This is a genomic window from Actinomadura sp. 9N215 (assembly GCF_044326345.1).
Lineage (GTDB): Bacteria > Actinomycetota > Actinomycetes > Streptosporangiales > Streptosporangiaceae > Spirillospora.
In genome coordinates this window covers 57,672-281,725 of sequence record NZ_JBIRBA010000008.1, presented here as the reverse complement: position 1 = coordinate 281,725, position 224,054 = coordinate 57,672, and the positions used below count along the sequence as shown (strand labels likewise).

The following is a 224,054-nucleotide window of genomic DNA, read 5'->3' as shown; positions in this document are numbered from 1 at the left end:
CCCCCGACCTCCTCGTGGACGTCGCGACCCTGACCGGCGCGCAGCTCGTCGCGCTCGGCACCCGCACGACCGGCGTCATGTCCAACGACGACGACGTCCGGCAGAAGGTCGTCGACGCCGCCGGCCGCGCCGGGGAGGCGTCGTGGGGCATGCCGCTCCCGGCGGAGCTGCGCAAGGGCCTCGACTCGGCGGTCGCCGACATCGCCAACATCAGCGGCGACCGGTGGGGCGGCATGCTCGTCGCCGGGACGTTCCTCAAGGAGTTCGTGCCGGACGGCGTCAAATGGGCCCACCTCGACATCGCGGGACCGTCCTTCAACAAGGGCGAGCCGTACGGCTACACCCCGAAGGGCGGCACCGGCGCCGCCGCCCGCACCCTGGTCCAGATAGCCGAGGACCTCGCCGCCGGAGTTCTGTAGGGTCCCGGGGACGCGGGAACCGGGAACGCAGGACCAGGAACCAGGAACCAGGAATTCTCCAGGGGACCCGCCCGCCGGCCCGCGTGGAGAACAGAATAGATTTCTTGTGGCGGCGGGCGCCCGCGACCGGCGCGCCCCGCCCCGGACAACGACCACCACCTACAGTGGCGCCCGGCCCACGCGGCGCCACGACCCCGGGGAAAGGGAGCGTCCAGTGGCTGACAACGGCCCCTTCGACATCGTCGTCCTAGGTGCCGGCAGCGGCGGTTACGCGTGCGCGCTGCGCGCCGCCGAGCTCGGCAAGTCCGTCGCGCTGATCGAGCGCGACGAGTCCCTCGGCGGGACGTGCCTCAACCGCGGCTGCATCCCCACCAAGGCGCTGCTGCACGCGGCCGAGGTGGCGGACCAGTCCCGCGAAGCCGCCAAGTTCGGCGTGAAGGCGACGTTCGAGGGCATCGACGTCGAGGGCGTGAACGCCTACAAGGACAAGGTCGTCTCGACGACCGTGAAGGGCCTCACCGGGCTGATCAAGGCCAAGGGCATCGAGATCGTGCACGGCAGCGGACGGCTCACCGGCCCGACCACGATCGAGGTCGCGGGCGCGGACGGCTCCCGCATCATCGAGGGGCGGCACATCGTCCTCGGCACCGGCTCCGAGCCGAAGTCGCTGCCGGGCCTCGGCATCGACGGCGAGCGCGTCATCTCCAGCGACCACGCGCTGCGGCTCGACCGCGTCCCCGGCTCCGTCGTCATCCTCGGCGGCGGCGTGATCGGCGTCGAGTTCGCCAGCGTCTGGCGCTCGTTCGGCGCGGACGTCACGATCGTCGAGGCCCTCCCGCACCTGCTGCCGCTGGAGGAGGAGTCCAGCTCCAAGCGGCTGGAGCGCGCGTTCCGCAAGCGCGGCATCAAGTTCGAGCTCGGCACCCGCTTCGAGAGCGCCAAGCCGACGCAGGGCGGCATCTCCGTCACCCTCGAAGGCGGCAAGACCATCGACGCGGAGCTGCTGCTGGTCGCGGTCGGGCGCGGCCCGGTCTCCGACGGCATCGGCCTGGCCGAGGCCGGCGTCGAGACCGAGCGCGGCTTCGTCAAGGTCGACGAGTACTGCCGGACGAGCGTCCCCACCATCTCCGCGGTCGGCGACCTGATCCCGACGCCGCAGCTCGCCCATGTCGGCTTCGCCGAGGGGATCCTCGTCGCCGAACGGGTCGCCGGGCTCGACCCGGCCTCGATCGACTACGACGGTGTCCCCCGCATCACCTACTCCGACCCGGAGGTGGCCTCGGTCGGCATCACGTCCGCCGTGGCCCGAGAGCGCGGGTACGAGATCAAGGAGGTCACCTACGACCTGGCCGGCAACCCCAAGAGCAAGATCCTGGGGACGCAGGGCGAGGTCAAGGTGATCGCGGCCGTGGACGGTCCCGTCCTCGGCCTGCACATGGTCGGGGCGCGCGTGGGCGAGCTCATCGCGGAGGGGCAGCTCATCTACAACTGGGAGGCCCTCCCGGGCGAGGTGGCCCAGCTGATCCATCCGCACCCGACCCAGTCCGAGGCGGTCGGCGAGGCGCATCTCGCCCTCGCCGGCAAACCATTGCACGTACACGGCTGAACGCCGCAACGAGTATTCCGAAGGAGCAGCTGAGACATGCCGGTCTCCGTCACCATGCCCCAGCTCGGCGAGAGCGTCACCGAGGGCACCGTCACCCGCTGGCTCAAGAAGGAGGGCGAGCGCGTCGAGACCGACGAGCCGCTCCTGGAGGTGTCGACCGACAAGGTCGACACGGAGATCCCCTCCCCCGCCTCGGGCATCCTGACCAGCATCACCGTCGCCGAGGACGAGACCGTCGAGGTCGGCGCGGAGCTGGCCGTCATCGGCGACGAGGGCGAGGCGCCGTCGAGCGGCGGCGCCCCCGCCGCGGACGCGCAGGAGGCGCCCGCGTCCGAGGCCCCCGCCGCACAGGCACCGGCTCCGCAGGCCGAGGCCCCGCAGCAGGCACAGCAGCAGGCCCCGCAGGCGCAGCAGTCCCCGCCGCCGCCCGCCGCGTGGCCGCCGCCCGCCCAGGAGCAGCCGCCCGCGCCGCCGTCCCCGGCCCCCGCCCCGCAGCAGGCGCCGCGTCCGTCCGCGCCCGAGCCGGCCCCCGCGGCCCAGCAGCCGGCGCCCGCGCAGCCCGAGGCGCCGTCCGGCGAGGGCCCGTACGTCACGCCGCTGGTGCGCAAGCTCGCCGCCGAGCACAACGTGGACCTGTCCACGGTCAAGGGCACCGGCGTCGGCGGGCGCATCCGCAAGCAGGACGTCCTGGAGGCCGCGCGCGCCGCCCAGCAGGCCGCGCAGCAGCAGGCCGCGCCGCCCGCCCCGGCCGCGCCCGCCGCCCCGGCTCCGGCCGCCGCGCCGCAGGCGCCGTCCGGACGGCACGCCGCCCCGGCCCCCGCCGGAGCCCCCGCCGAGCAGCTCGCGCTGCGCGGCCGGACCGAGAAGATGTCCCGGATGCGGCAGACGATCGCCCGCCGCATGGTGGAGTCGCTGCAGGTGTCCGCGCAGCTCACCACCGTGGTCGAGGTGGACATCACCAAGATCGCGCGGCTGCGGGAGCAGGCGAAGGCCGACTTCCAGTCCCGCGAGGGCGTCAAGCTGTCGTTCCTGCCGTTCTTCGCGCTGGCGACGGTCGAGGCGCTCAAGGCGCACCCGAAGCTGAACGCCGTCATCAACGGCGAGACCAACGAGGTCACCTACCACGAGGTGGAGAACCTCTCCATCGCCGTGGACGTCCCCGAACGCGGCCTGATGGTCCCGGTGGTGCACAACGCGGGCCAGCTCAACCTGGGCGGCCTCGCGCAGCGGATCGCCGACATCGCCGAGCGCACCCGCACCAACAAGGTGAGCCCGGACGAGCTGGCCGGCGGCACCTTCACGCTGACCAACACCGGCAGCCGCGGCGCGCTGTTCGACACCCCGATCCTCAACCAGCCGCAGGTCGGCATGCTCGGCACCGGCGCGGTCGTGAAGCGTCCCGCCGTCATCGACGACCCGGACCTCGGCGAGGTCATCGCGGTGCGGTCGATGGTGTACCTGGCGCTGACCTACGACCACCGCCTGATCGACGGCGCGGACGCCGCCCGCTTCCTCGCCACGATCAAGCACCGCCTGGAGGAGGGCAACTTCGAGTCCGAGCTCGGCCTCTGACCCGTCCCCCCGGACGACCCCGGAACCCCGCCGCAGGCCACGCCGCGGCGGGGTTCCCGTTTTCCGGGCCGGGCAGCGACAACTGGCCTGAATACGAGGGGGGCTGACCGGAGAACGCGGGACTGGGGCTGAGAATCTCAGCGATCGGTGGCGGGCTCCGCCTAGGGTGGTGCCATGAGGGTCACCATCACGGGCTCGTCGGGCCTGATCGGCTCGGCGCTGGTGCGGTCGCTTCGGGGGGACGGCCACGAGGTCATCAGGCTGATCAGGAGGGAACCGTCCAGACCCGACGAGGCGCGCTGGTCCCCCGCGGACGGCTGCGTCGAGGCGGCGTCGCTGGACGGCGCGGACGCGGTCGTGCACCTGGCCGGCGCCGGGATCGGCGACCGGCCGTGGACGAAGGCGTACAAGCGGAAGATCAGGGACAGCCGGCTCGCCGGCACCCGGACGATCGCCGAGGCCATCGCCGCCGCCGGCAGCAGGCCGCCCGTGCTGGTCTGCGGGTCCGCGATCGGGTACTACGGCGACACCGGCGGCCGCGAGGTCGACGAGAAGAGCCCCGCCGGGCGCGGGTTCCTGGCCGCGCTCGTCCGTGACTGGGAGGCCGCCGCCGCGCCCGCCAGGGAGGCGGGCGTCCGCGTCGTCCACCCGCGCACGGGCCTGGTCCTGACCCGCGAGGGCGGGCTGCTCGGCAGGACGCTCCCCCTGTTCAGGCTCGGCCTTGGCGGCAAGCTCGGCGACGGCGCCCAGTGGACGAGCTGGATCTCCCTCCGCGACCAGGTCGCCGCGCTGCGCTTCCTCATCGACCACGAGATCGCCGGACCGGTCAACCTGACCGCGCCGAACCCGGTGACCAACGACGCCTACACGCGGGCGCTCGGACGCGCCCTGCACCGCCCGACGCGGCTGACCGTGCCGAAGTTCGCGCTGCGGGCGGCGCTGCTCGGCTTCGCCGACGAGGGGCCGCTGATCAGCCAGCGGGTCCTGCCGCGGCGGCTGCGGGAGGCCGGGTTCCGGTTCGCGCACGAGGACGTCGCCGCGGCCCTCCGCGACGTCCTGTGAGTCCAAGAACCATCTGAGCCCCAAGAACCGTCAAAGTCCCGGCCGCTCCCGTTCGGTGGCCATACGGTGACACCGAGTACGGCGAGAGAAAGACAGCCTGGTCCACGAGGAGGGTGAATTGAGCACCGACGGACAGCCGCACATCCTCGCGATCGGCGGGGGCAGCTTCGTCCCGGACGGACGGGACGGCCGCACCGCGAGCCCGCTGCTGCGCTACGCGTTCGACCTGACGGGCCAGGACCGGCCGAGGGTCTGCTTCCTGACCACGGCGCTCGGCGACGGAGCCGAGTACCTGTCCGCCTTCTACGCCGCGTTCTCCTCGATGGACGCCGAGGTCAGCCATCTGGCGCTGTTCCCGATGCCGAACGTCCCCGACGTCCGGGCGCACCTGCTCAACCAGGACCTGGTGTACGTGTCCGGCGGCAGCGTCGCGAACCTGCTGGCCCTGTGGCGGCTGCACGGCCTGGACGAGATCCTGCGCGAGGCGTGGCAGGAGGGCGTGGTGCTGTCCGGGCAGAGCGCCGGCGCGCTGTGCTGGCATGTCGGCGGCAACACCGACTCGTTCGGGCCGCAGCTGCGGCCGCTGACCGACGGCCTGGGTTTCCTTCCGTACTCGTGCGGCGTGCACTACGACAGCGAGCCGCAGCGGCGTCCGCTGCTGCAGCAGCTCGTCGGCGAGGGCACCCTGCCCGGCGGGTACGCGGCCGACGAGTGCGTGGCGCTGCACTACGTCGGCACCGAGTTCGTCCAGGCCGTCTCCTACCGGAAGGACGCGGGCGCGTACCGCGTCGAGCCGGACGGGCCCGGCACGGCGAAGGAGTTCCGCCTGGAGCCCCGGCTGCTCGCATCCCTGTAGAACCTCAAGGACCTTGAGGCGCTTAAGCTGGCCCGTGTGAGCGATGTGGACGTACGCGAGCTGGTGATGGTGCACGCGGGGTTCGGCGCGGCGGCCGTCCCCTACATCGAGGGCTGGGACCTGCAGAGACGCACCCACGCCCTGCGCGTGGACGACGCGATCCCCGACACCGTCCTGCTGCTGGAGCACGAGCCGGTCTTCACGGCGGGCAAGCGCACCGGGAAGCTGGACCGGCCGGTCGGCGATCCCGGCGCGCCGGTCGTGGACGTCGACCGCGGCGGCAAGATCACCTGGCATGGCCCCGGGCAGCTCACCGGCTATCCGATCGTCAAGCTGCCCGACCCCGTCGACGTCGTCGGCTACGTGCGGCTGCTGGAGCGGATGATGATGGACGTCTGCGCCGAGCTCGGCCTGGAGACCGTCCTCGTCGAGGGACGCAGCGGGGTGTGGGTCCCCGGCACGCCGGACCGCAAGGTCGGCTCGATCGGGGCCCGGGTGTCGCGCGGGGTCACGATGCACGGGTTCATGCTGAACTGCGACAACGACATGGACTGGTTCGACCGGATCGTCGCCTGCGGGATCCGGGACGCGGGCTCCACGAACCTCACCCGGGAGCTGGGCCGGGACGTCACGGTCGCCGAGATCGTCCCGCTGGTGGAGCGCCACCTCGCCGCGGCCCTCGGCGCGGAGGGGACGCTGCACCGCACGACGGCACAGCTAGAAGCCCTGGCGCACCCTCGGAAGGCGTCGGTCGTCCAAGAGCCGGCGGGCGTTCGGGAGTCGGCGGGCGTCCGGGAGCGGGCGGGCGCTCAGGAGTCGGCGGCCATCAGCTTGTAGACGGCCTGGCCCTCGGTGGCGGCGGCCTGGAAGAACTCCGCGAGTCCCTTGTGGGCGGGCTTGAGGAGCTTGTCGCGGACGGCGGCGTCGAGCCGGTCCGCGTCCTGGACGCCGGCCTTGCCCATCGCGGCCGGGTCGTACCGTCCGGCGACCTTGCTGAACGGCGTCGCGGCCAGATGGTCGGCGGCGGGCTTCACCCGTTCGGGCGCGAGGTAGATCACGTCCATGCCCAGCTCGTCGGCGCCGTCCTCGGTGAGCAGCCGCCCGCCGCACACGACGTCGGCCTCGGGCTGCCGCCCGTCCCACGGGTCGCCGGTGCAGAGGTAGTGCATCGCCTGCCAGGCCCAGCCGAGCTCGAACAGGTTGGCCGCGCCGCGCCGGCGCCAGTCGGCGTCGCCGAAGACATGGCGGGCGATCCGTCCGGGATCAGGTTCACCCTCCAGCACCGGCGGCACCCTGAGGTACGACATTGCCAGGCCCACTGGTCCTCCTGCTGACGCTGTTGCGTGACGACAGGGAGTCACCTTAGAGAGATCCACTGTTGGCCATGGCAGAAACACACGAATCGGCGGAGCAGGACCGGGTACTGTCATACGTTCGATATCGCTCCGATATGCCTTTGAGCCCCACCCGGTCGGAAACCACCCAGACGGCGGCTCCGGGACGGCCCCGCGCGTCCGTCGGCGGCAAGGCGGCGGCAGGGCGGCGGCAGGGCGGCGGGCGGTGTGCCGGCGCCGTAGATCGCCACGTACGCTGGGTCCCGTGACGACGGTGACCCCAGAGGGGCGCAAGCTGCTGCGCGTCGAGGCGCGCAACAGCCAGACCCCCATCGAGCGCAAGCCCGACTGGATCAAGACGCGGCTGAAGATGGGCCCGCAGTACCGGGAGCTCAGCGGCCTGGTGAAGGCGGAGGGCCTGCACACGGTGTGCCAGGAGGCCGGCTGTCCCAACATCTACGAATGCTGGGAAGACCGGGAGGCCACGTTCCTCATCGGCGGCGACCAGTGCACCAGGCGCTGCGACTTCTGCCAGATCGACACCGGCAAGCCCGCCGAGCTCGACCGGGACGAGCCGCGCCGCGTCGCCGAGTCCGTCGCGACGATGGGCCTGAAGTACGCCACCGTGACCGGCGTCGCCCGCGACGACCTGGACGACGGCGGAGCCTGGCTGTACGCCGAGACCGTCCGGCAGATCCACGCGACGATCCCGGGCTGCGGCGTCGAGCTGCTGATCCCCGACTTCAACGCCGTCCCCGAGCAGCTCGCCGAGGTGTTCTCGTCCCGTCCCGAGGTGCTGGCGCACAACGTGGAGACCGTCCCGCGGATCTTCAAGCGGATCCGTCCAGGGTTCCGGTACGAGCGCTCCCTAGAGGTCATCACCCGCGCCCGCGAGGACGGCCTCGTCACCAAGTCGAACCTGATCCTCGGCATGGGCGAGACCCGCGAGGAGATCTCCCAGGCCCTGCGCGACCTGCACGCCGCCGGCTGCGAGCTGATCACGATCACGCAGTACCTGCGGCCGAGCGCCCGCCACCACCCGGTGGAGCGGTGGGTGAAGCCGGAGGAGTTCGTGGAGCTGTCCGCCGAGGCCGAGGAGATCGGGTTCGCGGGCGTCATGTCCGGCCCGCTGGTGCGCTCCAGCTACCGCGCCGGACGCCTCTACAAGCAGGCCGTCGAGGCGCGGGCCTAGCTCGGCGGGCCTGGATCGGGGGGTGTCGGGACGGGGGTCCGACCCGACTATCCTTGTATCCATGTCGAAAACGCCCACGGACGGGGCCCAGGAGCGTCCGGGCCGCCTCAAGCAGATCCGCATGGTCGCCCAGGTGCTCCGGCAGGCCGACCCGAAGGCCCTGCCGATCGTGTTCGCGTCGGCGATCGGGACGCTGGTCGTCGTCATCCTGATCGGGTTCCTCTTCGGCCAGCTGTGGTTCTTCATCCCGCTGGGCGTCCTCGCCGCCGTCGCCGTCGGCATGATCGTCTTCGGTCAGATGGCGCAGCGCGCGCAGTACAAGGTGATCGCCGGGCAGCCCGGCGCGGCCGCCGCGATCCTGAAGAACATGCGCGGGAACTGGACGGTCACCGAGGCGGTCAGCGGCAACCGCAACCTCGACATGGTGCACCGCGCGGTCGGACGTCCCGGCGTGGTGCTCGTCTCGGAGGGCCCGCGCAACCGCGTCGGGCAGCTCCTCGGCGCCGAGAAGAAGCGCCTCTCCCGCGCCGCGCAGCAGGTGCCGATCTACGACGTGCAGGTCGGGGACGACGACGGCCAGATCCCGGTGGACAAGTTGCAGCGCCACCTGATGAAGCTGCCCCGCAACCTCACCAAGGGCCAGGTGGCGGAGCTGAACGACCGCCTCCAGGCGCTCCCCCGGTCGATGCAGATGCCGAAGGGCCCGATCCCGAAGGGCGCGAAGATGCCCAAGGGCCCCAAGCCCAAAATGCGCTGACACTTCGTTTTAGAGCTGACGCCTCGCTTCAGAAAGGCGCTCCCCGACGGGGGCGCCTTTGTTGTGCGGTCGCGCTCAGAGGTTGACGACGGCGGTGTCGCTCGCGCGGTCGTGCAATCCGCGATGGTCCCGGTCCCAGATCAGCGCGGGGATGACGAGGGCCAGCAGCAGCGTCCTGGCCAGCGCCCACCCGAGCCCGACGGGCCGTCCGTCCAGCCGCGCGACGCGGATGCCGCACAGCCGTTTCCCGATCGTCACGCCGGTGAACGCGGTCGACAGCCACGCGTAGATCACGAAGATGACCAGCGTCCACATGCTGCGCTCCGCCGGGTCCCAGTCGAGCGACCGCGCCAGCAGGCTCGCCACCAGCATCGACAGCCCCCAGTCGACGAACAGCGCGACCAGCCGCCGGCCGTAGGACGCGACGGCGCCGCTGCCGCTCTCCGGGAAGCCGATCTTCTCCCCCGGCCTGCCCGGGTCGACCCCGGCCGAAGCCGCACCGCCGAGCCACGTCTGCGTCCACCGCGGCCCGCCCTTACCACTGCTCATGGCGCCTACGCTATCCCGTCCTTCCGCGCCTCCCGACCCGGCCCGGACCCAGTCCCCGCGGTGGACTGGGCCCCGGGTCCCGGGGTGACGCGTAACACAGCGGAAACATATGAGACACGGACGGGAAACGGCGTCGCCATAGCCTGCCGGGAAGCCGAGAAGCGCCCAAGGAGGCCGGATGTTCAGCAGCGCCGAAGAGGTTCTGAGCTACATCAGGAACGAAGGTGTGCGATTCGTCGACTGCCGGTTCGTGGACCTGCCGGGCAAGATGCAGCACTTCACGTTCCCCGTCGAGAGTTTCGGCGAGAGCGTCTTCACCGAGGGGCTGATGTTCGACGGCTCGTCCGTCCGCGGGTTCCAGGAGATCCACGAGTCGGACATGCTGCTGCTGCCGGACCCGTCCACCGCCGTCGTCGACCCGTTCCGCCAGCACAAGACCCTGAATTTGAACTTCTTCGTCCACGACCCGCTGACCGGGGAGCCGTACAGCCGCGACCCGCGCAATGTGGCGAAGAAGGCGCAGGACTACCTGCGCGGCACCGGCATCGCCGACACCTGCTACTTCGGTCCCGAGGCCGAGTTCTACATCTTCGACGACGTCCGTTTCGAGACCAGGCAGAACGCCGGCTACTACTACCTCGACTCCGTCGAGGGCGCGTGGAACACCGGCCGCGAGGAGCCCGGCGGCAACCTCGGCGCGAAGCCCCCGTACAAGGGCGGCTACTTCCCCGTCCCGCCGATGGACCACTACACCGACCTGCGCTCGGAGATGGTCGCGCAGCTCCTGGCCTCCGGCATCCACGTCGAGATGCAGCACCACGAGGTCGGCACCGCAGGCCAGGCCGAGATCGACTTCCGCTTCGACACCCTGCTGAAGACGGCCGACCAGCTGCTGCTCTACAAGTACATCGTGAAGAACGTCGCGCGCGCCGCGGGCAAGACCGTCACGTTCATGCCGAAGCCGATCTTCGGCGACAACGGCTCCGGCATGCACTGCCACCAGTCCCTGTGGAAGGACGGCGCGCCCCTGTTCTACGACGAGGTCGGCTACGCGGGCCTGTCCGACAACGCCCGCTACTACATCGGCGGGCTGCTCAAGCACGCCCCGTCCCTGCTGGCCTTCACGAACCCGACGGTGAACAGCTACCACCGGCTCGTCCCCGGCTACGAGGCCCCGGTCAACCTGGTCTACTCCCAGCGCAACCGCTCGGCCTGCATCCGCATCCCGATCACCGGGTCGAACCCGAAGGCCAAGCGCGTCGAGTTCCGCGTGCCGGACCCGTCCTGCAACCCGTACCTGGCCTTCTCCGCCATGCTGATGGCCGGTCTCGACGGCATCAAGAACAAGATCGAGCCCGCCGAGCCCGTGGACAAGGACCTCTACGAGCTCCCGCCGGAGGAGGCCCGCGCGATCCCGCAGGTCCCCGGCTCGCTGGAGGAGGTCCTCGCGGCCCTGGAGTCCGACCACGACTACCTCCTCGAAGGCGGCGTCTTCACGCCCGACCTCATCGAGACCTGGATCACGATGAAGAACGAGTTCGAGATCGACCCCATCCGCCTCCGCCCCCACCCGCACGAATTCGAGCTCTACTACGACATATAGGCCAGAGAGGCGCGCTGACGTGGTACTTCATCAGCGCGCCTCACCCTGGTTCCGGCTCAGTTCCGCGCGCTCGACGAGAACAGCCTCGACGGCCGCACGGGTCGACTCGTCCCGGTCGGGCCAGATGTGCCCATAGGTGTCCAAGGTCGTCTTGGCCGACGCGTGCCGTAGTCGCGCCTGGACCGTCTTGACGTCGGCGCCCGACGCGATCAGCAGCGACGCGAAGTAGTGGCGAAGATCGTGGTATCGGAAGTCCGCAGGGATGTCCGTCACGTCCTTCCCCATCTTCCGTGCCTTCTCGGCATCGGCGCGTACCTTGTCCCGCGCGGCGCGCATGTGGCGTTCCAGCGTCCACGGCGAGAGCTGCTGTGCCCATGCGTTCGTCATAAGCGTCTCGGCAGGGTACGCGGCCACCTGTGCCGACAGCTCCGTGGAGAGGGTCGCGGGGATGGGGATCGGCGTCCGGGACACCTCGGTCTTGAGTTCGTCGTCCGGGTACTGGACGGCCGGAGAGATGACGCCGCGCATGAAGTCGACGTCATCGACCCGCAAGCCGCACGACTCCGCGAGCCGCAGGCCAGCGAACGCGGCGAGCAGGACGGCAGCCCGGTACCGCTCCCCCATCGCGTCGTACAGCGCCCACACCTGCGCCGTGGTGGCGACGTACGGCCGTTGCTTCCCCGCACCGGGTGACGTCCGCCGCGAGACCGGCGACTTGACGAGCTTGTCGTCGTGGACGGCGTCACTCATGATCTGCGACAGCCGGGCGTGCAGGGCGTAAACGTAGGAGTCCGCGGCACCCTCAGACTTCAACCGCGCGCACCAGGCCCGCACCTGCGACGGCCGGACGGCGTTAAGCGGGAGGTCGCCGAACTCGGCGAGGATCTGCGCTATGTGCACCTCGGCCGCTCGGACGGTGCCCGGTCGCCGGGTGCGATAGCCCGCGAGCCACGTCGAGCACCATTCCCGGACCGTCATCCGGGCAGCCTTCGGGTCGATGTACGGACCGCGTCGAGCGTCGACCTCCTGGTCTTCGGCGTACTGCTTGGCCTTCGTCTTGGTCGGAAAGGCTTTCGTGCACTCGCGACCGTCCGGGGCGATCCAGCAGGCGAGCCACCGTGAAGCGTCGCGGTTCCCACCCCGGTCCGGATGCCGCTTGGTCTTCCGCTTCGGCTCGGTGGCCGTGAACCAGAGGTCCTTAACGCGCGCCATCAGTCATCGTCCTTGGCCCGGACGGGCACCTCGTCGGCGCGCTCCAGCCATCCGCGGGTTTTCATGGTCTCGATGACCTCGGCGGGGAGCGCCGGGGGCGTGACGTTGTGGGCAAGCATCCCCCACTCGATCAGCTTCGCGGCCTCTTTGAGCTGGGCCTCGTACCCCTTCGTGTCGCCTCGTCCCTGCGCCTTGTTCGCTGCCGAGATGATGTCGCGCAGGTTCCGGAACGAGTAGAGGTCACCGATTGCCTCGCGCCACCGGGCGCGGCGGTCAGGGTCGGCAGGGTCGTTCTCCCCGCTCACCCAGAACAGCGCCCGCCAGGTCGACATCTCGACCGTGGGTGTGACCTGGAGCCGCGTGCGCCCGTCGAGCGGGACCATCAGCCGGACTGGCGGGACGTCGAGCGCCTCAGCGAATAGGCACAGTTCCTCAAGTGTGAGCGTCCGCCGTCGCCGACCGGTCGCACGGTCGCGCCGGCCGGTCTCGATGTTGGCGATGACCGCGCTCGTGATCTCGGGTGCGCCCAACTCTGCGCAGCGTGCGGCTAGCTGCTCAGCTGTCATCCCGCGTTCGAGGCGCCATTTCTTGATCTGCTCTCCGGCGAGATCGCTAGGTGTTTTGCTTGTCATATGTACAAGTTAGCCGTCGACTTGACATGCGTCCAGCGCAACCCGGAAACTATCCGCATCGCTCGTCGTTTCGACAGAGCGCTTGTCGTATCGACATGGAGGTGCACGCGATGCCGACTGACGTCAGAAAGCCGCTCGGCGACTCGGACGAGGTGGCCGAGTACCTGAACGTCCCAAAGCGGACCCTGGACGACTGGGCGCACCGGGGCATCGGTCCGCGCTACAGCCGCGTGGGCCGTCACCGGCGCTACCGCTGGGCGGACGTCGAGGCGTGGCTCGACGAGCAGGCCAACGGTGGGACGGCGGCCTGAGATGACCACCAACGAAAACCGCCCCGGGGACGGCGATTCCCACGGGGCGGTCGGAGACGAGCGGCAAGGCGGCGGCTGCGTCACGTCCAAGATAGCGCGCTACCCGGCTGCGTACGCGTCTCTGTATGCGCCCGCTGGCCGTCGCACGATGTGGTGGTACGCGCTGGCCTGTCCGCACTGCGGGGCGGGGCACTTCGGCCGCCTGCGCAGTCGTGACGCCCTCGACGGTGTCCGCCGCGCGGGGTGCGGTCGGCTGGTCTGGGTCGTGGTCGCGCGCACCTACCCGGCGGAGGCGAGCCGGTGACTGTGGACGTCCTGCGAGAGGTCGTCCTCCCCAAGCTGGAGGGCGTCCGCCCCACCGCCCGCGGCTACAAGGCGCTGTGTCCTGCCCACGACGACAGTGATCCGTCCCTCGACGTCGACCCTGGCCAGACTCAGCCGGTCGTCCTGACGTGCCGCTCGGCGGGATGCGCGACGGAGGAGATCCTCGCTGCGATCGGCCTCACCAAGGCCGACATCTGCAACCCGCGCGACCAGTCGGGGCGCCCCAAGGTGGTCGCCGAATATCGATACACCGACGAGCAGGGCACCCCGCTGTACCTGGTCAAGCGCTACGAGCCCGGATTCGACGGCAAGTCCAAGTCGTTCGCGCAGTATCGCCCGGACGGCGGCAAGGGCATCAAGGGCGTGCGGCGCGTCATCTACCGTCTCCCCGACGTCCTGGCCGCGATCCACGACGGCCGCCGCATCTGGATCGTCGAAGGGGAGAAGGACGCCGATCGGCTCGCCGGGCTCGGCGAGGTCGCCACCTGCAACTCCGGTGGAACCGGCAACCCCTGGCCGAGCCGCTATGCCGACTGGTTCAACGGCGCTGACGTCGTCATCGTCGCCGACAATGACCCGGCGGGACTCAAGCACGCGCAGCGAATCCGGGACATCCTCACCCCGGTCGTCCAGAGCGTGACGATCGTCCGGGCCGCTCTCGATCAGGCCAAGGCCGACGTGTTCGACCACCTCGCCGCCGGACTGCCCCTTGATGCCCTCGTGCCTCTCGACACCGAGGCCGTCCGGAACAACGAGGAGATCTCACCGCCTTCCGGTCCATCCGACCAGCAGGACGGGAAGGGCAAGGGACCGTCGCAGGCGTCGATTCTGGTGAGGATCGCCCGGGAACGCTTCGAGCTGTTCATGTCCGACGACGGCCGTCCGTACGCGGTTCGGCAGGACGGGGCGAACCTCGCGCTTCCGTTGCGCGGCAGGTCTGGCCTGCGGTCGCTGCTGGCCAAGGTGTACGCCGACGAGCAGGGCGGCGCGGTCCCCTCGCAGTCCGCGCTAGCCGATGCGATGACGGTGCTGGAGGGGGTGGCGCAGGCCGATGAGCCGCGCGTTCCGCAGCTGCGCGTCGCTCGCCATGACGGCCGGATCGTGGTCGACCTCGGCACGCCGGACGGCCGGTGCGTGACCATCGGCCCGGACGGCTGGTCCCGCGAGGCTCGCTCGCCCGTGCTGTTCCGGCGGTCGGGCGCGATGAAGGCGCTACCGGTCCCGGTCCGCGACGGCGACGGCCTGGCCCGCCTCCGCGGACTGCTGAACATGAACGAGCAGGGGTTCCGGCTCCTGGTGGCGTGGCTGGTCGCCGCGTTCATCCCGGACCTGCCGCATCCGATCCTGGCGTTTCGCGGCGAGCAGGGCACGGGCAAGTCCAAGTCGGCGCAGATGGTCATCGGGATCATCGACCCGTCCGGCGCTCCCAAGCGGACCGCGCCACGGGACGTGAAGTCCTGGGCAACGCAGGCGTTCAACTCCTGGGCGCTGTGCCTGGACAACGTCTCCTACATCCCCGACTGGCTCTCGGACGCCCTGTGCCGCGCCGTCACCGGGGACGGCATCGTCGACCGGGCGCTCTACACCGATGACGACGTGGTGGTCCTGGAGTTCCGGCGGGTCCTGGCGCTCACGACCATCGACGCCGGGGCGCTGGCCGGCGACCTCGCCGAGCGGCTGCTGACGATCGAGCTTTCCCTCATCCGGGACGCCGACCGGCGCGAGGAAGCCGAGCTTGACCAGGTGTACGCCGACGCGCACGCCGCCATCCTGGCCTCACTGTTCGACCTGCTGGCCGAGGTGCTCAAGGCGTTGCCGGACGTGACGCTGATCGAGCGTCCCCGCATGGCAGACTTCGCCCGGGTGCTCAAGGCCGTCGACCAGGTCCGCGGCTGGACGACGCTGGAGGACTACAAGGCGGGCGCCCGTGACGCCGTCACCGACGTCCTGGAGGGTGAGCCGTTCGCGCAGGCCGTGGTGAAGCTCGTGGACGACGCGGGCCCGGACGGCGTCAGGGCGACCGCACAGCAGATTCTCGACTCGGTCGACGCCCCGGACCGGCTCCCCAAACGGTGGCCCAAGGACGCGACTCGGGCGGCCGGACAGCTCAAGCGCCTCGCCCCCGCGCTCCGTGCGATCGGCATCGACGTAGACGACAGCCAGCGCGGTCCGGCTCCCAAGCGCCAACGCCTCTACGTCCTCACGGCATCGTCAGATAGAAAGTGCGATTCAGTGTCCACAGTGTCCACCTGGACCGGAAAACCGGCTCCGACCAGCGGAAACGGGATGGACGCTAGCGACCCCCCTCTAGCGTCCATCCCCGGCGTCGAACAGGCCGCGATGGACGCTAGGGACGCTGAGATGGACGCTACGACCTCGCCAGCGTCCACCCCTCGTCCCGCCGCTGACCAGCGGGAATTCGGGCAGATGGACGCTAGGGACGCTAGGGACGCTGAAACGCGCCCTCTCTCTGCTTCCGACACCTCGGAGAGCTTCGTCGCCGCCTGGAACGCCCGTGCCCGTGAGCGTGACCAAGCAAAGGGAGAGCGGCGATGATCGCCGACGAACGACAGGAGAGACGATGACCGTTCACATCATCATCGCCAGTGGCGAGATGGACCCTGAGTGCATGCGGTGCGGGGCGTGCATCGACGCGCGCGGGGTGCTGCTGATCGATGAGGACGACTCGATGTGTCAAGGATGTGTTCCCCCCGCCGTCGCCCGTGTTGCGGAGGCGTTGCAGACGGTCTATGACGCCCTCGCGCTCGACGGCCTGTCGCCGGACGAGCTGACCGCCATCGGTTCCGGGCTGAACGTGCTCGGCCGCGTCGCCGGTCGACTCGCCTCCGGTGAGGCCAGCGTGCAGAAGCGGGTCAACATCGCGTCCGCACCGTGGGAACCGGGCGTGCCCGTGGGCGTTCAAGTGGACTGGCAGATCGTAAACGGACTCGGATGATGTCCGACGACCTGCGGGCCGCGCTCGCCCGCCTGCGTCCGGAGGAGCGGCAGAAGCTCGCCGTCCGGTGGCAAGAGAACTCCGACCAGCTGGAGCCGGCGAACCGCGCTCTCGGCCGGGTCTGGCAGGTGATGACGAGTCTTGTGCTGGACGTAGACCGAATGGAGCGGACCCGTGCCGCCGGTCTCGCGCACGCCGAGTACGAGCGGCCGGTCATGCGCCCTGCGAGCAGGGGACGCCGGTGAGCGAGGACCGGCCGTCTCGGTACGTCGAGGGCGCGCTGATTCATGGCGTGTCGGCGCATGTGCTCGATCGCGTGTTGCGCTGGCCGGTGGTCGCCGGGGCGCTCGACGACCTCCCGGTGTGGATGCGGCCGGAGGTGGAGGCGGCGCGGCGGGCGATCCGGTGGGCGGCGGCCGAGTACGAGGCCCTGCCGCTGGTGGCTGCCGCGGACGGTATCGCGGCAGCGCAGGAGGCGGAAACGGTGCCACCCTCGCGGCATGGGGAGATCACCACGGGAGAGGCGGCCGGGCTGCTCAGGTTGTCCGAGCGGCGCGTGCGTCAGCTCGCGGCGCAGGGGATGGGCCGTCGCGCAGGTGGGCGCTGGCTGCTCGACCGGTCCGCGGTCCTGGCCTACGCCGACCGCCGCCGCTCCGCCTGAGGCGACCGCCCCGCAGTTCGAGCACCGCAACGGCCCGGCAGATGACCCGGGCCGCGGGGACACCGGACCGAACGGCAGAGGACCCGGGACGTTCAGGACCATGCGAGGACGCCGCCACGTCGCAGCCGGTGACGAGGGTCGGTGAAGATGACCGCAGCCGAACAGAGCGTGTCCGAACAGACCGCATGGAGGATTTACGCGGGACTGTCGGCCGACGACCGCCGCGTCGTCGACACGTGGCGAGAACTCGGCGACGTGGACCTGACCACGGCGCTGCTGCGCTCGCGCGTGCTGACGTCGGGGCATCGGCGGCGTCCGGCCGATGATCTCGCGGACTGGTCCCGGCGCAGGCTCGGCCTGGACGACGACCTGACGCTGCGGAACACCTGCGAGCACGAGGCGGCGCACGCCGTTGTGGCGCGGGCCCTGGGCGTGAAGGTCGCCGAGGTGACCGTGTCGGAGGACGGACACAGCGGCTCGACGGTGTTCGAGCAGGCGCCCCCGGTGGCGTCTGCGGTGATCGCCGCGGCCGCCGAGGTGTGGATCACCGAGTTCCGCGCGCTGGTCTTCCCGTTCAACGAGCGGGGATTCAGCGAGGACCGCAAGTCCTTGGTACGGCACACGGGCGGTAGCGATTGGGCCGCTCGCCGGGCGTGCCGCCACGCTCGGGACATTCTTGACGGCTCTCGCGCCGAGGTTCTCGCCCTCGCGGATGAGCTTGCCCGTACCCGCCGTGTCGTCTTCGGCGGGTGACGCCATGGCAACCGAGGTGCGGGGCGCTGAGGCTCGGGAGCTGGGGCCGCTGGCCGGGCTCGTCGCGGATGCCGTCGAGCGGCTCGACGCACCGACCCGCAAGATCGTGACCAAGCGCATCCGCGCGGGCCGCTGGCAGGTCTCCCAGATCGACGGCCGCGCGGAGTGGCTCGTCCTCGTCTCCTACCGCGGCGAGTTGCTGCCCGTGACGCCCGTCTCCGCTGACCTCGTCGAGGCACTCCACGAGGTCGGGTTCCTGGACGGTGACGCCTGATGGCCGCCCGTACCGTGCTGTTGAACCTGATCGGCAACGACCGCGCCTCGCGGATGTTCTCCGGCCTGCGCCGCCGCGTCGATGAGACCTCCGGTTCGCTCGATCGGCTCAACCGGGTCGGCGGCGGCGCGATGTCTGGCGTCACCAAGCGCCTGGGCTCCATGGTCAAGGTCGCCGCGAAGTTCGCGACGATCGGCATCGGGGCCGCGTTCGCCATCTCGCAGGCCGTGCAGCTGGCTACCGCGCTCGCGCCGCTCGCCGGACTGCTCGCAGGGATACCCGCGGGCATCGCCCTCGCAGGCGCCGCCTTAGTGACATTCAAGCTCGCGCTCAGCGGCGTCGGTGACGCGTTCAAGGCCGCGATGGGCGACGACGCGAAAGCGTTCGAGGAGAGCCTCAAGGGGTTGACCCCAGCCGCGCGTGCGGTCGCCCGCGAACTGCGTAGTCTGCGACCTGCGTTGCTCGGCATCCGCAACGCGGCGCAGAGCGCCTTCTTCGGACCCTTGCAAGGTCAGCTGAAGGCGACGGCCGGTGTCCTTGCTGGACCGCTGCGCTCCGGCGTGCGAGGGGTCGCCGCGGAGTACGGCCGTGCCGCCGTGCAGGGCCTCAAGTTCGCCCGCGAGGGCAAGACGGCGTCGGGGCTGACGGTCATCTTCGGCGGCGTCCGCCGCGCGGTCGCGAGCATCCGTCCCGCCATCACACCGGTACTCCGCGGCTTCCGCGACATGGCCGTACAGGGCACCGGGACGCTGTCCAAGCTCGCCGGAGGCGTCGGCAACCTCGGCGTCCGGTTCGGGCAATGGATGCAGAAGTTCGCCGCATCCGGCGGCGTCCAGGCGGCGCTGGGCGGCGCGTTCGCGCTCATCAAGCAGATCGGCGGCGTCCTGGGCGACCTCGGCGGGATCATCGCCTCCTTCGCTCGCGCGGCCTCGTCCGGCGGCGGGCTGTTCGCGTTCCTGGGCACGCTCACGAGCCAGTTGAACGCGTTCCTCAAGACGGCCGCCGCACAGAACGCCCTGCGCGTGTTCTTCACCGGCGTCAACGCCCTGGCCGCCGCGCTCGCGCCGCTGGTGCCGATCCTCGCGAGCGTGGTGGGGAAGTATCTGGCGGCGCTCGGCCCGATCTTCATCGCCATGTCGCCGCTCGTCGGCGCGTTCGTCAGCGCCATCGGGCAGTTCCTGAACGCGCTGACGCCGATCCTCCCGGCGCTGTCGCAGTTCGCCACGACCATGCACGCGCAGCTGCAGCCGATCCTGATCCCGATCATCGGCCTGATCGGCCGGACCGCCGCTCAGATCGGCGGGGCGCTCGTGGAGGCCCTGATCGCCTGCATGCCGTCGATTCTGCAACTCGCCACGTCGGTCGCGACGCTGCTGCCGGTGTGGGCGCAGCTCACACCCCTGTTCGCCTCCCTGGTCATCGCGATCCTGCCGCTCGTCCCGCAGTTGCTGCGGCTCGCGACGATCCTGGTCACGGCGCTCGTGCCGGTCCTGCGCATCGCCATCCTGATCCTGGTCAAGTGGTGGTCGACGATCATCGGGTTCGTCATCCCGGTGATCAAGTTGCTGGTGACGGTCGTGACGTGGCTGGCGAACGTGATCAAGCCCGTGTTCCTGGCCATCTGGACGGGGATCCAGGCGGTCGGCAAGGCCGCCATGTGGCTGTGGACGACCGCCGTCGCCCCGGCGTTCCGGTTCATCGGCACGCTGGCCAAATGGCTGTTCTCGATCGTCGCCGTGCTCGTCCTGGCGCCGCTGCTGATCGCCTTCAAGCTCGTCTCGGCGGTCGTGATGGCCCTGTGGACGCACGCGTTCAGGCCCGCATTCACGTTCATCGGGAACCTGGTCAAGGCCGTCTACAACACGGCCATACGGCCGGTGCTGAACGCCATCGTCACCGTCCTGCGGACCGTGGTCGCCCCGGTCGTCCGCTGGTTCTACAACTCGGTGATCAAGCCGGTCTGGAACGCGGTCGGCTCGGCGATCAGGACCGTCTGGACGCGCTGGATCAAGCCGACGTTCGACCTCATCAAGTCCGCAGTCGGCAAGCTCTCACCGGCGTTCCGCAACGCCGTGGACGCCATTAAGACGGTGTGGGACAAGCTCAAGGACGCCGCCAAGAAGCCAGTGAGTTTCGTCGTGAACAGCGTGTTCAACGGCGGGATCGTCAAGCTCTGGAACGCGGTCGCCAACCTCGTCCCCGGCGTGAGCAAGCTCAGCCCGATCAAGGGGTTCGCCCGCGGCGGCGTCTACCCCGGATACACGCCCGGCCGTGACATCGGCCTCGCGGCGGTCTCCGGCGGAGAGGCCATCATGCGGCCGGAGTTCACGCGCGCCGTGGGTGCCGACTTCATCGAGTCGGCGAACGCCATGGCGCGGCGCGGCGGCGTGACCGGCGTCGCCAAGTTCCTGGGCGGAGTCGGCGACCCGTCCGGCGTCCCCGGCTTCGCGGGGCGCTTCTTCCTGGGCGGCATCGTCGGGAAGTTCGCCAAGGCCGCCAAGGGGTTCTTCGCCGGTGGCCTGGTCAAGACGGCCCGGAAGGCGTTCGGCCCCATGCTGGACGGCTCCGACCGCGCCCTGGGCGGCATGGGCGGCTTCGGCCGGCTCATCGCAGGCATCCCGCGCGCCCTGGTGTCCAAGATCCTCGCGTTCTTCGGGCCGCTTGAGGAGAAGATCGGCGGGCCCGGCAAGCGCGCCGTACGCGCCGCACGCTCACAGATAGGTGTCCCCTACAGCTGGGGCGGCGGCGGCCTCAATGGGCCCTCGCGCGGCATCGGCCGCGGCGCGAACACGGTCGGCTTCGACTGCAGCGCGTTGATGCGTTACGCCTGGTACCAGGCCGCGAAGAAGGCGATGCCACGGACGACCTACGGGCAGATTCCATGGGTCCGCAAGATCTCCAAGCCCGTCCCCGGCGCCCTGGGCTTCCCGCACTCCGGCCACGTGTTCATGGCCTCCGACAAGGCGAACCGCATCATCGAGGCCCCGTTCACCGGTGCTCGCGTCCGCGAGGTGGGGATGCGGTCCGCGAACTGGGGTCTCCCGCCCTGGAAGTTCGATCAGGGAGGCATGCTCGAACCCGGCTTCACCCTCGCCTACAACGCCACGCGGAGCCCTGAGCCGGTCCTGACCGGCGCGCAGTTCGACGCCCTGACCGGTTCGGCCGGAGGCGGTGCCCGCGAGGTTCACCTGCACCTGGACCACGTGACGATCCGGGAGACCGTGGACATCGACCGGCTGATGCAGCAGATCGAGTTCCGGCTGCGGGCGGCGAGCCTCTGAGAGCCACACAGAGACGACAGGAGGCAAGACGATGTTCGTGTACGCCCACAGCGGCGCCATCCCGCCAGGCTCCGCCGGAGACATCGGAGCGGCGCATTACGCGCGCGGGACCTTCCCGCACTCGTGGGGCATGCCGCCGCTCGATGCCGAGTCGCGCGCCGCATGGGTGCACGAGCATGCGACCGAGGAGCAGGCGCGGCGGCGGGCCGAGCTACGCGCCGCCGCCGACCCGGTGGCGGCCAGCAACGCCCGCCGCCGGTACCTGCACTGGCTGCGCCGGTACGACCCGTACGACAGGTGACCGGCGGTGCGATACCTGGTGAGCCCCGGCCGTCCCGGTCCCCTCGCCGACGACGTGACGTGGACCGTCCCGGCCGAATGGCTGTTCCTGCCTCTGGCCTGCGATAACCCGGCGTGTGCGTGCGACCAGGTGTTCCGCGGGATCGCCAGCGGCCACGCCACGACGACGGCCCTCGTCGCCGACGTCCACACCGACGAGGACGCCATGGTGTCCCTCACCCGGCGGGCGGTCGCCCGGGACACCGGGCTCACGCTCGAACAGGTGCCCGTGAGCGAGGCGCTGGAGGCCGTACGGCTCATGTCCGGGGCCGCCTACCTGCGCACCCTGGGCGACCTCGTACGGGTCGCCGACGTGGACATGGAGGACGAGGAGGTCTGATGCCGGGTCTCACCACGGCGCGCGGGTACGGCTGGCGTCATCAGCAGGCGCGGCGCGCGGCACTGGCACGACTCTCCGCCGACCCTGGTCAGCCCTGCTCACGGTGCGGCGCACCGATGTTCCCCGGGCAGCTGCTCGACCTGGACCACAGCGAGGACCGCGCGGGCTACCTCGGCCTCGCGCACCGACGCTGCAACCGGTCGGCCGGTGCGGTCAAGGGCAACGCCAGGCGAGGACGAGGCCGGGCCAAGCCCATCACATCCCGTGACTGGTGAGGCGTGATCATGCTCGCTACTGCATCACGTTGCGTAGCGTCCCCGCAGGGCGGTCCGAGTAGGGCTCTGAGCGTCACACAGAGTGCGCGAATCTCCGTCAACGCTCTGACCTGCGGGTATGGCAGCGCGCACAGGCGAGCCGCCCCGTTTTTTGATCACCGGGTTTCGCTGACCCAGCACACAGTCAGGCTCTTCTGTCTCTGAGCCCCACACCTCGGATGATCATGGTCAGCGTCACCCTCCGTGACCAATCCTGATCTTGGACTTTCGTCACAGTCCGTCACCTTTTGGGGATCTTCGTCCCGCTAATCACCCGTCCGCGACTTTCGCCGGAACAGCGGCGCTCATGATCGCCTCCGGCCGTCACGCTGCGTATCTCTTCTCCCCGACCCTCTGACCTGCGCAAACAGACCACGACCCCGGGGCCCGCGCAGTTTCCCGCTCCCCGGGGCCGTGGCGTCTTCTCAGCGAGTGCCACCCCGCCGCGCTCTGTCCGCCGCCCGGTCGATGACGTCGCTGCACGCCGCAATGAGGTCGTCGTCCTCGGTGCGGGTGAGGTGCTGCGACTCGGTGACGACCGCGTCCATCAACGCCGTGTACGCCGCCAGCGCCTCCGGCAGGCCGGGCTCGTCGAGGTTCAGCTTCCGGCGGCTAGACATTGATGCCGCTGCCCGGTCCGTTGTGCCGCCACGCTCGCCCCGGCTCGGCCATCCGCGTGACGAGTTCCTCGGCTGCCCGCTGCAGGTCGAACCGGACGCGCGCGGCAACGCACGCCATGAACAGCTCAGGCCACTCGGAGTGTTCGAGGGTCAGATCGTGGTCGGCCTTGTGCACGGCCTGCCACCGGCCGCCGTCGAGCTCGTAGACGTCGAACTCCGGAATCTGCCGGTCGGCGTCATGTACGCGTCTTGCCTCGTCCACCGGGGTCCCTCCGATGTAGCTGAACGTAGTCGCCACCATACGCCGGTCTAATATGCCTGTCATGGGTCTACTGCAGAATGATGCACACTAATAGCATTATCGCAGGTCAGATAGCGTCTGCTACGTGGCAGAGATCGACTTCGACGGACCTGACCCGCTGTACGTTCAGCTGGCCGATGTCCTGCGTGCCCGCATCCGGAACGGGACGTATCCGGTCGATCGCGCCATCCCGTCCGTTGCCGGGCTCATCGACGAGTTCGGCCTCTCCACGATGACCGTCCAGAAGGCCGTCCGCGTGCTGAAGGACGAGGGACTCGTTCGGAGCGTTCGCGGCCGCGGGACCTTCGTCCTGCCGACCGACGACGAGGACGACGAGTTGAGCTGAGCCCAACTCGTCAACCGCCGGTTGACAGCCGCTGGCTGGTACCTGCACCCTGACCTGCGCCGAGGCCCCACCACCGGCCAGAGGCTGCCAGTTGCCAGGCCGGAGGGGCCTAAGGAACGTTTAGGGGTACGCACTTCGCGCGCACCCTTTAGTCCTCCCCGCGCGCACGGGCCGCACCCCGACGCTTCCCGGCGCCGGGAAGCGTGGTCGATGACGTCCCCGCGCGCACGGGCCGCACGGCTTATCGGAAACCGCAAGTCTGCGGAATTCGATGACGTCCCCGCGCGCACGGGCCGCACCCGAGCTTGAGGGACGTGGTGAAATTCACCACGATGACGTCCCCGCGCGCACGGGCCGCACCCTGCGCGGCCTGCACCCCCTCAAGTGGGTTGCAGGTCCGAACCATCTGCGCGCCGCCGCGGACATGGTCGGGGTCAGACCGTCAACCTGACGGTCTCACTGAAAGCGAGAACGACCCCCCGCCGGTGGGGTCCTTCGGGGACCTCGGTGACGGGGGCGCGTGTCGCCCATGGGCGACAGTCGGGCTACTCGCCCCGCTCGTCCAGCCGAGCGTCGGCCGCTCCCCACTCGCCACGGCCGACGAGGCGGAGCAGGTCCGCGGCCTCGTCCTCGCTGAGCTTCGGCGGCTCGTCCATGACGGCGTTCAGGACGCGGAATATCACCCGCGAGGCCATCGGCCCGTGGTCCCGCTCGATGCGCTGGACGATCCGGATGAGCCGCCGCTCGAAGTCCTCCGCCTCCCGGACGATGGCGGGCTCTCCGTCCGGCCACGTCCCCGTCACGGTCGCGAGCACGGGCGCGAGGTCGGACTCGGACTCCGCAAACTCCTGCAGATCTGCAGGAGTTTCCTCACGCTCGGTGGCCGTCCGTCGCTCGTCGTCCGGCACCTCCGGGAGCGCTGTCGCGACCGTCATCGGCTCGGCGGTCGGGAACGGGTGGTTCTGCTCGCAGTAGAGCCGGTCGCGGTCGTTGTCGCTGGGGCGGTACTCGTACTCGCTCGTCCCGCATGCAGGACAGCTAGGCTTGCCAATCACGGCGGAGGTCCCTTCCGTCGAGGCCCCGGCCAGCGGCGCAATCGCTAGGTCGGGGCCAACCTCTTTCACGGGTGTTTTCCCCGCTCATCCGGCGTTTGCGGATATCCACAAGCTACGCCTGGGGCAGACAAGTAGCAAGAGGTCAGGCATCATTTGCGGATATCCACCTGTGCGAGGGAGTGCATCCATGGGCGAAGACCGCCACAAGAAGGCGTCACTCGGCGGCGTCCGCGTCCCGGCTGAGCGGAAGCGACAGGCTCAGGAGAAGGCCGCCAAGGAGGGCAAGACGCTCACGGAGATCGTTGACGACTGCCTGGAGAAGTACATCAAGAAGAAGGACTGAACGGCTCCCAGAACACGCGAGAGCCCGCCACCGGACCACGCCGGGGCGGGCTCTCGTCTTGCGTCTCAGACGGTCACAGGGGCGCTCTCAGCCTTCAGCGCGGCACGTACGCGGACGGCGCGCGGGTGCCCGATGTGCAGCTCTCGACGGAGCGCGCGGACGGACGGGAGACCGCCGCTCGCGAGCGTCTCGGCGAACCGGTCCCGGGCGGTCGCGAGCACCGGGGCGAGGTCGGCCGGAGTCTCGTTAGGTGATGGTGAATCACCATGACCTATCCGCCCATCGTCCGGCACCTCCGGGAGCGCTGTCGCGACCGGCTCCGGCTCGATCTCCGCCCACATGGCGTACCCGTCCGGGACGTCGAGCGGCTCGGCGATTTCCGGGAAATCGTCCTGTGCGGCGGTCTCGTCAGGGGTACCCACGATCCGGGGACCCTCGTCCGTCCGGCCGCGCCGCACCATGCCCATGAGCATTTCGACGACGAGGACGAGACAGACCGCAGGCCATGCGCCGATGAGCGCCCCGACGACGCCGTGAGCCACCCCGTGCAGGACGTTGACGGCGACCGTCGCGCCGATGCCCAGGGCGAGCGCCAGGCGGGCGAGGAACGGCGCCGGGACGCGACGGCGCGCGGAGTCGAGCAGGACCATGGATGCGACGTAGACCAGGCCGTCGATCGTCAGCGGGACGAGGCGACCGGTCGCGCCAGCCTCACCGTGCGCCGTGGCCACGTCGAGCGCGTGCTGGTACGAGATGTAGGCCGCGATGCCGCCGATGCCGACGACGACGGCCGCCGTGCTGGCGCGGATGAAACGGTCAGACATGAGGGCTCCAGTTCCGTCCCAGTTCCGCCAGAACTTCGGAAGACGCCGGAACCAGTCGGTAACGTCCGGCGGAGAAAAAGCAGGTCAGAGGGCATGTCGACCGAACGGCCGAGGTCAGAAACCCGCAGGGCAGAGTTCGAGCTCTACTACGACATCTGAGCCGGTAGGGGCCGCGGCCTCCGGCGCTTGGTATGATCTTGCGAGCGGCAAGAGCCTCCTGAGATCCGTCTCGGGAGGCTCTTTCGCGTTCCCGGCCGCCCGTTCTCGCAAGGACCCCGATGCCCGACCTGTGCGTCCGCCTCGCCGACGCCACGGACCGCCCCGCCCTGGAGCGCCTGTGGCTGATGTTCCAGCACGACATGTCGCAGTTCCGCGGCCTGCTCCCCCGTCCGGACGGGACGTTCCGCAGCGAACGCCTCCACGCCGCCTTCCACGACCCCGACTGGGCCGCCTACCTGCTGACGAGCGACGCCCGGCCGGTCGGGTTCGCGACCGTCCGGGGGCTCAGGGGCGAGAAGCGGGTGCTGAGCTCGTTCTTCATCGTCCGCGGCGCCCGCCGGACGGGGCTCGGGCTGCGCGGCGTCCAAGCCCTGATCGCCGAGCATCCGGGCCCGTGGGAGGTCGCCTTCCAGGACGAGAACGCCCCCGCCGCCCGCTTCTGGCGCCGGGTGGCCGCCGAGATCGCCCCCGGCGCCTGGACGGAGGAGCACCGCCCCGTCCCCGCCCGCCCCGAACTCCCACCCGACACCTGGATCTCCTTCAACGCCCCTTCAACCCACTGAATGACCGCGTCTCCTCGTCGAGGTGGGCGCGGAAGGAGCGCGGCGGGCGGCCGGTGATGCGCTGGACGGTGCCGGTGACGCGGTCCTCGGCCCCTTCGGCGATGGCGCGGTTCATTCCGGCCAGCATGGCGGCGTACTCCGGCGGCACCTGCGCTGCGAGACGGTCGTGCAACTGGTCGTAGGTCAGCCTGCGGTGGACGACCGTCCGTCCGGTGACCTCGGTGATGATCGCGGCGATGTCGTCGTGGCTCAGCGTCTCCGGTCCGGTGAGGACGAGGTCGGTGTTGGGCGCGTGTTCGTCGGTCAGGGCGTGGACGGCGACGGCCGCGATGTCGTCGGCGTCGACGAAGCCGACACGTCCGTCGCCGGCAGCGGTCAGGATCGTGGCGTCCTCACGGATGCTCGCGGCGTGGACGTGGGCCCCGGTGAAGTTCTGCATGAACCAGGACGGCCGAAGCACCGCCCACTGCTCGAACAGGCCGGGAAGGGCTTTGTGCACCTCTCCCGACGCCTGTCCGCCCTCGGGTATGGCCGACGAGCTGAGGAGCACCGCCCGGCGCACTCCGACCGCGCGGGCCTGGTCGAGGAAAGGCAGCATGACGGTCGCCGCCGTCAGGTCGCCGGGCGGCGGGATGAGGTAGATGCGGCCTACTCCGTCGAGGACGTCGAGGTGGGTGCCGGGGTCGTACCAGTCGAAGCAGGCCGGTTCCGCGCCGGAGGCCGAGGCACTGTGGCGGGCGGCCGCTCTGACTCGGTGCCCGGCCGCCGTCAGCCGCGCGGCGATGCGGCTGCCGGTGGTGCCCGTCGCGCCGATGACCAGGGTGGTGCCGTTCACCGGGCGCTCCCGGCGAAGTCGGCGCCGCGTTCGAGGACCGCCAGGGGGTTCCAGTAGTCGCGGTAGAAGGCGAAGCGGCCGTCCTTGACGGTCACGACGGCGATGTAGGTCATGTCGAAGGGCGCGCCGGTCTGCACCAGGCGGCCGGTGCCGCGCATCTCGACCACGATGGTCTCCGGAGCGGCGGTCTCGTGGATCCGTACGTCGGGGAAGTCATGCAGGTCGATGTGGTCGGGATACCGGCGCATGTAGGCGGCGATGGCTTCGGCGCCGTCCAGGCGCTGGGACCAGTGCGGCGGGGCGAAGGGGAACTCCATGACGCCGTCGTCGGCCCACAGGGCGAGCCAGCCGGAGATGTCGCCGTCCAGGAGAAGTCGCAGGCTGTGGCGGAACAGGTCCGCCGGTGAGGTGTGCGTGGGCATGTGCGGCCTCCGTCTCGTAGAATCCGGACCCGGGGTCCGGAATTTGAAGATACGGACCCCGGGTCCGGATCGCAACTGGAGAACCGCATGCCCGAGCGCAGACCCCGGAAGGACGCCGTGCGCAACCGGACGGCCGTCCTCGCGGCCGCCGACGCCCTCTTCGACCGCTGCGCGAGCCCGGACGAGGTCACCATGGCCGACGTCGCGGCGGCGGCCGGCGTCGGCAAGGGGACGCTCTTCCGCGCCTTCGGCGACCGCACCGGACTGATCCGCGCGCTCTACCAGGCGCGACTGGAGCCGATCAGGAAGGCCGTCGAGGCCGGTCCACCGCCCCTCGGGCCCGGCGCCCCGCCGCTGGAGCGCATACCCGCCCTGCTCGACGCCGTCCTGTGCTTCAAACTCGACAACCGCGGCCTCGCGCTGGCGCTGGAGGAATCCGGCGGCATGAGCCCCTACCGGGCCGAGCACTACGAGACATGGCACGGCCTGGTGCGAGACCTGCTCGATCAGGTCCCCGGACAGTCCGACAGCGAATTCACCGCCCACGCGCTGCTCGCCGCCGTCAGAGCCGACCTCGTCGAGCACCTGGCCGGTCAGGAGCGCGTACCGCGCGAAACGCTGCGGGCATACCTCGCGGGCTTCACCGCCTCCGTCCTGCGCCCCCGTCCGCCCCAGCGTTGACCGTCACGAGCGGCAAGATCATCTTCGTCCCGTAGGCCATCCCCCGCGCCGCACGAGAAAGGCCACGCGACGGCGCCTCCGGTTGCCGGGATCCGGACGGACGGCCGAGAGCCGGACGGATATCTCCGCGCACGTCCCGATGAGGTCGTGGCACGGCCGCAGCGGGTCGCCGGTCGCGGAGATGAACCACGGCACACCGCCGACCCCCGCCTTGACGGTGATGTTCTCACCGACCTTCGGCGAGGACGCGGAGTAGACGCGCAGCCGGGCCGGGGTCTCGTCATAGCGGGGCAGGCACGACCATCCGGCGAAAGCGAGCGCGTCGGCGAGGTCGTCCAGGTGGCGGATCGCGTTCACTCGCCCCGCCACACCACGGCGCCCGTGGCCGCGTCCCGCCACGCCTCCCCGACCGTGCGCAGGTCGACGTACGCGGCGCTGCCGTCCGGCGCGAGCGCGACCCGCCGCACCTTCCCCGACGCCCCGCCCTCGAACCCCCGCAACGCCCGATGCACCTGCCTGATCGCGTTATCGCGGTCATCGGTCACACCGCACCGCCCCGCATTCTTTGTGAAGACGTCCCATGCGAACAGTTGGTCGTTCCCCGGCGCAGACATTCCGCCCTCCCGTGCGTAGTCGATCCGTCACGGAGAGCTTGGGGTGACCGGCGTGTGGTGAGGGGGACGCTTCGCGCCCGTTGGCGAAGGGGCGCAGTGTGCGCCCATGGTTCGGGGTGCGCGGCGCGCGTTAGACGGGGAGGCCGAGAAGTTGGGCGAAGGTGCGGGCGCGACGGTCGATCATGGGTCCGCCGTGGTCGACGGCGTCGGAGGCCATCTGACGCGCCTGGGGTGAGTAGTGCACCGAGTCGTTGCAGACGGGGTAGGCGCGTTCCAGCCAGTCGAGCGCGGCGGAGTGGTCGCGGCGCTGGTGGTAGGTGCGGGCCGTCTCCACCATGAGGCGGGCGCGTCGCTCCCGGCTCGGGATGCTCGCGGGATCGATGCGCTGCGCCTCGTCTCGGGCGGCCGAGGACTTGGACAGATCGGCGCGGACGGAGACCGCGTGGACGGCGACGTTCGACCTCCCGAACTGCGTCCACGGGTGGTGGTAGCCGGTGGGGAGGCGTTCGGCGGTCGCCTGGGCGTGGTCCAGGTAGCGGAGCGCGTCGCCCTCCCGGCCGTCGCGGGCGCTGGTCGTGGCGGCGTGCAGGTGGAGCGCCCCGTACATCGCCTGTAGTTCGGTCGGGCCGTCCTCCAGGCGGGGTTCGAGGAGGCCGGTCGCTTCGGTGACGAGGTCGAGGGCGCCGTCGAGGTCGCCCATCGAGCGCTGGACGATGGCCAGCGTCCAGGCGGCGCCCGCAAGGGAGATCGGCTGGTCGGCCGCGTGGGCGGCGGCCACACTCCGGTCGGCGACGACCCAGATCAGTTCGGGTTCGGCAGCCCAGACAAGCTCGTGCTGGACGAGGGCGTAGACGTCCGAGAGCAGGGCGTTGGCCGCCCGTCGCCCGTCGTCCTGGCGCGCGGCGACGCGGGCGTCGCGGAGGAGGGCGGGCAGGACGCGCCCGACGTCGGTGCGGTGGGTGGTCGAGCCGTGCCACAGCCGCCACGCCTCCGCGACGCGAGCGGCCAGGGCCGGGACGTCGACGCGCGGCGCGGTGACGGTGAGCAGGGGCTCGCGGACGGCATCGCGGATGGCAGGGATCGCCCCGTGCGGAATGCGGGAGAACGAGGCGAGCGGGATGGACGCCGCGTCACCGAGCTCCATGTCGGTGCCCGCGAGCAGCGCGACGTCCCCGACGCCGAGCGCTTCGGCCAGCCTGACCAGGGTGGGCAGGCGCGGTGGGAGGCGGCGGCCGCTCTCGATGCCCTTGAGCCAAGACGCGGACTTGCCGACCAGCCCGGCGAGCGTCGGGCGTGTGAGGCCCTTGCGCTCACGGAGGACCTGAATGCGCTCGCCCGTGGGCCTTCCCGCCAGATCGTCCATGTGGTCCAGGCTAGGGGCAGGTGTCGGGGGGCGCTGGCATCATGTGGGCGGAGTGTGTGGGTTAGGAGCGGGATGACGGACGAGCCCAAGGGCGTTCTGCGGGACGCGCATGCGTTGCTGGGGGCAGCGCATGATCTGCTGTCCGATCACCGGCGGGCCGTCGCGGACGTGCAGGGGGCGCTGGGGCCGTTGCGGAAGGAGGCCGCGCGGGAGCAGCTCCGGTCGATCCCGCTGGCCCGGTTGAAGGACGTCACGGACGGGCGGCTTCGGCTGGGGCCCTTGGAGGAGGCCGGGTTCGCGAGTGTCGCCGACGTCCTGGAGGCGACGCGGTACCGGCTCCAGCTGCTGCCGGGGATCGGGCCGCAGACCGCGCAGCAGCTCCACGCGGCGGCGGGCGCGCTGGCGGAGGCGGCGGAGCGGTCGGTGGGCGTGCGGGTCGACGTGGAGCGGCGGGACGAGGTGACGACGCCGCTGGTCATCGCGCTGCACCGGCTGGTGGACGCCGGGCCAGAGCTGCCGCGCGCCCGGGCCGCCGCCGGGGACGTGGACGGACGTTTCGGCCCGCTGGTCCGGGACGCGCGGCCGATGGCGTCCTGGTGGCGGAAGATCTTTGCGCGGCCGTCGCGGCGGGAGCGGGCGCGGGAGGCGGTCGGGGAGCTGGCGGAGGCGCTGCGGGTCGAGGAGGAGCGGGAGACGCGCCTGCTGATGTCGCAGGGGTCGGTGGATCTGCTGCGGCCCGGCGTCTCGGGCGACGAGGCGTGGATCGACTTCGAGCTGCGGGCCGCCGACTATCAGACCTTGCTCGCCGACCTTGCCGCGCTGGTGCCCGAGCGGGAGGCCGCCGAGGGGTTCCTGCCGGGTGATCTCGCGGCACGGGTGAAGAGCCAGCCGCTGGACGACCGTTATCGGCGGGTGTCGCTTCGCGGTTATCAGTCGTTCGGGGCGCGGTTCGCGCTCGTGCAGGGGCGGGTGATCCTGGGCGACGAGATGGGGCTGGGTAAGACCATCCAGGCGATCGCGGCGATGGCGCATCTGCGGGCGCGGGGCGCGACGCATTTCCTTGTCGCGTGCCCGGCGAGTGTGCTCATCAACTGGGTACGGGAGATCGAGTCGCGGTGCAGGCTGGCGGCGCATCCGCTGCACGGCGCGGGGCGCGAGACCGCGCTGGAGAAGTGGGTCGGGGACGGTGGGATCGCCGTCACTACCCTGGCCACGCTCCATTCATTGGACGTTCCCGAGCACCTTGGTCTCGGGATGTTCGTGGTGGACGAGGCCCATTACGCCAAGAATCACGAGACGCGGCGGGCCCAGGCCGTCGCCTATTGGTGCGAGCGGACGGAAAATGTTCTCTTTCTGACCGGTACGCCGATGGAGAACCGAGTCGAGGAATTCCGGAGCCTCGTCGCGCATTTGCGGCCCGACGTCGCGAAGGAGATCCGGCCGCATGACGCGGCGGTGGGAGCGCGGGCGTTCCGGTCGGCGGTCGCGCCGGTCTACCTGCGGCGCAACCAGCGGGACGTGCTCGTGGAGCTGCCCGAGGTCGTCCACGTGGACGAGCTGGAAGAGTTCAGCAGGGCGGACGCGAGGGCCTACCGGCGGGCCGTGGCGGACGGCAATTTCATGGCGATGCGCCGGGCCGCCTATGCCGTCCCGAAGAGGTCGGCGAAGCTCGACCGGCTGGTGGAGCTGGTCGTGGAGGCGGAGGCGAACGAGCTGAAGGTCGTGGTGTTCTCCTATTTCCGGGACGTGCTGGGCGTCGTCCAGGCCGCGTTGCCGAGGACGATGGGGCCGATCTCGGGTGACGTTCCGCCGGTGCGGCGCCAGGAGCTGGTGGACGCGTTCACCGTCCATGAGGGGCACGCCGTCCTGCTGGCGCAGATCCAGGCGGGCGGGGTCGGGCTGAACCTCCAGGCCGCGTCGGTGGTGATCATTTGCGAGCCGCAGGTGAAGCCGACCATGGAGACGCAGGCGATCGCCCGCGCCCACCGGATGGGCCAGGTCCGGACGGTGCAGGTCCACCGGCTGCTGACGCCCGGCACCGTGGACGAGAGGATGCTGGAGATCCTGCAGGCCAAGGCCAGGCTGTTCGACGAGTACGCGCGCCGCAGCGATCTCGCGGAGCGGACGCCGGACGCGGTCGACATCTCCGAGCAGGCCCTCGCGCGGCAGATCGTCCAGGAGGAGCAGGAACGCCTCGGCGCATCGTCCTGAGCGGGGAAGAACCTGGAACGGGCCGCTGTTCACGTGGGCGGCAGACCAGGGCGATCAGAGGGGACGGCAATGGCCGAGGTCAGGGTGGAGCGCACCGAGGACGGGTTCCAGGCCGTCAACGACCGGGGCGCGAGGGTCGCCGTCGGCGACTCGGACACCGACGGCGTCTTCACGCCGGTCGAGCTGCTGCTGGCGGCGCTCGGCGGCTGCGAGCTGGTGACCGTGGAGCCGCTGACGGCGCAGCGCGGGCACCGGATGGCGCGGCTCGCCGCGACGGTCCAGGCGGACAAGGTCGCGACGAGCACGCTGGGCACGATCACGATCACCTATGACGTCGAGCTGCCCGAAGGCGACGCCAAGGCCGGGGACGTCCTGAAGGCGGTGGCCGGGCGGGTGCACGAGAAGTACTGCACCGTCGGCAACGCCCTCAGGGAGCCCATGAAGGTCGACCAGATCGTCTGAGCGCGACCCCCTGCGCGGTCCCGGAGCGTGCGGGACCTGAGGGGGTCCGGGTGCGCCGATCGGGGGAGGCGGCGCACCCGGACGTCTCTCAGTAGCGGAGACCGTGGCCGTACGGGTACAGGCCCTTGATCGTGACCGGCAGGCGGCCGCCGGGCTGCTCGCCGAAGACGACGCGCGCGGCGGCCTTGTGCATGGTCAGGTCGATCCGCTGGGTGCGGGCGGTGGTGCCGTAGGTCGCGATGTACGCCTCGACGTCCGGGTAGGACGTGAGGTCGTACGGCAGCCCGATCGCGAGCGCCGCCACCGGCTTGCCGGTCGCCTGCAGCGCCTTGACGAGCTTCGCCTGCCCCGCGGGCAGCGGCCCGGACGAGAACGTGGTGACCAGGACGCGGTCGGCGGACGCGGCGCGCTTCACGGCGTCGGCGATCTCCGCGTCGGTCGGGTTGGTCGTCGCGGACTGCCAGGCCTCCACCGGCCCGCCCGCGACGGCCGCGACCTCGTCGGCGAACACCTGGGTCTGGACGGCGCCGGCGACGAGCGTCCGGTCGTCGGATTCCGGGTCGAACGGGAGGACGCCGCCGTCGTTGCGGACCAGGGTCGTGGCGGCGAGGCCCATGTTGAGCGCGCGCCGCTGGAACAGCTTGTTGCCGGAGACCTCCTCCGCCTTCTTCGGGCTGACGTAGCGGTGGTCGCCGACCTTGTACTTGCACTTCAGGCCGAGGATGCGCCGGACGGACTCGTCCACCCGCGCCTTGCTCAGCGAGCCGTCGCGCAGGGCGTCGCCGAGCGCGTCGACCGCCTCGGCGTGGGTCTCGTACTCGCCGGTGGACATGATGATGTCCGCGCCCGCGTTGACCGCCATGACGGTGGCCTCGCGGGTGCCCCACTTCTTGTCGATGGCGTCCATGTCCATGGCGTCGGTGACGATCAGCCCGTCGAAGCCCATCTCCCCGCGGAGCAGGCCGGTCAGGACCTTGGGCGACAGGGTGGCGGGCAGGTCGGGGTCGACGGCCTTGACCACGACGTGCGCCGTCATGATCGAGTCGGCGCCGGCCTCGATGGCGCGGCGGAACGGCGGCAGGTGCACCTTTTCGAGGGTGGCGCGGTCGTAGTTGACGGCGGGGAGCTCCAGGTGGCTGTCGAACTCGGTGTCGCCGTGCCCGGGGAAGTGCTTGGGCGTCGCGATCATGCCGGCGCCGCGGTAGGTGCGCAGCTGCGCCTCGACGAGGTCGCCGACGAGGTCGGTGCGCTCGCCGAACGAGCGGACGCCGATGATCGGGTTGGCGGGGTTGGTGTTGACGTCGGCGACCGGGGCGTAGTTCCAGTGGAAGCCCATCGCGTGGGCCTCCGCCGCGGTGATCGCCGCGGCCTCGCGGGCGAGGCGGAGGTCGCGGGCGGCGCCGAGGCCCATCGCGTTCGGCAGCGGCGTCGTGCCCAGGCGGACGTTGTGGGTCGTGCCGAACTCGAAGTCTCCGGAGACGAGCAGGGGCAGGCCGAGGCGGGTGTCCCGCGCCCATTTCTGCACCTGGTTGGCGTAGCGGGCGGCGATGCCCGGCGTGGGCGGCTCCCAGGTGAGGATCGAGCCGATCTTCAGGTCCTGAATGGCGCGGCGGGCGTCCTCGGACGCGGTGCCGTCCGCGTTGGCGCCGGTGGACGCCATGACCATCTGGCCGACCTTCTCGGCGTCCGTCATCCGGGACAGCTGCTCGTCGACGTCGCAGCCGCGCTGCCCTCCCGGCGGCGCCTGCGCCCGTGCCTGCGCCGGCGGGGCGAGCGCCAGCCCGAGGGCCGCGACCGCGGCGATGGACACGAGGGTTCGGCCGCCGTGCTTCATAATGATCCTCCTCCGGTCATTGGTCTAGACCAGTCCATACCGGTGGGCGGGATCAATGGTGAAAGTTGCCAAAAAGGCGGCGGTGCGGGCGCCGGACGTCGGCTAGCCGCAGGTCGTCCCGGCGGGCGGGACGGTTCCGTCGAGGAGGTAGCCGTTCACGGTCGTGCGGACGCACCGGTCGCCGGTGTCGTAGGCGCCGTGGCCCTTCCCCTTGAGGGTGAGGAGCGTCGCCCGTCCGCCCAGGGCCCGTGTCAGCGCGGGCGCCCACGCGTACGGGGTGGCCGGGTCGCCGGTGTTTCCGACGACGAGGATCGGCGCGGCGGACGGGGCGGACACCTCACGGGCCGCGTCGTCGCCCTGCACCGGCCAGCCGGTGCACTGGAGCAGGCCCCACGCCATGGACGTCCCGAAGATCGGCGAGGCCTCGCGGAAGGTCGGAACGAGCCGCCGCACGCCGGCCGGGGTGTGGCGTTCGGTGCCGTCCGCGCAGGTGATCGCGGTGTTGGCGGCGGACAGGTTGCTGTACGTCCCGTCGTCCCTGCGCCCGTTCTGGAAGTCGGCGAGCATGAGCAGCAGCGAGCCGTCGCGGCGTTCGGCGGCGTCGACGAGGCCCTGCGCCAGGTACGGCCAGGCGTCGCGGGAGTAGAGCGCGGCGGCGACGCCTGTCGTGCCGAGACTCTGGGTGAGCCTGCGGCGACCGGACGTGTTCAGCGGAGTCCGGTCGAGCCCGGCGAGCAGGCGCCCTACGGATTTCACGACGGACGGGCCGTCCTTCCCCAGCGGGCACGACCGGCGGCCCAGCCGGACGCAGGCGGCCGCGAAGTCGCCGAGGGCGCGCTGGAACGCGGCGGCCTGCTGGAGCGCGAGGTCCTTGCTGCCGATCTTGGTGTCGACGGCGCCGTCGAGGACGGCCCGTCCGACCCGGCCGGGGAACCGGTGCGCGTACGCGCCGCCCAGCCAGCTGCCGTAGGAGATCCCGAAGTAGTGCAGCTTCTCGTCGCCGAGCGCGGCGCGGATCAGGTCCAGGTCACGGACGGCGTTCAGCGTGCCGACATGGGGCAGCAGCCTGCCCGACCGTGCCTGGCATCGCTTGACGTAGTCGGCGCGGCCGTTGACGTAGGCCGTCTCCTCGGCGGGGGTGTCGGGGCTGTCGTCGCGGGCGGCGATCTCGTCCATGCGGCGGGGCCCGACGCACGTGACCGGGGCGCTCCGGCCGACGCCGCGCGGGTCGAACGCGACCAGGTCGTAGCGGGCGCCGAGATCGGCGTACCGGCCCGCGGCCTGCGCGAGCGCGCCGACGCCCTCGCCGCCGGGACCGCCGAAGTTGAACACCAGCGAGCCGATGCGCCGCCGCGGGTCCGCGGCCGGGACCTTGATCAGCGCGATGTCGATCTTCTCGCCGGACGGTCTGGCGTGATCGAGGGGCACCTCCACCGTCGCGCAGCGGAATCCGGTGGGCGGCGTCACCGTTCCGGGGGGCCGCGCGGGCAGGCCGGTGCAGCGCTTCCATTTCGGCGCACGGACGGTCACAGTCGGTATGCTTCTCAGCGCCGCACGGGCGAGGTGTGTACTCCCGGGTGTACTCCCAATCGAGTACGCCAGACCGGATGCGGTCAGCGCACCGGCACAGACGGCCACAATGCCAGGTATCGCCCTAAAGCGGGCCATTCGTCCCCCCGTTCGTGTCGCGGGGGGCGACGCTGATCTACCCAGGGCCTCCTATGCTGACTCCTGATCAACTCCATAGGCTCCACGCGGGGAGGAGCGGAGGGGGTAGACGTCCCCGGTGCCCATCCCCCGAAAGTCCGGATACCGCATCAGGGTCGTACTACTCAAGTCTGAGATGAAGACCATTCGTCGCGGTGATCTCAATTAGGGGGCCGAGCGGCAAAGATAGGTAGCATGGCTCAACCCGCCCCCCCAGCAGCCCGCCGGGGCCAGGCCGACCAGGCCCGGCACGGCGAGCCGCGCAAGCCGGCCGCGACGCTGCGGCAACGGGTGCTCACCGCGCCTCCGGTGTGGCGTGAGCTTCTTCTGGTCGTGCTCTTCTATACCGCTTATACGCTGACGCGCATCGTCCTGGTTCAGGACGGCACCGGCCCGGCGTTCGCCCACGCCGACCAGATCCTCGGCGCGGAACGCTTCCTGGGGCTGGACGTCGAGCTCCACCTCAACCAGACATTGCTCTCGGTGCCGTGGCTGGCACGCAGCGCGAACATCTTCTACGCCACGATGCACTTCATCGTGACGCTCATCGTCGTCCTCTGGTTGTACCGGTACCGTCCGCAGCACTACCGGTGGCTCCGCACGTCGATCATGACCGCCACCGGGGTGGCGCTGATCGGGTTCTGGCTGTACCCGCTGGCCCCGCCGCGCTTCCTGCACAACGAGGGCTTCGTCGACCCCGTGACCGCGCTGCACTCGCTCGGCCTGTACGCCAGCGACGCGTCCGGGACGCTCACCAACCAGTACGCGGCGATGCCGTCCATGCACGCGGGGTGGTCGCTGTGGTGCGGCCTCGTCGTGGTCAAGCTCGCCTCGCAGAAGTGGGCCAAGGCGCTCGGCGCGATCTACCCGGTCACGACCGTGTACGTGATCCTCTCCACCGCCAACCACTACGTCCTGGACGCGGTGGCCGGGTTCGCGCTGATCGGCGGCGCGGCGTGGGTGTCGTGGATCCTCTACATGAGGTGCCCTCCGCCGCTCCTCATGGCGCGGGCCCGCGTCTCGCAGCGCGTCGCGCACCGCGTCCGCCGCGGCACGAGCGAGCGCACCGCCCCCGGCCCCGCGGCCGTGCAGGGCACCCCCGCGACGGGCGGCGGCGCCACCCGTTCCACGTACAACTCTGGTCGTACATCACAACCCGCCTAGCCCGCAGCTGATCTAGCCCGTCGTTGATCTAGCGTCGCTGATCTAGTCCGCGCCGTAGAAGACGCGGTCGACGACGGCGCGGGCGCGGCGGGCGCGGCGGCGGTAGTCCTCCAGGAGATCACCGGGCGCCGGGTAGCCGAGGACGCGGGTGACGGCGCTGCGCTCCCGGTGGTGATCGGTGGGCAGCAGATCGGACGCGCGGCCCCGCACCAGCATGGTCGCGCCGCGGATGCGGGTGGCCAGGCACCACGCCTCGGCCAGGACGGCGGCGTCCGCGGCGTCCAGGAGCCGGGCGCCGACCGCCGCGTCGAGGGCGTCCAGGGTGCGGGTCGTGCGGAGCCCGGGGACCTCGTGCGCGTGCTGGAGCTGCAGGAGCTGCGCGACCCACTCCACGTCCGCGAGGCCGCCGGGGCCGAGCTTGGTGTGCAGCCGCCGGTCGACGCCGCGCGGGAGCCGCTCGGACTCCATCCGCGCCTTCAGCCGCCTGATCTGCCGGACGGCGTCGTCGTCGATGCCCCCGTCCGGCCAGCGGACCGGGTCGATCAGGGCGCGGAACCGGTCGCGCAGCCCGGCGTCGCCGATCAGCGGGTCGGCGCGCAGCAGCGCCTGCGCCTCCCAGGGCTCCGACCAGCGGGCGTAGTAGGCGGTGTAGGACGCCAGCGTCCGCACGAGCGGCCCCTGCCGCCCCTCGGGACGCAGGTTCGGGTCGATCTCCAGCGGCGGGTCGGGCGCGGGCAGGGAGAGCAGGCGGCGCAGTTCCTCGGCGACGGCGTGGGCGGCGCGGCCCGCGGTGCGCTCGTCCGCGCCGGGGTCCGGGTCGTGGACGAACATGACGTCGGCGTCGCTGCCGTAGCCGAGCTCGTGCCCGCCGAACCGGCCCATCGCCACGACCGCCATCCGGGTCGGCAGCGGCTCCCGCGAGGCGCCCTCGATCTTGTGGACGGCGGCCAGGAGCGCGGCCTCGACGGTGACGGCGGCGATGCCGGTGAGGGCCTCCCCGACCGTCCGGACGTCGACGAGGCCGAGCAGGTCGGCGACCGCCACCCGGAACAGCTCCCGGCGGCGCTGCGCCCGCACCACCACGACCGCCTCCTCCGCCGGCGCGGCCCCCTCGGCGTGCCTGCGGACGCCCGCGAGGGCCTCCGCGCGCAGCGTCTCGAACGGGCGTGGGGCCAGCGCGGCGTCGCTGCCGAGCAGCGCGACGGCCTCCGGGGCGCGCAGCAGCAGGTCGGTGGCGTAGCGGCTGGAGCCGAGGATCCACGCCATCCGCTCGGCGACGGTCACGTCGTCCCGCAGCAGCCGCAGGTACCAGGGGGTGGTGCCGAGCGCGTCGCTGACCTGCCGGAACCCGAGCAGGCCCGCGTCCGGGTCGGGCGCGTCGGCGAACCAGCCGAGCATGACCGGCAGCAGCGTCCGCTGGATCGCGGCGCGCCGCGACACGCCCGAGGTGAGCGCCTCGATGTGGCGGAGCGCGCCCGCCGGGTCGGCGTAGCCGAGGGCCTCGAGCCGGGCGCTCGCCGCCGCCGGGGTGAGCCGCGCCTCCTCGCCCGGCAGCCGCGCCACGGCCCGCAGCAGCGGACGGTAGAACAGCTTCTCGTGGATGCGGCGGACCTCGCGGGCGTGCCGCCGCCACAGCGCGGTGAACTCCCTGACCGGGTCGGGGCGCAGGCGGAGGGCGCGGCCGAGGCGGCGCAGGCCGTCCTCGTCGTCCGGGACGAGGTGCGTGCGGCGCAGCCGGTGCAGCTGGACGAGGTGTTCCACGCGCCGCAGGAACCGGTACGCCGCGGACAGCGCCGCCGCGTCGTCGCGTCCGACGTAGCCGCCCCGCGACAGGTCGTCGAGCGCGTCGAGGGTGGCGCGGGCGCGGAGCGTCTCGTCGACGCGGCCGTGGACGAGCTGCAGCAGCTGCACCGGGAACTCCACGTCCCGGAGCCCGCCGGGGCCGAGCTTGACCTGCCGTTCGGAGTCGGCGGTGCGCTGGTTCAGGTCGGCCTCCACGCGGCGGCGCATCGCCTGGACGTCCTCGACGAAGCTCTCCCCCTCGGCAGCCTCCCACACGATCGGGGTGATCATGTCGAGGTAGCGGGCGCCTAGGGCGGCGTCGCCCGCGACGGGACGGGCCTTCAGCAGCGCCTGGAACTCCCAGGTCTTGGCCCAGCGCTCGTAGTAGGCGCGGTGGCTGGCGAGGGTCCGGACCAGCGGGCCCGCCTTGCCCTCGGGCCGCAGCGCCGCGTCCACCTCCCAGAGCGCGCCCTCCTCGGTGCTGGACGAGCAGGCCCGCATCATCGCCGACGCCAGCCGCGATGCCGTGCGCAGGGCCTCGTCCTCGGCCGCGCCCTCGCGGGCTTCCGCCACGAAGATCACGTCGACGTCGCTGACGTAGTTCAGCTCGCGCCCGCCGCACTTGCCCATGCCGATCACGGCGAGGCGGCACGTCCCGTGCCCGGGGACCTCGGCGCGGGCGATCGCGAGGCCCGCCTCCAGCGCGGCGGCGGCGAGATCGGCCAGCTCGGCGGCGACGACGGCGATGTCCGCGACACCGGACAGGTCGCGTCCCGCGAGCGCGAGCAGCCGCCTGCGGTACGCGACGCGCAGCGCCACGAGCGTCTCGCGACCGGACCCGGACGCCACCGGCTCCGCCGCGCCCGGATCGGCGCCGACGGCGTCCAGCAGGTCGGCGCGAGGATGCCCGGCCGTGATCGTCTGGCCGTCGCGCAGCACCCGCCAGTGCTCCGGATGCCGGACGAGATGATCGCCCAGCGCGGCGCTCACCCCGAGGACGGCGGTCAGGCACTCCCGCGTCCCGGGCTCCCCGGCGAGGGCCTCCCGCAGCTCCCCGCCGACACCCTTCTCGTCGGCGGACGGCAGCAGCCGGAGCAGCCCGTCCAGCGCGAGATCAGGATCGGCGGTGCCGCCGAGGGCGTCGAGGAGATCGTCGTCCAAGGGGACGCCGGAGCCTCGCTCGGCGTCCGCGAGGAGCCGCTCGGCGCGGGCCGCGTCGGTGAAGCCGAGCCGCGCCAGCCGCCCCGCGAGGGACGAGCGGCGCTCAGGAGTGCGGGACTCGGTCACGGGTCCACCGTAATCCGGCGGCCACTCTCACAGGACGGCCAGGAGGCGCTTCCGCTCGAACTCGGTCACCTGGCGCCGGTAGTCCTCCCACTCCTGCCGCTTGTTCCGCAGGAAGAAGTCGAACACGTGCTCGCCCAGGATGTCGGCCACCAGCTCGCTGCGCTCCATCGCGTGGATCGCCTCGTCCAGATCCTGCGGGAGCGGCTCGATGCCGAGGGCGCGCCGCTCGGCGACGGTGAGCGCCCACACGTCGTCCTCGGCGCCCTGCGGCAGCTCGTAGCCCTCCTCGATGCCCTTCAGCCCGGCGCCGAGGATCGCCGCGAACGCCAGATACGGGTTCGCGGCCGTGTCCAGCGAGCGGAACTCGATGCGGGTCGAGTGGCCCTTGTGCGGCTTGTACATCGGGACGCGGACGAGCGCCGACCGGTTGTTGTGCCCCCAGCAGATGTACGACGGCGCCTCTCCCCCGGCCCCGGCGGCGGACCCGACGTTCCCCCACAGCCGCTTGTAGGAGTTGACGAACTGGTTGCACACCGCCGTGATCTCCGACGAGTGGCGCAGCAGCCCGGCGATGAACGCCCGCCCGACCTTGGACAGCTTGTACTCCGCGCCCGGCTCGTAGAACGCGTTGCGGTCGCCCTCGAACAGCGACATGTGCGTGTGCATGCCGGACCCGGGATGCTCGGTGAACGGCTTCGGCATGAACGACGCGTGCACGCCCTGCTCCAGCGCTACCTCCTTCATCACCAGCCGGAACGTCATGATGTTGTCGGCGGTGGTGAGCGCGTCGGCGTACCGCAGGTCGATCTCCTGCTGGCCGGGGGCGCCCTCGTGGTGGCTGTACTCCACCGAGATCCCCATCGCCTCCAGCATCGTGATCGCGTTGCGGCGGAAGTCGTGCGCGGCGCTGTGCGGGGTGTGGTCGAAGTAGCCGCCCGAGTCGGCGGGCTCGGGCTCGCGGCCGTCCTCCGGCTTGTCGTTGAACAGGAAGAACTCGATCTCGGGGTGGGTGTAGAAGGTGAACCCGAGGTCGGCGGCACGGGCGAGGGCCCGCTTGAGGACGTAGCGGGGGTCGGCGAAGCTCGGCGTGCCGTCCGGCATGAGGATGTCGCAGAACATCCGGCCCACGCCCGGCGACTCCGACCGCCAGGGCAGCACCTGGAACGTGGACGGGTCCGGCTTGGCGATCATGTCGGCCTCGTACACCCGGGCGAATCCCTCGATCGCCGAGCCGTCGAACCCGATGCCCTCGCCGAAGGCGCCCTCCAGCTCGGCGGGGGCGACGGCCACCGACTTCAGGAACCCGAGCACGTCGGTGAACCACAGCCGGATGAACCGGATGTCGCGCTCCTCCAGCGTGCGGAGCACGAACTCCTGCTGACGGTCCAAATCCCACTCCCTCGGTCCTGCGTGCTCCCTCGTACTGCCTGCCGCTACGTCGCAGTATGCCCCGCCGCTGTTACCGCGACGTTACGCGCGCCCGTTCCGTCAGAACGTTCCCGTTGACCGGAACATATCCGACTTATTCCCCTTCCCCGACCCGCGCCGCCGCCGGATCGAGGACGCGGGACAGGAACGTGCGCGTCCGCTCGTGGGACGGGTCGTCGATCACCCGCGCCGGCGGGCCCTCCTCTACGACCACGCCGCCGTCCAGGAACACCACCCGGTCGGCCACCTCGCGGGCGAAGCTCATCTCGTGGGTGACCACGAGCATGGTCATCCCCTGCTCCGCCAGCTGCCGCATGACGCCGAGGACGTCGCCGACGAGCTCCGGGTCCAGCGCGGACGTCGGCTCGTCGAACAGCATCACCTCGGGCCCCATCGCCAGCGCCCTGGCGATCGCGACGCGCTGCTGCTGCCCGCCGGACAGCTGCGCCGGATAGGAGCCGACCTTGTTTGCGAGCCCGACGCGCTCCAGGTTCTCCCGGGCGATCCGCTCCGCCTCGGCCTTGTCCCGCTTCAGCACCTTCCGCTGCGCGATCACGACGTTGCCGAGGGCCGTCAGATGCGGGAACAGGTTGAACGACTGGAACACCATCCCGATGCGGCGGCGGACGGCGTCGATGTCCACATCGCGGTCGGTGACGGTCGCGCCGACGACCTCGACCACCCCGGACGTCGGCTCCTCCAGCAGGTTGACGCAGCGCAGCAGCGTCGACTTGCCCGACCCGGACGGACCGATGACGCAGACGACCTCGCCCGGCTCGACGCGGAAGTCGATGCCGCGCAGCACCTCGTTCGTCCCGAACGACTTGCGCAGCCCGCGGATCTCGATCGCACCGCGCCCCTCCGGCACCGGATCGCTCCCCTTCTCCAAGCTCGTCATCGCCGCTTCTCCAGCCTCGTCATCGGGCCCTGCCTCTCTGGGGGCAACCCCCAGACCCCCGGGACGGTCGGCCCGAAGATCCTCGCTTCGCTGCGGTCATCGCGCCTCCTGCTGCCGGGCCTCCAGCCGCCGGGCCAGCAGGCTCAGCGGGATCGTGATGAGCAGGTAGCAGATGCCGGCCACGATGATCGGGGTGGTGTTGCCGACCTGCCCCGCCAGGTCGCGCCCGAACTTGGTGAGCTCCCGCTCCTCCAGCGTGATGCCGAGGAACAGCACGAGCGAGGAGTCCTTGCAGAGCAGCACCAGCTGGTTGGTGAGCGGCGGGATGATGATCCGGAACGCCTGCGGGATGATGATCGACCACATCGCCCGGCCGTACGACATGCCGAGCGACCGCGCCGCCTCCATCTGCCCCTTCGGCACGGCGACGATGCCGGCCCGGATCGTCTCGGCCATGTACGCGGCGGCGGCGAGGCCGAGGGACAGGCCCGCCTGCCCGACCGCGCCGCCGGGGATGTTCGTGCCGGGGAACGCCAGCGGCACGCCCACGCCCACGAAGATGAAGATCAGCAGCAGCGGGAGGCCGCGGAAGATCTCGATGTAGGCCGTCGCGAACGCCCGGTACGGCGGCACCGACGACAGCCGCATCAACGCGATGAGGAGCCCGCCCGCGAGGCCGAGCCCGAAGCCGACCGCCGTATAGACGGCCGTGTTGCGGAGCCCGACCGTGATGACCTCGGGGAACAGGTCCTTGGCGACGTCCCAATTGGCGAAGTTGTGTTGCAGCGTGCTCCAGTCGGCCAGCACGGCGACCAGCACCACTATGGCGATGAACAGCCCGTACTGGCCGCCGAGGGAGAGCTGCCGGCGGCGCCGGCGGGACATCCCGCCCGGCGCCGCCTTCCCGATGGGCTCCGCCGTCACGATCCGCCGCCGCCCGCCGCCGGGGGCATGGGGCCGATCCACTTCTCGTAGATCCGCTTGTAGGCGCCGTCCGACTTCGCCTGCGCGATCGCCTGGTTGGTCATCTTGACCAGCTCGGGGTTGTGGCCCTTGCGCATCCACATGCCGTACTGCTCACCGGTGTTCAGGTTGGCGACGAGCTCGTACTTGGCGTTCGCCGGGTCCTTCAGCCAGCCCCGCACGACCGGGTCGTCCTGGACGATCACGTCCACCTGACCGGTGCGCAGGCCGTCCAGCTCGGCGGTGGAATTGTCGAACGAGCGGGGGTCGAAGCCCTTCCCGCGGACGAAGTCCTCGCCGGTCGTGCCGGCCTGGGAGCCGATCTTGAGCTTCTTGGCCTTGACGTCGTCCAGCGAGGTGATCCCGCTGCCCTTCTTCGCCATCAGCGACTGCGTCGCGTCGAAGTAGGGCTGGGACACGTCCATGAACTTCACGCGGTCCGGCTTGATGGTCATTCCGCCCATCTGGATGTCGCATTTGCCGGCGTTCAGCGCGGAGCCCGTCTTCATCGTCTCGAACGGCGTGTCGACGATCTTCTGGGTGACGCCGAGCTTCTTCGCGACGAGGTCGATGATGTCGACGTCGAAGCCGACGACCTTGCCCGTGCTCTTGTCCTCGAACTGGAAGGGCGGATAGGGCAGATGGGTGCAGGACGTCAGCGCGCCCTTCTCGATGAGCTTCACACCCTGCACGGTGGCGCCCTCGTCGCCGCCGCACGCCGACGCGGTCAGCGCCGTGACCGCCAGCCCGGCGCCCAGTGCCCAACGCGTGGTTCGTCTGGACACGTTTCCTCCTGTGGGGAGCGTTTTTGCGTGATCATCGAACTATCCCACGCCGGAAGGCGAACTCGCCCGTGACCGTCCGCGAGTATCCGTTTCCCGAAAATTGACGTGGCGATCATGGTCAACGGCGCGGAGTGATCATTAACGTGGGCCAGGTCGTGGACATCTCTCTTCTTCTCTCGATGACCGACCGGGTGACCGCGCTGGCGGCCCCGTCGGCGATGCATCCTGAGTCGTGGCGGCTGGGCGCGCAGGTGGAGACCTGGGCGCGCGGCCGCGGGCTGGTGCTCGGAGATCCGGACACCTCGCCGCTCGGCCGGGCGCGCTGCGAGCGGCTCGCCGCCCGCGTGTTCCCGGCCGCCGACCTCGCCGCGGTCGACCTGTTCGCCCGCTGGCTGACCTGGACGCTCGCGCTGGACGACACGATGGACCACCCGCCGCTCGCCGACAGCGGCAGCGCGGTCCACGCGATGTACGACGACCTGCTGCGCGCGATGCGGCGCGGCCACGCCCGTCCGGGCGCCAGGCCGCTGGAGGCCGCGCTGGTGGAGCTGTGGCAGGCCACGTCCAAGGGCATGAGCCGCGAGTGGCGCCGCCGGTTCATGCTGCAGCTCGAGGCGCACAGGGACGGCTGCGCGGAGGAGTCGGTCAACCGCCGGATCAGGCACGTCCCGACCGAGGCGCAGTTCGCGCCGCTGCGCCGCCGCGCGTGTGGACCGTTCCTGTACGACCTGGTCGAGCCCGTCCTCGGCGTCGAGCTCCCGGCCCGGCTGCTGCGGACGCCGCGGTGGAAGACGCTCGTGAACAGCGTCGCCGACGTGGTGGCGTGGTCGAACGACGTGGCGTCGCACGATCTGGAGTCGGCGCGCGGCGACGTCCACGACCTGCCGGCCGTCCTCACCGAGGCGCACGGCCTGGACGCGGCGCGGGCCGCCGACCTCGTCGCGCACAAGATCGCCGAGCGGCTCGAGGACGCCTTGACGGCCGCGCGCAGGCTCCCCGAGATGCTCGACCGGCTGGAGCTCACCGTCGCGCAGCGCGCCGCCTGCGCGCAGGTCGTCAAGGTCCTGCTGGACACGCCGCGCGCCCACGTGGACTGGCTCGCCGAGTCCGGCCGCTACGAGCCGCCCGGCGAAAGCCCCGCACCGCTGCGCCTGGACGCCCTAGCGTCACTGCGTTGATTGCATCCCCCTCCTCCTTCGGCCCTGGAGGGCCTCCATCGTCGGGGAATGCGGTGCGATCGCTGCATCGCTCCGGCTCGCCTGGCGGCTCGCTGCGCGATCAGTTCCTCGCAGGCTCGAAACTGCCTTCGGTCGCGATCGCGACGGCCCACGTCGTTGCGTGGTTGCGGTGATGGCCGAGATGGGTGCCGCTCAAGATTGGGCGAGGGCGTCGCCGGCGGGGGTGCGGACGTAGAGGACGCGGCGGCCGAGGCGGTGCCCGGTGACGAGGCCGCACGCGCGCAGGACGCCGAGGTGCTGGCTGACCGCGCCGGGCGTCACGTCCATCCGCCGGGCCAGCTCCGTCGTCGACGCGGGCGTCGCGAGCGCGGCGAGCAGCTCGGCGCGGCGGCGGCCGATGAGCGCGGCGAGCGGGTCCTCGCGGCCCCGGGCCGGGCGTTCCGTCTCCCAGAGGGTCGCGACGCCGTTCGGCGGGTAGCTGAGCATGGCCTGGTAGGGCGGCACCATCACCGACACCTCGGGCCAGACGAACACGCTCGGGACGAGCAGCAGCCCGCGTCCGGCGAGCCCGCCGCGGAATGTCCAGCGGCGGTCGACGCACAGCGACCCTGAGCGCCAGGAGACGGCCTCGTGCAGGTCGCCGAACACGCCGGCGGCGCCCGCGGCGGTGAGCGCGCCCGCGCGCCGCAGCACGTCCCCTTCCAGGAGGTCGCGGATGCGCGGCCAGAACGGTTCCACGGCCGCGGTCCAGTAGCGTCCGAGCAGGTCGGCCAGTGTTTCGAGGGTGCGTTCCGGGTCGGCGGCCAGCGCCTGGCGGGCGGGCGTCGGGCGGCTGCCGCGCTCGGTGAAGCGCAGCTCGGCGGCGACGACCTCGGGCGGCGTGGCCCGGACGATCTCCAGCTCGGCGGCCAGGTCGGGCAGCGGGGTGGCGGGCGGCGGGGTGAGGAAGTCGGGGATGTACCCGCCGGGCGGGACGACGTCGCGCAGCGGCCCCATGCCGAGCCCGCGCAGCCGGGGCCGGACGGCGTGCACCCACGGCAGGTGCAGCGCGTGGCCGGACGGGTCGGCGAGCACCCGCAGGCTGCGCACCATCTCCCACATCGGCGAGAACGCGAACCGCACCCGCGCCACGTCGTCCGGCGCGAACACGAACTCGATCATTTAGCCCAGGCTAAAGGATTATCGGGCGGAGCGCGGAGCCGTCACCATCGTGAAAGTGACGACTCTGGACGACACTCCTGTCGACCCCGTCCCCGGCAGGTTCGCCGCCTTCTTCGCCCCCCGGGTCGGCGGTCTCCCCCGCGCGTTCTGGGCGCTGTGGACGGGAACGCTCCTCAACCGGCTCGGCACGATGGTCCAGCCTTTTCTGGGCCTGTATCTGACGACCGTCCGCGGCCTGTCGCTCGGCGAGGCGGGCCTGGTGATGGCGACCCTCGGGGCGGGATCGCTCTGCGGGACGCTCACCGGCGGCGCGCTCGCCGACCGGATCGGGCGGCGCGCCACGCTGACGCTCGCGACCGTCGGCAGCGGGGTCGGCCTGCTGGCGCTCGGCTACGCGCACGGGATCGTCGCGATCGTCGCGGCGGCGCTGCTGGTCGGCATGCTGCTGGACATGCACCGGCCCGCCGCGCAGGCGATGGTCGCCGACATCATTCCCCCGCACGACCGCCCGCGCGCGTTCGGGCTGCTGTTCTGGGCGATCAACCTGGGCTGGGCGGTCGCGATGGTGCTCGGCGGGGCGCTAGCGCAGCAGGGCTTCCTCTGGCTGTTCTGGATCGACGCGATCACCTGCGCCGGGTTCGGGCTGCTGGTGTGGCGGGCGATCCCGGAGACCCGCGCCCGCGGCCACGGCGGCCCGGGCGCGATCAAGGGGTTCGGCGCGGCGCTGCGCGACCGGGTGATGGTCGGCTACGTGCTGATCAGCGTCATGTACGTCTTCGTCCTCATGCAGGGCATGACGACGATGCCGCTGGCGATGAAGGAGGACGGTCTCGGCCCCGGCGACTACGGGATCGCGATCGGCGCCAACGGGGTGGTGATCATCACCGTCCAGCCGCTGGTCAACGCGTGGCTCGCGCGGCGGGACCACAGCCTGGTGATGGCGGCTGGCTGCGTCATCGTCGGGATCGGGTACGGGCTCACGTCGCTGGCGTCGTCCACCCTCACCTACACCGCGACGATCCTGGTGTGGACGCTCGGGGAGATCATCGCGGCGACCGTGCTGCAGGCCGTCGTCGCCGACCTCGCCCCCGCCGATCTGCGGGGACGGTACGGCGGCCTCTACGCGATGGCGTGGTCCGCCGGCTTCCTCCTCGCGCCGCTCGGCGGGACGCAGCTGCTCGCCCTGGGCGGAGGCCCCGCGCTGTGGCTGACCTGCATGGGCCTCACGTTCGCCGCCGCGGCCGCGCTGGTCGCGCTCGCCCCCGCGATCCGGCGCCGCCACGACGCCGCGCTCAAGGCCGCCTTCTCGTCAGAGTGACGAAACCGGTTCGGACGATTTATCCTTGGTGGGTGGCACAGCTCAGGATCGCGCTCGCGCAGGTGAACTCGACCGTCGGCGACCTCGACGGCAACTCCGGCACAGTCGTGGAATGGGCTGGGCGCGCCGCCGACGCGGGCGCGCACCTGGTCGCCTTCCCCGAGATGATGCTGACCGGATACCCGGTGGAGGACCTCGCGCTCCGCGCGTCCTTCGTCGAGGCGTCCCAGGCGGCCCTCGAACGCCTCGCCCGGCGGCTCGCCGCCGAGGGGCTCGGCGACCTGCCCGTCGTCGTCGGCTACCTCGACCGGCGGACGGTCGGGCTCGTCCGGCCGGGGCAGCCCGCCGGCGCGCCGCTGGACGCCGCCGCGTGGCTGCACGGCGGCGAGGTGCTGGTCCGCTCGGCCAAGCACCACCTCCCCAACTACGGCGTGTTCGACGAGTACCGGATCTTCGTGCGCGGCGACCGGCTGCCCGTCGTCCGCGTGCACGGCGTCGACGTCGCCACCGCCATCTGCGAGGACCTCTGGCAGGACGGCGGCCCGGTCAGCGTCGCGGCCGCCGCGGGCGCCGGTCTGCTCCTCTCCATCAACGCCTCCCCCTACGAGCGCGACAAGGACGACACCCGCCTCGACCTGTGCGCCCGGCGCGCGCGCGAGGCCGGCTGCGCCCTCGCCTACGTCAACCTGGTCGGCGGCCAGGACGAGCTGGTCTTCGACGGCGACTCCGTCATCGTCGGGGCCGACGGGACGCCGCTCGCCCGCGCGCCGCAGTTCGACGAGCACCTCCTCGTCGCCGACCTCGCGCTGCCCGCCGCCGCCCCGTCCGCCGAACCCGCCGACGGCACCCCCGTGGACGCGCTGGACGGCACCACGATCACCATCGACCGGCACGTCCTGTCCGCCGGCCCGCTGCCCGCCTACCCGGTCGAGCCGCAGACCGTCGCCGAGCCGCTGGACGACCTCGCCGAGGTGTACGCGGCGCTCGTCCTCGGCACGCGCGACTACGTCCGCAAGAACGGGTTCCGGTCGGTCGTCCTCGGCCTGTCGGGCGGCATCGACTCGGCGCTCGTCGCGACGATCGCGTCCGACGCCATCGGGCCGGAGAACGTCCACGTCGTGCTGCTGCCGAGCCGCTACTCGTCCGAGGGCTCGGTGGTGGACGCGGAGGAGCTCGTCAAACGGCAGGGCGTCAACGCGCGCACGGTTCCCATCGGCAGCATGGTGGAGGCGTTCGAGGCGCAGCTCGATCTGCACGGCGTCGCCGAGGAGAACCTCCAGGCCCGGATCCGCGCGAACATCTGGATGGCCCTGTCGAACGAGCACGGCCACCTCGTCCTGACCGGCGGCAACAAGAGCGAGCTCGCCACCGGGTACTCCACCCTCTACGGCGACTCCGCCGGCGGTTTCGGCCCCATCAAGGACGTCTTCAAGCTCACCGTCTGGGACCTCGCCCGCTGGCGCAACGCGCAGGCCGGGAAGAGCACGCCGTTCCTGCACCCCTTCGCGGAGGAGCCCGTCCCGGAGGCGATCCTCGTCAAGGAGCCGTCGGCCGAGCTGCGCCCCGGCCAGCGCGACGTCGACAGCCTCCCGGACTACTCCGTCCTCGACCCCGTCCTCACCGACTACGTCGAACGCGACATGGGCCGCGACGCCCTCGTCGCCGCCGGCCACGACGCCGCGCTCGTCGACCGCGTCATCCGCCTGGTCGACCTCGCCGAGTACAAGCGCCGCCAGTACCCGCCCGGCCCCAAGATCACCCCGAAGAACTTCGGCCGCGACCGCCGCCTCCCCATCACCAACCGCTGGCGCGAACGCTGACCCGGGGTCGTCGAAGCTTTCGTTGGCGATCTCAGGAGTGGGCGTGTTCGCGGAGCCGGTCGATCAGGCGCAGGACCAGTTCCCCCATCGCCCGGTCGTCCCACGGCCGCGACTCCCGCACCATCAACGGCTCAAGCACCGGCCCCTGCGCCACCCCTGCGGCCGGCCCGGTGTACGTCCCCCGGGGGACCGCCGCGAACGACTCGCCCTCCAGATCGAAGCCGACCGACACCGCCGCCCGCGCGTACTCGTCGGCATCCATCCGGGACGTCCCCGTCACCCACTCCCATGGATTGGCGTCCACCACGACGTCCGCCTGCGCCGAGCGGTCGAGCACCTCCGCCAACGTCCGCCCCAGCAGGTCAGGACCCGCGTCCCGGCGGGCCGAGGCGACCGGAGCCACCGCCTCCAGGCCGTCCCCGCCCCCCGCCGCATGCGGCACGAACTGCAACAAGCCGTTCTGCTCGAACACCACGACCGAACCGCGTGCGGGCACCGTCCGCTCCTGCGCCTCCTGCGCTGGCGCGGCCTTCGCATCCGCATCGTGCAGGGCCGGTTCGAACCACAGCTCTTTGCCGTCCTCGTCCCATGACGTGCCCGGCGGAAAATCCCGCACTCCACGCCCTGGCAGAAAGTCGGCGAAGATGTCCATCCCATCGCCGAGGGCCAGCGGACGTCCCAGTCCCGTCAACCGGTCGAAGAAATCACGCCCGAGCCGCTCCTGCACCTCTCCACGCGAAAGGTGATGGACGTTGCGCACCTCCGTGGACAGCTGGTACCCGTACGCCTCGAACGCCGTGCTCGTGCCTGAATCGTCCTCGATCCAATCGGTGTCCGACAGCCGCAGAGTGGCGAATCCGGATTCCCCGAGTCCCGGCGTGGAATTGATCGTGTAGGTGTAGCCCTGTGCTGTTCCGAAGTACCCGGACACACCCAGCAGAACGCCAATTCGTTGCGCCAGTGCGGGCATGCCACCCGAATAGGCGAGGTAAACCTCAACCGTGCTGCTCACGTGTCAGCTCCTTGGGCCGTTCAGACCGTTCGGGCCGGTCTCCGGCCGGCAGTTCAGGCTCCGACTGGATCACCGGGGCCGTCGTCGTCCGGCGAGACGAAACGCCCGGCCTCGGGGTCCCAGCGGCCGAGGAGGTGCTCTCCCTGGCCGTCGATGTGGGTGATGCGTCCGTCCTCGTAGATGACCTTCGTGCCATCGCCCAGGTACGTCTCGATACGGCCAAGGTACTGCAGCCGCTCGTCACCGTTGGCGAGCATACGGCCCATGCGAGCCTTGAGCGCGTTGAGGACGTGATCGATCCCGAGGTCGCCGCGGCGGCCGTCAATGACGATGTCGCCGTGAAGATGCGTTCCGTCCGGTTGCTCGTCGAACTTCTCAAAACCCATTTTCAGGGCTTTGTCCACGGCGCTCCGGGTGTTCCTGCCGACGTCCTTGTACTCGGTCGGGGTACCGGGGTCGTCCGGGCCGGACCGTTCGAGCGCGTCCATCGAATTGAACCCGTCATGGTTCCGTGGATGGACCGGCAGACGCGTGACGAGCTTGCCCTCGTCCGCACGCTGGTTCGCGGTCTCCCGCTCCTTGGCGTTGAACTCGTTGTCGGGGTTGGGGTCGGGCGGGTCGTGGACGCCGGGCCTGAACTTGTCGCCGAGCGGGCCCGGCTCTTTCGGGTCGGTGTCGCCGAAATGCTCGGGCGGGATGTCGCGCGGGTCGCCGCCGCCGGTGCCCTGCTCGGTCGTGTCCGGGGGATCGTTCGGCGGGCCGCCGGGATCGCCACCGCTGGGCGGGTCGTTCGGCGGGTCGCCCGGATTCGGATCGTCCGCGTCCGGCCCGCCTGGCGCGTCACCCTCCTGCTTGGTTCCGGCGTCGGCACCCGGGCCATCGTCCCCCTGCGAACCGGTGGGGCGATCCGCTCCGTCGCCGTCCTGGCCGTCCTGGTCGTTGCCGCCTACGTGGGCGGGTTCGCGTTCCGGGGCGTCCTGGAGGTCGTCCATGTCGTCGAGGGAGTTCTGGAGGTCCCCGGTGTCGACGTCCATGTCGTTCAGCTGGTTCTGGAGGTCCTGGGTGGTGGGGTTCTGGTTGAGGCCGACCTCGTCGTTGTCGAGGCGGCCGTCGCCGTCGCGGTCGCCGCTCTGGCCGTCGCCGTCGCCGTCGCCGCCACCATCGCCGTCGCCCTTGCCGCGTTTGAGGAGTTTGGTGACCCCGCGGAGGGTGGCGATGTTGAGGACGGAGTTGGTGATGACGTAGCCGGGACGGTCGCCCCACTCGCGCCACGGGACGAAGGCGTGCGCGACCTCTTTCCAGTTGTTGCCGAGGTTGCTCCAGAAATGGGAGTCCTCCTCCCAGACCCAGCCGTTCTCACCGTGCAGGCCGACGAGTCCGGCGGTGTCCTCCAGGACGCCCTTCCAGTTGTTGCCGAGGTTGCTCCAGAAATGGGAGTCGCCCTCCCAGACCCAGCCGTTCTCGCCGTGCAGCCCGGCCAGGTCGGCGATGTCCTTGACGAGCCCCATGCCGAAGTCCTTGACGCCGTTCCAGGCGTCCTCGTACCAGGGCGCGTCGTACTCCTGCGGCTTGGCCCAGGGGGTCTCGATGCCCTCCGGGACGTCGCCCAGGCCGTAGCCCTTCTCGCCGGCCTTGGGGTCGCCGTCGCCGGGGATGAAGCGCGTGCCGCCGAAGACGCCGGTGATCTTGTTGGCGCAGTCGCGCTCGGCCTCCTGGTACTGCGCGAGCGCGGCGAGGACGTCGTCGTTGAGCTGGTTGTGCTCGTTGACCTTGTCCTCGTCCTTGCGCCAGTCGCCGTCACCGGCGATCTTGGAGCGGAACTGCTGCGCGTGGCCCTTCAGGCCCTGCAACCGGCCGATGAGCGGACGGATCTCCCCCGCGAACGCCACGAGGGCGTCGCCGACCGTGGTGACGTCGCTCTTGAAGGCGTGGCCCGCGGTGGCGATGGGGGCGGTGGCCGCGAACAGTTGTTGTTCATGGGGCGCGGTGTAGAAGGCGTCCAGGCCCTGCCAGGCGGAATGGATGTCGTCGCCGGTCTGGGCGATCGCGGTGCCGTCGTTCTTGAGCGCGCGTCCGGCGTCCTCGACGGCGTCGGGGTCGGCTTTCGGAATCGGGATCGCGTTCGGGTCGATCACACCGCTCATCGTGCGGGACTCACTTCCCGATCTTGGGAGCGGGCGCGGTCACCGCGGCGCGCTGCGCCTCCGCGAGCATTTCCATGTCGCCGTTGATAAAGGCCTTCGTGGCGTTGACCGCGCCGGTGATGCAGGCGCCGCCCTTCGTCACCATGCCTTTCAGCCCGGGGGTGGTGTACTCCACGTACTCCTTCAGCGCGGTGCCGACGGGCATGCTCGCCGCCGCCGTTCCGGCCTGCCCGACATGGGTGCCGAAGTTCTCCAGTTGCTTGACCAGGCCCCCGCCGTCGCCGCCCTCGCCCGCGAGCTGGGCGCCGATCTTGGAGACCACGGAACCCACACCCGATGCCTTGATGTCGTAGTTCGTCAACGGGCATCCCCCTTCGAGAATCGGTCGGACCGGAAGTTGCCCAGCGGCCTGGCCCCCTGGCCCGGCGGCCTGGCTTCCTGGCCCCGCAATGCCGACCCGTGCACGACGGCCGCGAGCTCGGCCAGTGAGGCGCCGATCCGTTCCCCCTCGGAGCGCGCGTCCGCGGTCAGGCGCGCGGCGGCGGCTTCGATGGCCGCGACCGGGTCGCCGTCCGGGTCGCCGTCCGGCCGCGCTCGCTGGACGTCCTCGTCCTCTGCCTGTTCAGCGGCCATTTCGGTGACGTCGGCAGCGGGGAATTGGACAAGCTCAAATTTCATGGCTCCACCACATGCGGCGGCATCGCCGTTCCATCATGATCGGTTCCGCGTCCCCGTGTCCAGTCGCTTTCCCCGATCCGGAGGGTTCCGCAATCGGTCGTCCTTTCCCGGAACCTGCGGGCCGCCGGAGGCGTCCCACTACCTTGGGCGGACTGTATTCCGATTGGCCGCGCGCCACTATGCGGTGGCAGGACGGACGGCGGAGAACTATTGTCGGACCAGGAATCGGCGAAACAGAGAATGTGCGCGACGACCTCTGGCTAGCGAGGTAACGATGGGGCGATGGGACCAAGGACAGAACACGCTGATCCACCTGGCAAAACAGACCGGAACCTCGGGTGAGGAACTGGCGAGCCTGGTGCGTCAGCTGATCGCGGCGGCCGAACCGCTGTCCGGCAAGTTCAACGGCGCGGGCAAGGCGGCCTTCGACAACTTCAAGGCGCGCTCCGACCAGATCTGCGCTGATCTGAAGGGCGGGCTGGACCGCGTCAACACCGGCCAGCTCGGCATGGAGCGCGCGTTCGCCGGCGGCGACCAGGAGATGGCCGACGAGGGAAGCCGCGCGATGGGCGCCGCCAACTTCGACGGCGCGAAGTTCCGTACCGCCTGAGACGCGGCCGAGCCACAGACGAGAGGACAGCACGGTGACGGACGGACGGCGCAGCTACGACACCGGTGCCTCGGGCGAGGCCCAGGCCAACATCCAGGCGATCGTGTCCCGGCTTGAGGCGCTGATCGGCACCCGCGACACCGACGTCAAGGCCGCGATGGCCGACTGGGAGGCCAGCGGGGTGTCGGACGAGTACCACGCCAAAGAGATGAAGTGGCACAGCGCGGCCAACGAGACCCGCGAGATCATCCGGCTGGTGAAGGCCACGCTGGAGAAGAACGACGAGATCGCGCACACGACGCTCGGCAAGGCGAGCGCGGCGGTGCAGTCGATCTGACCGGCAGGCGGGCGATCTGACCGGCGGGCAGGCGATCTGACCGGCCGCCGGCCGTTCCGCGGTCGGCCGCCGGTCCGGCGCGGGAGGGAACGCCCGAGATCAGCGTCCCTCCCGCGTCCCGTGATGGACACCGTCGTGCGGATGGCACGTTTCACAGGACGCATCTGATTTCACAGGACACGCCTAGGGGCGCCGGAGTGGGAGGTGGTGTTGGCGCGCGACTACGACACCCAGCTGCTGGAGTCGGTGATGGTGCGCCGCCGCCGGCTCCGGGACGCGCTGCTGTTCGGGCCGCAGCGCACCCGCCGCACCTTCGACGAGCACGTCGGCAAGATCGTCGCTGGGCTGTGCGTGGCGGCCGTCCTGTGCGCGGGCACCGTCGGCTGGTCGTATCTGCAGTCGATGTTCCAGAAGCAGGAGCGCGAGAAGGCCGCGCAGGAGCAGCAGCCCGCCGGTGGAGGGGCCGCGCCGGTCCCGGCCGAGTGGGTGGGAGCGCAGGTCACTTTCCGCCAGTTGCGCGAGGCGCTGACCAAGGCGGGCGTGGCGGGGAGCCTGTACGTCCTGCCCGGCGAGCCGCGTCCGGCCCCTGGCACGGTGTCCGGCTACTACGTCATCGCCAAGGGCAAGGACGAGTTCACCGGCGGGGTGGTGGAGTTCCGGCAGGCGCGCATCGCGGCCGAGTTCCCCACCGAGGACGAGGCGTGCCGGTGGCTGTACGGGGAGCTGATCCTGCCCGAGTCGCCGCCGCACCGGCTCGACGCGGCGGCCGAGCGGAAGGCGGCGGAGGACGGCGCGGCCCTGAACGCGCGGGCGCAGGCGGAGATCACCTCGGCGGGCGGCGCGTCGACGACGTTCACCCTGCCCCAGGGGACGCTGCTCGACCGGTTCGGGCAGGAGAGCGGATCGGTGCTCGGCCCGTTCGGCCTCGGGTTCGGGGCCCGCGGCCTGCCGGAGTCGGCGCGCGCCGGCACCGGTCCGGGCGTGCCGGAGGGATACCACCGCTACCGGGTCCGCCGGCAGTTCAAGATGGCGGCGTCCATCTCGCCGCCCCTCGGAAGGTGGCCGGGCGGTGGCGTGCGGTTCACCGTCGAGCCGGGCCTGTTCCCGCGGCCGCCGGTGCTGCCGACCGTCCGGCTGCTGCTCCGCGACGGTTACCTTGAGCGGGTCTCGGGCACGGTGATCCCCCGATGATCCCCCGGTGAGGGCCAGGACGGAAGGGCGTTCATGAGCGTGTGGAGCCGCGTCACCCTGGTGAGCGAGGCGCGGACGGTCGACATGGTGCTGCCGGCGCAGGAGCCGCTCGGCGCCCTCATGCCGGACGTGCTGGAACTGCTGGGCGACGAGGTGCAGAGCCCGCCGCGGCTGCGGCATCTGGTCACGTCCACCGGCGAGGTGCTGGACCCGGGCGCGAGCCTGGCCGACCGGCGGGTGCCGGACGGCGCCGTCCTGCGGCTCGTCCGGTCCGACGAGCCGGTGCCCGCGCCGGTCGTGCACGAGGTGCCCGAGGTGGTCGGCGACTCGCTCGACCTGCGGCTGCTGAGCTGGAGCCCCGCCGCGGCGCGGTGGACCGCGACCTGCGCGCTGGTCGCCCTGTCGGTCGGCGCCGGGCTGGTGATCCGGGCCGGGGCGAGCGCCGGGACCGCCGCCGCCGCGACCGCCGGACTGGCGGCGTTCCTCCTGGTGAGCGGCACCGTGCTCGGCATGACGGGGCGCGAGCCCGCCGGGTTCGCGCTGTCCCTGGGCGGCGGCGCCGCGGGCGTGCCCGCGCTGTGGTGGGCCGCGTCCGCCCACGACTGGCCCGGCTGGAGCCGCTGGGGCGGCGGCGCGCTGCTGCTCGCCGGGCTGATCATGCTGCTCGGGCTGAGTTCCCGGCTGGGACGCGGCGCGCTGATCGGCGGCGGTTCGGCGGCCGCGCTCGCCGCGACCGGCACGGCGTGCGCGGCGTCCGGGCTTGGCTCCGCCCGTACGGGGGCGGTGCTCGCGCTCGCCTGCGTGGTGCTGCTCAGCGTGCTGCTGCGGGCGGCGCTGTCCCTGTCGGGCCTGACCTCCCTGGACGACCGGCGCAGCGCCGGGAGCGCGGTGCCGCGGGCCGACCTGATGGCGGCCCTCGACCGGGCGCACCGCACCATGGTGATCGCCACGGTGGCGGTCGCGGTGGCCGCCGCCGTCGCCGGGCTCGGCGCCGCCGCCGACTTCGGCGGCTGGACCGCCGCGCTGGCCGCGCTGCTGGCGCTCGCGGTGGCCGGGCGCGCCCGCGTCTTCCCGCTCGTCCTGGAGAAGGCCGCGCTGCTCGCCGCGGCGGTCGCGATCGTCATCGGGCTGGCGGTGCGGTGGGCCGGGCACGTGTCCTGGGGCGTCGCGCCCGCGCTCGGTATGCTGCTCGCCGGCCTGGCCGCCGCGGTCGTGGTGCTCGCGGCCGAGCCGGCCGAGCACACCCGGGCCCGGCTGCGGCGGATCATGAACCGGATCGAGGCGCTGGCCGTGATCGCGATCATTCCGGTCGCGATCGGGGTCTTCGGCACCTTCGCACGACTGCTCGATACCTTTTGAGAGGACGCTTGGCTGACCTCGACGGGGGCAGGCCGGACGAGGAGCCCGCACCGCAAGGCCGGGCCGAGCCGCCGCCCGCGCGGCCGCCGTCGTTCGGGGCGGCCGCGGAACAGCCGCGCCCCGCCGCTCCCCCGCCGCCGCGGGTGACCCCGCCACGATCGCCGCCCACCCGTCCGGAGCCGCTCCCGCCCTGGTCACCCGCGCAGCCACAGCCCGGCCCCCAGGGAACACCGCCGGCCACGCAGCCGCAGCAGGGATCGGCGGGATCGCCGCCTCCCGCACAGCCGCAGCAGAGGCACATGCCGGTGGCGCCGGAGGATCTGGTGCGGGGCCCGGTGCACGGCGATTCGCTGGCGCGCAGGGTCGGGCGCGGCGCGGTGCGGCCGTTCCGTCCGGCCGACGATGTGCAGGCGCTGGCCGAGCACGGCGCGTGGATCCAGCATCCGGTGACGACCGGACGGCGGATCGCTGTGACTGGGCTCCGCGGCGGGGCGGGCAAGAGCACGGTGGCGGCGCTCGTCGCGTCGGCGTTCGCGCGGTACCGGCAGGACCGGGTGCTGGCGCTGGACGTCGACCCGGAGCTCGGCTCGCTGGCCCTGCGTCTCGGGGCCCGGCCCCGGAACACGCCGTCCGAGCTGGCCGGGCTCGACCTCGGCGCCGCGCCGTTCGAGGACGTCGAGCCGCGGCTGACCCGGCTCGGCGAGAGCCTGTGGGCGCTGCCCGGCCACCGCGGGACGATCGGCGGCGACATGGACGGCGGCGTCTACCGCGCGGTCGGCGTCCCGCTGAGCCGGTTCTTCGGGATCGCCGTGACCGACTGCGGCGCCGGCATCAGCACGGACCTGCACCGCGCGGTGCTGTCGGCGGCGCACGCGCAGGTGCTGGTCACCCCCGCGACCGTGGACGGGGCGGCCAGCGTCGGCCGCGCGCTGGACTGGATGAACGCGTCCGGCTTCCAGGACCTGGTCACCCGAACCCTGGTGGTGTTCGCGGTGCAGAGCCCGCACCTGACCCGGCTCGCGGACGTGCGGAAGGCCGGGGAGATCCTCGCCGAGGCCGGGGTCGGCTCCGTCAAGCTGCGGTTCGACCGGCACCTCGCCACCGGATCGGTGCTCGACACCGGACGGCTGGCGTACGCGACCCGTGTCACCGCCATCGTGATCGCCGCCGAGGCGCTGCGCCGGGCGCTCACCGCATGACGACCATGAAGGCGACCGCACCGGTCATGAACGCAGCCACGCCGATCAGGCGCACGGGCGCGCGGGTCAGGGGCGCAGGCGCTCCATGGGGGCGTCGCGCCGCCACAGGAACGTGGTGGGCGCGCACGGGTCCTCGGACGACGCGTGCATCTCCTCGGTGACGTCGGCGAACGCGGAGAGCGCATCCCGTCCGGACGGAGGCAGCGAGTGGAGCAGCATCGTGCTGTGCGTGGGCACCGAGAACAGCGCCCCCGCGGCACCCGCCTCGGGGACGAACCGTGCGATCTCGGTGAACAGCACCGGCACGTACCGGGACCCGGGCTTGCTGACCACCCGCACGGACTCCCGCAGGGTGAGGGGCTGGTCGCGGACGTCCACGTCCGCCACCTCCTCGTGCGTCCGGGACACGACGTAGCCGAGCCGGCGCAGCCCGAGCAGGTTCGCGCGCACCCTGGTCAGCGGGCCGCCGTACTCGGGGTGGTCGATGACGATCACGCCGTCGAAGAACGGCCCGGCCGGGACCGCCATCAGGGGCCCGCGCTCGGCGTCGGAGAGCTTGGGCACGATGCGCAGCCGCAGCAGCTCCCGCACGTCCCCGAGCAGCTCGATGTCGGCGACGGACAGCACGACGAGGTCGCCAGCCTCGCGGATCCAGTCCTCGACGAGCCGCGGCCACCGTCCGGCCGGCTGCCGGGCGCACCGTTCGAGGGCCACCCAGGTGGAGACGCCGCGCCGGTACCGGCCCACGGGGAAGATCACCCGGGCGGTGGGGGCGTCGAAGGTCGCGCCGGGGAACACGGCGGGCAGCAGATCCTCGATGAGGGCGTGCACGCGGCCCGACACCTCGATGATCGGCATGTCCATCGATTCCTCCCGCGGAGCGGTCCGGCTCCCATGGCGCCGACATTAGGGTTGGTTGACGCCGTCGTGAACGACGAGGGGTAGCGGTCGTGACCATCCGGGTAGTCCATCGTCCGGCTCGTACCATCCTCCCCCGCCCGGAGCCCGAACCGCGCCTCATCGAGGCCCCGCCCACACTCCCGGAGGAGGGCGCGCAGGGCAACCAGGTGCTGATGATCCTGCCCATGGTCGGCATGATGGCGTCACTGGCGATCATGACGGTGCTGCGCAACCCGGCGTTCATGATCTTCGGGGCGGTGCTGCTGGTGGTGGCGGTGCTGGCGGGGGCGGCGATGCTGCTGTCGCGGCGCGGGCAGGTGTCCCGGCAGCGCCGCGCCCAGCGCGAGCGCTACCTGGAGTACCTGGAGGGGTTGCGGGAGGAGCTGGCCGCCCGGGAGGCCGCGGAGCGCGCGCGGGCGCGGGTCCTGGATCCGCCGCCGGAGGCGCTGTACGACGTCGTCCGCGACCCGACCCGGCTGTGGGAGCGGCGCCGCCGCCAGCCCGACTTCCTGCGGGTGCGGGCCGGCACCGGGTTCATGCCGGGCGCGCCGCTGGAGCTCGGCGAGCAGGGCACCGCGCTGACCCCGACCGACCCGTTCATGCTCGCGGAGGCGCGGGGGTTACTAGAAAGGTTCCGCAGCTCGCCGGACATGCCGCTGACGCTGCCGCTCGACATGGCCGGGAACGTCAGCGTGGTCGGCGGGCGCGCGGACGACCTGCGCCTGATGCGGGCGCTCCTCGCCCAGCTCACGGCGTTCCCCTCCCCGCAGGCCGTGGCCGTCGCGGGGGCCTGCGGCGCCGACCGCGCCGCCGACTGGGACTGGGTGAAATGGCTGCCGCACGTGCTGGACCGGCACCGGCACGACGCCGGCGCGCCCGTCCGGCTGATCGCGCCTAGCCCGCTGCGGCTGGCCGCGCTGCTGTCCGACGACCTGCGCGACCGCACCGACTTCGCGGCCGAGGTCCGGCGCGGGCTCGGCCGCAGGGACTCGTTCCAGCTACTGCGCAGGCTGCTGGTGGTGCACGACACCCACGGCGACATCGCGGCCGACCTGGTGCGCCCGGACGAGTCCGTGCCGCCCGCCGATCTCGCCGCGACGATCGTCCATCTGGTGGCCGACCAGCGGCAGGAGCCAGGCGACGTGAGCGTGCGGATCCGGGTCGACGGCGACCGCGTCGAGGTGGACGACCTGCGCGACCCGGTCCCGGTGACCATGACCGGCACGGTCGACGACGTCCCGTCCGGGATGCTGGCCGGGCTCGCGCGGATGCTCGCCCCGCTGCGGCTGTCGCGCGAGTCGGCGGAGGAGAGCGCGGCCGAGGGCGGCGAGATCGACTTCACCGCGCTGATGGGCGTTGACGACCCGGCGGAGATCGACGTGACGCGGCTGTGGGCGCCGCGCAGCGAGCGGGCCTTCCTGCGGATCCCGATCGGGCTGGACGACGCGGGCGAACCGGTCGTCCTCGACCTGAAGGAGGCCGCCAGCCTGGGCATGGGCCCGCACGGGCTGTGCGTCGGCGCGACCGGGTCCGGCAAGAGCGAGATGCTCCGCACGCTGGTGCTGACGCTGGCCGCCTCGCACCCGCCCGAGCAGGTCAGCATGGTCCTGGTGGACTACAAGGGCGGCGCCACGTTCGCGCCGTTCGGCGACCTCCCGCACGTGGCGGGCGTGATCACCAACCTGGAGGACGACGCCGGGCTTATCGAGCGGGCCTACGCGAGCCTGTCCGGAGAGGTGCAGCGCCGCCAGCAGCTGCTGCGCGACGCGGGCAACATCGCCAGCATCGGCGACTACGCGTTCGAGCGGACGCGCCGTCCCGAGCTGGCGCCGTTGCCGTACCTGCTGGTCATCATCGACGAGTTCGGCGAGCTGCTCACCGCGCGGCCCGACTTCATCGAGCTGTTCCTGTCGATCGGCCGGATCGGGCGCAGCATCGGCGTGCACCTGCTGCTGTCGAGCCAGCGGATCGAGAGCGGGAAGCTGCGCGGCCTGGAGACGTACCTGTCGTACCGGCTGGGGCTCCGCACGTTCTCGGAGGAGGAGAGCCGCACCGTCCTGGACAGCCCGGACGCCTTCCACCTCCCCGCCCTGCCCGGGTTCGGGTACCTGAAGGTCGACACCAGCGTGTACCAGCGGTTCAAGAGCGGGTACGTGTCCGGGCCGTACCGCGGACCGGTGCAGACGGTGAAGAAGGGCGACGAGCGGCTGCCCGTGCGGCCGTACACGGCGTACAACCTGTCGGACCCGTCCGACACGGCGCGCAGGACGGGCGGCGAACCGGCCGGAGACGGGGCCGGGCTGCCCGAGCGCTCCGCCGGTCCCCGGCTGCTGGACGTGCTGGTCGGCGGGCTCGTCCAGCACGGCCGCCGGATCCAGCACATCTGGCTGCCGCCGCTCCCCGCGCTGACCACGCTGGACGAGGTCACGGGCCCGGTCCGGATCGACGCCGACGGCATGCGGCTCCCGGTGAGGACGGAGCCGCTGCAGGTGCCCATCGGCCTGCTGGACGACGCGCGCCGCCAGTGGCAGGGCCTGTGGAGCCTCGACCTGGCGTCGGCGGGCGGGCACGTCGCGCTGATCGGCGGCCCGCAGACCGGCAAGACGACGCTGCTGCGCACCCTGGTGCTGTCGCTGGCGCTGACCCACTCCCCCGCCCAGGCGGCGGTGTACGGCCTCGACCTGCTCGGCGGCGGGCTGCAGGCGCTGGCGCGGCTGCCCAACGTCGGCGGCATCGCGGGCCGCAGCGACCGGGAGCGCGTGCGCCGCACGGTCGAGGAGGTCCACGCGATGCTGGACCACCGGCAGGAGGTGTTCCGGCGGCACGGCGTCGACAGCGTGCAGCGGCTCCGGTCGATGCACGCGGCCGGGCAGGTGCCCGAGCTGGCGGCCGCGGACGTGATCCTGGTCGTGGACGGGTTCGGCGCCATCCGCGCCGACTTCGAGGAGATCGACGAGATGATCACCGACATCCTCACGCGGGGCGGCGGCTACGGCGTCCACCTGGTGGCGGGCATGCTCCGCTGGAACGACGTGCGCATGTCGGCGCAGTCGATGTTCGGCCGCCGGATCGAGCTGCGGCTGAACGACCCGTCCGACTCGACCGTCGAGCGCAAGCTGGCGCAGACCATCGGGGCGGGGCAGCCGGGCCGCGCGCTGACCGACGGCAAGCTGTTCGCCCAGGTGGCGGTGCCCGCGCTCGGGGGGAGGCCCGATCCGTCCGAGCTGGGCGCCGCGGTGGAGTCGGCGGTCGGCGCCGTCCGGTCGGCGTGGACGGGCCCGGTCGCCCCGCCGGTCCGGGTCCTGCCGCACCGCCTGGACGCGGCCGACCTTCCCGGCCTGGGCGAGCAGCCGTCGCTCGTGCCCATCGGGCTGGAGGAGCGCTCGTTCGAGCCCGTCCTCCTCGACCTGTTCGGCGCCGACCAGAACCTGCTCGTGCTCGGGGACGGCGGGAGCGGCAAGTCCGGCCTGCTGCGCCTGATCGCGCGGAGCCTCGTCGACCGGTACACCCCCGAGCAGGTCGTGTTCGCGGTCATGGACCCGCGCCGCTCGCTGGGCCGGGAACTGGTGCCGGAGCCTTACATGGGCGGGTACGCGAACACGCCGCGGGTGTGCGCGGGCCTGGCGGCGGGCGTGGCCAAGGAGCTGGAGGGCCGCCTGCCCGAGCCGGACGACGAGGACGCCGCCGGCGCCCTCGGAGGCCCGCGCATCGTGGTCCTGGTCGACGACTACGACCTGCTCACCGCCGCCGGGCAGCAGCCGATGGCGGCGTTCGTCCCGTTCGTCCCCAACGGCCCGGACATCGGGCTGCACTTCGTGGTCACCCGGCGGGTCGCGGGGTCGAGCCGCGGCCTGTACGACCCGCTGGTCCAGTCGATGCGCGAGATCGGCACCGGCTCGCTGCTGATGTCCGGGGACCGCTCGGAGGGGCAGATCTTCCCGCGCGTGCACGCCGACCCGCTCCCGCCGGGCCGCGGAAAGTGGATCAGGCGCGGCGAGTCCCCCCGCCTAGTCCAGACCGCCCTACCCAAGGACGACCCCCCACCGAAGACCGAACCCACGACACCGAAGCCCGAGACCACACCCCCAAGGGCCGAGCCCTCGACACCGAAGGAGACGGCCACGCCGCCCGGGGAGAAGACCGAGGAGGGCCGGTGACCTACGACATGGTCGTGCTGACCAGGCGCGCCCCCAACGTGCGCGCCATCGTGGACTCCATGGTGGACGCCGGCGACACGCTGCGGGTGCGCGGCTCCGGCGACGGCGCGCTCATCCAGCTGTGCGACGACGAGGGTCTCCCGCTGCTGAGCATCGAGTCCGCGCAGCGGGTCGACGTCGCGGGCGAGGTCGAACGGCTGCTCGGCCCGGACGTCGTCGCCGGGCTGACCGTCCCGTTCTGGTGGGTGGAGGCGCGGGCGACCGGCGCCGACCCGCGCGGCCAGGAGGCCGCGGACCGGTTCGCCGCGGCCATGGTGGAACGGCTCGGCGGCGCGGTATGGCGCTCGGCGGAAGGCGGCGGCCGATGACCACGGCGCATCCGGCGGTGGACATCGTGACCGGCGAGAGCGCCGTGGTGATCCAGGACCGTCCGCTCGTGCCGCTGTCGAGCTGGCTCACCGACGTGATGGCGCGGTGCGCCGCCATCGGACAGGCCGTGCAGGTGCTCGCCCCCCACGACGCCCGGCTCACGCTGCCGCTGCGGCTGGCGCTCAACGGCAAGGACACCCGCTGGGTGGTCCAGGAACCGGACGACGGCTACTACGACGGATTCAGCGGCTTCCCGCTGGCCTGGGACGGCACGGCGTTCGTCGTCGACCGGGAGGCGGCCACGCGCGGACCGTCGCCCACGTACCTGCGCGAGCCGCCCGCCGGCCTCGGCCACCATCTGACGGTGAGCCTTCAGATCGTCCACCCGGCCACGCCCGAACTGGAGCTGGGCGGAACCGTCGAACGGCTGACCGAAACACTGGCGGGCGCCCTCCCGGCGTCGTGGGGGACGGCCGAGCCCGCCCTGTCGCGCTGGTCGCCCGGCGAGCTCACCGACCTGTGCCGCCGCCGCACACCGCGGGCCACCTACCTGGTCTTCATGGGCCCGCACGGCACGGACGCGCCGGACACGCCCCGCTTCGGCGGCACGGTCCGCGTCTCCCGGGTGACGTCCGGGGTGAAGGAGGCGATCAGCTTCGCCGTCGCGCTGCCCCCGGACGCCGGCCGCCCGCTGGACGACCTCGGCGACCTGGCCGCCGCCCTCGCGCGCGGCGGGACGCTGAGCACGCTCGTCGCCCGCTGGGCCCCCGGCCGGACCGACCTCACCTTCCCGGCCCGCTGGTGCGGCCGTCCGCTGCCCCTCGGCCTGGCGGTCGGCCCGGCGGGCGTCGCGGAGATCGGGACCGGACGCGCGGCGGCAGCGGAGTCCGGCGGACGCCCGATCGGCGACCCCGACCAGCCCGGCATGTGGTACCCGTTCGCCGACGACGATGACCCGGCGGCCTGGAAGCGATTCGGCGACCTCCTCCGCCACCTCCAGGGCCTTTGACGCGACCCCGCACAGTGGGCACAGCCAATCTGACCCGCCGGTCAGATGATCATTACACCCAATCGGCGATTACGTACTGTCCCTTTTCCGCCATGTCCCACTTTTGTCGGGCCCGGCCCCTAGCGTGGGCGTCATATCGGTCGACGATGGGGGGTTCGCATGACCGCTTGGGACATCGATCCGTACGGGGTTCAGGGCGTCATCAACCGGACGGCGGCGGCGTTCAAACCGATCGAGAAACACGTCAAGACCTTCGTGACCGGTTCCCGCGACGCCGCCGAGGCCAGCGGCAGCCCCCGCGTCGCCCAAGCCCTGCAGGGATTCGTCCAGCACCACCAGACGACGCTGAACGGCATCGCCCGCCGCGCCGAACGCACGCTGCAGGGCGCCGCCGACGCCACCATGGCCTACGTCCACGGCGACGAGGAAATGGCCGCCCAGACCCCGGGCCGCCGATGATCGTCCCCGACGAGGTCCTGGGCATCATGGCCAAGGTCCACCCGGACGCGGTGGAGGCCGAGGCCCACGGCCTGAAAAAGGCCGCCGCGGGAATCCGGGAGGCGGGCGCGGACGTCCACACCACCTGGCAGGGCTTATCCGCCTTCTACAAGGCCCCCGAGGCCGGCCGGCTCTTCTCCGCCACGACACCCGTCCGCGACGACTCGGCCATGTTCGCCGGCCAACTGGAAAAAGTCACCGGCGCCCTGACGACCTACGCCGCCGAAACCCGCGTCATCAAGAACAAACTCACGAGCCTGTACATGCAGGCCGTCACCTTCGTGAACAAGACCTACGCCGAAGACGGCGACTGGCAGGAGAACAAGGACCTCGTCCGGCAGAACAACGACCTGCTCGCCGCCGTCGACGCCCAGGCCATCGCCTTCCAGAACGCCCAGGAGAAGGCCGCCCAGAACATCTACGCCGCCTACGGCGAAACCGCCCCCGCCCTGCCCACCGGCGGCGGCGGCCAGGAACGTCCCTGGGGCTCCCCCGAAAAGGCCGACCTGCCCTGGTACGAAGACCTGGGGAACGGCGCGGTGTCCCTCTTCAAAGGCTTATTCGGCGACGGCCTCCTGGGCGACGCGACCGGCATCTGGGACCTGGTCACCTCCCCCAGCAAATGGTTCGGCGCCTACAAGAGCCTGATGGCCCTCACGATCCCGTTCAACCCGATCACCATGCCGGCGATGCTGATCCCGTCCGTCCGGCGCAAGGTCGGCGAAACGTGGAAGGGATTCGGCAAGGGCTTCGTCGCCTGGGACCGCTGGAAACAGGACCCGGCCCGCGCCTTCGGCAACACCCTCTACAACGTCGTCACCTCGATCATCCCCATCGGCCGGGCCGGCAGCGCCGGCAAACTCGGCAAGCTCTCCCACGGCGCCGCCAAGGCCGGCGCGGTCGTCGACCCGCTCAGCCTCACCGTCCGCGCCGGCGCCAAGATCCCCAAGGTCTCCGACATCGCCGCCCACCTCACCGGCAAGATCGGCGACCTCACCACCACCGTCAAACTCAACCTGGAAAAGATCCACCTCCCCTGGCACCGCCCCGCCCCCGCCTACCACCCCGCCCCCCACACGAACATCCCCGACCGCATCCCCGAATGGGTCCAACGCCAACACCGCCACCCAGCCGAAACCCAGGTCCGCGCCTCCTACACCCCCGAGATGGCCGGCGCCCGCACCGGCCCCACCACCAACACCGCCCACGACCCCTCAGCGCCCCCGAGCGGGAGTCCCGATCCCAACCCCGGCGGTGGCGGCGCCACGTCCATCCACGAACCCTCTGGCGGTCACACCGCCACATCTCACGCCGGAGACGGCCCCAGTGGCCCGTATCACGGCACCATCGCCTCCCCGAGCGACCCTGCCCTGCCGGGTGCGCCACACGGCCCGTCGGGCCCGCCGCACGATCCCTCCGGCAGCGGCCCGAGATCCGGATTCGAGGACAGGGCCATCCTGAGCGACCACGCGGACGCACCGGCGAAGAACGAGCGCTTCGGTGACGGCGGCGTCGAACTCGAAGCCAACAGGCGCTACATCGTCCAGGACCAGGACGGCGAGCTGCGCGGCATCTACTTCACCGACGAGCACGGGAAGATCGTAGAGGTTCACACAAAGTCCGGCCGCACCGGCGGCTGGAACCCTGAGTTGCGCAACCCGCGCCCCAATACGGTCTACCATGTGGACGACAACTGGAAATTCCACACCGATGCCGAAGCACGGACCACCCGGGTCGAAGGCCAATTGCACTACACCGGCTCGGACCCTGCAAACCGCATGGGAACGGATCAAACCAATACCGGTGACCTCGGGCGTGTGGAGTACGAAGAGATAAATGACCAGATAGTCAAATCCTTCGAGGCCGAGCACGGACGACCACCCGAGCCGGGTGAGATCCAACTGTTCGATGAAGTAAGCTGGCAGGGCGGACATTTGATCGCCACGGCGGTCGGCGGGCCGGGCGAGCGCATCAACATCGTTCCCATGCTGGAGTCGCTCAACCGTTTCCAGAAGGGAGGGGATGCCGGAACCAACTTCAGAAGCATGGAGGACGCATTAAACGCGCTGATCGATCGCCCCGATCCTCACATAGTGAAGATTGTTATCGACGTCGACTATCCACCGGGCAGGAGGGCGCCCACGAGGATTAATGTGGATTTCGATATCAATGACCGCTTTGATGCCCAACTCTCCTATGACAATGTTCCACCCTACAAATAAGACGCCATCATCAAGGACCGGTCGATGCCCCTTCCCACACCCATGCCCCCAGAGGAGCAGGGCAAGCTCCTGCAAGAGGTCGGTGCCGAAATCATCTCCGCTGCGCCGGCAGGATGGGTAGAGGTTCGTTACTCACTGGGGATGACCGCAGAACTTTCGGGCGGCTATGTGACCGTCCGACTGGAAGATGACACGACGGTTCGCGTCAAACCACCTGAAACCTCGCGACTGAAACTGCGAGAACTGCGCGCCGGAATGTACGAGCCCGGCAAGGGCACATGGTTCAGCGCAGAATATGTGGTCGTCCGTCCGGGCAGGTACAGCGTCGACTTTGACTACGACAATGAGCCAAGTTTCACCGCGACGCTGAACTTCAAACCGAGTCCGATGACCTATGTCAACGATCTCAAGTGGTTCCCGCGCGACGATGAACACATTCCCGGCTGGCTCCGCCAGAAGATCATTGAGGCCGAAGCCGCCGAAGAAGAGAAGTAGCCGTCAGTCGGGATATGCCAGCGTAACAAATCAAGACACAGAAGGCGACTCTGTCATCCAAGGTCGAGTTCCCTGGCCACCAGATCCCGCGTGCACGCCGGGAAGGTGTGAAATGGCGGGCGCCGGAGACCCCCTCAACGAGGGCTGTGGCGACAAGGAGGCTGTTGATTTTCATGAGTGGACAGCCGAGGCGGGCTGCGTCGTACCAGTTCGATCCTCTGGGGGCCGTTCGGTACGTTCCGGTGACGCTGCGGGGGGAGGTGATCGGGTACCTTTATGCGTCTGACCTCGAGTTCGCGGCCGGTTTCCTTCGGCGGCTAGAGGTGATGGACATGGCGTTTCGTGCACCCCTGGTCTGGTCGAAGCGACTGCGCGAAGCCTGTAAGGACGGGCTGGATCCATTGGAAGCGCTACAGAGATGGCGGGGCGCACCCGAAGATCCTGAAGGCGGAGCGATCGCCACCGACGCCCCCGAAGGAGAGGCGGAGAACAAGGAGGCGTTGAAGGAGCTGGCCAATCCCGGATACGTGGATCCCCTCAAGGATTTCTTCACCAAGGAGCCGACCTGGCCGGACGGAACCCCCATCGATCGCAGAAAGGTCCGAGAGACGCTGGGGCCGCTGAAGATACCGGAGACGGACTATCCGGCGTCAACCGACGGGCCGGTGCGGTACTTCCCGGTCGTTCTCCAGGGCAAGGTGGTCGGCTATCTATGGGCATCGGTGACCGACGACGCGGCCCACTGGCAGGATCGTGGTGATGCCGGAGCACTCGGCAAGAACGCGGGGGTGCCGTGGGTGCAGCGGCTGAGCGAAGCGGGTGAGGAGGGCCTCACCCCGCTGCAGGCGCTGCGCAAATGGAAAGGCGCCCCCGAAGACCCTCGCGGCGGTGCCATCCCAGCCGACGCCGAAGAACGCGAGGCTCCCAGCCTGCGGGCACTCCAGGAACTCACCGGCGACTATCCCGCATCCACCGATCAGGCAGTGCGGTACTTCCCCGTCGTCCTCCAAGGCCGGACGGTCGGCTACCTGTGGGCGTCGGTGACCGAAGACGCGGCGTCCTTCCTAGCCCGCCCCGATGCAGGAGCCGCCGGGGAGGGCGCACGGACCGTGTGGGAGCAGCGGTTGCACGAAGCGGTCAAGGACGCGCTCACCTCATTGCAGGCGCTGCACAAATGGCGAGGCGACCCGGAGGACCCGCGCGGCGGTGCCATCCCGGACAAGGCCAAAGAGCGTGAGGCGCCGAGTCTCCATGCTCTGGAAGACATCGCGAACGAATAGCACGATTCAGGTCTGCCGGGGCGATGCGGCCGTAGGCATGGCGGATCGTGGTCTTCCCGGACGTGCTCAGGCTGGTCTATCGAGGAGGCCGGGAGTGACCAGGGACGTTGTCGCGTTGGTGGGGGCTGAGCCGGATGTGGGGGCCGTTGTGGCGGGGATGGTGGCGGCCGGGAGCGGGTGGCGGGTGCAGGGGGTGGCGGACGGTGCGGCGTTGCGGTTGTGCGATGAGGACGGGCAGGCGGTCGTGACCATTGAGACGCCCGTTCTGGTGGAGGTGGCCGGTGAGCTGACCCGGCTGCTGGGGCCGGAGGTCGGGGAGGTGGAGGCGCCGGTGTGGTGGGTGGAGGCGCGCGGTGACGAGTTCCGGGACGGGTCGGAGGTGGTGGCGTTGCGGTTCGCGGCCCGGCTCGTCGAGCGGCTCGGCGGCGTGGTGTGGACGGGCGACCCGGAGTACGTCAGGCGCGCGACATGACGGACGCGACGATCGACGTGATGTCGGAGCGGGTCGGCGTGGTGATGCAGAACCGGCCCGTCGTCTCGTTGTCGTCGTGGATGGCGGAGGCGATCCGGGCGTGCGCTGAGGACGGCAAGGGGCTTCAGGTCGTCACGCCCGTGCATTCGCGGCTGACGCTGCCGCTGCGGCTGGCCCTCACCGGCCCGGACTGCCGCTGGGTGGTGACGGATCCGGCCGGCGGCTACTACGACGGCTTCTCCGGTACGAGGCTCGCGTGGGACGGCGCGGCCTTCTCTCCGGACGGCGGCATGGCCGACGCCTTCAAGGAGGCGGGCCCGGACGGGACGCAGTTCGTCATCAACGCGACCGTCCGGCACACCGCGTACGACACCCTGGCCGTCGGGGTCGTCGCGCAGGTGATCTGCGAGGAGCTCGGCGGCGGCCCGCCCGCCGGGTGGGGCACGTCCGAGCCCGCCGGGATCACGTGGAACGTGGAGCGGCTGACGACGCTGTGCCGCGACAGGGCTCCGCAGCCGACGTGGCTGGTGTTCGTGGGCGACGGGGTGGTCGGCACGATGACGGTGACGCGCACGACGTCGGGCGTGCAGGAGACCGTCACGGCCGGGGTGGGACGGGAGGCCGACGCGCGGGCCCTCGCCGAGCGGCTGGACGCGGGGTTCTCGCTGGTGTCGATGCTGGCGCAGAAGATTCCGGGGCGGCCCGACCTGACGGTGGAGCCGCGCTGGTCGGGGCCGCCCGTGCCGGTGGGCATGGCCGTCGGACCCGAGGCCCAGGCGGAGATCGGCGCGCGGGTGCTGGGCCGGGCGGAATGGTTCGACCTGGACGAAGGCCCGGAAGGGTGGGCGGAGTTCGCCCGGATCATCTCCACCCGGAAGGGTCCGGCGGCGTGACGCCGTCCAGCGGCGGACACGCCGAGTCTCGGGCATGGCGGGCGGCGTCAGCCTGATCGGCTCGCGCGGGTGACGGACGCTATTCGCGGTGGTGGTTCTCGCCGGGCCAGGTCTCGCCGGGCCAGCCGGAGACCTGCTCGGACGCGTCCGGGTCGACGCCCGGGACGATCTGCTCGCACCACACGACCTTGCCGGCGGCGGTGCGGCGGGTGCCCCAGCGGTGCGCGAGCTGGCTGACGACGAGGAGGCCGCGGCCGTTCTCGTCGTCGTCCTCGGCGCGGCGTAGCCGGGGCAGCGCGGCAGAGCGGTCCAAGACCTCGCAGACGAGCGTGCGTTCGAGGAGGAGGCGCAGTTCGATCGGGCCTGGCGCGTAGCGGAGCGCGTTCGTGATGAGCTCCGACGCGAGCAGTTCGGTGGTGTAGTCGAGCTCCTCCAGGCCCCAGTCCTCCAGGCGGCTGGAGACGAGGCCGCGGGCGCGGCGGACGGCGGCCGGGTCGGCGGGCAGCGTCCAGGAGGCGTAGCGGTCCTCGGGGAGGCGGCGGAGCCGGGCGATGAGGACGGCGATGTCGTCGCGGTGCTGGTCGGCGTACACGCCGGCGAGGGTGGCCTTCGCGAGGTCCTCCATCGAGTGGCCGACGGAGTCGGGGCCGAAGACCTGCTGGAGGCGGGCGAGGCCGTCGTCGATGTCGCGGCCCCGGTTCTCGACGAGGCCGTCGGTGTAGATGACGAAGAGGCTGCCGTCCTCGACGGTGAACTCGCGGCTCTCGATCGCGGCGCCGCCCGCGACGCCGAGCGGCGGCGCGGGCGGGACCTGCAGGTACTCGTTGTCGCCGTTCGGACCGGCGAGCAGCGGCGGCAGATGCCCGGCGGACGCGATCTCGATGGTGCCGGTGGTCGCGTCGTACACCGCGTACACGCAGGTGGCGAAGTGCGGCTCCTGCTCGCCCAGCTCGATCATCAGCTCGTGCATGACGTGCAGGGCGTCGGCGGGCGGCAGTTCGAGGTTCGCGAGCGTGTGCAGGGCGGTGCGGAGCCGTCCCATGGTGACGGCGGCGCGGACGCCGTGCCCGGCGACGTCACCGACGATCAAGGCGACGCGGGCGCCGGGCAGCGCGATCGACTCGTACCAGTCGCCGCCGACCTCGACGAGCTTGCTGCCGGGCAGGTAGCGGTGCCTGACCTCGACCGACGACGGCGCCGACAGCCGGTTCGGCAGCAGGCTGCGCTGCAGCGCCAGCGCGGTGGCGCGCTCGCGGCTGAACCGCCGCGCGTTGTCGATGACGATCGCGGCGCGGGTGGCGAACTCGGCGCCGATCTCGACGTCGTAGGCGTCGAACTTGCGGAACCCGGGGACGCGGGTGCAGGCGAGGAACCCGAGCAGCGTGTCCCGGGCGATCATCGGCAGCAGCACCATCGACACGTTGGTGAGCAGCTCCCCGGCGGGGCCGCGCCGCCACAGCCGGGCGATCTCGGACGCGGAGTCCACGTCGATGTGCGGCAGGTGGACCGGACGGGCCGTGTCCATGACCTCCCGGTACGGGGTGCCCTCGGGGAACACCAGCACCTCGCCGACGGGGAACGCCGACGTCCACGCCGGGTTCCCGTCGTCGGAGGTGACGGCGATGCGGCGCAGCACTGCCGATCCGGACTCGGCGTGCACCTCGTCCGCGGCGACCAGGCTCTCCAGCACCAGCACCGACGCGGCGTTGCAGTAGTGCGGGACGACGACGTCGACGAGACCGCGCGCGGACTGGTCGAGGTCGAGGGACGCGCCGAACCGGGTGAGCTGGTCGTCCATCAGGGCCCGCCGCATGAGCGCGGGGTCCTGGTAGCGCTCGCTCGGCGGCAGCGCGACCCGGACGAACAGCAGCGCGGTGGGCGCCACGGAGGAGTCGCCGCCGACGAGCGGCTGCGCGGTCACCACGGCCTCGGTCGACGTGCCGTCGCCGCGCACCACGGTGATGACGCCGTTGCGCTCCTGCCCGGCCTCGTTGGCCTCCAGCAGCGCCTCCAGCTCGGCCTTGGCGTCGTCCCCCACCAGTTCGGTGGCGGGATGGCCGATCAGCTCCTCGGGGGCACGGCCGAGGACGGCCCTCGCGTTCGGACCGCATTGCGCGATCCGCCGGGAACCGTCGATGCCCAGGACCAGCGTCCGGGACGCCGAATCGGTTGCGGGCGCATCGCCTCGCGGCGCCATGACGGATCTCACGTGACGCGCTCCCAGACAGCCGGTCGTTTCAGCACTACCCAGCGACAGTATGGGGCATGACACCGTTTCAAGGGGAGAAGATCACGCTTACCACGTCGAAATCCCTTAGGTATATGTCCCTCTCGGACACATTCCGGGCGCTCCCCCGTCCGATGGACCGTCCGATCGAGGAACCGCGCGGCCTGCCGATGGGCCGCGGGCGGGGCCCGGGTGGGGCCTCCGGCGGGGTCCGCGGGAATGGCGGGGGCTACCAGAATCGTTTTTCTAGTGGCACGATCGGTTCCGTCTGGGTACGCCACCGTGGCGCCTCAAGACCGGAGGTTCTCGCATGTCTTCTTCTGTCGCACCCCCCGCGCAGCCGACCGCACTGTACGGCGGTACGAGCGGGCGAAGGGTGACCGTACGCGACATCGCCGCCGCCAAGGAGCGGCACGAGAAGTGGCCGATGCTCACGGCCTACGACGCGCTCACCGCGCGGATCTTCGACGAGGCCGGCATCCCCGTGCTGCTCGTCGGCGACTCCGCCGCGATGGTCGTGTACGGCTACGACTCGACGATCCCCGTCACCGTCGACGATCTGATCCCGCTCACCGCGGCCGTCGTCCGCGGCTCCAAGCGCGCCATGGTCGTCGCCGACCTGCCGTTCGGCTCGTACCAGACGGGCGTGCCGGAGGCGCTCGCCGCCGCCACCCGGTTCCTCAAGGAGACCGGCGCGCACGCCGTGAAGCTGGAGGGCGGCCGCCGGGTCCTCCCGCAGGTCGAGACGATGGTCGCCGCGGGCATCCCCGTGATGGGGCATCTCGGCCTCACCCCGCAGTCGGTGAACGCCTTCGGCGGGTACCGGGTGCAGGGCCGCGGGCAGGACGGCGACGAGCTCATGGCGGACGCCAAGGCCCTCGAAGCCGCCGGCGTGTTCTCCGTCGTGCTCGAATGCGTGCCGGAGGAGCTCGCGGCGCGGGTCACCTCGTCGCTGTCCGTCCCGACGATCGGGATCGGCGGCGGCAACCAGACGGACGCGCAGGTCCTCGTCTGGCAGGACATGGCCGGGCTCACCCCGCACACGGCGAAGTTCGTCAAGAAGTTCGCCGACATGAACACGCTGCTCGGCGAGGCGGCGCGCAGCTACGCCGACGAGGTCGTGAGCGGCGTCTACCCGGCGCCGGAGCACACCTACCACTGACCGTCCACTACTCACTGACCGGCCGCCGACCGCCGGCCCCGGCCTTCACTGGTCGGGGTCGGCGCGGGCCAGATCCGCCCGGGCGGCCTCGCCGTCGCCGCCCTCGCGGGCCAGGCCGTCGCGGGTACGGCCGTCGCGGGGCGGGGGGATGCGGCGCGGGTCGGGGTCGTCCGTCATGATCTCGGCGCGGAGCGTCTCGACCGCCGACCTCAGGACGTCAGGACCTGCGACGTTCATCAGCAGCAGGCCGAGGTTGAGGGCCATCTGGCCGTCGGTCATCTCGCTGCCGGCGAGGGCGTCCACAGCGGTCCGCAGGTCGGCCTGGTCTTCGGCGGACACGTTCTGCAGCAGCCCCAGGCAGTACGTCGGCAGCGCGAGCCTCGACTTGGCGAACGACACGCCCCGCATGATCTCGCCCGCCTCGTGGGCGCGGGTCTTGGCCTGCATCCGGTCGACGCCACGGTCGGCGGCGGCGAGCAGCGAGGTCAGCAGCGTGCTCGGCCCGACGGCGACGTCCTCGTCCCCGACCCGGACGGTGAAGATCGCGCTGCGGAACACCATCATCGAGCCGAAGCTCGCGACCAGCACCTGCGTGGCGGCGACGACGTCCGGGGAATGGACGCCGAACCGCCAGTTGAACGTGTGCAGGGCCAGCAGCGAGCCCGCGCCCGCCGTCCCGTTGATCAGCACGTACATCCAGGTGCTCGGCACCCGCACCAGCGTGGTGGGCCGGTCCCGGTACCGGCTGACGAGCTCGGCGACGCCGACGAGGCAGCTCAGCGAGACGGCGACGACGTATCCGATCATCCGACCGTCCTCCAGCCCCCACCCGACCACCATGCAACGGACGAGCTCCGCTCGACGGTCCCGTTCACTCCTCGGTCAGCCTGACGATCTCGTCGATCTCGCGTTCCACGGCGACCAGGCCGCGGTCGCGCAGCGCCTCCACGGCGTCCGCGACCTCCAGCAGCCCGAGCCGGGTCGCGTGGTGGATCTGCTCCAGCGACATCGGCCCCTGCGCGGCCCTCAGCTGGGCGAGCACGCGCCTGCGCGCGTCCTCGGCGTCCGGCCGCTCGCCGGGCGAACCGGGCCCGCCGGGCGAGCCGGGCTGCTCGCCGGAGGCGCGGCCGTACTCTCCGGTGACTGGACGGGGCGCGGCCGCGCCCCGTCCAGACGAGGTCAGGAACGCGCTCCACGGGTCCGCCGACCGGATCTCTCTCATCTCCACCTCGCTGTCGCCAGCCCGATCATAGGTCAGCAATCGGACGCGCCAGGGCCGCAAACCGCTCCCTGAAATGTCAGGAATCCGCCCCCTCGCGGACATCCCCGCTCGCGGGCGGGCGGGGATGGGAGCGTGCCACGATCAAGCGGTCGCCGGGCCGGATCGGCGAGCAGTCCGGGTCGTCGAACGTGAGCGCGCGGCCGTCGCGCACCACCGCCAGCACCGGCTCGCCGACCTCGCCGATCGTGCGGCCGGCCTCGTCCGGGCGCGCGTCGCGCTCCGCGAGGTCGAGGCCGCTGCCGTGCTCGACCAGGTCGGCGAGGACGTCGCCGACGTGCGGGCGGCTGGTGGACACGCCGAGCAGCCGGCCCGCCGCCTCCGACGACGTCACGACCCGGTCGGCGCCGCTCTGCCGCAGCAGCGACGCGTTCTCCGACTCCCGGACCGCCGCCTGGATCCGGGCGGACGGGTTCAGCTCCCGCGCGGTCAGGGTGATCAGGACCGCGGCGTCGTCCCGGTCGGCCGCCACCACGATCTCCTTGGCCAGCGGCACCGCCGCCCGCCGCTGCACCACGTTGCGGGACGCGTCGCCGACAATCCCGGCGATCCCGGCGGCGGCCGCCTCCTCGACGGCCTTCGGGTCGGGGTCCACGACGACGATCGCGTCGCGGGCGACGCCGGTGCGGAGCAGCGTCTCGACGGCGCTGCGGCCCTTCGTGCCGTAGCCGGCCACGACGATGTGGTCGCGCACGCGATTCCTCCAGCGGGACTGGCGCCACTCCTCGCGGGTGCGCTGGGCGAGCACCTCGAGGGTCGTGCCCACGAGGACGATGATGAACAGCACCCGGACGGGTGTGACGAAGACGATGTTGACCAGCCGGGCGGTGGCGCTGACCGGCGTGATGTCGCCGTACCCGGTGGTCGTGATGGTCACCGTGGCGTAGTAGAAGGCGTCCAGCAGGGAGAGGGGGCCGCCCGCGCTGTCGCGGTAGCCGCCGCGGTCCGCATAGACGACCGCGACCACGGCGAGCAGCAGCACGACCGCGAAGACGACCCGCTGCGTGACCGCGCGCAGCGGGCTGCGGCTGACCGAGGGCAGTAGCAGGCGCGGCGGCCTTATCGCCGCCACCGCCCGCGGGTCGTTCCTCATCGGCCGGCGGTCAGACGTCGGTGACGCGCAGGCCGGCGTGGGCCTTGTAGCGGCGGTTGATCGAGATGAGGTTCGCGGTGAGCGCCTCGACCTGGTGGGCGTTGTGGAGCCTGCCGCCGTAGACGCCGCGCATGCCGGGGATGCGTCCGGCGAGGGCCTGGACGAGGTCGGTCGCCTCCCGGTCGTCGCCGAGGACGAGGACGTCCAGCTCCATCGCGTCCACGCCCGGGTCGAGCAGCAGCTTGGCGGACACGTGGTGGAACGCGGCGACGACGCGGCTGCCGGTCAGGACGGCGGCGGCCTGCTGGGCGGCGCTGCCCTCCTCGACGGGCAGCGCGAACGCGCCCTTGCCCTTCTCGAAGCCGAGCGGGTTCACGCAGTCCACGACGATCTTCCCGGCGAGCTCGGCGCGCAGCGACTCCAGCGTGGCCTTGTGGCCCTCCCACGGCACCGCGACGATCACGACGTCGGAGCCGCCCGCCACGGCAGGGTTCTCCGCGCCGGAGACGTCCAGGCCCGCCTCCGCACCGGCGAGGTCGTCGGCGGCCGCCTGGGCGCGCTCGGCCTTGCGCGACCCGATCGTCACCCGGTGCCCGGCGAGCGCGAACCGCCGCGCGAGCCCTTTGCCCTGGTCTCCGGTGCCGCCGAGGATGCCGATCGACAGGCCGCTGACGTCCGGGAGATCGTAGGGCGTCCTGCGCTGCTGCTCAGTCATGCCGCCGAGTCTGCCAGGCGGGACCCGGGGCGGCGCCGGGCGGGCTCCCCCGCATCGCGGGAAAGCGCCTGCCCAGGACGTCTCGTGCGGCACCATGGTGCCCGTGGACGCCGAGCAGATCGTCATGTTGCGCGAGGTCCTGTCGACGACGGGCTGGCTGGAGCGGACCGAGGAGTTCGGACGGGCGCTGCGGGTCACGTCCAGGACGCCGGGCGGGCTGCTGCTCGTCGGCACCCCCGGCGGCGATCCGTGGCATCTGGCCGCGCACCTGGACGACGAGAGCCGCCTCGGCGACGTCCCCGGCCTCGCGCCGACGCTGGTGCGCTGGACGCCGCCCGCGGACGCGCCCGCGCACCTGCGGGTCGGGCTGGAGCGGCTGGAGGCGGCGCGGCGCGGGGAGACGCTGTTCGTCGTCGCGGAGGAGGACGCGCCCGTCCCGCTGCTGGAGCGGGTGGACGACGCGCGCCGCGTCGGGGCGACGATCCTCGCGCTGGACGGCGGCGACAAGGACCTGCGGGGCCTCGCCCACGAGGCGCTGACCGTCCCGCCGGACGAGGCGCTGATCTCGTTCGACGGCGCGCAGCACCTGGTCAGCGCGGCCGCCGGGCACGAGCCGGCGCGGAGCCCGCGCGGGCTCCGCCGCCGCCTCGCCAAGCTCCTCGAAACGGTGTCGGGCCCGGTCGTCGAGTAACCGGCCGTCGAGTAGCCCTGTCAATCGTCGTTCTTCTTGCGCCAGGCCTCGTTGCGCTCGCGTGCCAGGGTGAGCGCGCCCGCCGCGGCGCTCTCCGACTCGTAGGGGCCCATGCGGTCCTTGCCGGGGCAGCCGGGCCCGTGCTCGACCTTCATGTGCTTCAGACAGAACCACCAGTCACCGTCGTCACCGGCCATCGGGCGCTCCTCTCGATCACGCGCTCGCACGGGATTCGTTGCCCCGATCCCGCTGACTACACTCCATCACTATGACGACCCAGCTACTCCGGCCCGGACACGTTTCCCCCATGCGCAAGGTCCCGTCGAGCATTCCGCGGCCGGAGTACGTGGGGAAGAAGCACCCGAGGACCGGCGAGCCCGACGTCAAGACGCCCGAGATCATCGAGCTGATGCGGGTGGCGGGAAAGATCGCCGCGCAGGCGCTGGAGGAGGTCGGGAAGCACGTCAGGCCCGGCGTCACGACCGACGAGCTGGACGGCGTCGGGCACGAGTTCCTGCTCGACCACGGCGCGTACCCGTCCACGCTCGGGTACCGCGGCTTCCCGAAGTCGCTGTGCACCTCGATCAACGAGGTGATCTGCCACGGCATCCCGGACGACACGGTCCTGCGCGACGGCGACATCGTCAACGTCGACATCACCGCGTTCATCGGCGGCGTGCACGGCGACACCGACGCGACGTTCCTATGCGGCGACGTCGACGAGGAGTCGCGGCTGCTGGTGGAGCGGACGCACGAGGCGGCGATGCGGGGCATCCGCGCCGTGAAGCCGGGCCGGGCGCTGAACGTGATCGGACGGGTCATCGAGTCGTACGCGAAGCGGTTCGGGTACGGGGTCGTCCGCGACTTCACCGGCCACGGGATCGGCACCACGTTCCACTCGGGGCTGGTCGTCCCGCACTACGACGACCCGGGCGCCACGACGATCATCGAGCCGGGGATGACGTTCACGGTCGAGCCGATGCTGACGCTCGGCACGCACGAGTACGACATGTGGCAGGACGGCTGGACGGTCGTCACCAAGGACCGCAGGCGCACGGCGCAGTTCGAGCACACGCTGCTGGTGACCGAGGACGGCCACGAAATCCTCACCCTGCCGTGACAGACCTCTTGATCTAGAGTCCGATTCGCCCCACATCCGGCCGGGAGACTCTCTAGAGATGAACGCCCCAGCGCCGTACGAGCCGCGGGTTCCGTCCGACAGCATGCCGCCGGGGCGCGCGGCGCTGAGCGTGACGTGGGCGGCGCTGCCGTTCCTGACGCTCGGCTACGCCACGCCGTTCACGTTCGCGGCGGCGCTGCTGTGGCGGCGGAGCCTGCACCTGCTGGTGTCCACGGCCGCCTACGTCGGCGTGTTCGCGACGATGCTGTACCTGCTGCCCGGCATGGGCGAGGAGGACGGCACCGAACGCGCGGTCGGGGTGCTGCTGTTCGTCCTCGCCGTGATCGGCTGCGCGCACGCGTTCATCATCCGCCGCCGCGTGTTCGACCCGCACGGGCTGTCGGCGGTCGACAACGAGGCCGTGGTGGAGCGCGTGAAGCGGCGGCGGCTGCTGCGCGACAAGGCGCGGGAGCTGGCTGCGTCCGACCCGGGCCTCGCCAGGGAGCTGCGGATCGGACGTCCCGACCTGCCGCGGCAGTACAACGACGGCGGGCTTGTCGACGTCAACCACGCGCCGCCGGAGGCGCTCACGCTGCTGCCCGGGATCACGCCCGAGCTGGCGGGCAGGATCGACCGGGTGCGGGCCGAGACGGGCGGGTTCGTGTCCGCCGAGGAGCTGTCCGCGGTGGCGGGCCTGCCGCCCGACCTCACCGGCGACCTCTCCGACTACGCCGTCTTCATCCGCTGATCCCGGGTACGAACCGGGCGTGACCCCGAAGAAGCGGAAGAAGGACGCGGACGGCGGCGACCGGCTCGCGGAGTACCGGGGAAAGCGCGACCGGGCGAAGACGCCGGAACCCGTCCCGGCGGAGAGGTCGGTTCCGCGCGGCGACGACGACACGTTCGTCGTCCAGGAGCACCACGCGAGCAGCCTGCACTGGGACCTGCGGCTCGAACGCGACGGGGTGCTGGTCTCGTGGGCCGTCCCGAAGGGCCTGCCGTGGAGCCCGGACACGAACCATCTCGCCGTCCACACCGAGGACCATCCGCTGGAGTACGCGACGTTCGAGGGCGAGATCCCGCGCGGCGAGTACGGCGCCGGAAAGATGATCATCTGGGATCGCGGGACGTACGAGACGGAGAAGTGGTCCGAGCGCGAGGTGAAGATCGTGATCCACGGGTCGCGGGTCTCCGGCCGGTACGTGCTGTTCCGGACGCGCGGCAAGAACTGGATGATCCACCGGATGGACCCGCCCGCCGACCCCGACGCCGAGCCGCTGCCCGAGTCGCTGCGCCCGATGTGCCCGGTCGAGAAGGCCAGGCTGCCGCGCGACCAGAAGGCGTGGGGCTTCGAGTTCGCGTGGGGCGGCAAGCGGATGCCCGCCTACGTCGAGGGCGGCCGGACGCGGTTCACCGACGACCGGGGCCGCTCCGTCGACGGGCCTGGCGGGCTGGGCGCCCGGCTCGGCGCCGAGCTGGGCGCCAGGCCCGCGCTGCTGGACGGGGAGCTCGCCGTCCTCGACGGCCGCGAGCTCTACATGATCTACGACGTGCTGCATCTCGACGGGCGCCCGCTGCTGGACGTCCCGTACCGGGAGCGCCGGGAGCGGCTCGACGAGCTGGGCCTGTCGGGCGCCCGGTGGCAGACGGCGCCGTGGTTCCCTGGCGACGGCGACGCCGTCCGCGACGCCGCCGCCGGCCAGGGGCTGCCGGGGGTCGTCGCCAAGCGCCTGGACTCGTCCTACGAGCCGGGCGAGGAGTCGGACGCCTGGCGCTTCGTCCCCGGCGGCAGGTCCCGGTAGGGGCCTAGTAGGCGACGGTGATGCGGCGGCGGACGGCCTGGTTCTTCTCCAGCTCGTCCACCAGCGCGATGGCGTAGTCCTCCGCGCTGATGAGGCTGTTGCCGTCGGCGTCGGCGAGGAGCTCGTCGCCGCCCAGGCGGAACTCGCCGCTGCGCTGACCGGGCTCGATGATCGCGGCGGGCGAGAGGTAGGTCCAGTCGAGGTCGGCGGCCTCGGCCCGGACGACCTCCAGCAGCTCGGCCTGCGCGAGCGCCTCGCCCTTGTGCGCGGCGGGGAAGTCGGGGCCGTCGACGACCCGGACGCCGGGCGCGACCTCCAGGCTGCCCGCGCCGCCGACCACGGCCAGGCGGCGGACGCCGGCCCGCCGCAGCGCCTCGAACACGCCGCGTGCGGCCGCGACCAGCGGCCCGGTCGGGTCCGACCCGTCGCGCGGGGGCGCGACCGCCAGGACGGCGGCGTCGTGGCCCTCGGCGAGCGCGGCGACGGCCTCGGTGTCCAGCGCGTCGGCCTTCGCCGTGCCGTCGTCGCCGCTGCGGGTGACGCCGGTGACCTCGTGGCCGCGGCGGCGCGCCTCGTCGGCGACCCGGCGGCCGATCATCCCGGTCGCGCCGATCAGCAGAATCCTCATGGTGACCTCCTTGAGCGCTCGTTGAACGTCGTCCGGGCGTGAAGGTATCCATTGGATACTGGTTACTTCAACGATCCACTGGTATCCTCCGGAAACCATGAAGGGCAACGCGTTCGACCCGAACTGCCCGACGCGGCTCGTCCTGGACCGCATCGGCGACAAATGGTCCGTGCTGGTCGTGCTCAGCCTGAGCGGCGGGCCGCGCCGCTTCACCGGCCTCCGCGACATGATCGGCGGCGTGACCCCGAAGGTCCTGACCCAGACCCTCCGCGCGATGGAACGCGACGGCCTCCTCACCCGGACGGTCTTCGCCGAGGTCCCGCCGCGGGTCGAGTACGCGCTGACGCCGCTCGGCCACTCCCTCCAGACCCCGATCGAGGCCATCGCGACCTGGGCGGAGGAGAACGTCGGGGCCGTCGTCGCCGCCCGCGAGCAGACCCCGGCCTGACCCGCGTCCCCGGGCTGACCAGGAACCGGGGCGGTACGTCCTGCATCAAACGGGCGTAGTGCCAGGTTCGGCGCGTCGCCGCTGAAACCAATCGGTAGCGGGCTAGAGTCCCGCTCTGGAACGGGCGGCGGGACGCGCTGAGAAGGCGGGGGAACGGGCACATGATGGGCAAGACGCACGCCCTCAGCGGCGCGCTGGCATGGCTGGGGGCCGTGCCGGTGATCGCGCAGGAGCGCCTGCTCGGCGACTACGCGGTGTCGCTGACGGCGGAGCAGGTCGCGGCGGGCGCCGTGGTGTGCGCGGGCGCGGCGATCCTGCCCGACATCGACCACCACAACGGGCGCATCGCCAACACGTTCGGGCCCATCACCGAGCACATGTGCAAGTGGATCGGGAAGCTCTCCGGCGGGCACCGGAACGCCACCCACTCGCTCCTGTTCGCGGTCGGCATGGGCCTGGCCATGGACTACCTCGCGACCCACTACGTCTACGCCTGGTGGGCGTGCCTGTTCATGATCGTCGGTCTGGGCCTGCGCGGGGTCGGGCTGGACTTCGAGGGCAAGGAGCCGCAGTCGGCGCTGGCCGACTGCGCGCTCGCGCTCGCCGCGGTCTGGCTGATGCACAACATCGACATGAGCTTCGTCGGGTTCGCGGTGGGGCTCGGCTGCTTCGCGCACGTCGTCGGCGACTGCCTGACCCCGCGGGGCTGCCCGGTGTTCTGGCCGCTGCCGTACCGGATCGACGTCCCGGTGATCCCGAAGACGGACGGCAAGGTGGAGCGCTGGGTCGTGATGCCCGTCCTCACGCTCGGGATCGCGGTCCTCGCCGTCCGGTCCGTGCTCGGCGACGCCACGACCCAGTGGCTGACCAGGGGCTGACCCCGGGACGCGCCGCCGCGGACAGCCTGTGACGCCCGGCGCTGATCCCATGCGCTGACGACCTGTGCTGACGCCTTGGCGGTCAGCTGCGGAGGTCGTCGAACTGGTCGCAGCGCACCAGGCCCCAGCCGGTCTTGTCGGCGTTCGGCGCGCCCCAGAGGTTGATGCGCTCGATTCCCGGGATGGCCTGACCGGTGCACGCGATCTGCGCGACCGCGATCCGCGACCATCCCGGTGGCCGGGACAGCGGATCGGTCGGACGGACGACCAGGGTGGAGCGTTCGTCGTCCCGGTCGCTCGCGGTCGAGACCAGATAGGCGTCGAGCGCGCGGCCGATCTCGGTGCGCAGTCCCGCGGCGCGTTCCCGCTCCGTCGGAGGCACGCCCAACTGCTCGACGGCCAGGTACGGCTGGCCGGGCACGCCGGGCCGCGTGACCCGCCGCAGCTTCCCGTCGCGTACGAGGTAGACGCTGATCTCGGCGGCGGCCCCGTTGGCGGCCGGCGCCTCTCCCGCGTCGATGATCCCGGTCGGGCGGATGCCGCAGCCGGCCACGGCGAGGAGGGCCGCCAGCGCCAGGAGCGGACGGAGCGCGCGCCGGGATCGGCTCATGAGTCCTCCTCCGCGTCCCTGGCGGGCAGCCACAGCGTGAACACCGCGCCGCCGTCCGGACCGTTGGCCGCCTCCAGCGTCCCGCCGTGCAGGAGGGCGTTCTCCTTGGCGATCGACAGGCCGAGGCCGCTGCCCTCGCTGCGCGAGCGCGCCGCCTCCGCCTTGACGAACCGGTCGAAGACCACGGGGATCAGGTCGTCGGGCAGGCCGGGGCCGCCGTCCGCGACCACGACCCGCAGGCCGCCCGCGCCCGCCCGCCCCGCCGGGCCGAAGCGCAGCGAGACGGGCGGACCCCCGTGCTTGAGCGCGTTCCCGGCGAGGTTGGCGACGATGACGTCGAACCGGCGCGGATCCAGCCGGGCGAACAGGTCCGCGGGGCCCTCGACCGCCACCTCCGCCCGCCAGCCGCGCGCGTCCAGGGTCGCGGCGACCGCGTCGGCGACGCTCACGTCGTCCAGGACGAGACCCGCGGCGCCCGCGTCGAACCGGCTGATCTCGATCAGGTGCTCGACGAGGAGCCCGAGCCGCCGGGTCTCGCTCGCGACCAGCTCCACCGCGGCGCCGTCCGCGTCCGCGGCGGGGTTCTCCGCCAGCACATCGGTCACGGCGATCATCGAGGTCAGCGGGGTGCGCAGCTCGTGGGACACGTCGGCGACGAACCGGCGGGACGCGGCCTCCATCGCGCGCAGCTCCGTCACCGTCCGCTCCAGGGCCTCGGCCGTGCGGTTGAAGGTGCGGGCGAGGTCGGCCAGCTCGTCACGGCCCCGGACGTCCACGCGCGTCTCCAGCTCGCCCTCGCCCAGAGCGCGCGCGGCCGCGCCGAGGTGGCGCACCGGGCGCAGCACGCCGCGGGTCGCGAGCAGCGCGAACCCGACGGCCGAGGCCAGCGCCAGGGCGTCCGCGATCGCCAGCGCCCGGGTGAACAGGCGCAGGTCGGCGGCCTCCCGGCTCAGGTTCGCGGAGACGAACACCATGGGCGGCGTCTCGCGCTCCGGCTCGTGCGTGCTCACCCCGTAGCCGGTCGCGTGCGCGCCGACGAGGAGATAGGGCGTGCCGCCGCGCACGACGCGCTGGAAGACCACGCCCCGGACCGCGCGCCGGGCGAACTCGCGGGTGACGGGGACGTCCAGCCTGTCGCGGGGCGGGAGGTTGACGCCGCCGCGGAGCGCCACGGGCACCGCCACCGCCTTGCGTTTCGGGACCGACTCCAGGACGTCCTCCAGCCGGGCGCCGATCAGCGGCGTCACGTCGGGCGGCAGGTCGGGCGGAACCTGCTGGGAGAGGGCGGCGCGGACGTCCGTCAGGACCGCGTCCTGGGCGCGCTGCAGCATCACGCGCCTGAGCAGGACGTAGGAGATCCCGGACGCCAGCAGCGCCGCCAGGAGCGCGACCGCGGTGAACGCCGCCGCGAGCCGGACCCGCAGGCCGGCGAACCAGCGGCTCCCCGGCCTGCGCATGGCCCGCGCACGGCGCACCGGCGGCTCGCTCACGGTGCGGTGAACCGGTAGCCGAATCCCCGGACGGTCTCGATCAGCCGCGGCTCGGCGGGCTCGTCCTCGATCTTGGCGCGGACGCGCTGGACGCAGGCGTCCACCAGCCGCGAGTCGCCCGGATAGGTGTGCTCCCAGACCTCCGCCAGCAGGTGCTGGCGGGTGAGGGCCCGGCCGGGGCGGCGGGTCAGCTCCAGCAGGAGCCGCAGCTCGGTCGGGGTGAGGCGCAGGTCGGTCCCGGCCTTGGTGACCTTCAGCGAGGCCCGGTCGACGACGAGGTCGCCGTAGACGGAGCGGTCGACGCGCGTGTGGTCGGCGCGGCGCAGGACGGCGCGGATGCGGGCGTCCAGCACGCGCGGCTCGACCGGCTTGACCACGTAGTCGTCGGCGCCCGCCTCCAGGCCGAGGACGATGTCGAGGTCGTCGCCGCGGGCGGTCAGCAGGATGACGGGCAGCGCGTCGTCGCGGCGGATCCGGCGGCAGACCTCGATGCCGTCGATGCCGGGCAGCATGACGTCCAGGATCGCGATCTCGGGGCGCCGGGCGCGCAGCGCGTCCAGCCCGTCCTCGCCGGTGGCCCGGGACGTCACCCCGTGCCCCTGGCGGGTGAGCGCCAGCTCGAGGGCGGCCCGGGCGGCGGGGTCGTCCTCGACGAAGAGAATGCTGGCCACCCCGTCAGTATCGGACAGGAACCGACCGCCCTTCCCCATATGTCACAAGATCCGGACATCGACCGAACGAGATCTTGACGGCTCGCCGGAATCGTGGGCGGCATGACGCTCGCGACCGCGCCGCCCCGCCGTGACGACCCGCCGGCCCCACCGCGGACCGCGCGCCGCCGCGCCGCCGTCCTGCCGTGGCTGCTGGTCGCGGGCACGGCGACGCAGGTGCTCCTGCGCCTGTGGTTCGCGCGGGCGCGGACGGAGCCGGCGGCGAACCCGGACGAGACCGGCTACCTGGTCGCGGCCCGCTGGCTGGCCGGCTCCGCCGGCGGCGACCTGACCGGCAACACCTTCTACCAGGGCGGATATCCCCTCCTGCTCACCCCGGCGTACTGGGCGTCGCACGATCCGGCGACGGTCTACACGATCGTGATGGTGATCAACGCGGTGCTCGGCGCGGCGCTGTTCCCGCTCGGGTACGCGGCGGCGCGGCGGCTCGGGCTCGCCCGCCCGTCGGCGCTGCCCGTGGCGTTCGCGGCGGCGCTGCTGCCCGCGACGACGTTCTTCGGCGGGTTCGCGCTGGCGGACGCCGTCCTGCCGACGCTGGCGCTGGGCTGGCTGCTGGCCCTCGACCGGTTCGTCCGGGAGGGGCGGGCCTTCGACGCGGCCGCCGCGAGCCTGGTGGCGTCCTATGCGGCGATGGTCCACACGCGCGGGACGGTGCTCCTGGTGGTCCATGTGCTCGCTCTCGCCGTCGTCGCGGCGACCCGCCGCCGGACGGCCCGCGCGGTGCTCGCCGGGGGCGCGGCCGCGGCCGCCGGATACGCCGCGGGGGCGGCGCTCAACGCCCGCGTCCAGGACGCGCTGTATCCGGGCGGCACGCGGGATCTCGCCGCCGCCCTTGAGCTGCGGATCACCACCGTGCCGGGGCAGGCGTGGGCGCTGTCGGGCGCGGCGGGGCAGATCTGGTACCTGATCGTGTCCACCTGGGGGCTCGCCGGGGTCGGGCTGGCCGTCGCCACGGCGGTCCTCGTCCGCCGCCGGTCCCCGGCCCCGGACCGGATCATGGCGGCCGCGCTGCTCGCCGCGACCGTCGCGATCGCGTATGCGTCGTCGGCCGCGCTGCCGGACGAGCACCGGGTCGGGAACTTCGCGTACGGCCGCTACCTGTCCTGCCTGGCCCTCGTCTACACGCTGATCGGTGCGGCGGCGCTGGTGCGGTGCGGGACGCGGGCGGCGGTCCGGCTGGCGGCCGCGTCCGCGCTCGTGCTGGGGACCGCCGCGCTCTGGGTGACCGCCTACGCGGGCGAACGGCTACGCACCCACACGTTCATCGCGTTCGACTTCCCCGAGACCACGTTCCTGACCGGCGACCGGACCGCACTGCAACTGCCCGCGGTGACGCTCACCGCCGCCGCGTTGCTGTGCGGGTTCCTGGCGCTGTCACGGCTGGGCGGACGCCGTGCCGCGACCGTGACGGCCGTCGCGCTCGTCGGGATCAACCTCGCGGCGCTGACGTTCGCGATGGGGCCGTCCCCCCGGCGGGTCCGCCCGCAGGCGCCGTTTCCGGGACCGGCGGCGGGCGGCGTCGCCGCGGACGCGTCGCTCCACTGGGCCGTGCGGACCCGGCTCCTCTACCCCGTGTGGTGGACGCGCGTAGGCCGCATCGACATCCGGGACGGACGCCGTCCCGCGCCCGGCGTGTGCACGGTCGTGGTGCCCCTGCCGGACGGGACGGCGCCCCAGGCGTCCTGGCCCGCCCACCCCGCGGGATGGCGGCCGCACGCGGGACGGACCTGGTCGATCGGCTGGGTGAGCTGGCACGCCCCGTCCTGCCGCGAAACGCCTCGGTAGCGCGGCGAATCAGCCGGGCCGCCGCTCAGTAGCGTGTGACGAGGGCGATGCGGTCGTGGTCGACGAGGAAGCCGTCGGAGACGAAGGTGACCTCGCCGCCGTACTCCAGCGTCGTCTCGATCACGTCGTCCACGGCGTCGTCGACGACGTCCGCGCCCCTGAGGACGCCGGGCATGCCCTCCATCGGGACGAGTTCGCCGCGGGTCTTCACCGCGGGCGCGTAGTAGCCGCGCTCGACGACGAGGTGCTCGCCGCGCCCCTCCTCGACCAGCCGCGCGACCTCGCACAGGCCGCCCGCGTACCGCCGGATGCTGCGCGCCGCCTCCAGCTCGGACAGGACGCCGACCTCGCGGAGGTCCTCGTAGGCGGCGAGCGCGGGCCGGGCCGCCTCGGCGAGCGCGCTGGGCGGGGCGCCGTCGAAGCTGCCGTCGACGCGTCCCGCGACGGTGATGTGCGGGCCCGCCACCTCGTCGAAGAACGCCTGGTGGCGGGTGACGCCCGCGACGATCAGCGGGCGGCGGTCGCGGGCCAGGACCCGGTCGAGGGCGGCGACGACGTCCCGCATGGTCTGCCGGTGGCGTTCCCCGTCGCCGCCCTGCACGCCGCGGCGGGAGTGCCGCCCCGAGCCCGCCTCGTCGATCGGCTCGGGCTCGACGGGGAAGCCGCCGCCGGTGCGTTCGGTGAGGTCCTCGCCGTGGCCGTCCCACAGGCGGGTCCGGTGGTCGGAGAGCGACAGCAGCCAGTAGCGCGGGGTGCGGGTGAAGTCGGCGACGAGGTCGCGGGTGGCGAAGCCGCTGTCGACGACGACGCGCTCGTCCACGTGCTGGGCGATCGTGAACGCGTGGTGCTCGCCGCCGGGCGCGGCGAACAGCACCAGCCCGTCGGAGGCGTGCCGCAGGTCGACCTCGCCTGCGGCGCGTTCGAGGCCGCGGAGCACGTGGTCGGCGGCGTCGGACGCCACCCGCGCGTCGTCGTGCAGCCGCCGCCGCACCTCCGCCAGCAGGTTGCGGAGCCGGATGGGGTCCTGCCGGTTCGCCGGGACGGACCGGTGCGTCGGCATCAGCACCGACACCGCCGGATAGGCCCTCGGCTTGCGGAGTTCGGCCAGAGTGGCGGCGTCCATGATCCCCCGATCTATCGGACTTATCCCTTTTGCTCATTTCTAGCTACCGGCAGGTAAATCGGGCGTAAGGGACGGACCGAAACTCGGCCCGGGCATGCCGCGAAACTCAGCCCGGCGTGATGAAGGACGTCTCGTAGGCGAGGATCACCGCCTGCGTGCGGTCGCGGGCCTGCAGCTTCGCGAGGATGTTCCCGACGTGCGTCTTCACCGTCTGCGGGCTCACGAACAGGTCCTCGGCGATCTCAGCGTTGGAGCGGCCCTTGGCCATCAGCCGCAGCACGTCGCCCTCCCGCTCGGTGAGCTGCCCGTGCCAGCGCGCCCCGTCCGCCGCGCGCGACGGCCCGTGCCTGGCGGCCAGGTCCCGGATCGCGGCCGGGAACAGCAGGCTGTCGCCGTGCGCCACCATCCGGATCGCCTGGAGGATCTCCTCCGGACGCGTCCGCTTGAGCAGGAAGCCGTTCGCTCCGGCCTTCAGCGCGTCGTACACGTACTCGTCGTTCTCGAACGTCGTGACGACGATGATCCGGGGCGGCTCCGGCACGGTCTCCAGGATGCGGCGGGTCGCCTGGATGCCGTCGAGGCGCGGCATCCGCACGTCCATGAGGATCACGTCGGGGCGCAGCCGCTTCACCGCGTCCGGCACCTCGGCGCCGTCCGCGGCCTCCCCCACCACGGTCAGGTCGTCCTCGGCCTCGATGATGGCCGCGAGCCCCGCCCTGATCAGCCGCTCGTCGTCGACCAGCAGAACCTTGATCGTCATGTCCCGGCCCCCGTCGGTCCCCGGCCCCTCATGTCGCGTCCCCCCGTCATGTTCCGGACTTTAGCGGCAGCGAGACGTGGAACCGCCAGTGGTCCCCGTCCGGACCGGCGGTCATCTCGCCGCGCAGCACCGTGACGCGCTCGCGGACGCCGCCGAGCCCGCGCCCGCCGCCGTGGTCGGCGCCCGCTCCGCCCAGCGCGCCGAGCGGGTTGCTCATCTCCATCTCCAGCCGTTCCCGCTCCACCCCGAGCCGCAGCCGCACCGGGACCTTCCCGGCGTGCCGCAGCGCGTTCGTCAGCCCCTCCTGGACGATCCGGTACGCCTCCCGCGACACCGCCGCCGGGACGTGCTCCACCTCGTCGCCGATCTCCGCGTCGAGCTTCACCCCGGCGATCCGCGTCTGCTCCAGCAGCCGTCCGAGGTCCTTCAGCGTGGCCTGCGGGGCGGCCGTGCGGGACGCGTCCTCGCGCAGCAGCCCGAGCACGTGGTCGAGGTCCTCCAGCGCGGCGCGGGCCGAGTCCTCGATCGCGCCTAGGGCCTCGCGGGCGAACGCCGGGTCGGCGTCCAGCACCCGTCCGGCCGCGGCCGCCTGCAGGGTCACGACGCTGAGCGCGTGGCCGACCGAGTCGTGCAGCTCCCTGGCCAGCCGGTTCCGCTCGGCGAGCTTGACCGCCTTCGCCTCCATGTCGGCGAGCTTCTCGGCGGCGGACGGCCCGAGGAACCACGGCGCCAGCCGCGACAGCAGCTCCCCCGCCCCGACGATCAGCGCGAGCAGCGCGGCCAGCGACGCGAGCCCGGCCAGCGGCGCGGGCCACTGGTGCCAGGCGTCCTGCCATCCCCAGGAGTCGAGGAAGCGGGCGTCCCAGCTCACCAGCGGCGCGAGGAGCATCACGATCGCGAACGGCGGCACCGCCAGGCTCAGCCCGCTGACGACCACCCCGGCGCCCAGGTGGATCCCGAACCACGCCCCGGCCCGGGCGCGGCTCTCCCACGACCGCGCCGACCCCGGCGCGATCGCCACGGCCGGGCCCTTCAGCAGCTCCTTGGCGAGCGAGCCCTCCAGCAGCCGCACCGTCGGCACGAGCCCGGTGACGAACGTCGCCGCCGCGGGCATGACGAGCAGCAACAGCACGGCCTCGACGACCTTGTTGTCGACCGGCACCAGCGGGATGAGGGTGATCGCCAGGAACCAGTACGGCATGAGCAGCGCGCCGCCCACGACGAGGTGGGACCAGCGCAGCCAGGTCGTCCGCTCGATCAGCGGCCGGAGGACGCGCAACACACCATCGATCCTGGCAGATCAGCGCCCTGACCCACTCCCCCGCGAGAGGGAGCGCGGGTCATTCGGGCTTGTCGCGTTCGGCGAGCTTGGCGAGGCGGGCGTTGTAGGCGGCGAGGTCGTCGTCCTCGGGCCGTCCGCCGGGGGCGGCCGCGCGGTCGGCCTTGCGGTCCAGGCGCCTGGCCTGGCGCTGGTCGTGCAGGTACCACTGGAACGCCAGGACGATCAGGACGAGGAACGTCGGGACCTCGCCGAAGCCCCACGCGATCGCGCCGCCGGTGTGCTGGTCCTTCAGGATCGTCGTCCCCCACTGCGGGTCGACGGTCGCGTACCAGCCGCGCGCCAGCGCCTGGCTCAGGTTCATCAGCGCGATGCCGAAGAACGCGTGGAACGGCATCGTGACGAACAGCAGCAGGAGCCGTCCCGGATAGGGCAGTTTCTTCGGCGCCGGGTCGACGCCGAGCAGCACCCAGAAGAACAGGCCCCCTGCGAGCAGGAAGTGCGCCGACATCGCCATGTGCCCGAGGTGGTTGCGCATCGCGGACTCGAACAGCGACGTGAAGTACAGCGCGAACGTGCTCACGACGAAGATGACCGTCGCCACCGCCGGGTGCGCGATGACGGCGACGTACCGGCTGTGCAGCATCGCGGTCAGCCACTCGCGCGGGCCCCGGTCGCCGCGGACCCGGGCGGGCTTGAGCGCGCGCAGCGCCAGCGTCACCGGCGCCCCGAGGACCAGGAAGATCGGCGTCAGCATGTTCAGCACCATGTGCTGCGCCATGTGCACGCTGAACAGGATCGGCGCGTACTTGGCGACGCCGGTCTGGGTGACGGCCACCATGGTCGCGAGGCCGATGAACCAGGAGACGGTGCGTCCCAGCGGCCAGGCGTCGCCGCGCCGCCGCAGCCGGACCACCGCGGCCAAGTACAGCCCGCCGAGGACGACGACCAGCACGACGAAGAACAGGTCGAGCTGCCACAGCGTCGCGAGCCGCGCAGGAGTGATCTCCGGCGGCATGTCGTAGCCGAGCTGCGCCTTGACCGCGGACTCCGGCTCGGTCGGCGCGGGCGGCGCGGTGCGGGCCAGGGCGGCGGCGAGCCCCATGGTCGCGGCCATCACGACCGCCTCGACGGACGCCAGCCGCGCGAACGACCACGGCTTGCCCGCCGCCACCGCGGGCAGGGTGCGGTTCCGGTGCCACCAGCCGAACCAGCCCAGCGCGCAGAACAGGGCGATCTTGCCGAGGGCGAGCCGTCCGTAGTTCGTCTCGACCAGCTCGACCGGGTCGGGCAGCCGGGCGATCACGTTCACCAGGCCGCTGGCGCCGACGGTGACGTAGCACCACAGGGCCATGCGGCTGAACCGGTCCGCCATGACGGGCAGCCGGTCGCGGCGGAGCAGCGCGTGGACGCCGACGACCGCGAGCCCCCCGACCCACGGCGCGACGGCGGCGACGTGCAGCGCGACGCCGGTCGTCGCGACGGTGTGGTTGGCGGCGGACGCCGAATGCCCGGTCAGCGGCGCGGGCAGCAGCGCGATCCCGGCCAGCGCGAGCAGCCCGAACGCGGCGGCGGGCGTCGTGGTGGTGCGGGCGAGCAGCGCCACCACGACGGCCAGCAGCACCACGATCATCAGCGCGGTGCCCTGCGGCAGGGACCCGACGTAGCTGCTCAGCTCGCTGCCGGTGACCACCTGCTCGACGGGCTGGCCGAGGACGTCCGCGACGGTGAACACCAGGGTGGCCGCGGCGGCGGCGGCCCAGCCCGCGGCGAGCCAGGACGCGGCGTGCACGTAGCCGACCGCGTCCTTGGACAGCCGCCCGGGGCCGCGAACCCCCTCGGCGGAGCGTCCGCCCTCGATGGGCAGCAGCGCGGCGGCGGCGATCAGGGCGCCGACGGTCAGCGCGGACAGCAGGTCCATCGCCGCCCGGGACGCGGGCAGCCCCCACCGGGTGAGGGCGCCGGCGTCGCCGAGGCCGGGGATGACCTTCTCGGTGACGGAGCCGCCGAGGACGAGCCCGCCCACCAGGACGGCGCCGCACGCGACCGCCGCGATCGCGGCGGCCCGCCAGACGCCCAGGGCGGCCCTCATCGCGTCCGGCTTGACGTCCGATGTTCCTTGGGTGCTCATGGGAGGCCGGGTTCTGTGCGGGGTTCGACGGGGCGTCCTCTACCCTACTGACGCCCCGGCGCGCGCACGCCCCGGGTGGCCGGGCGTCCCGGCCGCGCCGGAGGCTACACGCCGACGCAGGTCAGCGCGCGGCGGTAGGCGGCCATGCGGGGCTCATCGGCGGTCCCCGCCGCGGCGAGGACCTCGGCGAGGTCGAACCACGCCTGCGCGGCCTCCCGGGACGACTCCATCTCCTCCAGGCAGGTGGCGGCGCGGGTCAGCACCTCCACGGCGCGGTCGCGGCGGCCGAGCCGCACGGACGCCTCGCCGAGCACCGTCAGGGCCCCGGCGGTGGCGCGGCGCGGCGCGTCCCCGAGCAGGTCGAGGGCCTCCTCGGCGAGCCGCACCGCCTCGGCGGGACGGCCGAGCGCCGTCTCCGCGCGGGCCAGCTCGGTCAGGCACCAGGCGACGTCGATCTCCCCGGACGAGCTGGCGTTGATCTCGGCGCGGACGCGGGCGAGCAGCTCGCGGGCGTGCGCGGCCTGGTCGGGCCGGGCGCGCAGCAGCAGCCCGGCGTAGATGACGCGGAGCCGGTTGAGGTTGCGCGGGTCCTCGCCGTCGCCGGCGAGCATCAGCGCCCGCTCGGCGAGGGTGACGCCGTCCTCGTACTCGCCGCGGATCTCGGCGACGTACGCGGCCTCCCAGTAGGCGACCATCCGGGCGCGGGGGCTGCCGATCCGCTCGGCCCGCTCGACGAGCTGCGTGGCGAGCTGCCGGGCGCGGACGAGGTCGCCCCGCTCGATGAACGCGGCGAGCAGCGCCGCCCCGAGGTGGACGGCCGCGTCGGTGGAGTCGGCGCCGGTCGCGATGAGGTGCCGCAGCGCGTTCTCGGCGGCCTGCACGCCCGCGCTGGTGTCGCCGCGCTCGCGCAGGCAGCGGCTCAGCGCGACGTGCACCTTCGCCCAGTGGTCGAGGTCGGCCTCGGCGGACGCCTCCTCGGTCAGCTCCGTCAGCTGGGCGATGGCCTCCTCCAGCTCGCCGGCGGCCTCCAGCGCGAGCGCGTGGCCCCACCGCGCCTGGTGCAGCATGTCGGGCAGCGCGACGGCGTCCGCGCTGGCGAGGACCTCGGCGAACCTGGCCCGGGCCTCGGCCGCGGCGCCGTTGCTCAGCGCGATCTCGGCGTAGTCGAGCGTGACGCGCAGCTCGTCGACGACGTCCTCGCTGACACCGCTGACGAGGTAGGTCGCCGAGCAGTTCAGCTTGGCCGCGAGCAGCTCCACCACGCTCGGGGCCGGCACCCGCTTGTCGCTCTCGATCAGCGAGATGTAGCTGTCGGACAGCTCGGGGAAGGCGAGCTGCGCCTGGCTCACGCCCTGCCGGATCCGCAGGGCGCGGATGCGCTGCCCCAGTGTCTCCCGATCCATCGTGTGACCACCGCCTACCGAAAGCTCGCCGGCTGCGCCGCGCGCAGGACGAGGATGAAGTCGACTCGCTCCTCAAGTGTGCCCAGATCACAGCCGGTCGGGGCCGCGATTCCGTGGATTCGGTACCGGAGCGTGTTCCGCACCAGCGCAGGCTATACCGGCTACCCTGTGCACGCCATTTCGAGATCACGCTGTGGAAAGCCGAGCGCCCGCATGCCCGAGAGCAACGCCGCCAGGAATGACAAATCGCCACCGGCGGGCGGGGGCGGGCCGCTGGATCGGATCTTCGATCTCACCGGGCGCCGGACGACCGTGCCGCGCGAGCTGCGCGGCGGCGTGACCACGTTCTTCGCGATGGCGTACATCATCCTGCTGAACCCGATCATCCTCGGCGGGGCGAAGGACGTGACCGGGGCGACGCTGTCGATCCCGCAGCTGACGACGATGACGGCGCTGTCCGCCGCGGTCGCCACGGTGATCATGGGGCTGGCCGGGAACGCGCCGCTCGCGCTCGCGGCGGGCCTCGGCATCAACGCGGTCGTGGCGTTCCAGGCGGCGCCGGTGATGACGTGGCCGCAGGCGATGGGCCTGGTGGTGATCGAGGGCGCGGTGATCGTGGTGCTGGCGCTCACCGGGATCCGCGAGCGGATCATGAACTCGATCCCGCTGGCGCTCAAGCACGCGATCGCGGTCGGGATCGGCGCGTTCATCGCGCTGGTCGGGTTCCACGACGCGGGGTTCGTCACGTCGAGCGACGTGAGCCCGCCGCTGGCGCTCGGCACCGGCGGCCATCTGGCGACGTGGCCAGTGCTGGTGTTCGCGCTGACCCTGCTGCTGATGATCGTCCTGTACGTGCGGCGGGTGCCGGGCGCCATCCTGGTCAGCATCGTCGCCGGGACGGTCGCGGCCGTGGCCATTCAGGAGAACGCGTCGGTCAAGGAGGGCGGCTGGGGCGTGGTGACCCCGGACATGCCCGACAAGCTGTTCGCCACGCCCGACTTCGGGCTGTTCGGGGAGATCGACCTGTTCGGCGGGTTCGCCGAGGCCGGGGTGATCACGGCGCTGGTCGTGCTGTTCACGCTGGTGCTGTCGGGGTTCTTCGACGCGATGGGCACGATCCTCGGCATCAGCGACGAGGCCGGTCTCGTGGGCCCGAAGGGCGAGGTGCCGCGGCTCGGCCGGATCCTGTCGGTGGACGGCCTGTCCGCCGCGTTCGGGGGCGTGACGAGCTCGTCCGCCAACACCGTGTTCGTGGAGTCGGCGGCCGGCGTCGGGGAGGGCGCCAGGACGGGCCTCGCCAACCTGGCCACCGGCGCGCTGTTCGCGGTGACGCTGTTCCTCACGCCGCTCGCGGCGACCGTCCCTGCGCAGGCCGCGGCGCCCGCGCTGGTCGTCGTCGGCGCGCTGATGATGACGCAGGTCGCCAAGGTGGCCTGGGACGACCTGGAGATCGCGATCCCGGCGTTCCTCACCATCGTGCTGATGCCGTTCACCTACTCGATCACGATCGGGATCGGCGGCGGGATGGTGAGCTTCGCGCTGATCAAGCTGGCCAGGGGCCGGTGGCGGGACGTCTCGGTCTGGCTGTGGCCGGTGGTGCTGCTGTTCCTGGTCTTCTTCGCGATCGACCCGATCGAGCAGTGGCTGGACGTGCGGTAGCCGCCGTCCGCCACGCCGCTTCGGGGACCTTTCCCGGCAAGTCTCCGTTCATTTGAACGTCTCGGAGCCGCTTGCGGGTGTCAAATAGTGCCGTCATGGCGTAAGCAGAAGGTAGGGCCTTACCTCCCGGCGTGAAAGGCGTGGCTGTGGTGTCCGCGGAACCTCCCCCCCACCTGTCTCCGCCAGGTCACGTCCTCCTGGCGCCCGACAGGTTCCCGGGAGCGCTGACCGCGGCGCAGGCGGCCCGCCATCTCGCGGCCGGGCTGCGCCGCGCCAGGCCCGGCGTTCCGCTGGTCGAGCTGCCCGTCGCCGACGGCGGGGAGGGCACCGTCGAGGCGGCGGTGGCGGCCGGGTGGCGGCGGGTCGACGTCGAGGTGTGCGGGCCGACGTGCCGTCCCGTCACCGCGCGGCTGGCGCTGAACGGCCGCAGCGCGGTGGTGGAGCTGGCCGAGGCGTCCGGGCTGCGGCGGCTGCCGGGCGGGAAGCCGCGGCCGCTCGTCGCGTCCAGCCTCGGGACGGGGCAGCTGCTCGCGCACGCGGTGCGGCTCGGCGCGCGGCGGATCGTCCTCGGGCTCGGCGGCGGCGCCTGCACCGACGGCGGCGCGGGCCTCGTCCAGGGGCTCGGCGGGCGGCTGCTCGACGCGCTCGGCAAGGACCTGCCGCCCGGCGGCGCCGCGCTGCGCTCCCTGCACGCCCTCGACCTGCGCGGCCTGCCCGACATGTCGGGCATCGAGGTGGTGGTGGCGGGCGATTCGGCGGGGCCGCTGCTCGGCCGCACCGGCGCCGCCGCCGTGGACGGTCCGCGCCGCGGCGCGAGCCGCGAGGAGGTCCGGCTGCTGGACGCCGGGCTGCGCCGCTGGGCCGACCTGGCCGAGGCGGCGTCCCGCAAGGCGGCCCGCGACCTGCCGGGCGCCGGGACGGCCGGCGGCGTCGCGTTCGCCGCGCTCACGTTCCTCGGCGCCACGATCGAGCCGGGCGCGTCCCTGATGCTCGACCTGCTCGGCTTCGCCGAGAAGGCCCGCGGCGCGCACCTGGTCGTCACCGGCGAGGGCTCGCTCGACGCCCGGTCGCTGCGCGGCACCGCGCCGATCGGCGTGGCCCGCGCCGCCGCCCGCGCGGGCGCGCCCGTCGTCGCCGTGGCCGGCAAGCGCGGCCTCACCGGCGAGCAGCTCCGCAAGGCGCGGATCCAGGCGGCGTACGCGCTGGCCGACATCGAGCCCGACCAGGAGCGCCGCGTCCGCCGGGCCGGGCCGCTGCTGGAGCAGCTGACGGTCGCGATCGCCGATGAATGGCTGCCGTCGGCGGGCCCGTAGTTCGGATCGCTCCAACGGCGCGCTGAAATTCTCATTTCCGGCGCCGCACACGAGAACGCCACGCCCGGGTTAGCCCTTGCTACAAGATCGGTCGCAGTGCGCTGACCCGCGCGAAGTCACACTCCGCGATCACGCCCTCCCGCCGGAGGTGGTCTTCCGGCACCCCCTCCCCCTACACTTGGCAACCGGGGAGTGAGTAACGGAGAGTTTTGACATGGGTCTTATTCGCGATGAGGATTTTCTGAGCCTCTGGCGCGAGCACGGAAAGGAACTGCCTTGGCGGGGCTACGCTCACCGGCTGAGCGTGCTGGCAGATGACGAGGTGACCGAAAGCTACGTCCGAGTGTGGGTGCAGCGAAATCGCGAGCGCCTTCAGGAGCAGTACGGGGTCGTGGTCGGGGCCCGGCGCGTCCGCGCCGACCGCGAGTTCGAGGCATGGCCTGACCTGCCGCGCCACGAACGCAACCAGAGCCTGTACCGGCTTCTCGAATACCACGCCCGAGTGCGCGCCCTGGGCCTCGACAATCTCGCCGCATCGGTGCGGGAAATGTATGTCACCGCGGTGCGCAACATCCGGGACGACAATCAAATCATCAGGTACGACCCCCATCGCGGGCTCTATCGCGACCTTCGCACACGGGACGAGGCGGCGGCCGATCCGGGCTACGAGCGGATCTCCGAGCCGAAATCCTCCTATGCGGCGCGGCAGCAGGAGAAGGTCATCAGCGACTAGGCGGCGAAAGACTTCTCCGGACGCCTGACAGCTCTTGTAACCTTTGTTCTGACTAACTCCTGGGTGGGGGAGGAACCGCAGGGCCGCAACGGGGTTTGAGAGGGTCGGCTACGTGAGTGATATCAGGTCATTGGTCAGTACTGAGGTAATTGCCGACACAAACCTGGTGGCGCCCAATGGAGGCGCGCTCGTCTTCGTGGCGGACCGGACCCTCATCGCCTACGACCTGCCGGGCGAGACGAGCGAGCGCGACGACGCCTGGCTGGACGAGACGCTCGACTCCTTTGGCGTGACACATCTTCCCCCGCCCTCATACATCCTGGACGGTGAGCTCGCCGGCTGGCGGTGCTGGACGATTCCGCTCGGCTGACGAACCGCGAGGTGCGTTCCGCCGGCCGGGCCGGGACGCCCCGTAGACGTCCCGGCTCGGTCACGACCTTCGTGCGGCGGCCTCAGGCACCGGTACCGGCGGTGGCGAGGGGTGCACTCTCGGTGTCCGGACGGCCGGCTGGTGCAGCAGCCGGATCCGCACCACCCGGTACGGGCTCGGCGCCCCTTCCGGCCACACCCCGTGGACCGTCAGGATGCAGGCGCCACACTGTGAGCACACCCGCAGGGGCGCCTGCGGCGACCGGTCCGACAGGCGGCCGAGGATCACCTCCAGGGTCGGGATCTGCGAGCACCGCGGCTGCGGCCCCTGGCATCGGTCGGTCTGCTCCACGACGGCCTCCTCCCTGCCGGCCTCCCCTATGCCGCCCGCGCCTCCCGCGGACGATGACGCCGCGGCCGCCGTCTCCGCGGGCGTCGACGCCGCGGCCGACGATGCGGCGGGTGACGACGCCGCGGCCGGTGAGGCGGCGCACCACCGCCCGGTGGGCGGTGACCGTGGTCTCGCAGCGGCGGAGCGGGCTGCCGCAGCCGCATCCGCACGTCCGGCGGCGGACGAGCCGCCATTGTTCGCGCATCAGCACGATCAGGCACATCAGCAGCCCGGCGACCAGCATGGGCAGCACCGAACCGAGCGTGTCGTGCCATCGCTCAAAGGCGGAAAACATGAAATGATCTTCCATGGCTCCTCTCCTCGACAGAGGATCGACAGGGACCCCGCCGTTGCGGCGGCGGGGTCTCAGTGTTGCATGGGCTAAAAGCCTCGTCCATCACGACTTGATTACGAATTAGCCCATGTAACAATCGCTCACTTTCTGGAGCGATCCATTTCCAAATGGACCGACCTCGGGCGCACAAAACGCGACCGAGTGACCCCGGAAGCAGAGCGGGGGAGCCTGTTTACTCAGACTCCCCCGCCACTCGTGGCCCCCGTCCCCGCCCACAACCCCCCAGTTACGTGAGCGGGGACGGGTAGCACCCTTTCCCCCGAGTGGTGCTTAGCCCATGAAACACCATCGGTGGCCGCACTGTCCAGCCAGCAGCGCAACGCGTCCAATTTGAGCAATAAATCCCGAGCGCACGGTGCCTGGACGCGGACAAACTCCGAGATGGACGCCCCGAGAGCGGGCAGCGCCGCAGCATTGGCTTGCGAGAATGCCTTAGCCCTTGTAACTTGTTTCTCGTCCGGCCCGGCCGGGATCAACCACAGATGATCTCGACGTAGCGCCAAGGCACGGGCCGGGCACCTTCACCGGCACTCACTCCCCAGTGGCCGCCGGTGGACGGCCAAGAGGCCCTCACCGTCCAGGTGGGGGCCTCTTACTTCGCACCCGAGGGCCTTCCGGGCCGCACCGGCCACCGCCGTCACCAGGAGCGATTTACACCCTGTCATGGAATAGGTCGATGCCTTTCCACCGTGTGCATGGCCGGAGGGTGGCTCCGCACAGCACTCTGGAGGCGTACACCCTGGTCAGCGTTGACGGAGGAGCTCCCGTGAAGATCGGCGTCCCGCGCGAGGTCAAGAACCACGAGTACCGCGTGGCCATCACCCCCGCGGGGGTCCACGAGCTGTCCCGGCACGGCCACGAGGTGTCCGTCGAGCGGGGCGCCGGGCTCGGCTCGGCCATCCCCGACGACGACTACGTCGCCGCGGGCGCCAAGGTCCTGGAGGGCCCGGACGAGGTGTGGGCCGAGGGCGACCTGATCCTCAAGGTCAAGGAGCCGATCGAGCCCGAGTACCACCGGATGCGCGACGGCCAGGTCCTGTTCACGTACCTGCACCTGGCTGCGTCGCGCGCGTGCACGGACGCGCTGCTGTCCGCGGGCGTCACGGCGATCGCGTACGAGACCGTCCAGCTGCCCGACCGCTCGCTGCCGCTGCTGGCGCCCATGTCGGAGGTCGCCGGGCGCCTCGCCCCGCAGGTCGGCGCGTACCACCTGATGGCGTCCAACGGCGGCCGCGGCGTCCTGCCGGGCGGCGTGCCCGGCGTGGCCCCGGCCAGGGTCGTGGTGATCGGCGGCGGCGTGTCCGGCCTCAACGCGGCGCAGATCGCCGTCGGCATGGGCGCGGACGTGACCGTCCTGGACGTCAACGTCGACCGTCTCCGCCACATCGACGCCATCTACCAGGGCCGCCTCCGCACCCTCGTGTCCAGCGTGTACACCGTCGAGCAGGAGGCCCGCGCGGCCGACCTCGTGATCGGCGCGGTGCTGATCCCCGGCGCCAAGGCCCCGAAGCTGATCTCCAACGAGCTGGTGGCGAGCATGAAGTCCGGCTCCGTCCTCGTCGACATCGCCATCGACCAGGGCGGCTGCTTCGAGGACTCGCGTCCCACCACCCACGCCGACCCGACTTACCGGGTGCACGACTCGACGTTCTACTGCGTCGCCAACATGCCGGGGGCCGTCCCGAACACGTCCACGTACGCGCTGACCGGCGTCACGCTCCCGTACGCCCTCCAGCTCGCCGAGAAGGGCTGGCGGCGGGCCCTGCAGTCCAACGCCGCCCTCGCCCGCGGCCTCAACACCCACGCCGGCGCCCTCGTCTACGACCACGTCGCCGAGGCCCACAACCTCCCCTACACCCCGCCGGCCTCGATCCTGGACTGAACCGTGGGCATCGTCCCCGCCGCCGGGTAGACACTCCCCCATGGGTGAACTGATCTTGGTGCGGCACGGGGAGACGGAGTGGAGCCGGGCGCACAGGCACACCGGGCGGACGGATCTGCCGCTGACCGCGCGAGGCGAGGAGCAGGCCCGGGTGCTGCGCGGGGCGCTCGCCGACCGGCGGATCGTCCGGACGTTGGCCAGCCCGGCCGCGCGGGCGCGCCGAACCGCGGAGCTGGCCGGCCTGGACCCGGACGACCTGGACCCCGACCTGTGGGAGTGGGACTACGGCGGCTACGAGGGGATCACCTCGGCCGCGATCCGGAAGGACCGGCCCGGCTGGTTCCTGTGGGACGACGGCGTGATCCCCGGCGACGCCGCGCATCCGGGCGAGACCGTCGAGCAGGTCGGGAAGCGGGCGGACGCGGTGCTGGCGCGCCTGCGACCGCTTCTGGCCGACGCCGACACCGCGGGCGCCGCCGATGGCGGTGATGTCGCGCTGGTCGCGCACGGGCACGTCCTGCGGGTGCTGACGGCACGCTGGCTCGATCTGGTGCCGGCGCGCGGACGGTCGTTCGCGCTGGAGACCGGGACGGTGTCGGCGCTGGGCACCGAGCACGGCCGTCCGGTGATCAGCGCGTGGAACGTGCCGCCGCCGTAACCCGCGCCAGCGCATAAAGTACCCATAGGGGGACGTCCCCCGAGGGGTATCCGGGCGTGCGCCCCCGGAGGATTGCGAGGACGGAGATGGCGACCAGCGAGACCCCCACCCGCGGGTACACGGCCACCAAGGACCAGCTGCAGACCCGGCTGGCCAGGATCGAGGGCCAGGTGCGCGGCATCGACCGGATGGTCGAGGAGGACCGCTACTGCATCGACGTCCTCACGCAGATCAGCGCCGTCCAGGCCGCGCTGGACAAGGTGGCGCTCGGCCTGCTGGACGGGCACGTCCGGCACTGCGTGGCCGAGGGCGCCGAGGAGGGCAAGGGCGACGCGATGTCGACCGAGCTGATGGCCGCCGTGGGCCGCCTCATGCGCCGCGGCTGACCGGCCACCCGCCACGGCGGACGGGTGCGGCGCGACGGCTGACAAGCCACCCGCCACGGCGGCACATCGTGAGCCAAGGCGGACGGGTCACGAGCCACAGCGGCGGGTCACGAGCCACGCCGGGCGGGGCGTGAGGCGCGGGTGAGGGTGGGTCATCCGCCGGGTTCTGGATCGGCCGGGAAGGGCTGGCCGTCGGGGGGCGGGTCTGCCGCGCTGGCCGGTCCGCCGGAGGCGGCGTCGTGCGTTCCGGCGCGCTCCACGTTCTCGACGAGGATGCGCCAGCCGTGCAGGAAATGCTCGCGCACGACCGGATCGAGCGCCTCCAGGGTCGTCCGCAGGGGGCGGAGCCGGCGCCAGGTGAACCGCTCGATGACGGCGCGGTGCGCGTCCCCGAGGCTGACGATCATGCGCCGGCGGTCCCGCTCGTCCGGGCGGCGCTCGACGAACCCGCCGCGTTGGAGCTCTCCGACGAGCTGGCTGACCGTCGCGGGGTTGAGCGCCATGTGCCGGGCGAGGACGCCCACGGGCGACGGGCCGTGCAGGACGAGGCTCATCAGCACGGGAACGTGCCGGGGGCCGAGCCCGGCGCCCTGAACGCGGACGAGGAGCTCGTGCGCGTCCTTGTGCCCGCCCGGCCCCTTCATGCCGCGGATCATCCGCACCATGAGCTGGACGATCGTCTCCAGATCGGCGTCGACCGACGCGTCGGCGGTGCCTGAATCCCCGGACATACCTTGAATCTCAACATATTTCGTGGTGCACTGCCAACACATTGAAGTTCAAGACGTTTCACGCTCCAAGGGGGCCGACTCATGGCCGAAAGCCCACCGGCGAAGGCGGCGCCGCCCGGCGACGCCACGCGTAACGAGCGGCTCGACCGGCAGACCCTCCTGCTCGGCCTGGTGATCGTGTCGGGCGCCGTGATGGCGATCCTGGACACCACGATCGTCAACGTCGCGCTGGAGACGCTCGGGCGGGACTTCGACACCGGACTGTCGACCATCCAGTGGGTCGTCACCGGATACCTGCTGGCCATGGGCACCGTCATCCCGCTCACCGGCTGGGCCGTCGACCGGTTCGGCGGGCGGCGCGTGTGGATGACGTCGATCACGCTGTTCGTCATCGGGTCGGCTCTGTCCGGCGCGGCCTGGAACATCGAGTCCCTGATCTTCTTCCGGGTGCTGCAGGGGCTCGGCGGCGGCATGCTCATGCCGACCGGCATGGCGATCATGACGATGGCGGCCGGTGCGCACCGGATGGGCCGGGTCATGAGCATCATCGGCGTGCCGATGCTGCTCGGGCCCGTCCTCGGCCCGGTGCTCGGCGGCTGGCTGGTCGAGGACGTCGACTGGCGCTGGATCTTCTTCGTGAACCTGCCGGTCGGCGCGCTCGCCCTGGCGCTGGCCTGGTGGAAGGTGCCGGGCGGCCGGGAGGAGCACGGCCCGTCGGCGCTGGACTGGCGCGGGCTGGTCCTGCTGCCGCCCGGGTTCGTGCTGCTGATCTACGGCCTGTCGACGGCGTCCAGCAACGGCGGCTTCGGCGACCCGGCGACGATCGCGTGGCTGGCGGGCGGCGTCGTCCTGGTGGGCCTGTTCGTGCTGCACAGCCTGCGGCGCAGGGAGCGCTCCCTGATCGACGTGCGGCTGTTCGCCGACCGGACGTTCGCGGTCGCGGCCGTCGCCGTGCTCTTCATCGGCGTGGCGCTGATGGCCTCGATGCTGCTGATCCCGCTGTACTACCAGACGGTGCGCGGCGAGGGCGCGTTCGCGGCGGGCCTGCTGCTGGCCCCGCAGGGCCTCGGCGCCGCGACCGCGATGCCGATCGGCGGCGTGATCAGCGACAGGTTCGGGGCGGGACGGATCGTCCCGTTCGGGATCGTGCTGCTGGTGATCGGCACGGTCCCGTTCGCGCTCGTGGGTTCCGACACGTCCTACTGGCTGCTCGGCGCCACGCTCTACCTGCGGGGTCTCGGGCTCGGCTGCACCATGATGCCGACGATGTCGTCGGCGCTGACGACGCTGCGCCGGGCGGCGGTCTCGCGGGCCAGCAGCACGCTGAACATCCTGATGCAGTTCGGCGGCGCGTTCGGCACGGCGCTGCTGGCCGTCATCCTGTCCCACCAGATCGAGGACCGGATCCCGCGGGCGCCCGGCGGCGGCGGCGTGGGCGGCATGGGCCAGGTCCCCGACCAGGTCCGCGAGCGGATCGCGCCGCAGCTCGCGGACGCGTTCGGGTACACGTTCTGGGTCGCGCTCGCCCTCACCGCCGTGATGATCGTCCCGGCGCTGCTGCTGCCCCGGCACGGCGCGCGCGAGAACGCCGACCCGGACGCGCCGCCGATGATGTGACGCGGTCGCGTCCCCCGGCGGCGGCTCAGGACGCGATGGACCAGTCGGCCAGGGCGGCCTCGTGCTCGCGCGTGAGGCGCCTGGCCCGCCGGGCGTCCGGGGTGTAGCGGTACCGCTCGGGGACGACGCGCGTCGTGCGGTACAGGCCCTTGAGCGTCAGCGTGGCGGCCAGGTCGGACGTCGGCAGGCCCGGCAGCCCGTACATGCGGCGGGCCCAGCGCGGCAGCGTCGCGACGACCAGGGCCCCGATGCCGGGCGCGGCGAGCTTCAGCGGCAGCAGCTGCCGCGGGACGGCCGGGCTGAACATGCGGCGCAGCCCGTCGCGGGCCTCCCTGCACGCCCAGATCCGGCGCCGCATGTCCGCGTAGTAGTCCTTCATCTCCGCGACCGTGGCGGGGACGTCCGCCGGGTCGAGGCCGACGACGGCGGCGGCGCGGCGCTGCTCGTCGACGAACGCGTCGGCGTCCGCGGCGGTCAGCGGCACCCCGGCGCGGCGGGCCACGTCCAGGTACGAGTCGATCTCGCCCAGATGGACCCAGAGGAGGTTCTCGGGGTCGTCCACCCGGAACGTCTCGCCGGTGCGCAGGTCGAGCCCGGTCAGCTTGGAGTGCAGTTTGCGGACCCGGCGGCCCACCCGCTCGACCTCGTCCTCCGCCCCGTAGGTGCGGACGCGGACGAACTCGACCGTCCGGCCGAGCCGCGCCCAGGCGGCGGACGGGTTCATGAGCTCGGAGTTCTGCGCGGTGCCCCACATCGTCCTCGGGTGCAGGGCCTGCAGGAGCAGCGCCCTGATCCCGCCGACCATCAGGACGGGCTCGCCCATGACGCGCCAGGTCACCGAGCCGGGCCCGAACAACCCGTGGTCCTCGCCTTCTGCGCCCGCCTCGCGCGGGCCCGGCACGTCGTGCACGTCGACCGCCTTCCGTCGCCGCGGCCGGTCGGCGACGTCGCACGCCGACCGAAGTAACCGAAGACTTACCCCATCACGGCGCGCGCCACACGATCAATCGTTCTCATCGCCGGGCCGCAGGCGGGCGCGTCAGTCGGTCTCGTCCTCCACGGCCTCGTCCCGCTCGCCCGCCTCCGTCTGCTCGGTGATCCAGGCGAGGTAGTCCATGCTGCCGGCGACGACCGGGGTCGCGATGATCTCCGGGGAGTCGTAGGAGTGCACCTCGGTGATCAGCGAGGCCAGCTCCTCGAACCGGTCGGCGGACGTCTTGAACAGCACCATCCACTCCTCCGCCGACTCGATCTCGTCCTCCCACCAGTAGGTGCTGGCGATCGGGCCGAGGAGCTGCGCGCACGCCGCGAGCCGCTCGGCGACCGCGGACTTGGCCAGCTCGGCCGCCTCGGCGCGGGAGTCGGTCGTGGTCGTCACCTGCACGTAAGCGTGGGCCATGGCACGACTCCTTCCCCCTTCGCCGTCCGGACACGCACGGCCGGGCACGCGCGGGCGGGGCGCCGCTACCGCTGCGGCTGGACGACCATCGCGCTGCCGCCGCCGCGCCGCACCGGCTCCGCGACCGCCTGCACGAGCCCAGGCCGCAGGATCTCCAGCCCCGTGGCGGCCCCGATCACGCCGAACGGCGGGCCGGGGAACACCTCGAGCCGGTGCCCGCGCGCGGCCAGGTCGCGCCCGTACCAGTCGATGAAGGGCTGCTCGGCGAAGACCTGCGGGGTGTTGCGCTGCGTCGCGCGCGGGGCGCTGAGCGCGGTGGGCAGGTCCATGCCGAGGTCGACGCGGTTCATCAGGATCTGCAGGACGGTCGTGATGATGGTCGATCCGCCGGGCGTGCCGAGGGCCAGCTGCGGCTGCCCGTCCTTGAGGACGAGCGTCGGCGCCATGCTGCTGCGCGGCCGCTTGTGCGGGCCCGGCACGTTCGGGTCGGACGCGCCGCCGGGCGGGGGCGGCTGGAGTGAGAAGTCGGTCAGCTGGTTGTTGAGCAGGAACCCGCGCCCGGGGACGGTGATGCCGCTGCCGCCGAACTGCTCGATCGAGAGCGTGTAGGCGACGACGTTGCCCCACTTGTCGGCCGTGACGAGGTGGGTGGTCTGCGGGCCCTCGAACGCCAGCGCCCGGGTCTGCGTCCCCGGCGGGACGCACGGCTCGTAGGCGCCGTCGGGCGAGCCGGGCGCGACGGGCGCGGCGGCGGCCTCGTCCGGCTTGATCAGGCAGGCGCGCTCGCGGGCGAACCCGGACGACAGCAGTTCGTCCAGCGGGACGTCCACCTTGCCGGGGTCGCCCAGGTAGCGGCCGCGGTCGGCGTAGGCGAGCTTGGACGCCTCCAGGTAGTAGTGCAGGGCCGTCGCCGGGTCGCGCCGGTCGAGCCGGAAGTTGCTGAGGATGCTGAGCGCCTCGCCGACCGTCGATCCGCCGGACGACGACGGGGGCATGCCGTACACGTCCGTCCCCCGGTAGGCGACGTGGGTGGGCTTGCGCGCCAGCGCCCGGTAGGCGGCCAGGTCGCGCGGCTCCATCAGGCCGGGACGGACGACGCGCGTGGCGGCGTGGTCCACGGGCGGTTTGGCGACCGTCCGCGCGACCTCCTTGCCGAGCCGTCCGCGGTAGAACCGGTCGGCGCCGTGTTTCGCCAGCTCACGGTAGGTGTCGGCGAGGTCGGGGTTGCGGAACGTCGAGCCGATCTCGGGGAGCTTTCCGTCCGGCAGGAACAGCTCGCGGGTCGGCACGATGTCGCGGAAGCGGGCCTCGTTCACCGCGGTCTGGTCGCGGAACTCCTGGTCGACGACGAACCCGCGGTCGGCGAGTTTGATGGCGGGGCGCAGCAGGTCGCCCAGGTCGCGGCTGCCGAAGCGGCGCAGCGCGAGGTCCCACTGGGCGGGGGTGCCGGGCACGCCGACGCCGAGCCCGCTGGTGACGGCCTGGTCGAACGGGATCGCCTTGCCGGTGGCGGGGTCGACGAACGAGTCCGCCTTCATCCGCCTCGGCGCGAACTCGCGGCCGTCGATCGCGTGGACGCGGCGGGTCTTCGCGTCGTAGTAGGTCATGTAGCCGCCGCCGCCGATCGCCGCCACGTACGGCTCGGTGACGCCGAGCGCCGCCCCGGCCGCGACGGCCGCGTCCATGGCGTTGCCGCCGTGCCTGAGGACCTCCAGGGCGGCCTGGCTGGCGTCCGGGTCGACCGTCGAGACCGCGCCGCCGGAGCCGATCGCGACGGGCTGTTTCGGCGGCGGTTTCGGCTGCGCGGGGCCGGGGAGGGGCGCGGCGATCCGGGCGACGGTGCGCGCGGCCGCGGGGAGGGCGCCGGGGACGATCAGGGACGTGGCGGCGGCGACCGCGATCACGGCGAGGGCCGTGCGGCGCGGCGCCCGCGAGCCGGCCGGGGCCGTCATGATGGCCGGTGCCGTCGGCGCCTTCGAGGACGATGGGGAGCGGAACATCGGGCCTCCAGATGAACGCGGCGCCCCTACGGTGCCACCGATCTTCGCCCGATGCCACCGTCCGCACCGGCCGGCCCCGGACGCGGTCCCGGCGGCCGGGCCCCGAGCCGGCGGACAAAGATCGTAAAGCGCTTTCCCCCGGGCGAAATCGGCGATATTCCGCCGATCCGATCCACCGAAACTCATTCGGGTGTTAGCCCAGGGTGAGGGGGGCACTGCGCCACGTTGCCGACCTGCCGGTTTGGCAGGATCCGACAACACCGGCATGACGTGAATCACCCGGAAAACGTTGCGATTATGCTCATACCTGGTGAATTCTTAGGGACTTCGACAAGCCGTCATCTCGCGAACAGCGGCGCGGGTTCAGGCCTGGGGGGACACCTATGACCTGGGACATGCGCATGCGCAACAACATGTTCCGGCGCCTGCCGGTCGAGCAGGCGACCGGACGGCTCTATGGAGGCCGGCACCGGCTCCGCGTGGTCTACCGGACCCGCGACCTCGTCGTGCTCGGCCTCGGCGTGATGATCGGCTCCGGCATCTTCAAGATCGCCGGAGAGCAGGCCACCTCGACCGCGGGTCCCGGCGTGCTCGTGTCGTTCCTCATCGCCGGCGGCGTCTGCCTGCTGGTCGCGCTCGCCCTCGCCGAGCTGTCCTCGATCATTCCGGTGGCGGGCAGCGCCTACTCGTTCGCCTATGTCGCGTTCGGCGAGGTCTGGGCGTGGATCGTCGGCTGGGCGCTGGTGATGGAGCTGCTGCTGGCGTGCGCGGTGCTGGCCCGGGTCTGGTCGCTGTACGCGACCCAGGCGCTGGCCGACTTCGACGTGCCGGTCCCCGCGTGGCTCGCCGACCTGATCGGCCAGGAGAAGGGCCCGGACCTGTTCGCGCTCGGCATCCTGGTGCTGGTCATCTTCATGCTGGCCACCGGCAGCCGGTTGAGCCTGAAGACCCTCTGGTTCATGGTCATGGCCAAGGTCATCGTGATCGGGCTGGTCATCGCCACCGGCCTGAAGTTCTTCAGCCCCGGCAACCTCACCCCGTTCGTGCCGCCGTCCCAGCCCGCGCCCGAGGGCGACCAGTCGATGCTGGACGCCATGCTCGGCGCCCTCGGCGGCGGGACGCCCGAGGTCTTCGGCGTCTGGGGCCTGTTCGCCGCCGCGCCCGCCATCGCGTTCGCCTACATCGGCTTCGACCTGATCGCGACGTCCGCCGAGGAGACCGACGACGCGCCCCGCAAGGTCCCGCGCGGCATCATCACCGCCCTGATCACCGCCGTCGTGCTGTACGCGGCCGTGGCGGTCGCGCTCGTCGGCATGGTCGGCATGGACGGCTTCGCCAAGCTCAACCCCGACAAGCTGCTCATCGCCGCGGCGTTCGACTCGGTCGGCGCGGGCGCGATGGGCAAGCTCGTCGACGTCGGCGTGGTGCTCGCGCTGACCACCGTCATCCTGGTGCTGCTGATCAGCCTCACCCGCGTGGTGTTCTCGATGTCGCGGGACGGGCTCCTCCCGCGCCCGCTCGCGCACATGAGCCGCCGCTACAAGGTGCCGTCCCGCGCGACGCTGCTGTCGGGCGCCGCCGCGGTGGTGATCTCCCAGGTGCTCGACGTGCTCACGCTCGAACCGCTCGTCGTGATCGGGACGCTGTTCGCGTTCCTGTTCGTCTCGGCGGCGGTGCTCGCGCTGCGCCACACCCGGCCCGACCTGCACCGCCCGTTCCGCGTGCCGCTCGCCCCGGTCACCACCGTGGTGACGATCGTCGCGGTCGGCTGGCTGATGCTGAACCTGAAGGTCGAGACGTGGGCCTACTTCGGGATCTGGATGGTCGTCGGAGTGCTGCTGTACCTGGTGTACGGGCGCCGCAAGAGCCAGATGAAGCTCCTGCTGGACGAGCCGCCGCCCGCGCGCCCGCTCGCCGCCCAGTTGGCCGCGCCGGCGCCCGGCGTCCCCGTCCTGCCCGCCCCGCCCCCTCCGGGCGCCGGGCAGACCGCCGCGTACCCGCCCGGTGGCCGGGAGGCCGCGCCGAGCGGCGAGTACCCGGGGCAGTACGGTCCCGGCGGGTGGCCGGGCGAGCCGCGTCCGGGCTCGGCGGAGAGCCCGTACCCGACCGGGCGGTACTCGACGGGACGGCACGCGTCCGGCCAGTTCTCCGGCGACTCCGATCCCCGGGAGACGCCGCCTCCGTACCAGCCGGGGTCCGGGGCGTCCGGCGGCTACGACATCCGCGACACGTCGACGGACCTGTTCGGCGGCGAACCGTACGCCGTCGACCCGGGCGGTCCGAACCAGGGCGGTCCGAACCCGTACGCCTCCGGCGCCTACCCGTCCGGGCCGTACGACTCCGGGCCCCACTCGTCGAGGCAGCCGGGGCCGTCAGGGTCGCCGGGGGCGTCGGGTCAGTACGACTCCGGTTCCCCGTACGACTCCGGACGCTACGGCTCCGGACGGCCCGAGCCAGGCCCGTACGACTCGGGGCCCTACGACTCCGGGCCCTACGACCAGGGGCCGTATGACCCGGGGCGGTCCGACTCGGGGCCCTATCCGTCCGGGCCGTACAGCTCCGGCCCCTACCGGTCGGACCCCCGCGAGGGCGGGCGGCCGCGCGACGGGGAGCACGAGGAGCCGCCGTCCCAGGGCGGCCGGCACCGCCGCTGAGGCGGTATTCCTGAGGCGGGTTCCCGAGAAATCTGTTTTGTGAAGTTCCGCCGAACCTAGCGGGCGTCGCCCCCACGGGGAGCGGCGCCCGCGTCTCGTCTCCCTGAGGCGCGCACTGGACACGGAGGGCCCGTCTGGTCTACGTTGTACTCATCTTGAGATGAACTCAGTATGAGACTTACTCAGTTCGAGATCGACAGGGAGGGCGCAGGATGGCCGCGGACCCGGGGCGCGACGAGAGCGAGTTCCTCGCGAACTACGACCCGCGCGACTACGACCCGGTCTCGGTGACGGTGGACGTCGTCGCCGTCACCATTCGCGACGGGGCCCTGCACGTGCTGCTGGTGCGGCGCGGGGGCGCCCCGTACGAGGGGATGTGGGCGCTGCCCGGCGGGTTCGTCCAGGCGGGCGGCCCGCTCCAGGGCACCGAGGCCGAGGACCTGCCGGACGCCGCCGTCCGCGAGCTCGCCGAGGAGACCGGGCTCAGCGCCAAGGGCGGCGCGCTCGGACGCGTGCACCTGGAGCAGCTCGGCACGTACGGCTCGCCCGGCCGCGACCCGCGCATGCGCGTCATCTCCGTCGCCTACCTGGCGTTCGCGCCGGAGCTGCCCGACCCGGAGGCGGGCGGCGACGCGGCCGACGCGGCGTGGGTGCCGGTGGACGCGCTCGGCCTCACCGAGTCCGGGGACCAGCGTCCCGGGACGACCCGGCGGCTGGCGTTCGACCACGCGCGGATCCTGTCGGACGGCCTGGAGCGGGCGCGCGGAAAGCTGGAGTACACCCCGCTCGCGACGGCGTTCTGCGGCGGCGAGTTCACGATCCCGGAGCTGCGCTCGGTCTACGAGGCGGTGTGGGGCGAGGAACTGCACGCCGGCAACTTCCACCGGAAGGTCCTGTCGGTGCCCGGGTTCGTGGAGAGCACCGGCGAGACGTCCGACCGGGGCGGCCGGCGCGGCGGCCCGAAGCCGCGCCTCTACCGGGCCGGGGACGCCCGGCTGCTGCATCCGGCCCTGCTGCGGCCGTCGCGAGAGGAGGAGATCAGATGAAGCACCGAGAACTGGACGACGCGCTGGCGCGGCTCGACCGGGTGCGCGTGCCCGCCGATCTGTTCGGGGACGACGAGGCCGAGGCGGCGCGGCGGTACCGGCGGCTGGTGCGGCTCGTCCACCCGGACGCGACCGGCGGCCGCACCCGCGACGCCTTCATCAGGCTTAACGCGCTGTGGCGCAGCTACACCCGCGACGACGCGACCCTGATCACGACGCGCCGCCACGCGTACCGGCTCGCCGGTGCCGGGGGCGACGGCGACCCGATCGGCGGCGACCTGGCCGAGCTGTACGCGGCGCGCCCGGAGTCCGGCGGGCGCGACGTGCTGCTGAAGATGCCGCGCGATCCCCGCGACAGCGACCTGCTCGAACGCGAGGCCGTCGCGCTCCGGCAGCTCCCGAAGGACGGCGACGGCAAGTTCCTGCCGTACGTGCCGCGCCTGATCGAGACGTTCCGCCACAAGGACGCGTCGACGGGCACGCAGCGCCAGGTCAACGCGATCGCCGCGCTGGACGGCTTCCACCCCCTGACCGAGGTCCGGAAGGCGTACCCGGACGGCGTCGACCCGCGCGACGCGGCCTGGATGTGGCGGCGGCTGCTGGTCGGCCTCGGGTTCGCGCACCGCGCGGGCGTGCTGCACGGCGCCGTCCTGCCCGACCACGTGATGATCCATCCGGAGAAGCACGGCCTGGTCCTGGTCGACTGGTGCTACTCCGTGCCGGGCTGCTTCGCGCACGCCGACCCGTCGGGGCGCGTGCCAGCGTTGGTCGACCGGTACGCCGGCTGGTACCCGCCCGAGGTGCCGGGACGGCAGCGGGCGAGCGCCGCCACCGACCTCTACATGGCCACCCGGTGCATGACCGACCTGATGGGCGACAAGGCCCCGAGGGCGATGCGCTCGTTCGCCCGCGGCTGCCTGCTGCCGGCGCAGAACCGGCGCCCCTCCGACGCCTGGCGCCTGCTTGCCGAACTCGACGAGCTGCTGGAGCGGCTCTACGGCAGGCGGCGCTTCCGCCCCTTCCACCTGCCCTCCGTCCACTGAAGGAGATCCGTCATGGGAAGCGGAAACTGGTCCACCGACGTCTACGCCGCACGCGCGAGCTACCGCGCGTCCACCGGCGCCAGCGCGTTCGCCTACTCCGACGGCGGCGCCACCACCGTCCACCCCGATCTCGACCCGCGCGGCGTGACCGTCCGGGAGAGCCGGGACTCCGACGACCACCCCGAGTCGCTCGCGATCGGCGTCCTGTTCGACGTGACCGGCTCGATGGGCACCGTGCCGCGGACCCTGCAGGCCAAGCTCCCCGACCTGCTCGGGCTGCTGCTGCGCAAGGGGTACGTCGCGGACCCGCACATCCTGTTCGGCGCGGTCGGCGACGCGACCTGCGACCGGGCGCCGCTCCAGATCGGCCAGTTCGAGGCCGACAACCGGATGGACGACGACCTCGGCAAGATCCTCCTCGAAGGCGGGGGCGGCGGCCAGATGCGCGAGTCGTACGAGCTGGCCATGTACTTCATGGCCCGGCACACCGCGATCGACTGCTTCGAGAAGCGCGGCAGGCGCGGCTACCTGTTCATGATCGGCGACGAGCTGGCCTACCCGAAGGTCAAGAAGCGCGAGGTCGCGGGCGTGATCGGCGACGAGCTCGGCGAGGACGTCCCGGTCGCCGAGATCGTCCGGGAGCTGCGGCGGATGTACGACGTGTACTTCATCATCCCCGAGGGCGCCTACCACGCCGGAAGCCGCGAGCTGAAGGACTTCTGGCGGGACCTGCTCGGCCAGAACGTCCTCTACCTGGACGATCTCGACGCGGTCTGCGAAACGATCGCGCTGACCGTCGGGCTCGGCGAGGACGCCATCGACCTCGACGAGGGCCTGGAGCACCTGGAGGAGGCCGGTTCGGACGCGGCCGCTTCGGTGTCGCGCGCCCTCGCGCGGCTGGACGCGTCCCGCGCGCCGGTGGCCGTGTCGTCCGCGCCGCCCGGGCTGGGCGGCTCCGGCACGTCCGGGACGACCCGCCTCTAGCCCATGGGACACGTGATCGTCGTCGACCTCGGCTTCGGGGACGCGGGCAAGGGCACGGTCGTCGACCACCTCTGCTCCGTTCCGGCCGGCACGGGTCGCCCCGTGGCCGCGGTCGTCCGCTTCAACGGCGGCGCGCAGGCGGCGCACAACGTCGTCACGGCGGACGGACGCCACCACACGTTCGCCCAGTTCGGGTCGGGGACGTTCACGCCGGGCGTCCGGACGCACCTGTCGCGTTTCATGCTGGTCGACCCGCTGGCCCTCGCCGCCGAGGCCGACCATCTCCGGGCGCTCGGCGTCGCCGACGCGCTCGACCGGCTGACCGTCGACCGGGACGCGCTGCTGACGACTCCGTACCACCGAGCCGCGAACCGCGCGCGGGAGTCGGCGCGCGGCGCGGCCCGGCACGGGTCGTGCGGCATGGGCATCGGTGAGACGGTCTCGTACTCCCTCGCGAACCCGTCCGCGCCGCGCGTCGGCGACTGCTTGGCACCGGCCCGGCTGCGGCGGCGGCTGTCGGAACTGCGCGACTGGTACCGCGACACGTTCCCGTCCGGCGAGGACGTCCCGGACGCCGACGCCTGCGCCGGCGCCTTCACCGCGTTCGCCGACCGGGTCGAGATCGTCGGCGCGGGCCATCTGCGCGCCCTGCTCAGCTCCGGGGACGTGGTCTTCGAGGGGGCCCAGGGCGTCCTGCTGGACGAGTGGCACGGCTTCCACCCGTACACGACCTGGTCGACGACCACGTTCGCCAACGCGGAGACGCTGCTGGCGGAGGCGGGCGAGCCGGGCGGGTCCGCGACGAGGCTCGGGGTGCTGCGCGCGTACATGACCCGCCACGGCCCGGGCCCGTTCGTCACCGAGGACCCGGCGCTCACCGCGGACCTGCCCGACCCGCACAACGCCGCTGGTCGCTGGCAGGGCGCGTTCCGCGTCGGCCATCTCGACGCCGTCGCGCTCCGCTACGCGCTGGACGTGACGGGCGGCGTGGACGGCCTGGCGGTCACGCACCTGGACGTCGCAGGGGCACGTCCAGACCTGCGCGTCTGCCTTTCCTACGAGCTGGACAGGGCCTACGAGATCGACAGCCCTGTAACGACCGACAGGGCCGACGGCCACGACGGCGGACGGGTCGGGCGCCTGGAGACCGGCCCGCCCGACCTGGACCGCCAGGCCGCCCTCACCCGCCGCCTCCTCACCGCGCGGCCCGTCTACGCGCCGCTCGGCCGCGCGGAGGAGACGATCGAGGACGTCCTCGGAGCGCCGGTCGTCCTCCGCTCGTACGGCCCCGCCGCCGGGGACAAGCGGCCTGGCCACCTTCGGACGCCCATTGACGCCGCCCGCCGCGAAACACCAAGATCACGCTGAACGGCGTAGCTCGTCACGGAGGTGGACGTGCGTCTCTCCCAGCGCATCCTGTCGGCCCTCACCGCCGTCGTCGCGTCCGTCGCCCTCCTGACCGCCGTCCCGCAGGCCGCGCCGTCCGCGGCGGCGGAGACCGGCGACGGCTGCGACCCGATCGACCCCGCCGCGTGCCTGCTGCCGTTCCCGAACGACTGGTTCACGGTCCGCGACGCCCGCACCCCGACGGGCCGCCGCGTCCACCTGCGCACGACGCTCAAGAACGCGCTCGGCGTACCGGTGTCGCCGGACGAGTGGAACCGCGCGGACGGCTTCTCCCCCGGCTCGATGCTGCTCAGCCGCGTCCCGGGCGTCGACCTGACGCGCACCGGCGCGGCGCCGATCACCGACATCGGGGCGTCGCTGCGCCGCGACGCCCCGATCGTCATCGTCGACACCGCGACCGGGGAACGCTGGCCGTACTGGGCGGAACTCGACGCGAACGCGCCCGATGACCGGAAGGCGCTGATCGTCCGTCCGGCGCGGAACCTCCGCGAGGGGCACCGGTACGCGGTCGCGCTCCGGAACCTGCGCGACGCGTCCGGGACCGTGATCGAGCCGAACGGCGCGTTCGCGAAGATCCTCGGGCCGCGGCTGCCGGACGACGACCCGCTCGCCGTGCGTCAGCGGCAGGAGCGCAAAGTCCTCGCGGCGCTCGACCGGCACGGCGTGGGACGCGACGGCCTGTACCTGGCCTGGGACTTCACCGTCGCGAGCCGCCAGAGCCTGGCCGGGCAGGCGCTGCACATGCGCGACGAGGCGCTCCGCGAGCTCGGCGGCCGCTCGCCGTCGTTCGCCGTCACGCAGGTGACCGACGACGTCGACGACAAGATCGCCCGCGAGGTCAAGGGGGTCGTGTGGGCGCCGAGCTACCTCGACCAGCCCGGCGGTCCGCCCGGGTCGTCCCTCCACCGCGGCCGGGACGGCGCGCCGTCGCGCCTGCCGGGGAACGCGCAGGCCGTCCCGTTCCAGTGCGAGATCCCGAGGTCGGCGTTCACCGAACCCGCCCGTCCCGCCCTCTACGGGCACGGCCTGCTCGGCAGTGAGGGCGAGGTCGACGCCGGGAACGTGAAGGCGATGGCCGCCGAGCACGGCTTCATGTTCTGCGCCACCAAGTGGATCGGCATGGCGGACGAGGACGTCCCCAACGTCGTCGGCGCCCTCGCCGACCTCACCCGGTTCCGGACGGTCGCCGACCGCCTCCAGCAGAGCCTCCTGAACTTCACCTTCCTCGGACGCGCCATGACCCGCGGCTTCGCCCGCCACCAGGCGTTCCAGGACGGCGCGGGCGGATCGCTGATCGATCGCCGCGCCGAGCTGACCTACGACGGCAACAGCCAGGGCGGCATCATGGGCGGCGCGCTCACCGCCGTGTCCCCCGACGTCCGCCGCGCCGTCCTCGGCGTCCCGGCGATGAACTACAGCACGCTCCTCAACCGCAGCGCCGACTTCCCCCAGTTCGGGCGGATCCTCGACATGTCCTACCCCGACAAGCTCGACCAGCAGATCGGGTTCGCCCTGCTCCAGCTGCTGTGGGACCGCGGCGAGGCCAACGGCTACGCCTCGCACATGACGGACGACCCGCTGCCGGGCACGCCGCGGCACCGCGTCCTGATGCACGTCGCGTTCGGCGACCACCAGGTCGCGCCCGTGGCCGCCGAGGTCGAGGCCCGCACGATCGGCGCCCGCGTCCACGCCCCGGTCGTCACGCCCGGACGCAGCCCCGACAAGGTCCCGTACTGGGGCATCCCGGCGTTCGGTTCGTCCCACTCCGGCTCCGCCATGGTCGTCTGGGACAGCGGCTCCCCCGTCCCGCCGCTGACGAACACGCCCCCGGCGGAGGGCCGCGACCCGCACGCCGACCCGCGCGGGAACGCCGAGGCGCGCCGCCAGAAGGCGGTGTTCCTGACCACCGGCCGGGTCGTGGACGTCTGCGGAGGAGGACCCTGCGTCATCACGCCCTGAGCCCCACCTGAGATGATCGGAACCATGCTCCAGGTCTGCCCGAACGGAAGCCGGACCGAAGGCGTCCCCGTCTCGCCGGAGGAGATCGCCGCCGCGGTCCGCGCCGCCGCCGACGTCGGCGCGCAGGACGCGCACCTGCACCCGAGGGACGGCGCCGGCGCCGACACCGTCGACCCGCCGCACGTCGCGGCGGCCGTCGCCGCGGTCCGCGCGTCGACTCCGTCGATCCAGGTCGGCGTGACCACCGGCGAGTGGACGACCCCCGACCCGGTGGAGCGCGCCGCGAAGATCCGCTCCTGGACGGTGCTGCCCGACCACGCCTCGGTGAACTTCCACGAGGACGGCGCCGACCTGGTCGCCGAAGCGCTCTTCGAGCGCGGCGTCGCCATCGAGGCCGGGATCTTCTCCGGCACCGACGGCGCCGAGCGGTTCCTGAGCTGGCCGCACGCGCACCACGTGCTGCGGATCCTCGCCGAGGTCACCGACCCCGACCCGGAGACCGCGACCGGCACGGCGAAGGCGCTCCTGCACGATCTCGGCACCCGGCACGGCCGTCCGGTCCTGCTGCACGGGGAGGACGGCGGCGCGTGGCCCGTGCTGCGGCTCGCCGTCCGGCTGAACCTGGACGTCCGCATCGGCCTGGAGGACACGCTCGTCCTCCCCGACGGGGCTCCGGCCGCCGACAACGCCGCGTTGATCCAGACGGCCCGCGCGATGCTCACCGCGTAGCCCGCCCTGCCTCGGGACGGGTCAGGAGCGGGGATTGTGGCCGGCGTCGGCGTCCATCCGCGCCCAGTCGGCCTCCCACAGCTCGTCGCGGTGGCGGTCGCAGCGGCGGCGGACGACGACGTAGGCGAGCACCACCGGCATCGCGCAGCCGAGGACGGTGGCGGCGCCCGCGTAGGCGGCGTCGGTCACCGTGCGGCTGTGCGGCCTGGGACGGACGGTCGGGTCGCCCTCGCGGTCGATCCAGATCGTCCGCTGCGCGCCGACCTTGGCGTTCTTCCAGCTCGGCAGCGTCCCGGCGCGCTGCTTGCCGTCCGCGCCCGGCCAGGCGGCCTGGACGGTCTCGTGGATGTAGCGGTCGCCGGACGTGCCGATCCCGCCGGTGGAGGTGACCGTGGCGACGACCTGGCGGCGGTTCGCCCGCTCGGCGTCCTCGGCGCGGGTGCCGGCGTCGTAGGACCAGGACACGGCCCAGGCGGCCAGCGGCGGCGCGGCGCCGAGCAGCAGCACGAGCAGTCCGAAGGCGATCGCCCGCTGCACGCGGTCGACCCGGCGGCGCAGTTCGCTGCGCTCCAGGCCGAGCCGCCGGCGCAGCCTGGTGAGCGGCGCGGCGCCGCAGCCGATGCCGGACCTGCGCATCTGCGTCACCTCCCCGGGGAGTGCCCTCCCGGCAAGAGGCCCTTGGCCATCATCTTTAGCCTTCTTTTCCCAGGATATTCCCCAGCCCGTCGCTCGGCACATGGCCGGTAGCCGAATCCTTTCCCGGATCGCGCCCGGTATGCCGGATTGATGACCAAATCCGGCCAACGTCCCGATCCCGGCCCCGATGATCCCGGCCCGGCCCGCCGGCGGCCAGCGCGAGGAGCGCGCCGAGGACGCACAGCCCGGCGGTGATCCAGAAGATCTCCTGGTACTCGGTGCGCAGCGCGTCGTCGACGGCCGCGTTGTAGACCTTGAGCCGGCGTCCGAACTCGTCCTTCGGCATCAGGAACGGCAGCGGCGGCTTCAGGTCGGCCGTCAGCGCGTGGAAACGGTGGAAGCCCCACGCCGACAGGGCGGAGATCCCGAGGAGCATCCCCATCATCCGCGCCACCACCACGGCCGCCGACGCGACGCCGTGCCGCGCCGCCGGGACGAACGCCAGCACCGCCGACGACACCGGCGCGATCACCAGGCCCAGCCCGAGCCCGGTCAGGACGAGATCGACGTCCATCCTCGGCAGCGGACCGTACGAGGCGTCCGCCAGGTCCGCGGGCCACGCCGCGATCAGCAGGTAGCCCACCGCCGCCACCGCCATCCCCGCGGCCATCGGCCACCGCTCCCCCACCCGCCTGGCGATCATCCCGCCGGCCACCGCCGCGACCGGCAGCGCCACCAGGAACCGGGTCAGCAGCAGCGCGCCCTCCGTGGCGTCCTTGTCCAGGACGGTCTGCGCCACCAGGACGACGTCCACCAGCGTCACCATCAGCGCGGCCCCCGACAGCAGGCTCACGCCCAGCGTCGCCAGCAGCGGCCCGCGCCGCACTCCCGCCAGATCGAGCAGCCTCGTCCGCGCCCTGACCTCCCACAGCACGAAGATCACGAGCACCGCCGCGCCCGCGACGAGCACCGGCGGACCCCAGGACGACAGCGCCGACTCCTGCGGCTCGGGGTTGTAGACGCCCACGACGAGGAGCCCCAGACCCAGCGCCAGCAGCAGCCCGCCCACCACGTCGACGCCCGGCCGCGGCCCCTCCCCGCGTCCCCCGGGCACCGCGTACCGGACGGCCGCCATCGCCCCCGCCACCAGCGGCACGTTGATCCAGAAGATCGCCCGCCAGTCGGCGACCGCCGCGACGCCCGCCCCGTACAGCGGGCCGAGCACGCTCCCCAGCTCCTGCGCCGCGCCCACCGCGCCGAGCACCACGGGACGCTGCCGCTCGTCCCACAGGTCACCGGCCAGCGCCATCGTCACCGGCAGCAGCGCGCCGCCCGCCACGCCCTGCACCACGCGGCCCGCCGTCAGCACCGGCACGCCGTCCGCGAGCGCCGTCACCACCGAGCCGACCGCGAAGAACACCAGGCACGCCTGCAGCAGCGGCCGCCGGCCGAACCGGTCCGACAGCTGCCCGAGCAGCGGCATCGCCGCCACGTACCCCAGCAGGAACCCGGTCAGGACGGGCGTCACCCGCTCCAGCCGGTTGATCGGGACGCCGAGATCCTTCACCACCGGCACCAGGATCGTCGTGATCACGTACGCGTCGAGCGCCGCCAGCAGCACCACCGCGCCGCCCGCCCCGATCGCGACCCGGCGCCGCTCCCTCACTTCGGTGCGCTGATCTTGTACGGGGCGTCGAACTCGGTGAACGTGATCACCACGGCGCCCTTACCCCCCGGGAACGCGCCCCGCACCTTCACCAGCCGGTGATCGGTGCGGCTCACCCACAGCTGACCGTCCAGATCCGCGTCGATCCCCGGGATCAGGCCCGCGATCTGCGCCTTCGGCAGCTTCGCGCCCACCCGGTTCGTCTCCTTGCCGTCCACGGTCTCCACCGCCTGCGCCTGCGGCGACGCCGCCGACGCCAGCAGCTTGGAGATGCCGCGCTCCGGGTCCAGCACCGCCGACGGGTCGTACATGGTCGCCGCCAGCGCCTTCGGCAGCTTCCGCCACCCGCCCGTCCCCGCGTCCAGGTAGATGCTGTCGCCCACCGCGACGACCTTCATCTCGACGTTCTGGCCCTGCTGCTCGACCGTCAGCGTCCCGTCCGCGTCACCGCCGCGGAGCAGCTTCAGGTCGCCGCCCTTCACCATGACGGGGGTCTTGCCCTCCGACGTCACGGTGAACGCCACGCTCTTCACCGCCCCCATCGCCTGCGCGGCCTGCCGCAGCGTCTGCGCGGCGTCGAAATCCGCCTTCTTCGCGGGCTTCTCGGACCCGCCCCCGTCGCAGGCCCCCGCGAACAGCAGCCCCGGCAGCAACAGAACGAGAACGAGAATGCGTCTGGACATACGCGGACCCTACCGACGGGTACCCGCACCCGTCACTCGGTACCAGGTATGACATCGTCCAGCCAGAAGTAGGACGTCGCCTTTGTCAGTGGTCCCTCCGAACGAGCCGCCGCTAAGATGACAGACGGCCACGCCCCCACCGTCACCCGGGGGACGCCCAGGGGCGGTAGCTCAGCTGGTCAGAGCAGGAGACTCATAATCTCCCGGTCGCGGGTTCGAGTCCCGCCCGCCCTACAGAGTTGGGCCACCCATGTCCGCGGAAAGCGCGGACCGTTACTCTTTCGCCGTGCCCATCTGGGGGGGCGACCCCCAGACCCCCGATGTGGGGGCTCCGCCCCCACACCCCCTCCCGGCCCAGGTCCGCGATCACCCACACCAATACGCGGGGCCACTCGCGGGGCTCCGCCCCCACGCCCCCTCCCGGCTCAGGTCCGCGTTCACCCACACGAATGCGCGGGGCCGCTCGTGGGGCTCCGCCCCTGCACTGCCTCCGGGCTTGGTCAGGCGGGCCAGGTCGGGGGGCGTTTTTCCAGGAAGGCGGTCATGCCCTCCTGGGCCTCCGGGGTCAGGGCGGACGCGGCCATCACCTCGATCGCGTAGGCGTAGGCGTCCTGTTCGGGACGGTCGAGCTGCGCGTACATCGCCTGCTTGCCGAGGGCCTTGCTGCGCGGGCTGCCCTGGGTGGCGCGCTGGAGCAGTTCGCGGGTCGCCTTGTCGAGCTCGCCGTCCGGCACCGCGTAGTTGATCAGGCCCCAGTCGGCGGCGGTGGCGGCGTCGAACACCTCGCCGGTGAGGGCCATCTCGGCGGCGCGCTTGCGGCCGACGTTGTGGGAGATCGCGACGAGCGGGGTGTGGCAGAACCAGCCGCCCTTGCCGCCCGGCGCGGCGAACCCGGCGCTCTCGGCGGCGACGGCCAGGTCGCAGCTCGCGACGAGCTGGCAGCCGGCCGCGGTCGCGAGGCCGTGCACGCGGGCGACCACCGGCTGCGGGACGGACTGGATCGTCCGCATCAGGTCGGTGCACACCCGGAGGAGGTCGCGGACGTCGGAGTGCGACGCCCCCGCCATGTCCGCGAAGTCGTGCCCGGCGGAGAAGACCGGGCCGTTCGCCGCGAGGATCACACCGCGCGCTTCGGTGCCGCCCACCTCCTCGAACGCGCTGGTCAGCGCGAGGAGGAAGGCGCGGGAGAGCGCGTTGCGGCGGCGCGGCCGGTTCATCGTGATCGTCGTGAACGGCCCGTCGCGCTGCACCAGGACGTCGTTGTCTTCGCTCATGTTCTCGACGTTACGTCAGACCCTCGTCGTACCGTGGGCGGGTCACCGGACGCACCGAGGGGGTATGGCCTTGAAGCTGCTCACCGCCACCAACTCCACCCAGGGATTCCGCGGCAACGACTTCGCCTGGTGTGTCGAAGGGGAGCTCGTCCATATCGGGATGGTCTGCGCACGCGACCGCGACGACCCCGACGGCGGCTGCGGCTGCGGCCGGTCGTTCGCCGGGCTCAACTCGCACCGCGCCACGACGACCGCGATGGTCAGGGAGGTCCCCGGGTTCACGGGCGACGACTACGTCCTGGCGCTCAGATCCAGCCTTGAGCAGCAGGGCTGCGACCCGTCGTTCGCCGAGCACGAGGCGGCGCTGCTGCGGTGCCTGGTGCGCGACTGGCCGGTCGGGGTGATCGTCGAGCGGCGGCTGGACGAGATCATCGTACGGCAGGTCCTCCAGCCGTAGCGGGACTCGGTGGAGCGGTGGCTCAGCCGGAGAGCCAGTCCCTGATCTCGTCGTCGGTGCGGGGCAGCAGGCACCACAGCGCCTCCTCGGTCGACGCGCACATCGGGATGTGCTTGTCGAGGCCGAGGATGCGGCAGAGCTTCGCCGGGAAGGGGCGCACGCCCACCAGCGCCAGGGCCGTGCCCTGGGCCTTGCAGTTGCACGCGCACTGGTGGAGGGTGCGCAGCCCGTCGGCGTCGAAGAAGCCGACTCCGGAGACGTCCAGGACGAGCGGCCGGTGGACCAGCTCCCGCAGCCGCGACCGGACCTCGGGGGTCGACGCCCTGTCCAGGTCCCCGGTCAGCAGGACGGTCGTGTGGCGGTCGCCCTCGATGACGACCATGTCAACGCCGGTCATGCCGTCCCCCAACGTCCGGGCTGGATCGGGTGCACCGGACGCCATGATGCTCGCCCGCGCCCGGCCGTGTCAGGGAAACGGCCGTCAGGTGAAAGGTGACGGGCGGACGGCGTCAGGCGAAACAGGCCTTCACGCCGTTCGTGCCGCCGCGGGAGAAGCTCCGCAGCCGCTCGACGGCGGTGCCGTGGTCGCCGGGTTTCGTCCAGGGCGCCTTGTCGCCGATGAGCTGGAACGCGTCCACGAGCTCCTGCTCGTCGCCGTCCTCGAACCGCAGGGCGCCCTCGTCGGACGAGCCGTACAGGACGGCCCCGGCCAGGCAGTCGGCCTGGAGTTCGGCGGCGGGCGACACCAGGCCGCGGCGCAGCCGGTTCTGGACCGCGTGCCCCCACTCGTGCGCGATCACGAGGTAGACCCAGGCGTCGCCGCGCGCGTACCCGGACCGCATGAGGTGCGCGTCCCAGGCCACGAAGTCGCCGGGCGGGCAGTAGGCCGCGTTGTCCCGCTGGAGGCGTTCGTCGCCGCAGGCAGGCGCCGTCTGGGGGTCGCGTCCGTTGTAGAGCCCGACGACGCGCGGTGACCGGTACCGGCCGGTGAACAGCCGCTCCCAGTGGCGCCGCCAGTAGTCGTCGGTGACCGTCTCGGCGGTGCGCAGGTCCTCCTGGAAGCCGTCCTCGTCGAACGCGCCGGGCGGCCGCGCGGTCCGCCGCGGGTCGGGCGAGCGGGTCGCGACCCTCGTGCCCTGCGCGGCGGGACTGGACGCCCCCGCCGGGTCCGTGAACTCGCAGGCGCCGGTCAGGGCGAGCACGCCGGCCAGGACGGCGGCGGCGAGCGGGCGTCTCGGGAAATGCCGTACCTGCTCCCTCATGACAGGACATACGCACCCGCGCCCCCGGATGGACGAAAGCGCCCGCGATCCCGCCTGAAACCCGTGTCTCCGGTGTTCAGTCCTCGGCGACGAGGTGGGCGGCGACGCGGTCGAGGACGGCCAGGTCCTCGGCCGGAAGGTCGTATAAGGACGGCGGCGGGGTGTCGAGGATGGCCTCCGCCTTCGCGGCGGCGGCGCGTCCGGCCGCGGTCACCGTGACGATCTTGGAGCGGCGGTCGGCCGGGTTCGGGGACCGCTCCACCAGGCCGCGGCCGACGAGGTCGTCCACGACGAGGGTGGTGTAGGGGCGGTCGGTGAGCAGGACGTCGGCGAGGTCGCGCAGCGTCATCGGGTCGGCCGCGGCGGCGATGCGGCGCAGCGCCTTGATCCGGAAGAAGCTCATGCCGAGCGCCTCGGTGGCCTCGCGCCGCCGGTCTCCGCGCTCCTGCAGCAGGACGCGCAGGTTGTGCCACGTCCGCTGGGCCATCTCGGCGCGGGCGTGGTCGTTTCGCGGGGTCCGCACGGCCGGCTCGGTCATCAGGCGCTCGCCTCCGTTGCGTGGCGCAGGTCTGCGTGGTCCTCCGGCTCGACGAGGCCGGACGTCCGGGCGGCCCGGCGGCCGGTGGTGACGGTCCCGAGGACGAGGACGGCGGCGGCGCAGCCGACCATCACCCAGTATGCCGGGCGGGCCGCCGGGACGAAGCCGGGCGCGGCGAGCGGACCGGAGAGTCCGGCGGCGAGCACGGCGCCGATCACGGCGACGCCGAGCGCGCTGCCGATCTGCCGGCTGGTGGACGCGACGGCGGCGGCCACCCCGGCCTGGGCGCGCGGCATCCCCGACACGGCCGTGTTGGTGATCGGGGAGTTCAGCATGCCGAACCCAATGCCGAACAGCACGTACCCGGCGAACAGGGTGACGTCGCGCGTCTCGGCGTCGAACGCGGCGAACAGCAGCGTGCCGGTGAGCATCGCCAGCCCGGCGAGCTGGAGCGGCAGGCGCGGGCCGCGGCCGCCGACGAGCCGTCCCGACAGCGGGGCGCACACGGCGGTCGCCGCGGCCATCGGCACCAGGTACATCCCGGCGTGCAGCGCGGACAGCCCGCGGACGTTCTGCAGGTAGAGGGTGTTGAGGAAGAGGAACCCGCCGAACGCCGCGAACCCGCTGACGGCGATGACGACGGCGCCCGAGAACGGGACGCTGCGGAAGAACCGCAGGTCGATCAGCGGTTCGGGGGTGCGGAGCGCGTGCCGGGCGAACGCGGCGAGGGACAGGGCGGAGACGAGGGCGGCGCCGTAGACGACGGGGTCGGCGAGGCCGCGTCCCGGCGCCTCGATGATCGCGTACGTGAGCGTGCCGAGGAAGGCGATCAGGAACAGCTGGCCGAGCGGGTCGGGGCGGCGGGGCCGGGCCGCGCGGGACTCGGGGACGAACAGCGCGGTCAGCGTGATCGCGGCTAGCCCGATCGGCACGTTCAGCCAGAAGATCGCGCGCCAGCCGACGGACTCGACCAGCAGCCCGCCGACGAGCGGCCCGAGGGCCATGCTCAGCCCGACGGTGCCGGCCCAGACGCCGATGGCGCGGGCCCGCTCGCGCGGCTCGGTGAACACGTTCGTGATGATCGACATCGCGACGGGGTTGAGCATCGACCCGCCGACCGCCTGCACGACGCGGGCGGCGACGAGCCACCCGAGGGACGGCGCGAGGCTGCACAGCACGGACCCGGTGACGAACAGCGCGAGCCCGGTCTGGAACACGCGGCGGCGGCCGAGCCGGTCGGCGGTCGCCCCGGACAGGATCAGCAGCGAGGCGAGGACGATCAGGTAGGCGTCGATCGTCCACTGGAGGCCGGACAGCGAGCTGCCGAAGTCCTCCCGCAGGGTCGGGAGGGCGACGTTCAGGATCGTGTTGTCGAGGTTGATGATGAACAGGCTCATGCAGCAGATGGCGAGCACCGCGAGCCGCCGCCGGGGGCTGAGCTCGGGCATGCGGCGCCTCCAATCGTTGTAGAGCTACAACGATTAGGATCCTACAACCGTTGCCCCGCCGCTCAGCCCAGGGCCGCCGGAACCGGGCCGCGGGCGGCCGGCGCCTTGCCGCGGGCGGCCGGGACGACGAGCGGCGTCCCGGTCTCCGGGCAGTCGATCACCCGGCACGGGAGCTTGAAGACGTCCTCGACCAGCTCGGACGTCACCACCGCGCACGGATCGCCCTCGGCGACGATCCGTCCGTCGCGCATCGCGATCAGGTGCGTGGCGTAGCGGGCGGCGTGGTTGAGGTCGTGCAGGACGGCCACGACCGTGCGCCCCTCCTCGTGCAGCCGCGCGCACAGGTCGAGGACCTCGATCTGGTGCGCGATGTCGAGGTAGGTGGTCGGCTCGTCCAGCAGGAGCAGCGGCGTCTGCTGGGCCAGCGCCATCGCGATCCAGACGCGCTGCCGCTGGCCGCCGGACAGCTCGTCCACCGGGCGGGCGGCGAGGTCCTGGACGCCGGTCGCGGCCATCGACTCGGCGACGACCCGCTCGTCCTCCCTCGACCACTGGCGCAGCAGGCTCTGGTGCGGGTACCGGCCACGCGACACCAGGTCGGCGACCGCGATGCCCTCGGGCGCGATCGACGACTGCGGCAGCAGCCCGAGCGTCCGGGCGAGCTTCTTCGCGGGCCAGTCGGCGATGGGGCGGCCGTCGAGCACGACCGTCCCGGCGGACGGCTTCAGGATCCGCGCCAGCGCCCGCAGCAGCGTCGACTTCCCGCACGCGTTCGGGCCCACGATCACGGTGAACGAGCCGTCCGGGACGGCCACGTCGAGGTCCTCGGTGATGGTGCGCCTGTCGTAGCCGAGGGTGAGCCCCGTGCCGGTGAGCCGCGCGCTTGCGTCCTGCATCAGATCCGTCCTGTCTTGCGTTCGGTCACGAGGAGCCAGACCAGGTATCCGCCGCCGAGGAGCCCGGTCACCACGCCGACCGGGAGCTGGTGCCCGGGGAAGGCGCGCTGCGCGACCCAGTCGGCGGCGACCAGCAGCGCCGCGCCCATGCACATCGCGGGCAGGAGGTTGGGGCCCGTCGTGCGGGTGAGGCGCCGGGCGAGCTGCGGCGCGGTCAGCGCGACGAACGCGACCGGCCCGGCCGCCGCCGCGGCGAGCGAGGTGAGCAGCACCGCCGCGCCCAGCATGATCAGCCGGACCCGCTCGATGGGGACGCCGAGCCCGTGCGCCGCGTCGTCGCCCATCTCCAGCATCCGCAGCGCCCGCCCGCAGCCGGCGAGGACGAGCGGCCCGAGGACGGCGAGCCCGACGAGCACGGGCGCGGTGTCGGACCAGTCGCGTCCGTCCAGGCTGCCGGTCAGCCACAGGACGGCGCGGGCCGCGTCGGTGATCTGCGCCTGCGTGAGCAGGTAGCCGTTCACGCCGGTGAGGACCGCGGCGACGCCGATGCCGACGAGGATGAGCCGCTGCCCGTGCGCGCCGTGCCGTCCCGCCACGGCGTACACGAGGAGGCCGGTCGCGAGGCCGCCGCCCGCCGCACCGGCCGCGACGGCGGCGCTGCCCGCGCCGGTCAGCACGACCACGGCGAGGACGCCGGACGCGGCACCCTGCGTGAACCCGAGGATGTCGGGGCTGCCGAGCGGGTTCCGGACCAGCGACTGGAAGATCGCCCCCGCCAGCCCGAGCGCCGCGCCGACCGCGAGGGCCGCCGCCACACGCGGCAGCCGGATCTGGTTGACGATGAGGGAGTCGGCGGGCGTGCCCTGCCCGAGCAGGGTCCGGACGACGTCGGCGGGACTCATCGGGAAGTCGCCGCTGCCGATGAGCAGCACGCCCGTCCCGAGCGCCACGGCCAGGCAGGCGGCCGCGACGACGAGCGCCCGCGCGCGGAACCGGAACGACAGCCCGCCCGGCGTCCGGATGACGGTCATGAGGACACCGCCCCGCTGCGCGGACGCCGCACGAAGTACAGGAACACCGGCCCGCCCGCCACGAGCATCACGATCCCGACCTGGAGCTCGGACGGGCGCACGACGACGCGTCCGAGAACGTCGGCGGCCAGCATCAGCGCCGGGGCGAGGACCGCGCAGTACGGGAACAGCCAGCGCAGGTCGGGCCCGGTCAGCGCGCGGACGAGGTGCGGCACCATCAGCCCGACGAAGATGATCGGCCCGCACGCCGCCGTCGCCGCCCCGCACAGCAGCGTCACCGTGACGATCGCGACGACCCGGGCGCGCCGGGGGTCGGCGCCGAGCGAGCGCGCGGCGTCGTCGCCCATCGCCATCGCGTTCAGCGGACGCGCCAGCAGCAGCGCCGCCACCAGCCCGACGGCGACGAACGGGGCGACGCGCACGATGGTGTAGTTCTGCGCGGCGGCGAGGGAGCCGACCGTCCAGAAGCGCATGCGGTCGAGGGACGCGGTGTCGAGGAGCTGCACCGCGTTCACGTACGAGAACAGCGCCGCGTTGAGCGCGGACCCCGCCAGCGCGAGCCGCGCCGGGGTCGCGCCGCGCCCGCCGCCGACCGCGTAGAGCAGCACCGCGACCGCGCCCGCCCCCGCGAACGCGAACCACACGAAGCCCGTGAACGACGTCACACCGAGGAACGAGATGGCCGACACGACGGCCGCGGCGGCGCCCGCGTTGATGCCGAGGAGGCCCGGGTCGGCGAGCGGGTTGCGGGTCAGCGCCTGCATCACCGCGCCCGCGAGGCCGAGCGCCACGCCCGCGAGCAGCCCGAGCACGGTCCGCGGGAGCCGCATCTCGTGGACGATCGTGTACGCGCCCGAGCCGCGGTGGAACAGCCCGTCCCACGCCTCGCCGGGCGACAGCGGCTTCGCGCCGACCGCGAGGCTGAGCGCGACGACGACCAGCAGGAACAGCACCGCCCCGAGGAGCCCGATCGCCCGCCTGCCGCCCGGCGGCCGCTCGACGGCGGCTGGGGACGGCGGCTGGGGTTTGGTCAGCAACACCTGACGGGCTCCGGGGGGACGCGCCGGGGGCCGCGATCGCGTCACCCTTCGGCGACTGGACGGCCCCCACCTCTGAGACGAAGACTTAGGTTAGGTTAACCTAAGGTCCGCATTGGCCGGAATATAACCACCGTAGTTGATTCATGGAGAACGTCCTAAATGTCGAATACCGGTGTCCGTCACCTCTCCCGCAGCGCCCCGGCCTCCCGCGGCGCCCGGACGAGCGGAGGCCTCACCCGGCGGGGCCTGCTGAGCGCGGGCGGCGCCGTCGCCGTCGGCGCACTCCTCGCCGCGTGCGGCGGCGATGACGGCGGGAACGGCTCAGGCTCTGGCTCGGGCTCCGGCGGCGCGTGGACGTTCACCGACGACCGGGGCACGAAGGTCGACGTCAAGGCCCGTCCCGAGCGCGTCGTCGGCTACGTCGGCACCGCCGCCGCCCTCTACGACTTCGGCGTCGACAAGCAGCTCGTCGGCGTGTTCGGCCCCACGAAGCTGAAGGACGGCAGGCCCGACCCGCAGGCCGGGGACCTCCCCGTCGACCGGCTGGAGATCATCGGCAACGCGTTCGGCGAGTTCAACATCGAGAAGTACGCCGCGCTCCGCCCCGACCTGCTCGTCGACAACATGTTCGTGCAAAACGACCTCTTCTACGTCCCCGCCGAGAGCAAAGAGAAGATCTTCGCGCTGGCGCCCAGCGTCGCCATCTCGGCCGGGGCCGTCCCGCTCCCCAAGCCCATCGAGCGGACCGCCGCGCTCGCCGCCGCACTCGGCGCCGACCCGAAGTCCGCGAAGGTCACCGCCGCGAAGGCCCGGTTCGACAAGGCCGCCGCGGCGGTGCGCGCCGCGGCGAAGGCCAACGCGGGCCTGAAGGTGCTGGCCGCGTCCGCGAGCCCCGACCTGTTCTACGCCTCCAGCCCGAACAAGAACACCGACCTCATCTACTTCAAGGAGCTGGGCGTCGACCTGATCGTCCCGGAGAACCCGGACCAGAACGGCTACTTCGAGGACCTGAGCTGGGAGAACGCGGGCAAGTACAAGGCCGACGTCATCATGCTCGACTCCCGCACGCAGGCGCTCCAGCCGAAGGACCTCGGCTCCAAGCCGTCCTGGAAGGACCTGCCCGCGGTGAAGGCCGGCCAGGTCGTCCCCTGGCAGCCCGAGCCCCGATTCTCCTACGCGGGTTGCGCGCCGATCCTTGAGGCGCTCGCCGCGTCCATCACGTCCGCCAAGAAGACCGGCTGAAAGGCTGCGCGATGACGAGTCCGGCCCACCCCTACGCCTTCTTCGACATGCACGTCCTGCGGTCTGAGCGGCTCAGCCCGTCCATGGTCCGGATCACCTACGGCGGTCCCTGCCTGGCGGCGGCCGACAGCGCGGCCGGGAACGGCTCAGCAGCCAACGGCTCGGCCGGGAACGGCTCGGCCGGGAACGGCTCGGCCGGGAACGGCTCGGTCGGGGACCGGTTCGTGACCGCAGGCCGCGACCAGCGCATCAAGATCTTCTTCCCGCACCCGCACCAGGACGCGCCCGTGATGCCGGACAGCCGCGGCGGCGACACCTGGTTCGCCGACTGGCGGGCCCTGGACCCGGCAGAGCGCGGCATCATGCGCTCGTACACCGTCCGCGACCAGCGTCCAGGCGAGCTGGACGTCGACTTCGCCCTGCATTCCGACGGCGGCTCGGGACCGGCCGCGACCTGGGCGGAGAAGGCGCGTCCCGGCGACCGCGTCGCCGTCCTCGGCCCGACCGGCGCCGACAACGGCGGCTACGACTTCCGTCCGCCGCCCGCCGCCCCGGTGCTGATCGCCGGGGACCTGACCGCGCTGCCCGCCATCGCCGGGAACCTCGCCTGGCTGCCCGCGGGCACCCCCGCCCGCGTCTGGATCGACGTCCCGCACCCGGACGACCGCCAGGACCTCCTGACCGCCGCCGACGCCGAGATCACCTGGGTCGCCCCGGGCGGGCTGCCGGACGCCGTCCGCGCCGCCGCGCTCCCGGACGGCGCGTACGCCTGGATCGCGGGCGAGTCCGCCGTCGTCAAGGCGCTGCGCCGCCACCTCGTCAGGGACCGCGGTCTCGACCGCCGCGCCGTCACGTTCACCGGCTACTGGCGCCGCGGCGCCACCGAGGAGGACCTGCTCGCCGAGGTCGTCGCCGGCGGCAGCCCCGCCACCGAGGAGTGAGGCGCCTCGGGCGTCACCAGCCATGACGATCTCCTGACAGAGAGTCGCATTGTCGGTGATGATGGTGATTTCGCCGACGATGAGGAGACCGCCTTGACGGAGCAGAAGGCGCTCCCTCACCCGGTTCCCGACCTGCGTCAAAGCGGACGGCAACCGCTACGACGTGAGGTGGCACAGCGAATGGAAACTCTGGAGCGTGCGGGAGGGCATTCCGCGAGATCTCGTGGCCCGCTGGTTGCCGTGAGACGCCGCCGACCCGGGCGGCCGCCTCAGGTCGCGTCGTCGGACTCGTCGAGGGTGAGGGCGCCTGGGTCGACGGCGCCGGCGCGGTAGGCGGCGGCGCCGATGGTCTGGGCGGCGACGGGCGCGGTGATCAGCTGGAAGACGGCGACGAGGAGCAGCGGGGTCGCGGCGGCGACGGACCCGGTCTGCGGCGCCACGCCCGCGAGGATGAGCAGCAGCCCGATCGTCTGCGGTTTCGTCGCCGCGTGCAGCCGGGTCAGCAGGTCGGGGAACCGCAGGACCCCGAGCGCGCCCACCGCGGAGAACGCCGCGCCCGCGGGCAGCAGCACGGCGGTGACGACGTCGCCCGCGATCATGTGCGATCCGTCGCGTGCTCCGCGGCGAGCCGGGCCGCCGTCACCGAGCCCACGAAGCCCAGCAGCGCGATCACCACGAGGATGGTGGCGTTGGCGGGCTCGTCGCTGGCGGCGGCGTGGACGGCGATCCCGCTGACCAGCAGCACGGACAGGACGTCCATGGCCATGATGCGGTCGAACGGCGTCCGCCCGCGGATCAGCCGCGCGGCGGTCATCAGGACGGCGGCGCCCAGCAGCGCCATGGTCACGGTGTAGACGGCGTTCATCGGGACTCCTCCTCCGTTGGCGGTGTGTCGTCGTCCGGGGTCGGGAACGCGCGCATCAGGCGCCGCTCGGTGCGGAGCACGCCGTCCCGTGTGGCGTCCGCCTCCCCGGGCCCGCGGACGGGCATGCCGTGGATGCGCAGCACCGCGCGCTCCCAGTCGAGATCGACGAGCAGCGTGCCGGGCCGCAGGGAGATGCTGGTGGTGACCGCAAGCAGCACGAGCTCGGACCGCGACCGGGCGCTGACCTCGATGATCGCGCCGCGGATCCGCCCCGGCGCGCGCAGCGCGTGCCAGCCGATGACGACGCTCGACACGACCAGTTCCCAGGCGAACTCCAGCGCGGCCTTGGCGAACGGCACCGGCCGGACCCGCGTGACCAGCGGCACCGTGGGCAGCCTGCTCACCGCGTAGGCGAGGAGGACGACGGCGAGCCCGCCGATCACGGTCAGGGCGTCGACCCGTCCCCAGAGCAGCAGCCAGACCGCGAGCAGCCACACGGCCATGCCCAGCCGGGAGCCGACACTCCGGAGCAGTTCGTTCACCGCGCCTCCCCGCCCAGCACCGCCTGCCGGTAGGCGGACGGGTCGAGCAGGTCGATCGCGGCGCGGCGGCTCCAGGACGACAGCGGCCCCGCGAACACCGCGATCAGGAGCCCGGCCACCACCATCACGGCGGTCACGGACTGCATCACCCGCACGCCGCCCCGCGTGTAGGACTCCTCGGCGGGCGGCTCGGCGGCCCCCTCCGGACGGGGACGCCAGAACCCGAGCGTCCAGATCCGCGCCATCGCCATCAGCGTGAGGAGGCTCGCCATTACGGCCACACCCGTCACGGCGTAGGCCAGCGGACGCCCCGCGCCGAGCCCCGCCTGGAACAGCGCCAGCTTCGCGACGAACCCGGACGACGGCGGCACCCCGCTCACGCTCATCGCGGGCAAGAAGAAGAGCACGGCGATGAAGGACGACAGCCGCGCCAGCCCGCCGAGCCGATGCAGCGACGTCTCCCCGGTACGCCCCTGCATAAGGTCGCTGACCAGGAACAACGTCGCCTGCACCACGATGTGGTGGACGAGATACAAGATCGCCCCGGTGAGCCCGGCGACGCTGAACAGCCCCAGCCCGAACAGCATGTACCCGATATGTCCGACGAGGGTGAACGAGAACACCCGGTGGATGTCGTCGTGCGTCAGCGCGCCGAGCGTGCCGACGAGCATCGTCCCGGCGGCCAGCGCCAGCATGACCCACGACCCGTGCTCGCGGGGGAACAGCAGCGTCTGCACGCGGATCAGCGCGTAGATCGCGGCCTTCGTCAGCAGCGCCGCGAAAACCGCCGTGACCTTGGTCAGCGCGGCCGGGTAACTGTCGGGCAGCCACAGGTGCATCGGCACGATCGCGCCCTTGATCCCGAACACGACGAGGAACAGCATCCCGAGCGCCGAACGGGTGCCGCCGGGCAGATCGTCCACGCGGAGCGACAGGTCGGCGAGGTTCACCGTCCCGGCCGCCGCGTAGGTCAGCCCGAGCGCGGTCAGGAACAGGATCGAGGACGTGAGGCTGACCACCGTGTACGTCATCCCGGCCCGCATCCGCTCCGCCGTCGGGGTCAGCGTCATCAGGACGTAGCTCGACGCCAGCATGACCTCGAACGCGACGAACAGGTTGAACAGGTCCCCGGCGAGGAACAGCAGGCAGACCCCGCCGGTCAGCGCCAGGTACGCGGGGTAGAACACGCCGGGTTCGTGCCGTCCGAGCCCTCCGGCGCCCTCCCCCACCGCGTGCAGCATGATCGCCAGCAGCACGGCGGCGGACACCACCAGCAGCAGCGCCGACAGCCGGTCCGCGACCAGCGTGATGCCGAGCGGCGCCGCCCACCCGCCCATCTGGACGGCGATCACCCCGTCGCGCGCCACGGCCGCCACCAGCCCGCCCGCGGCCGCGACCACGCCCGCGACGACCAGCGGCCCGAGGACGCGCAGCCACGTCTCCCGCCGCCGGCTGATCATCGCCAGCGCGGCGCCCAGCAGCGGCAGCACGAACGGCAGCGGCACGAGCACGTTCATACGCCGTCCCCGCCCGCGTGCCCGTCCGCGAGCCCGTTCGCGGCCCCATCCCCGGCCGCGTCCTCTTCCAGGGGGTCCGTCCGCTCCGCCTGCCGGTCGTCCTCGCGCTGACGGCGGCGTTCGGCGCAGATCCGGCGGTCCTCGACGTCGTCCATGACCTCGTCCTCGCCGAGCAGCAGGCGGCTCCGGTAGGCGAGCGCCAGCAGGAACGCCGTGACCCCGAACGTGATCACGATCGCGGTCAGCGCCATCGCCTGCGGCAGCGGGTCCGCCGAAGGCCCGACGCCCTCGCCGAGGATCGGCGGCGTGCCCGCGGCCCCGCCCGCCAGCAGCAGGACGAGGTTGGCGCCGTGCCCGAGCAGCATGAACCCGACCACGACCCGGATCAGCGACCGCTGCATCAGCAGGTCGAACCCGGCCGCGAACAGCACCGCGACGAGCACGACGAGGACGAGCGCCGGGCCGTTCACGCCCGTTCCCCCGCTTCCTCCGAGCCGTCCGCCGGATCGTGCTCCAGGCTCGCGCCGAGCGTCGTGAGGATGGTCAGCACCAGCCCGAGCACGAGGAGATAAACGCCCAGGTCGAAGAACAGGCTGGTCGGCACATCGACGTCCCCGATCAAAGGAGCGGACGCGTGCAGAACCTCGCCCCGCAGGAACTCCCCACCGGACGTCCACCCCGCCGCGCCGGTGGCGACCGCCAGCCCGAGCCCGCCGCCGAGCAGCACGCTGGGACGGACGGGCAGCGCGGTCGCCAGCTCCCGCCGTCCACCCGGCAGGTACCGCAGCACGAACGCCATGCCCGCGACGAGCCCGCCCACGAACCCGCCGCCGGGACGCCCATGCCCCGCGATCAGCAGGTAGACGGAGAACACCAGGATCGTCGGGCCGAGCAGCCGCGCCGCCGCCTCCAGCACGACCGACGAGCCGCCCAGTGGCGGACGCCCCGGCGTGGCGAGCCACCGCGCCCGCGCCACTTCCCCGTCCTCCGCGCCGGGCTCGGCGGGCGGACGGAACCGCCGCCATCCCCCAGGACGCCCCATCACCAGCCCCGCCACGCCCATCGCCGTGACGGCCAGCACCACGATCTCGCCGAGCGTGTCGAGCGCCCGCAACTCGACGAGGATCAGGTTCACGACGTTCTTGGCCCCCTCCTCCTCCGCGGGCCCGGCATACCGGGGACCGACCGGCTCGCTGTTCCGGCTGAGCGCCGCCACCACGAGGAACACGGCGACGAACCCACCCAGGCAAAGGCTGATCACCCCGGTGGCGACCCGGCCGGGCGTCGTCCGCCGCCGCGGCGGGAACCGTTCCGGCAGCCGCCGCAGCACCAGCACCAGCATGATCAGCGACAGGGTCTCCACGACCAGCAGCGTGAGGGCGAGGTCCGGGGCGCCCTGCATGACGAAGAGCCCGCCCGTCCCGTAGCCGACACCGGCGAGCAGCAGCGCCGCCGACAGCCTCCTGCTCGCCCGCAGCGCCGCCAGCGCGCACCCGGCCACCACTACGGCCAGGACGGGCTGCACCGGATCGTCCCAGGCCCGCAGCCCTTCCACGCCCGAGGGGCCGCGCCCGCCGATCAGCCCAGCGGCCAGCGCCGTCCCCGGCAGGACGAGCACCATCACCGCGATCACCCCGAGGTACACGGGCAGCGACCCGATCTGCACCCGCCGCGTCACCGCGTGCGCCCCCGCCAGCGCCGCCTCGATCACCCCGTCGTAAGCCCGCTGCGCATCAAGCACCCGCCACCGAACACTCCGCGCCGGGAACGACCGTCTGAACGCGTAGTACAGCCCGGCCCCCGCCCCGATCGCGAGCGCGGACAACCCCAGCGCCAGCCCAAGCCCATGCCACAACGCCAGCTCGTAATCGGGTTCCAGCCCCAACGTGCCCGCATAGGGCTCGACCAGCGTCTGCACCGGCCCCGGGATCACCCCCAAGACGAACCCCGCCAGCGCAAGCACCACAACAGGCCCGACCAGCCCCCACGACTCTCTCTGCCGTCCGCCCTTCGACCTCTGTTGTCCGTCCTCCGACCTCTGCCGTCCGCCCTCCGACGCGCCGCCGAACGCACCGTGCAGGAAACGCAACCCGTAGGCCACGGTCAGCGCCGACCCCGCCACCACACCCGCCAGGACGGCGGCGTCCAGCCCGCCATGGGCGAACGCCTTGATCGCCGCCTCCTTCGCCACGAACCCCAGGAACGGCGGCAGCCCGATCATGGACGCGATGGCCGCGGCCCCGGCGACCGCGAGCACCGGCAGCCGCCGTCCGGCGCCCGAGAGGCAGTCGGCGCGCCGCGTCCCCGTCTCGTGCTCGACCACGCCGACCGCCATGAACAGCGGCGCCTTGAACACGCCGTGGGCGAGCAACAAGGCGGTGCCCGCCAGCGCCGCCATGGCCGTCCCGTCCCCAAGAAGGACCATCAGGAGGCCGAGCTGGCTCACCGTCCCGTACGCCAGGAGCCGTTTCAGGTCGTCCTGCCGCAACGCGACCAGCCCACCCACCGCCATGCTCACCAGCCCGACCACGACGACCATCGGCCGCCACACGCCGGTCTCCGCGAACCCGGGCGCCAGCCGCGCGACCAGGTAGACGCCCGCCTTCACCATCGCGGCGGCGTGCAGGTACGCGCTCACCGGCGTCGGCGCGACCATCGCCGCCGGAAGCCACGCGTGCAGCGGCACCTGCGCCGATTTCGCGAAGGCCCCCAGCAGCACCAGCACCACGCCCGCCTCCGCCGCCGCCCCTCCCGGCGGATCGGCGAGCAGCGCCGAGATCCGGTACGTCCCTCCGGCCTGCCCGAGCAGGACGAACCCGGCGAGCATCACCAGCCCGAACGCCGTCGTCATGAGCAGCGCCTCGGTGGCCGCCCGCCTGTCCTCCGCCCGCTCAGGACGAGCGGAGCCGATCAAGATGAACGAGCTGACGGTCGTCAGCTCCCAGAACACGTACAGGACCAGCAGGTTGTCGGCGAGCACCAGCCCCGTCATCGCCCCCGCGAACGCCACCAGCGTCCCGGTCATCAACCGCTCGCCGCGCCCGAAATACCAGCCCGAGTAACAAAGCACCACCGCCCCGACCCCGCCGACCAGCACCAGCATCACCACGGACAGCGCGTCCAGCCGAAGATCGATCGCCAGCCCCAGATCGGACGCCCACCCGATCCGCTCCGTGACGTCGCCGTCCCCCGCCCGCGACACCGCCCACCCGGCCGTCACCGCCGGGAGCACCGCCGCCGCGCACGCCATCGCCCGCCCGTGGCGTCCGAGCGCCCACGGCACCGCCACCGCCGCGACGGCATACGCCACAACCAGCACCACCACGCCGCCGCAGCCCCCCTCCGCAAGGCACGTCGGTGGACGATCTACCCGGCCAGCACCGCCGAAACGGCGCCACGCCGCGCGCGGACGAGAACGTCCGGCACCGGAACCCCGTAGCGTCACCGGCGTCCGTGCACGTCACACCCGACGACGTGGACATGAACAACGGGGAGAACATGAGCACGATCCGAATCGGGCTGCTGGCCGGTGCCGTGGCGGCGGGGGCCGCCATCACCATCGCGCCACCGGCCGCCTTGGCCTCGGCACCCGCCGCGAGCACCTGCCCCAAGGGCGACGTGTGCGTGTGGAGCGGCAAGAACGCCACCGGAACCCGCTGCACCTGGGACGGCGACGACCCCGACTGGCAGGACGGCGCCGTCCGCTGCAGGCCGTACGGGTTCAGGGTCAACAGCGTCTGGAACAACGGCGACACCGCCAACCCGTACAACAAGGTCAGCTTCTATCGGTACGCGAACTACAGAGGCCAGATCTCCGACCCGCTGCCGGTGACGTCCGCTCCGGTCAACGCGGCGAACCTGTCCATCCGCTCACACCACTGGTCGAGATAAGGGACCGGAAGGCCGCCGAGCCCTGAACACTCGGCGGCCTTCAGGACGACACCTGCCACAAACGCACCTTGTTGTCGATATGGCCGGTCGCCAGCGTCTTACCGTCCGGACTGAACGCGACCGACTCGACCCCCATGACGCGGACCTTGAACTCGGTGGCCTCGTTGGTGGCCAGATCCCACACCCACGTCGTCCCGTCGGCGTCGCCTGCCGCCAGGTGCTTGCCGTCGGCGCTGTAGGCGACCGCCTTGACCCAGTTGGCGGACTTGCTGTACTCGCTGGTCATCCGCTTCGCGGCCACACTCCACAACCGCACCTTATGGTCGCCCCCTCCGGAGGCCAGGGTCTTGCCGTCCGGGCTGAACGCCACCCCGAAGGTGCCGTCGCCGTGACCGTCCAGCTCGGTGATGCGCCGCCGGGACGCGACGTCGAAGAGGATCAGCGGCGCCCGGCTACCGGCGGTCGCGAGGATCCTGCCGTCCGGACTGAACGCGAGCGATTCAGCCGCGTAAGCCGTGTTCCCCACCCCACCGATAACGCGCCGATTGGTCATGTTCCACAGCTCAGCAGTGGCATCGACGTCACCCCCGGCGGCGAGGATCTTGCCGTTCGGGCTGAACGCCAGCGACAGGACCTGGAAGGCGTCGCGCTTGAGCGCCCCCGCCCCACGCCTGGTCGCCGTGTCCCACAACTGCACCGCGCCGCCCATGCCCCCGGCGGCCAGGAGCCTGCCGTCCGGGCTGTACGCCACCGCCTCGACCTGGTCGCGATAATCGTCGAGGACCGCGACAGGACGTTCCGCGGCCACATCCCACAACCGCACCGTCCCGTCCTTGCCACCGGACGCCAGCGTCTTGCCATCGGGGCTGAACACGACCGAGTTCACATGGTCGGTGTGACCGGAAAGCGTCCTGTCAGGCGAGCGCCGAAAGATATCGGTCGTCAAATAGACCCCGCCCGCCGCAGCGGCGCCACCAACCAGGACAAGGCCCCCGATCAAGAACGCCCTCCGCCCAGCCGCACGCGGTGCCGCGCCGGGCGGCGGAGACATCGGCGGACGCGGCTGCCCAACACCCATCCCCGGCCCATAACCAGGAGCTGGAGGACCGCCCATGGGCGGCGGCGGCGCCCCATGCGCGACCGGAACAGGCTGCGCATACTGCGGCGGAACCGGAGCGTATTGCGCCTCCATCCGAGGTGCCGCCCCGACCAATGCGCGAAGCCTCCGCGCCACATCCTCGGCGGACGAGAGTCGCTCAGCGGGATTCTTGGCCAGCAGCCCAAGGACGATCCAGTCCAGCTCCGCCGGAACCCCGCCCCTCCGCTGGGACGGCGGCACCGGATTAATGGTCAGATGCTGATGCATCAGCGCAGGCAACGTGTCCCCACCGAACGGCGGCACCCCGACGAGCAACGCATACAAGGTGCACCCGAAGGCATACAGATCCGTCCGCGCATCCGCAGGCCGCCCCTCATACTGCTCAGGCGCGGTATAGGCGGGAGTGGCCATCATCCCGGCCGCCGCGGTGAGATGCCCGGTCGCGTCCATGGAGCGCGAGATCCCGAAGTCGCAGATCTTCACCCCGTCCTCGGCCAGCTCCATCAGATTGGCGGGCTTGATATCCCGGTGCACCACTCCCCTGCGATGGGCGTACCCCAGCGCGTCCGCCACCGCGGCCCCCGTCTCCAGGACGCGCTCAATGGGCAGCCCCTGCCGATTCTGGGCGAGGATCGCGGCGAAGTCGGTCCCGTTCAGCAGCTCCATCACAAAGAACGGCTGCCCCTCGTGGACACCGATGTCGTGCACCACCGTGATCCCAGGATGCTGCAATTGCGCCGCGTTCTCCGCCTCCCGCCGCAACCGATCGGTCAGCACGGTGGACGTCCCCTGCCCCGCCACCACGATCTTCACCGCAACGCGTCGTCGCAGCTCCATATCGTCAGCGGCCCACACCTCCCCCATGCCACCCTGCCCGACCCGCCGGGTGAGCCGGTACCTCCCACCGAGCACCGCTCCCGCTTCCATGCCCACCCTCCGTTCCAGCCCACCGAACCGGAAGAAATCACACCACCCCCCACCCCCTTCCGCAAACCAACCCACCCACCATTCCCGAACCCACTCCACCCCAATTACGGCCACCCGAAAACCCGCACAATTTCCCCGAACAACGCACCGAGCCCCGGCCCCACAAGGGCCGAGGCTCGACTCCAGAAGCTTTTCGGAGGGCGCTATCCCTTCAACACCGCCACCAGCGCCGCAAACTCACTACTCCGAACGACCAACTTCGGCCCGTCCGGATCCGTGCTATCGCGGACACCGACACCGTCAGAAAGCTCAGCCACCTCGATGCAGTTGTCTCCATACTCACCGCTGCGCGACGACTTACGCCAGTGAAGATCGTTCAGACCCACGTTCCTTCACCGCTCTCCATGTGCTCTGCCAGTTCGGGTCAGCGCTTCAGTGCCGCCACCAAGACTGCGAACTGGCCGCGCGTTACGACCAGCTTCGGACCTTCTGGGTCCTTGCTGTCGCGCACACCAACACCTTCGGAGAGTTCAGCCAGCTCGACACAGTTGTCTCCGTACTCGCTGCTGCGCGATGACTTGCGCCAAGTCACGTCCATCGCTCACTCACTACCTTTCGGATCAGCTCGACCGATGCGCTCGGCGAAAGCGCGTTGGCTTGCAGCCTACTGAACGTCTCGGTGACGGTCGCCAGGTCGTCTGGCACTCCGCTCGTCTCACCCGTGACGCAGTTGTCGAGGTACACCAGCTCACTTCGGTCTGGTTGCGTGGCGATCACGAACGGGGCCCGAGCTCCACGGATGTAGCCCATCGGTGCGATCTGGAGTGTGATGTTGTTGCGTTCCGACAGGGCGATCAAGTGCTCTAACTGCTCGCGCATGATCCCTGGTGACCCAACCTCTCGGTAGAGAACAGACTCGTCCAGCACCACGAAAACGCTGGGGGCGTTGGGCTTGGTGAGAATCTTCTGCCGCTGCATCCGCTCCTTGACGTGTTCCTCGCTCTCCAAGATCGCGCCTGCGTACGCCTCCGTCTGGAAGAGTCCGTACACGAGCCTGATCTCGAAGGCGCGCAGCATTACAGCGGAAGCCTCAGCAAGCGGGAAGTCCGCGAAATACTTCGGGTAACCGCTGGAGCGAACGAGTTCGTCCCACTTGTCGGCCAGCGTGGTACCGGTCTCCAGGGCCTTGTCCAGCCGCTCGGTGAAGTCCCTGCGGCATTTCGTGCGGCCTAACTCGACCTGCGAGATGTAGCTGCGCGTGACCGCCACCCGAGCGCCGAGCTCGGTCCGGGTGATGCCTGCCTCTTCCCTCGTCCGCCTGACCTCCGCGCCGAAGGCGAGGAGTTTCGCAGTCGGTTTGCGTGCGGCCATGTCCGAGCCTCCAGCGCGTGAGTGGGGGGATCGCCCGCCAACAGCGGTTAGCGGTACGTGTGTGTTGCGGCGCTTCGCTGGTCACACTACGCCTCGAAGTCGAAAATGTGCAGCGAGTTACGAGAATTCAGACACATTCCGAAGGTCGTACCGATGCCAGCAACAGCGCTCGCGCCAGAGGTTCCACCCACGCTCGTCCTCGAATCCAACGACCAGGCACCACGGCTCGCGCGGAGGTTCCTCGCCGAGCGGTTCGCGGAGTGGGGGATCGAGGACAACTACGACGGTCGGCTCGTGGTGTGCGAGCTGGTCACCAACAGCTTCAAGTACGGGGCCGGGCCGATCGTCCTGCGGGTGTTCCGCGACGAGCACGACGACCGCCCGGTCGTCGAGGTGTGGGACTCCGGCGAGGGACGCCCCACCGCCCAGCCCGAGGACGACGACGCGACGTCCGGCCGGGGCCTGCTGCTCATGGCCCAGCTCGTGCACGACTGGGGCGTCCGCCCCCTCAACGAAGGAGGAAAGATCACGTGGGCCAAGCTTCGCTGACGGGTTACCGGCTGCGCCGGACGATCCGCCACCGGTACCTGAAGTGGCACACCGAGCGAAACCGCGACACCGCCATCCGGTACCTGGACGCCCTCGCCCTCACCTTGGAGCGGAACGGATGGCGCTGCGTGAAGACGTACACCCCGGACGTCGTCCCCGTACACACACCACTCCTGCGGGTCTACGGCACAGGCAGCGCCGTCCTCACCATCAACGTCATGGCCGTGCCCGGACGCCGCTGGGCCTACCACGAGGCCTCGCGCGGACGCACCGGATACCTCTGCGACTGCGGCGCCGACCTCAAGGACATCACCCACGTCATCGAGCAATTCCAGCGCAACCACCCGTAACAAGCCCCCAGCGCGCCCCCGCCGCTCTCCGACCTCGGACGGAGAGCGGCGGGGGCCTTCACGCAAGGAAACGATGAACGAGCCCGTCACGCTGCTCCTTCTCCAGCACCTCTTCCCCAAGTGGACGATCACGCGAGACGACCACGGCCACTGGACCGCCACCACCCGTGTCTCCTCCCCCGACATCAACGGCCTACTGACCAGGCTCCGCACCGCAGACCCGACCGCCGCCGCCCGCGCCCACCACCTCCTCACCGAACGCCGAACGCCCACCTCCACTCCAAGCTGAGTCACGATATGATTCACGAACCGATTCATCAATCTGTTCCATCCAGCGATGCATCAGGTAGACTCATTCATTGATGCATAGGGCGTACCAGGTAGCAGGAGGGCTGACATGAGCACCAAGGCTCGCCTCCCCGTGGCACTGACGGACGAGGACCAGATGCTCTTGGAGGCGATCCGGACCCCCGGCACCCCAGAGAACCAGGCGCTGGGGCAGCTCATCGGCCGCCCACTCGGTACCGGGTCATCGGCCGCGTCCGCAGTCCGGGCTCTGGTCGAGGTCGCCCGCAAGGCAGTAGAGGAAGAGGTCATGCTCACCGGTTACGCTGCCCTGGCCGCAGCCCAGGACGACGAGGACCGGGCGTTCCGCCGCGCCGCGCGGCGGAGGTCCGCTGAAGCGGTCGAGCAGCAGTGACCCAACAGCGGCGCGTGCTGCGAGGCAGGGTCTACATGGCCGACCTCGGTTACGGCGAGAAGCCCTTCGCCGTCGTCAGCAACAACGCCCGCAACGGCAAGCTCGACAGCTACCTGGCGGTGCGCATCACCACCTCGTCCAAGCCGAAACTGCCGAGCATCATCGAGCTGGACTCGGGTGACCCGCTCGTCGGACGGGCCCTGTGCGACGACATCGTCATCCTCTTCGAGGAAGACCTGAAACGCGACGTCGGGGCCCTCAGCCCTCAGACACTGATGCGTCTCGGCGCCGGCCTCCGCCACGCCCTCGCCCTCTAGCCCGCCTCACCGACCCGGACATCGGCAATCACACAACCCTCCGTGTCCACGCCGCACATTTCTGACCGCTGCAACGGAGACGGCCCGCAATGGGCCGTGGACACGCGTGCGTGAGCCATCCCGCGTCATTTGTGCGACGACGAATGCCCCGGCAACGCGGTCAAGACCGGGAGTCCCGGGCCTTGAACGTCACCTCCGGGTAGCGGGCGGACGGCCCGTCCAGCAGAGGTTGAGGCCGGTGGCGAAGGTGCAGGTCCATGAAGGCCCTGACGTACGCCCTGGTGATCACCACCGAGCGGTCGCCGGGGAGCTTGCTCCCGAAGTCGAGACCGATCTGCTGGGTCAGCATGTCGTAGTCGGCGAAGGACGGGTGGATCGCCCCCTGCACCTGGAGCCACCGCTTCCAGCCTTTCAGCTGCGGCCAGTCGCGGGACCACGTGTCGTCCAGCGCCGCCTGTCCGAGGAACATGAACGGGCGCTTCAGGCCGCGCCGCGGAATGGCGACCTGCTGCGATCCGTCCATGTTGATCCCGGCGCGCACGCGGGAGTCCCGGAGCATGGTCTCCGACGCGCTCGCGCCGCCCAGGGACATCCCGGCCATCGCGACGCGCGACCGGTCGATCAGCGCGTCGCCCTTCCATTTCGTACGCCCGGAGAGGATCTGGTCGAGCACGAAGGAGACGTCGATCGCCCGTCCCTTCGTCGCCCGTGCGGCAACGTCGTCGCCGGGGGCCTGGCAGGCGACGCATGTGGTCACGCGTCCGTCCGGGAAGGTCGTGGCGTGGTTCTCGTAGGTGTGGTCGATCCCGGCGACGACGTAACCCTGGCTGGCCAGGTCTTCGGCGAGCGACGTGAGCGAGCTGCGCGGCCAGCTGAAACCCGGAGAGAGAACGACGAGAGGGAGGCGGTGTGCCCGCCCGGCAGGGGGCGCGTCCCGGTAGGCGTGCGTGCGCGTCTTGCTCAGGACGTCGCCGGGTACGCCGGTCACGCCCGCGCCCTTGAGCAGCAGCTCGGACTCCTTCGGGGTCATGTACTGCGCCCGACGTCCGTCCTGGGCTTTCGCCGGGTACCAGACGGACACCATTAACTCGCGCGCCTTGACGGAGGGCACCCACGGGTCGGGCCGGGAGGTGTCCTTGAGATACAGAGAGGTGGTCCCGACCGGCCGAGCACCGGTCGGCGAAGGCAGCCGTGGATCCGCATCGATCGAGGCGGACGCGACGGTGGGCGACAACGTGGCCGAAAGGGCGAACAGCCCGGTGACGACCGCGACGGTACGGGTTCTGGATGCCATGCGGCGATGATCCCCCGCACGATCCCCGCGCGCATCAACCCGAAGAGCGACCCCCAACCGTCCTTCCGGCCGAGTCGGGTCAATCGTCCGTCAGCGCTCAGGTTGGGAATCGTAGGACGCGGCGATCGCGGTGGCGCGGTCGCGGAGGGCGGTGCGCAACCACTGCGGGGCCAGGGCTTCCGCGCTCATGGCGAGCTGCCACAGCGCCCATTCGGCGTGTCGTGAATCCTGGAAGGTCACTTCCAGCCGCAGCCAGCCGTCCGTGTCGGCTTCCTCGGCGCGGACGGCCAGTGCGGTGCACACCAGGTCCTCCCGCCGCGCCGGGTGCACCCGTACGAGCACGGCGACCTGGTCGCCGCCTGTCCGGAACCGTGTGCTGCGTTCCTGCCAGGCCTGGCCCAGATCGACGCGGTCTGGACGCTGTGCGGGTTCGTCCAGCTCCTCGGCGGCCAAGACCCGGGACAGCCGGTAGGTGCGGTCCGCGCCAGACCTCGTGGCCAGCAGGTAACCCTGGTCGCGGACGGTGACCAGGCCGATCGGGTCCACCGTGCGCCACTTCGGGGCCTGGCCCTTGGCCGCGTAGTGGATGCGCAGCTTGTGCCCGGCGAACACCGCGCTCCGGATCTCGGACACGACGGCGTCGGGCACCTCCTCGGCGACCACACGCCGCGAAAGCAGATCCGTCTCCGGGTCGATGAGCAGCCGCTGGGCCGCGCCCGCCGCAGTGTCCCGATAGCTCTCGGGCAGCGCGTCGACCACCTTGAGCATCGCCGAAGCGAGCGCCGACCCGAGCCCGAACGCCTGCGCGCCGCGTCGTGTCCCGGCGACCAGCAAGGCAAGGGCCTCGTCATGGTTCAACCCGGTGAGGTCGGTCCGGAAACCGGGCAGCAACGCGAACCCGCCATGCCGCCCACGTTCGGCGTAAACCGGCACGCCAGCCGCAGACAGCGCCTCGATATCGCGCAGCACAGTGCGCGTTGACACCTCCAGCTCACGCGCCAGCGTGGCCGCCGACAGCCGTCCCCGCTGACGCAGCAACAGCACCAGCGACACCAACCGGTCGGCACGCATACGAAAACTCTACGCGAATACACGACACAGGATGTCGTGATTTACCGGGAGGCTCTAGGCACTGACCCACACGAAGGAGCATCAAATGGGATCCCGACTCAACCCTTACATCAGCTACAACGGGAACGCGCGGCAGGCCATGGAGTTCTACCGGGAGGTCTTCGGCGGCAAACTGGAGCTGAACGCGCACTCGGACTCCGGCTCCCCGGGCTCCCCCGGCGCCGACAAGATCATGCACGCCAGCCTCGACACCCCGGACGGCTACACACTGATGGCATGGGACGTTCCGGAAGGTGTGCCCCACCACCCGGGCAACAACGTCGCGGTCTACATCGGCGGCGACGACACCGGCCTCCGCGACCACTTCAAGAAGCTGTCCGCCAACGGCACGGTGACGATGCCTCTGGAGAAGCAGGCGTGGGGCGACGAGGCCGGCGCGCTCGTAGACCAGTTCGGGATCAGCTGGATGTTCAACATCACGCTGTAGCGAACCAGATCGACCACGGAGTGACTGCGTGACGGACGAGTTGAACGCCAGGTTGCACCGGATCGGGCAGCACCCCTTCCGCGCGAAGTTCCGGCTGCGCGGCCGGGACCGCGCGGTGGTCGACCTGCGCGGCATCACGACCGTCCGCAGACACGCCGAGGAGCTGGTCGACCGCAGGCTGGCCCCGGCCGAGCCACGCAACGACGGCCGCCAGACGCCCTATCGCGGGCATCCCGTCTTCGTCGCCCAGCACGCCACCGCGACGTGCTGCCGCATCTGCCTGGCGCGCTGGCACGGCATCCCCGCCGGGCACACGCTCGACGACACCGAACGCAGCTACGTCGTGGAGGCGATCTGCCGTTGGATCACCAAACAGTACGCCCCTCACCCCCCGCCGCCATGACCGGAACGAAACGCATCGCGACGATCGGCGTCTACGGCTTCGCACTCGAAACCTTCCTGGAGAAGCTCACCGGCGGGGGTGTAGGGCTGCTGCTCGACGTCCGCCAGCGCCGCGGCGTCCGAGGCCCCGACTACTCCTGGGCAAACTCGGCACGCCTCCAACACGCACTCGCCACAGCCGACATCGACTACCGACACCTAAAGGGCCTGGCACCGACGACAGACCTGCGCCAACTCCAATACCGCGAGGACGACCGCCAAGGCGTAGGCAAACGCAACCGCGTCTCCCTCGCACCCGAATACACCGACCGCTACACCCGCGAAATCCTCAACCCATTCGACCTAGCCGCACTAGTGGCAGACCTCCCAGCCAACTCGACAACCGCCCTACTCTGCGTCGAACGCGATCCAGATGCATGCCACCGCTCACTCATCGCCGAACGCCTACACACCGAACACAACCTCCCGCTCACAAACCTCCACCCACCCAATCAACCATGACCTAGCTCGCTACCCACGGCGCTCCGCCGACGCGCCATCCACTTTCTCTCATCAGAGTCGCCCGACAACCTCACCCCGGCTTCATCGTGGCCGGTGAGTGTCGGTTTAGTGAACGCGGTAGTCTGCGCGCATCCTCGTCCTGTAATCATGTGATGACCGTCCGTCACGAAAGGTCATCTATGAACAAGCGCCACGCCCTCACCGCACTCGCCGCCACAACCGCGATCCCCCTGACCGTCACCCCCGCCACCGCGACAGCCGCCCAGCCCACCCGCGCCTGCTCGACCTGGCAATACGTCACCGACCCCGGCAAGCCCATCTACAACGGCCGCGGAACCAGCACCGGCGTCAAGGACTACACCCGCAACAACGGCTTCATCAACGCCACCAACGTGGCCGGCGACTGGCGCACCGGCACCTTCTACACCGACCCCGGCCCCGACCGTTACGCAACCGGAAGCATCCACATCAGCCACGTCCACTACGTCCGCTGCTGGTAACCACCCAGGCTCTCTAGCGCTTTCGACGTGCCACAAGGCCTCCGCCGCCTATCCAAGGGGCGGAGGCCCGCCCGGGATCCAGCCGACCGCGCCGCACTCCCTACACCGGCCCGATCAGCCCGTCCGCCGGGAACCCCACTGTTCGCTTCCGCTCGCGACACCGCCCAGCCTCGTGCATCAACGGCTCCCGGCACCACATCACACATGGGCAGTCGACTTGACCCGCACAATGCGGCCCCGCGCCCGAGGCCGCCGCCCCGCCCTGACCCCCCACACGCAATGAGCAGGGGTTGGGCATCGTCAAAGGGCGGGCCAACGACCCGCACCGCACCCGGCTCCACGACGTCTACAGCTTTCTACTACGGCCACAGCCCGGGGCCCCTGCCGAAGGAACTTGAGAACACCCCGGCCCCGTTCATCGACGACGAATTCTGACCGGACGGCCGAAATATCACCCCACCGGGCCGATCACCGAGCCCGCTCGGCGAGCATCCTGCACGTGGAACTTCACCCGGGTGGACGGTATCGGCGTCGGCGGAACAGGCGCTTGACGTCACCAAGCGATTTCGCGGGTCACGTCCGCCGTGCGGGGTCGTCAAGGAGCCCGGCACCCAGCGGGATGGCCGCGACCAGGGCCGTCGTCAGAAGGAAGGCGATGGGAAGGGAGCCGTGATCGGCGATCTGGCCGATCGCCGCAGGAGCCGCCAGCCCGGCCACATAGGTGACCGTGACCAGTCCCGCGGCGCCGTCGGCCGGAGTGGGCCCGGCCCGTCCGGCCGCGGCGAAGGCGAGCGGTACGACGACGGCGACCCCCAGCCCGACCAGGCAGAATCCAAAGCCGCAGACCAGCGACGACCTGCTGGTGACGACCAGGAGGCAGCCGGCCGTTCCGAGGACGCCGCTGACGCGCACAGCGCCCGTCCGTCCCAGGACCCGTACGACTCGGTCACCTGACAGCCGGCCCACCGCCATGGCGATCGCGAACGCGCTGTAGGTGACGGCCGCCGCGCCATCACCCGCGCCCGTGACGGTCGTCTGGAACACCGCGCACCAACCGGCGACGCCGCCCTCGGCGAACATCGCGCAAAAACCGATGAGCCCGATGAGGAGAATCGGACGGGAAGGGAGGGAGATCTGACGGGTCTTGCCGCTTTCGCCTTCGCCGGACCTCTCCAGAAGGCCCGGGATCGTCATCATTGCGAGAGGGATGACGACCAGGGCGGTGGCGGCGAAATGAACGCGAGCGTCAATGTCCTCAGCCGCCGCGATCGCGCCGGCCCCGGATCCGAGGAGGGCCCCGACGCTCCAAGCGCCATGGAACCCGGACATCATCGATCGGCCCCGGCGCTTTTCGGCCGCCACCCCCTGCGCGTTGATCGCGACATCGGACAACGCCCCCGCGGCCCCGTACGCGACGCAGCCGGCGCACAGCAGGAACAGGTTGGCGGCGAGCACCGGGAGCGCCAGCGAACAGGCGAAACCGATCAGCAGGCAAGCCGTGCCCCGTGGCCCGCTGAGCCTTCTGACGGCTCGCCGCCCCAGGAGCGGTGCCGCCAGGCCACCGAGAGCCAACGCGAACAGGGCCAGCCCGAGCGAGCCTTCGTCGAGGTGATCGTGCTCTCGCAGCCACGGCACACGGCTCGCGAAGGTCCCTGACACGGTCCCCTGAATCAGAAAGGCCAGGAGGATCGCGGGACGTGTGCGCCGCGGGTCAGGAATCCGCTGCTCCGACCCGTCCGGCGTCGCCGTCGGCCGAGCCACCGCGGTCGGCCTGAACGAGCGCGGGCTCGCGCCAGGTGGCGAGCAGCGCCATGGTGAGCACCGTCATCACGATGCCCACCCCGCTGAAGACGCCGTCATCGAGTCCATGGATTCCGACGGAGAAGCCGGCGACGATCGCCACTACCGAGCTTCCCATGAAGATGAACCTGACGCCCCAATAGCCCAGTCTGGCCTTTTCCAGCGGACGCACACGAACGTAGTTCTCCCAGCCCATGTACTCCGGGCCGGCGCGTTTCTCGATCCTGTCCGAGACGTATTCCGCGCAACGGCAGATCGTGTGCGCGAAGTTGAGCCAGTAGACGGCCAGGAGAAGCGAGATGATCGGATAGGTGAAGACGATGGTGGCGTTCTTGGACTGGAACCCGACCGAGACCACCGTGCCGAAGGCGATCATCGTGAGCGCCACGAGCTGGGACTGGAGTTCGATGAGCTTGAGGATCTCCGCTCGGAGGCTCTCGTACTCGGCCACCATGAGGGCCACGCCGTCCCCCGGCCGCAGGCCGAGCTCCGTAGTGGCCCTGTCCTGGGCGTCCAACGAAGGATCCATCGGCCCACGAGGTGCGCTGACCACGCCGTTCGCTCCCTCTGACGTCGACTGCTATCACCACGGGTGAGACGGCATCACCACGAGTAATGAGAGCACACACGAGACTTCCGGACAGGCCTTGACCGCCTCCGGCCAGTGAGTAACGCACGCCTCCTCAAGTCAGTCCGGCGTCGGCACCTTCACGACTGCCGATGTCCCGCATGATCACTGCGCAAATCAGCCTCAGCCCCCGGCTGATTCTCCACCGCCTCGACGCGAGTTGGATCGGGCGGGAACGAGCACACGAACCAGACCCAAGCCGGAAGGGGTGGGGGCGGAGCCCCCCACATCGAGGGTCCGGGGGCCGCCCCCGGAAAGACACAGCGGGCCACGGCGAAGGCGCACCGAGCAAGAAGCGCCGCCTCGGCTCCCCCGAAAACACCTGAATACAACCCCGAGCCGCAACCGGGAGCGGGCGTGGGGGCGGAGCCCTCACACCGGGGGTCCGGGGGTCGCCCCCCGGGAGGACACTGCGGGCCACGGCGAAAGCGAGCGAAGCCCGCTGAGCACACCACCCCTGCCTCGGCTCCCGCGATTGGACTCGAACCAATAACCTGCCGGTTAACAGCCGGCTGCTCTGCCGATTGAGCTACGCGGGATCGTTCGTGTGGCCGGGGCGTGGGCCCCTGGCGGCGGGTCTAGGTTAGCGCATGTCCGGGGCTGTTCGCGCACCCGTTATTCGCGTCCTGGCACGGGTGGAGGGCCTGTTGGCGGGTATGGGGGTGGGACGAATCCGCCGTCAGTGGGAGTAAACATGAAAGCTCGCATGATGTTCATGGCAGGCGCGGCGATCGGTTACGTCATGGGGACGAAGGCCGGCCGCGAGCGGTACGAGCAGATCAAGCGGCTGTCGCAGCAGGTGTCGGAGAACCCGAACGTCCAGGAGGCCGCGGGCAAGCTGCGGGCCAAAGGCGAGGAGTTCGCCGGGGCGGCCAAGGGGAAGGCGGAGCATCTGAAGGAGCGGGTGCCGGAGCAGATGCCGGGGCGTCACAAGGCCGTCGAGGACGAGCAGTCGCAGGTGTACCCCGGCTAGAGGCCGGTCTGGCGGCGTAGGTCTTCGAGGACCTGTTCGGCTTGGGCGCGTAGGCCCGGGTCGGACGGGTCCAGGCCCGCGTCGAACACGAACGTCCAGCGGACGTCGCCGCCTGTGGTCGGGCGGCGGCCGGCGATGCGCACTTTGCCGCCGCCGGGGAGCATGGCCTGGTGGCTGACGGCGATGGTGGCGGTGACGCGTTCCCGGACGATCTCAGGCACCGATCCCGGGTCGGTGAGGCGGACGTGGTGCTCGGCGCGGGACGTTTCCTGGACGTGGAGCCACCCGTCCTTCCAGGTGGCGTGGTCGACGCGTTCCCAGGGGACGCGCGTGAACCCGCCTTCCGGGGTGGGGACGTGCAGGGCGGTGGTGGTGGCGGCGACGTGGGAGCCGCCGCGGGTGGGGGCGGTGGCGAGGACGCGTTCGCCGCGTTCGAGGGCGAGGGCGTCGCGGAGCTTGGAGCCCACCCGGTGCAGGCGCATGCCGCCACCGTATGCGATCAGGCGGCCTGGGGGGCGCGGCGGGCGCCGAGGAGGTCGAGGACGAGGGCGGCGGACCAGGCGTAGTCGTGGCTGCCGCGTCCGGTGCCGTCGAAGGGGTCGAAGAACTCCCGGAAGCCGGACTGGCGGACGAGCCGCATCGTGGAGCCGTAGAGGAGGTCCGCGACGACCGGCAGGTCGTGCCCCAGGGCGCCGTACCAGACCAGCCAGTTCGTGCTGATCCAGGTGGGGCCGCGCCAGTAGCCGCCGCGGTCGAACGCGGGGGCCTGGATGTCGCAGGTGGGCACGGGGTATCCGGCGGCTCCGGCGAAGCGGGCCGAGAGCAGGAGGTCGACGAGGTTGCGGACGATCGGGGCCGGCAGGTCCGGGTCGAGGAGGGGCCCGAACGCGCCGACGGTGATGACGGGCAGCAGCCGGTCGTCGCGCAGGTCGCGGGCGCGGAAGCAGCCGGTCTCGGCGTCCCAGAGCCGGTCGAGGATCGCGTGGTGGACGCGCCGCGCGCGTTCGCGGTGCGGGACGGGGTCGGCGCCGACAAGCTCGGCGATCTCCGCGAGCGCGTGGGTGGACGCCAGGTAGATCGCGTTGACCAGGGGGTCCTCGACGGCGAACGGGTGCTCGTCGCGCAGGTAGCCGGGACGGTATCCGGCCTCCCGCATGAGCGCGACGAGCCACACGTACCGGTCGTAGTCCTCGCCGGTCGGGAGGGTGTGGGAGCGTTGCGCGGGCGCGTACGCGGTCGGGGGGAGGCGGAGGGCGCCGAGCGGACGGTCCCAGGCGGGGCTGTTGTCCAGGCCCGACTCCCAGGGGTGGCAGATCGCGATGAGGCCGCCGGAGCCGAGGTCGCGGGCGCGGGCGAGATAGCGGTGCTGGGCGTTCAGCAGCGGGTAGAGGCGGGCGAGGAAGGCCCGGCTGCTCTCCCCGTCGGTGGCGCTTTCGTGCAGGCGGAGCGCGGTCAGGGCGTGCAGCGGCGGCTGGGTCAGGCCGGAGGTGTGGACGCCGCGCGGCGCGGACGGCTGCCGTTCGCTGCGCCACAGCTCGGGGCCGGGGAAGAACGCGTGCCGGGCGAGGCTGGTGTCGAACACGATGTGCGGGAGCATCCCGTCGGCCCACTGGCCGCGGAACAGGCTGATCAGTTCGGCCTCGGCGCGGTCGCGGCGGCAGCGGGCGAGGCCCATGCTGATGAAGGCCGAGTCCCAGCTCCACTGGTGCGGGTACAGGCCTGGGGACGCGGCGGTGGCGGTCCCGGTCCAGTTCGCGTCGAGCACCCTGGCCGCGGCCTTCCACAGCGCGGTCTCGTCGCCGGTCAGACGGGTGCTCATGTGATCAGGGCGACCTCCTCCCGGCGAAAGAAAGGCTCCTGAGCCTGAGGGCTCACCGTGATTGTCACCTCAGAACGCCGCCGCTGCGACCCCTTGGGGGACGTCGCTTGTCAACGGCCGGCGGGCCTTGACCGTGAATATTTACAGCCCTTGGTCACGGGGCGGCCGCGCGCTCCAGCAGCCAGTCCGCGATCTCCTGGCCTGCGAGGACTCCGCGAGCGGCGGTGACGGCCGTGGACAGGGACGTCCAGCCGGTGTCGTGCAGCTCGCCGTGGGCCGGTCGGATGGACAGGTCGGTGGCTTCGAGGAGGTCGATGTCGAGGAGCGAGTCGCCGGCGGCGAGGGTCGTGGATGCGCCCGTCCGGCGGGCGATCTCCGCCGCGGCGGCGGCCTTCGTCAAGCCTGCGGGCAGGCAGTACACCTTGCGGCCTTGCAGGGACGTCCGCCAGCCGCGCTCGGTGCACCAGGCCGTGAGGTCGTCCACCCATCCTGGTGGGAGCGCGGCACGGTCGACGACGGTGTAGGCGAACAGGTCGGATGCGGTGCGTCGCTTTAGGGCGAAGTCACCGCTCGTCTGGACGAGGTGCTCCTGGACGGCCGCGAGCGGGGCGCACCCGTCGGCGACCCGTGCCCGGACGGACGCCGACCACTCCGCGTCGTCCACGCCGTCCACGAGTAGGTGGCCGCCGTTCGCGCAGATGGCGTAAGGGGCGGGTTTCTCCAGCAGGTGCACGCGCCTGTACTGCTCCGGTGTGCGTGTCGTGGTCGGGACGAACGTCGCGGTCTTCGCCAACGCTTCGAGTGTGCGCGCGGACGCTTCCGTCATGTAGGAGAGCGGCGCGCCCTGGTAGAACTCCACGCAGAGTAGGCGCGGCATCGTCTCGTCAGGCCCGTCCAAGGCGAACGCTGCGGTGGAGTAGATGAGCGTACGGTCGAGATCGGAGCACACCAGGACGGTCACTGAACGGCTCCCTTGCCAAAGCGCGGGTGGATGAATCCCATGCAGGCGTAGGGGAAGCGGTCAGATTCGACGTCGATGACTGGCACGCCGCGTTCGTCGGCCAGCAGCCTGATGTGGGTGACCTCGGGGCCCGCGTCCTCCCGGACGAGCACCTTCCATGGAACGCGGCGCAGAAGGACACGTGTGGTCTCGCCTATGCCCGGCTTGACGAGGTTCAGGTCGTCGATGCCGTCGGCGTGGGCGCAACGGTGGACGGCCTCCCAGCCAGACCAGTCGGGCGTCCGGTCGGCGGACCGCAGGCCGGGCAGATCTTTCGCGACCCGTTCGGCGACGTCCGCGAAACGGGCGCACACGGCGTCGAGGAACAGGGCGGACACGTCGTCGTCCGCCAGATCGGCGTAGAACTTCGCGCCGTGGAAGTCGCCGGGGCCGATCAGGTCGTCGTTCAGGACGGTCCGGCTGACCAGGCCGGAGACGGTCGAGTTGAGGCACGCGGACGGGATCAGGTAGTCGTCACGCGTCCCGTAGAGGGACGTGCAACGGCCCGGATCGGCCAGCACCGCCAGGTCGGAGGGGAACGGGAGCGGTGCTAGGGCGGCCGCCAGTTCGCGCGTGATCGCGCCCTTGCCCGTCCAGCCGTCGACGAACATCACGGAGGCCGGGTCGTGGTGCTCGGCGAGGTAGCGCAGCGCCTCCGTGTCGATGCCGCGGCCACGGACGATGCTGAGCGTGTAGTGCGGGACGTCCAGGCCGTGCGCGAACCGCGCCCAGCGGCGCAGCAGGATCCCGACCGGCGTGCCCGCGCGCGCCAGGGACGCCAGGACCATCCCCGGGCCGCGCTCGGCGAGGATCATCTCCGTGACCAGGCCGGTCGCGTACGCGATCCGCTCCGCCGACGCGTCCAGGGCCTTGTGGAACAGCCTGCGGTACTCGGGGCCCGGCTGGTACTCCACCGGCAGCGACTCGGCGTAGTGGGCGCGGCCCGCCTGGATCGCCGCCTCGCGCTCCTCCGTGGGCGCTTCGAGCCGGACGTGCGAGAGGTCCTTGAGCAGCCACGCGACGTCGTCCGCGGGATAGCTGCCGAAGGACGGACCGTACAGCGGCTTCACCCGCCCCTCCTCGGTGGAGCGTCCTTCCTCGGTGGAGCGTCCCTCCTCGGCTGAACGCCCGTCCTGGGCTGAACGCCCTTCCGCGATGGGACGGTCGCGAGCAGCGTGGGCGCGAGCGCGCGCAGGCGTCGCAGAAGGCCGTCGGCGAGCGCCGGGGTGTCGGCGATGTCGTCCACGACCAGCACGATGCGGTCGAAGCCGTCCTGGGCCGATGCCGGGGCGACGTTGTAGGCGTAGCGCTCTCCTGGCCCGTCGGCCGGATCGTCGTGCGACGGGAAGGTCAAGCGCGTCCTGATCGCGTACCCGGGGTCGTCTACGGCGAGGACCGGCGAACGGGTGGTCGTCGAGTACCGGACGTCCACACGCGGCAGCACGTCGGCGAGCGCCTCGGCCAGCCGCAGCGGGGCGTACATCAGCTCCTCGAACCCCAGCACGAGCACGCGGGAGGCGCCGTCGCCCATCCCGGACGCGATGGCGTCGGACATCCGTGCCAGGTCCTTCTCCAGCCGATCCCTGTGTTCGGGCAGGAAGCCGTGGCGGCCTCCGTCTGGAATCCCTGCGGGCCAGTCCAGTTCGACTCGCGACACGTCGAACGCAGTAGGGGCCTCGGACGGACGCGTCGGCCGCGCGGTGAGTTCGTCGACGAGCGTCTGCCCAGCCTCCAGGACGCCCGCCGGAAGCTCCACCTGCCCGGAGGCCAACGCCACCGCGTCTATGCGGGTACCAAGCCGATCGGCGAGTTCCTCCATCCGCGCCCTGTCGGCAGGGCCGCGCAGGTCGACCAGAGCCGCCAGGACGTAACGACCCCTAGGCCGGACGGCATGCAACGCCTCGATGGTGTTCAGGACCGTCCGTCCGGTGGAGAGCTCGTCGTCCACCAGCACGACGGGCACGTCACGGTCGAGCGCGGCGGCATCGGCGGGCAGCAGAAGATGGCTCGTGGCGTGGCTGTGCTCCTCCTCGAACCCTCCGTACGTGGCGAAGCCGGTGACGGGACGGCGAGTCGAGTGCAGGTAGTAGGCGCTTCCTAGGGCGTCCGCTACCGAGTGGCCCAGGGCGGTGGCCGTTTCCGCGTAGCCGAGCACGATCGCTTCCATGGGAACCTGTGGTGCACGCAGAAGGTCACGCAGGCCCGCCGCCGCCCCCGGAACACCCCGTAGGGCATCAGCGAGAAGACCGGGCCCAGACGGCTGCTCAGCGCGCAGGCGCGCGCGCACGAGCTCACCGAGCAGAAGCCCCGACCCGTACACGAGCCGTGGATCGGTCGGGACGTGCTTGCCCAGCACCGCCGAAACCAGCAGATGCGCACGCCGCGGATTGCGCCGCACCGCGAGCCCGACCAGATCGGCCAGCCCCGCACCGGCCGGAAGGGCGTCGTCCACGAGCCGCACGCCGAGACGCGACGCCACCCACGAACCGGGCCAATCGGCCGAGAGGCTGGGCGAGGGCGACGTCACCGGCTGCCCGCCGCTTCCAGCAGCTCGACGAACGTCACGCCCTCCGCCGCCACGCCGAACACGCGGGCGCGCAGCATCAGCCGCTGCGCCCAGGCGCGGTGCGGTTTCGCCTCGTTCATCTTGTTCGCATAGGAGCTGGCCATAGCGCCTCCCCCGGTGACACCCAGGATATCGGCGGCGTCGCAGTACTCCTCGTGCGTCACCACCGACAGCGCGTGCACGGCCGCCACATGGCTCGGATGGATCACGGTCTTGCCGATGAGGCCGTTCGCCTTGTCCAGATGCACCTCGCGGATCAGGCCGTCCAGGTCGGACGTGATCAGCCGCTGCCGCAGCGGCGCCGCCCGCTGCCGGTCGAACGGCGACTGCCTGAGCTGCGGCTTGAACATCCGCTCCCCCGCCGAGAAGTACTCCCAGACCGGGCCGGTCACGACGTATCCGGTGCCGTCCGCGCGGCCGAGGATGTTCACCACGTCGCAGATCACGCCCGCGACCGGCCGGATGTCGTAGATCGTCAGGTCGGGCGGGCGGCGCAGTCCGTACGCCGCGGACATGTCGGTCGCCCCGATCCGGACGGCCAGGATCCGCCGCCGGTGCTTGGCCAGCAGCCGCGCCACGTCGTACAGCATCTCGGTGCGGGTCTCGGCGTACACCGCCTCCGGGCTCTCGATCACCGGCATCGCGAGCAGCCGCTGGCCCGTCCGGGCGGCGGCGTCCGCCAGCGCGTCGAGGAACGCTCCACCGGCGGACGCCGTGAACTTCGGCAGCACGAACCCGCTGACCAGCACCGCCGCGTCGCCCAGCCGGCCGATCAGATCGCCGATCTGGCGGGGATCGCGGACGCGGACGAACAGCAGCGGCACGTCCCGCGTCGCCTCGCCGCGGCCGTGCAGCGTCCGCAGCTGCGCCACCAGGTTCGCCTCGCCGGCCGCGACCTCGTCGTCGGCGATCGCGTCCTCCAGGCACACGACCATGCTCATCACGCCGCGCCGCGCCGCCCGCTCGATGTCGTCGGCGAGGACGGGCCGGGTGGCGGGGCTGTACAGCGTCGCGCCCAGCGCCACCCCCAGCACCGCCGGGTCGTCGTGCCGGTCGAAGGGCCGCGGATGACGGTAGAAAAGATGCTTACGACGCGCGGCGTCGATGTGATCGAAATGCCGCATGGACGCCTCGTCAGACGCGGTTCACAGGTGGGTCGACACGGCCGGCAGCAGATGCTGGAACGTGCGGCCGGTCGCCGTCGCGCCGATCGCCGTCATCGACCAGCCCTCGCCGTCCCGCGACACCTTCGCCATGATCTGCGCGTTGTGCTGACCGGCGCCGGTCAGGTCGTAGCGCGCGATCTCCTGCCCCGTGGTCTCGTCGACCAGGCGGCAGAACGCGTTCTCGATCTGGGAGAAGTCCTGGCCGGTGAAGGAGTTCACCGTGAACACCAGCTGGGTGACGTTGGCCGGGACGTTCTGCAGGTCGACGTTGATGACCTCGTCGTCGCCCTCCCCCGCGCCGGTCAGGTTGTCGCCGGTGTGCTGGACGGACCCGTCCTTGCTGCGCAGCTGCCGGAACCACACCTGGTCGGCGAGGTTGCCGCTGCCGTCGAACAGCAGGCACGACGCGTCTAGGTCGATGTTGCGGGGCTTGCCCTTCCCGAACAGGCCCTTCTTGGCGACGGCGTCCCAGCCGAGGCCCATCCTGACCCGGGTGAGCGTCCCTCCGCCGGGCTTGGTCAGCGAGACCTTCTGCCCCTTCTGCAGCGAGATGGACATCGTTCGGCTCCCTTGGTGATCGATGTGTGTCGCGGGCTGGGGATCTGCCGATGAGCGGACTCCGGCGGCCGGCGGCGGCCGGTCCGCCGAACCTCGTTACTGGATCTTGGAGCTGGGTTCCAGCGGCTTCTCGGCGCCGTCGCCGGCCGCCGGGCCGCCGGACGCGCCGTCCTCGCCCCGGTTGCGCACGACGGAGCTCACGAACGCCGCGATGATCAGGCCGGCGCCGAGCCCGCCGGTGATCCATTCGGGGACGTGGTGGCCGATGCCGACCAGCATGCACACCGCGAGGGCCCCGATCGCCCAGTGCGCGCCGTGCTCCAGGTATATGTACTCGTGCAGGGTGCCCTTGCGGACCAGGAAGACCGTCAGCGACCGGATGTACATGGCGCCGATGCCGAGGCCCAGCGCGATGACGATCGGGTCGGTGCTGATCGCGAACGCGCCGATGACGCCGTCGAAGCTGAACGAGGCGTCCAGCACCTCCAGGTACAGGAACAGGAAGAACCCGGCCTTGCCGGTCGCCAGGACCAGCGAGCCAGGACCGGACCGCCGGGCCGGAGCGCCCTCCTCGCCTTCGCCCTCTTCCTCGTCGTCCTCGCCCGCTTCGGAGAACAGCTCGCCGAGCCCGTTGACCAGGATGTAGGTCACCATGCCAAGCACGCCGGCGATCATCACCTGGCCGGGGTCGTCGGCGGACTGCCACGCCACGAACGCCAGCGAGCCGCCCGCGACGACCACGGCGAGCTGGTCGAGCTTGCCGATGCGGGCGAGCGGGCGCTCCAGCCACGGCAGCCACTTGTCGGCGCGCTCCTCGAACACGAAGTCCAGGAACAGCATCAGCAGGAACATCCCGCCGAACGCCGCGATCATCGGGTAGGCGTCGTTCATCAGGTGGTGGTACCGGTCCGAGTCGTTCAACGCCAGGTCGAACGCCTCGTACGGGTTCAGCTTGGCCGTGATCCCCACGATCAGCAGCGGGAAGATCAGCCGCATCCCGAAGACCGCGATCGCGATGCCGATCGTCAGGAAGATCTTCTGCCAGAAGGGGCTCATGCGGTCGAGCACCTTGGCGTTGACCACGGCGTTGTCGAACGACAGCGAGATCTCGAGGACGGCCAGCACGGCGACCAGGGCCAGCCCGGTCGGCCCGTCATAGAGCAGGGCGATGAGCAGGCCGACGGCCGTGACGCCGAAGGACCATCCGAAGGTGCGAAGAATCATGCGCGTATTTCTGCTAGGAAGGACGGCCGGGCGTGGCGGCCTGGGATGCGGAGGCGCCGGCGATCTTCCGGTGACCGACCGACGACGACCTCCTCAGCCTACGTGGCGCCTCAGCCTACGTTGACGCCGAAATCCATGGCGATGCCGGCGAGCCCGGAGGCGTACCCCTGGCCGACGGCCCGGAACTTCCATTCGCCGCTGTGCCGGTACAGCTCGCCGAAGACCATCGCCGTCTCGGTGGAGGCGTCCTCGGTGAGGTCGAAGCGGGCGAGCTCGTTGCCGTCGGTCCGGTTGACGATCCGGATGAACGCGTTGCGGACCTGGCCGAAGCTCTGCTGCCGGTTGTCGGCGTCGTAGATCGACACGGGGAACACGATGCGCTCGCACTCGGCGGGCACCGTGCCGAGGGCGACGTTGATGGACTCGTCGTCGCCCTCGCCCTCACCGGTCAGGTTGTCGCCGGTGTGCTCGACGGACCCGTCAGGGCTCTTCAGATTGTTGAAGAACACGAAGTGCTGGTCGGACATCACCTTGCCGGTCGAGGCGAGCATCAGCGCGGACGCGTCGAGGTCGAAGTCGGCGCCGGTGGTGGCGCGGACGTCCCAGCCGAGGCCGACCGTGACCGCCGTGAGGTTGGGGGCGGCCTTCGTCAGCGAGACGTTGCCGCCCTTGGCGAGTGAAACCCCCATGTTCGGGCCACTCCCTTCCTGGTGTGTCTGTGTCTACTACGAGCGTGTCTACTACGAGCGTGCTACGAGCCTGTGTACTACGAGCCCGGTGTGCTGCGGGACGTCTTCTGTGGGATTTGCGGACCTGGCCGGAGTTCGCGGACCTGCTCAGAGGTTGACGCCGAAGTCCAGCGCGATGCCGGCGAGCCCCGACGCGTAGCCCTGGCCGACCGCGCGGAACTTCCATTCCGTCCCGGAACGGTACAGCTCGCCGAAGACCATCGCGGTCTCCATCGAGGCGTCCTCGGACAGGTCGTACCGCGCCATCTCGGCGCCGTCGCTCTGGTTGAGCACGCGGATGTAGGCGTTGCGGACCTGCCCGAAGTTCTGGCCCCGGCCGTCGGCCTCGTAGATCGACACGGCGAAGGCCACCCGCTCGGCCGTCGCGGGCATCGCGCCGAAGTTGATCTTGAGTTGCTCGTCGTCGCCCTCGCCGGCGCCGGTGGTGTTGTCGCCGGTGTGCTCGACCGCGCCGTCGGGGGTCCGCAGGTTGTTGAAGAACACGAAGTGCTGGTCTGTGATGATCTTGCCGGAGGCGTCCAGCACCATCGCGGAGGCGTCCAGGTCGAAGTCGGTGCCGGTGGTGGTGCGCAGGTCCCAGCCAAGACCGACGGTCACCGCGGACAGGCCGGGGGCCTGTTTGGTGAGCGATACGTTGCCGCCCTTGCTGAGACTGACACCCACGATGGGCCTCCAAGATCGCATGCCGTTGTTTCGGACGCCGCGCCGGCGCCCAGCCTGTCCGACGTTGCAGCGATGCTATCCGTTCCAGTCGCGGCGGAGCATTACCCGAAGAGCCTCGCAATTCACCCACATGCGGGACAGGTCAGGCGCGCGAATCCGGGCCGTCTGCGCCAGACTGGGCAGGGACGGCCAGACTGAACATCCTTCATCCGGCCTGCCCCGCCGCGGCACAGGGCTTTGCAGGGCGGACGGGCAGGATGAAGAGTGTTGACTGGGCAGGGACCGAGGGGAGGCAGCGTTGCGGGGAGCGGGCGACCAGCGCCGCCGTAACCGGGGGGCGCAGGCGGCCTCCGGGGCGATCGAGGCCAGAGAGGCGGCGTCGACCGCCTTCTACGACATGGACCAGGCGCAGAAGTACATCGACGGCCGCGTCACCGTGTTCGAGGACCTGGACGCCAAGGCCGCCGAACCCGTCCGCCGGGAGTTCACCGGGCTGGCCGAGTCCGCCGACGCCGCCGCCGTGGCGTACATCTCCGTCCTGGACGCGCACGACGTCGATGACCAGGACCGGACACCCGCCGAGTACGACGCCGCCCGCCGCGCGTTCGTCGCGTCCACCGAGCGGCTCCAGCACATCACCCGCAACCTGAACGGCTTCGCCGAGCGCCTCGCCCCGAAGATGGCGCGGCTGGAGGCCGCCCTCGACCAGCTCCCGCCCCGCCTGACCGCCGCCCGCGACGCCGTCGCCGCCGCCGACGCCGCCGTGGCCGCCGCGGCCCGGGCCGGGATGGACGCCTCCGATCCCGAGGCCGAGCTGGCCAGAGCGAAGGAGATCCTCGCGCAGCTCGGCTCGCAGGGGCTGGGCGGGCTCGGCCTGGACGGAGCGATGCGCAAGGCCGAGGAGGTCCGCGAGATCGCCGAGCGGGCGCGCGAGGGCGCCGCCGAGCTGCCCCAGATGGCGCAGAAGGTCCGCAACTCGCTCGCGTCCGCCCGGACCCGCGTGGACGTCGTCGCGAACCGCGTAGGGCCTGTGAAGGACGCGATGAAGGTCCTGCTGCGCGGCTACTCGCAGGCCTGCTGGCAGGACCTCAAGGGCGCGCCTGAGTCGATCGAGTCGGCCGTCACGCGGGCGCGGGAGCGGCTGAACGAGGCGTCCGCGCACACGTCCCGCGCCGAGTGGAAGCAGGCGCAGCAGGCGCTCACGGCCGCCCGCACCGAGTTGAACGCGGCCGACCGGCGCGCCGGGCAGGTCACCGGACGCCTCGACCAGCTGAAGGCCGTCGCCGCCGACCCGTCCAAGCCGGTGGAGAGCGTCCAGTTCGCCGTGCGGGACGCGCAGCGCCTCGCCATGGCCCAGCCGGGCGGGGCCGCGCCGCAGCACGCCAGGGTGCTCGACTCGCTCGTCGAACGGCTGGAGGCCGCGCCGAACCGGCTCACGGGCTCCCATCCGGACTACTGGGCCTACCTGCAGGAACTGGAGTCGATCAAGACGGCGGCCGGCGACGTCGTGGCCCGCATCCGCGCCGAACGCGCCGCGCAGGCCTGAGCGGGGCTGAGCGGGGCGCTAGGCGAAGAGGGTGTCGCCCCAGTGGCCGCCCTTGCGGACGCCCGGCGGGCACGCGTAGACGCCCGATCCGACGTGCTGGATGTACTCGTTCAACGCGTCGCCGGCCAGCGAGTTCTGGACCCGGACGAACCCGGTGCGCGGGTCGCGCTGGAAGGCGATGAAGAACAGGCCCGCTTCGAGGCGTCCGAGACCGTCCGACCCGTCGGTGAACGAGTAGCCGCGCCGCAGGATCCTGGCGCCGCCGTTGGAGTCGGGGTGGGCGAGCTTGACGTGCGCGTCCGGCTTCATCCTCGCCAGGACGGGCCTGTCGCGCTCCTTCGCGCCGCCGACCGGGGCGCCCTCGCGCTTGTCGCGGCCGAAGATGTCCTCCTGCTCGCGCAGCGACGTCCGGTCCCACGTCTCGATGTGCATGCGGATGCGGCGGGCGACCAGGTACGTGCCGCCCGCCATCCAGGCCGCGCCGTCGCCGCCGTCCCCCACCCACACGTGCTCGCCGAGCAGTGCCGCGTCGGTCGCGGCGATGTTGTCGGTGCCGTCCTTGAACCCGAACAGGTTGCGCGGCGTCTGCGCGTCCGGCGTCGTCGACGACGTCTTGCCGAACCCCAGCTGCGACCAGCGGACCGCGACCACGCCGAACCCGATGCGCGCCAGGTTCCGGACGGCGTGCACCGCGACCTGCGGGTCGTCCGCGCACGCCTGCACGGCGATGTCGCCGCCGCTGCGGTCGGGATCGAGGTCGTCGCCGGGGAAGTGCGGCAGGTCGACCAGCGCCGCCGGGCGGCGCGATTTGAGGCCGAACCGGTCCTTGCCGTCCTTCTCGAACAGCGTGGGGCCGAACCCGATCGTGAGCGTGAGGCGGGACGGCGGCAGGCCGAGCGCCTCGCCGGTGTCGTCCGGCGGCGCCACCGCGACCCCGCCGACCGCGCCGTCACCGACCGGGCGGCCCGCCGTCATGGCCGCGGCCGCGTCCGTCCAGTCCTTGAGCATCCGGACGAGTCTGGCCCGGTCGCCGGTCGTCACGTCGAACGCCGCGAAGTGCAGCCGGTCCTGGACGGGCGTGGCGATGCCCGCCTGATGGGCGCCGTGGAACGCGACGGCCGCGCCCGCCTCGCCGTCCGCGTCCTGGTCGGCGGACGCGACCCGGTCGAGACCGGCCCCGGCGGCGGCTCCGACCAGCAGGCTCGCCCCGGAGAACCCGAGCATCCGCCGCCGCGACAGCCCGGGACGCGTCCCGCCGCTCTCCGGCTCCGTCATCTCGCCGCCCGCCCTTCGGTTACTTCGCCACGACTTCGGCGAGCTTCGACAGCGGCTCGCCCAGCGCGTTCACCGCGTCGGCGAGCTCCTTGCGGTCGCCCTTGCCGACCTTGTCGTAGGAGACGTAGCCGTCGCCCTTCTCGTGCTTCCGCAGCAGCGCCTCGACGGCGCCGAAGCCGCCGTCGAGGTCCTTGGCGAGCTGCGCGTCCCGCTCCTGGACGACCGGCTTGAGCAGCTCGTAGATCTTCTTCGCGCCGTCCACGTTCGCCTTGAAGTCGACGAGGTCGGTGTGGCTGAACGCCTCCTCCTCGCCGGTGACCTTGCCGGTCGCGCCTCGTCCAGCAGCTCCTTCGCGCCGCCCGCCATGTCGTTCACCGGGTCGAGGGTGAGGCCGGGGAGGCGCGACTTCAGGACGTCCAGGTCCTGGAGCAGGCGGTCGCCGTACTTCTCCTTGCCCTTGACGGAGCCGTCCTCCCAGAGCGCCTTCTCCAGCAGGTGCCAGCCGGACCAGTCCTTCTTCTCCGCCGGCTTCAGGTCGGCCTCCCGGGCGTCGACCTTGGGGTCGATGTCGCCGAACTTCTCCGCGACCGGCTCGATCGTCTCCCACCCGACGCGGGACGGCGCGTACAGCTCCTTGGCCTTGCCGACGTCGCCCTTCTTGACGGCGTCCACGAACGTCCGGGTCTTGGCGATCGTGTCGTCGAGCCGCGCGATCACGAACGTCTTGTAGTCGGCGGCGGCCTGGTTCAGCCGCTGGTCGCCGCCCCCGGCCGCCGTGCCCGCGCCGGTGACGGTGACGTCGTGGGACGGGCCCTTGCCCGTCTGCCCGGCGCTGCACAGCAGCTTGAACTTCCCGGCGGGCAGGTTGACCACGAAGTCGACGCTGGTGCCGGGGCCGATGTTCTCCCGCTCGGCGAGGATCTTGCCGTCCGGCTTGATGACCTCGAACTCGTTGACCTTCGAGCCCTTGTTGCTGACCTTGAACGTCGTCTTGCCTGCGGTGAGGTCCGTCCTGGACACCTCGCAGGTGTCGTCGGTCGCCGTCACGGGGATGGCGCCCGCGGCGTCCGCCTTGTCGTCACCGCCGCACGCCGACAGCAGGGACATCGACATGGCGGCGGCGCCGGCGACGGCGAGCGCGGAGACAGGACGCATGACGGGCTCCAGGACACTGCGGGTGGTTAGGCCGACCTAAGTTAGTCAAACCTAACCTCCGCAGGTCAAGAGGGCCAGCCGGGCGGCCGCTGGACGGGCCCGTCTCAGCGCGGGCGGTCCTGGAGGCCCATCGTGAGGTTGCGCGCGACCATCGGCGGGCCGCCGGGCTGCGGTTCGCCGTAGGGCGGCGGCTGCTTCTGCTGCTGCGGATGGGGGTGCTGCTGCTGCGGCGCCTGGTCGCGCGGCTGCGCCTGCGCGGGCTCCGCCCAGACGGCCGTCCCGTAGGCGCAGACCTCAAGGCCGCCGCCGACCGCGACCGTGTCGAACCGCATGCCGACCACCGTGTTCGCGCCCTTGCGGCGCGCCTCCTCGCCGAGCCGGTCCACCGCCTCGCGGCGGGCGGCGCCGAGGCCGGCCGCGGGCCGCTCCCCCGTCACCCGGAACGTGGCGCTGCTCCCGCCCTGCCCGGGCTGCGGCGCGGCGCCCTGATCGGCCTGCACGGCCGACCCGAGGACCTCTCCGAGCACGCTCCTGATCTCGTACCCCGCCACGCCATCAGTCGTCACGATCAGCATGACCACCACGGTAAATCACCGTCCGGACGAAATGCGACGCATTGCCCCAACAGCCGTCCTGACAACGGCCACGAAAGCCGTGGCCGGCGGACCCGTCCCGTGTGCCCGCCACCGCTCCGATGGCACCACCGTTTCGGGTGCCGTCGACCGCCCGGCAGGCGGCCACCGCCTCGCGGGCAAGCCCCCGTTTCCCGCGTGGGGGCGGGCGTCCGGCGCGCATGCGAGCGCCCTCCCGGCGGTGGTGCCGGGAGGGCGGTCGTACCGGTGTGTCGTCGCTCTCGGTTCGGCTCTGTCAGGTCGGCTCGCCTGGCGGGGCGTCAGTCGAGATATTCGCGGAGCATCTGGGCGCGGGACGGGTGGCGCAGCTTCGCCAGGGTCTTCGACTCGATCTGGCGGATCCGCTCCCTCGTCACGCCGAACTCCCTGCCGACCTCCTCCAGGGTGCGCGGATGCCCGTCGGTCAGGCCGAAGCGCAGCTGGATGATGCGCTGCTCCCGTTCCGACAGCGTGCCCAGGATGTCCTCCAGCTGGTCCTGGAGAAGGATGAACGCCGCGGCCTCGATCGGCACGACGGCGTCCGCGTCCTCGATGAAGTCGCCGAGATCGGAGTCTTCCTCCCCGATCGGCGACTGGAGCGAGACCGGTTCCTGCGCTATCCGCTGGATCTCCACGACCCTGAGGGGCGACAGGCCCATCTCCAGGCCGATCTCCTCGGGGCTGGGTTCACGGCCGAGGTCCTGGTGGAGCTGCCGCTGCACCCGGACCAGCTTGTTGATCGTCTCGACCATGTGCACCGGGATCCGGATCGTTCTGGCCTGGTCGGCGATCGCGCGGGTGATCGCCTGCCGGATCCACCAGGTCGCGTAGGTCGAGAACTTGAACCCCTTGGTGTAGTCGAATTTCTCGACCGCACGGATCAGTCCGAGATTTCCCTCCTGAATCAGGTCGAGGAACAGCATTCCCCGGCCCACGTAGCGTTTCGCGATCGAGACCACCAGCCGCAGGTTGGCCTCGATCAGGCGTTGCTTCGCCCGCGTGCCCTCGCGGGAGAGCTGTTCGAGGTCGAGCAGCTCGCCGCGGGCGAGGACGGCGGTCTGCGCCATCTTCTCCTCGGCGAACAGTCCCGCCTCGATCGATTTCGCGAGTTCTACTTCATCTTCTGCCGTTAGAAGCGGTACGCGACCGATCTCTCTCAGGTAGATCCGAACCAGGTCGCTCGTCGGCGCCCGCTTGCCGAGGTCACCCTCGTCCGCTCGCGTGACGTCCTCGGTCTCCTGCTGAGACTCGAGAACCTCCACCCCCTGCTCTGCGAGCATCCGGACGACCCGTTCAAGGGAGTCGTCCGGCAAGTCCGAGCGATCGAGCGCGGCAGCGACGTCCTCGACGGTCACGCCGCCGCGTTCTCTACCACGTGCGACGAGGTCCGCCACCTGATCAACCGATGGCGCCTCGCTTGGCAGCACCGAAGGGCCCACCCAGACAGTTTGCGTCACATGGGGCCAAGATCACAGGACCTATTTTGCGGTCCCTTGACTTACTGTGACCCGATCCCTCGCTCCCGCAACACCCGTCTCTGCTGCTCAAGCGCGACAAGATCGCCGAAGAGCCGGTGGTACTCCTCGGGGGCCTCGACCGGATTCAGCCGCCCGAGTTTAGATTTCGCGCTGGCGATCATGCGCGTGAGCTGGCGTTCCTGTATTCGGGCCAGCAGGTCGGCGGCATAACGGTCGTCCGAATCCTGGGAAGCCCGCGCGGGCTCCACCCCGAACTTGGTGATCAGGTCTCTGACCTGGTCATTGGGCGCCTGTTCGAGGAGATGGGCCACCCATTCGGCGACGTTGCCCGCCGCCTTCACGCCCCCCGCCGCCGCGATGACCGCGCGCACCGCGGCGTGCGGCGGCGCGATGAACGCGTCCGCGGGGACCTCGTCGAACGCCGGCCCCAGCACCGCAGGACGCTGGACGGCCAGTTTCAGCAGTTCCCGCTCCCGCTGCACCTCCGGATCGCTCGGATCGAACGCCGGCCGCCCGGCCCCCGCCGCGTCGGCCGCGTGGCGTCCGTCTTCACCGCCATTCTCGACCGGACCGCCGGTGTCGCGCCCGTTGCCCGCGCGGCCGTTTCCGGTCCGGCCGTTTCCGGCCCCGCCGTCTCCCGGCCGGTGGTTCCCGCCCCTGCCGTTGCCGTGCTGGGGGCGGCCGTGCCGCCGGGCGGCCAGCTCGCGGACGCGCCGCAGCACGAACTGCTCGTCCATGATCCCGAGCCAGCGGTCAAGGTTGACGGCGTACATGTGGCGGCGCGAGCGGTCCTTGATGGCGGCGACGACCGGGGCCGCCGCGTCCAGCGCGCTGAGCCGCCCCTCCACGGTGTCGAGGTCGTGCTGCTCGATCGCGCTGCGCACGGCGAACTCGAACAGCGGCAGCCGCGCGGCCACCAGGTCGCGGACCGCGGCGTCGCCGTGCCGGATGCGCAGGTCGCAGGGGTCGAGCCCGTCCGGCTGGATGGCCACGAACGTCTGCGAGACGAACTTCTGCTCGTCGTCGAACGCGCGCAGCGCCGCCTTGCGGCCGGCCGCGTCGCCGTCGAAGGTGAAGATCACCTCGCCGCGGAACTCGTCCTGGTCCATGAGCAGGCGGCGCAGGACCTTGATGTGGTCGTCGCCGAACGCCGTGCCGCAGGTCGCGATCGCCGTCGGGACGCCCGCCAGGTGACAGGCCATCACGTCGGTGTAGCCCTCGACCACCACGGCCTGCCGCCGCCGCGCGATCTCCTTCTTCGCCAGGTCGGCGCCGTACAGGACCGAGCCCTTGTGGAAGAGCGGCGACTCGGGGGTGTTCAGGTACTTGGGACCGTCGTCGTCCTCGTAGAGCTTGCGGGCGCCGAACCCGATGACGTCGCCGGACAGGTCGCGGATCGGCCACATCAGCCGGCCGCGGAACCGGTCCATCGGCCCGCGCCGCCCCTCCTTGGCGAGGCCGCCGGCGACGATGTCGCGGTCGGCGAAGCCCCGGCCGCGCAGGTGCCGGACCAGGCCCTCCCACTCGCGGGGCGCGAACCCCACGCCGAAGTGGCCGGCGTCGGCCGGCTCGAAGCCGCGCTCGGACAGGAACCGGCGGCCGATCTCGCCGTCCGGCGAGGCCAGCCGCTCCGCGTAGTACTCGGCGGCGGCCTTGTGCGCCTCGACCAGCCGGGCACGCTGGCCGCCGTCCTGCCGGGGGCCGCGTCCGCCGCCGTCCTCGTAGCGCAGCTGGACGCCCGCCTGCGCGGCGAGCCGCTCCACCGCGTCGCCGAAGGACAGGTGCTCGATCTCCTGGACGAACTTGATGACGTCGCCGCCCGCCTCGCAGCCGAAGCAGAAGTACAGCCCGCGCGAGGGCGTCACGTTGAACGACGGCGACTTCTCGTCGTGGAACGGGCAGAGGCCCTTGAGGTTCCCGCCGCCCGCGCTGCGGAGCTGCAGGTACTCGCCGATCACGGCGTCGATGGACGAGCGCTCCCGGACGAGTGCGATGTCCTCATTGCGAATACGGCCTGCCACGACGTAGGAGTCTACGGCGCTGTCCCGACATCCGGTGCGCCGCAAGCCCTAACGGGCCGCGTCCCGCCGCGGCGGCCGCCATCGGGGACCTACCGGCCGCGCCTCGTGACCTACCGGCCGCCACCGGAGACCTAGCGGTCGCCATCGGAGACATACCGGTTGGACGGCGGTGGCATACCAGTCGAGGATCGGGGGCGGACCAGCCGCGTCCCGGACGGAAAGCGGCCTGGATCATCCTTCGGTGACCGGAATCTGGTGTTTCGTGGCCGGACTCGGCCGATCGGGCCGCCTGGCACGCCGGATCTACTATGGACAACACGGACCGTCGCACGATGTGATGACGGACCCAGTTTTTGCCCCACCCCCCAGGCGGACCCGATGACGGATGTAGTACTCGACGGCGTCGACAAGGTGTATCCGGGCGGGGTGATCGCTGTCCGGAATGTCCGGTTGAAGATCAACGACGGCGAGCTGTTCGTGCTGCTCGGGCCGTCCGGGTGCGGCAAGTCCACGATCCTGCGCATGATCGCCGGGCTGGAGGAGATCACCAGCGGCGACCTGTGGCTGAACGGGACGGTCGCCAACGACCTGCAGCCGCGCGACCGGAACGTCGCCATGGTCTTCCAGGAGGGCGCGCTCTACCCGCACCGCACGGTCAAGGGCAACATGATGTTCCCGCTGGAGGTCTCCGGCGACGACCGCGCCGAGGCGCACGCGAAGGTCCTCGAACTGGCCCGCGCCCTCGGCATCAACGCGATGATCGACCGGCTGCCGCGCACCCTGTCCGGCGGCCAGCGGCAGCGCGCCGCGATCGGCCGGGCGCTGATCCGCGAGCCGTCGCTGTTCCTCATGGACGAGCCGCTGTCCAGCCTCGACGCCGGGCTGCGCACCGAGCTGCGCGTCGAGATCGCCGCGCTCGTGCGCTCCACCGGCACCACCACCGTCTACGTCACCCACGACCAGGTCGAGGCCATGACGATGGCCGACCGGATGGCGGTGCTGCGCGACGGCGTCCTGGAGGACGTCGGCACCCCCGAGCAGATCTACCAGGACCCGGCGACCGTGTTCGTCGCCGCCTTCCTCAGCTCGCCGCCGATCAACCTGCTGCACGCCACCCTGTGGGCCGTCGAGGGCGAGGGGCTGCTGCTCGACTTCGGCCCGCAGCGGCTGACCGTCCCTTGGAACGACCCAAGGGCGTCCTCGCTGATCAGCCATCACGGGCAGTCCGTGACCGTCGGGATACGTCCCGACATCCTCGTGCCGATCGCGCCAGGCTCGCCGGCTCCGGCCGGGACCGTCCTGTCCGGGCAGGTCCGCGCGCTGGAGTTCCACGGGCACGAATGGCTCGCCTACGCCGAGTCCGGCATCCCCACGGTCGACGCGACCGAGGTGGGACGGCCCGCGGCGCCCGCGTCGTACGAGCCCGAGCGCCCCGGGCTGCGCGACCGGCTCAAGACCCTGCTGGGCAGGCCGTCCGAGCAGGCCGAGGAGCCGATCGAGGAGCACGCGGGGCACCACCGCCGCCGGGCCGACCTGATCTTCCGCATCGCGCCGGGCGACCGTCCGGACCGCGGCGACCATGTCGCGCTGACCGTCGACCTCGAAAGGGTCCTCTTCTTCGGCGCCGACGGGAAGCGTGTCACGCCCGTCCACCGGACGCCGGAACGCAAGACCCGGAGCGTCCGGGCGGCCCACGAGAGCCCAACCCCCACACGAAGTTCCAGCTCCCCGCGGAGCTCTAGCTCCCCACGACCCGGCGCAGGCGGCTGATCCCCGCGTCGATCTCCGGGAGCGTGACGGCTCCGTAGCCGAAGACGAGCCCCCGGACCGGCGGCGGCGCGGTGACGGCGAACTCCGACAGCGCGAACAGGCCGATGCCCGCTTCGAGGGCCTTCCGGGTGATCGCGGCGTCGTCCGGCGCCGCTTGGCCTCCGTCGTCGAGAACGGCGCTCAGGTGCAGCCCGGCCTCCGCCGGGACGACGGTCAGCCGGTCGCCGAGCAGCCGGTCCACCAGCTCGGCGACCCGCTCGTGCCGCGCCCGGTACTCGCGGCGCGACCTGCGGATGTGCCGGGCGAGCAGCCCCTCGTCGATGAACCTCGCGAGCGCCGCCTGTGCGGGCAGCTCGGCGTGCCAGGACGAGACGTACCGCGCCATCCGGAACGCGCGGTGCAGCGACGGCGGCGCCACGAGGAACCCCAGCCGCAGCACCGGACGCATGATCTTGGAGAAGGTGCCGGTGTAGAGGACACGGCCGTCCTCGTCCAGGCTCTGCAGCGGCTCGATCGGACGGCCGCCGTACCGGTACTCGGTGTCGTAGTCGTCCTCGACGATCACGACGTCCCGGCGCCGGGCCCAGTCGAGCAGCGCCCTGCGGCGCGGCAGCGACATCGGCATGCCCAGCGGGAACTGGTGGGACGGCGTGACGTACACGGCCCGCGCCTCGGCGGGCAGGAGGTCGACCCGCAGCCCCTCCGCGTCGACCGGCACGCCGCGGACCCGCATCCCCGCCGCCGCCAGCAGGATCCGGACGGGCGGGTAGCCCGGGTCCTCCACGGCGACGACGTCGCCCGGCTCCAGCAGCACCCGGACGATCAGGTCCATGGCCTGCTGCGTGCCCGACGTGACGACGACGTCCCCGGCGCTCGCCCGCACGGACCGCGAGACCCCCACATGCCGGGCGATCGCCTCGCGCAGCCCGGACAGGCCGGCCGGGTCGCCCGCGGACGCGGGCTCGTCCAGCGCGGACGACCGGAGCACCCCCGACATGATCCGCCGCCACGCCTCGTAGGGGAACAGCCCCACGTCCGGCAGCCCGGCGCGGAAATCCCAGGTGATCCCGGGCATCGGCCGGGGCCAGGCGGACACGTGCTCCCACACGTCCCGCGGCCGCAGCGGCGACGCCGACGGAGCGCCCCGGGCGGCGGACCCGCCCTCCAGGACGAACGTCCCGGCGCCGACCCGGCTCGTCAGGAACCCCTCGGCACCGAGCCGGTCGTAGGCGACGCCGACCGTGTTGCGGGAGATCTCCAGCCGCCTCGCCAGTTCCCTGGTCGGCGGGAGCGCCTCGCCGGGGCGGAGGCGTCCGTCCAGGATCGCGGCGCGCAGCTGCCGGTAGATCTGGCCCGCGAGGTCCCGCCGCCCCACCAGGCTCACGTGCAGGTCCAACGGCCCTCCCCTCGGCCTCGGCCGGTCCCGATCCGCATGGGCCGGTCCAGAATCGGCTCAATCATTCTCTACGATTTTGGCCCTGTACCTGGTCCTCTGCGCCTTCCTAGCGTGGACGTCATGGATCTGCTGACCGAACTGCTCACCACCGACTTCCGGCCCCTGGACCGGAAGGCGTCCGATCTCTACCTCTCCGCGGTCGCGCAGGTGAAGCCGGACGCGCTCGCCCTGCCCACGCCGTGCCCCGACTGGACCCTGCACGGCCTCCTCCGCCACCAGGTCAGCCAGGACGAGGGCTTCGCCGCGGCGGCCCGCGGCGACGGCGCCCGCCTGTCCGCCTGGCGCGGGGGCGACCTGGGCGACGACCCCTACGCCGCGTCCCTGGCGTCCGCCGACCTCGTGACGCGGGCGTTCGCGGACGTCGCGCTCGACGCCCGGCTCGCCCTCCCCGAGATCCGCGACGGCGGCGCCCTCCCGGCCGCGCTGGCGATCAGCTTCCATTTCGTGGACCTGGTCGTGCACGCGTGGGACGTCGCCGCCACCGTCGGCGTCCCCTGGGAGCCCGCCGAGGAACTCGTCACCGCGTCCCTGAAGGTCACCGCGATCGTGCCCGACGACGGCCGGGGCCCCGGCGACGCGTTCGCGCCGAGGCTGGACGCCCCGCCGGACGCCGCCCCCAAGGACCGGCTGCTGACCCTCCTCGGCCGCTCGCCGTCGTGATGCTGCGAAGCCCCTGGCGGGACGGGCCGTCCAGCGCGGCGGGGCCCGTCCTCGTCAGCGTCACCGACTTCACGTGCGCGAACCCGCTCGACCTGCCGGCGATCTACCGCGCGGGCATGGACCTCCGCCGGAGCTGGCCGGACCTGGAAGGCGCCGTCGGGCTCTGGCTGTGGTCCCTCCCCCTGCGGCGCAGATCCGGCTCCGTCTCGGTCTGGGACGACGAGGCCGCGCTGAAGCGGTTCGTCGCCTGGCCGCCGCACGTCGCGATCATGCGACGCTTCCGGAGCCGCGGGACGACCCGCGCCCACACCTGGGAGGCGGACCGCTTCGACCGCGCCGGGACCTGGACCCGCGCCCTCCGCGTCCTCGATCAGGCGGGGAGGCCGTCACAGAGCGCGCCCCGGTAGAGGCGGATCTTCCACTGGATCTGCTCCTGCTGCTCCCGCAGCTTGGCGATCCGCTCCTCCACCCGGCGGTCGTGCTCCAGCAGCAGGTCGAGCCGCTCCTGCACGGTGTCGCCCTCGCCGCGGGCCAGCTCGGAGTAGCGGAGCATCTCGGCGATCGGCATGCCCGTCCCGCGCAGGCACTGGAGCATCTCCAGCCAGGCCAGGTCGTCGTCGCTGAACACCCGGCGCCCCGACGTGTTCCGCGCGATGCCCGAAAGCAGCCCGATCTTCTCGTAGTAACGCAGCGTGTCGATGCTGAAGCCGCTCTTCTCGGCGGTCTCCGCCGGGGAGTAGAAACTCACGCCGTTCAGGATCCCACCTGGAGTGCGCTCCAGGTCAACGCCCGGCCTCCGCCGGACGGGGCAGGGCCGGCAGCTTGTCGGGGTTGAGGACGCGGCGGTACGCGGTGATCCGGCCGTCCGCCACCTCCGCCGTGTCGACGGCGGCCAGCCGGCCGTCCCGGTACACCAGGAAGCCGGGCCGCCCGTTGACCTGCGCGGGGACGATCCGCATCGCGTTCCGGGCGCTGACCCTGAGCAGGGCGGTGACGACCCGTCCGGCACCGGCGATGATCTTGCGGGCGGCGAAGACGCGGCCGCCGCCGTCGGTGGTGAAGGCCGCGTCCGGGTCCAGCAGCTCCAGGAGCGCGGCCTCGTCGCGGCGCTCGTAGGCGGCCCGGAACGCCGCCAGGACCCGGTCCCGCTCCGGCGGCGGGGCGGGACGGGACGGCAGCGCGGCGGCGATCTTGCGGCGGGCGCGGGAGGCGAGCTGCCGGCACGCGGCGGGCGTTCTCCCCAGGACGTCCGCGATCTGCCCGTACGGCACGTCGAACGCCTGGTGCAGCACGAAGGCGACCCGCTCGGGCGGCGACAGCTCCTCCATGACCAGCAGCATCGCGGTGCCGGCCGTCTCGTCCAGCAGGACGGGCTCGGCGGCGTCCGGGCCGGTCAGCAGCGGTTCGGGCAGCCAGGGGCCGACGTAGTCGACGCGGCGCGCGCGGGCCGAGTTGAGCAGGTCGTAGGCGCGGCGCGCGGCGACGGTGAGCAGCCAGGCCCGCAGGTCGCGGACGTCGTCGAGGGTGTCGCCGTCCGGCCGCGCCGCGCCGCCGGAGGTGTCGCCGCCGTCCGGGCGGGCCGTGCCGTCGAGGGGGACGTCGCGGGCGTGGGCGCGCAGCCACACGTCCTGGACGACGTCCTCGGCGTCGGCGACGCTGCCGGTGATGCGGTACGCGGCGCCGAACACGGCGGGACGGTGCGCGGGCCATTCGTCGTCGAGCCGGCCCATCACGCCGCCGTCGGGGTGAACACCCACTTCTTGTACGACCAGTAACGGAACGCGGCGCCGAACGCGACCCCGGCCAGCAGCCCCATGTTGTAGGCGACGCCGCCGTGCAGCCCGAGCGTGTAGTAGGTGAACCCGGTGCACACCACCTGGATCAGCAGCCCGACGCCGTTCAGCGCGAAGAAGATCGCGACCTCGCGGCCGGAGCCGTCGCTGTCGCGGTGCCGGAACACCCAGAACCGGTTGAGCAGGTAGGACGCCAGCGTGGACACCACGGTCGGCACGACGACGCTCGTGACGGGGCTGCCGCCGAGCAGGGCGCGCATCAGGTTGGCGCCGAAGATCATGACCAGCGTGCCGAGGACGCCCGCGAAACCGAAGGTGAGGAGCTCGCTGACGAAGCCGCCGCGCTGGAAAGCGCGGTACGCCGGGGCGGACGCGACCGTTTTGACCGGTCTTGACCGCTGCATGGTGTTCACTCGCCCAGACCTTACCTGAGGAGGACATTTATCACGGTGGCAACCCACCCGAAAGATCAGCGTCCGGAGGTTCAGCACTCGGTCGCCGCCGCCGACCCGGCCGGCTCGTCCGCGGACGAGACCGCCGCCGTGGCGGTCGCCGGGGCCAGCAGGACGATCAGGCCGACCAGCCCGACGGGGACGGCCAGGGCCCACCTGAGCCCCACGCCCTGCGCGACGAACCCGATGACGGGCGGCCCGCCGAGCAGCCCCAGGTAGCCGACGCCGGTGACCCGGGAGATCCCGGCCGCGGCGGGCACGCCGGGGACGTTGCCCGCCGCGCTGAACGTGACCGGCGCGACGACCGCGACGCCGAGGCCGAACAGGGTGAACCCGCACACGGCCGCGACCGGATGCCCGGCGACCAGGCCGGACGCGAGCCCGAGCGCGGCGATCAGGGACCCGGCCCGCAGCACCGGGACGGGCCCGAACCGCGCGACCACCCGGTCCCCGGCGAGCCGCCCTGCGGTCATCGCGACCGCGCACCCGACGTACCCGAGCCCGGCGGCGCCCGGACCGGTGCCGAGGTCCTCGCGCAGGTAGATGGCGCTCCAGTCGGCCATGGCGCCCTCGCCGACGAACGAGCACAGCCCGATGACCCCGAGCATCACCAGCAGCCACCGGGACGACGTCCGGGCGCTCAGGGACGGGGCGGGCGGGCCCGAGGAGGAAGCGGCGCCCTCAGACGCGTTCCCATGCGGCTCGGGAAGGGCATTCCCGCGGGGCTCGGGAAGGGCGTTTCCGTGCGGCTCGGGAAGGGCGTCGGTGTGCGGCTCGGGGAGGGCGTCGGCGGAGCGGTCCAGGAGGTTCCGGCAGCCGACCGCCAGCAGCGCCGCCAGCACCGCCGCCGCGGCCGTCAGGTGGAGCGGGACGGGGACGTCCGCGTGCGCCGCGCCCGAGCCGACGAGCGCCGCCGCGAGCGTCCCGATGCTGTACGCGCCGTGCAGGCCCGACATCAGCGGACGCCCGTAGCCGCGCTCGACGGCGACGCCCTGGGCGTTCATGGCCACGTCCATCAGGCCGAGCGAGCCGCCCATCAGCAGCAGGGCGCAGATCAGCGCGCCGATGTTCCAGGCGAGGCCGAGCGGGACGAGGGACGCCGCGCAGACGATCCCGGCGGCGACGGTCGTCGCGCGGCTGCCCCAGCGGCCGACGATCCGTCCCGCGAACCGCACGGCGATCACGACGCCGACGGGCGCGCCCAGCAGGGCGACGCCCATCGAGCCCTCGCTCAGCCCGAGATGTTCCTTGATCTGCGGGATGCGGGCGACCCAGGCGGCGGTGAGCAGGCCGTGCGCGACGAACGCCAGCGTCACCGCGACCCGGGCGCGGCCCAGGGTCGCGATCTTGTCCGGAACCACCCGACCGACTGTACGTGCCCGGCGAGTCAGGCGAGTTCGGCGAGCGGGACGCCGGGGTCGGCTAGGCGGGCGGCGTCCACGGGGCGCCCGGAGCGGATCAGCGCCTGGACGTCCCCGGTGACGTCCCACACGTTGACGTTCATCCCCGCGACGACCCGGCCCCCGGACAGCCAGAACGCGACGAACTCGCGTCCGGGGACGTCCCCGCGGTACACGACCTCGTCGTACTCGCCCGGCGACGCGACGCCCGACATCTCCATGCCGAGGTCGTACTGGTCGCTGAAGAAGTACGGGACGCGGTCGTAGGAGACGTCCTGGCCGAGCATGGCGCGGGCGGCGGCCGGCCCGCCGTTCAGCGCGTTCGCCCAGTGCTCGACGCGGATCCGCCGGCCGAGCAGCGGGTTGTAGGCGTTGGCGACGTCCCCGGCCGCGTAGATGTCGGGATCGGACGTGCGCAGCGACGCGTCCACCAGGATCCCGTCGGACACGTCGAGGCCCGCCTCCTCGGCGAGCCGGGTGTTGGGCCGCACCCCGATGCCGACGATCACGACGTCGGCGGGCACCTCGGCGCCGCCCGAGGTGACGACGGCCGACACCTGCCCGGCGCCCCAGAACCCGGCGACGCCCTGGTCGAGCCGCAGGTCGACGCCGTTCTCGCGGTGCAGGTCGGCGAAGGCCGCGCCGAGCTCGGGGCCCAGGGAGGCGTGCAGCGGCGTCGGCTCGGGCTCGATGACCGTCACCTCGTTGCCGTGGGCGCGGGCGGCGGCGGCCGTCTCCAGCCCGATCCAGCCCGCCCCGGCGACGACGACGCGCCGTCCGCCGTGCGCGAGGGCCTGCTTCAACGCCGCCGAATCGGCCATCGTCCGCAGGTACTGGATGCCCTGCAGCTTCGATCCGGGCACCTCGAGCCGCCTCGGGGACGCGCCCGTCGCCAGCAGCAGCTTGTCGTAGCCGATCGGTTCCTTGGTGGACAGGCGCACCTGGTGGGCGCCCCGGTCGATGGCCGCGACGGACACGCCGAGCCGCAGCTCCACATCGTGCTTCTCGTACCAGTCGGCCTCATGGACATGGGCCTTCTCACGCGGCTCCTTGTCCAGCAGGAAGCCCTTGGACAGCGGCGGCCGCTCGTAGGGCCGCTCGATCTCGTCGCCGATCAGCAGCAGTCTGCCCGTGAAGCCCTCCTCCCGGAGCGTCTCCGCCGCCTTGGCACCGGCCAGGCTGGCGCCGGCGATCACGAACGTCTCCTCGGGCATGGCGACCTCCTGTAGTTGACCTGTAGCTATCCCTACAGCTGCCTCTGTAACGAGACAAGGGCCATCGTCGCGCGCGTCGGGGCGTGTTCGTCACACCGCCCCGGCCGCCATGCGGATGATCAGCGGGAACGGCCGTTCAGCAGGCGGTGCCTGGCGATCGCGGAAAGATCGGTCAGCGACGCGATCTGGTCGATGACCGCGCGGAGCCGGCCCGCGTCGCCGGCGGCGTCCTCGAACGCGGCGCGGAAGCCGGGTTCCAGGGTGCCGGGCGCGCCGGCGAGCATCAGCTCGGCCAGCTCGATGATCAGCGTCCGCTGGCGGGCCCTGATCTCCTCGTGGCTGATCCACACGTAGTGCGCCGTGATGCCCTTGAGCAGCGCGTTCTCCAGCCGCTGCGCCCGCGGGACGATCAGCTCCGCCGCGTACCTGGTCAGCGGACGGTCGCCGTAGGCGTCCCGGGTGGCGGTCTCGGCGGCCATGCAGAACCGTCCGATCAGGGTGCTGGTGAGGTTCTTCAGGGCGGCGAGGCTGCGCGGGGTGCCGTCGTAGCGGTCGGGCCAGTACGGCTCGGCGAGCAGCGCGTCGAAGCGCTCCTCCAGCTCGGCCAGGGCCGCGTCGGGGCAGTACAGCTTGGTCGCGGTGGCGGCGACGAGGCGGCGTTCGGCGGGGTCGGCGAGGCGGACGAAGTCGATGTGCCCGGCGACGAGCGCGTCCTCCAGGTCGTGGACGGAGTAGGCGACGTCGTCGCTCCAGTCCATGACCTGGGCCTCGAAGCACGTCCGGCCCGGCTCGACGCCTTCGCGGACCCAGCGGGCGACGTCGACGTCGTCCGCGTACACGCCGAACTTGCCGTTGACGGCCTCGGTCTGGGACCACGGGTACTTCATCGCGGCGTCCAGCGCGGCGCGCGTCAGGTTGAGGCCGACGCTGCGGCCGTGCAGGGGCGGGCCGTCCGGGGCGAACGACTTGGGCTCCAGCCGGGTCAGGACGCGCAGGCTCTGCGCGTTGCCCTCGAAGCCGCCGCAGCCGCGCGCGACGACGTCGAGGGCGGCCTCGCCGTTGTGCCCGAACGGCGGGTGCCCGATGTCGTGGGACAGGCACGCCGCCTCCACCAGGTCGGGGTCGCAGCCGAGGGACTTGCCCAGCTCGCGGCCGACCTGCGCGCATTCGAGCGAGTGGGTCAGCCGGGTGCGCAGGCTCTGCACGGTGTCGGCGGTGGCGTCCGCGCCGGGCGAGGCGACCTGCGTCTTCGCGGCCAGCCGCCGCAGGGCCGCGCTGTGCAGGACGCGGGCGCGGTCGCGTTCGAAGGCCGTCCGGTCGCGCCGCTTGGCGGGCTCTGGCGCCCAGCGTTCCCTGTCACGGCCGGTGTAGCCGCCGGGGTTCTCGTGCCTGGAGTTGCTCGTCATGGCCCTATCCAGGGTAAGGCCCCCATGCGGCTGTTCAGGGGGATTCGCCGTTCGGAGGGGGCTTCGCCGCTCAGCGGTTCGGCGGTGACTCGGACGGGTCGACGTGGACGCGCTTGATGGTCTCGTCCGGCGTGTGCACGCTCTTGCCCAGCAGGACGTACGACAGGTAGCCGCCGGTCTCCCGGACGATGTACTGCAACTGGGTGTCGCGCGTCTGGACGCTCGGCCCGCTGCGCGTCGGGGACGCGGCGGCATTGATGCCGTTGTCCTCGGCCATCTTCTTGGAGCGCAGCCCGTGCCACGGGTCGGTGACGATCACCCCGGACGACCAGTCGTGCCGGTCGAACTCCTTGCCGACGGCCTTCATGCTCTCCAGCGTGTCGCGTCCGACGGGCACCGCGAAGACCTTGGACGCGGGCACCCCGCCCTTCTGGATCAGCCAGGCGCGGCCGGTGCCGGCCTCGGTGTAGTTGTCGCCTGGCGCCTTGCCGCCGACGGTCACGATCGCGGGCGCGACGCCGTCGCGGTAGAGCTTGAGGGCGTGCTGGAGCCGCCATTTCAGCGTCGGGGACGGCCGGCCGTTGTACTGCGCCGCGCCGAGGACGATGATCGCGTCGGAGCGGGGCCGCTCGTCGTGGCGGGCCTGGTACCAGATCCGCGCGCCGACGGTGAGCGGGGTCAGCACGGCGATGGCGATCATCCCCGCGACGACGCTCGCCGGGATCGTGAACCAGGGCGAGCGCCTGCGCCGCCCGGCCCGCCTGGCGCGGCGGCGGTCCCGCCGGCCGCCGCGTCCGGAGCCGTCGGCGTCGCCGGGCCCGCCGCTGTCGGGCCCGGCGCCTTCCGGCCGGACGGTCTCGTGCTCGGTCTCCGGCAAGTCCACTTCCAACGTCATCGCATCGGACACGTTAGTTAGATGGTCCGGCGCGTGCGCCGGGTTCGCCGGTTCGGCATGCCAACCTTTGGCATTTCACCGCCGCGAGCAGGGGATCAGCGGCTGTCGCTCCCTCCGGCCGCACCGGCCCCACCCGCCTCGATCGCGGCGCGCCCGGCCTCCAGGCGGGCGACGGGGACGCGGAACGGCGAGCAGGACACGTAGTCCAGGCCGACCTCGTGGCAGAAGTGCACCGAGTCGGGGTCGCCGCCGTGCTCGCCGCAGATCCCGAGGTGCAGCCCGGGCCGGACGCGGCGGCCCTCCTCGACGGCGATGCGGACGAGCCGTCCGACGCCCTCCCGGTCGAGCGTCTCGAACGGCGACACCCCGAAGATCCCGAGTTCCAGGTAGCGGGAGAAGAACGCCGCCTCGACGTCGTCGCGGGAGAAGCCCCAGGTCGTCTGGGTGAGGTCGTTGGTGCCGAAGGAGAAGAACTCGGCGGCCTCGGCGATCTGCCCGGCGGTCAGCGCGGCCCTCGGCAGCTCGATCATGGTGCCGATCAGCGCGGGGACGTCGACGCCCGTGGCGGACTTGACCTCGGCCAGGATGGCGCGGGCCTCGTCGCGGACGGCCTCCAGCTCCTGGACGGCCCCGACCAGCGGGATCATGATCTCGGGACGCGGGTCGCCGCCGTCCAGCCGCCGGGCCGCGGCCGCCTCGGCGATCGCGCGGACCTGCATGCCGAAAAGTCCTGGAATCGCCAAACCGAGCCGCACGCCGCGCAGGCCCAGCATAGGGTTCTGCTCGTGCAGTCGGGTGACTGCTTCGAGCAGTCTCCGGTCCTTGGCGTCGGCGTCTTCGCCTGCGAGCGCGACCCTGACCGACAGCTCGGTGATGTCGGGGAGGAACTCGTGCAGCGGCGGGTCGATGAGCCGGATGGTGACCGGCAGCCCGTCCATGGCCGCGAAGATCCCCTCGAAGTCCTGCCTCTGGAGGGGCTCCAAGGCGTCCAGGGCGGCCTTCCGGCCGGTGGCGTCCTCGGCGAGGATGAGCTGCTCGACGAGCTGCCGCCGGTCGCCGAGGAACATGTGCTCGGTGCGGCACAGCCCGATCCCGGCGGCGCCGAACCGGCGGGCGCGGGCGGAGTCCTCGGGGGTGTCGGAGTTCGCGCGGACCTTCAGCGCCGCCCGCGCGTCGGCGTGCTCCATCACGCGGTGGACGGCCTTGACGAGGTCGTCGCCGTCCTCGACCGGCAGGTCGCCCTCGAAGTACCGGACGACGGGCGAGTCCTCGACGGGCACCTCGCCCAGGTAGACGTCTCCGGACGTCCCGTCGATGGAGATGACGTCGCCCTCGCCGACGGTCACGCCGCCGGGCGCGGTGAACTGCGCGCCCTTGACGTCGACGTCCAGCTCCTCGGCGCCGCACACGCACGTCTTGCCCATGCCGCGGGCGACGACGGCGGCGTGCGACGTCTTGCCGCCGCGGGACGTCAGCACGCCCTTCGCGGCGACCATTCCGGCGAGGTCGTCGGGGTTGGTCTCGCGGCGGACGAGGATCACGTCCTCGCCGCGTCCGGCGAGCTCCACGGCCCGCTCGGTGGTGAACACGGCCTTGCCGACGGCCGCGCCCGGCGAGGCGTTCATCCCCTTCGTCAGCTTGCGCACGTTGTCGAGCTTGGCGGCGAAGCGGGGGAACATCAGCTGGGCGAGCTGGTCGCCGGTGACGCGGCGGGCGGTCTCGTCCCTGTCGATGAGGCCCTGGTCGAGGAGCTGGCAGGCGATGCGGAACGCCGCGGCTGCGGTCCGCTTGCCGACCCGGGTCTGCAGCATCCACAGCTTCCCGCGCTCGATCGTGAACTCGATGTCGCACATGTCGCGGTAGTGGTTCTCCAGCGTCTCCATGATTTCGAGGAGCCGGTCGTAGGACGCCTTGTCGATGCGCTCCAGCTCCTTCAGCGGGACGGTGTTACGGATGCCGGCGACGACGTCCTCGCCCTGCGCGTTCTGCAGGTAGTCGCCGTAGATGCCCTGCTGCCCGGACGCGGGGTCGCGGGTGAACGCGACGCCGGTCCCGGAGTCCAGGCCCATGTTGCCGAAGACCATCGCGCAGATGTTGACGGCGGTGCCGAGGTCGACGGGGATGCGCTCCTGGCGCCGGTACAGGACGGCGCGCGGCGCGTTCCAGGAGTCGAACACCGCCTCGACGGCGAGGTCCATCTGCTCGCGCGGGTCGGCGGGGAACTCCCGGCCCGCCTTGTCCCGGACGATGCCCTTGAACCGGTCGACGAGGGCCTTGAAGTCGTCGGCGGTGAGGTCGGCGTCGTCGTCGCTGCCGCGGGCGCGCTTGACGTCCTCGACGGCGTCCTCGAACAGGTCGCCGTCGATGTCCAGGACGGTCTTGCCGAACATCTGGATCAGCCGGCGGTAGGAATCCCACGCGAACCTGTCGTCGCCCGCCTGCGCCGCGAGCCCGAGCACGGACTCGTCGTTCAGCCCGACATTCAGGACGGTCTCCATCATCCCCGGCATGCTGAACTTGGCGCCGGAACGTACGCTGACCAGGAGCGGGTCGTCGCTCTGGCCGAGCCGCTTGCCCATCGCGGACTCCAGCGCGGCGAGGTGGCGGTCCACCTCGTCCGCGAGCCCCGCGGGCGGGTTCCCGTGCTCCAGGTAGTGACGGCAGGCCTCCGCGGTGATCGTGAATCCGGGAGGGACGGGCAGTCCGAGGTTGGTCATCTCGGCCAGGTTGGCGCCCTTGCCGCCCAGCAGATCCTTGAGGTCCTTGTTGCCCTCAGTGAAGTCGTACACGAACTTCGGCACGGGGAGCTCCTTCTCGCTCCGGTTCCACCCAGGGGCAGTGCCGGTCCCGCCGCGGCGGGGGCGCGCGGCGTCGCGGTCCCCTGGGCGGCGGGTCCGCTGCCCTGTTTGCCGGGACTGTACCCGCGAAGTCCGGCCTCCTTCGGCACCCGCCGTCCGGGAGGCCGTTTGCCCAGGTCAGACCCCGGATAGTGGTCTATTCCAATTCGGACCAACGGGCATGATCAGGACGGAACACCGCCGGGGACGGACGTCCCGTACCCGCGCACGGAAGGCGCCACGGAAGAGGGAATGATGGATCAGGGAGGTGAGGTTGTGAGGCCGAAGGTCGCCGGCGGCCGGGCGGGAGACCCGTTCGCCCCCATCGCCGACTACGGGTTCCTGTCGGACTGCGAGACGACCGCGCTCGTCGCGCCGAGCGGCAACATCGAGTGGATGTGCCTGCCGAGGATGGACTCCCCCAGCGTGTTCGGGTCGATCCTGGACCGCGACGCCGGGTACTTCCGCGTCGGCCCGGCGGGCGTGGAGGTGCCCGCTGCGCAGCGGTACATCCCCGGCACCATGGTGATGGAGACCACCTGGTGGGTGCACGGCGGCTGGCTCGTGGTGACGGACGCGCTGCTCATGGGCCCGTGGCACCACGAGACGGAACGGTCCCACACGCACCGCCGCGCCCCCACCGACTACGACGCCGACCACGTCCTGCTGCGGATGGTGCGGTGCGTGAACGGCCAGGTCCAGGTGCGGCTCGACTGCATGCCGGTGTTCGACTACGGTCAGACGCCCGCCCGCTGGGAGCACACCGGCGCCGGGTACCACGAGGCCCTCGCGCGCGGGAACGGCATCGGGCTGCGGCTCACCACCGACATGAACGTCGGGTTCGAGGGGTCGCTCGCCACGTCGCGGACGCTGCTGAAGCAGGGCGAGTCGCGGTTCGTGGCGCTGTCGTGGAGCGAGCACGCGGCGCCGTCGTCGTGGGACGAGGCGCAGGAGCGGCTGATCTGGACCGTCCACCACTGGCAGCACTGGCTGGACCGCGGCCGCTTCCCCGACCATCCCTGGCGCAGCCACCTGCAGCGCAGCGCGCTCACGCTGAAGGGCCTGACGTTCGGGCCGTCCGGCGCGGTGGCGGCCGCGGCGACGACGTCGCTGCCCGAGGCGCCGGGCGGCGACCGGAACTGGGACTACCGCTACACCTGGATCCGCGACTCCACGATGGCGCTCTGGGCGTTCTACACCCTCGGCTACGACTGGGAGGCCAACGACTTCTTCTACTTCATCACCGACGTCGCCGAGGCCGCCGAGGGCAAGCTGCAGATCATGTACGGGCTCGACGGCCGGGAGGAACTGCCCGAGTCGACGCTCGACCACCTGTCCGGGTACGACGACGCGCGTCCCGTCCGGATCGGCAACGAGGCGTACATGCAGGCGCAGCACGACGTGTGGGGCGCGATCATCGGCTCCATCTACCTGTTCGTGCGCAAGCGCGACCGGCTGGACGACCGGCTCTGGAAGATCATCATCAAGCAGGTGGAGGACGCGCTCGCCAACTGGCGCGTCCCCGACTGCGGCATGTGGGAGGTGCGCGGCGAACCGCAGCACTTCACCTCGTCGAAGGTGTTCTGCTGGGTGGCGGCCGAGCGCGGCGCCCGCCTCGCCCGCATCCGCGGTGACAAGGACCGGGCCGCGCGCTGGCAGGCCGCCGCCGACGAGATCCACGCGGACGTCCTCGCCAACGCGCTGGACGAGCGCGGCGTGTTCACCGCCCACTACGGCGCGACGACCCTGGACGCGTCGGCGCTGCTGATCCCGCTGCTGGGCTTCCTGCCGGCCGACGACAAGCGCGTCAGGGAGACCGTCCTCGCCATCGCGGACGAGCTGTCGGAGGACGACCTCGTCCTGCGCTACCGTCCGGCGGAGACCGACGACGGTTTCGAGTCGGACGAGGGCACCTTCACGATCTGCTCGTTCTGGCTGGTCAGCACGCTGGTGATGATCGGCGAGCTGGACCGGGCGCGAGCGCTGTGCGAGAAGCTGCTGTCGTACGCGAGCCCGCTGCAGCTGTACGCGGAGGAGATCGACCCGCACACCGGACGCCACCTGGGCAACTTCCCGCAGGCGTTCACGCACCTCGCGCTGATCAACGCGGTCATGCAGGTCATCCGGGCCGAGAGCAGCGAACCCCAGTCGCCCCTGGCGTGACCCGGACGGCTTTGACAGCGGAGCCTGACACCACCTAGCAGCACGGCACGACGACACTCCGTGGCCGGGGCTTGCGTCGCCGCCCCGGCCTTTAATCAAGACTTGACAACGGTTGCCGGAATTGCGCCTTTTGTCGGTGACCCCGGCTACGGTTCCGGCCGTGACCACACCACCTCCCACTGGCAACGACCCGGACGCCCCCGGCTCACCCGGATCGGACGCGCGATCCCAACCCGGATCCCAGGCCGGCACACCGCCGGGCTCTCCCCCACCCCAGCGATCACCCGTCGGCCCCGAACCGCCCCCCGGGACGGGACCTCCGGACGACCCCTCGGCCGCACCCGCCTGGACCTCGCCGGGCGCATCTGCGCCGGTCGCCGCCGCCCCGGCGGTGTGGCCCCCGCCCCCGCAGGGGCCTGGCCAGGGCGCTCCCTTCTACCCGGCCGGGGCGCCGCAGGCGACGATCGTCCCCCGGACGAACCGGCTGGCGATCGTCGCCCTCGTCACCGGGCTCTGCGGCCTGGTCGTGCTCGCGGTCGGCTTCGCCGTCGCGGCGCTCGTCCAGGCCGGACGGCGCGGCGAGCGGGGCAAGGGCCTGGCCGTCGGCGCCTTGGTCGCGTCCGCCGGCTGGATCGTCGCGGTGGTGATCACCGCCGCCGTGCTGGCGGGCGCCCTGGTCAGCGCCGACCGCGACGCGTCGGGGCAGGTCACCGGCAAGGACAAGGTGCTGCCCGCGGCGCTGCGGGTCGGCGACTGCTTCACCGGACTCAAGGTCGACTCCATCAGGACCCCGGTGACGGCGCTGCCGTGCACGGAACCGCACGACGGCGAGGTCGTCGGCCGGTCGCGGCTGCGGGACGGCGCGTACCCGGGCGGCAGGAAGATCCACGAACAGGCGACCAGCGCCTGCATCCTGACGACGGTCCGTCTGCTGAAGAGCAGGCACGGCCAGTACCTGGAGCCCTATCTCATCACGCCGACGAAGCTGAGCTGGGGTTCCGGGGACCGCAAAGTGCTCTGCCTGCTGCGCTACACCGGCCCCGACACCATCTCGGCGCCGCTCGCCCGGACCCTGGATCCCACCCTGAAGTACTGGACCGAACTGGCATTCGGCGACTGCTTCGGGAAATGGGACTCCGCCGCTCCGGCACAGCGCATCGTCTCCTGCGACAGGTCGCACTGGAGCCAGGTGTACGCGGTCTCCAAGCTGAAGTCCGGCCCGTATCCGGGAGAGAAGGCGCTGGGGCGGAAGGCGGACGCGGGCTGCCAGAAGAAGGCGCGGAAGGCCTTCGGCCAGAGCTCAATCCCCAACCTGTACTCGTCGCTCTACCCGAACAGGTTGGAGTGGGACGGCGGGATCCGCACGATCGTCTGCGTCGGTGTGAGCGAGGGCCGTCCGCTGAAGAAGTCGATGCTCCCGCGCTGAGCGGCTGCCGCCGAGCGGACCCGCCGCCGAGCGGACGGCCGCGCTGAGCGGATCCGCCACCGAGCGGGCCGCCGCGCTGAGCGGACGGCCGCGCGGGCGGCGGGCCCCGGCTGAGTCGAGCCGGGGCCCGCCGGCCGTGTCAGACGACCGCGCCCGAGTCGTGCGTGGTGCGGCGTGGCGGGCGGGCCCTGCTCTTGCGCCGCGGCGGCGGCGCCTTCGCGAACCGCTCCAGGACGACCGCCATCGGCGTCGCGGTGAACACGCTGGAGTACGTCCCGACGACGATGCCGATCAGGAGCGCGATGGCGAAGTCGGTCAGCGAGTCGCCGCCGAGGAACGCCAGGGCGCCCAGGATGAACAGCGCGCCCATCCCGGTGTTGATCGTCCGCGGGACGGTCTGCAGCACGCCCCGGTTCGCGATCGCGGCGAACCGTCCCTTCGGGTTCTCGCCCCACATCTCCCGGACCCGGTCGAACACCACGACGGAGTCGTTGACCGAGTACCCGATGATGGTGAGCAGCGCCGCGAGGAACACCCCGTCGATCGGTTTGCCGAGCCAGGCGAAGACGCCGGTGACGATCGTGATGTCGTGGAACATGGCGATGACCGAGCCGGCGGCGAACGTCCAGCGGAACCTGATCGTCAGGTAGGCGAGCTGCACGAGCAGCGCGACGCCGAGGGCGATGAGCGCCTTGGTGCGCAGTTCGTCGCCCAGGCTGGGGCCGATCAGCTCGTCGCGCTGCTTCGTGGCCCCGCCGCCCTTCTCCGCGAGGGCGTCATGGACGCGTTTCTCCTGCTCGTTGGTGAGGTCGACCGTCCGGACGGAGATGTCGTCCTTCCCGGACGTCTGGACGACGGCGCGCGGGAACCCGGCGTCGGCGACGGCGGAGCGGGCCACGTCGATGTCCACCGGACGGGTCGTGGAGTACTCGACGAGCCGTCCGCCGGTGAACTCCACGCCGAAGTTGAGGCCGCGGGTGAAGATCCCGGTCGCGGCGATGACGACGGCGAGCGCGGAGATCCCGAGCCAGAGGCGGCTGCGTCTCATCAGGTCGGGGCCGCTCTCCTCCAGCCACCGCCGGATCCGCCCGGCGCCGCTGAGACCGCCCGCCCCGCCCTTGCTGAGCTTGGGGAGCCGCGCGGCGGCAGCGTCGGTGAGGACGCGGCTCAGCAGCATCGCGGAGACGAGGGAGGCGAGGACGCCGATGGTCAGCGTGACGCCGAACCCCCGCACCGGACCGGACGCGAGGAAGAACAGCAGCGCGCCCGCGAGCAGCGTGGTGACGGCGGAGTCCGCGATCGCCGACCACGCCTTGTCGAACCCGACGGCCAGCGCCGTCCGCGCGCTGCGCCCGGGCGCGGCGGCCAGCTCCTCTCTGGCGCGTTCGAAGGCCAGCACATTCGCGTCGATGGCCATGCCGATGGCGAGGACGAAACCGGCGAGTCCGGGCAGGGTCAGCGTCGCGCCGACGGCGACGAGCGCGGCGTAGGAGATCAGCGCGTAGCCGGTCAGCGCGACGGTGGCGAGGAGGCCGACGAGGCGGTAGACGGCCACGATGAACAGCCCGGTCAGGATGATCCCGATGACGGCGGCGCGGGCGCTGGCGTCGATCGCCTCGTCGCCGAGCGTCGGCCCGACCACCCGCTGCTCGATGATCTTCACGGGGACGGGCAGCGAGCCGCCCTCGATCAGCGCGGCGAGGTCCTTGGCCTCCCCGGCGCTGAAGTCCCCGGTGATCTGCGTCGACCCGCCGGTGATGCCGACCCCGCAGGACACGCCCTCGGTGACGCCCGGGGAGGAGATCACCTTGCCGTCCAGGACGATCGCGATCCGCCGCTCGTCACCGGCCGCGCAGGCGGCCTTGGCGGTCAACTTCTCCCACGTCTTGCCGCCGCCGCCCTTGAAGTCGACGTTGACGGACCAGCCGCCGACGTTCTGCGGGTCGTAGGACGCGCTCGCCGAGCCGATCCCCGCGCCGGTGAGCGCGGCGGGGCCGATCAGGATCTGCTGGCCGCTCTCGTCCGGGATCAGCTGCTGCCCCTGTCCGGCCTTGCCGGTGTCGGGCAGTACCGGATGGGCGGTGAGCTGCGCGGTCTTGCCGAGCGTGTCCGTCGCCCTGGACGGGTCCTGGACGTCGGGCAGCTCGACGATCAGCCGCCGCTCCCCGGACCGGGTGATCGACGACTCCGCGACGCCGAGCGCGTCGATGCGGCGGCGCAGCACCTCCCGGGCGCGGTCGGTGGACTCCCGGTCGGCGTCCACCGTCGGCGAGTCCTGCGTTTCGAGGACGATCTGGGTGCCGCCGCGCAGGTCGAGGCCGAGGCGGGCGGGTTTGGACCAGGCGAAGTAGAACGATGTGACGAGGACGGCGAACGCCAGCACCGCCCGCACCACGTTGGCGCGAGTCAAAGGGAACCTCCACACGGGCTTCGGCGCCGGGCTGCTGCACGGCGCCGCGGACGACTAGCTCAGATCCGTGGGGAGGTGGGAGGGGCGCGCCCGCGTGGGACGCCCCTGGTCGCGACGTCCGCCGCAACGCGTCCGGGCACGGCCCGGACAACGCGCCACGAAGGCGGCCGCAAGTCAATGCCAGACGCGGGCAACACCGCGACCGACGAATGCACGAACGACGGATGCGCGACAAAGTGCGGCAGCCCCGCACGCGAGGGCTCGGCCGCGGGCGCCGGGTGTGCGTCGGGCACCGCCCCAGCGACGACGAAGGCGCGCGTGAGCGGCCCCCCGTGCGCCGCCTGCGTACGGGGGGCCGGACGCTGCTTGACGGAGCCCCGGGTCCGGCCCGGTGCGTGATGCACCGCCGCACCGGTCCGTGCGCCGGTGATCGTCCCGGTGGGGGACGTCCCGCCGTGCGTCCCGGCCCCGGCGGGCCCGACCACGATCCCGAGCAGCCCCAGCGCGACGACCAGCAGCCGCGCGACGGGACGAGCAGGACGGTACAGATCGCGCATCCTGCCCCTCCCCTCGGACTCGTCAGCCGGTCGCCAGGCTCCAAGCCCGCGTGCCGCCACCCACGATGCCGGGACAGCGACGGGCGGTCCAGCCAACCTAACCCAGGTTCACGCCGCCGGAGGCGCCGTTCGCACGGCGTTGACGAAACGCGGAAGGTGCGCCCAGGTCAGCAGCCGAGGAGTTGCGCGGCGAGGAAGGCTTCGACCTGGCCGATCGCGATGCGCTCCTGGCTCATCGAGTCGCGCTCCCGGACGGTGACCGCGTCGTCCTCGAGGGTGTCGAAGTCGACGGTGACGCAGAACGGCGTGCCGATCTCGTCCTGCCGGCGGTAGCGGCGGCCGATGGCCCCGGCGTCGTCGAACTCGACGTTCCAGTTCCGGCGGAGCCGCGCGGCGAGGTCGCGGGCCTTCGGGGACAGGTCGGCGTTGCGCGACAGCGGCAGCACCGCCGCCTTGACCGGGGCGAGCCGCCGGTCGAGCCGCATGACGGTGCGCTTCTCCAGCTTGCCCTTGGCGTTGGGCGCCTCGTCCTCGGCGTAGGCGTCCATCATGAACGTGAGCGTGCACCGGTCGACGCCCGCCGCCGGCTCGATCACGTACGGGACGAACCGCTCCCCCGACTCCTGGTCGAAGAACGACAGGTCGGCGCCGGACGCCTTGGAGTGCGTCGACAGGTCGTAGTCGGTGCGGTTGGCGACGCCTTCGAGCTCGCCCCACTCGCCGCCGATGAAGTCGAAGCGGTACTCGACGTCCACGGTCCGCTTGGAGTAGTGGGACAGCTTCTCCGCCGGGTGCTCGTACAGCCGCAGGTTCTCCTTGCGGATGCCGAGGTCGACGTACCACTGCATGCGCTCGTCGATCCAGTACTGGTGCCATTCCTCGTCGCTGCCGGGCTTGACGAAGAACTCCATCTCCATCTGCTCGAACTCGCGGGTCCGGAAGATGAAGTTGCCGGGCGTGATCTCGTTGCGGAACGACTTGCCGATCTGCCCGATCCCGAACGGGATCTTGCGGCGCGAGGACTGCTGGACGTTCAGGTAGTTGATGAAGATGCCCTGCGCGGTCTCCGGACGCAGGTAGGCGAGGCCCGACTCGTCCTCGACGGGCCCGAGATAGGTCTTGAGGAGGCCGTTGAACATCCGCGGCTCGGTGAAGGACCCCTTGACGCCGCAGTTCGGGCAGCCGATGTCGGCGAGGCCGTTCGCGGGCGGGCGGCCGTGCTTCTCCTCGTAGCCCTCTTCGAGGTGGTCGGCGCGGAAGCGCTTGTGGCAGGACTGGCACTCGGTGAGCGGGTCGACGAACGCCTGGACGTGGCCGCTGGCCTCCCAGACCTCGCGCGCGAGGATGACGCACGAGTCGAGGCCGACGATGTCGTCGCGGCCCTGCACCATGGACTTCCACCACTGGCGCTTGACGTTGTTCTTGAGCTCGACGCCGAGCGGCCCGTAGTCCCAGGACGCGCGGAGCCCGCCGTAGATCTCGCTCGACGGGTAGACCAGGCCCCGCCGCTTGGCGAGGTTGACGATCGTTTCCAGCACATCGGAACGGCGTGCCATGAATATTCTCCATCCGGCTGGCGGTCGGCGGGACAGTGAGTGCGCCCGGTCCCGCCGTGGAGACGGCGGGTGGCGGCAGTTGCGATCCCCGGTGATGGCGCTCTGGCGGCCGGCCGACAACAACGATGCGGTCGTGCCCGGTGCCTGCGAGCATCCCCAGCTTAGGGCACGGGTGAGTCTAGTAGACGCGGCCTGGTGGGGACGTCGCAGGTAGACGCCCGATAGGCCACCGCTGGTCGACGCTGCCCGCCGACGGTCAGCAGACGTCGACGATCAGTAGACGCGGCCGTCGACGATGTTGCTGTCGATGTTGAGGGTGACGCCGCCGTGCTTCTCCTTGTGGCCGCCGCGGTACTGCTTGATGCGGCGGTGCGGGCGCCACCAGTCGTCCGGGATGAACGGGTCGCCGTACACCTTGGCCCTGCCGTCCCAGTTGGCGAACCAGATGGAGACGGGTCTGCTGATGCCGTCGGCGCGTCCCACGTCCCTGATCCCGGACGTGACGCTGCTGTAGAGGCACGGCTCGTACCCGACGTCCTTCAGCCTTCGGACCCAGTTGTCCACGAATCGCAGGACGGCGGCCCTGCACGAGGCGTTCTTCCTCTTGTACGCCTCCATGTCGTAGTAGATCGGGGCGCCTTCCGGGATGCCGAGCGCGCGGGCCTTGCGTGCGGCGTCCACGGCGGCCTTGGCGCCCTGCGAGGCGGCGTTCTTGGGGGTGAAGCGCTGCGGGCGGCTGCCGCACGGGGCCTGCAGCCCGACGTACGTGGGCGTGATGCGGTAGCCCATCTCCCGCACTTCGCGCACCCACCGCTCGGTGAGGTTGGGCTGCGCGCATCCGCGCGCCGCGCCGCCGATGTAGATGTTGGTGATCTTGAACGAGGGCCGCCACGCCCTCATCGCCGCGAGGGACGGGGCCGTGCAGGTGTCGAACCCCTTGCCCCGCGCCCACGGACGGTCGAGCGCGGGCGCGTCCTGCTGTGGGCGGCGTGGCGTGTCGTGCTTGACGTCCTGCTTGGACGGCATCTCCGGCATGGCCGGTCCCGACGGGATGGCCGGTCCCGAGGGAATGGACGGTGCCGACGGCATGGGCGGTCCTGAGGGCATGGGCGGCACGGGTGTGCGCGGCCGGGCGGGCCGGTTCGCGTTCAATCGGGTGTCGCGGAGCATGCGCTGGAGCCCCGCCGGGTCCGTCCCGTACACGCCGGTGATGGTGACTCCGGCCTCCGGGACGGCGAGCCGCGCCTCATGGTCGACGGTCGGCGGGATCGTGAGCGCGGCGAGCTGGTCGCCGTGCACGACCGTCCGGGCCGCGCGCCCGTGCCCGGCGGGTCGCGCGCGCTCCGCGGGCTGGATGTGGACCGCCTCGGTGCGCCCGACGAGCCGGGCCGGGCAGTCGGGGCGCGGGCCGGGCCGTCCGAGGTAGACGGCGTGCCGGTCGTAGCGGACGCAGCGCGACGGGTCCCGGTCCAGGTCGTGGACCTCCCAGCCCGCCGGGACGGCGACGCGCAGCCCGTGGTACTCGACGACGCGCTGGGCGGCCGCCGGCGCCCGGCGATCGCTCAGCGCGGCGGCCTCGTGGGGCGCGGGCCGCGGGGCGGACGTCCCGAGGACGGCGAGGACGGGAGGGAAGGCCGCCAGCACGCACAACCCGCTGACCAGGACGGCATGGCGCATCACAGCTCCCCTTGCAGGCACGGCATGATCGTGATGCGGCAAAGATGACCTTGGACACGGGCCGCGAAACCGGTCCTGGACGCTTCTTGCCCGGTCGTTTCCCCTAATCCAGACACGCCTTGATCAACACGCCTCGATCGGGCGGCACCGCCGGTCGGACGCGCCGCCGATCAAAGCCGAGCCGACGATCAGACGGAGGTGACGATCAGACGGGCCAGGGTGACGATCAGACGGAGCGGGGTGACGATCAGACGGAGGTGACGATCTCGTAGGCGCCGGGTTCGTCCACGGCCAGGGCGGCGAGCGGGATGAACTGGAGCCGCACCTCGTACTGGCCGAGCGCGCGGCGGTAGTGGCCCGCGCCGTCCCACTCGGTGACGAGGGCCCACAGCCCGGGATCGTCGACCGTCCTGCCGAGCCGTCCGAAGCGGAAGCCGGGGCTCGCGGACAGCGCCGTCAGCACCGCGGACATGCTTTCGGCGAAGCCGTCGGCGTCCTCGCCTGGCACGCGGTACCGGGTTATCGCGATCATCGGTCCATCTTCGCAGGACGTTGGCAGTACGTTGGGCGTGTGGAGACGCGAGGTGAGCGGCGGGGAACGGGGCCGCGGGCGGCGGTCGAGCGGTGGAGTGCGGCGCCGGTGGTGTTCCTGCACCGGCTGCCGCGGTGGGTGCTGCTCGTCACGGTGTTCGCCCTGCTGGTGATCGGGATGGTCGGGACCGGCTGGGTGGCGGCCGCCGGGGTGCTGGTCCTGGCGGTGGCGCTGGCCTGGTTCGCCTTCCTGAACTGGCCCGCGCTGGACGGCTCGGGCCGGGCGCTGCGCGTCGTGGCGCTGGCGGTCCTGGTGGCGTTCGCGCTGGGGCGCGGCATCGGACAGGTCTGATCATTCCCGATTTTGACAATCATTTTCAGACTCCTTCATAATCGGCGGATGCCCCGCTTCCATGCCGTCCCCCGGCGTGCCTCCCCCGCGACGGCGCTGGCCCTGGCGCTGGCCGGGCTCGCGACGGGGCTCACGGGCTGCACGGGCGCGGACGCGGACGTCCCGCCCGGCAAGACCGTCGTGGTCGCGTCGTTCTATCCGGTGGCGTGGCTGGCGGAGAAGGTCGGCGGCGACGACGTCTTCGTCCGGACGCTCACCGAGCCCGGGTCCGAGCCGCACGACCTGGAGCTGACGGCCCGGCAGGTGGCGAACGTCGAGGACGCCGACTTCGCCGTCCACGTCAGGGGCGTCCAGCCGGCCGTGGACGACGCCGTCCGGGGCCACGCGAAGGGCAGGTCGCTGGACGCGGCGAGCGTCGTGCGGAGACTCCCGCCGCCGGACGAGACCGACGACGAAGAGGCGCACGACGGCGTCCGCCACGAGGAGGCGGACTACGACCCCCACATCTGGCTCGACCCGAGCCGCATGGCGACCGTCGCGACCGCGCTCGGCGACCGGCTGGCCGCCGCCGACCCCGCCCACGCGGCCGGTCACCGGCAGCGCGCCGCGGCCATCGCCGCCCGGCTGTCCGCGCTCGACCGCGCGTTCCAGGACGGCCTGAAGACCTGCGAGCGCCGCGAGATCGTGACCGCGCACGCCGCGTTCGGCTACCTCGCCGACCGCTACGACCTGCGCCAGATCCCGGTCGCCGGGGTCGATCCCGCGAGCGAGCCGTCCCCGAAGCGGATGGCCGGGCTGACGCGCCGGGTCGCCGCCACCGGCGCGACGACGATCTTCACCGAGACGCTGGCCAGCCCGAAGGTCGCGCGCTCGCTGGCGCGGGAGGCGGGCGTGCGGACGGCCGTCCTCGACCCGGTCGAGGGCATCGAGGACGGCGCGTCCGGCGACTACCTGACGATCATGACCGAGAACCTGCGGACGCTGCGTCCAGCCCTGGAGTGCCCATGACCGAGGAGCGTGCGCCGGTGACCGATCCCTCGAACGCCCGGCCGTTCACGATGACCGGCGGCCTCGTGCGGCGCGACGGCCGCGAGGTCCTCGCCGGCGTCGACCTGCGGGTGGAGACGGGCGACGTGCTCGCGGTCCTCGGGCCGAACGGCGCGGGCAAGTCCACGCTGGTCAAGGCGCTGCTCGGGCTCGTCTCGCTGGCCGCGGGACGGACCGAGATCTACGGGACCCCGCCGGCCAGGTTCCGCGGCTGGACGCGGGTCGGGTACGTCCCGCAGCGGCTGCCGATGGGCGGCGGGGTGCCCGCGACCGTCCGGGAGGTCGTCTCGTCGGGGCGGCTGGCGCGGCGGTCCCGCTGGCGGCCCGCGGTGTTCAACGACCGCGCCGCCGACCGCGCCGCCGTCGACCGGGCCCTGGAGACGGTCGGCCTCACCGGTCACGCCCGCGACTCGGCGCACCTGCTGTCGGGCGGCCAGCAGCAGCGCGTGCTGATCGCCCGGGCCCTCGCGGGCGAGCCCGACGTGTTCGTGATGGACGAGCCGACCGCGGGCGTGGACGCGCACAGCCAGGCGGCCCTCGCGTCGGCGCTGCGCGAGCTCGCCGGGGCCGGACGGACGGTCGTCCTGGTGACGCACGAACTCGGCCCGATGGAGCCGCTGATCACACGCACGATCGAACTGGGCCACGGCCGCATCGTCCGGGAGACCACCGTCCGGGAGAAGGCCGTCCCGGAGACGACCGTCCCGGAGACGACCGTTCCGGAGACGACCGTGCGGGAGAAAACCGTGCGCGAAAAGAGGGTCCGGAAGAAGACCGTCCCGGAGAGCACCGCCCGGGAGGACACGGCTACGGGAAGGCCCGCGTGAGCGACATGCTGCAGTACGACTTCATGCGCGTCGCCCTGGTGATGGCGGTGCTGATCGGGCTGACCGCCCCGGCCGTGGGGACGTTCATCGTCCAGCGGAAGCTGTCGCTGCTCGGCGACGGCATCGGCCACATCGCGCTGACCGGCATCGGGCTGGGCCTGCTCACGAGCACCTCGCCCGTCCTCGGCGCGCTGGTGGTGTCGGTGCTCGGCGCGGTGGCGATCGAGATCCTGCGCGCCCGCAGCCGCAGCGGCGCGGACGTCGCGCTGGCCCTGCTGTTCTACGGCGGGCTCGCGGGCGGCGTGATCCTCACCAACGCGAACGGCGGCAGCGGGACGAGCCTGCAGTCGTACCTGTTCGGCTCGATCACCAGCGTGACCGTCACCGACCTGTACGTCGTCGCGGGCCTCGCCGCCGGGGTGCTCGGGATCATCGCGCTGTTCGGCCGCGAGCTGTTCCTGCTGTGCCAGGACGAGGAGGTGGCGCGCGCGTCGGGGCTGCCCGTCCGGTTCCTCAGCGTGCTGATCGCCGCGACCGCCGCGGTCACCGTCGTGATCTCGATGCGGGCGATCGGGCTGCTGCTGGTCAGCGCGCTGATGATCGTGCCGGTGGCGGCGGCGCAGCAGCTCACGCGGGGTTTCCGGGGGACGATGCTGGTCGCCATGGCGACCGGTGTACTGTCGGCCGTATCGGGCCTGGCGGGTTCCTTCCAGTACGATCTGCCTCCGGGCCCCTCGATCGTGCTGCTGGCGCTCGCGCTGTTCGTCGCCGCGGTCGCCGGGGGCGCGCTGGTGCGCCGAAGGCGCGCGCGGACCGGCACGGCCGGGGAGAACGTCCCCGCCGCGGCCGGCCCGGGCGTCGAGGCGCGCGTGGACGCCGAGGTGATGGGGGGATGACGCGGAGGTGCTTGGGGGATGACGACGGCCCGCCGGGACGCGGTACGGCAGGTGCTGACCGGCTCCGATGGTTTCCGGAGCGCGCAGGACATCTACGCCGATCTGCGCGCCGACGGATCCAAGATCGGCCTCACCACGGTCTACCGGGCGCTGCAGGCGCTCAGCGACGCGGGCGAGGTCGACGTGCTGCGCACGGACGAGGGTGAGGCCGTGTACCGGGCCTGCCGCACCGAGCAGCACCACCACCATCTCGTCTGCCGCGAGTGCGGCCGGACGATCGAGGTCGAGGGCCCGGCCGTGGAGCGCTGGGCGGAGGCCATCGCCGCCGAGCACGGCTTCAGCGACATCACGCACACCGTCGAGGTGTTCGGCACCTGCGCCGACTGCGCCGCGAAAGGCCGCTGACATCGCCGCCAAAGACCGCTGACGTCGCCGCCAAAGACCGCTGACGTCGCCGCGAAAGGCCGCTGACGTCGCCCCGACCCGGGCTCCCGGCGTCCAGGCCCCCGTATCGGGTGGTTCTTGATCTGCGGCGCGGGGCCATGGTGAAGAATCGGGGCATGGCTACGACACGTACCGCAAACGCGCACTGGGAAGGGCCGCTCCTCAGCGGCCAGGGGACCGTCTCGCTGGACTCCTCGAAGCTCGGCACCTACGACGTGACCTGGGCATCGCGGTCCGAGGAGCCGGGCGGCCGGACGAGCCCGGAGGAGCTCATCGCCGCCGCGCACTCCACCTGCTACTCGATGGCGCTCTCGCACGGCCTCGCCGGCGCCGGGACGCCGCCGGAGAAGGTGGACACCAAGGCCGAGGTGACGTTCCAGCCGGGCGAGGGCATCACCGGCATCCACCTGACCGTCCGGGCGAGCGTGCCCGGCCTGTCCGCGGCCGACTTCGAGAAGGCCGCCCAGGACGCCAAGGCCGGCTGCCCCGTCAGCAAGGCCCTCACCGGCACCACCATCACCCTCGACGCCGCTCTGGTCTGACCAGGGGGCGTCAGCCGCGGGCGGCGGCCGGTTCCACCGAGTTGGGGACCGCGCCGCCGTACCTGCGGTCTCTGGACGCGTACAGCTCGCAGGCGTGCCAGAGGTGGCGGCGGTCGAAGTCCGGCCAGAGGGTGTCGAGGAAGACCATCTCCGCGTACGCCGACTGCCACAGCAGGAAGTTGGACGTGCGCTGCTCCCCCGACGAGCGCAGGAACAGGTCCACGTCCGGGATGCCGGGCTCGTCCAGGTAGCGGGCGAAGACCTTCTCGTTGATCTTGTCGGGGTTGAGGCGGCCGTCGCGGACGTCCCTGGCGATCGCCGCGGCGGCGTCCGCGATCTCGGCGCGGCCGCCGTAGTTCACGCAGAACTGCAGGGTGAGGACGTCGTTGTGGCGCGTCATCTCCTCCGCCGTCTCCAGCTCCTTGATCACGCTGCGCCACAGCCGCGGCCGCCGGCCCGCCCACCGGACCCGGACGCCCATCGAGTGGAGCTGGTCGCGGCGGCGGCGGATCACGTCCCGGTTGAAGCCCATGAGGAAGCGCACCTCGTCCGGCGACCGCTTCCAGTTCTCGGTGGAGAACGCGTACGCCGACAGGTACGGGACGCCGAGCTCGATCGCGCCCATGATCACGTCGAAGAGGGAGTCCTCGCCGCGCCGGTGCCCCTCGGTGCGCGGAAGGCCGCGGTCCTTGGCCCAGCGGCCGTTGCCGTCCATGACGATGGCGATGTGCCGCGGCACCAGGTCGGCCGGGATCGGGGGCGGGACGGCGCCGTCCCGATGCGGCTCCGGCGGTGAGACGGCCCTTCTCAAACTCTCTCCCTGGTGGTGTCGGTGGTCCCGAAGTCGTCTCCGCGGTCCGCGCGGTTGTCGCGCTCGACGTGGCGCAGGGAGCGGATCCCGTGCTCCAGGTGCCACTGGAGGTAGGCGGCGACGAGGCCGCTGGTCTCCGTCCGGTGCCGCTGCTCGCTGCCGTCGGCGTGCTCCCAGTCGCCGCGCAGCAGCGCCAGCATCAGCGCGAACGTCGGCGGCGCCGGGGTCGCGGCGCCCGGCTGCCGGCAGCTCGCGCAGACCGCGCCGCCCGCCGCGATGGCGAACCCGCGCAGCCCGCCGCGATCGCCGCAGCGGCAGCACTCGTCGAGCGCGGGCGCCCACCCGGCGACCGACAGCGAGCGCAGCAGGAACGCGTCCAGGACGAGCCGCGGGTCGTGGGCGCGCTCGGCGAGCGTCCGCAGCCCGCCGACGAGCAGCAGGAACTGCCGCAGCGCGGGCTCGCCCTCCTCGCCGGCGAGCTTGTCGGCGGTCTCCAGCATCGCCGTCCCCGCCGTGTAGCGCGGGTAGTCGGCGACGAGCGCCTCCCCGTACGGGCGCAGCGTCTCCGCCTGCGTGATCAGGTCGAGGGAGCGCCGCTCGTACAGCTGCAGGTCGACGTGCGTGAACGGCTCAAGCCGCGCCCCGAACCGGGACTTGGTCTTGCGGACCCCCTTCGCCGCGGCGCGGATCCGGCCGGTGCGCCTGGTCAGCACCGTCACGATGCGGTCGGCCTCGCCCAGCTTCTGGGTGCGCAGGACGATGCCTTCGTCGCGGTAGAGGGTCACCCGTTCATTCTGACGCACGTCAGCGCGTGCCTCGCCGCCAAGCCGGGGCATCTCCCCAGGATCTCCACAAGTCCTCCGACCCGTGCTCACAGCGCCGCATAACAATTACGTACCGTGACCGGATTCGGCCGTAGCGTCATGCCGAAAGTTGTGGCTTGAATCACAGGGAGCTGGCAGCGTTGTGGCATGAGATGCCACATCGTGCCGCCGCACATGCTGGAGCGCATCGCCCACGACGCCGACGACCCGGCCCTGCGCGACCGCGCCCGCCGAACCCTGGCCCTCAGCTCCTTGCAGGCCACCGAGCGCCGGACGACAGCGGCCGCGGCCCCCTCCCCCACCGAGGACTTCGTCCCCAACCGGACGATCAAGGACGCGGAGAACCGCGAGGAGCTCCCCGGCCGGACCGTCCGCGCGGAGGGGGCTCCCGCCACCGGTGACAAGGGCGCCGACCAGGCCTACGACTGGCTCGGCGCGACCTTCGACTTCTTCGAGGCCGCGTACCGGCGCAACTCGATCGACGGCGCCGGCCTCCAGATGGTCTCGACCGTCCACTACGGCGACAAGTACGACAACGCGTTCTGGAACGGCGAGCAGATGGTGTACGGCGACGGCGACGGCGTCCTCTTCACCGCGTTCACCGGCCCGCTCGACATCACCGGCCACGAACTCGCCCACGGCGTCACCCAGTACACGGCGAACCTGGAGTACTACGGCCAGTCGGGCGCCCTCAACGAGTCCGTCTCGGACGTGTTCGGCTCGCTCATCAAGCAGTGGCACCTCAAGCAGACCGCCGACCAGGCCGACTGGCTCATCGGGCAGGGCCTGCTCGCCGAGGGCGTCAACGGGGTCGCGCTCCGCTCGATGAAGGAACCCGGCACCGCCTACGACGACCCGCAGCTCGGCAAGGACCCGCAGCCCGGCCACATGGACCACTACGTCGAGACCTACCGCGACAACGGCGGCGTCCACATCAATTCGGGCATCCCGAACCGGGCCTTCCACCTCGCCGCAACCGCGATCGGCGGCAACGCCTGGGAGAAGGCGGGCCGCATCTGGTACGACACTCTCACCGGTGGCACGCTGGCCACCGACGTCGACTTCGCCGGGTTCGCCGCCGCGACCGCCCGGTCCGCGACACGCCTCTACGGGGCCGGCGCGGCCGAGACGAAGGCGGTGAATCGGGCCTGGACGGGGGTAGGCGTCCCCATGGAGGCGAACGGATAGCGCAGTGAAAGTGACAGTCGTCCGCAGCGGGGGGTTCGCGGGAATCGAGCGGCGCGCCGAGTCGGACAGCGCCAGCGATCCCATGCTGACGCGGCTCGTCGGCCGCGTTGATCTGAAGGCGATTCCCCCGCCGGGCCGAATCCCCGACCAGTTCCTGTACGAAATCGACATCGACGGCGACCGCACCACCGTCGGCGAAGCACAGCTCAACGGCCCACTGCGCGAACTAGTCCACCACGTCCTCGGGCGCAGCTAATTTGGGGGGCGACCCCCCACGCCCCCCCGGCTGCGCGGCACGGGTCTCTTTGTCCATCGGGGGGGCGACCCCCCGAACCCCCCGGCTGCGCGGCACGGGTCTCCTCGCTCCGGTCGCTGGCGCTCCCTGCGCTGCGGGGACGCGGCGCGCCGGGCATGCCCGCTGCGCTCGCAGAGCTCGCTCCGCGTGCCTGCCCGTAACCGGCGGCTGAGGTTCAACCCGCCGGGGCCGGGGCCAGGGCTGCAAGGGTTGGGGCCGCGGGTGGAATGCCCGCGGCCCCTGCCGTTCAGTTTTCTTGGGTGCGGGCTACGCGGTTGACGGCGGACAGGATCGCCTTCAGGGACGCGGTGACGATGTTGCCGTCTATGCCCACGCCCCAGACGGTGGTGCCTTCACCGTCGCCGAACCGGACGTCGCACTCGACGTAGGCCGCGGCGCGGGCGTCGCCGCCGGCGCTCATCGCGTGCTCGGCGTAGTCCAGGACTCGGACGCCGATCCCGACGCCGGCGAGGGCGTCCTCGAACGCGGAGACGGGGCCGTTGCCGACGCCCTCGATCTCGCGGATCTCGCCGTCCACGCGGATGTCGCAGCTGAGCGCGTCCTTCTCGTCCACCCGGGAGGTCGCGCGGTGCGCCAGCAGGCCGACGCGGGGGCCGCCGGTGAGGAACTCGCGCTGGAAGATGTCCCACATGAGCTCGCCGGTGACCTCACCGCCCTCGTCGTCAGTGTGCCGCTGGACGACCCGGGAGAACTCGATCTGCAGCCGGCGCGGCAGCTCCAGCGAGTGCTCGGTCTTCATGATGTAGGCGACGCCGCCCTTGCCGGACTGGCTGTTGACGCGGATCACGGCCTCGTACGTCCGGCCGACGTCGTGCGGGTCGATCGGCAGGTACGGGACCTCCCAGCGGTACTCGTCCAGCGGCACCCCGGCGGTCCCGGCGTCGCGGCGCAGGTGGTCCAGGCCCTTGTTGATGGCGTCCTGGTGGGAGCCGGAGAACGCGGTGTAGACCAGGTCGCCGCCGTACGGGTGCCGCTCGTGGACGGGCAGCTGGTTGCAGTACTCGACGGTGCGGCGGATCTCGTCGATGTCGGAGAAGTCGACCTGCGGGTCGACGCCCTGGGTGAACAGGTTCAGGCCCAGCGTGACCAGGCACACGTTCCCGGTGCGCTCCCCGTTGCCGAACAGGCAGCCCTCGATGCGGTCGGCGCCCGCCAGGTAGCCCAGCTCGGCGGCGGCGACGGCGGTGCCGCGGTCGTTGTGCGGGTGCAGGGAGAGGATCACCGAGTCGCGGTAGGCCAGGTTGCGGTTCATCCACTCGATCTGGTCGGCGTAGACGTTCGGCGTGGCCATCTCGACCGTCGCGGGCAGGTTCACGATGACCTTGCGGTCCGGGGTCGGCTTCCACACGTCGTTGACGGCGTTGCAGACCTCGACGGCGTACTCCAGCTCGGTGCCGGTGAACGACTCAGGCGAGTACTGGAAGTAGATCTGGGTGTCGCCCATGTCTTCGGCGAGCTTTGCACAGAGTTTCGCGCCCTCGACGGCGATCGCGGTGATCCCGTCGCGGTCCTGGCCGAAGACGACGCGGCGCTGGAGGGTGCTCGTGGAGTTGTACAGGTGGACGATCGCCTGCTTCGCGCCCCGGATTGATTCGAAGGTCCGCTCGATCAGTTCGGGACGTGCCTGTGTCAACACCTGGATCACCACGTCGTCCGGGACGCGGCCCTCCTCGATGATCTGCCGGACGAAGTCGAAGTCGGTCTGGCTGGCCGCCGGGAACCCGACCTCGATCTCCTTGTAGCCCATCCGTACCAGCAGCTCGAACATCCGCAGCTTGCGGTCGGCGTCCATCGGGTCGATCAGGGCCTGGTTGCCGTCCCGCAGGTCGACCGCGCACCAGCGCGGCGCCTCGGTGATGACGGCGTCCGGCCAGGTGCGGTCGGCGAGCCTGACCGGGGCGAACGGGCGGTAGCGGTGGACGGGCATGCCGGACGGCTGCTGTCGCGGATACATCGCGTGGGATCTCTCTGCTCGAAACCTCGCGGCCGACGTGCACGTCGCAGTCCCGCAGCGAGGGAGCCGGCCTGGTTACTGGCCCCCGCTGCGGCCGCTAAGGAGGAGCAGCTCACGCAACACGATCGCCAAGCTAACAGATGACATCCGTGTTCCGGAAACCGGTGTCCGGATGCTGAGACACCGTCCTCCCACCCCCCGGCTCAGGGGACGAGCACGGAGAGGCAGGTCACGCAGCCGTCGAGGGCCTCGAACTCGCTGATGTCCACACTGGTGACACGCAACCCGTCCGCCGCGAGCCGGGCCGCGGTGCGCGGAGCGGACGCCGCCATCAGGACGTGGTCGGGCCCCAGCACCACCACGTGGGCGCCCGCCGGCTCCCAGACGACCTCCAGGCAGGGCAGCACCGACGTGTCCACCCGGTCCGGCAGGCCGATCAGCCCGCCGTCCGGCAGCGCGGTCATCGCCGACTTCAGGTGCAGGCAGCCCCGGACGGCGACCGGGACGACCTTCCGTCCGCCCACCAGCCGGGCGAGCTGGCAGACGCCCTCCTCGTTCGTCCGGGCGCCGCGGCCCACGTAGACGGTGTCGCCGACCTGGAGGACGTCCCCGCCCTCCAGTGTGCCGGGCGCCTCGATCCGCTCGACGCGCAGGCCGAACTCGCGCGCGGCCCGCTCCGCGCCCGGGGCCTCGCCACGGCGGCGCTCGTCGCCCGGCCGGCAGATGATCGCGACGTCGCCGCAGACGACCAGGGCGTCCTCGATGAACACGGCGTCGGGCTGGTCGTCGGCGGCGGCGACGGCGGCGACCCGGCGGCCCGCGGACCGCAGCGCCGCGACGTACGCCTCGTGCTGGCGGGCCGCGAGCGCGACGTCCACGGGGCGGCGGGCGGCGTGGGTGACGATCCCGTCCGCCAGCCGCGGGCCGGGGGCGCGGACGAGCGCCCGTCCCTCCGGCGGCCGCGTCTCCACGGGGGCGGGGCGGGGAGCGGGGGTGGTGTCGGCGGCGCGACTCATGTCAGCGTGCCGCCCCCTCGGTGGTCACGATCACGCCCAGCGCGTACGCGCGGGACATGCCGAGCAGGTCCGCGACGCCGTGCAGCTCGCGCCGCTCCGCCTCGCCGAGCGGCCCGTCGGCCAGCCCGATCCGGACGGCCTGTGCGAGGAACCACTCCTTCGCCTCCACGGCGAGCTGGGCGCCGGCGAGGGCGACCTCGCGCTCCAGGAACGTCCGGCGCAGGGCGAGGTCGGCGTCGATGGCGTCCCCGTCGTAGTCGGGCTCGCCGTAGCCGGTCACCGTCTCGGCGGCGCGGGCGCGGGCCGCCGCGTCGGCGGGATCGCCGGAGCGCAGCACCAGCGCGGCCGCCGCGCGCATGCCCGCGGCGAGGGTCTCGGCCATCTGCTGGGACGTCGGCTTCCGCAGCGCGGAGACCGGGAAACGGCCCCGGCACGTCCGGCACTCCACGGCGTGCCCGAGCCGCCACAGCGGCACCGCCGGGACGAAGAACACCGAGAGCCAGCGCCGCCCGGCACGCCTCCGGTAGGCACGGTCACCGCCGCACTGCGGGCAGTGGAACGTCCCCTCGCTGACCGTACGGAACACCGCCGTCAGGCCGAAAACGAGCAACACCGGGGTTCTCCTCCCATATCGGGCTCGTTCCAAACTACCGAGCGTTCCGCCCCGACGTGGCCGTCCCGGGCAATGCCGTTCCTGCCTTTACGCTGGGTTCATGACCGGTGACCTGGGTTCCGACGCGGGCCGCGCGCGGGCGCGCCCCTCCTTCCTGCCGCCCGTCGACGGCTATCCGCCGGCCGGCGAGGCCCCCGCGGAGGCCGTCCCCGAGCCGCTCCCGGCGCCGCCGTCGCGCGGCGTGGCCTGGATCGTCGCGATGATCGTCGCCGCGGGGGCGCTGCTGGTGTCGGCGTTCATGCCGTGGGCGCGCGCGCAGATCGTCGTCGAGCTGTTCGGGCAGCCGATCGGCCGCGACATCGGCAGCGTCGCCGGGATCGACGCCGACGACATGGTCCTCGCCGTCCCGGTCCTGGCGGTGGTCGCGATCGCGCTGGCCTTCGGCGACCTGGTCGGACGGGACGCGCGGATCGGCGGCCTCGCCGCGATCCCCGCCACGCTGGCGCTGCTGGTCTGCGGCATCTTCGTCCTGCGGCTCGGCGACGTCCGCGACAACCTGCCCCAGACGGGCCTGGACGTCGGCTACCAGATCACCGTCCGTTACGGCTGGTACCTCGCGGTCATCGCGTCGTTGCTGGTGGTCGGGTTCAGCCTGGCCCGTCCGATCAGCGACCGGGTCGCGAAGCCGCGCGGCGGCCCCGACCAGTACCACCCGCAGTACACGGACCAGCAGTACTACGCGGACCAGCAGTACTACGCGGGTCAGCAGTACTACTACGCCTACACGGACCAGCAGTACGCGTCCGACCCGTCCGCCGCCTGGCCCCAGGAGGACCAGGCCTGGGGACGCCACGAACCCGGACGGCCAGAGAGCGAGCCGGAGCCCCCGCGCGACGCCGACGAGCCCAAAGCGGACGAGCCGAAGGCGGACGGCGAGTCGGAGGAGGGTCAGCCCGAGAAGGGTCAGTCGTAGAAGCCGAGGCGGCGGAGCTGCTTGGGGTCGCGCTGCCAGTCCTTGAGGACGCTGACGCGCAGGTCGAGGAAGACTTTGGCGCCGAGCAGCGCCTCGATCTGCCGCCGGGCCGCCGCGCCGACCTCCCGGAGCCGCGAGCCCTTGTGCCCGATGATGATCCCCTTCTGGCTGGACCGCTCGACGTACAGGTGCGCGTAGACGTCGATGAGGTCGTCGCGTCCCTCGCGGGGGTTCATCTCGTCCACGACGACGGCGATGGAGTGGGGCAGCTCGTCCCGGACGCCTTCCAGCGCCGCCTCCCGGATCAGCTCGCCGATCAGGATCTGCTCGGGCTCGTCGGTGAGGTCGCCCTCCGGGTACAGCGGCATGCCCTCCGGCAGGTGGGAGATCAGCAGGTCGCCGACCAGGCCGACCTGGAAGCCCTCTTCTGCGGAGCACGGCACGATGTCGGCGAACTCGCCCAGCCGCCCGACCGCGAGGAGCTGCTCGGCGACCTGCTCGGGCGCGGCGAGGTCGGTCTTGGTCACGATCGCGACGACCGGCGTCTTCCTCACGGCGGCCAGTTCCCGCGCGATGTACTTGTCGCCGGGGCCGACAGGCTGGTCGGCGGGGACGCAGAAGCCGATCGCGTCCACCTCCGTCAGCGTGGACCGGACGAGGCTGTCGAGCCGCTCCCCGAGCAGCGTCCGCGGCTTGTGCAGGCCGGGGGTGTCGACGACGACGAGCTGCGCGTCCGGGCGGTGCACGATCCCGCGGATCGCCCGCCGCGTCGTCTGCGGACGGCTGCTGGTGATCGCCACCTTGGTCCCGACCAGGGCGTTCATCAGGGTCGACTTCCCGACGTTCGGCCGTCCGATGAAGCAGGCGAACCCCGCCCGATGGCCCTCGGGCGTCCCGTCTCCCAGCGTCGTCACCTCTTGATTGTCGCGCACCGGACGGCGAGGTCCGGCCATCCGGTCAGGCGGCGGGGGTGCCGAGGCGGGTGAGGGAGGCGCTCGCCTCCTCGATCCAGTGGACGGCGCCGACGCGGCCCGCGACCTCGGCGGCCTGCCGGTAGTGGCCGGCAGCGACCTCGGCCGGACGTTCCAGGAACAGGGCGAGGTCGCCGAGGAGCTGCGCGATGGGCCCCACCGTGGCGACGGACGTCGCGCCGCCGGAGAAGGCCCCCGCGTACGGGATTAGCGTCGCGTAAACGTCTCCGGCCAGGTCGCGGTCGCCGAGCGCGATGGCGCGCAGGCCCCGCAGCGGCATGGTCAGGTCGAAGAAGTAGTCGGGGCGGACGGGCCCGGCCCCGGCGACGACGCGGCGGGCCTCCTCGGTGCGGCCGGCCGCGGCGAGCGCGAGCGCGTACACGTCGGCGGTGGCCCCGACGTGGCTCCACTGCCGGTGCAGCCAGGCGGCCTCGTCCAGCATCTCCCCTGCCCGGCCCTGCACGAGGCGCACGCAGAACGGGCCGAGGACGCCCACGCCGCGCTCGCTGGACCAGATCCTGATCCGGCCGATGGCGTCGTTCAGCCGCTCGTAGGTGCGTTCCGCCTCGTCGAGGGGGGCGCGGAACGCGTGCACGAGCTGGGACTCCCAGAATCCGAGCTCCGCCAGCAGCGGCAGGCCGTACTGCTCGGCGAGCAGCCGTCCCTCCTCCAGGTGCCGGTGCGTGGCCGGCAGGTCGAGGGAGCCGAAGGCGGCCTGCTGGACCTGCAGATGGGCGAGGACGCGGTAGGCGCCGAGGTCGTGCCGGGTGGCGAGGTCGAGGAGCTCGGCGGCGATCCGGCGCCGCTCGGCCAGGCCGTCCACGGTCCGGTAGGCGTTGAAGTAGGCGCCGTTCAGCGCGACGGCGATCAGCTCGGAGTCGCCGAGGGCGCGGGCCGTCCGGACGGCCTCCGCGGACGCGGTGACGCCGCGGTCATGCGGCTCCCCTTCCAGCTCGATCGCCAGGGTGGTCAGCAGCCGGACGCGCAGCTCCGGCTCGTCGCCCGGGAGGTCGGCGAGCGCCTCGTCGGTGGCGTCGACGACGGCGTGGTCGAGGGTGCCGTACTCGCGGCTCGTCCAGAGAGTGGGGACGTCGAAGCTCGCGATGATCCGGGCGAGCAGCCGGACGTCGCCGAGGGCGCGGGCGTCGGCGATGGCGGCGTGGCGGCGCTCCCTGGCGTCCACGACGTGCCCGGCGAGGGCGGAGGCGCGGATCGCGGAGACCTCCGCGGCCAGCCGGTCGCGGGTCGCCTCGGGTCCCTCGGCGCGCAGCGTCTCGACGACGCGGACCCACAGCCCGGCGGCGACGCCGTGCGCGAAGCGGGCCTCGGCGGCCGCGGCGGCGCGCCGCCCGTACCGGACGGCCTTCGCCGGGTCCGCGCCCGACTCCAGGTAGTGGTGCGCGATCGCGGCGACCTCGCCGGGCTCGTGCCGTTCGAGCGCGGCGGCGACGCGGCCGTGCAGCCGGGTGCGGCGGGCCCGGGAGATCGCGTCGTAGAGGGTGTCGCGGACGAGGGCGTGCGCGAACCGCATCCGGCCGGGCCCGGGCTCGGTGACGAGGCCGCCCGCGAGCCCGGCCTCGACGGCGTCGATCACGGTGTCCTCGTCCCCGGCGAGGTCGGCGAGGACGCGCAGGTCGGCGTCGCGGCCGAGGACGGCGGCGTGCCGCAGGACGTCCTGGACCGGCGCCGGGAGCCGTGCGATGCGGCGGCGCAGCACGTCCCCGACGCCCGCTGGGACCTGGCGGGTGGCGGCGGGCAGTCCCTCGGCGTCGAGGAGCCGGGCCGTCTCGCGGGTGAAGAACGGGTTCCCGCCGGTCCGCTCGGCGATGACGGACAGCTCCGCGTCGCCCACGCTGGTCGCGCACGTGCCGCGGACCAGGGCGGCGACCTCGGGCTCCGACAGCCCGCGCAGGTCGATGCGCACCGGCTCGTGCCGGGCGAGCGCGGCGAGCGCGGACTCCAGCCGTTCGGGGACCTCCGTGTTCCGGAACGTGGCCACGAGCAGGACAGGACGCTCTTTGAGCCGCCCCGCGAGGCGGACGAGCAGCGCGAGGGTCTCCTCGTCCGCCCAGTGCAGGTCGTCGAGGACGAGGAGCAGCGGCGCGGTGTCGGCGAGCCCGGTGAGGTAGTCGCCGACGGCGAGGTGGAGGCGGAACCGTCCGGTGCCTGCGTCCGCGCCGGCGCCTCCGGTGACGCCGTCGTCCAGGAGCGGGCCGAGGCGTGCGGCGAGGACGTCGTCGGGCGGCGCGGCCGCCGTCAGGTCGCGCAGCAGCTCGGCCCAGGGCCAGGCCGCCGGGGCTCCCTCGGTCTCGGGTGCGCGGCCCCACGCGCACGTCCAGCCCTGGTCGGCGAGGCCGCGCGCGAACCGTTCGGTGAGCGCGGTCTTGCCCATGCCAGCGTCGCCGCCGACGAGGACGACCCCGCCCCAGCCCGCGGCGGCGTCGCGGGCCGCGTCCTCCAGCCGCGCCAGCTCCGAGGCCCGTCCGACGAACGCGGTCTCGGGCGTTTCGCCGGGTTCGGGCGCGAGCCGCAGGACGGACCGTCCTCCAGCCCCCACCCGCCACCATTCAACTGACGAGCTCCGCTCGACGCCCCGTCCTCCAGCCCCCACCCGCCAGCTCCGCTCGGCGCGCCGTTCCGGCGCCGCCTCCCCCGCGGGTCCCGGCTCCCCCAGGGCGGGCGACTGGGCCAGGATGTCGGCCTCCAGGCGGCGCAGCGCAGGCCCGGGGTCGACGCCGAGCTCCTCGGTCAGGACGGCGCGGGCGCGGCGGAGCGCGGCGAGGGCGTCGCCCTGCCGTCCGGCGCGGTAGAGGGCCAGGGCCAGCAGCCGCCACGCCTCCTCCCGCAGCGGGTTCGCGGCGGCGTGCGCCTCCAGGTCGGGGACGGCCTCGGACGCGGACGCGAGCAGCCGCGCCCCGTCCCTGAGCATCGCCTCCGCGCGGAACTCGACGGCGAGGCGGCGGCGCTCGTCCAGCCGGGCGGCCTCGGCGGCGGCCCACGGCAGGTCGGCGAACTCGGCGTAGGCGGGCCCGCGCCACTCGGCGAGCGCCCGCTCCGCGCGGCGGCGGGCCTCGGCCGGGTCGGCGTCCAGCAGGTCGGCGGCCTCGTCGATGAGGGTGTCGAACCGCCAGGCGTCGACGTTGGCGTCCGGGAGCCGGAGGGCGTACCCGGGCGGCTCGGTGACGAGGATCCGCGCGGGCGTGCGGGGCGGACGGTCCGGCTCCAGCGCCCGCCGCAGATGCGACACGAACGACTGGAGCCCGGCGGCTGCGCGGGACGGGGCCGTCCCCGGCCACAGGTCCTCGACGAGACGGTCGGCGGGCACCATCCGGCCCCGCGCGGCGACGAGCCGGGCCAGGACCGAGCGCTGGCGGGGACCGCCGAGGTCGGCGGGGGCGCCCGCCACCTCGGCGCCGAAGGCCCCGAGAACGCGTACCACGGTCGACATGTCCCGATCAGCCTAACCGGGACATGCCGGACCGCGGCGTTCACTCCCCTCGGATCAGACCTTGCTGGGCTCCGGTTCCCGTTCGGGCGCCGCGGCGGGCACGGCGCCGGCGTGCAGGTCGATGTCGGGCAGGATGCGGGCGAGCGGGCGCGGCAGCCACCAGTTGGCGCGTCCGAGCAGCGACATCGTGGCCGGGACGAGCACCAGCCGGACGAGCGTCGCGTCCAGCGCCACCGCGACCGCGAGCCCCACCCCCATCTGTTTGATCACCAGCCCGGGGTCGGCGGCGAAGCCGAGGAACACCGCCACCATGATCAGCGCGGCGCTGGTGATGACGCGTCCGGTCGCGGCCAGGCCGGTGGACACCGAGGCGCGCGCGTCGCCGTGCAGCTGCCATTCCTCTCTGATCCGTGACAGGAGGAAGACCTCGTAGTCCATCGACACGCCGAACAGGACCGCGAACATCAGCAGCACGATGAAGCTCGACACCGGGACGCTGTGCGGGAGGCCGAGCAGGTCCGCGCCCCACCCCCACTGGAACACGACCGTGAGCACCCCGTACGCGGCGCTGATCGACAGCAGGTTCATCACGGCCGCCTTCAGCGGCGCCAGCAGCGACCTGAACACGATCATCAGCATGATGAACGAGGTCGCGACGACCGCGCCGATCACCGGCCAGAGCCGGTCGGACAGGATCCGGGACAGGTCCGTGTAGACGGCCGTCAGCCCGGTGACCTCGGCGCCTCGCGGCAGCGCGTCCGCGCGGACCCGGTCGACGAGGCCGGTCACGCGCTCGTCCTGCGGCCCGTACTCCGGCGTGACCATGATCACGGCGGCGTCGCCGTTCGGGGACACCTGCGGCGGCGCGACCGACGTCACGCCCTCGATCTTCGCGAGCCGGTCGCTCACGCCGGGCAGCGCGCCGCGGTCCGTCTTCGTCAGGTCGACGGCGACGAGCAGCGGCCCGTTGGCGCCCGCGCCGTAGCCGTCCTCGACCAGGTCGTACGCCTGCCGGACGGTGTTGGACGTCGGCTCGCTGCTGGCGTCGCTCGGCCACGTGCGCATGCCGAGCGCGGGCGCGGCGAGGGTGAGCAGCAGCGCGAACGCGGCGAGCAGCCAGGGCCACGGGTGCCGCCCGACGTGCTCGGCCCACCGCCTGACCTTCGGCGACTCCACGGTGATCTTCGCGCCGGCGGCCCGGTCGCGGCGGCGCAGCACCCGCCGTCCGGCGAGCCCCAGCACCGCGGGCAGCAGCGTGACGGCGCTCAGCACCGTCGTCGCGACGACCAGCCCGGTCGTGAAGCCCATCGTCATGAAGACCGGGACGCGGGACAGCACCAGCCCGCACAGCGCCAGCAGCACCGTGAACCCCGCGAAGATCACCGACTGGCCCGCCGTGGCGTTGGCGCGCGCCACCGCCTCGGGGACGTCCAGCCCCTCCGCCAGCCCCTCCCGGTGCCGGGTCAGGATGAACAGGGCGTAGTCGATGCCGACGCCGAGGCCCACCATGATCGCGAGCGTCGGCGCCGTGGTCGCGACATCGGTGAACGCCGCCAGCAGCGTCACCCCGGACAGGCCCGCGCCGAGCCCCGCCAGCGCCACCGCGAGCGGCAGCCCCGCCGCCACCACCGACCCGAACGCCAGCAGCAGGATCACCAGCGCGGCCACGATGCCGATCCCCTCGGCGACGCCGCCGGGCGCGGTCACGTTCTCCGGCACCTGGCCGCCGAACTCCACCTGGTAGCCGGCGTCCTCAAGGCCGTCCGTGGCCGTGCGGAGACGGTCGAGCGTCTCCTTCGGCTTCAGGTCGGTGACGGGCACCGAGTACCGGACGGTCATCAGCGCCGTCGCGCCGTCCGCGCTGGGCGGCAGCGGGTCGACCGCGCTGACGTGCGGCAGCTTCCGCAGTTCCCCGGACGCCTTCGCCAGCGCCGCCTGGTCGACCTTCCCTGACTCGGCGTGCACCACCACTCTGGCGTCGGCCCCCGACAGGGCCGGGAAACGCTCCTCCAGCAGGTCCGTGGCGCGCTGCGACCCCGTCCCGGACATCGTGTAGTTGTCGTGCAGCGCGCCACCCGCGGTACCCGCGAGACCGGCCACCACGCCGATGAGCACCAGCCAGGCGGCGATGAACCGCCATGGACGCAAGGCCGCGGCCTTGCCCAAGCGGTAAAGCAGACGGGACATCTCTTCTCCCCCAGACGGCGTTTATCCGGACAGCACTGTCCGACCGTCCCGAGGATCGCGCGCCGCTCTTGCCACCCACTTGCCACTCACTTGCGAGGCGCCACCCGCGCTGCCCGTACGCTTGGGGACGTGACCGAGCTGAACGCCGAGGACGCGAAGATCATCACCCTGGCCAGGTCGGCGAGGGCCCGTACGGACGCCGCCGAGGGCGCCGCCGTGCGCGACGAGACGGGCCGCACCTACGCCGCCACGAGCGTCGACCTGCCGTCCCTCAAGATTTCGGCCCTCAAGGTGGCCGTGGCGATGGCCGTGTCCAGCGGCGCCGAAGACCTGGAGGCCGCCGCCGTCGTGACCCGGGCCGACGCCCCGGACCCGTCCGACGTCACCGCCGTCCGCGACCTCGGCCCCCAGGCCCCCGTCCTGATAGCCGCCCCGAACGGCACCCTCAAAAAGACCCTCGACTAGGAAATCCTGGACGAGCCAGATCCACCTTTCGTGGACCGGACCTCAGCCGGGGCCACGGGTCGTGCGGCCGGAGGCGCCCAGCGCCGGAGGTCGCACGGCCCGCCGAGCCGGGCGACCGCAGCGCCACGACACCACCCGCACGGTCACGACGAACCCGAGCCGTGGCGTGAGGATCGACCGGCTCGTGACGGGGGGTCCGGGGGGTCGCCCACCCGGACTAGCACAGTGCCTACGCGGTTGCGGCGGCCCGCTATCGTCTCGGCCTTCATGGACAGGACGGGGCCGCCGTCGCCGGTGCCGACCTCGGCGGTGGAGCCCTCGATCGGGACGCGGCCGAGCGCATGGGCGAGCAGGCCGCCGACGGTCTCGACCTCCTCGACGTCCATCTCGACGTCGAACAGCTCGGCGAGGTCCTCGACGGGGAGGCGCGCGGTGACGCGGGCGGCGCCGTCGGACAGCCAGGTGACCGGCGGGGTCTCCCGGTCATACTCGTCGGTGATCTCGCCGACGATCTCCTCCAGGATGTCCTCGATGGTGACGAGGCCCGCGGTGCCGCCGTACTCGTCGATGACGATCGCCTGGTGGATGCGGCGGGCCTGCATCTCGCGGAGCAGCTCGTCGATCGGCTTGCTGTCCGGCACGTACGTCGCGGGCCGCATGACGGAGTCGACCGTCTCCGTCGCCTCGCCCTCGCGGTGCTCCTGGCTGCGGCGGACGACGTCCTTCAGGTAGGCGATGCCGACGACGTCGTCCTCGTTCTCGCCCACGACGGGAATACGGGAGAAGCCGCTGCGCAGCGCCAGCGACATCGCCTGCCGGAGCGTCTTGCCGCGCTCGATGAACACGATGTCGGTGCGCGGCACCATCACCTCGCGGACGAGGGTGTCGCCCAGCTCGAACACCGAGTGGATCATCTCCCGCTCGTCGGGCTCGATCAGGCTGCGCTGCTCGGCGAGGTCGACCAGGTCGCGCAGCTCCGCCTCGGACGCGAACGGCCCCTCCCGGAACCCCTTGCCCGGAGTGAGGGCGTTGCCGAGCAGGATCAGCAGGCGCGGCAGCGGCCCGAACACCCGCGTCACGGGGTGGATCACGGCGGCGCCCGCCAGCGCGACCCGGTCGGCGTGCTGGATGCCGAGCGTGCGGGGCCCGACCCCGATCACCACATAGCTCACCACGATCATGATCGCGGCGGCGGTGACGTAGGCGCGCCACGTCTCGTCCAGCCAGGAGATGCACAGGTCGGCGACGATCACGGTGGCGACCAGCTCGCAGCCGATGCGCAGCAGCAGCACCATGTTGACGTAGCGGGCCGGGTCGGCGACGACCTCGGCCAGCCTCTTCGCCCCGCGCCGCCCCTCCCGGACGACCTCCTCGACGGTGACGCGGGACACCCGCGCGAGCGCCGCCTCCGCGCCGGCCAGCAGGCCCGCCATGAGGACCAGGCCCACCGCGAGGGCCGACAGCCACGCCTGCGCGGTGCTCATCACCTGCCGCGTTTCTCCCGCCAGGAGGTCAGGAGCTCGGCCTGCAGGCCGAACATCTCCTTGTGCTCCTCCGGCTCGGCGTGGTCGTAGCCGAGGAGGTGCAGGATGCCGTGCGCGCACAGCAGCTCCAGCTCGTCCTCGGTGCTGTGCCCGGCCTCGCGCGCCTGCTTCTCGGCGACCGCCGGGCACAGGACGACGTCGCCGAGCAGCCCCGGGTCGGCCTCGCCGTCCTCGTCGGCGCCGCCGGACAGGTGGCCGGGGCGCAGCTCGTCCATCGGGAACGACAGCACGTCGGTGGGGCCGGGCTCGTCCATCCACTTCTCGTGCAGCTCGGCCATCGCGGCCTCGTCGACCAGCAGCACCGACAGCTCCGCGAGCGGATGGACGCGCATGCCGTCCAGGACGTGCCGGGACAGCCCCGCGATGGTCTTCTCGTCGACCGGGACGCCCGACTCGTTCAGCACCTCGATGCTCACTACCGCCTCCGCTTGCGGGACCCGCCCCGGGCCGCCGCGCCCTGCTTGATCTGCGGGACGCGCGACTCGTCGTAGCGGTTGTAGGCGTCGACGATGTCGGTGACCAGCCGGTGCCGGACGACGTCGCGGCTGTCGAGCCGGCAGAAGTGGATGTCCTCGACGCCGTCGAGGATGTCCTGGACGACGCGCAGGCCGCTGAGCTGCCCGTTCGGCAGGTCGACCTGGGTGACGTCGCCGGTCACCACGACCTTCGAGCCGAACCCGAGCCGGGTGAGGAACATCTTCATCTGCTCGGGCGAGGTGTTCTGCGCCTCGTCCAGGATGATGAACGAGTCGTTGAGCGTCCGCCCGCGCATGTAGGCGAGGGGGGCGACCTCGATGGTGCCGGCGGCCATCAGGCGCGGGATCGAGTCGGGGTCGACCATGTCGTGCAGCGCGTCGTACAGCGGCCGCAGGTACGGGTCGATCTTCTCGTAGAGCGTTCCCGGCAGGAACCCGAGCCGCTCCCCCGCCTCCACGGCGGGGCGCGTCAGGATGATCCGGTTGACGTCCTTGTCCTGCAGCGCGCGGACGGCCTTGGCCATTGCCAGGTACGTCTTGCCCGTACCGGCGGGGCCGATCCCGAACACGATCGTGTGCTTGTCGATCGCGTCGACGTAGCGGCGCTGGTTCAGGGTCTTCGGGCGGATCGTCCGGCCGCGGCTGGACAGCACGTCCAGCGTGAGGACCTCGGCGGGACGCGCGCCGGACTCGCCGCGCAGCATCGCCAGGCTGCGCTCGACGGCGTCCGGGGTGAGCTGCGTGCCGCCCTTCAGCAGTTCGAGCATCTCGGTGAACAGCCGCGAGACCAGGTCGGTCTCGGTCTCCGGGCCGGTCACGGTGATCTCGTTGCCGCGGACGTGGATGTCGATGTCGTCGCCGAACGCGTGCTCGATCGCGTGGAGCAGCTCGTCCCGGGAGCCGAGCAGGCTCACCATCGAATGGTCGTCCGGCACCACGATCTTGATCTGGGAGTGCGGGCCGCCCCGGTCGCCGCGTCCCGTCCGGGTGGAGGTGGGGGTTGACCTCGTGTGAGTTGATTCGACCATCAGCCGGGCCTTACGGCCTCTCTGACCTGCCTTCTGTCTGCTCCGGGTGTCCAGGTGTGTCGGTTCCATCGTACTGGCCGCCCCCGACACGACGCGGATGGATTTTCCGCGTGGCGGGGACGTCGTCCGCCGGGAGGGACGGCGAGTACGGAACACGCCGGTCAGGGCAGGCGACGAGCAGGGCCAGGGAGCAAGGGGGGAAACGAGGGCGAGGACGGCGGCGGCCTCAGCCGGGCGGCCAGTTCAGGCCACGCCCGCCGAGAACGTGCGCGTGCACGTGGAACACGGTCTGGCCGGCCTGCGCGCCGGTGTTGAACACGACCCGGTATCCGCTCTCGGCGATGCCGTCGTCGACGGCGACCTGGTGGGCCTCGCGCACCAGCTCGGCGAGGAGCTCGGCGTCCGACGCGGCGAGCTCACCGACCGTCGGATGGTGGTCACGCGGGATGACCAGCACGTGCGTCGGCGCCTGCGGGTTGATGTCGCGGAACGCCACCGCGCCCGCCGACTCGCGGACGATCTTCGCGGGCACGTCCCCGGAAACGATCTTGCAGAACAGGCAGTCCGTCACTGTGTCTCCCCTCGCAGGCGGCCGTATCCCCTCGCAGACGCACCGTGACCGCGCCGGAATCCTATCGAGACCATCGCGGGCATGGCCGCACCGTCGCGTACTGGATAGGGTTTCAGCCGATCAACCTTCCGTGGCGGGCGGCAGGACGACCGCCCAGTGGTTAAGGTTGTCACCTCAAGGCGTACCCCCCGGTTCGCGGCGTCTGGCGACAGGCCTGAGGCTTGGCGGCAGGCACTGCGGCGCGCCTGGACCGGGCACGGAAGCGCCCGGTCCACGCCGCTCCGCAGAACCGTCCGAATGGACGGCCGGGGGACGGCAAAGGCGGCGGATAGGTGACCGAGGCAAACCAGGACATGCCCTTTCGTAAACCGGGCGACGAGGGTACGCGTCCCACTGACGTGACCGAGACCCTCGTGGCCAGGGGCACGGCGGGCGCGGTGGCCGTCGCCTGGGACGCCGACCAGGCGGTGACGGCGCTCTACAGCGCCAACTACCGCTCGCTGGTGCGGCTCGCAGCCATGCTCGTCCGGGACGCGGGGACGGCCGAGGAGGTCGTCCAGGACGCGTTCGTCGCGATGCACGGCGGCTGGCGGCGCCTGCGCGACCCGGACAAGGCCCTGTCCTACCTGCGCCAGTCAGTGGTCAACCGGTCGCGATCGGTGCTCCGGCACCGCGCCGTCGTCGAGAAGTACGCCCCGAAGGGCCTGCCCGACGCGCCGAGCGCGGAGGCCGGGGCGATCGGGGAGCTGGAACGCTCGGCGGTCATCGACGCGCTGTCCCGGCTGCCCGCCCGCCAGCGGGAGGCGCTCGTCCTGCGCTACTACGCCGACCTGTCCGAAGCGGAGATCGCCAACTCCATGGGCATCTCCCGCGGCGCCGTGAAAAGCCACACGGCGCGTGGTATGACCGCGCTACGCAACGTCCTGGAGCAATTCTCATGACCACCGACCCCGACGACGAGCACGGCGAGATCCTCCGCCGCGCCCTGCACGCGGAGGCGGAGACGGTCAACCCGGCAGGCGACGGCCTGGAGCACATCCGGGCTCGCATCACCGACGGCAACGGCCGCCGTTTCGGTCTCGGCCGGTTCGGCCTCGCCCGCTACGGGCTCGGCTTCGACCGGTTCACCGTCAACTGGGCGCGTCCCGTCCTCGCCGTGGCGGCCGCCGTGGTGATCGCCGGGCTGGGCGTGACCGCGCCGCAGACCTTCGACTTCATCCAGCAGTCGGTCGGCAACAACGGGCCGGCCGACGGCGGGCAGAACCCCGGCGACGGGGAGCGCACCGGCGCGGGCGGCGACCCGCAGTTCCCCGACCCGTCGTCCCCGGGCGGCGACCCGTCGGGCGACCCGAGCGCCTCGGCGTCGCCCAGCGCCACCACCTCGCAGGGGATATCGGCCTGCCGCATCCCGCGGCCGCCGCAGGGCACCCCCACCGCGTCCGCCTCGCCGGGCGCTGAGACCACGCCCGTGCCGTCGACCACGCCGTGCCCGGGCCAGTCGCCGTCGGAGACGCCGACCACGTCGCCGACGCCGACGACGTCCACCCCGGACCCGGACCCCACCGACGAGCCGACGCCGTCCGTCACGGACGAGTCCGCGCGGACCTCCGGGCAGGACACCGGTTCCGCGGGCGGCTCCTGACGGACGGCGCGTCGGCCCGCCCTCACCGACTCCCCGCCCTCACCGGCGGACTCGCGGTTTCACCAGCGGCCGGTCTTCGCCAGGAGGACGGCGGCCGCCGCCACCCCGGCCGTCGACGTCCGCAGCACGGTCGGCCCGAGCCGGGTGGGACGCCCGCCCGCCCCGGCGAGGCGCTCAAGCTCCTCCTCCGTGATCCCGCCCTCGGGACCCACCACGACCACGATGTCGCCCTCCGCGGGCGGCTCCACGGCGCTGAGGGGCGCGTCGGCGTCCTCGTGCAGCACGAGCGCGAGGGACGCCGCGGCGACCCGTCCGGCCACGTCACCGGTGGACGCCAGCCCGGCGACCTCCGGGAGGCGGCTGCGCCGCGCCTGCTTGCCGGCCTCGCGGGCGGCGCCGCGCCAGCGTCCGAGGGCCTTCTCGCGGCGCTCGGGACGCCACTGCGTGACGCACCGCGCCGCCGACCACGGGACGATCTCGTCCACGCCGGCCTCGGTCATCGTCTCGACGGCCAGCTCGCCCCTGTCGCCCTTCGGGAGCGCCTGGACGACCACGATGCGGGGCGAGGGCGGCGGCTGCCGGCGCCGGGCCAGCACGTCCAGCGTGAGGGACGCGCGGCCCGCGTCGGCTACGACGCATTCGGCGAGGAGGCCCGCGCCGTCGGTGAGGTCGACGCGCTCGCCGGGCCGCAGCCGCCGCACCGTCGCGGCGTGCCGCCCCTCGGGGCCGTCGAGGACGACGCTGCCGCGTTCCAGCGCGTCCGTCGCGGCGAGGAACACCGGCGGGCTCATGCGCGCCCCACCCCCTAGTCACCACGCTCCGAGGTGCCGCGGCGGCCTTCCTCGTAGGCCGCCGCCGCTGCTCTTCAGTGCTGGTTGAAGACGTCCTTGAGGCGGGAGAACATGCCGCGCTGCCCCGGCGCGAACTTGCCCGGCGGACGTTCCTCGCCGCGCAGCGCGGCGAGCTGCCGCAGCAGTTCCTCCTGCTCCTCGTCGAGCCGGTTCGGCGTCTCCACGTTCACGTGGATCATCAGGTCGCCGCGCCCGCTCTCGTTGAGGTGCCGGACGCCCCGGTTGTACAGCGTGATGACCTGCCCGGACTGCGTGCCTGGCTTGATGTCGATGCTCTCGGCGGCGTCCAGGGTCTCGATGGTGACGCTGGTGCCGAGCGCCGCCGCCGTCATCGGGATCTCGACCGTGCAGTGCAGGTCGTCGCCCTCCCGCTCGAAGATCGCGTGCGGCTTCTCCACGATCTCCAGGAACAGGTCGCCCGGCGGGCCGCCGCCCGGGCCGACCTCGCCCTCCCCGGCGAGCTGGATGTGGATGCCGTTCTCCACGCCCGCCGGGATCTTGACCTTGACGGTCCGGCGGGTGCGGACGCGGCCGTCGCCCGAGCACTCGGGGCACGGGTTGCGGATCACCGAGCCGAACCCACCGCACGCCGGGCACGGCCGGGCCGTCATGACCTGGCCGAGGAACGACCGCTGGACCTGCTGCACCTCGCCGCGGCCGTGGCACGTCTCGCACGTGTCCGGGTGGGTGCCGGGCGCGCAGCCCGACCCGTCGCAGCCGGTGCAGGCGACGGCCGTGTCGATGGACAGCTCCCGGGTCGTGCCGAAGGCGGTCTCGTTCAGGTCGAGCTCCACCCGCAGCGTCGCGTTCCGGCCGCGCCGCGCCCGCGACCGGGGGCCGCGCGCCGTCGCCGTCCCGAAGAACGCGTCCATGATGTCGCTGAACGGGAACCCGGCGCCGCCGAAGCCGCCCGCGCCCGCCCCGCCGCCGGGGGCGAACGGGTCCGCGCCCAGGTCGTACATCTCCCGCTTCTTCGGGTCGGAGAGGACCTCGTACGCCTGGGTGATCTCCTTGAACCTGTCCTGGGTCTCCGGATCCGGGTTGACGTCCGGGTGGAGCTCCCGCGCGAGCCGGCGATAGGCCCTCTTGACCTCGTCGGCGCTGGCGTCCCGCCGGACGCCCAGGGTCGCGTAATAGTCGTTGGCCACTTACGACCCCGCCAGGATCTGTCCCACGTAGCGTGCCACTGCCCGTACCGCTCCCATCGTGCTGGGGTAATCCATGCGTGTAGGCCCGAGCACTCCCAGCCGGGCCAGGGTGAGGTCGCCCACGCCGTAGTCGGCGGCGACGACCGAGGTCGACCGGAGCCCCAGATCGGGGTTCTCGGTGCCGATCCGCACCGTAACTTTAGAGGAGTCGCCCGTCTCGCCGAGCAGCCGCATCAGCACCACCTGCTCTTCGAGCGCCACGAGAACCTCCCTCAGGCTCGCCGAGAAGTCCACCGCGGCGAGGTTGGCCGCACCGGCGAAGACGATCTTCTCCTCGTGCTTCTCGACGAGCGTCTCCAGCAGCACCGACAGCACCGCCGCCGCGAGCGGCCGCTCGTCCGGGCCCACCTTGTCGGGCAGGTCCGCGACCGCGGTCGGCACGTCGCCGAGGCCCAGCCCGTCGAGGCACGTGTTGAGCAACGCCCGCAGGTGCCCGATGGATTCCTCCGACACCGAGCCGCCGGACTCGATGACCCGCTGCTCCACCCGTCCGGTGTTGGTGATCAGGACGAGCAGCAGCCGTCCCTCGGCGACCGGGACCAGCTCCACGTGCCGCACCGACGAGCGCGTCAGCGACGGGTACTGCACGACGGCGACCTGCCGGGTGAGCTGCGCGAGCAGCCGCACCGTCCGGCCGACGACGTCGTCGAGGTCGTACGCGCCGGACAGGAACGTCTCGATCGCGCGGCGCTCCGCGATCGACAGCGGCTTGATCGTGGACAGCCGGTCGACGAACAGCCGGTAGCCCTTGTCGGTGGGGACGCGTCCGGCGCTGGTGTGCGGCTGGGTGATGTACCCCTGCTCCTCCAGCACCGCCATGTCGTTGCGGATGGTGGCCGGGGACACGCCGAGGTTGTGCCGGTCCGCCAGGGCCTTCGAGCCCACCGGCTCGTTGGTGGAGACGAAGTCCTCCACGATGGCGCGCAGGACCGCGAGCTTCCGGTCGTCCAGCACCTGGTCACCTCCTTCGTCCCGCCGGGCCCGTGCCGCCGGCGCCCCCACGCCGCTGGCACTCCTTACTCCCGAGTGCCAAGTGTACGGCCCGGAGACCCCACTCTGGAGTGCCCGCGGGTGCTCGCCGCACGGCTGCGCGATCCTATCCGTTCCGGACACGGCCTCCCATTCCCGTAGGACGCGCCCGCCCCGGAAACGGAGGACCCCGGCGATCGCCGGACGCGCCACGCCGAGGGACGAGGGACGACGCCGGGTGGACGCCTCGCCGGGTTAATGTGCGGACCCGTGCGGAGTAAGAAATACGGAAACGACGTGCTGGCCGGCGACTGGCGCAGGCCCCGGAAGGGCCAGATCCCGGAGGTCCCGGCCGAACCGGGGCTGGTCGCCGAGGACCCCGACAGTGGCTTCTGCGGCGCCGTCGTCGGCTGCGACAAGTTCGGCGTCACCCTGGAGGACCGGTTCGGCAAGCGGCGGGTGTTCCCGCTGACCAAGTCCGGTTTCCTCATCGACGGCAAGCCCGTCACGCTCGTCCGGCCCAGCGCGGCGCCCAGCGGGCCGATGCGGTCCGCGTCCGGCTCCGTGGCCGTCCAAGGGCTGCGGGCTCAGGTGGCCAAGGAGAGCCGCATCTACGTGGAGGGCGTCCACGACGCCGAGCTGGTCGAGAAGATCTGGGGCCACGACCTGCGGGTCGAGGGCGTCGTCGTGGAGTACCTCGAAGGCGTGGACGACCTGCCCGCCATCGTCGAGGAGTTCGGCCCGGACGACGACCGCCGCCTCGGCGTCCTCGTCGACCATCTCGTGCCCGGCTCCAAGGAGTCCCGGATCGCGGCGCGGATCTCGTCGCCGCACGTCCTGGTCACCGGGCATCCGTTCATCGACATCTGGGAGGCCGTCAAGCCCGCGTCGGTCGGCATCCGCGCCTGGCCGCGCGTCCCGCGCGGCATCCCGTGGAAGGAAGGCGTGGTCGCCGAGCTCGGCTGGGACGACGACACGGGCGCGGCGTGGAAACGCATCCTGGGGTCGGTCAACACCTACACGGACCTGGAGCCTGCGCTCCTAGGCCGCGTGGAAGAACTCATAGATTTCGTGACGTGTTAGCCCAGGGGGGCGACCCCCTGGAACCCCCGTCAGCGGGCGGTGAACCGTTTCCCGAGCCGCTGGCGCGTCTCGGGAAACGGTCCTCCGCCCGTCGGGTCGTGCGACCTCCGGCGCTGGGCGCCTCCGGCCGCACGACCCGTGGCCCCGGCTGGGGTTTGGTCCAAGTCCTGTCCTGAGGATTGGTCCAAGTCCGGTTCTGGAGTTGGTCCAAGTCCGGTTCTGGGGTTGGTCCAGGTCCGGTTCTGGGGTTGGTCCGGGTCAGGTCAGGGCGCGGACGACGGCGTCGGCTAGGAGGCGTCCGTGCAGGGTGAGTACTGCCCGGCCTTGTTCGTAGGGGGTGGGTTCGAGTAGGCCGTCGTCGATCGCTCTGCGGGTGGCCTTGTCGTCCAGCAGGGTGGTGGGGCAACCCTTGGCGAGTCGCAGTTCCAGCATGATGCGTTCGATGCGCCGGTCGTCGTCGTCCAGGACCTCACGGGCGTGTGCGGGGCTTCTGGCTTCGGCGAGGCGGGCAGCGTAGGCGGCGGGGTGTTTGACGTTCCACCAGCGGGTGCCGCCGACGTGGCTGTGCGCGCCCGGCCCGACGCCCCACCAGTCGGCTCCCGTCCAATACAGCATGTTGTGGCGGCAGACGGCGGTGGGATCGGCGGCCCAGTTGGAGATCTCGTACCAGTGCAGGCCTTGCGCGGTCAGCAGCTCGTCCGCGATGAGGTAGCGGTCGGCCATGGCGTCGTCGTCGGGCGCCGTCAGTTCGCCGCGCCGCACTTGCGCGGCCAGGCGCGTGCCGTCCTCGACGATGAGCGCGTACGCCGACACGTGGTCGGGCTCCGTGTTCAGAGCGGCTTCCAGGGAGGCCCGCCAGTCGTCGTCGGTCTCTCCTGGCGTCCCGTAGATGAGGTCGAGGTTGATGTGCTCGAACCCTGCCCTGCGCGTCCACTCGACCACCTGCGGGACGCGTCCCGGCGTATGCGCCCGTTCCAGGACGGCCAGGACGTGCTCGCGCGCGCTCTGCATGCCGTACGAGACGCGCGTGAAACCGACTTCCCGCAGCCGGCCCACGTACCTTTCGTCCACCGACTCCGGGTTGGCTTCAGTCGTGACCTCCGCGCCCGGTGCCAGCCCGAACTCCGCGTCGATGGCGGCCAGGACGCGCCCCAGATCGTCGGGCGGCAACAGCGTCGGAGTGCCGCCGCCTACGAAAACCGTCTCGACGGGCAGGTCCACGTCGTCGCCCAGCACCCGCCGGGCCATCCGTACCTCCGCGATGGCAGTTTCGGCGTACGAGTCGCGGCTCGCCCCCGGCCCGAGCTCCGTCGCCGTGTACGTGTTGAAATCGCAGTACCCGCAGCGCGTCACACAGAACGGCACGTGCACGTAGAAGGCGAACGGCCGCGTCCCAAGGCCTTCGAGGGCGCGGCTGGGCAGCGCACCGTCCGCGGGTACGGGTTCGCCGTCAGGAAGCGTCGAGGGCACGCCTCAAGTCTGCCCTGCCTACGCGGCTGCCTGGGCCGGGTGGGGGCCGGTCAGGCGTCGCTGAGCTTCTCGCGGAGCCACTTGGGGATGTGATCGTCCGAGCGGGGAAAGCGGTCGAGGTCCATGGCGTAGGCGGACGACGTGAGAGGCGGCGTGAAGTCGGGCTCGCCGTCGTAGTCGAACTCGGCGCTGAAGCGGCCCGAGCGCTCGACCTGGAGCCGGGCCGTGAACCAGGCGCCCTTGCCGTCGCGGTACATGACGCGGCGCAGCTCGTCCATCTTCCCGACGGCCTGACCGGGCGGCATGGCGGTGCGGCGCTCGCCGTCCTGGCCCTCGACCTCCAGGGACGCGCTGTCGATCCCGACCGTCGCGCGGAACTCGAAGTCGAGCCGCTCCCATCCGGACGGGGCGGCGGACCGCAGCGCGCGGACGGCGCCGTTCACCGTCTCCCGCTCCTTCGCAGAACGCAGTACCTGCTCGGGGTCGGTCACACTGCCTCCGGAGATCGGCCATGTCTGTGATCGGCACAGTCGGTTGATCGGCACGGTACCCGCCCGACCGTACCGACGTGTACCGTGCTCCCGGCGTTTCTCTCCTCCTTCGGCCCTGGCGGGCCTCCATCGTCAAGAAACGCGGTGCGATCGCTGCATCGCTCCGACTCGCCTGGCGGCTCGCTGCGCGATCAGGTTTCTCGCAAGCTCGAAACCTGCCTCCGGACGCGATCGCGACGATCGAGGTCGTCGCATGGTTGCGGTGGCGGTCGCGGTCGGCGCGTCAGTGATCAGCGTGCCGGGCGCGGAGGAATGCATGACCTATCAACACGGCCGTCACCGGGACGCAATGCGGGCGGTCTAGCTTCGCTGATCATGAGAAGCCGTGCGCGTCATGCCGTGTTCGCGTTGACCGGCGCCGCTCTGGTCGGCGCTCCACTCGTTCTCTCCGCCTCCCCCGCGTCCGCCCAGGCCGGCGGCGTGATCAACGTCCATCGCGGCGGGCCCGCGAAGTCGCTGCGGTTCACCGCACCGCGGGACGGGGAGGCCGTGATCTCCTTCGCCGCCGCCGCACCGGGCGTCTCCTGGGCCCGGAAGGGCGCGGAGTCCGCCGTCGTGTCGATCTCGGTGGACGGACGCCACGTGACCGACCTCGTCGTCCCGTCGTCCGAGCCGGTGTCCCGGAGCCTCGGCCTCGGGCAGGTGCGGTCCGGCAAGCACGAGGTGACGCTGCGGTTCGCGAAGGGCAGCGCGCCCGACGCCCGCCGTGTCACGCTCCGGAGCGCCCGCGTACGGGTGCCGGAGGCCGACGCGGTCGCGCTGCGCCACGCGCCCATCGTCGTCGGACGGACGGGATGGCCGCTCGGCGACCCGTACCAGAACGCCGCCA

At 72.0% G+C, this 224,054-nt stretch carries 219 protein-coding genes, 2 tRNA genes, 1 pseudogene and 1 CRISPR repeat array (2 of these 223 cut by a window edge); of the genes and pseudogenes, 103 read left to right on the top strand and 119 right to left on the bottom strand.

The genetic code is table 11. The features are described from left to right. From ACH34T_RS16605 to lipB, 6 genes are all read left to right on the top strand, one after another. On the top strand, positions 1-419 hold the 3' portion of the coding sequence (locus ACH34T_RS16605) for a leucyl aminopeptidase (protein ID WP_395993017.1). Its footprint begins 1,120 nt before the window's first position; 419 of the gene's 1,539 nt are visible here — the last part of the coding sequence; its start codon lies off the left edge, out of view; it ends in the stop codon at positions 417-419. A gap of 214 nt (positions 420-633) precedes the next feature. After that, entirely contained in the window at positions 634-2,025 is a 1,392-nt protein-coding gene (gene lpdA, locus ACH34T_RS16600; protein ID WP_395993016.1) for a dihydrolipoyl dehydrogenase, read from the top strand. 36 nt (positions 2,026-2,061) lie between these two features. Further along, positions 2,062-3,597, top strand: coding sequence for a 2-oxoglutarate dehydrogenase, E2 component, dihydrolipoamide succinyltransferase (gene sucB / locus ACH34T_RS16595; protein ID WP_395993015.1), 1,536 nt, complete (start codon positions 2,062-2,064; stop codon positions 3,595-3,597). Between the two features lie 174 nt (positions 3,598-3,771). Next, entirely contained in the window at positions 3,772-4,659 is an 888-nt protein-coding gene (locus ACH34T_RS16590) for a TIGR01777 family oxidoreductase (protein ID WP_395993014.1), read from the top strand. Between the two features lie 118 nt (positions 4,660-4,777). Further along, positions 4,778-5,515: a Type 1 glutamine amidotransferase-like domain-containing protein gene (locus ACH34T_RS16585; protein ID WP_395993013.1), complete on the top strand. Its 738-nt coding sequence runs from the start codon at positions 4,778-4,780 to the stop codon at positions 5,513-5,515. A 36-nt stretch (positions 5,516-5,551) separates the two neighbouring features. Then, positions 5,552-6,352 carry a lipoyl(octanoyl) transferase LipB gene (gene lipB, locus ACH34T_RS16580; protein ID WP_395993012.1) on the top strand — a complete coding sequence of 267 codons (801 nt, stop codon included), beginning with the start codon at positions 5,552-5,554 and terminating at the stop codon, positions 6,350-6,352. Here the strand turns inward: lipB and ACH34T_RS16575 are convergent. Beyond that, on the bottom strand, positions 6,325-6,834 hold the full coding sequence (locus ACH34T_RS16575) for a DUF1877 family protein (RefSeq protein WP_395993011.1): 510 nt from the start codon (positions 6,832-6,834) through the stop codon (positions 6,325-6,327). The two genes, lipB and ACH34T_RS16575, sit on opposite strands and share 28 nt — an antisense overlap. A 280-nt stretch (positions 6,835-7,114) precedes the next feature. On the opposite strand from ACH34T_RS16575, the gene lipA reads away from it, so the two are divergent. Beyond that, positions 7,115-8,041 carry a lipoyl synthase gene (gene lipA, locus ACH34T_RS16570; protein ID WP_395993010.1) on the top strand — a complete coding sequence of 309 codons (927 nt, stop codon included), beginning with the start codon at positions 7,115-7,117 and terminating at the stop codon, positions 8,039-8,041. Positions 8,042-8,102: 61 nt separating this feature from the next. Next, positions 8,103-8,798, top strand: a complete 696-nt coding sequence (locus tag ACH34T_RS16565) for a DUF4191 domain-containing protein (protein WP_395993009.1) — start codon at positions 8,103-8,105, stop codon at positions 8,796-8,798. Between the two features lie 75 nt (positions 8,799-8,873). Here the strand turns inward: ACH34T_RS16565 and ACH34T_RS16560 are convergent, their stop codons facing one another. Then, positions 8,874-9,347, bottom strand: coding sequence for an RDD family protein (locus tag ACH34T_RS16560; protein ID WP_395993008.1), 474 nt, complete (start codon positions 9,345-9,347; stop codon positions 8,874-8,876). A 178-nt stretch (positions 9,348-9,525) separates the two neighbouring features. Here ACH34T_RS16560 and glnA (ACH34T_RS16555) point away from each other — a divergent pair, with 178 nt between their 5' ends. Beyond that, on the top strand, positions 9,526-10,950 hold the full coding sequence (gene glnA / locus ACH34T_RS16555; protein WP_395993007.1) for a type I glutamate--ammonia ligase: 1,425 nt from the start codon (positions 9,526-9,528) through the stop codon (positions 10,948-10,950). A 30-nt stretch (positions 10,951-10,980) separates the two neighbouring features. Here glnA (ACH34T_RS16555) and ACH34T_RS16550 read toward each other — a convergent pair whose 3' ends face one another. Both ACH34T_RS16550 and ACH34T_RS16545 read right to left on the bottom strand, forming a co-directional pair. Further along, positions 10,981-12,162 (bottom strand): tyrosine-type recombinase/integrase, encoded by a 1,182-nt coding sequence (locus ACH34T_RS16550; protein ID WP_395993006.1) that lies wholly within the window; start codon positions 12,160-12,162, stop codon positions 10,981-10,983. Further along, a complete protein-coding gene (locus ACH34T_RS16545) occupies positions 12,162-12,794 on the bottom strand; it encodes a helix-turn-helix domain-containing protein (protein WP_395993005.1) in 633 nt (210 codons plus the stop codon). Before ACH34T_RS16545 ends, ACH34T_RS16550 begins: the two co-directional genes overlap by 1 nt. A 110-nt stretch (positions 12,795-12,904) precedes the next feature. Here ACH34T_RS16545 and ACH34T_RS16540 point away from each other — a divergent pair, with 110 nt between their 5' ends. The 12 genes from ACH34T_RS16540 to ACH34T_RS16485 all read left to right on the top strand — a co-directional run bounded on the left by ACH34T_RS16540 (position 12,905) and on the right by ACH34T_RS16485 (position 22,308). Beyond that, positions 12,905-13,105 (top strand): helix-turn-helix transcriptional regulator, encoded by a 201-nt coding sequence (locus ACH34T_RS16540; protein ID WP_395993004.1) that lies wholly within the window; start codon positions 12,905-12,907, stop codon positions 13,103-13,105. 1 nt (position 13,106) lies between these two features. After that, positions 13,107-13,409 carry a hypothetical protein gene (locus ACH34T_RS16535; protein ID WP_395993003.1) on the top strand — a complete coding sequence of 101 codons (303 nt, stop codon included), beginning with the start codon at positions 13,107-13,109 and terminating at the stop codon, positions 13,407-13,409. Next, positions 13,406-15,985: a hypothetical protein gene (locus ACH34T_RS16530; RefSeq protein ID WP_395993002.1), complete on the top strand. Its 2,580-nt coding sequence runs from the start codon at positions 13,406-13,408 to the stop codon at positions 15,983-15,985. The genes ACH34T_RS16535 and ACH34T_RS16530 overlap by 4 nt, the downstream gene beginning before the upstream one ends. A 25-nt stretch (positions 15,986-16,010) precedes the next feature. Next, positions 16,011-16,385, top strand: coding sequence for a hypothetical protein (locus ACH34T_RS16525; protein WP_395993001.1), 375 nt, complete (start codon positions 16,011-16,013; stop codon positions 16,383-16,385). Further along, positions 16,382-16,630: a hypothetical protein gene (locus ACH34T_RS16520; RefSeq protein ID WP_395993000.1), complete on the top strand. Its 249-nt coding sequence runs from the start codon at positions 16,382-16,384 to the stop codon at positions 16,628-16,630. Before ACH34T_RS16525 ends, ACH34T_RS16520 begins: the two co-directional genes overlap by 4 nt. Continuing rightward, positions 16,627-17,046: a helix-turn-helix domain-containing protein gene (locus tag ACH34T_RS16515; RefSeq protein ID WP_395992999.1), complete on the top strand. Its 420-nt coding sequence runs from the start codon at positions 16,627-16,629 to the stop codon at positions 17,044-17,046. The genes ACH34T_RS16520 and ACH34T_RS16515 overlap by 4 nt, the downstream gene beginning before the upstream one ends. A 147-nt stretch (positions 17,047-17,193) precedes the next feature. Next, on the top strand, positions 17,194-17,799 hold the full coding sequence (locus ACH34T_RS16510; RefSeq protein ID WP_395992998.1) for a hypothetical protein: 606 nt from the start codon (positions 17,194-17,196) through the stop codon (positions 17,797-17,799). A gap of 4 nt (positions 17,800-17,803) precedes the next feature. Next, positions 17,804-18,073, top strand: coding sequence for a hypothetical protein (locus tag ACH34T_RS16505; RefSeq protein WP_395992997.1), 270 nt, complete (start codon positions 17,804-17,806; stop codon positions 18,071-18,073). Next, complete coding sequence (locus ACH34T_RS16500; protein ID WP_395992996.1) at positions 18,073-21,354, top strand: NlpC/P60 family protein; 3,282 nt, start codon at positions 18,073-18,075, stop codon at positions 21,352-21,354. The genes ACH34T_RS16505 and ACH34T_RS16500 overlap by 1 nt, the downstream gene beginning before the upstream one ends. Positions 21,355-21,385: 31 nt before the next feature. Continuing rightward, on the top strand, positions 21,386-21,655 hold the full coding sequence (locus ACH34T_RS16495; protein WP_395992995.1) for a hypothetical protein: 270 nt from the start codon (positions 21,386-21,388) through the stop codon (positions 21,653-21,655). 6 nt (positions 21,656-21,661) lie between these two features. Beyond that, positions 21,662-22,033: a hypothetical protein gene (locus tag ACH34T_RS16490; RefSeq protein ID WP_395992994.1), complete on the top strand. Its 372-nt coding sequence runs from the start codon at positions 21,662-21,664 to the stop codon at positions 22,031-22,033. After that, entirely contained in the window at positions 22,033-22,308 is a 276-nt protein-coding gene (locus ACH34T_RS16485) for a hypothetical protein (protein WP_395992993.1), read from the top strand. Before ACH34T_RS16490 ends, ACH34T_RS16485 begins: the two co-directional genes overlap by 1 nt. Positions 22,309-22,772: 464 nt before the next feature. On the opposite strand, the gene ACH34T_RS16480 is transcribed toward ACH34T_RS16485, so the two are convergent. Next, positions 22,773-22,967, bottom strand: coding sequence for a hypothetical protein (locus ACH34T_RS16480; RefSeq protein ID WP_395992992.1), 195 nt, complete (start codon positions 22,965-22,967; stop codon positions 22,773-22,775). Next, on the bottom strand, positions 22,960-23,229 hold the full coding sequence (locus ACH34T_RS16475) for a hypothetical protein (protein WP_395992991.1): 270 nt from the start codon (positions 23,227-23,229) through the stop codon (positions 22,960-22,962). The genes ACH34T_RS16480 and ACH34T_RS16475 overlap by 8 nt, the downstream gene beginning before the upstream one ends. A gap of 124 nt (positions 23,230-23,353) precedes the next feature. Here ACH34T_RS16475 and ACH34T_RS16470 point away from each other — a divergent pair, with 124 nt between their 5' ends. Continuing rightward, positions 23,354-23,614: a GntR family transcriptional regulator gene (locus ACH34T_RS16470; protein ID WP_395992990.1), complete on the top strand. Its 261-nt coding sequence runs from the start codon at positions 23,354-23,356 to the stop codon at positions 23,612-23,614. Between the two features lie 147 nt (positions 23,615-23,761). Continuing rightward, positions 23,762-23,976: a CRISPR direct-repeat array (repeat unit 30 nt; unit sequence CGATGACGTCCCCGCGCGCACGGGCCGCAC). A gap of 183 nt (positions 23,977-24,159) precedes the next feature. On the opposite strand, the gene ACH34T_RS16465 is transcribed toward ACH34T_RS16470, so the two are convergent. Next, positions 24,160-24,669: a hypothetical protein gene (locus ACH34T_RS16465; protein WP_395992989.1), complete on the bottom strand. Its 510-nt coding sequence runs from the start codon at positions 24,667-24,669 to the stop codon at positions 24,160-24,162. Positions 24,670-24,856: 187 nt separating this feature from the next. Here ACH34T_RS16465 and ACH34T_RS16460 point away from each other — a divergent pair, with 187 nt between their 5' ends. After that, the gene (locus ACH34T_RS16460) at positions 24,857-25,012 is read left to right on the top strand and encodes a hypothetical protein (RefSeq protein WP_395992988.1); all 156 of its coding nucleotides are present in this window, start codon (positions 24,857-24,859) and stop codon (positions 25,010-25,012) included. Between the two features lie 65 nt (positions 25,013-25,077). Here the strand turns inward: ACH34T_RS16460 and ACH34T_RS16455 are convergent, their stop codons facing one another. Then, entirely contained in the window at positions 25,078-25,836 is a 759-nt protein-coding gene (locus ACH34T_RS16455; RefSeq protein ID WP_395992987.1) for a DUF2637 domain-containing protein, read from the bottom strand. 278 nt (positions 25,837-26,114) lie between these two features. On the opposite strand from ACH34T_RS16455, the gene ACH34T_RS16450 reads away from it, so the two are divergent. Further along, the gene (locus ACH34T_RS16450; protein WP_395992986.1) at positions 26,115-26,618 is read left to right on the top strand and encodes a GNAT family N-acetyltransferase; all 504 of its coding nucleotides are present in this window, start codon (positions 26,115-26,117) and stop codon (positions 26,616-26,618) included. Here ACH34T_RS16450 and ACH34T_RS16445 read toward each other — a convergent pair. Next, on the bottom strand, positions 26,596-27,453 hold the full coding sequence (locus ACH34T_RS16445; RefSeq protein ID WP_395992985.1) for an NmrA family NAD(P)-binding protein: 858 nt from the start codon (positions 27,451-27,453) through the stop codon (positions 26,596-26,598). The genes ACH34T_RS16450 and ACH34T_RS16445 overlap by 23 nt on opposite strands. Then, on the bottom strand, positions 27,450-27,875 hold the full coding sequence (locus ACH34T_RS16440) for a nuclear transport factor 2 family protein (protein ID WP_395992984.1): 426 nt from the start codon (positions 27,873-27,875) through the stop codon (positions 27,450-27,452). The genes ACH34T_RS16445 and ACH34T_RS16440 overlap by 4 nt, the downstream gene beginning before the upstream one ends. Positions 27,876-27,962: 87 nt before the next feature. Between ACH34T_RS16440 and ACH34T_RS16435 the strand changes: the two genes are divergently transcribed. Then, on the top strand, positions 27,963-28,556 hold the full coding sequence (locus ACH34T_RS16435) for a TetR/AcrR family transcriptional regulator (RefSeq protein ID WP_395992983.1): 594 nt from the start codon (positions 27,963-27,965) through the stop codon (positions 28,554-28,556). An 18-nt stretch (positions 28,557-28,574) separates the two neighbouring features. On the opposite strand, the gene ACH34T_RS16430 is transcribed toward ACH34T_RS16435, so the two are convergent. The 3 genes from ACH34T_RS16430 to ACH34T_RS16420 all read right to left on the bottom strand — a co-directional run bounded on the left by ACH34T_RS16430 (position 28,575) and on the right by ACH34T_RS16420 (position 30,533). Beyond that, positions 28,575-28,913: a hypothetical protein gene (locus ACH34T_RS16430; RefSeq protein WP_395992982.1), complete on the bottom strand. Its 339-nt coding sequence runs from the start codon at positions 28,911-28,913 to the stop codon at positions 28,575-28,577. Beyond that, on the bottom strand, positions 28,910-29,101 hold the full coding sequence (locus ACH34T_RS16425; protein WP_395992981.1) for a hypothetical protein: 192 nt from the start codon (positions 29,099-29,101) through the stop codon (positions 28,910-28,912). The genes ACH34T_RS16430 and ACH34T_RS16425 overlap by 4 nt, the downstream gene beginning before the upstream one ends. Before the next feature lie 199 nt (positions 29,102-29,300). Continuing rightward, positions 29,301-30,533 (bottom strand): helix-turn-helix domain-containing protein, encoded by a 1,233-nt coding sequence (locus ACH34T_RS16420; RefSeq protein ID WP_395992980.1) that lies wholly within the window; start codon positions 30,531-30,533, stop codon positions 29,301-29,303. A gap of 72 nt (positions 30,534-30,605) precedes the next feature. Here ACH34T_RS16420 and ACH34T_RS16415 point away from each other — a divergent pair, with 72 nt between their 5' ends. Both ACH34T_RS16415 and ACH34T_RS16410 read left to right on the top strand, forming a co-directional pair. Next, positions 30,606-32,744, top strand: coding sequence for a DEAD/DEAH box helicase (locus ACH34T_RS16415; RefSeq protein ID WP_395992979.1), 2,139 nt, complete (start codon positions 30,606-30,608; stop codon positions 32,742-32,744). Positions 32,745-32,813: 69 nt separating this feature from the next. Next, positions 32,814-33,206 carry an OsmC family protein gene (locus ACH34T_RS16410; protein WP_395992978.1) on the top strand — a complete coding sequence of 131 codons (393 nt, stop codon included), beginning with the start codon at positions 32,814-32,816 and terminating at the stop codon, positions 33,204-33,206. Positions 33,207-33,294: 88 nt separating this feature from the next. On the opposite strand, the gene ACH34T_RS16405 is transcribed toward ACH34T_RS16410, so the two are convergent. Beyond that, positions 33,295-35,040 carry a glycoside hydrolase family 3 protein gene (locus tag ACH34T_RS16405; protein ID WP_395992977.1) on the bottom strand — a complete coding sequence of 582 codons (1,746 nt, stop codon included), beginning with the start codon at positions 35,038-35,040 and terminating at the stop codon, positions 33,295-33,297. Positions 35,041-35,142: 102 nt separating this feature from the next. Further along, positions 35,143-36,570 (bottom strand): alpha/beta hydrolase, encoded by a 1,428-nt coding sequence (locus ACH34T_RS16400; RefSeq protein ID WP_395992976.1) that lies wholly within the window; start codon positions 36,568-36,570, stop codon positions 35,143-35,145. Positions 36,571-36,942: 372 nt separating this feature from the next. Between ACH34T_RS16400 and ACH34T_RS16395 the strand changes: the two genes are divergently transcribed. Next, the gene (locus tag ACH34T_RS16395; RefSeq protein ID WP_395992975.1) at positions 36,943-37,911 is read left to right on the top strand and encodes a phosphatase PAP2 family protein; all 969 of its coding nucleotides are present in this window, start codon (positions 36,943-36,945) and stop codon (positions 37,909-37,911) included. 42 nt (positions 37,912-37,953) lie between these two features. Here the strand turns inward: ACH34T_RS16395 and ACH34T_RS16390 are convergent, their stop codons facing one another. The 5 genes from ACH34T_RS16390 to ACH34T_RS16370 form a co-directional block, all read right to left on the bottom strand. Beyond that, positions 37,954-40,980, bottom strand: a complete 3,027-nt coding sequence (locus ACH34T_RS16390) for a bifunctional [glutamine synthetase] adenylyltransferase/[glutamine synthetase]-adenylyl-L-tyrosine phosphorylase (RefSeq protein ID WP_395992974.1) — start codon at positions 40,978-40,980, stop codon at positions 37,954-37,956. A gap of 27 nt (positions 40,981-41,007) precedes the next feature. Then, positions 41,008-42,369 (bottom strand): type I glutamate--ammonia ligase, encoded by a 1,362-nt coding sequence (glnA, locus tag ACH34T_RS16385; protein ID WP_395992973.1) that lies wholly within the window; start codon positions 42,367-42,369, stop codon positions 41,008-41,010. A gap of 133 nt (positions 42,370-42,502) precedes the next feature. Beyond that, positions 42,503-43,306 carry an amino acid ABC transporter ATP-binding protein gene (locus ACH34T_RS16380; RefSeq protein ID WP_395992972.1) on the bottom strand — a complete coding sequence of 268 codons (804 nt, stop codon included), beginning with the start codon at positions 43,304-43,306 and terminating at the stop codon, positions 42,503-42,505. Between the two features lie 96 nt (positions 43,307-43,402). Then, on the bottom strand, positions 43,403-44,272 hold the full coding sequence (locus tag ACH34T_RS16375) for an amino acid ABC transporter permease (protein WP_395992971.1): 870 nt from the start codon (positions 44,270-44,272) through the stop codon (positions 43,403-43,405). Continuing rightward, positions 44,227-45,054, bottom strand: coding sequence for a transporter substrate-binding domain-containing protein (locus ACH34T_RS16370; protein ID WP_395992970.1), 828 nt, complete (start codon positions 45,052-45,054; stop codon positions 44,227-44,229). The genes ACH34T_RS16375 and ACH34T_RS16370 overlap by 46 nt, the downstream gene beginning before the upstream one ends. A 179-nt stretch (positions 45,055-45,233) precedes the next feature. Between ACH34T_RS16370 and ACH34T_RS16365 the strand changes: the two genes are divergently transcribed. Next, positions 45,234-46,232: a terpene synthase family protein gene (locus tag ACH34T_RS16365; RefSeq protein WP_395992969.1), complete on the top strand. Its 999-nt coding sequence runs from the start codon at positions 45,234-45,236 to the stop codon at positions 46,230-46,232. Between the two features lie 192 nt (positions 46,233-46,424). Here the strand turns inward: ACH34T_RS16365 and ACH34T_RS16360 are convergent, their stop codons facing one another. Further along, a complete protein-coding gene (locus tag ACH34T_RS16360) occupies positions 46,425-47,393 on the bottom strand; it encodes an ArsR/SmtB family transcription factor (RefSeq protein ID WP_395992968.1) in 969 nt (322 codons plus the stop codon). A 55-nt stretch (positions 47,394-47,448) separates the two neighbouring features. Between ACH34T_RS16360 and ACH34T_RS16355 the strand changes: the two genes are divergently transcribed. Together ACH34T_RS16355 and ACH34T_RS16350 are read left to right on the top strand one after the other, a co-directional pair. Then, positions 47,449-48,711: an MDR family MFS transporter gene (locus ACH34T_RS16355; RefSeq protein ID WP_395992967.1), complete on the top strand. Its 1,263-nt coding sequence runs from the start codon at positions 47,449-47,451 to the stop codon at positions 48,709-48,711. Between the two features lie 32 nt (positions 48,712-48,743). Beyond that, positions 48,744-50,531 carry an NAD+ synthase gene (locus ACH34T_RS16350; RefSeq protein ID WP_395992966.1) on the top strand — a complete coding sequence of 596 codons (1,788 nt, stop codon included), beginning with the start codon at positions 48,744-48,746 and terminating at the stop codon, positions 50,529-50,531. Between the two features lie 31 nt (positions 50,532-50,562). On the opposite strand, the gene ACH34T_RS16345 is transcribed toward ACH34T_RS16350, so the two are convergent. The 4 genes from ACH34T_RS16345 to ACH34T_RS16330 are packed head-to-tail and all read right to left on the bottom strand — an operon-like array spanning position 50,563 to position 54,365. Beyond that, positions 50,563-51,543, bottom strand: a complete 981-nt coding sequence (locus ACH34T_RS16345) for a hypothetical protein (RefSeq protein WP_395992965.1) — start codon at positions 51,541-51,543, stop codon at positions 50,563-50,565. 53 nt (positions 51,544-51,596) lie between these two features. After that, entirely contained in the window at positions 51,597-53,687 is a 2,091-nt protein-coding gene (locus tag ACH34T_RS16340) for a hypothetical protein (protein WP_395992964.1), read from the bottom strand. Positions 53,688-53,697: 10 nt separating this feature from the next. After that, positions 53,698-54,048 (bottom strand): DUF6507 family protein, encoded by a 351-nt coding sequence (locus ACH34T_RS16335; RefSeq protein ID WP_395992963.1) that lies wholly within the window; start codon positions 54,046-54,048, stop codon positions 53,698-53,700. Beyond that, complete coding sequence (locus tag ACH34T_RS16330) at positions 54,045-54,365, bottom strand: hypothetical protein (RefSeq protein WP_395992962.1); 321 nt, start codon at positions 54,363-54,365, stop codon at positions 54,045-54,047. The genes ACH34T_RS16335 and ACH34T_RS16330 overlap by 4 nt, the downstream gene beginning before the upstream one ends. A gap of 274 nt (positions 54,366-54,639) precedes the next feature. Here ACH34T_RS16330 and ACH34T_RS16325 point away from each other — a divergent pair, with 274 nt between their 5' ends. The 5 genes from ACH34T_RS16325 to ACH34T_RS16305 all read left to right on the top strand — a co-directional run bounded on the left by ACH34T_RS16325 (position 54,640) and on the right by ACH34T_RS16305 (position 59,061). Next, on the top strand, positions 54,640-54,975 hold the full coding sequence (locus ACH34T_RS16325; protein ID WP_395992961.1) for a hypothetical protein: 336 nt from the start codon (positions 54,640-54,642) through the stop codon (positions 54,973-54,975). A 34-nt stretch (positions 54,976-55,009) separates the two neighbouring features. Continuing rightward, positions 55,010-55,312 carry a pore-forming ESAT-6 family protein gene (locus ACH34T_RS16320; RefSeq protein ID WP_395992960.1) on the top strand — a complete coding sequence of 101 codons (303 nt, stop codon included), beginning with the start codon at positions 55,010-55,012 and terminating at the stop codon, positions 55,310-55,312. 204 nt (positions 55,313-55,516) lie between these two features. Further along, complete coding sequence (locus tag ACH34T_RS16315; protein ID WP_395992959.1) at positions 55,517-56,503, top strand: TNT domain-containing protein; 987 nt, start codon at positions 55,517-55,519, stop codon at positions 56,501-56,503. 33 nt (positions 56,504-56,536) lie between these two features. Next, positions 56,537-57,862, top strand: coding sequence for a type VII secretion integral membrane protein EccD (eccD, locus tag ACH34T_RS16310; RefSeq protein ID WP_395992958.1), 1,326 nt, complete (start codon positions 56,537-56,539; stop codon positions 57,860-57,862). 299 nt (positions 57,863-58,161) lie between these two features. Continuing rightward, a complete protein-coding gene (locus ACH34T_RS16305) occupies positions 58,162-59,061 on the top strand; it encodes a hypothetical protein (protein WP_395992957.1) in 900 nt (299 codons plus the stop codon). A 66-nt stretch (positions 59,062-59,127) separates the two neighbouring features. On the opposite strand, the gene ACH34T_RS16300 is transcribed toward ACH34T_RS16305, so the two are convergent. Further along, entirely contained in the window at positions 59,128-59,925 is a 798-nt protein-coding gene (locus tag ACH34T_RS16300) for a hypothetical protein (RefSeq protein WP_395992956.1), read from the bottom strand. Between the two features lie 86 nt (positions 59,926-60,011). Between ACH34T_RS16300 and eccCa the strand changes: the two genes are divergently transcribed. The 9 genes from eccCa (at position 60,012) to ACH34T_RS16255 (ending at position 71,356) form a co-directional block, all read left to right on the top strand. Continuing rightward, positions 60,012-64,118 (top strand): type VII secretion protein EccCa, encoded by a 4,107-nt coding sequence (gene eccCa / locus ACH34T_RS16295; protein WP_395992955.1) that lies wholly within the window; start codon positions 60,012-60,014, stop codon positions 64,116-64,118. Then, entirely contained in the window at positions 64,115-64,486 is a 372-nt protein-coding gene (locus ACH34T_RS16290; protein WP_395992954.1) for a hypothetical protein, read from the top strand. Before eccCa ends, ACH34T_RS16290 begins: the two co-directional genes overlap by 4 nt. Beyond that, positions 64,483-65,496 (top strand): DUF6177 family protein, encoded by a 1,014-nt coding sequence (locus ACH34T_RS16285; protein WP_395992953.1) that lies wholly within the window; start codon positions 64,483-64,485, stop codon positions 65,494-65,496. The genes ACH34T_RS16290 and ACH34T_RS16285 overlap by 4 nt, the downstream gene beginning before the upstream one ends. 159 nt (positions 65,497-65,655) lie before the next feature. Next, entirely contained in the window at positions 65,656-65,955 is a 300-nt protein-coding gene (locus tag ACH34T_RS16280; protein WP_395992952.1) for a DUF6507 family protein, read from the top strand. After that, a complete protein-coding gene (locus ACH34T_RS16275; protein ID WP_395992951.1) occupies positions 65,952-68,216 on the top strand; it encodes a DNA/RNA non-specific endonuclease in 2,265 nt (754 codons plus the stop codon). The genes ACH34T_RS16280 and ACH34T_RS16275 overlap by 4 nt, the downstream gene beginning before the upstream one ends. Positions 68,217-68,240: 24 nt before the next feature. After that, on the top strand, positions 68,241-68,711 hold the full coding sequence (locus ACH34T_RS16270; protein WP_395992950.1) for a hypothetical protein: 471 nt from the start codon (positions 68,241-68,243) through the stop codon (positions 68,709-68,711). A gap of 332 nt (positions 68,712-69,043) precedes the next feature. Continuing rightward, positions 69,044-69,991: a hypothetical protein gene (locus ACH34T_RS16265; protein ID WP_395992949.1), complete on the top strand. Its 948-nt coding sequence runs from the start codon at positions 69,044-69,046 to the stop codon at positions 69,989-69,991. Between the two features lie 94 nt (positions 69,992-70,085). Further along, positions 70,086-70,463 (top strand): hypothetical protein, encoded by a 378-nt coding sequence (locus ACH34T_RS16260; RefSeq protein ID WP_395992948.1) that lies wholly within the window; start codon positions 70,086-70,088, stop codon positions 70,461-70,463. Further along, positions 70,460-71,356 (top strand): DUF6177 family protein, encoded by an 897-nt coding sequence (locus ACH34T_RS16255; RefSeq protein ID WP_395992947.1) that lies wholly within the window; start codon positions 70,460-70,462, stop codon positions 71,354-71,356. The genes ACH34T_RS16260 and ACH34T_RS16255 overlap by 4 nt, the downstream gene beginning before the upstream one ends. A 79-nt stretch (positions 71,357-71,435) precedes the next feature. Here ACH34T_RS16255 and ACH34T_RS16250 read toward each other — a convergent pair whose 3' ends face one another. Continuing rightward, complete coding sequence (locus tag ACH34T_RS16250) at positions 71,436-73,565, bottom strand: SpoIIE family protein phosphatase (RefSeq protein WP_395992946.1); 2,130 nt, start codon at positions 73,563-73,565, stop codon at positions 71,436-71,438. Between the two features lie 328 nt (positions 73,566-73,893). On the opposite strand from ACH34T_RS16250, the gene panB reads away from it, so the two are divergent. After that, positions 73,894-74,745, top strand: a complete 852-nt coding sequence (gene panB, locus ACH34T_RS16245; protein WP_395992945.1) for a 3-methyl-2-oxobutanoate hydroxymethyltransferase — start codon at positions 73,894-73,896, stop codon at positions 74,743-74,745. A gap of 45 nt (positions 74,746-74,790) precedes the next feature. Here the strand turns inward: panB and ACH34T_RS16240 are convergent, their stop codons facing one another. From ACH34T_RS16240 to npdG, 4 genes are all read right to left on the bottom strand, one after another. After that, positions 74,791-75,552: a hypothetical protein gene (locus tag ACH34T_RS16240; protein ID WP_395992944.1), complete on the bottom strand. Its 762-nt coding sequence runs from the start codon at positions 75,550-75,552 to the stop codon at positions 74,791-74,793. 64 nt (positions 75,553-75,616) lie between these two features. Then, a complete protein-coding gene (locus ACH34T_RS16235; protein WP_395992943.1) occupies positions 75,617-75,967 on the bottom strand; it encodes a hypothetical protein in 351 nt (116 codons plus the stop codon). A 76-nt stretch (positions 75,968-76,043) separates the two neighbouring features. After that, complete coding sequence (locus ACH34T_RS16230; RefSeq protein WP_395992942.1) at positions 76,044-77,117, bottom strand: potassium channel family protein; 1,074 nt, start codon at positions 77,115-77,117, stop codon at positions 76,044-76,046. A gap of 10 nt (positions 77,118-77,127) precedes the next feature. After that, a complete protein-coding gene (gene npdG / locus ACH34T_RS16225) occupies positions 77,128-77,832 on the bottom strand; it encodes an NADPH-dependent F420 reductase (protein WP_395992941.1) in 705 nt (234 codons plus the stop codon). 94 nt (positions 77,833-77,926) lie between these two features. Here npdG and ACH34T_RS16220 point away from each other — a divergent pair, with 94 nt between their 5' ends. Next, complete coding sequence (locus ACH34T_RS16220; protein ID WP_395992940.1) at positions 77,927-78,523, top strand: hypothetical protein; 597 nt, start codon at positions 77,927-77,929, stop codon at positions 78,521-78,523. Positions 78,524-78,543: 20 nt separating this feature from the next. On the opposite strand, the gene ACH34T_RS16215 is transcribed toward ACH34T_RS16220, so the two are convergent. After that, positions 78,544-78,720 carry a hypothetical protein gene (locus ACH34T_RS16215; RefSeq protein WP_395992939.1) on the bottom strand — a complete coding sequence of 59 codons (177 nt, stop codon included), beginning with the start codon at positions 78,718-78,720 and terminating at the stop codon, positions 78,544-78,546. Positions 78,721-78,791: 71 nt separating this feature from the next. Between ACH34T_RS16215 and map the strand changes: the two genes are divergently transcribed. The 3 genes from map to ACH34T_RS16200 are packed head-to-tail and all read left to right on the top strand — an operon-like array spanning position 78,792 to position 81,445. Continuing rightward, the gene (map, locus tag ACH34T_RS16210; protein ID WP_395992938.1) at positions 78,792-79,643 is read left to right on the top strand and encodes a type I methionyl aminopeptidase; all 852 of its coding nucleotides are present in this window, start codon (positions 78,792-78,794) and stop codon (positions 79,641-79,643) included. Between the two features lie 58 nt (positions 79,644-79,701). Beyond that, on the top strand, positions 79,702-80,391 hold the full coding sequence (locus tag ACH34T_RS16205; protein WP_395992937.1) for a ComEA family DNA-binding protein: 690 nt from the start codon (positions 79,702-79,704) through the stop codon (positions 80,389-80,391). Between the two features lie 19 nt (positions 80,392-80,410). Beyond that, positions 80,411-81,445 (top strand): DNA polymerase ligase N-terminal domain-containing protein, encoded by a 1,035-nt coding sequence (locus ACH34T_RS16200; protein ID WP_395992936.1) that lies wholly within the window; start codon positions 80,411-80,413, stop codon positions 81,443-81,445. A 4-nt stretch (positions 81,446-81,449) separates the two neighbouring features. On the opposite strand, the gene ACH34T_RS16195 is transcribed toward ACH34T_RS16200, so the two are convergent. Further along, the gene (locus tag ACH34T_RS16195) at positions 81,450-82,073 is read right to left on the bottom strand and encodes an NAD(P)-dependent oxidoreductase (RefSeq protein ID WP_395992935.1); all 624 of its coding nucleotides are present in this window, start codon (positions 82,071-82,073) and stop codon (positions 81,450-81,452) included. Positions 82,074-82,170: 97 nt separating this feature from the next. Between ACH34T_RS16195 and ACH34T_RS16190 the strand changes: the two genes are divergently transcribed. Further along, entirely contained in the window at positions 82,171-82,521 is a 351-nt protein-coding gene (locus tag ACH34T_RS16190) for a winged helix-turn-helix transcriptional regulator (RefSeq protein ID WP_395992934.1), read from the top strand. 161 nt (positions 82,522-82,682) lie between these two features. Continuing rightward, complete coding sequence (locus ACH34T_RS16185; RefSeq protein WP_395992933.1) at positions 82,683-83,399, top strand: metal-dependent hydrolase; 717 nt, start codon at positions 82,683-82,685, stop codon at positions 83,397-83,399. Between the two features lie 82 nt (positions 83,400-83,481). On the opposite strand, the gene ACH34T_RS16180 is transcribed toward ACH34T_RS16185, so the two are convergent. From ACH34T_RS16180 to ACH34T_RS16170, 3 genes are read right to left on the bottom strand one after another with little or no spacing between them, the layout of a single operon-like run. Next, on the bottom strand, positions 83,482-84,009 hold the full coding sequence (locus tag ACH34T_RS16180; RefSeq protein WP_395992932.1) for a hypothetical protein: 528 nt from the start codon (positions 84,007-84,009) through the stop codon (positions 83,482-83,484). Further along, positions 84,006-85,499 (bottom strand): ATP-binding protein, encoded by a 1,494-nt coding sequence (locus ACH34T_RS16175; RefSeq protein WP_395992931.1) that lies wholly within the window; start codon positions 85,497-85,499, stop codon positions 84,006-84,008. Before ACH34T_RS16175 ends, ACH34T_RS16180 begins: the two co-directional genes overlap by 4 nt. Continuing rightward, the gene (locus ACH34T_RS16170) at positions 85,496-86,170 is read right to left on the bottom strand and encodes a response regulator (protein WP_395992930.1); all 675 of its coding nucleotides are present in this window, start codon (positions 86,168-86,170) and stop codon (positions 85,496-85,498) included. The genes ACH34T_RS16175 and ACH34T_RS16170 overlap by 4 nt, the downstream gene beginning before the upstream one ends. Before the next feature lie 102 nt (positions 86,171-86,272). Here ACH34T_RS16170 and ACH34T_RS16165 point away from each other — a divergent pair, with 102 nt between their 5' ends. Continuing rightward, entirely contained in the window at positions 86,273-88,015 is a 1,743-nt protein-coding gene (locus tag ACH34T_RS16165; protein ID WP_395992929.1) for a hypothetical protein, read from the top strand. Between the two features lie 25 nt (positions 88,016-88,040). Here ACH34T_RS16165 and ACH34T_RS16160 read toward each other — a convergent pair whose 3' ends face one another. The 6 genes from ACH34T_RS16160 to ACH34T_RS16135 all read right to left on the bottom strand — a co-directional run bounded on the left by ACH34T_RS16160 (position 88,041) and on the right by ACH34T_RS16135 (position 94,854). Further along, positions 88,041-89,138 carry a hypothetical protein gene (locus ACH34T_RS16160; protein WP_395992928.1) on the bottom strand — a complete coding sequence of 366 codons (1,098 nt, stop codon included), beginning with the start codon at positions 89,136-89,138 and terminating at the stop codon, positions 88,041-88,043. A 106-nt stretch (positions 89,139-89,244) separates the two neighbouring features. Then, positions 89,245-89,898 carry a response regulator gene (locus ACH34T_RS16155; protein WP_395992927.1) on the bottom strand — a complete coding sequence of 218 codons (654 nt, stop codon included), beginning with the start codon at positions 89,896-89,898 and terminating at the stop codon, positions 89,245-89,247. Between the two features lie 46 nt (positions 89,899-89,944). Then, entirely contained in the window at positions 89,945-91,180 is a 1,236-nt protein-coding gene (locus ACH34T_RS16150; RefSeq protein ID WP_395992926.1) for a sensor histidine kinase, read from the bottom strand. 58 nt (positions 91,181-91,238) lie between these two features. After that, on the bottom strand, positions 91,239-93,308 hold the full coding sequence (locus ACH34T_RS16145; protein ID WP_395992925.1) for a cytochrome c oxidase assembly protein: 2,070 nt from the start codon (positions 93,306-93,308) through the stop codon (positions 91,239-91,241). A 104-nt stretch (positions 93,309-93,412) separates the two neighbouring features. Beyond that, positions 93,413-94,711: a helix-turn-helix domain-containing protein gene (locus ACH34T_RS16140; RefSeq protein ID WP_395992924.1), complete on the bottom strand. Its 1,299-nt coding sequence runs from the start codon at positions 94,709-94,711 to the stop codon at positions 93,413-93,415. Positions 94,712-94,725: 14 nt separating this feature from the next. Then, positions 94,726-94,854 (bottom strand): helix-turn-helix domain-containing protein, encoded by a 129-nt coding sequence (locus ACH34T_RS16135; RefSeq protein WP_395992923.1) that lies wholly within the window; start codon positions 94,852-94,854, stop codon positions 94,726-94,728. Between the two features lie 70 nt (positions 94,855-94,924). Between ACH34T_RS16135 and ACH34T_RS16130 the strand changes: the two genes are divergently transcribed. The 7 genes from ACH34T_RS16130 to ACH34T_RS16100 all read left to right on the top strand — a co-directional run bounded on the left by ACH34T_RS16130 (position 94,925) and on the right by ACH34T_RS16100 (position 102,457). Beyond that, positions 94,925-96,370: an NCS2 family permease gene (locus tag ACH34T_RS16130; protein WP_395992922.1), complete on the top strand. Its 1,446-nt coding sequence runs from the start codon at positions 94,925-94,927 to the stop codon at positions 96,368-96,370. A 149-nt stretch (positions 96,371-96,519) separates the two neighbouring features. Then, a complete protein-coding gene (locus tag ACH34T_RS16125) occupies positions 96,520-97,683 on the top strand; it encodes a glycerate kinase (RefSeq protein ID WP_395992921.1) in 1,164 nt (387 codons plus the stop codon). Between the two features lie 214 nt (positions 97,684-97,897). After that, on the top strand, positions 97,898-98,416 hold the full coding sequence (locus tag ACH34T_RS16120) for a hypothetical protein (RefSeq protein WP_395992920.1): 519 nt from the start codon (positions 97,898-97,900) through the stop codon (positions 98,414-98,416). Between the two features lie 166 nt (positions 98,417-98,582). Continuing rightward, positions 98,583-98,786 carry a hypothetical protein gene (locus ACH34T_RS16115; RefSeq protein ID WP_395992919.1) on the top strand — a complete coding sequence of 68 codons (204 nt, stop codon included), beginning with the start codon at positions 98,583-98,585 and terminating at the stop codon, positions 98,784-98,786. 1,511 nt (positions 98,787-100,297) lie between these two features. After that, a complete protein-coding gene (gene ald / locus ACH34T_RS16110; RefSeq protein ID WP_395992918.1) occupies positions 100,298-101,413 on the top strand; it encodes an alanine dehydrogenase in 1,116 nt (371 codons plus the stop codon). 40 nt (positions 101,414-101,453) lie between these two features. Beyond that, positions 101,454-102,071: a histidine phosphatase family protein gene (locus ACH34T_RS16105; protein ID WP_395992917.1), complete on the top strand. Its 618-nt coding sequence runs from the start codon at positions 101,454-101,456 to the stop codon at positions 102,069-102,071. Between the two features lie 86 nt (positions 102,072-102,157). Continuing rightward, positions 102,158-102,457 (top strand): metal-sensitive transcriptional regulator, encoded by a 300-nt coding sequence (locus tag ACH34T_RS16100; protein WP_395992916.1) that lies wholly within the window; start codon positions 102,158-102,160, stop codon positions 102,455-102,457. A 152-nt stretch (positions 102,458-102,609) separates the two neighbouring features. Here the strand turns inward: ACH34T_RS16100 and ACH34T_RS16095 are convergent, their stop codons facing one another. Continuing rightward, positions 102,610-103,188 carry a MarR family winged helix-turn-helix transcriptional regulator gene (locus ACH34T_RS16095; RefSeq protein WP_395992915.1) on the bottom strand — a complete coding sequence of 193 codons (579 nt, stop codon included), beginning with the start codon at positions 103,186-103,188 and terminating at the stop codon, positions 102,610-102,612. An 81-nt stretch (positions 103,189-103,269) separates the two neighbouring features. On the opposite strand from ACH34T_RS16095, the gene ACH34T_RS16090 reads away from it, so the two are divergent. Beyond that, complete coding sequence (locus ACH34T_RS16090; protein WP_395992914.1) at positions 103,270-104,805, top strand: DHA2 family efflux MFS transporter permease subunit; 1,536 nt, start codon at positions 103,270-103,272, stop codon at positions 104,803-104,805. A 25-nt stretch (positions 104,806-104,830) separates the two neighbouring features. On the opposite strand, the gene ACH34T_RS16085 is transcribed toward ACH34T_RS16090, so the two are convergent. The 3 genes from ACH34T_RS16085 to ggt all read right to left on the bottom strand — a co-directional run bounded on the left by ACH34T_RS16085 (position 104,831) and on the right by ggt (position 108,204). Next, on the bottom strand, positions 104,831-105,715 hold the full coding sequence (locus ACH34T_RS16085; protein WP_395992913.1) for an oxygenase MpaB family protein: 885 nt from the start codon (positions 105,713-105,715) through the stop codon (positions 104,831-104,833). Between the two features lie 129 nt (positions 105,716-105,844). Next, the gene (gene cutA / locus ACH34T_RS16080; protein ID WP_395992912.1) at positions 105,845-106,204 is read right to left on the bottom strand and encodes a divalent-cation tolerance protein CutA; all 360 of its coding nucleotides are present in this window, start codon (positions 106,202-106,204) and stop codon (positions 105,845-105,847) included. A gap of 65 nt (positions 106,205-106,269) precedes the next feature. Next, positions 106,270-108,204 (bottom strand): gamma-glutamyltransferase, encoded by a 1,935-nt coding sequence (gene ggt / locus ACH34T_RS16075; protein ID WP_395992911.1) that lies wholly within the window; start codon positions 108,202-108,204, stop codon positions 106,270-106,272. A gap of 395 nt (positions 108,205-108,599) precedes the next feature. On the opposite strand from ggt, the gene ACH34T_RS16070 reads away from it, so the two are divergent. The 7 genes from ACH34T_RS16070 (at position 108,600) to ACH34T_RS16040 (ending at position 118,026) form a co-directional block, all read left to right on the top strand. Further along, positions 108,600-110,858 carry an amino acid permease gene (locus ACH34T_RS16070; protein WP_395992910.1) on the top strand — a complete coding sequence of 753 codons (2,259 nt, stop codon included), beginning with the start codon at positions 108,600-108,602 and terminating at the stop codon, positions 110,856-110,858. Positions 110,859-111,070: 212 nt separating this feature from the next. Beyond that, complete coding sequence (locus ACH34T_RS16065) at positions 111,071-111,904, top strand: NUDIX domain-containing protein (RefSeq protein ID WP_395992909.1); 834 nt, start codon at positions 111,071-111,073, stop codon at positions 111,902-111,904. Then, positions 111,901-112,947: a molecular chaperone DnaJ gene (locus ACH34T_RS16060; RefSeq protein ID WP_395992908.1), complete on the top strand. Its 1,047-nt coding sequence runs from the start codon at positions 111,901-111,903 to the stop codon at positions 112,945-112,947. The genes ACH34T_RS16065 and ACH34T_RS16060 overlap by 4 nt, the downstream gene beginning before the upstream one ends. A 12-nt stretch (positions 112,948-112,959) precedes the next feature. Beyond that, a complete protein-coding gene (locus tag ACH34T_RS16055; RefSeq protein WP_395992907.1) occupies positions 112,960-113,931 on the top strand; it encodes a hypothetical protein in 972 nt (323 codons plus the stop codon). A gap of 3 nt (positions 113,932-113,934) precedes the next feature. Continuing rightward, positions 113,935-115,299, top strand: a complete 1,365-nt coding sequence (locus ACH34T_RS16050; protein ID WP_395992906.1) for an adenylosuccinate synthetase — start codon at positions 113,935-113,937, stop codon at positions 115,297-115,299. 27 nt (positions 115,300-115,326) lie between these two features. Continuing rightward, positions 115,327-117,297: a hypothetical protein gene (locus ACH34T_RS16045; RefSeq protein WP_395992905.1), complete on the top strand. Its 1,971-nt coding sequence runs from the start codon at positions 115,327-115,329 to the stop codon at positions 117,295-117,297. 24 nt (positions 117,298-117,321) lie between these two features. Further along, positions 117,322-118,026, top strand: a complete 705-nt coding sequence (locus ACH34T_RS16040) for a 3-keto-5-aminohexanoate cleavage protein (protein WP_395992904.1) — start codon at positions 117,322-117,324, stop codon at positions 118,024-118,026. Positions 118,027-118,047: 21 nt separating this feature from the next. Here the strand turns inward: ACH34T_RS16040 and ACH34T_RS16035 are convergent, their stop codons facing one another. The 3 genes from ACH34T_RS16035 to ACH34T_RS16025 are packed head-to-tail and all read right to left on the bottom strand — an operon-like array spanning position 118,048 to position 121,011. Further along, positions 118,048-118,662, bottom strand: coding sequence for a hypothetical protein (locus ACH34T_RS16035; protein ID WP_395992903.1), 615 nt, complete (start codon positions 118,660-118,662; stop codon positions 118,048-118,050). A 55-nt stretch (positions 118,663-118,717) separates the two neighbouring features. Further along, a complete protein-coding gene (locus tag ACH34T_RS16030) occupies positions 118,718-120,328 on the bottom strand; it encodes an MFS transporter (RefSeq protein WP_395992902.1) in 1,611 nt (536 codons plus the stop codon). After that, positions 120,325-121,011: an LppX_LprAFG lipoprotein gene (locus ACH34T_RS16025; RefSeq protein ID WP_395992901.1), complete on the bottom strand. Its 687-nt coding sequence runs from the start codon at positions 121,009-121,011 to the stop codon at positions 120,325-120,327. Before ACH34T_RS16025 ends, ACH34T_RS16030 begins: the two co-directional genes overlap by 4 nt. Positions 121,012-121,171: 160 nt before the next feature. On the opposite strand from ACH34T_RS16025, the gene ACH34T_RS16020 reads away from it, so the two are divergent. Then, positions 121,172-121,245 (top strand) — tRNA-Ile (locus tag ACH34T_RS16020). Between the two features lie 266 nt (positions 121,246-121,511). Here ACH34T_RS16020 and ACH34T_RS16015 read toward each other — a convergent pair. After that, a complete protein-coding gene (locus ACH34T_RS16015) occupies positions 121,512-122,285 on the bottom strand; it encodes an enoyl-CoA hydratase-related protein (RefSeq protein ID WP_395992899.1) in 774 nt (257 codons plus the stop codon). Positions 122,286-122,349: 64 nt separating this feature from the next. On the opposite strand from ACH34T_RS16015, the gene ACH34T_RS16010 reads away from it, so the two are divergent. Beyond that, positions 122,350-122,742, top strand: coding sequence for a hypothetical protein (locus ACH34T_RS16010; RefSeq protein WP_395992898.1), 393 nt, complete (start codon positions 122,350-122,352; stop codon positions 122,740-122,742). Between the two features lie 22 nt (positions 122,743-122,764). Here the strand turns inward: ACH34T_RS16010 and ACH34T_RS16005 are convergent, their stop codons facing one another. The 7 genes from ACH34T_RS16005 to ACH34T_RS15975 all read right to left on the bottom strand — a co-directional run bounded on the left by ACH34T_RS16005 (position 122,765) and on the right by ACH34T_RS15975 (position 128,957). Beyond that, the gene (locus ACH34T_RS16005) at positions 122,765-123,139 is read right to left on the bottom strand and encodes an STAS domain-containing protein (RefSeq protein WP_395992897.1); all 375 of its coding nucleotides are present in this window, start codon (positions 123,137-123,139) and stop codon (positions 122,765-122,767) included. Positions 123,140-123,251: 112 nt separating this feature from the next. After that, positions 123,252-124,004 carry a neutral zinc metallopeptidase gene (locus ACH34T_RS16000; RefSeq protein ID WP_395992896.1) on the bottom strand — a complete coding sequence of 251 codons (753 nt, stop codon included), beginning with the start codon at positions 124,002-124,004 and terminating at the stop codon, positions 123,252-123,254. A gap of 76 nt (positions 124,005-124,080) precedes the next feature. After that, complete coding sequence (locus ACH34T_RS15995; protein ID WP_395992895.1) at positions 124,081-124,542, bottom strand: MarR family winged helix-turn-helix transcriptional regulator; 462 nt, start codon at positions 124,540-124,542, stop codon at positions 124,081-124,083. Beyond that, entirely contained in the window at positions 124,542-125,990 is a 1,449-nt protein-coding gene (locus ACH34T_RS15990) for a DHA2 family efflux MFS transporter permease subunit (protein ID WP_395992894.1), read from the bottom strand. The genes ACH34T_RS15995 and ACH34T_RS15990 overlap by 1 nt, the downstream gene beginning before the upstream one ends. Positions 125,991-126,052: 62 nt before the next feature. Next, positions 126,053-126,886 (bottom strand): ABC transporter ATP-binding protein, encoded by an 834-nt coding sequence (locus ACH34T_RS15985; RefSeq protein ID WP_395992893.1) that lies wholly within the window; start codon positions 126,884-126,886, stop codon positions 126,053-126,055. After that, positions 126,886-127,917: a FecCD family ABC transporter permease gene (locus ACH34T_RS15980; RefSeq protein ID WP_395992892.1), complete on the bottom strand. Its 1,032-nt coding sequence runs from the start codon at positions 127,915-127,917 to the stop codon at positions 126,886-126,888. Before ACH34T_RS15980 ends, ACH34T_RS15985 begins: the two co-directional genes overlap by 1 nt. Further along, complete coding sequence (locus ACH34T_RS15975; protein ID WP_395992891.1) at positions 127,914-128,957, bottom strand: FecCD family ABC transporter permease; 1,044 nt, start codon at positions 128,955-128,957, stop codon at positions 127,914-127,916. The genes ACH34T_RS15980 and ACH34T_RS15975 overlap by 4 nt, the downstream gene beginning before the upstream one ends. A 159-nt stretch (positions 128,958-129,116) precedes the next feature. On the opposite strand from ACH34T_RS15975, the gene ACH34T_RS15970 reads away from it, so the two are divergent. Continuing rightward, positions 129,117-130,199, top strand: a complete 1,083-nt coding sequence (locus ACH34T_RS15970) for an ABC transporter substrate-binding protein (protein WP_395992890.1) — start codon at positions 129,117-129,119, stop codon at positions 130,197-130,199. Positions 130,200-130,210: 11 nt separating this feature from the next. After that, on the top strand, positions 130,211-131,140 hold the full coding sequence (locus ACH34T_RS15965) for a siderophore-interacting protein (protein WP_395992889.1): 930 nt from the start codon (positions 130,211-130,213) through the stop codon (positions 131,138-131,140). 269 nt (positions 131,141-131,409) lie between these two features. Here ACH34T_RS15965 and mnhG read toward each other — a convergent pair whose 3' ends face one another. Genes mnhG through ACH34T_RS15935 form a run of 6 tightly spaced genes read right to left on the bottom strand, consistent with a single transcriptional unit; the run spans position 131,410 to position 137,389 of the window. Then, a complete protein-coding gene (gene mnhG / locus ACH34T_RS15960; protein ID WP_395992888.1) occupies positions 131,410-131,739 on the bottom strand; it encodes a monovalent cation/H(+) antiporter subunit G in 330 nt (109 codons plus the stop codon). After that, positions 131,736-132,005 (bottom strand): monovalent cation/H+ antiporter complex subunit F, encoded by a 270-nt coding sequence (locus ACH34T_RS15955; RefSeq protein ID WP_395992887.1) that lies wholly within the window; start codon positions 132,003-132,005, stop codon positions 131,736-131,738. The genes mnhG and ACH34T_RS15955 overlap by 4 nt, the downstream gene beginning before the upstream one ends. Then, complete coding sequence (locus ACH34T_RS15950; protein WP_395992885.1) at positions 132,002-132,547, bottom strand: Na+/H+ antiporter subunit E; 546 nt, start codon at positions 132,545-132,547, stop codon at positions 132,002-132,004. The genes ACH34T_RS15955 and ACH34T_RS15950 overlap by 4 nt, the downstream gene beginning before the upstream one ends. Beyond that, positions 132,544-134,064, bottom strand: coding sequence for a Na+/H+ antiporter subunit D (locus ACH34T_RS15945; protein WP_395992884.1), 1,521 nt, complete (start codon positions 134,062-134,064; stop codon positions 132,544-132,546). The genes ACH34T_RS15950 and ACH34T_RS15945 overlap by 4 nt, the downstream gene beginning before the upstream one ends. Further along, positions 134,061-134,534 (bottom strand): Na(+)/H(+) antiporter subunit C, encoded by a 474-nt coding sequence (locus ACH34T_RS15940; RefSeq protein WP_395992883.1) that lies wholly within the window; start codon positions 134,532-134,534, stop codon positions 134,061-134,063. Before ACH34T_RS15940 ends, ACH34T_RS15945 begins: the two co-directional genes overlap by 4 nt. Further along, positions 134,531-137,389, bottom strand: coding sequence for a Na+/H+ antiporter subunit A (locus ACH34T_RS15935; RefSeq protein WP_395992882.1), 2,859 nt, complete (start codon positions 137,387-137,389; stop codon positions 134,531-134,533). Before ACH34T_RS15935 ends, ACH34T_RS15940 begins: the two co-directional genes overlap by 4 nt. Positions 137,390-137,421: 32 nt before the next feature. Here ACH34T_RS15935 and ACH34T_RS15930 point away from each other — a divergent pair, with 32 nt between their 5' ends. Further along, on the top strand, positions 137,422-137,955 hold the full coding sequence (locus ACH34T_RS15930) for a peptidase inhibitor family I36 protein (protein WP_395992881.1): 534 nt from the start codon (positions 137,422-137,424) through the stop codon (positions 137,953-137,955). Between the two features lie 40 nt (positions 137,956-137,995). Here ACH34T_RS15930 and ACH34T_RS15925 read toward each other — a convergent pair whose 3' ends face one another. From ACH34T_RS15925 to ACH34T_RS15910, 4 genes are all read right to left on the bottom strand, one after another. After that, positions 137,996-139,981, bottom strand: a complete 1,986-nt coding sequence (locus ACH34T_RS15925; protein WP_395992880.1) for a WD40 repeat domain-containing serine/threonine protein kinase — start codon at positions 139,979-139,981, stop codon at positions 137,996-137,998. 203 nt (positions 139,982-140,184) lie between these two features. Continuing rightward, a complete protein-coding gene (locus ACH34T_RS15920) occupies positions 140,185-140,367 on the bottom strand; it encodes a DUF397 domain-containing protein (RefSeq protein ID WP_395992879.1) in 183 nt (60 codons plus the stop codon). Positions 140,368-140,405: 38 nt separating this feature from the next. Then, a complete protein-coding gene (locus ACH34T_RS15915) occupies positions 140,406-140,579 on the bottom strand; it encodes a DUF397 domain-containing protein (protein WP_395992878.1) in 174 nt (57 codons plus the stop codon). Beyond that, entirely contained in the window at positions 140,570-141,352 is a 783-nt protein-coding gene (locus tag ACH34T_RS15910) for a helix-turn-helix domain-containing protein (protein WP_395992877.1), read from the bottom strand. Before ACH34T_RS15910 ends, ACH34T_RS15915 begins: the two co-directional genes overlap by 10 nt. Before the next feature lie 153 nt (positions 141,353-141,505). On the opposite strand from ACH34T_RS15910, the gene ACH34T_RS15905 reads away from it, so the two are divergent. The 5 genes from ACH34T_RS15905 (at position 141,506) to ACH34T_RS15885 (ending at position 143,268) form a co-directional block, all read left to right on the top strand. After that, positions 141,506-141,901 (top strand): ATP-binding protein, encoded by a 396-nt coding sequence (locus ACH34T_RS15905; protein ID WP_395992876.1) that lies wholly within the window; start codon positions 141,506-141,508, stop codon positions 141,899-141,901. After that, the gene (locus ACH34T_RS15900; protein ID WP_395992875.1) at positions 141,883-142,251 is read left to right on the top strand and encodes a hypothetical protein; all 369 of its coding nucleotides are present in this window, start codon (positions 141,883-141,885) and stop codon (positions 142,249-142,251) included. The genes ACH34T_RS15905 and ACH34T_RS15900 overlap by 19 nt, the downstream gene beginning before the upstream one ends. Before the next feature lie 73 nt (positions 142,252-142,324). Continuing rightward, positions 142,325-142,540 (top strand): hypothetical protein, encoded by a 216-nt coding sequence (locus ACH34T_RS15895; RefSeq protein ID WP_395992874.1) that lies wholly within the window; start codon positions 142,325-142,327, stop codon positions 142,538-142,540. A 108-nt stretch (positions 142,541-142,648) separates the two neighbouring features. Then, positions 142,649-142,951, top strand: coding sequence for a hypothetical protein (locus tag ACH34T_RS15890; RefSeq protein ID WP_395992873.1), 303 nt, complete (start codon positions 142,649-142,651; stop codon positions 142,949-142,951). 14 nt (positions 142,952-142,965) lie between these two features. After that, positions 142,966-143,268 carry a type II toxin-antitoxin system PemK/MazF family toxin gene (locus tag ACH34T_RS15885; protein ID WP_395992872.1) on the top strand — a complete coding sequence of 101 codons (303 nt, stop codon included), beginning with the start codon at positions 142,966-142,968 and terminating at the stop codon, positions 143,266-143,268. Between the two features lie 160 nt (positions 143,269-143,428). On the opposite strand, the gene ACH34T_RS15880 is transcribed toward ACH34T_RS15885, so the two are convergent. Then, positions 143,429-144,562, bottom strand: a complete 1,134-nt coding sequence (locus ACH34T_RS15880; protein WP_395992871.1) for an alpha/beta hydrolase family protein — start codon at positions 144,560-144,562, stop codon at positions 143,429-143,431. Positions 144,563-144,652: 90 nt separating this feature from the next. Continuing rightward, positions 144,653-145,633 carry a helix-turn-helix transcriptional regulator gene (locus tag ACH34T_RS15875; protein ID WP_395992870.1) on the bottom strand — a complete coding sequence of 327 codons (981 nt, stop codon included), beginning with the start codon at positions 145,631-145,633 and terminating at the stop codon, positions 144,653-144,655. Between the two features lie 85 nt (positions 145,634-145,718). Here ACH34T_RS15875 and ACH34T_RS15870 point away from each other — a divergent pair, with 85 nt between their 5' ends. The 4 genes from ACH34T_RS15870 (at position 145,719) to ACH34T_RS15855 (ending at position 147,523) form a co-directional block, all read left to right on the top strand. Further along, positions 145,719-146,120 (top strand): VOC family protein, encoded by a 402-nt coding sequence (locus ACH34T_RS15870; protein WP_395992869.1) that lies wholly within the window; start codon positions 145,719-145,721, stop codon positions 146,118-146,120. A 28-nt stretch (positions 146,121-146,148) separates the two neighbouring features. Continuing rightward, positions 146,149-146,523, top strand: coding sequence for a DUF4186 domain-containing protein (locus ACH34T_RS15865; protein WP_395992868.1), 375 nt, complete (start codon positions 146,149-146,151; stop codon positions 146,521-146,523). Next, a complete protein-coding gene (locus tag ACH34T_RS15860; protein ID WP_395992867.1) occupies positions 146,520-147,023 on the top strand; it encodes a DUF488 family protein in 504 nt (167 codons plus the stop codon). Before ACH34T_RS15865 ends, ACH34T_RS15860 begins: the two co-directional genes overlap by 4 nt. 179 nt (positions 147,024-147,202) lie before the next feature. Further along, the gene (locus ACH34T_RS15855; RefSeq protein WP_395992866.1) at positions 147,203-147,523 is read left to right on the top strand and encodes a hypothetical protein; all 321 of its coding nucleotides are present in this window, start codon (positions 147,203-147,205) and stop codon (positions 147,521-147,523) included. A gap of 573 nt (positions 147,524-148,096) precedes the next feature. Here the strand turns inward: ACH34T_RS15855 and ACH34T_RS15850 are convergent. The 3 genes from ACH34T_RS15850 to ACH34T_RS15840 all read right to left on the bottom strand — a co-directional run bounded on the left by ACH34T_RS15850 (position 148,097) and on the right by ACH34T_RS15840 (position 150,490). Next, a complete protein-coding gene (locus tag ACH34T_RS15850; RefSeq protein WP_395992865.1) occupies positions 148,097-149,284 on the bottom strand; it encodes an MFS transporter in 1,188 nt (395 codons plus the stop codon). Then, the gene (locus tag ACH34T_RS15845) at positions 149,235-149,777 is read right to left on the bottom strand and encodes a hypothetical protein (protein ID WP_395992864.1); all 543 of its coding nucleotides are present in this window, start codon (positions 149,775-149,777) and stop codon (positions 149,235-149,237) included. Before ACH34T_RS15845 ends, ACH34T_RS15850 begins: the two co-directional genes overlap by 50 nt. A 640-nt stretch (positions 149,778-150,417) precedes the next feature. Continuing rightward, positions 150,418-150,490, bottom strand: a tRNA-Asn gene (locus ACH34T_RS15840). Positions 150,491-150,645: 155 nt separating this feature from the next. Here ACH34T_RS15840 and ACH34T_RS15835 point away from each other — a divergent pair. Then, entirely contained in the window at positions 150,646-150,924 is a 279-nt protein-coding gene (locus tag ACH34T_RS15835; protein ID WP_395992863.1) for a YtxH domain-containing protein, read from the top strand. Here ACH34T_RS15835 and ACH34T_RS15830 read toward each other — a convergent pair. The 10 genes from ACH34T_RS15830 to ACH34T_RS15785 form a co-directional block, all read right to left on the bottom strand. Then, on the bottom strand, positions 150,921-151,406 hold the full coding sequence (locus ACH34T_RS15830) for a hypothetical protein (protein WP_395992862.1): 486 nt from the start codon (positions 151,404-151,406) through the stop codon (positions 150,921-150,923). The two genes, ACH34T_RS15835 and ACH34T_RS15830, sit on opposite strands and share 4 nt — an antisense overlap. 17 nt (positions 151,407-151,423) lie before the next feature. Next, positions 151,424-152,743, bottom strand: a complete 1,320-nt coding sequence (locus ACH34T_RS15825; RefSeq protein WP_395992861.1) for an MGH1-like glycoside hydrolase domain-containing protein — start codon at positions 152,741-152,743, stop codon at positions 151,424-151,426. A gap of 154 nt (positions 152,744-152,897) precedes the next feature. Further along, positions 152,898-153,704: an HAD family hydrolase gene (locus ACH34T_RS15820; protein WP_395992860.1), complete on the bottom strand. Its 807-nt coding sequence runs from the start codon at positions 153,702-153,704 to the stop codon at positions 152,898-152,900. Next, the gene (locus ACH34T_RS15815) at positions 153,701-154,813 is read right to left on the bottom strand and encodes a cysteine protease StiP family protein (protein ID WP_395992859.1); all 1,113 of its coding nucleotides are present in this window, start codon (positions 154,811-154,813) and stop codon (positions 153,701-153,703) included. Before ACH34T_RS15815 ends, ACH34T_RS15820 begins: the two co-directional genes overlap by 4 nt. Continuing rightward, positions 154,810-156,222: a phosphoribosyltransferase family protein gene (locus tag ACH34T_RS15810; RefSeq protein ID WP_395992858.1), complete on the bottom strand. Its 1,413-nt coding sequence runs from the start codon at positions 156,220-156,222 to the stop codon at positions 154,810-154,812. Before ACH34T_RS15810 ends, ACH34T_RS15815 begins: the two co-directional genes overlap by 4 nt. Before the next feature lie 44 nt (positions 156,223-156,266). Next, positions 156,267-157,433 carry an HpcH/HpaI aldolase/citrate lyase family protein gene (locus tag ACH34T_RS15805; RefSeq protein WP_395992857.1) on the bottom strand — a complete coding sequence of 389 codons (1,167 nt, stop codon included), beginning with the start codon at positions 157,431-157,433 and terminating at the stop codon, positions 156,267-156,269. Positions 157,434-157,454: 21 nt separating this feature from the next. Further along, a complete protein-coding gene (locus ACH34T_RS15800; protein WP_395992856.1) occupies positions 157,455-158,033 on the bottom strand; it encodes a TerD family protein in 579 nt (192 codons plus the stop codon). Positions 158,034-158,129: 96 nt separating this feature from the next. After that, entirely contained in the window at positions 158,130-159,257 is a 1,128-nt protein-coding gene (locus tag ACH34T_RS15795; RefSeq protein ID WP_395992855.1) for a DUF475 domain-containing protein, read from the bottom strand. Positions 159,258-159,367: 110 nt separating this feature from the next. Continuing rightward, positions 159,368-159,946 (bottom strand): TerD family protein, encoded by a 579-nt coding sequence (locus ACH34T_RS15790; RefSeq protein ID WP_395992854.1) that lies wholly within the window; start codon positions 159,944-159,946, stop codon positions 159,368-159,370. 147 nt (positions 159,947-160,093) lie between these two features. Next, a complete protein-coding gene (locus ACH34T_RS15785; protein ID WP_395992853.1) occupies positions 160,094-160,669 on the bottom strand; it encodes a TerD family protein in 576 nt (191 codons plus the stop codon). Between the two features lie 298 nt (positions 160,670-160,967). Here ACH34T_RS15785 and ACH34T_RS15780 point away from each other — a divergent pair, with 298 nt between their 5' ends. Next, a complete protein-coding gene (locus ACH34T_RS15780) occupies positions 160,968-162,215 on the top strand; it encodes a molecular chaperone DnaJ (protein WP_395992852.1) in 1,248 nt (415 codons plus the stop codon). An 18-nt stretch (positions 162,216-162,233) separates the two neighbouring features. On the opposite strand, the gene efeB is transcribed toward ACH34T_RS15780, so the two are convergent. The 6 genes and pseudogenes from efeB to dnaG form a co-directional block, all read right to left on the bottom strand. Beyond that, a complete protein-coding gene (gene efeB / locus ACH34T_RS15775; RefSeq protein WP_395992851.1) occupies positions 162,234-163,490 on the bottom strand; it encodes an iron uptake transporter deferrochelatase/peroxidase subunit in 1,257 nt (418 codons plus the stop codon). Positions 163,491-163,509: 19 nt separating this feature from the next. Further along, positions 163,510-163,968, bottom strand: a complete 459-nt coding sequence (locus ACH34T_RS15770) for an imelysin family protein (protein WP_395993037.1) — start codon at positions 163,966-163,968, stop codon at positions 163,510-163,512. Then, positions 163,881-164,597, bottom strand: a pseudogene (locus tag ACH34T_RS15765) (imelysin family protein); the annotation flags it as partial. The gene ACH34T_RS15770 and the pseudogene ACH34T_RS15765, both read right to left, overlap by 88 nt. A 152-nt stretch (positions 164,598-164,749) precedes the next feature. Beyond that, positions 164,750-165,220: a YbjQ family protein gene (locus ACH34T_RS15760; protein ID WP_395992850.1), complete on the bottom strand. Its 471-nt coding sequence runs from the start codon at positions 165,218-165,220 to the stop codon at positions 164,750-164,752. A gap of 317 nt (positions 165,221-165,537) precedes the next feature. Further along, a complete protein-coding gene (rpoD, locus tag ACH34T_RS15755) occupies positions 165,538-166,683 on the bottom strand; it encodes an RNA polymerase sigma factor RpoD (RefSeq protein ID WP_395992849.1) in 1,146 nt (381 codons plus the stop codon). A gap of 71 nt (positions 166,684-166,754) precedes the next feature. Further along, positions 166,755-168,755, bottom strand: coding sequence for a DNA primase (gene dnaG / locus ACH34T_RS15750; protein ID WP_395992848.1), 2,001 nt, complete (start codon positions 168,753-168,755; stop codon positions 166,755-166,757). A 378-nt stretch (positions 168,756-169,133) separates the two neighbouring features. Between dnaG and ACH34T_RS15745 the strand changes: the two genes are divergently transcribed. After that, complete coding sequence (locus tag ACH34T_RS15745; protein WP_395992847.1) at positions 169,134-170,525, top strand: ABC transporter ATP-binding protein; 1,392 nt, start codon at positions 169,134-169,136, stop codon at positions 170,523-170,525. Here the strand turns inward: ACH34T_RS15745 and ACH34T_RS15740 are convergent. After that, positions 170,494-171,921 (bottom strand): PLP-dependent aminotransferase family protein, encoded by a 1,428-nt coding sequence (locus ACH34T_RS15740; RefSeq protein WP_395992846.1) that lies wholly within the window; start codon positions 171,919-171,921, stop codon positions 170,494-170,496. The two genes, ACH34T_RS15745 and ACH34T_RS15740, sit on opposite strands and share 32 nt — an antisense overlap. 120 nt (positions 171,922-172,041) lie before the next feature. Here ACH34T_RS15740 and ACH34T_RS15735 point away from each other — a divergent pair, with 120 nt between their 5' ends. Together ACH34T_RS15735 and ACH34T_RS15730 are read left to right on the top strand one after the other, a co-directional pair. Continuing rightward, complete coding sequence (locus ACH34T_RS15735) at positions 172,042-172,641, top strand: TIGR03086 family metal-binding protein (protein WP_395992845.1); 600 nt, start codon at positions 172,042-172,044, stop codon at positions 172,639-172,641. Beyond that, a complete protein-coding gene (locus ACH34T_RS15730; RefSeq protein ID WP_395992844.1) occupies positions 172,638-173,048 on the top strand; it encodes a hypothetical protein in 411 nt (136 codons plus the stop codon). The genes ACH34T_RS15735 and ACH34T_RS15730 overlap by 4 nt, the downstream gene beginning before the upstream one ends. Here the strand turns inward: ACH34T_RS15730 and ACH34T_RS15725 are convergent. From ACH34T_RS15725 to ppdK, 8 genes are all read right to left on the bottom strand, one after another. Beyond that, the gene (locus ACH34T_RS15725) at positions 173,012-173,389 is read right to left on the bottom strand and encodes a MerR family transcriptional regulator (protein ID WP_395992843.1); all 378 of its coding nucleotides are present in this window, start codon (positions 173,387-173,389) and stop codon (positions 173,012-173,014) included. The genes ACH34T_RS15730 and ACH34T_RS15725 overlap by 37 nt on opposite strands. A gap of 34 nt (positions 173,390-173,423) precedes the next feature. Beyond that, positions 173,424-174,398 carry a sigma-70 family RNA polymerase sigma factor gene (locus ACH34T_RS15720; RefSeq protein WP_395992842.1) on the bottom strand — a complete coding sequence of 325 codons (975 nt, stop codon included), beginning with the start codon at positions 174,396-174,398 and terminating at the stop codon, positions 173,424-173,426. Continuing rightward, positions 174,371-174,838 (bottom strand): GtrA family protein, encoded by a 468-nt coding sequence (locus ACH34T_RS15715; RefSeq protein WP_395993036.1) that lies wholly within the window; start codon positions 174,836-174,838, stop codon positions 174,371-174,373. Before ACH34T_RS15715 ends, ACH34T_RS15720 begins: the two co-directional genes overlap by 28 nt. A gap of 80 nt (positions 174,839-174,918) precedes the next feature. Continuing rightward, a complete protein-coding gene (locus tag ACH34T_RS15710; RefSeq protein ID WP_395992841.1) occupies positions 174,919-176,247 on the bottom strand; it encodes an MFS transporter in 1,329 nt (442 codons plus the stop codon). 26 nt (positions 176,248-176,273) lie between these two features. After that, a complete protein-coding gene (locus ACH34T_RS15705) occupies positions 176,274-177,500 on the bottom strand; it encodes an NAD(P)/FAD-dependent oxidoreductase (protein ID WP_395992840.1) in 1,227 nt (408 codons plus the stop codon). Between the two features lie 119 nt (positions 177,501-177,619). Continuing rightward, complete coding sequence (locus ACH34T_RS15700; RefSeq protein WP_395992839.1) at positions 177,620-178,906, bottom strand: deoxyguanosinetriphosphate triphosphohydrolase; 1,287 nt, start codon at positions 178,904-178,906, stop codon at positions 177,620-177,622. Between the two features lie 70 nt (positions 178,907-178,976). Next, positions 178,977-179,801 (bottom strand): YdcF family protein, encoded by an 825-nt coding sequence (locus ACH34T_RS15695; RefSeq protein ID WP_395992838.1) that lies wholly within the window; start codon positions 179,799-179,801, stop codon positions 178,977-178,979. Positions 179,802-179,896: 95 nt separating this feature from the next. Further along, entirely contained in the window at positions 179,897-182,602 is a 2,706-nt protein-coding gene (gene ppdK / locus ACH34T_RS15690) for a pyruvate, phosphate dikinase (RefSeq protein WP_395992837.1), read from the bottom strand. Between the two features lie 312 nt (positions 182,603-182,914). Here ppdK and ACH34T_RS15685 point away from each other — a divergent pair, with 312 nt between their 5' ends. Both ACH34T_RS15685 and ACH34T_RS15680 read left to right on the top strand, forming a co-directional pair. After that, complete coding sequence (locus ACH34T_RS15685; RefSeq protein ID WP_395992836.1) at positions 182,915-184,801, top strand: glycoside hydrolase family 15 protein; 1,887 nt, start codon at positions 182,915-182,917, stop codon at positions 184,799-184,801. Positions 184,802-185,192: 391 nt separating this feature from the next. Further along, positions 185,193-186,227, top strand: a complete 1,035-nt coding sequence (locus ACH34T_RS15680) for a septum formation family protein (protein WP_395992835.1) — start codon at positions 185,193-185,195, stop codon at positions 186,225-186,227. Between the two features lie 139 nt (positions 186,228-186,366). Here the strand turns inward: ACH34T_RS15680 and secD are convergent, their stop codons facing one another. The 5 genes from secD to ACH34T_RS15655 all read right to left on the bottom strand — a co-directional run bounded on the left by secD (position 186,367) and on the right by ACH34T_RS15655 (position 192,959). Then, positions 186,367-188,637: a protein translocase subunit SecD gene (secD, locus tag ACH34T_RS15675; protein WP_395992834.1), complete on the bottom strand. Its 2,271-nt coding sequence runs from the start codon at positions 188,635-188,637 to the stop codon at positions 186,367-186,369. Positions 188,638-188,696: 59 nt separating this feature from the next. Continuing rightward, positions 188,697-189,194 (bottom strand): hypothetical protein, encoded by a 498-nt coding sequence (locus ACH34T_RS15670; RefSeq protein WP_395992833.1) that lies wholly within the window; start codon positions 189,192-189,194, stop codon positions 188,697-188,699. A gap of 167 nt (positions 189,195-189,361) precedes the next feature. After that, entirely contained in the window at positions 189,362-190,750 is a 1,389-nt protein-coding gene (locus tag ACH34T_RS15665; RefSeq protein ID WP_395992832.1) for a glycine--tRNA ligase, read from the bottom strand. Positions 190,751-191,023: 273 nt separating this feature from the next. Continuing rightward, positions 191,024-192,427 (bottom strand): glycoside hydrolase domain-containing protein, encoded by a 1,404-nt coding sequence (locus ACH34T_RS15660; RefSeq protein WP_395992831.1) that lies wholly within the window; start codon positions 192,425-192,427, stop codon positions 191,024-191,026. A gap of 247 nt (positions 192,428-192,674) precedes the next feature. Further along, entirely contained in the window at positions 192,675-192,959 is a 285-nt protein-coding gene (locus ACH34T_RS15655) for an antibiotic biosynthesis monooxygenase family protein (protein ID WP_395992830.1), read from the bottom strand. A 39-nt stretch (positions 192,960-192,998) separates the two neighbouring features. Here ACH34T_RS15655 and ACH34T_RS15650 point away from each other — a divergent pair, with 39 nt between their 5' ends. The 6 genes from ACH34T_RS15650 to ACH34T_RS15625 all read left to right on the top strand — a co-directional run bounded on the left by ACH34T_RS15650 (position 192,999) and on the right by ACH34T_RS15625 (position 197,066). Further along, on the top strand, positions 192,999-193,310 hold the full coding sequence (locus tag ACH34T_RS15650) for a DUF6703 family protein (RefSeq protein ID WP_395992829.1): 312 nt from the start codon (positions 192,999-193,001) through the stop codon (positions 193,308-193,310). A gap of 48 nt (positions 193,311-193,358) precedes the next feature. Then, entirely contained in the window at positions 193,359-194,318 is a 960-nt protein-coding gene (locus ACH34T_RS15645; RefSeq protein ID WP_395992828.1) for a metal ABC transporter solute-binding protein, Zn/Mn family, read from the top strand. Further along, entirely contained in the window at positions 194,315-195,184 is an 870-nt protein-coding gene (locus ACH34T_RS15640) for a metal ABC transporter ATP-binding protein (RefSeq protein WP_395992827.1), read from the top strand. The genes ACH34T_RS15645 and ACH34T_RS15640 overlap by 4 nt, the downstream gene beginning before the upstream one ends. Beyond that, positions 195,181-196,080, top strand: a complete 900-nt coding sequence (locus ACH34T_RS15635; protein ID WP_395992826.1) for a metal ABC transporter permease — start codon at positions 195,181-195,183, stop codon at positions 196,078-196,080. The genes ACH34T_RS15640 and ACH34T_RS15635 overlap by 4 nt, the downstream gene beginning before the upstream one ends. 18 nt (positions 196,081-196,098) lie before the next feature. Next, positions 196,099-196,485, top strand: a complete 387-nt coding sequence (locus ACH34T_RS15630) for a Fur family transcriptional regulator (protein WP_395992825.1) — start codon at positions 196,099-196,101, stop codon at positions 196,483-196,485. Between the two features lie 155 nt (positions 196,486-196,640). Continuing rightward, on the top strand, positions 196,641-197,066 hold the full coding sequence (locus ACH34T_RS15625; protein WP_395992824.1) for an OsmC family protein: 426 nt from the start codon (positions 196,641-196,643) through the stop codon (positions 197,064-197,066). A 10-nt stretch (positions 197,067-197,076) separates the two neighbouring features. Here the strand turns inward: ACH34T_RS15625 and ACH34T_RS15620 are convergent, their stop codons facing one another. Together ACH34T_RS15620 and recO are read right to left on the bottom strand one after the other, a co-directional pair. Further along, positions 197,077-197,877, bottom strand: a complete 801-nt coding sequence (locus ACH34T_RS15620) for an isoprenyl transferase (protein ID WP_395992823.1) — start codon at positions 197,875-197,877, stop codon at positions 197,077-197,079. Continuing rightward, the gene (gene recO / locus ACH34T_RS15615) at positions 197,874-198,662 is read right to left on the bottom strand and encodes a DNA repair protein RecO (RefSeq protein WP_395992822.1); all 789 of its coding nucleotides are present in this window, start codon (positions 198,660-198,662) and stop codon (positions 197,874-197,876) included. Before recO ends, ACH34T_RS15620 begins: the two co-directional genes overlap by 4 nt. Before the next feature lie 186 nt (positions 198,663-198,848). Here recO and ACH34T_RS15610 point away from each other — a divergent pair, with 186 nt between their 5' ends. Both ACH34T_RS15610 and ACH34T_RS15605 read left to right on the top strand, forming a co-directional pair. Beyond that, positions 198,849-199,889, top strand: a complete 1,041-nt coding sequence (locus ACH34T_RS15610; RefSeq protein WP_395992821.1) for a M4 family metallopeptidase — start codon at positions 198,849-198,851, stop codon at positions 199,887-199,889. A 4-nt stretch (positions 199,890-199,893) separates the two neighbouring features. Then, a complete protein-coding gene (locus tag ACH34T_RS15605; RefSeq protein ID WP_243711264.1) occupies positions 199,894-200,145 on the top strand; it encodes a protealysin inhibitor emfourin in 252 nt (83 codons plus the stop codon). 286 nt (positions 200,146-200,431) lie between these two features. Here ACH34T_RS15605 and leuA read toward each other — a convergent pair whose 3' ends face one another. The 3 genes from leuA to ACH34T_RS15590 form a co-directional block, all read right to left on the bottom strand. Further along, the gene (gene leuA, locus ACH34T_RS15600) at positions 200,432-202,159 is read right to left on the bottom strand and encodes a 2-isopropylmalate synthase (RefSeq protein ID WP_395992820.1); all 1,728 of its coding nucleotides are present in this window, start codon (positions 202,157-202,159) and stop codon (positions 200,432-200,434) included. 203 nt (positions 202,160-202,362) lie between these two features. Next, complete coding sequence (gene ddaH, locus ACH34T_RS15595; protein ID WP_395992819.1) at positions 202,363-203,175, bottom strand: dimethylargininase; 813 nt, start codon at positions 203,173-203,175, stop codon at positions 202,363-202,365. A 1-nt stretch (position 203,176) separates the two neighbouring features. Beyond that, positions 203,177-203,788, bottom strand: a complete 612-nt coding sequence (locus ACH34T_RS15590) for a hypothetical protein (protein ID WP_395992818.1) — start codon at positions 203,786-203,788, stop codon at positions 203,177-203,179. A 100-nt stretch (positions 203,789-203,888) separates the two neighbouring features. Here ACH34T_RS15590 and ACH34T_RS15585 point away from each other — a divergent pair, with 100 nt between their 5' ends. Continuing rightward, on the top strand, positions 203,889-204,761 hold the full coding sequence (locus ACH34T_RS15585) for a hypothetical protein (RefSeq protein ID WP_395992817.1): 873 nt from the start codon (positions 203,889-203,891) through the stop codon (positions 204,759-204,761). Here the strand turns inward: ACH34T_RS15585 and era are convergent. The 3 genes from era to ACH34T_RS15570 are packed head-to-tail and all read right to left on the bottom strand — an operon-like array spanning position 204,752 to position 211,367. Next, on the bottom strand, positions 204,752-205,675 hold the full coding sequence (gene era, locus ACH34T_RS15580; protein WP_395992816.1) for a GTPase Era: 924 nt from the start codon (positions 205,673-205,675) through the stop codon (positions 204,752-204,754). The genes ACH34T_RS15585 and era overlap by 10 nt on opposite strands. Positions 205,676-205,718: 43 nt before the next feature. Beyond that, entirely contained in the window at positions 205,719-209,180 is a 3,462-nt protein-coding gene (locus tag ACH34T_RS15575) for a BTAD domain-containing putative transcriptional regulator (RefSeq protein ID WP_395992815.1), read from the bottom strand. Between the two features lie 54 nt (positions 209,181-209,234). After that, positions 209,235-211,367 carry an MMPL family transporter gene (locus tag ACH34T_RS15570; protein ID WP_395992814.1) on the bottom strand — a complete coding sequence of 711 codons (2,133 nt, stop codon included), beginning with the start codon at positions 211,365-211,367 and terminating at the stop codon, positions 209,235-209,237. 129 nt (positions 211,368-211,496) lie between these two features. On the opposite strand from ACH34T_RS15570, the gene ACH34T_RS15565 reads away from it, so the two are divergent. Further along, a complete protein-coding gene (locus tag ACH34T_RS15565) occupies positions 211,497-211,832 on the top strand; it encodes a cytidine deaminase (RefSeq protein WP_395992813.1) in 336 nt (111 codons plus the stop codon). 143 nt (positions 211,833-211,975) lie between these two features. On the opposite strand, the gene ACH34T_RS15560 is transcribed toward ACH34T_RS15565, so the two are convergent. The 4 genes from ACH34T_RS15560 to ACH34T_RS15545 form a co-directional block, all read right to left on the bottom strand. Beyond that, on the bottom strand, positions 211,976-213,316 hold the full coding sequence (locus ACH34T_RS15560; RefSeq protein ID WP_395992812.1) for a hemolysin family protein: 1,341 nt from the start codon (positions 213,314-213,316) through the stop codon (positions 211,976-211,978). Further along, positions 213,316-213,792 carry an rRNA maturation RNase YbeY gene (gene ybeY, locus ACH34T_RS15555; RefSeq protein WP_395992811.1) on the bottom strand — a complete coding sequence of 159 codons (477 nt, stop codon included), beginning with the start codon at positions 213,790-213,792 and terminating at the stop codon, positions 213,316-213,318. The genes ACH34T_RS15560 and ybeY overlap by 1 nt, the downstream gene beginning before the upstream one ends. Continuing rightward, complete coding sequence (locus ACH34T_RS15550; protein ID WP_395992810.1) at positions 213,792-214,880, bottom strand: PhoH family protein; 1,089 nt, start codon at positions 214,878-214,880, stop codon at positions 213,792-213,794. Before ACH34T_RS15550 ends, ybeY begins: the two co-directional genes overlap by 1 nt. 226 nt (positions 214,881-215,106) lie before the next feature. After that, entirely contained in the window at positions 215,107-215,451 is a 345-nt protein-coding gene (locus tag ACH34T_RS15545) for a histidine triad nucleotide-binding protein (RefSeq protein WP_395992809.1), read from the bottom strand. A gap of 353 nt (positions 215,452-215,804) precedes the next feature. On the opposite strand from ACH34T_RS15545, the gene ACH34T_RS15540 reads away from it, so the two are divergent. Beyond that, a complete protein-coding gene (locus ACH34T_RS15540) occupies positions 215,805-216,392 on the top strand; it encodes a SigE family RNA polymerase sigma factor (RefSeq protein WP_395993035.1) in 588 nt (195 codons plus the stop codon). Further along, complete coding sequence (locus ACH34T_RS15535; protein WP_395992808.1) at positions 216,389-217,093, top strand: hypothetical protein; 705 nt, start codon at positions 216,389-216,391, stop codon at positions 217,091-217,093. The genes ACH34T_RS15540 and ACH34T_RS15535 overlap by 4 nt, the downstream gene beginning before the upstream one ends. 59 nt (positions 217,094-217,152) lie before the next feature. Here ACH34T_RS15535 and ACH34T_RS15530 read toward each other — a convergent pair whose 3' ends face one another. From ACH34T_RS15530 to hrcA, 3 genes are all read right to left on the bottom strand, one after another. Next, on the bottom strand, positions 217,153-217,884 hold the full coding sequence (locus ACH34T_RS15530) for a 16S rRNA (uracil(1498)-N(3))-methyltransferase (protein ID WP_395992807.1): 732 nt from the start codon (positions 217,882-217,884) through the stop codon (positions 217,153-217,155). Positions 217,885-217,958: 74 nt separating this feature from the next. Then, on the bottom strand, positions 217,959-219,092 hold the full coding sequence (gene dnaJ, locus ACH34T_RS15525) for a molecular chaperone DnaJ (RefSeq protein ID WP_395992806.1): 1,134 nt from the start codon (positions 219,090-219,092) through the stop codon (positions 217,959-217,961). Continuing rightward, positions 219,093-220,106, bottom strand: a complete 1,014-nt coding sequence (gene hrcA / locus ACH34T_RS15520; RefSeq protein WP_395992805.1) for a heat-inducible transcriptional repressor HrcA — start codon at positions 220,104-220,106, stop codon at positions 219,093-219,095. It abuts the gene before it with no gap. Between the two features lie 285 nt (positions 220,107-220,391). Here hrcA and ACH34T_RS15515 point away from each other — a divergent pair, with 285 nt between their 5' ends. Then, the gene (locus ACH34T_RS15515; RefSeq protein ID WP_395992804.1) at positions 220,392-221,204 is read left to right on the top strand and encodes a DUF3097 domain-containing protein; all 813 of its coding nucleotides are present in this window, start codon (positions 220,392-220,394) and stop codon (positions 221,202-221,204) included. A 258-nt stretch (positions 221,205-221,462) separates the two neighbouring features. Here the strand turns inward: ACH34T_RS15515 and hemW are convergent, their stop codons facing one another. Together hemW and ACH34T_RS15505 are read right to left on the bottom strand one after the other, a co-directional pair. Beyond that, a complete protein-coding gene (hemW, locus tag ACH34T_RS15510) occupies positions 221,463-222,674 on the bottom strand; it encodes a radical SAM family heme chaperone HemW (RefSeq protein WP_395992803.1) in 1,212 nt (403 codons plus the stop codon). A 50-nt stretch (positions 222,675-222,724) separates the two neighbouring features. Then, positions 222,725-223,165 carry a hypothetical protein gene (locus tag ACH34T_RS15505; protein WP_395992802.1) on the bottom strand — a complete coding sequence of 147 codons (441 nt, stop codon included), beginning with the start codon at positions 223,163-223,165 and terminating at the stop codon, positions 222,725-222,727. A 375-nt stretch (positions 223,166-223,540) separates the two neighbouring features. Between ACH34T_RS15505 and ACH34T_RS15500 the strand changes: the two genes are divergently transcribed. After that, on the top strand, positions 223,541-224,054 hold the start of the coding sequence (locus ACH34T_RS15500; protein ID WP_395992801.1) for a hypothetical protein. The gene runs 890 nt beyond the window's last position; only the first 514 of its 1,404 coding nucleotides appear in the window; its start codon is at positions 223,541-223,543; its stop codon lies beyond the right edge, outside the window.

Excerpts from the sequence above, each read along its gene's own strand:
- sucB (WP_395993015.1), top strand. The coding sequence starts at position 2,062 with ATGCCGGTCTCCGTCACCATGCCCCAGCTCGGCGAGAGCGTCACCGAG.
- ACH34T_RS16590 (WP_395993014.1), top strand. The coding sequence starts at position 3,772 with ATGAGGGTCACCATCACGGGCTCGTCGGGCCTGATCGGCTCGGCGCTG.
- ACH34T_RS16565 (WP_395993009.1), top strand. The coding sequence starts at position 8,103 with ATGTCGAAAACGCCCACGGACGGGGCCCAGGAGCGTCCGGGCCGCCTC.
- ACH34T_RS16560 (WP_395993008.1), bottom strand. The coding sequence starts at position 9,347 with ATGAGCAGTGGTAAGGGCGGGCCGCGGTGGACGCAGACGTGGCTCGGC.
- glnA (WP_395993007.1), top strand. The coding sequence starts at position 9,526 with ATGTTCAGCAGCGCCGAAGAGGTTCTGAGCTACATCAGGAACGAAGGT.
- ACH34T_RS16550 (WP_395993006.1), bottom strand. The coding sequence starts at position 12,162 with ATGGCGCGCGTTAAGGACCTCTGGTTCACGGCCACCGAGCCGAAGCGG.
- ACH34T_RS16545 (WP_395993005.1), bottom strand. The coding sequence starts at position 12,794 with ATGACAAGCAAAACACCTAGCGATCTCGCCGGAGAGCAGATCAAGAAA.
- ACH34T_RS16540 (WP_395993004.1), top strand. The coding sequence starts at position 12,905 with ATGCCGACTGACGTCAGAAAGCCGCTCGGCGACTCGGACGAGGTGGCC.
- ACH34T_RS16535 (WP_395993003.1), top strand. The coding sequence starts at position 13,107 with ATGACCACCAACGAAAACCGCCCCGGGGACGGCGATTCCCACGGGGCG.
- ACH34T_RS16525 (WP_395993001.1), top strand. The coding sequence starts at position 16,011 with ATGACCGTTCACATCATCATCGCCAGTGGCGAGATGGACCCTGAGTGC.
- ACH34T_RS16520 (WP_395993000.1), top strand. The coding sequence starts at position 16,382 with ATGATGTCCGACGACCTGCGGGCCGCGCTCGCCCGCCTGCGTCCGGAG.
- ACH34T_RS16510 (WP_395992998.1), top strand. The coding sequence starts at position 17,194 with ATGACCGCAGCCGAACAGAGCGTGTCCGAACAGACCGCATGGAGGATT.
- ACH34T_RS16505 (WP_395992997.1), top strand. The coding sequence starts at position 17,804 with ATGGCAACCGAGGTGCGGGGCGCTGAGGCTCGGGAGCTGGGGCCGCTG.
- ACH34T_RS16500 (WP_395992996.1), top strand. The coding sequence starts at position 18,073 with ATGGCCGCCCGTACCGTGCTGTTGAACCTGATCGGCAACGACCGCGCC.
- ACH34T_RS16495 (WP_395992995.1), top strand. The coding sequence starts at position 21,386 with ATGTTCGTGTACGCCCACAGCGGCGCCATCCCGCCAGGCTCCGCCGGA.
- ACH34T_RS16485 (WP_395992993.1), top strand. The coding sequence starts at position 22,033 with ATGCCGGGTCTCACCACGGCGCGCGGGTACGGCTGGCGTCATCAGCAG.
- ACH34T_RS16480 (WP_395992992.1), bottom strand. The coding sequence starts at position 22,967 with ATGTCTAGCCGCCGGAAGCTGAACCTCGACGAGCCCGGCCTGCCGGAG.
- ACH34T_RS16460 (WP_395992988.1), top strand. The coding sequence starts at position 24,857 with ATGGGCGAAGACCGCCACAAGAAGGCGTCACTCGGCGGCGTCCGCGTC.
- ACH34T_RS16455 (WP_395992987.1), bottom strand. The coding sequence starts at position 25,836 with ATGTCTGACCGTTTCATCCGCGCCAGCACGGCGGCCGTCGTCGTCGGC.
- ACH34T_RS16450 (WP_395992986.1), top strand. The coding sequence starts at position 26,115 with ATGCCCGACCTGTGCGTCCGCCTCGCCGACGCCACGGACCGCCCCGCC.
- ACH34T_RS16440 (WP_395992984.1), bottom strand. The coding sequence starts at position 27,875 with ATGCCCACGCACACCTCACCGGCGGACCTGTTCCGCCACAGCCTGCGA.
- ACH34T_RS16435 (WP_395992983.1), top strand. The coding sequence starts at position 27,963 with ATGCCCGAGCGCAGACCCCGGAAGGACGCCGTGCGCAACCGGACGGCC.
- ACH34T_RS16420 (WP_395992980.1), bottom strand. The coding sequence starts at position 30,533 with ATGGACGATCTGGCGGGAAGGCCCACGGGCGAGCGCATTCAGGTCCTC.
- ACH34T_RS16415 (WP_395992979.1), top strand. The coding sequence starts at position 30,606 with ATGACGGACGAGCCCAAGGGCGTTCTGCGGGACGCGCATGCGTTGCTG.
- ACH34T_RS16410 (WP_395992978.1), top strand. The coding sequence starts at position 32,814 with ATGGCCGAGGTCAGGGTGGAGCGCACCGAGGACGGGTTCCAGGCCGTC.
- ACH34T_RS16405 (WP_395992977.1), bottom strand. The coding sequence starts at position 35,040 with ATGAAGCACGGCGGCCGAACCCTCGTGTCCATCGCCGCGGTCGCGGCC.
- ACH34T_RS16395 (WP_395992975.1), top strand. The coding sequence starts at position 36,943 with ATGGCTCAACCCGCCCCCCCAGCAGCCCGCCGGGGCCAGGCCGACCAG.
- ACH34T_RS16380 (WP_395992972.1), bottom strand. The coding sequence starts at position 43,306 with ATGACGAGCTTGGAGAAGGGGAGCGATCCGGTGCCGGAGGGGCGCGGT.
- ACH34T_RS16365 (WP_395992969.1), top strand. The coding sequence starts at position 45,234 with ATGACCGACCGGGTGACCGCGCTGGCGGCCCCGTCGGCGATGCATCCT.
- ACH34T_RS16360 (WP_395992968.1), bottom strand. The coding sequence starts at position 47,393 with ATGATCGAGTTCGTGTTCGCGCCGGACGACGTGGCGCGGGTGCGGTTC.
- ACH34T_RS16340 (WP_395992964.1), bottom strand. The coding sequence starts at position 53,687 with ATGAGCGGTGTGATCGACCCGAACGCGATCCCGATTCCGAAAGCCGAC.
- ACH34T_RS16330 (WP_395992962.1), bottom strand. The coding sequence starts at position 54,365 with ATGAAATTTGAGCTTGTCCAATTCCCCGCTGCCGACGTCACCGAAATG.
- ACH34T_RS16325 (WP_395992961.1), top strand. The coding sequence starts at position 54,640 with ATGGGGCGATGGGACCAAGGACAGAACACGCTGATCCACCTGGCAAAA.
- eccD (WP_395992958.1), top strand. The coding sequence starts at position 56,537 with ATGAGCGTGTGGAGCCGCGTCACCCTGGTGAGCGAGGCGCGGACGGTC.
- ACH34T_RS16305 (WP_395992957.1), top strand. The coding sequence starts at position 58,162 with ATGCCGGTGGCGCCGGAGGATCTGGTGCGGGGCCCGGTGCACGGCGAT.
- ACH34T_RS16300 (WP_395992956.1), bottom strand. The coding sequence starts at position 59,925 with ATGGACATGCCGATCATCGAGGTGTCGGGCCGCGTGCACGCCCTCATC.
- ACH34T_RS16285 (WP_395992953.1), top strand. The coding sequence starts at position 64,483 with ATGACCACGGCGCATCCGGCGGTGGACATCGTGACCGGCGAGAGCGCC.
- ACH34T_RS16280 (WP_395992952.1), top strand. The coding sequence starts at position 65,656 with ATGACCGCTTGGGACATCGATCCGTACGGGGTTCAGGGCGTCATCAAC.
- ACH34T_RS16275 (WP_395992951.1), top strand. The coding sequence starts at position 65,952 with ATGATCGTCCCCGACGAGGTCCTGGGCATCATGGCCAAGGTCCACCCG.
- ACH34T_RS16270 (WP_395992950.1), top strand. The coding sequence starts at position 68,241 with ATGCCCCTTCCCACACCCATGCCCCCAGAGGAGCAGGGCAAGCTCCTG.
- ACH34T_RS16265 (WP_395992949.1), top strand. The coding sequence starts at position 69,044 with ATGGCGTTTCGTGCACCCCTGGTCTGGTCGAAGCGACTGCGCGAAGCC.
- ACH34T_RS16255 (WP_395992947.1), top strand. The coding sequence starts at position 70,460 with ATGACGGACGCGACGATCGACGTGATGTCGGAGCGGGTCGGCGTGGTG.
- panB (WP_395992945.1), top strand. The coding sequence starts at position 73,894 with ATGTCTTCTTCTGTCGCACCCCCCGCGCAGCCGACCGCACTGTACGGC.
- ACH34T_RS16240 (WP_395992944.1), bottom strand. The coding sequence starts at position 75,552 with ATGATCGGATACGTCGTCGCCGTCTCGCTGAGCTGCCTCGTCGGCGTC.
- ACH34T_RS16235 (WP_395992943.1), bottom strand. The coding sequence starts at position 75,967 with ATGAGAGAGATCCGGTCGGCGGACCCGTGGAGCGCGTTCCTGACCTCG.
- ACH34T_RS16230 (WP_395992942.1), bottom strand. The coding sequence starts at position 77,117 with ATGAGGAACGACCCGCGGGCGGTGGCGGCGATAAGGCCGCCGCGCCTG.
- npdG (WP_395992941.1), bottom strand. The coding sequence starts at position 77,832 with ATGACTGAGCAGCAGCGCAGGACGCCCTACGATCTCCCGGACGTCAGC.
- ACH34T_RS16220 (WP_395992940.1), top strand. The coding sequence starts at position 77,927 with ATGGTGCCCGTGGACGCCGAGCAGATCGTCATGTTGCGCGAGGTCCTG.
- ACH34T_RS16215 (WP_395992939.1), bottom strand. The coding sequence starts at position 78,720 with ATGGCCGGTGACGACGGTGACTGGTGGTTCTGTCTGAAGCACATGAAG.
- map (WP_395992938.1), top strand. The coding sequence starts at position 78,792 with ATGACGACCCAGCTACTCCGGCCCGGACACGTTTCCCCCATGCGCAAG.
- ACH34T_RS16205 (WP_395992937.1), top strand. The coding sequence starts at position 79,702 with ATGAACGCCCCAGCGCCGTACGAGCCGCGGGTTCCGTCCGACAGCATG.
- ACH34T_RS16195 (WP_395992935.1), bottom strand. The coding sequence starts at position 82,073 with ATGAGGATTCTGCTGATCGGCGCGACCGGGATGATCGGCCGCCGGGTC.
- ACH34T_RS16190 (WP_395992934.1), top strand. The coding sequence starts at position 82,171 with ATGAAGGGCAACGCGTTCGACCCGAACTGCCCGACGCGGCTCGTCCTG.
- ACH34T_RS16185 (WP_395992933.1), top strand. The coding sequence starts at position 82,683 with ATGATGGGCAAGACGCACGCCCTCAGCGGCGCGCTGGCATGGCTGGGG.
- ACH34T_RS16180 (WP_395992932.1), bottom strand. The coding sequence starts at position 84,009 with ATGAGCCGATCCCGGCGCGCGCTCCGTCCGCTCCTGGCGCTGGCGGCC.
- ACH34T_RS16165 (WP_395992929.1), top strand. The coding sequence starts at position 86,273 with ATGACGCTCGCGACCGCGCCGCCCCGCCGTGACGACCCGCCGGCCCCA.
- ACH34T_RS16160 (WP_395992928.1), bottom strand. The coding sequence starts at position 89,138 with ATGGACGCCGCCACTCTGGCCGAACTCCGCAAGCCGAGGGCCTATCCG.
- ACH34T_RS16155 (WP_395992927.1), bottom strand. The coding sequence starts at position 89,898 with ATGACGATCAAGGTTCTGCTGGTCGACGACGAGCGGCTGATCAGGGCG.
- ACH34T_RS16145 (WP_395992925.1), bottom strand. The coding sequence starts at position 93,308 with ATGAGCACCCAAGGAACATCGGACGTCAAGCCGGACGCGATGAGGGCC.
- ACH34T_RS16140 (WP_395992924.1), bottom strand. The coding sequence starts at position 94,711 with ATGGATCGGGAGACACTGGGGCAGCGCATCCGCGCCCTGCGGATCCGG.
- ACH34T_RS16130 (WP_395992922.1), top strand. The coding sequence starts at position 94,925 with ATGCCCGAGAGCAACGCCGCCAGGAATGACAAATCGCCACCGGCGGGC.
- ACH34T_RS16120 (WP_395992920.1), top strand. The coding sequence starts at position 97,898 with ATGGGTCTTATTCGCGATGAGGATTTTCTGAGCCTCTGGCGCGAGCAC.
- ACH34T_RS16105 (WP_395992917.1), top strand. The coding sequence starts at position 101,454 with ATGGGTGAACTGATCTTGGTGCGGCACGGGGAGACGGAGTGGAGCCGG.
- ACH34T_RS16100 (WP_395992916.1), top strand. The coding sequence starts at position 102,158 with ATGGCGACCAGCGAGACCCCCACCCGCGGGTACACGGCCACCAAGGAC.
- ACH34T_RS16095 (WP_395992915.1), bottom strand. The coding sequence starts at position 103,188 with ATGTCCGGGGATTCAGGCACCGCCGACGCGTCGGTCGACGCCGATCTG.
- ACH34T_RS16090 (WP_395992914.1), top strand. The coding sequence starts at position 103,270 with ATGGCCGAAAGCCCACCGGCGAAGGCGGCGCCGCCCGGCGACGCCACG.
- cutA (WP_395992912.1), bottom strand. The coding sequence starts at position 106,204 with ATGGCCCACGCTTACGTGCAGGTGACGACCACGACCGACTCCCGCGCC.
- ggt (WP_395992911.1), bottom strand. The coding sequence starts at position 108,204 with ATGTTCCGCTCCCCATCGTCCTCGAAGGCGCCGACGGCACCGGCCATC.
- ACH34T_RS16070 (WP_395992910.1), top strand. The coding sequence starts at position 108,600 with ATGCGCATGCGCAACAACATGTTCCGGCGCCTGCCGGTCGAGCAGGCG.
- ACH34T_RS16065 (WP_395992909.1), top strand. The coding sequence starts at position 111,071 with ATGGCCGCGGACCCGGGGCGCGACGAGAGCGAGTTCCTCGCGAACTAC.
- ACH34T_RS16060 (WP_395992908.1), top strand. The coding sequence starts at position 111,901 with ATGAAGCACCGAGAACTGGACGACGCGCTGGCGCGGCTCGACCGGGTG.
- ACH34T_RS16055 (WP_395992907.1), top strand. The coding sequence starts at position 112,960 with ATGGGAAGCGGAAACTGGTCCACCGACGTCTACGCCGCACGCGCGAGC.
- ACH34T_RS16050 (WP_395992906.1), top strand. The coding sequence starts at position 113,935 with ATGGGACACGTGATCGTCGTCGACCTCGGCTTCGGGGACGCGGGCAAG.
- ACH34T_RS16040 (WP_395992904.1), top strand. The coding sequence starts at position 117,322 with ATGCTCCAGGTCTGCCCGAACGGAAGCCGGACCGAAGGCGTCCCCGTC.
- ACH34T_RS16035 (WP_395992903.1), bottom strand. The coding sequence starts at position 118,662 with ATGCGCAGGTCCGGCATCGGCTGCGGCGCCGCGCCGCTCACCAGGCTG.
- ACH34T_RS16025 (WP_395992901.1), bottom strand. The coding sequence starts at position 121,011 with ATGTCCAGACGCATTCTCGTTCTCGTTCTGTTGCTGCCGGGGCTGCTG.
- ACH34T_RS16015 (WP_395992899.1), bottom strand. The coding sequence starts at position 122,285 with ATGAGCGAAGACAACGACGTCCTGGTGCAGCGCGACGGGCCGTTCACG.
- ACH34T_RS16010 (WP_395992898.1), top strand. The coding sequence starts at position 122,350 with ATGGCCTTGAAGCTGCTCACCGCCACCAACTCCACCCAGGGATTCCGC.
- ACH34T_RS16005 (WP_395992897.1), bottom strand. The coding sequence starts at position 123,139 with ATGACCGGCGTTGACATGGTCGTCATCGAGGGCGACCGCCACACGACC.
- ACH34T_RS16000 (WP_395992896.1), bottom strand. The coding sequence starts at position 124,004 with ATGAGGGAGCAGGTACGGCATTTCCCGAGACGCCCGCTCGCCGCCGCC.
- ACH34T_RS15995 (WP_395992895.1), bottom strand. The coding sequence starts at position 124,542 with ATGACCGAGCCGGCCGTGCGGACCCCGCGAAACGACCACGCCCGCGCC.
- ACH34T_RS15990 (WP_395992894.1), bottom strand. The coding sequence starts at position 125,990 with ATGCCCGAGCTCAGCCCCCGGCGGCGGCTCGCGGTGCTCGCCATCTGC.
- ACH34T_RS15985 (WP_395992893.1), bottom strand. The coding sequence starts at position 126,886 with ATGCAGGACGCAAGCGCGCGGCTCACCGGCACGGGGCTCACCCTCGGC.
- ACH34T_RS15980 (WP_395992892.1), bottom strand. The coding sequence starts at position 127,917 with ATGACCGTCATCCGGACGCCGGGCGGGCTGTCGTTCCGGTTCCGCGCG.
- ACH34T_RS15970 (WP_395992890.1), top strand. The coding sequence starts at position 129,117 with ATGTCGAATACCGGTGTCCGTCACCTCTCCCGCAGCGCCCCGGCCTCC.
- ACH34T_RS15965 (WP_395992889.1), top strand. The coding sequence starts at position 130,211 with ATGACGAGTCCGGCCCACCCCTACGCCTTCTTCGACATGCACGTCCTG.
- mnhG (WP_395992888.1), bottom strand. The coding sequence starts at position 131,739 with ATGATCGCGGGCGACGTCGTCACCGCCGTGCTGCTGCCCGCGGGCGCG.
- ACH34T_RS15955 (WP_395992887.1), bottom strand. The coding sequence starts at position 132,005 with ATGAACGCCGTCTACACCGTGACCATGGCGCTGCTGGGCGCCGCCGTC.
- ACH34T_RS15945 (WP_395992884.1), bottom strand. The coding sequence starts at position 134,064 with ATGAACGTGCTCGTGCCGCTGCCGTTCGTGCTGCCGCTGCTGGGCGCC.
- ACH34T_RS15925 (WP_395992880.1), bottom strand. The coding sequence starts at position 139,981 with ATGGAAGCGGGAGCGGTGCTCGGTGGGAGGTACCGGCTCACCCGGCGG.
- ACH34T_RS15915 (WP_395992878.1), bottom strand. The coding sequence starts at position 140,579 with ATGGACGTGACTTGGCGCAAGTCATCGCGCAGCAGCGAGTACGGAGAC.
- ACH34T_RS15910 (WP_395992877.1), bottom strand. The coding sequence starts at position 141,352 with ATGGCCGCACGCAAACCGACTGCGAAACTCCTCGCCTTCGGCGCGGAG.
- ACH34T_RS15905 (WP_395992876.1), top strand. The coding sequence starts at position 141,506 with ATGCCAGCAACAGCGCTCGCGCCAGAGGTTCCACCCACGCTCGTCCTC.
- ACH34T_RS15895 (WP_395992874.1), top strand. The coding sequence starts at position 142,325 with ATGAACGAGCCCGTCACGCTGCTCCTTCTCCAGCACCTCTTCCCCAAG.
- ACH34T_RS15890 (WP_395992873.1), top strand. The coding sequence starts at position 142,649 with ATGAGCACCAAGGCTCGCCTCCCCGTGGCACTGACGGACGAGGACCAG.
- ACH34T_RS15880 (WP_395992871.1), bottom strand. The coding sequence starts at position 144,562 with ATGGCATCCAGAACCCGTACCGTCGCGGTCGTCACCGGGCTGTTCGCC.
- ACH34T_RS15875 (WP_395992870.1), bottom strand. The coding sequence starts at position 145,633 with ATGCGTGCCGACCGGTTGGTGTCGCTGGTGCTGTTGCTGCGTCAGCGG.
- ACH34T_RS15870 (WP_395992869.1), top strand. The coding sequence starts at position 145,719 with ATGGGATCCCGACTCAACCCTTACATCAGCTACAACGGGAACGCGCGG.
- ACH34T_RS15860 (WP_395992867.1), top strand. The coding sequence starts at position 146,520 with ATGACCGGAACGAAACGCATCGCGACGATCGGCGTCTACGGCTTCGCA.
- ACH34T_RS15855 (WP_395992866.1), top strand. The coding sequence starts at position 147,203 with ATGAACAAGCGCCACGCCCTCACCGCACTCGCCGCCACAACCGCGATC.
- ACH34T_RS15845 (WP_395992864.1), bottom strand. The coding sequence starts at position 149,777 with ATGGTGGCCGAGTACGAGAGCCTCCGAGCGGAGATCCTCAAGCTCATC.
- ACH34T_RS15835 (WP_395992863.1), top strand. The coding sequence starts at position 150,646 with ATGAAAGCTCGCATGATGTTCATGGCAGGCGCGGCGATCGGTTACGTC.
- ACH34T_RS15830 (WP_395992862.1), bottom strand. The coding sequence starts at position 151,406 with ATGCGCCTGCACCGGGTGGGCTCCAAGCTCCGCGACGCCCTCGCCCTC.
- ACH34T_RS15825 (WP_395992861.1), bottom strand. The coding sequence starts at position 152,743 with ATGAGCACCCGTCTGACCGGCGACGAGACCGCGCTGTGGAAGGCCGCG.
- ACH34T_RS15805 (WP_395992857.1), bottom strand. The coding sequence starts at position 157,433 with ATGCGGCATTTCGATCACATCGACGCCGCGCGTCGTAAGCATCTTTTC.
- ACH34T_RS15800 (WP_395992856.1), bottom strand. The coding sequence starts at position 158,033 with ATGTCCATCTCGCTGCAGAAGGGGCAGAAGGTCTCGCTGACCAAGCCC.
- ACH34T_RS15795 (WP_395992855.1), bottom strand. The coding sequence starts at position 159,257 with ATGATTCTTCGCACCTTCGGATGGTCCTTCGGCGTCACGGCCGTCGGC.
- ACH34T_RS15790 (WP_395992854.1), bottom strand. The coding sequence starts at position 159,946 with ATGGGGGTTTCACTCGCCAAGGGCGGCAACGTCTCGCTGACGAAGGCC.
- efeB (WP_395992851.1), bottom strand. The coding sequence starts at position 163,490 with ATGACGGAGCCGGAGAGCGGCGGGACGCGTCCCGGGCTGTCGCGGCGG.
- ACH34T_RS15760 (WP_395992850.1), bottom strand. The coding sequence starts at position 165,220 with ATGCTGATCGTGACGACTGATGGCGTGGCGGGGTACGAGATCAGGAGC.
- ACH34T_RS15745 (WP_395992847.1), top strand. The coding sequence starts at position 169,134 with ATGACGGATGTAGTACTCGACGGCGTCGACAAGGTGTATCCGGGCGGG.
- ACH34T_RS15735 (WP_395992845.1), top strand. The coding sequence starts at position 172,042 with ATGGATCTGCTGACCGAACTGCTCACCACCGACTTCCGGCCCCTGGAC.
- ACH34T_RS15715 (WP_395993036.1), bottom strand. The coding sequence starts at position 174,838 with ATGCAGCGGTCAAGACCGGTCAAAACGGTCGCGTCCGCCCCGGCGTAC.
- ACH34T_RS15705 (WP_395992840.1), bottom strand. The coding sequence starts at position 177,500 with ATGCCCGAGGAGACGTTCGTGATCGCCGGCGCCAGCCTGGCCGGTGCC.
- ACH34T_RS15700 (WP_395992839.1), bottom strand. The coding sequence starts at position 178,906 with ATGACGAGCAACTCCAGGCACGAGAACCCCGGCGGCTACACCGGCCGT.
- ACH34T_RS15695 (WP_395992838.1), bottom strand. The coding sequence starts at position 179,801 with ATGACGTTGGAAGTGGACTTGCCGGAGACCGAGCACGAGACCGTCCGG.
- ACH34T_RS15670 (WP_395992833.1), bottom strand. The coding sequence starts at position 189,194 with ATGCGCGATCTGTACCGTCCTGCTCGTCCCGTCGCGCGGCTGCTGGTC.
- ACH34T_RS15665 (WP_395992832.1), bottom strand. The coding sequence starts at position 190,750 with ATGGCACGCCGTTCCGATGTGCTGGAAACGATCGTCAACCTCGCCAAG.
- ACH34T_RS15660 (WP_395992831.1), bottom strand. The coding sequence starts at position 192,427 with ATGCGCCATGCCGTCCTGGTCAGCGGGTTGTGCGTGCTGGCGGCCTTC.
- ACH34T_RS15655 (WP_395992830.1), bottom strand. The coding sequence starts at position 192,959 with ATGATCGCGATAACCCGGTACCGCGTGCCAGGCGAGGACGCCGACGGC.
- ACH34T_RS15645 (WP_395992828.1), top strand. The coding sequence starts at position 193,359 with ATGCCCCGCTTCCATGCCGTCCCCCGGCGTGCCTCCCCCGCGACGGCG.
- ACH34T_RS15640 (WP_395992827.1), top strand. The coding sequence starts at position 194,315 with ATGACCGAGGAGCGTGCGCCGGTGACCGATCCCTCGAACGCCCGGCCG.
- ACH34T_RS15630 (WP_395992825.1), top strand. The coding sequence starts at position 196,099 with ATGACGACGGCCCGCCGGGACGCGGTACGGCAGGTGCTGACCGGCTCC.
- ACH34T_RS15625 (WP_395992824.1), top strand. The coding sequence starts at position 196,641 with ATGGCTACGACACGTACCGCAAACGCGCACTGGGAAGGGCCGCTCCTC.
- ACH34T_RS15610 (WP_395992821.1), top strand. The coding sequence starts at position 198,849 with ATGAGATGCCACATCGTGCCGCCGCACATGCTGGAGCGCATCGCCCAC.
- leuA (WP_395992820.1), bottom strand. The coding sequence starts at position 202,159 with ATGTATCCGCGACAGCAGCCGTCCGGCATGCCCGTCCACCGCTACCGC.
- ddaH (WP_395992819.1), bottom strand. The coding sequence starts at position 203,175 with ATGAGTCGCGCCGCCGACACCACCCCCGCTCCCCGCCCCGCCCCCGTG.
- ACH34T_RS15585 (WP_395992817.1), top strand. The coding sequence starts at position 203,889 with ATGACCGGTGACCTGGGTTCCGACGCGGGCCGCGCGCGGGCGCGCCCC.
- ACH34T_RS15575 (WP_395992815.1), bottom strand. The coding sequence starts at position 209,180 with ATGTCGACCGTGGTACGCGTTCTCGGGGCCTTCGGCGCCGAGGTGGCG.
- ACH34T_RS15570 (WP_395992814.1), bottom strand. The coding sequence starts at position 211,367 with ATGTCCCGTCTGCTTTACCGCTTGGGCAAGGCCGCGGCCTTGCGTCCA.
- ACH34T_RS15560 (WP_395992812.1), bottom strand. The coding sequence starts at position 213,316 with ATGAGCACCGCGCAGGCGTGGCTGTCGGCCCTCGCGGTGGGCCTGGTC.
- ACH34T_RS15550 (WP_395992810.1), bottom strand. The coding sequence starts at position 214,880 with ATGGTCGAATCAACTCACACGAGGTCAACCCCCACCTCCACCCGGACG.
- ACH34T_RS15540 (WP_395993035.1), top strand. The coding sequence starts at position 215,805 with ATGCCCTTTCGTAAACCGGGCGACGAGGGTACGCGTCCCACTGACGTG.
- ACH34T_RS15535 (WP_395992808.1), top strand. The coding sequence starts at position 216,389 with ATGACCACCGACCCCGACGACGAGCACGGCGAGATCCTCCGCCGCGCC.
- ACH34T_RS15530 (WP_395992807.1), bottom strand. The coding sequence starts at position 217,884 with ATGAGCCCGCCGGTGTTCCTCGCCGCGACGGACGCGCTGGAACGCGGC.